A 226,679-nucleotide genomic window follows, 5' to 3' on the forward strand; every position below is an offset into this window, starting at 1 on the left:
ACCGGGACGGCGGGCAGGCCCAGTACATCGAGCGCCCGCTGCCCCGCTCGCACGGCGACACGGTCGCCGAGGTGCTGGTGTGGATGGAGCGGCACCTCGACGAGGACGTCACGGTCGAGCAGCTCGCCGACCGCGCCCACATGTCGCCGCGCACCTTCGCCCGCCGTTTCCAGCAGGAGACGGGCACCACCCCCTACCGCTGGATCCTGCGCCAACGCGTGCTGCTGGCCCAGCAGTTGCTGGAGGGCACGGACCAGACGGTGGACGCGATCGCGGGCCGAACGGGCTTCGGCGCCGCGGCCGCGCTGCGCCATCACTTCCTACGGGTGGTGGGAACCACCCCGAACGCCTACCGGCGCACCTTCCGGGGACCGGAGGCCGGACCGGACGCCGCCTGACCCGTCATTCGCCTCAGTCGTTCGCGACGACGGGGTAGCGGGGCTCGTTCTCGGCCATCTGCCGCAGCGCGTCCTTGCGCTCTCGCTTGGACAGGCGGTCGATGTAGAGGTAGCCGTACAGGTGGTCGGTCTCGTGCTGCAGGCACCGGGCGAAGTAGCCGGTGCCACGGACCTTGATCGGGTTGCCCTTCTCGTCCTGCCCGGTCACCTCGGCGTAGTCGGGACGGGCGAGCGGCGCATACGCGGTGGGCACGGACAGGCACCCTTCGTTGCTGTCGTCCAGCCGCCGCTTCTCGGCAGGGAGGTCGACCAGCTTGGGGTTGCAGACGACACCCACGTGCCGCACGCCCTCGTCGTCGCCGCAGTCGTAGACGAAGACCTTCAGGTCGACGCCGATCTGGTTGGCGGCCAGGCCCACCCCCTCGGCGGTGCGCTGCGAGGCGAACATGTCCGCGACCAGCTGCTGCAGCTCCTCGCCGAACTCGGTGACGTCCTTGCACTCCTTGTGCAGCACCGGGTTCCCGACGACGGTGATGGGCCGCGAGGCGCCGGCCGCACGCCAGGCGTTCTCGCGCTCCTCGGCCTCCTCGGTGTCGATGACGAAGCCCTCGTCGTCCACGGGGAGCACGCCCGCGTGCTGCTTTTCGGTGTCCTGCTGCGCCATGCCGACGTATGCCTTCCTCAAAAAACCGGGGGTTGCTGCTGATACAGGGTACGGGGAAGCGCCCCTTCAGGGGCGCGGGGCTGTATCGATATGCGGCTCCGCCGCGAGGGCGCGACCAGCCACAACGGACCCGCAGCCGGCAACGGTCCTAGCAAACCTCTTCGAGATCCCGCCAGTCACGAGAATCCGGACTGTCGGCAACCCACCCGTCCAACAACCCCTTCACCAGGGAAGCCGGGGCGGCCACGCCACATTCCCGCTCAGGCACCCACAGCTGCCCATCGGTCCGATGCCCCAGCGGCCCCGGGTGCCCCGGCTCACTGTGGTCGTGCGGATCCAGGTGCTCCCCATCACCCTCATCCGACGGCATCCGCGACTCGGAACACATCCGGCACAGCAGCCGCACCGAAGACGACCAGTCCTCGGCAGCGAACCCCGCGTCCGCGGCAAGCTGCTCCAACGCATCCCGATCCGCCTCGGTGGCGGCTTCCAGCAGCACCACCCACGTCGGCACCGGCGACGGCGCCCACAACTCGATCTCGTCGAAGACCGGGTAGGAGTGCCCGGCCGCGGTGCTCCGCTCCCCGTGCGGCACCCCGTCGTGCAGCACGACCTCGCCCCAGCGCCGCCCGGAGGACGGCAGCGGAATGGACAGCACCTCGATGCGGGCGGGGTCCAGCCGCCGCCCCCACACCACCTCGGCCTCGCCCTCGGGCGACAGCCGTACGGCCGCGCTGCCGAGCTCCATCCCGACGGGCTCCCCGTTCGCCGCGGCAGCACCCGGCACCCGCAGCCCGTACGCCTGCCAGGCCCGGCGGGCCAGCGGCCAGTCCTGCAGTGCGGTGGCCGCGATGCCGACGTTCCACCAGTCGGGGGCGCCGGTCTCCCGGTCGAGCAGCGCGACGGCGCGCAGTCCGGCCGCCCGCGCCTGCTCCCAGTCGTGCCGGAACTTGTGCAGCAGGGCGAGGTTGAACCAGGACTCGGACAGCCAGGGCTCCAGATCCGCGGCACGTGTCAGCAGCGCGCCCGCGTCCTCGTACCGGCCGTCGCCGATGAGCGTGAACGCTCGGTCGGTGGCCTGCCGCCAGGAGGCGGAGGGCCGGTGCCGTCCCTTGCCGAAGATCCTCACGATTCCCTGCCAGTTCCGTGGAGTGGGCTGGCTAGTGCTGCCCCCGGACACACCCTCTCATTCGCATCCAACCACGTACGGCTGGAAGGGCGCTCATTACCCATGGGTTACCCAGCCGCAGGCAGGGTCAGACAGTCCCGTGCAAGGACCCGGGCCAGCGATTCCACCACTTCGGGCGCGTAGTCCCCGGCGGTGGCCAGCCGCAGCTCCTCCAGCGCCGTCAGGGGCCCGCCGGGCCCGGCGTCGCGCGCCTTCTCCTCGTAGGCGTTGACGGCCCGCACGATCCGCGCGGCAAGGGGCTGCTCCCGGTAGGGGTCGGCCTGCCGCTCGACGACAACGGCGACCGCCGAGTCCACCCCGGTCTGCCGTACGACGGCGCCGCCGAGCAGGGCGATCCGGCGCTGCTCGGCCGTGGGCAGTACGGCGGTGGCACCGGCCGGCACCGGGTCGACCAGGCTCAGCTGGCCGATGTCGTGCATGAGGGCTGCGTACTCCAGCACGGTCAGCTCGGGCCGGGTGAGCCCGAGGTCCCGCCCGACGGCACGGCTGAGGGCCGCCACGCGGCGGGCGTGCCCGGCGGGGGTGTACCCGGCGATCTCGGTGGCGCGGGCGAGGGAGGTGATGGTCTGCCGGTAGGTGGTCCGCACGGCGGCGTACCGGCGGAAGGACAGCTGGGTCAGCAGCAGCGGCAGCGAGAACACGGGCAGCGCCCACAGCCCGACCACGGCGACCGCGAGGGCCATCACCGCGCCCGTGGCGCACACGGCCGAGCCGATACCGAGGAGGGCGTGCAGTTCGTCCCGCAGCAGCGGGCCGAAGGGCCACCGGGTGCGGGAGTGCGCGAGCGCGGCGGCGAGGACGGCGTCGCACAGCGCGGTGAGGGCGAGGAGCGCCAGGAGCAGCAGGGCGTACGCGGGACCGCGCCATTCGCCGAACGCCCCCCGGTTGTACAGGGGTTGGAAGCAGACGGCGGCGAATCCGACGGTGAGCACGCGCCGCGCGAGGTGGTCGAGCACGGGTCCCCGTCCGCGGGCGATGTGCGGCACGCTGCCGATGAGGGCGGCGGCGAGGACGACGGCGACGACCTGGGTGACGCCGTGGTGGGTGGGCTGCCCGGCGTCCTCGCCGAGAAGCGCATACGACATCGCCCCGGCGGCCCCGAGCGGCGCGGCCTCCCTGACCCGGGCGCCGGTCCAGCGGGTGAGCTCGCCGACGGTGACGAGCAGGCCGAAGGCGAGGGCGGTGGGGCGCTCCTCCAGGCCGGTCCGGTGGGTGACGGCCAGGGAGACGGCGGCGAGGAGGGCGGCACAGGAGTGGATCAGGAGCGTCAGCGGTGGCCGGGCGCTCATCCGCGGGCTCCCGGCCGGCCGGCCACGGCCGCGGCCGGCGCGGGAAGGCGTGGTTGCTCCTCGGCCGTGACCGCCGGATGCCAGCCGTACCTGCCGAGCGCCCGCACCAGTGCCGCGACCATGCGGGGGTCGAACTGCGCCCCCGCACACCGCTCCAGCTCCTCCAGGGCGACCGGGACGGGCCGGGCGCGCCGGTAGCACCGCGTGGACGTCATCGCGTCGAAGGCGTCCGCGACGGCCACCACCCGTGCCGCCTGGGGGATCTGGCTGCCTCTGAGCCCGTACGGGTACCCGCTTCCGTCCAGCCGTTCGTGATGGTGGAGTACGGCGGCCCGGGCCTCGCCCAGAAAACCGATTCCGCGCACCATTTCGTGGCCGTACTCGGGATGCAGCTCGATCACCCGCCGCTCCTCGGGGGTGAGCGGCCCGTCCTTGCGCAACAGCCTTGTGGGGACGCCGAGTTTGCCCACGTCGTGCAGGATTCCGGCGAATCGCAGGACCTCGACGCGCTCGTCGTCCATGCCGAGTTCACGGGCGATCATCATCGAGGCCTGGCCGACCCGCTCGCTGTGGCCGCGCGTGTACTCGTCCTTGATGTCGACGGCCTGCACCAGCGCCCGGATCGTCGCCTGGTGGGCGGCGCGCTCCCGGTGGTACTGCGTGAACACCCACCAGGACACGCACATCGGCAGCAGCACGAGCAGTGCGGCGACGGGCCCGTACGGGCTGCGCCACAGGACGGCCATCATCAGCCCGGCGAGGCCGTGCACGACCACGGGCGCGAGGGACCGTACGAACAGCCCGCGCCAGGCCCGCCGTACCGGCACCCGCTCGGCCAGCGCGCGGATCCCGCCGTCCAGGGTGGTCAGCACCAGGCAGAACGCCAGTACCGCGGCGCCCGCGGGCACGAGCGCGTACGGGAAGTCGGATCCTGCGACCGCGTCCCGCCCGCCCAGCGCCCAGTGCACCCGGCCCGCGGCCCACACGCCGAGGACCAGCTGGGCGGCCCGCCAGCTCCGCCGCAGCCGGCGCGGCCGCTGGTCGACCCGGGAGAGCAGCGCCCCAGGCAGCGCGACCAGCGCGGCGGCCGGGGGCGGCAGCAGGAAGGCACCGGCGAGCAGCACCGGGTAGAACGTTCCGGCAAAGCGCCATCGGGCGGCGGCCTGCTCGCAGCCTGCGTACAGCAGGGCGAGCAGTGCGACCGCCCGCCAGGAGGTGTGGACGGCGAGCAGCGGAAGCAGACAGCACAGAGCGCCGAGGACCGTACAGGCGACGTATGCACGTGCCCGCGCCGGAACCGCCTCCATCACGCCCCTCCCGGCCGAACCTGCTCCGGCTGAGGAGACTAGGGCGGCCCGGGGGGAGTCCGCGGGCTTATGAACCGCGGATTAGCACGTTCGAGTGACGACAGCCCGTTCCAGACGAGGGTCCGGGGGGTTCAGGACTCCTGCGGGGTCGCGGTGATGTCGTGCTCGGGGACGGCCTGTCCGGAGCGGATCAGGTCGAGCCGCCCGAGCACCTTCGCACGCAGGTCGCTCGGTACGTCGTCATGTCCGCAGCACCGCTTGACCAGCTTCTTCACGGCCTGCTCGAGCCCGTACTTCTCGAGGCACGGCGAGCACTCCGTGAAGTGCTGCTTGAACTTGTCGCGGTCGACGTCCGGCATCTCGCTGTCGAGGAACTCGTAGAGATGGTCGAGGACCTCACTGCAGTCCGTCTCGTGCGGCTCTCCGCAGCTCATGAGCCCGAGCCTTTCGCTTCGTTCGACTCTCCGGCGCCGGCCGGGACCAGTCCGCGCTCACGCGCGTAGTCCTCGAGCATGCCGCGCAGTTGACGACGGCCTCGGTGCAGCCGGGACATCACCGTACCGATGGGTGTCCCCATGATGTCCGCGATCTCCTTGTACGCAAAGCCCTCAACATCGGCGAGGTACACGGCGATTCGGAATTCCTCCGGGATCGCCTGGAGTGCTTCCTTCACGTCCGAGTCGGGCAGGTGGTCGAGCGCCTGCGACTCCGCGGAGCGCAGACCGGTCGACATGTGCGACTCGGCGCGGGCGAGCTGCCAGTCCTCGATCTCCTCGGCCGCGGAGCGCTGGGGTTCGCGCTGCTTCTTGCGGTAGGAGTTGATGAAGGTGTTGGTGAGGATCCGGTACAGCCACGCCTTGAGGTTGGTGCCTTCGCGGAACTGGTGGAAGGACGCGTACGCCTTCGCGTACGTCTCCTGCACCAGGTCCTCCGCATCCGCCGGGTTGCGCGTCATACGCAGCGCGGCCGAGTACATCTGGTCGAGGAATTCGAGCGCGTCCCGCTCGAAGCGCGCAGTGCGCTCCGCGGTCGTCTCCGCGCTGATGCCCTGGCCCTCGGGCAGCTCCGCCTGGCCGTTGTCGGTCCCTGCGTCGATCCCAGTGACCGGACCCACCTCCTCAAGATTGCGGGCAGCACCGAAACCGGTGTCGCCAGAATCGGAGGATAGACGACGACCCGTCCCCGCCGCCCCTCGAATAGGGGTGGTCTTGGCCGCAGTGAGCACCGTCCAGTCCAGGTCAGTGCGGCTGCTGCGGCTCGGGCAGATGGTCGAACCCATGCGGCGGACTTCCTCTCCCACGACGATCAGTGCTGGTGGTTCAGCACTTCTGTCCGCCTCAACAGAGGTCCGGTCCGCTGCATTCCCGAGCGTTCACCCCAGTGACTCGATCCACTCCACGACCGCGCCCGTGATGATCGCCACGGCCTCCTCCTGGGCGATGTCCGCCCGCTTCGGCACGGCGAACCCGTGATCGCCGTGCGCCACCTCGACCAGCTCGTACGAGCCGTCCGGGAACTCCTCGGGCCTCCCGAAGGGGTCGTGCCCGCCCTGTACGACCAGGGTGGGCACCCCGGAGCCGAGCAGTTCCTCGGCGCGGGACTTCTCGGGCCTGCCCGGCGGGTGGAGGGGGAAGCTGAGGGCGAGGACGGCGTGGGCGCCGAGCTCGGTGGCGGTGCGGCAGGCGACACGGGCGCCTGCGCTGCGGCCACCGGAGATCACCGGCAGTCCGGGCCCGGCGAGCGCGGGCCAGATCCCCCGCCAGCCGGCGTCGAGAGTCTTCGGCGCGGGCGCCAGCTTCTTGCCGGCCACCCGCCAGGGCTGCTCGACGAGGGCGACGCTCACGCCGTGTGCGGGGAGCACCGCGGCCAGCGCCTGCAGGTCCCGCGCCTCGATTCCGCCGCCGGCCCCGTGGCTCACCGCCAGCACGAGCCGGGGCTGCTGCGCCGGGTGCCAGGTGATGCGGGCGTCCCCCGCATCCGTACCAATGATCTCGGTCGTCACGTCAGAAGAGTGTGCCCTCTTCGGGGCCCTCCAGCTCCTTCAGCAGCTCCGGTCCGTTGTTGCGGACGTTACTGACCGCGGTGGACACGGGGTAGGCGCGCATCAGCCCGGCGGGCGGCGGCTCCAGCAGCGACCGCAGGTCGTCGGGGTCGGTGCGGGACGGGTCGAGCCAGGAGTCCCAGCGGTCGGGCGTCAGCATCAGCGGCATCCGGGGGTGGATGTCGGCGAGCGCGTGCGGCCCGTCGGCCGGGGCGACGGCGAGCGGTGTCGTCTCCGCCTCGGTCGTGATCACGGAGCAGGTCACCCACCAGGCCTGCGGGTGGTCGTCCGGCAGGGTCTTGTCCCGCCAGAACTCGTACAGCCCGGCCATCGCGAAGACCGACCCGTCGGCCGGCAGCACGAAGTACGGCTGCTTGCGGGGCCGCTTCTTCTTCCCCTCGACCTCCAGGTCCCGCTCCCCCTTGCCGGTGACCCACTCGTAGTAGCCGTCGGCGGGGATGATGCAGCGGCGCGAGGTGAAGGCCCGCCGGTACGAGGGCTTCTCGTGGACGGTCTCCGCCCGGGCGTTGATCATCCGCGCCCCGCCCTCGGGGGACTTCGACCAGGACGGCACCAGCCCCCACTTCAGCTTGCGCAGCTGCCGGACCGGCCGCCGGTCGTCGACGTCCTTGATCGGGCGGTCCAGGACTGCGTAGACCTCCTTGGTGGGGGCCACGTTGTAGTTGGGCGCCAGGGTCTCCTCGGGTTCCCACTTCTCGATCTCGAAGATTCCTGCAAGATCCTCGGGCCTCCGACTGGCCGCATACCGTCCACACATGTCAAACCACCCCTCGACCTGCCACTTCCAGCAGTACACCAGGAAACACGAAAGGTCGGCCGGGAAAGCACCTCGTCCTCGACCGGACCCGGCCACGCCTCACCCTCAACTTCCGGCCGCGCTCTGCCTAGAATGACCGCCGGATGCACATGGAGTCGCGACACGAGAAGAGGCTCGTGCAGGGGGAAGGACACCACTGATCTGAACAGGTCTGCATCGCATTCCGGCCAGCCGCAGGACCGCGGCAGCGTGGCAACCAGAACCTCCCGGGGCATTCTGGTGGCCGCTTTGCTCTGTTACCTCGGCATCACCGTTCTCAACATCCTTTCGGAACAGCTCGATCCGTTCCGCCTTGCCATCGGCGTGGGCTGTCTGGTGCTGGTGTTCCTGCTGCAACTCGTGCACTCGGCACCCGGCACCACCGAGGCACCGATGCGCCGCAAGGTACTCACGCTCACCGCCCAGGGCGTCCTGTCCTACCTGCCGTTGATCTGGTTCGGGGTGTCCTGGGGCGCCATGGCGGGCTTCTTCGCGGGCTCCCTGCTGCTTCTGCTGCCGCCCCGGGCGGGCTGGACGCTGTACGGACTGACGACGCTCAGCCTGCTCGTCCCCGGCATCCTGGACGGCCGGAGCGTCGTCGACCTGGTGTACATGTGCCAGACCACGGCGCTCACCGGTCTCGTCGTGTTCGGTCTGAGCCGCATGGCCGGCCTGGTCGCGCAGTTGCACCGGGCCCGTGCCGATCTGGCCCGACTGGCCGTCACCAAGGAGCAGTTGCGGTTCTCCCGGGACCTGCACGACCTGCTCGGCTACAGCCTCTCCGCGATCACCCTCAAGAACGAGCTGATCCACCGCCTCATCCCCGCCAACCCGCTCCGTGCCCGCAGGGAGGTCGACGAGGTGCTGCTCATCTCCCGTCAGGCCCTGGCCGATGTGCGCCGGGTGGCCAGCGGATACCGGGAGATGTCGCTCGGCTCCGAACTCGCCTCCGCCGAATCGGTGCTGGCCGCCGCCGAGGTCTCGGTCACCGTCGACACCGACGAGGCCGTCGCAGACCTGGCACTGACGACGTCCACCGTGCTGGCCACGGTGCTGCGCGAGGGCGTCACCAACCTGCTGCGGCACAGCAAGGCCTCGTACTGCCGGATCTCCGCGCGGATCGAGGACGACGTGGTCCGCCTCACCATCGTCAACGACGGCCTGGTACTGGGCCGTCAGGACCCCTCGCCGCACAGCGGCAGCGGCCTGGGCAACCTCGAGCGGCGGCTGCAGGACATCGGCGGCCGACTGCTCGTGCGCCGCTCCCCCGACGGCTCCGACGTCGACGTCTTCCGGCTCACCGCCGAGGCACCGCTCCTGGAGGCCGCCGTCGGCGACCTGCTCGATGGCCGGAAACCGGACGACGAACAGCCGTACGGCCAGGCGGACAGCGCCGCGTGAGCAACCCCCGGGGCCCGGTCCGATTCCTCTTGACAACAGGCCGACGGCGCCTGCGCTTGGATAGGATCCAGGGCGCGGTTTCCGACAGGATTCCGCCACGGGGGTAACGGGGGAAGCGACGATGATACGGATCCTGCTGGCCGAGGACATGCACATGGTCCGCGGTGCACTGGTGGCTCTGCTCGACCTGGAGAACGACCTGAAAGTCGTCGCCGAACTCGAGCGCGGTGACCAGATCCTGAGCGCGGCACGCGAACACCGGCCGGACGTGGCCGTCATCGACATCGACCTGCCCGGCCTGGACGGACTCAGCGCCGCCGAACTCCTGCACGAACGCCTCCCCGACTGCCGCACCCTGATCCTCACCAGCCTCGGCCGCCCCGGCACCCTGCGCCGCGCAATGTCCGCACACGTCGCCGGCTTCCTCCTCAAGGACGCCCCGCCCGGCGACCTCGCCCAGGCCGTACGCCGGGTCGTCGCCGGCCAGCGCGTGATCGACCCCCAACTCGCCCTGGCCGCCTGGGGCGGCAGCGAAAGCCCGCTCGCCACCCGCGAGACCGAAGTCCTCCAACTGGCCGCACAGGGCACCGAACCACAGGAGATCGCCGAACTCCTCCACCTGTCCACGGGCACCGTACGCAACTACCTCACCAGCGCCGTCACCAAGCTCAACGCCCGCAACCGGGTCGATGCGATCCGCATCGCCCGCGAATCCGGCTGGCTGCTGTAACCGGCCCCGCCGACTCCCGCCCCGGGCTCCGGCGCGGTCGGGCCGCGGCCACCGTCATCCCCGCCCCCGACAGATAGCCCAGGATCGCCAGGGTCAATCGGCCGGCAGGGGCAGCGCTGCGACCATCGCCTCCGGACGGTGGATCTCCATCCGGTGCTCCAGCGCACGGCACTCCACCAAGAACGCGGCACGCGGCACGGCTCACCGGCACCACCGGCAACACCGGCCCCTTGCCCGCCAGGCGCCCTCCCCGCCGTTCGACTGCAGCAGGTTGGCGAGCAGCACGGGACCGAGCTCCATCCGGCGCAGCGCCTCGGCCACCGCAGGCGCGGGGTCCTCGACCCGCTCGGTGCCCTGCGGACCGCTGAGCACCAGCGTCCGGCCTCGTCGTCCCACCCCACCACCGCGTCCTCGCGCAGGGACCACAGATGGTGCATGCGCAGGGCGGTGTCTTCCGTGTCCGGCGGATTCGCGGAATCGAGTTCTCCTTGAGTCCTCTCTGGCCCAATGGTGCATCCGGGCACCCGCGCCGCCCCGTCCCGGCTCTGTGCCGAACCGCTCCCCAGGAGGAACCCCATGACCGAGCTTCAGTTCACCGAGGACGACCTCAAACGCATCCTGCACGCCGCGGCCGGCGCCGAGGAGGAGGGCGCCGCCGACGGCGACTTCCTCGACCTCGAGTTCGAGGCGCTGGGCTACGAGTCGCTGGCGCTGCTGGAGACCTGCAGCCGAATAGAGCGCGAGTACGGCGTCTCGCTCGCCGACGACACGCTCGCCGACGCGATCACCCCGCGGCTGCTGGTCGAGGCCGTGAACAGGCACCTCGGCGAACAGTCCATGGCGGCCTGACCACGTGACGGACAGCTCCTCCAAGGAGGCGGGCATGACCCAGCAGACGACACAGGAAACCCGGACCGCGCTGGTCACGGGCGCCACGAGCGGCATCGGACTCGCCGCCGCGCGGCTGCTCGCGGCCCAGGGCCACCGGGTGTACATCGGTGCGCGCAACGCCGAGAACGTGGCCGCGACGGTCAAGGAGCTCCAGGAGGAGGGCCTGGAGGTGGACGGCGCGACGCTCGACGTGCGGTCCGAGGACAGCGTGACGGCCTTCGTCAAGGCGGCCGTCGACCGGTTCGGCACCGTCGACGTCCTGGTCAACAACGCGGGCCGGTCCGGCGGCGGCGTCACCGCCGACCTGACCGACGAGCTCTGGCAGGACGTGATCGACACCAATCTCACCAGCGTCTTCCGGATGACGCGCGCGGTGCTGAACACCGGCGGCATGCGGGACAAGCCGCGCGGACGGATCATCAACATCGCGTCCACCGCGGGCAAGCAGGGCGTGGTGCTCGGTGCGCCGTACTCCGCGTCCAAGCACGGCGTGGTCGGTTTCACCAAGGCGCTCGGCAATGAGCTGGCGCCGACCGGCATCACCGTCAACGCGGTCTGCCCCGGCTATGTCGAGACCCCGATGGCCCAGCGGGTACGGGCCGGTTACGCGGCGGCGTACGACACCACCGAGGAGCAGATCCTGGAGAAGTTCCAGGCGAAGATCCCGCTGGGCCGCTACTCCACCCCCGAGGAGGTCGCCGGTCTGGTCGGCTATCTCGCCTCCGACACCGCCGCCTCGATCACCGCGCAGGCCCTCAACGTCTGCGGCGGCCTCGGCAACTTCTGACCCGTCCTCCCGACAGGAGAACCGACCATGACCATCCGTGAAGTGGCCCACGAGATCACGGTCTCGGCGCCGGCCGACGTGGTCTACCGGCTGCTCGCCGAGGTGGAGAACTGGCCGCGGATCTTCCCGCCCACCATCCACGTCGACCATGTCGAGCGCGGCGATCGCGAGGAGCGGATCCGGATCTGGGCCACCGCCAACGGCGAGGCCAAGAACTGGACCTCGCGCCGCACCCTGGATCCCGAGGCCCGGCGCATCACCTTCCGCCAGGAGGTCTCCGCACCGCCGGTCGCCGCCATGGGCGGCACCTGGATCATCGAAGCGCTGTCCACGTCCCGCTCCCGGGTCCGGCTGCTGCACGACTACCGGGCCGTCGACGACGACCCCGAGGGCCTCAAGTGGATCGACGAGGCCGTCGACCGCAACTCCCGCTCCGAGCTGGCCGCCCTCAAGGAGAACGTCGAACTCGCCTACGCCGCCGAGGACGTGACGTTCTCCTTCGAGGACACCGTGCTCGTCGACGGCACCGCCAAGGACGTCTACGACTTCATCAACGAGGCCCACCTGTGGGGCGAGCGGCTGCCGCACGTGGCGACCGTCCGGCTCACCGAGGAGACGCCGGGCCTGCAGACGCTGGAGATGGACACCCGGGCCAAGGACGGCTCGACGCACACCACCAAGTCGTACCGGGTGACCTTCCCGCACCACAGGATCGCCTACAAGCAGGTCACCCTGCCTGCGCTGATGACCCTGCACACCGGAACCTGGACGTTCACCGAGACACCGGACGGGGTGCGGGCCACCTCGCAGCACACCGTCACCCTCAACACGGCCAACATCGAGCGGATCCTCGGCCCGGACGCCACCGTCGCCGACGCGCGCTCCTACGTGCACGACGCGCTCAGCACCAACAGCCTCGCCACGCTGGGCCACGCCAGGGCCCACGCGGAGGACAGGCGCTGACCACCGCTCCGCTCCCGGCCCGCCCCGCAGCACGCGGCGCGGGCCGTTGGCATGTCCCCTCATGCCGGGCGAGCGGCCGACTCGGCGGGACGCTGAGCCGCCTGGGCGCGCTCCGCTGCGGTACTGCGCACGGTCAGCAGCACGACCGCCCCCGCCGGCAGGCCGGCCACCCCGGCGACCAGCAGCGCGTCGTGCAGACCCGCTGCGGGAGGGCACGACGCCGCCCTCGTCCAAAGGGCCGCGCAGCCCTGGGTCCGCCCTCGAGCACGGTTTGAGTCCCTCCGGGCATCGTCGAAGTGCTGCGGGACCCCGCCGGGGCGCATCCAGGACTCCGCGCCCGCACGCCCACTCTGGCCATCGGAGGAGTCACATGGATCGACGCGTAGTCATCACCGGGATCGGGGTGGTCGCGCCGGGCGGCGTCGGGGTGAAGGAGTTCTGGTCGCTGCTCACCTCCGGCCGGACCGCCACCCGGGCGATCACCCGCTTCGACACGTCCCAGTTCCGCTCCCGCATCGCCGCCGAGGCGGACTTCGACCCGGCGCACGAAGGCCTTTCGCCCCAGGAGATCAGCCGGATGGACCGGGCGGCGCAGTTCGCCGTCGTGTGCGCCCGGGAGGCCATGGCCGACAGCGGCCTGGACTTCACGGCACTCGACGCGCACCGGGTCGGCGTCACCGTCGGCAGCGCGGTGGGTGCCACGACCTCGCTGGACACCGAGTACAACGTGGTCAGCGACGGCGGCCGGCAGTGGCTCGTCGACCACGAGTACACGACCAGGCACCTGTTCGGTCACCTCGTGCCGAGCTCGTTCGCCTCCGAGGTGGCCTGGACGGTGGGCGCCCAGGGCCCGGCCGCGGTGGTCTCCACCGGCTGCACCTCCGGCCTGGACGCCGTCGGACACGCCGCCGAGCTGATCCGTGAGGGCTCGGCCGACATCATGGTGGCCGGGGCCACCGAGGCCCCCATCTCCCCCATCACCGTGGCCTGCTTCGACGCCATCAAGGCGACGTCACCGCGCAACGACGACCCCGCGCACGCCTCGCGCCCCTTCGACGCCTCCCGCAACGGCTTCGTGCTCGGCGAGGGCGCCGCCGTGTTCGTCCTGGAGGAACTGGACCGGGCCCGGGCCCGCGACGCCCACGTGTACGCCGAGATCTCCGGCTTCGCCTCGCGCTGCAACGCGTACCACATGACCGGCCTGCGGCCGGACGGCAAGGAGATGGCCGAGGCCATCCGGGTCGCCCTGGACGAGGCCCGCCTCGATCCGACGGCCGTCGACTACATCAACGCACACGGTTCCGGCACCAAGCAGAACGACCGCCACGAGACCGCCGCGTTCAAGCGCAGCCTCGGTGCGCACGCGTACGAGGCCCCGGTCAGCTCCATCAAGTCGATGATCGGTCACTCGCTGGGCGCCATCGGGTCGTTGGAGGTCGCCGCGAGCGCCCTGGCCGTCGAGCACGGCGTCATCCCGCCCACGGCCAACCTGCACGAACCCGATCCCGAGTGCGACCTGGACTACACACCGCTGACGGCCCGCGAACTGACCGTCGACACCGTGCTGAGCGTCGGCAGCGGCTTCGGCGGCTTCCAGAGCGCGATGGTCCTCACCCGGCCCGGCGTCACGCGGGAAGGCGGTGCCGCGTGAGCACGACGACAACCGCACCCGTGTCCGCCACCCGGCCCGGCGCGGTGTTCACCGGCGTGGGCGTCACCGCGCCCAACGGGCTCGGCCGCGACCGCTGGTGGCAGGCCACGCTGGCCGGGCAGAGCGGGATCCGGCCGGTGTCGCGGTTCGACGCCACCGGGTATCCGGCACGGCTCGCGGGAGAGGTCCCCGGGTTCGAGGCGGCCGAGCACATCCCCGGCCGGCTGCTGCCGCAGACCGACCACATGACGCGGCTCGCGCTCACGGCCGCCGACGAGGCCATCGCGGACTCCGGACTCGACCCGGACGCCGAGCCGGAGTTCGCGGCCGGCGTGGTGACGGCCGCGTCGGCGGGCGGCTTCGAGTTCGGCCAGCGGGAACTGCAGGCCTTGTGGGGCAAGGGCAGCCGGTACGTCAGCGCGTATCAGTCCTTCGCCTGGTTCTACGCCGTCAACACCGGCCAGATCTCCATCCGGCACGGGATGCGCGGGCCCAGCGGCGTCATCGTCAGCGAGCAGGCCGGCGGGCTCGACGCGGTCGCCCAGGCCCGTCGTCAGCTGCGCAAGGGCAGCCGGCTCATCGTCACCGGCGGGGTGGACGGGGCGATCTGCCCCTGGGGCTGGGCCGCGCTGCTCGCCGGCGGCCGCATGAGCACGGCCGGTGACCCCGCGCGCGCCTTCCTGCCCTTCGACGCGGCCGCGAGCGGCCAGGTGGCCGGCGAGGGCGGCGCGATCCTCGTCCTGGAGGACGCGGCCACGGCCCGCGCCCGCGGTGCCCGGCCCTACGGGGCGCTCGCCGGCTACGCGGCCACGTTCGACCCACGGCCCGGCAGCGGAGGCGAACCGGGCCTGCGGCGGGCCGCCGAAGCCGCGCTCGCCGACGCGGGCCTGACCGCGCGCGAGGTGGACGTGGTGTTCGCCGACGCCGCCGGGGTGCCGGAGCTCGACCGGGCCGAGGCGGAGGCGCTCTGCGCGCTGTTCGGGCCGCGCGGTGTGCCCGTCTCCGTGCCCAAGACCATGACGGGCCGGCTCGCCGCGGGCGGCGCTTCACTGGATCTGGCCGCCGCCCTGCTGGCGTTGCGCGACGGCGTGGTCCCGCCCGCGGCACACATCACCGGCGACGGCCTGCCCGAGCACCTCTCCCTCGACCTCGTCACGGGCACTCCCCGTGAACTCCCGCTCCGCACCGCCCTGGTACTGGCCCGCGGCCAGGGCGGCTTCAACGCGGCGGCCGTGGTCACCGCCGTCTGAGCGCCGGTGCACACCGACGAGGTGGTCGACTTCCACGGCGGTCTGCGCGCCCGCCATGCGTGAAGCACACTCGGCACACAGTCAGCACGGATAGCGTTGGGGCCCCGGAGCACTCCGGGGCCCCAACGCTGTGACCTGCATGTTTGCCGTCAGGAACGATGGCTGCCCGGTCGGCGTCTCAGATACCGTCCGCACATCCGTGCCACACTGCCTGACTTCGACACGACTCCAGGGAGCCATCGCCGAACATGCACACCACCGCATCCGACTCGCTGGCCTCCCTCTGGGACCAGGTTTTCGGCAGCCAGCCCGACCCCGACCTCTGGGTGGTGATCGCGACCCTGGTCGCCTCGATGGCCGCGGTCGTCCCGCACAACGTCTGGCGCATCTCGCGCAACGCCATCACCATCGCCCACGAGGGCGGCCACGGCCTGATCGCCCTGCTCACCGGCCGGCAGCTCACGGGCATACGGCTGCACTCCGACACCAGCGGCCTCACCGTCAGCCGCGGCAAGCCGCACGGCCTCGGCATGATCCTCACCGCGGCCGCCGGCTACACCGCTCCCCCACTGCTCGGCCTGGGCGGCGCGGCCCTGCTGGCCGCCGGTCACATCACCCTGCTGCTGTGGCTGGCAACGGCCCTGCTCGTCGCCATGCTGGTGATGATCCGCAACGCGTACGGCGCCCTGACGGTGGTGCTGACCGGCGGCACGTTCCTGCTGGTGTCGTGGCTTGCGGGACCCCAGGTACAGGCGGCGTTCGCGTACGCGGTGGTCTGGTTCCTGCTGGTGGGCGGCGTACGCCCGGCGTTCGAGCTGCAGGCCAAGCGGATGCGGGGTGGCGCGGGCGACTCGGACGCGGACCAATTGTCGCGCTTGACGCACGTGCCGGCGGGGCTGTGGCTTTTCCTGTTCCACGCGGTGTCGTTGTGCTCACTGATAGGCGGCGGCAGGTGGTTGCTCGAGGTGTGATGCAGCCCCGAAGGGGCGCATCACAGGGGCGCGGGGCGGTGACATTTGCGGCTCTGCCGCGGGGCGCGACCAGCCACAACGGCGCCGCACCTCTACGACGGCCTGCACCACCCCCGGCTTATAGAGTGGGCCCATGGCCCACAACCCCGCACACACCGCCCTCTGGCCCGCCCCGCACGCGAGCGGAGCCGTCGACGCGACGGTCCACGTCCCGGGGTCCAAGTCGGTCACCAACCGCGCCCTCGTGCTCGCTGCCCTGGCGAGCGAACCGGGCTGGCTGCGCCGCCCGCTGCGCTCCCGCGACACGCTGCTGATGGCCGAGGCCCTGCGCTCCATGGGCGTCGACATCGAAGAGGGAGTCGGCCCCGACGGCACGGGCGAGACCTGGCGCGTGCTCCCGACAGGCCTGCACGGCCCGGCCACGGTCGACGTCGGCAACGCCGGCACGGTGATGCGCTTCCTGCCGCCGGTGGCCGCGCTGGCCGACGGCCCCATCCGCTTCGACGGCGACCCCCGGTCGTACGAGCGCCCCCTGCACGGCGTCATCGACGCCTTGCGTGTCCTCGGCGCCCGGATCGACGACGACGGCCGAGGCGCGCTGCCGCTGACGGTGCACGGCGGAGGCGCTCTGGACGGCGGCCCGGTCGAGATCGACGCCTCGTCCTCGTCCCAGTTCGTGAGCGCCCTGCTCCTCTCCGGCCCCCGCTTCAACCAGGGCGTGGAGGTCCGCCACGTGGGCAGTTCCCTGCCCTCGCTCCCGCACATCCGGATGACCGTCGACATGCTGCGCGCGGTCGGCGCCCAGGTGGACACCCCGGAGTCGGGCGGCGAGCCCGACGTGTGGCGGGTGACGCCGGGTGCGCTGCTCGGCCGGGACCTGACCATCGAGCCGGACCTGTCCAACGCGCAGCCGTTCCTGGCTGCCGCCCTGGTGACCGGCGGCAAGGTCGTGATCCCCGACTGGCCGGCCCGCACCACGCAGCCCGGCGACAAGCTGCGGGAGATCTTCACCGAAATGGGCGGTTCCTGCGAACTGACCGAGTACGGGCTGGAGTTCACCGGTTCGGGTGCGGTCCACGGTATCGACGTGGACCTGAGCGAGGTCGGCGAGCTCACCCCCGGCATCGCGGCGGTGGCCGCCCTGGCCGACTCCCCCTCGACCCTCCGCGGCGTGGCCCATCTGCGCCTCCACGAGACGGACCGACTGGCCGCGCTCACCAAGGAGATCAACGAACTCGGCGGTGACGTCACCGAGACCGCCGACGGCCTGCACATCCGCCCGCGCAAGCTGCACGGCGGAATCTTCCACACGTACGAGGACCACCGCATGGCGACGGCCGGCGCGATCATCGGCCTCGCGGTCGAGGGCGTGCAGATCGAGAACGTGGCGACGACGGCGAAGACCCTGCCGGACTTCCCCGACATGTGGACCGGGATGCTCGGGGCGTAGGGACCAACGCCATGCGCCGCTACGGCAAGCACACCGACGAGGACGACATCCGCAGCCGCCCGAACCGCAAGGGCAACCGACCGCGTACGAACATCCGGCCCAAGCACGAGGAGGCGGTGGAGGGCCTGGTCGTCACCGTCGACCGGGGCCGCCTCACCTGTCTCGTCGAGGACCGCGTGGTCACGGCGATGAAGGCCCGTGAGCTGGGCCGCAAGGCCGCGGTGGTCGGCGATCGCGTGGCCATCGTCGGCGATCTGTCGGGCGCCAAGGACACCCTCGCCCGTATCGTCCGCATCGAGCCGCGCACCTCGGTCCTGCGGCGCACCGCGGACGACGACGATCCGTACGAGCGGGTGGTCGTCGCCAACGCCGACCAGCTCGCGATCGTCACCGCCCTCGCCGACCCCGAGCCGCGCCCGCGCCTGATCGACCGCTGCCTGGTCGCGGCGTACGACGGCGGGCTCACCCCGCTGCTGGTCCTCACCAAGTCGGATCTGGCCTCCCCCGACGAACTTCTGGAGCTGTACGGGGCTCTGGGCGTCCCCTACGTCGTGACCAGCCGCGAGGAGTTGGAGAGCGGCGAGGCGGTGGACCGCGTACGCAAGCAGCTGGACGGCAAGATCACGGCGTTCGTGGGCCACTCGGGCGTGGGCAAGACGACCTTGGTCAACGCGCTCGTGTCACAGGATCGGCGGCGCAGCACCGGCCATGTCAACGCCGTGACGGGCCGTGGCCGGCACACCACGACGTCGGCGCGCGCGATCCCCCTGCCGGATGCCGCCGGCTGGGTCGTCGACACCCCGGGCGTACGGTCCTTCGGCCTGCACCACGTCGACCCGTCCCGGGTCATCAAGGCCTTCCCCGACCTGGAGCCCGGCACCGAGGGCTGCCCGCGCGCGTGCAGTCACGACGAGCCGGACTGTGCGCTGGACCAGTGGGTGGCCGACGGACACGCGGACCCGGCCCGCCTGTACTCCCTGCGCCGACTGCTGTCCACCCGTGAGCGGACGGAAGGCGACTGAGCGGAAGGCGGGCGACTGACCTCCGCGTTGTTTGTGGGGCCGCCGGCCCGGTAAGTGCATAATCGCACCGAGCCGGACATACGGGAGGACAGCACATGGCGTGGCTGCTGGTAGTGGTGGCCGGGTTGCTCGAGACGGGTTTCGCCGTGTGCCTCAAGCTCTCCCACGGTTTCACCCGCCTGTGGCCGACGATCGCGTTCTGCATCTTCGCCCTGGGCAGCTTCGGCCTCCTCACCCTTTCCCTGAGAAAGCTGGACGTCGGCCCCGCCTACGCGGTGTGGACCGGCATCGGCGCGGCGGGCACCGCGATCTACGGCATGATCTTCCTCGGCGACCTGGTGTCGACGCTGAAGCTCGTCTCGATCAGCCTGGTCATCGTGGGTGTGATCGGCCTGCAGCTGTCGGGTTCGGCCCACTAGACGACCTTCTAGACGACCTTCTAGACGACCTCCCGGACCCGCGGGAAGTGGCAGGCCACCCCGTCCCCCTCGAACTCCGGCACATCATGGGCGCAACGCTTCCGCTCCTCCTCGGCGAGCGAGGCGTACAGCGGGCAGCGCGCACGGAAGCGGCACCCGTCGTACCGTCGCGTCGGGCTCGGCGGGTCCCCGGCCAGCAGGATCCGCGTCCGCTGCCGTTCCCGCTCGCGCTCCGGGTCGGGGAGCGGTACGGCGGAGAGCAGGGCCTGCGTGTAGGGATGACGGGGGCGTTCGAAGACCTCGTCGACGGGGCCCGCCTCGACGGTGCGGCCGAGGTAGACGACGCTCACGCGGTCGGCGATGTTGCGGACGACGGACAGGTCGTGGGAGACGAAGAGATAGGCGAGTCCCAGGTCCTCCTTGAGGCGTTGCAGCAGCTCCAGCACCCCGGCCTGGACGGAGACGTCCAGCGCCGAGACCGGCTCGTCGAGGACGAGGAGTTCCGGTTCGACGGACAGGGCGCGGGCGATGCCGATCCGCTGGCGCTGGCCGCCGGAGAACTCGTGCGGGAAGCGTTCCGCGTGCGCCGGATCCAGGCCGACCTGGGTGAGGAGTTCGGGGACACGGCGGGCGATGGTGGCCCGGTCGGCGCCGTGCGTGCGCAGGGGTTCCGCGACGATGTCGCCGACGGGCATCCGGGGGTCCAGGGAGGCCATCGGATCCTGGAAGACGATCTGGATCCGCCGGCGCAGGGCCTTGACCTGCTGTTTGGTGAGCTCGCCGAGCCGCTGCCCGAACAGCTCGACCGACCCGCCCTCGGGCCTGGCCAGTTCGAGCAGTTCGAAGAGCGTCGTCGACTTCCCGGACCCCGACTCCCCCACCAGCGCCAGCGTCTCGCCGCGCCGCACATCGAGGTCGACGCCGTCGACGGCGTACACCGTGCCGACGCGGCGCTTGAAGGCGGTGCCCTTGAGCAGGGGGAAGGTGCGGGTGAGGCCGCGGACCTTCAACACCGGGTCGCCGACCGGGGGTTGGGGCCGGCGCGGGTCGTCCAGGCGCGGGACCGCGGCCAGGAGTCGTCGCGTGTACGGGTCCTTCGGGCGCCCGAAGACCTCCACCGCGGTACCCGACTCGACGACTTGCCCCTCGTACATCACGGCCACCCGGTCCGCCATCCCGGCGATGACCCCGAGGTCGTGGCTGACCAGCAGCACCGCGGCGCCCGTCTCGCGCTGGGCGGTGCGCAGGACGTCCAGGACCTGGGCCTGGATGGTGACGTCGAGGGCAGTGGTCGGTTCGTCGGCGAGGATGACGTCCGGTTCGTTGGCCATCGCCATGGCGATCATCGCGCGCTGGCGCATGCCGCCGGAGAACTCGTGCGGGAACGCCCGTGCGCGCCGGGCGGGTTCGGGGATGCCGACGAGGTCGAGGAGCTCGACGGCGCGTGACAGGGCCGCTTCGCGGGTCACGTCCTGATGGGCCCGTACGGCCTCCGCGATCTGGTCCCCGATCCGGTAGACCGGCGTGAACGCGGACAGCGGGTCCTGGAAGACCATGGCGACGCGGTTGCCGCGAATCCGCGTCAACTCCCGTTCCCCTGCGCCGACAAGCTCCTGCCCGTCCAGGCGCACCGACCCCCGTACGGCCGCGTTCCCCGGCAACAGCCCCAGCACGGCCAGCGCGGTCGCCGACTTCCCGGACCCCGACTCGCCCACGAGGCCCAGCACTTCACCCCGCTCGAGCGTGAGGTCGACCCCGCGTACGGCCGCCCGGCCGTCGAAGTCGACGTCCAGGCCGGTCACTTCCAGCAACGGGCTCACCGCGAGGCCCCTTTCGAGGTCGGATCGAGGGCGTCCCGCAGCCCGTCCCCGACCAGGTTCACCGCCAGCACGAACACGACCAGCAGCCCGGCCGCGAAGAAGAACATCCAGGGGTACGTCACCGCCGCCCCGGTCCCGGAGGCCATGAGCGTGCCGAGCGACACGTCGGGCGGCTGCACACCGAACCCGAAGTAGGACAGCGCGGTCTCGCTCATCACCGCGGCGCCGACCTGGATGGTGGCGTCGATGATCAGGAAGGAGGCGACGTTGGGGAGGATGTGCCGCCAGATGATCCGGAAGGGGCCGACTCCCGTGTAGCGGGCCGCTTTCACGAACTCCCGCTCCTTCAGGGAGAGGGTCATCGAGCGCACGACCCGCGCCGTCACCATCCAGGCGAACAGCCCGAGCAGCGCCACCAGGGCGAACCAGCCGCTGTTCTGGAACCGCGGCGAGACGATCGCGATGATCAGGAAGGACGGGAAGACCAGCAGCAGGTCGGTGAGGAACATCAGCGCCCGGTCCGCCCAGCCGCCGAAGTACCCCGCGCAGGCGCCGACGAGCGAGGCGAGCCCCGTCGAGACGACGGCCACCAGCAACCCGATGATCAGCGACTTCTGCAGGCCTCGCACGGTCTGCGCGAACACGTCCTGCCCGATCCGGTTGGTGCCCCACCAGTGGTCGGCGCCGGGCGCGGCGCGCAGGGCGGTGTAGTCGATGTGGCTGTACGACCAGTGGGTGACGTACGGGCCGAGGAAGGCGAGGAGGAAGAGGAGCACGAGGACGACGGCTCCGACGAGGGCGCTGCGGTTGCCAAGGAAGCGGCGCAGGACGACGGTGGCGCGGCCGGCCGGCGGGGTGGCCTCCGGGGGCGCTTCCACGAGGGTGGCCGTCATGACGCCTGCCGGATGCGCGGGTCGAGCGCGGCGTGCAGGATGTCCGCCAGAAAACCGGACAACAGCACGGTGACGGCGGCGAAGACGTTCACAGCGACAACCGAGTTCACATCGTTCTTCCAGATCGAGTCCACGAACCACTCGCCCATGCCGTGCCAGCCGAAGATCGTCTCCGTGAAGGTGGCGCCGGTGAACAGGGCGAGGAATCCGTAGGAGAAGTAGGTCGACATCGGGATGAGCGCCGTACGCAACCCGTGTTTCAGCAGCACCGTCCGCCGCCCCAGCCCCTTGGCCCGCGCGGTCCGCAGATAGTCCGAGCCCAGCACGTCCAGCATGGTGTTGCGCTGGTAGCGGCTGTAGCTCGCGACGGCGAAGAGCGCGACGGAGAGGGTGGGCAGCAGCAGATGCACCGAGCGGTCCTTCAGAATCGCCCAGAAGCCGCTGTCCACGCCCGGGCTCTTCTCTCCCGTGAACTGGATCAGATCCGTCCCGGTCGTCTGGTTGAACCAGATCGCACCCGTCTTGAGCAGAATCGCCAGCAGGAACACGGGAGTTGAGAGCAGGGCGAAGGATGCGATCGTCACCGCCCGGTCGCTGAAGCGATATTGCCGTACGGCCGTCCACGCGCCCGCGAGCACACCGGCGACCGTCCCGAGGATCGTCCCGGCGAGCAGCAGCCGCAGGCTCACCCCGAGCCGTCGCCCGAACTCGGCGTTGACGGACCGTCCGTCGATCGTCTGCCCCAGGTCCCCGCGCACCGCCCGTCCGCACCAGCCCAGGAAGCGGGTGAGCAGGGACTCGTGGTCGTTGACGCCGATCGCCGTGAGGTGGTGGTTCACCGCGGCCGCGGAGACGGGCGGCTGCCGGGCCGCGTAGTACTCGCGCGGATCCAGCGCGAGCGAGGCCAGCAGATAGGAGAGGCAGACGGCGGCCACGAGCAACACGGCGTAGTAGCCGAGGCGTTTGGCCAGGTAGACAGGCACAGAGGAAATGGTCCAGGCCTCTTGTTGCCGCATTATGAAGAGAACATGACATCACCTTGGGCCCCCTCCCCCGACGGTCGTAGGCGTTCTACGTTCGGCGCATCCACCTCCCTCCACGAAGGACACCGACATGCGCCAGACCTCCGCCGCAGCCTGGGTCGCCGCCACCGCGGCCACCGTGTTGCTGGTGACCGGTTGCGGCTCCTCCGACGACGGCAAACCCGTGGCACAGAGGAACGCAGCCGCGGCCGGCAGCCAGGACATCAACGCCCACCCGCTGAGCGACATCAAGCAGGGCGGCACCCTCAAGCTGCCGATCTCCCAGTACATCGCGGACTTCAACCGCTACACCGCCAACGGCAACCAGGGTGATGCGGCGGAGATCAACGAGCTGGTCGAGCCGAACCTGTTCAGCGCGGACGCCAAGGGCGAGGTCCATCTGGACCCGGACTTCCTCCTCTCCGCCGAGGTGACCTCGGCCGGCCCGCAGACGGTCGTATACAAGCTGAACCCCAAGGCGAAGTGGTCCGACGGAAAGTCCCTGGGCTGGCGCGACTTCGAGGCCGTCTGGAAGGCGCAGAACGGCACGGACAAGGCGTACGAGGCCGCCAACACCTCCGGCTACGACCAGATCTCCAAGGTCGAGCAGGGCGCCGACGCCCACCAGGTCAAGGTCACCTTCAGCAAGCCGTACGCCGACTGGAAGCGGCTGTTCGACCCGCTGCTGCCGGCGGCCGCGATCGACACGCCGGACAAGTTCAACAAGGGCTGGCTGGAGAAGATCCCGATCACCGGCTCCGCCTTCAAGATCTCCAAGTACGACAAGACGGCCCAGACGATCACCGCGGTCCCGGACCCCAACTGGTGGGGCACGAAGCCCAAGTTGGACTCGATCACCTTCCGCGCCCTCGACTACACGGCCTGGACGGACGCGTACCTCAACAAGGAGATCGACTACGCCTCCGCCCTCCTCCCCGAGGACTACAAGCGGCTCGCGAAGGCGGCCGGCACGGACATCCGCGTCGGCGCCCGCTGGGACGAGGTGCACATCGAGTTCAACGGCGCGCGCGGCCCCCTCAAGGACGTCCGGGTCCGCCAGGCCCTCCAGCACGCCATCGACCGCAAGGCCATCGCGACCGCCTTCGGCAAGGACCTCCCGGTCAAGCTCCAGACGTACGGCAGCCACTTCTTCATGCCGAACCAGGCGGGCTACCAGGACAACTCCGGTGCGTACGGCACGTACGACCTGAAGAAGGCGGGCGAGCTGCTGGACGCGGCGGGCTACAAGCTCCAGGGCGACAAGCGGGTCAAGGGCGGCAAGCAGCTCACCCTGTCCTACACGCTCAGCTCGGGCTCCACCTCCGCACAGGTCGACCAGGCCGAACTGGTGCAGGCGCAGCTGGCGCAGGCGGGCATCAAGCTGGACATCGCGAAGGTGCCGGCCAACGACTACTTCTCCAAGTACGTCACCATCGGCAACTTCGAGCTGACCAGCTTCCGTTGGGTGGATCAGGTGTTCCGCTCGGAGGCGTACCCGATCTACCGGCAGACCTCCGGCAAGAACCTCTACGAGAACTACGGCTCGGTCAGCTCCCCGGAGATCGACGCCCTCCTGAAGAAGGCGAGCGCGACGACGGACCCGGCCGCGGCCAACAAGCTCTACAACGAGGCCGACGCCAGGATCTGGGCACTGGGCCACTCCATCCCGCTCTACCAGCGCCCGCAGATCCTCGCCGTCCGCTCGAAGCTGGCGAACTACGGCGCGAGCGGACTGGAGGACCGCGTCGACTACACGAAGGTGGGCTGGCTGAAGTAGCGGCCGCTCAGGCCATCTGCCGGGGCAGGGCGGTCCGCACCAGGTCCTTCACCCCGCCCTCCCCCGGCGGAGCGGCGACGCACGACAGCGCGAGCCGCACGACCAGCTCACAGGACCGGGCCAGATCGGCGGTCTCCGCCTTGTGCACGCCGGGCCCGGACAACACCGCGACCGCCCGGTCCCGGACGATCGCCACGAAGTCGCCGGGCGAGGGCAGCGGCCCGTCGGCCCGGCGCTGGGCGGGTACGGCGGAGGAGGACGGCACGGCGGAGAGCGTCGGCGAGGGCAGCCGCTCACTCCAGCAGCCGGTCAGCATGGCCCGTACGAGTGCGTTTTCGCGCGCCGTGGACGCGGTCCACTCGGCGGTCGCGGTCAGCCGGTCGCGGGCGTCGCTGTGCGTGGCGAGCGCGCGCTCGACCCCGGCGAGGTAACCGTCGGCCTCCCTTCTCACAAGCGCCCTGGCCAGCCCCTCCTTGCTGCCGAACTCGTTGTAGAGGGTCTGCCGGGACACACCGGCCGCCGAGGCGACGTCCACCATTCGCACGGCGGACCACGGTCGACGCGCCAGCGCCGTGTACGCGGCGTCCAGTAGGGATTCCCGCGCTGCAGGCATCATCGCCTCCCTGGGGCGAGCGGCTCTGCGCCCAGATTTGACGCGCACGAGGGCACTGTCAAGGGTTCGCGAGCGCACGCGGGGGCGCCTCTCGGCCGTCGTGTGCCGTCCATGCGGCGGCAATGTGCCGCCAAACCGTGAGCATGGCCTGGTGGCCCCAGCGCGACCTCGCCGGATAGCGTTCGTTCCATGCCGGACTACCTCGACGATCTCCGTTTCGCCCACGTCCTCGCGGACGCCGCCGACGCGGCAACGATGTCCCGCTTCAAGGCGCTCGACCTCAAGGTCGAGACGAAACCGGACATGACCCCGGTGAGCGAAGCGGACAAGGCGGCGGAAGAGCTCATCCGCGGCCAGCTCCAGCGTGCCCGCCCCCGTGACGCGGTCCTCGGCGAGGAGTACGGCCTGGAGGGCACGGGCCCCCGCCGCTGGGTGGTCGACCCGATCGACGGCACCAAGAACTACGTACGCGGTGTCCCGGTGTGGGCCACCCTGATCTCCCTGATGGAGGCCGGCGAGACCGGCTTCGAGCCCGTCGTCGGCGTCGTCACCGCCCCCGCGCTGGGCCGCCGCTGGTGGGCCGCGAAGGGCCACGGCGCGTTCACCGGCCGCAGCCTCTCCTCCGCCTCCCGCCTGCAGGTCTCCCGCGTCGCGAAGCTGACGGACGCCTCGTTCGCGTACTCCTCCCTGACCGGCTGGGAGGACCAGGGCCGGCTGGGCGGCTTCCTGGACCTGACCCGTGAGGTGTGGCGCACGCGCGCGTACGGCGACTTCTGGCCCTACATGCTGGTCGCCGAGGGCGCGGTCGACATCTGCGCCGAGCCGGAGCTCTCCCTCTGGGACATGGCCGCCAACACGATCATCGTCACCGAGGCCGGCGGCACCTTCACCGGCCTCGACGGCCGCCCGGGCCCGCACAGCGGCAACGCGGCCGCGTCGAACGGTCTGCTGCACGACGAACTGCTGGGTTATCTCAATGAGCGCTACTGAGTAGCACGTAAAGGCACAGATGAGCGCGTGCGCCCTCAATTGGCCGCACGCGCCCTCTTGTTGACCCCCGCTTTACCTGCGACTCTGAGAGTCCCCCCACTTGTGAACTTGTGAATCCGAGAACTATCGCCGGATTCCATAGGAGGTGGCTCCATCCCATGCTCGTCCGTGACGCCATGAGCACGGTGATCCTCACCATCGGCCCCGCCCACACTCTCCGCCAGGCCGCCGCCCTGATGTCCGCCCGCCATGTCGGGGCCGCCGTGGTCCTCGATCCCGACGCCGGGGGCATCGGCATCCTCACCGAACGGGACATCCTCAACTCCGTCGGCCTCGGCCAGAGCCCCGACACCGAGCGCGCCCACGACCACACCACCAACGACGTCGTCTTCGCCGCCCCGTCCTGGACGCTGGAGGAGGCGGCCCGCGCCATGGCCCACGGTGGCTTCCGCCACCTGATCGTCCTCGACCGGGGTGAGCCGGCCGGCATCGTCTCGGTCCGCGACATCATCCGCTGCTGGGCGCCGGCCCGACAGCACGTGCCCGCCTGAACACGCAGGGGGACCAGAAATCCCACATTGGACCAAGTCCAAGTCGAACAGCGATCCAAACTCACACCTGTTCGGAAAATGGTCCCCCTGCTGTTAGGCTGGATTTCATGAGCGACCTTCTGGAACGGCTGCGCGGACGCGGATGGCGGATGACCGCGCAGCGGCGCGTCGTGGCCGAGGTTCTCGACGGCGAGCACGTGCATCTGACCGCCGACGAGGTCCACTCCCGGGCCGTCGCCAAGCTGCCCGAGATCTCCCGCGCGACCGTCTACAACACGCTGGGCGAGCTGGTCTCCCTCGGCGAGGTTCTCGAGGTCTCCACCGACAAGCGCGCCAAGCGGTACGACCCGAACGCGCACCGGCCGCACCACCACCTGGTCTGCGCCCACTGCGGCGCGATTCGCGACGTCCACCCGAGCGGCAACCCCCTTGCCGACCTCCCCGACTCGGAGCGCTTCGGGTTCAAGGTCTCGGACGTCGAGGTCACCTACCGCGGCATCTGCCCGAACTGCGCGGCGGCGTAACCGCAACGCGGGAAACACCGAGGGCCCGGAATCCATTCACTGGATTCCGGGCCCTCGGCCTTCAGTAGCGGGGACAGGATTTGAACCTGCGACCTCTGGGTTATGAGCCCAGCGAGCTACCGAGCTGCTCCACCCCGCGTCGGTGAACGCAACGTTACGTCAGCGACGACGACAAAGGCAAATCGCTTTCGACCAGCGGCTACGGACTCCTTGGCGCAGGTCGGCACCTTCAGCCCGTCCGGCGTTTGAGGACGAGGCCGTTCAGGCCGAAGGGGGGTCTGGGGGCGCAGCCCCCAGGGCGGTCGGCCCAGCGCCGGGCACCGCTAAGCCGACAGTTCCTCGCGGAGAGCGTCCCGCAGCCGCGCCGCCCGCTCCGACACCTCCGCCGGCCCCAGCGTCACCGCCCGGTCCGCCCACCGCTGCCCTTCCGCCAGCTCTCCCCGACGCGCGTAGAGCAGGGCCAGCCGCAGCGCGGCCCGGCCGTGCCCCGCGTCGGCGGCCCGCGTCCACCACACCGCCGCCTCCGGCTCGCTGCCCTCGCGCGCCAGCAGCAGCCCCAGGTTGAAGGCGCCGTTGCGGGACCCGGCCTCGGCGGCCTCCCGGTACCAGCGCGCCGCGTCCACCACGTCCCCCCGGGCCGCGGCCATCATCCCGACCCGTACCTGCGCCCGCCGGTGCCCCTGGGAGGCCGCGCGCTCGTACCACTCCTCGCACTCGGTCTTCTCGTGCACGGACTCCCCGAGCTCATGCGCGGGCGCAGGCGGCCGCCGGGCGTCCAGTACGGTCGCCAGCCGGTACGCGGCCTCCGCGCTGCCGCCTCCTGCCGCGCAGCGTAGATGCCGCTCCGCCGCCCGCTCGTCCCCGTCCCGCAGCCGCGCCATGCCGACCTGCAGCGCCGCCTCCGTGTGCCCGGCGGCGGCAGCACGCTCGTACCAGCGCAGCGCGACGTCGTCCTCGCTCCGCCCGGCGTGGAGGATCCCCAGGTTGAACGCGGCATCCACGCTCCCGGCCTCCGCGGCCTTGGAGAACCACGGCTCGGCGCCGGTGGTGTCCCCGCCCTGCAGCAGCAGGATCGCCAGCGCGTTGGCCGCCTCCCGGTGCCCGGCGTAGGCGGCCCGGCGGTACCACTGCTCGGCCTGCGCCGTCCGCCGCTGCTCGGCGCAGAGCAGCCCCAGGTTGTACGCGCCGTTGTCGTCGCCGGCATCCATCGCCGCCCGGTACCAGCGCTCGGCGGTCTGTGTCTCCCCGCGCTGGGCATGGAGGGCACCGAGCGCGTTGGCCGCGTTGCCGTCCCCGTCCTGCGCGGCCCTGAGCCACCACACGGCGGCACTCTCGGTGTCGCCGGCGTCCCGCAGCAGGAAGCCCAGTGCGCAGGCGGCGCGCGCCTCGCCGTCCTTGGCGGAGGTCAGGTACCAGCGCCCGGCCTCCTTGAGCTCACCGCGCCTCTCCAGGATCGCCCCGAGATGCAGCGCGGCCCGCCGGTGTCCGCGCGCGGCGGCCTGCCGGTAGAACTGCTCGGCCTGAGCCAGCAGCTCGACACCGTTGTCGCCCCCGTCCTCGCCCTGGTCCGCCGCCTTGCGATCAAGCGCACGCGCCAGCCGGTACGCCGCCTCCCGGTGCCCTCGCTCCGCCGCGGCCCGCATCCAGTCCTCGGCGCCGGTGTCCCCGCGGTGCTCCAGCAGATCGGCGAGCGCGTAGGCGCCCAGGGCGTGCCCCTGCTCGGCGGACTGCCGCAGCCAGTACTCGGCGGCGGGCTCGTCCCCGCGCTCGCGGTGATGGCGCCCCAGCGCGTGCGCGGCCGCCGCGGACCCGGCGACGGCGGCGATCCGCCACCAGCCGGCGGCGTCGTCGGCGTACCCGCGCTGATGGAGAAGGACCCCCAGGTTGTTGGCGGCGGCACGGTCGCCCGCGGCGGTGGCAGCACGCAGATAGGGCTCGGCTCCGTCGAGATCACCACGGCGCAGCAGCATGGCCCCGAGAACACTCATCGCCTCGACGTCGCCGGCCTCGGCGGCGAGCCGCTGACGAAGTTCCTCGACGGCCTCCTCAGCCACCTCCCCGGCTTCGCCCGGTTCGGAAGGCTGCACAAATCGCCCTGTCTCGAACAGAGTTGCCTTGTCCCCCATAACGTCCATCGTCGCACCACCTGCAACCTGGGTACACCTGGTATACCGCAGCCAGTGAGGTCACTTCAGCGTTTTGTCGACATGCCCACAGAGAGACAAGTCAAACACAGTTCTCCCAACTCCCCACAGCGGCACGTCCATCCCCCGGGTCGGCACATGCGTTCGCACATCACGAAGGCCCGGATCCTGTTGGATCCGGGCCTTCGACTTCAGTAGCGGGGACAGGATTTGAACCTGCGACCTCTGGGTTATGAGCCCAGCGAGCTACCGAGCTGCTCCACCCCGCGTCGTTGTGTGCCAACCGTACCACGACGCGGGACGGGCATGATCAGCCGCTGCCTGAGCTGCTGCTCGGGCTCGGACTGCCGCTCGGACTGGGGCTGCTGCTCTTGCCACCGCCGCCGCTCGTCTTGCCGGCCTTGGACTGCGCGTCCTCGGCCCGCTTGAGCGCGGCCTGGAGGTCCTTCTGCGCCTGGCCGTACGCCTGCCAGTCGCCCTTCTTCAGGGCTTCCTGACCGGCGTCGAACGCCTTCTGGGCGTCATTCAGCGCCTGCTGCACCGTTGGATTGCTGGACGTCGGCGGGCTGGTGGTCCCCTCGTCCGGTGGCGGTGTGGTCGAACTCTCCGCTCCGAAGACCTTGTTGAGGGCCTGGTCGAGGGTGTCCTCGAAGGCGGTCTTGCCGCCGTAGGTCACCAACACCTTGCGCATCAGCGGGTACTTGAGTCCACCACCGCGTACGTAGACCGGCTCCACATAGAGCAGTCCTCCGTCGAGCGGCACGGTCAGCAGGTTGCCGTACTCGATGTCGGAGTCGCCGCCCTTGAGGAGTTTGATCGCGGAGGCGATGTCCTGTTCGGAGTTGAGCTGGCTCTGGACCTGTTTGGGTCCGTCGACCGTCGTGCTCGTCGGCAGTTTCAGGACTCTGATCCGGCCGTAGTCGCTCGACCCCGCATCGGCGTCGACCGCCATGAACGCGCTGAGGTTGTCGCGGCCGTTGGGCGTGAAGGTCGTGGTCAGCGAGAACGCCTGGGAGGCCTGGTCGGGCATCTTCATGCTCAGGTAGTACGGCGGCACCGCGTTGCCCGACTTGTTGGTCGGGTCGGCCGGCACCTGCCACACCTCGCTGCCGGTGAGGAAGGTCTGCGCGTCCGTGACGTGGTAGCGGGTGAGCAACTCGCGCTGCACCTTGAACAGGTCCTGCGGGTAGCGCAGATGGGCCAGCAGGTCGTTCGAGATGGCGGTCCGCGGCTTCACCGTGCCCGGGAAGGCCTTCATCCAGGTCTTCAGCACCGGGTCCTGGGTGTCCCACTGGTAGAGCTTGACCTCGCCGGTGTACGCGTCGACGGTCGCCTTCACCGAGTTGCGGATGTAGTTGACCTGGTTCTGCTGGGCCACCACCGCGCGGTTGGTGTTGGTGGCGGTCAGCGAGTCGGCCGTCGTATCGCCCAGGGTCGTACGGGAGGCGTACGGGTATCCGTTCGTGGTCGTGTACGCGTCGACGATCCACTGGATCCGGTGGTTGACCACGGCCGGATAGGCGTCGCCGTCGATGGTCAGCCAGGGCGCCACCGCCTCGACGCGCTCCTTGGGCGTGCGGTTGTACAGGATCCGCGAACCCTCGCCGATCGCACCGGAGTAGAGGATCTGCGGCTCGTTGAACGCCACCGCGTACGCGGCCCGGTTGACCGGGTTGGCGAGGTTGACCCCGCTCTTGCCCTGGTAGCTGGTGGTCTTCTCACCGCTGTCGTCGGAGTAGTCGATCTCCTTCTGGGGACCGCCGACGATCGAGTAGGTGGTGGTCTTCTCGCCGTAGTAGATCTGCTGCTGGTACTTCCCCAGGTCACCGGTGGACGGCAGATCGGACTCGGTGAAGACGGGCTGGCCGTCCTCGGCCTCGGTGCCCTTGGCGGCGACCACGCCGTAGCCGTGGGTGTAGCGGAAGTGGTCGTTGATCCAGTTGTTCTTCGGAATGCCGTTGAGGTTCAGCTCGCGCAGACCGATGACCGTGTCCTGGTCCTTGCCGTCCTTGCTGTACCGGTCGACGTCCAGGTTGGTCGGGAACGCGTAGTAGTTCCTGATCTGCTGGAGCTGCTGGAACGTGGGCGAGACGATGTTCGGGTCCAGGATGCGGATGCTCGCCGTGGCGTCGGCGTCGTCGCGCAGCTTGGTCTTGTCCGTGGTCTTGCTGGTTCCCGAGTAGTCGGAGACCTTGGCGCCGTCGATGCCGTACGCCTCACGCGTGGCCTTGAGGTTCTTCTGGACGTACGGCGCTTCCTTGGCCTGCTCGTTGGGCTGGACCTGGAACTTCTGGACGATCGCCGGGTACAGACCGCCGATGAGGATCGCCGAGAGCACCATCAGGCCGAAGCCGATCACGGGCAGCTGCCAGGTGCGGCGCCACAGGGTGGCGAAGAACAGCAGTGCGCAGATGACGGCGATGCAGAACAGGATCGTCTTGGCCGGCAGGTAGGCGTTGGCGTCGACGTACCTCAGGCCCGTCCAGTTGTCGGTCGCCTTGAAGTCGCTGGACTTCACCGCGAGGCCGTACCGGTCGAGCCAGTACGCGACCGCCTTCAGGGCGACGAAGATGCCGAGCAGCACCGAGAGATGACCGGTCGCGGCGGCGGTGGCACGCGCGCCCGGGGAGGTGATCCTGAGGCCGCCGTACAGGTAGTGGGTGAGCGCGGCGGCGATCAGCGACAGGATCGCGGCGGCGAAGCCGAAGCCGAGCAGGAAGCGGTACCAGGGCAGGTCGAAGGCGTAGAACGAGACGTCGAGGTGGAACTGCGGGTCCTTCTGGTGGAAGGGCACGCCGTTGACCCACATCAGCCAGGTGCGCCACTGGCTGGACGCCGAGGCACCGGCGATCAGACCGACCAGGGCGGTGATCCCGAGCAACAGCCAGGTCTTGTACGGGGCGATGCCCATCCGGTAGCGGTCGAGGCTCTGCTGCTCCATCGACATGGCGCTCAGCGGCGGTCGCAGCCGGTGCGCCAGCCAGATGTTGAAGCCGACCGCGAGGGCCATCAGCAGGCCGAAGACGAAGAACAGTCCGATCTTGGTCCACAGGGTCGTGGTGAAGACGGACGAGTACTTCACGGAGCGGTACCAGAGCCAGTCGGTCCAGAAGCCCGCGAACATGGTGAACGCCATGCCGAGTACGGCAAGGACGCCCAGTGTCATGAGCAGGGTCCGGACTCGCCGGGACGGGCGGCCCACTCTGATCCGTGGCCCCGTCGGGCCTCCGCCGCGGTCCGGCATCTGGAAAGCCAAGGTGCGCACCTCGAAGTCGCTGTCGGTTCGTCAGGCCCGCGTGTTCGTGGACCTTCCGTGGCCCCCCGTGATCGTGGGCCCACACCTATGCAACTTACTCACCGTTTACTCGGTTCCCGATTCCGGCCATGAACGAGGCAGGATTGTGACCATGTCCAACACACCCATGGCAGCGAGCCCCCTCACCCGGGCCGTACTCGAGATCGACGAGTACGCCTCCGGCCTCGGCTGGGACCAGCCCGCGCGCCTCTTCGCCCTCGTAGACACCGCTCGGCTGCGGTCCCAGGAACCCGCCCTCGCGGCCCAGCTCGGCCTGGCGGACGAGCCCGACACCACCGCTCTCACCCCGGTCGAGCAGGACGAGATCCCGGCCGGCAAGGCGCTGGACGAGTTCCTCGCCACGATCGCCTGGCCCGACGCCGTGGCCGGCTGCGCGCTCACCGTGGAGCGGCTGATGCTGCCGCCGTCCGCCGAGGCCCAGGTCCCCGAGGGGCTGGACGAGGCCGGGCTGGCGAAGTGGGTGGCCCGGCACCCGGACCGTCAGGAGGTCCGGATGACGGTGGCGGTGCTGCGCGACGGCGCCCGCGACTCGGCTCTGCGGCTGCGCGAGAAGGACGCGCCGACGGAGGTCCTCACGGGCTCCGACCTGGTGCCGGGCCTGGCGGAGGCCCTGGCGGCGACGTTCGAGGAGTAGTCCTTCCCCATCCTGCCTGCTCAGCCCTGCGTGGCCCCTCGGGCTACTTGGCCGTGCACTTCGGCAGGTCGGAGGTCTTGCCGGTGCGGATGTCCTTCAGCGCGCCGAGGGCGTCGCCGATGGCGTTCACCTTGACCAGGGTGAGCCCACTGGGGGTGTCCTTGGCGGCGGCCTTGCAGTTGTCGGCCGGCGTCAGGAAGTACTGGGCGCCCTTGTCGCGCGCGCCGACCGTCTTCATCTCGATGCCGCCGATCGGGCCGACCTTGCCGTTGTCGTCGATCGTCCCGGTGCCGGCCACGAACCTGCCGCCGGTCAGGTTGCCCGGCGTGAGCTTGTCGTAGATGCCGAGCGCGAACATCAGACCGGCGCTCGGCCCGCCGACGTCGGCGAGCTTGATGTCGATGGTGAACGGGAAGGTGTGGTCCGTCCCCGCGGAGATCCCGACGATGGCGCGCTTGTTGCCGCTGTCGTCGGAGGTGGTGGTCGTGATCGTGATGTTCTGGGTCCTGGTCGCCGTCGTGTTCTTCTTCTCGGCGGCGGCCTGCTCCTTGGCGGGCACGACCGTGAAGACCACCTTCTGGCCGGGCTTGTGCTTGGTCACGAGCTTGGCGACGTCGGCCGGCTGCTTCACGGCCGTACCGTCGACGGCCTTGATCACGTCTCCGGCGTGCAGCCTGCCCTGCGCCGGGGAGCCCTTGACCACGGTCGAGACGATCACCCAGGTCTTCACCGGGATGCCGAGTTCCTTCAGGGCGGCGACCTTGGCGCTCTCCTGGGACTGGCTGAACTCCTCGGCGTTCTCCTGGGTCGACTGCTCCTCGGTCTTGCCGTCCGGGTAGAGCGTGTCGTGCGGCACGACCTTGCTGTCGTGGGCCAGCCAGCCGTAGACGGCCTCGACGAGGTTCATCTTGTAGTCGGCGCTGGTGACCCGCACGGTGGTCATGTTCAGGTGCCCGTCGGCCGCGTAGGTCTTGCGTCCGGAGATCTGCAGCACCGGCTCGCCGTCGTGGTTCCCGAGCGTGTTCACGGTCGGTCCCGGGGACATCTCCGAGTACGGCACGGGGATGAAGACTCCCGCGCACAGGAGCGCGATCAGCATCAGGGTGGAGGCGAGCATCGTCGCGGTGCGGCGTGGCATGCCAAGACAGTACGGGAAGGTCCTGTCAACGCACCGTCAGCCCCACCTCTGTCATGTCACGTACCGGAATGGGGCTTCTCCATGGCCTCACGGAAGCGGGCGTACCCGTCGAGCTCGGGCCCGTCGCCGCGCGCTTTCCGGGTCCGGTTGGCCCAACTGCCCCACAGCCCGGCGCCGATCGCTGCCATCAACGGAATCAACAACCACAGGAGCGCCCCCATGCCGACCTCCCGACCCCGGTGAGCGACTGCGAAAACTGACTGATCAGCAGATTAACCAGCCACACTGAGAACGCTGACGCCAGGGGTGCAGTTACGCAACCCGGGGGAGGCGGAGGGGTTCAGCAGGCCCCCACCCATTCCTCCGTACCATCGGAGAAGGTCTGGTGCTTCCAGATGGGCACCTCGTGCTTGAGATCGTCGATCAGCTTCCGGCAGGCCTCGAAGGCCTCGCCCCGATGCGGGCACGAGACGGCGACGACCACGGCGAGGTCCCCGACGGCCAGGTCACCGATCCGGTGCACGGCGGCCAGGGCGCGCACCGGGTATTCGGCCACGACCTTCTCGGCGATCCGCCGCATCTCGGCCTCGGCACTGGGGTGGCACGAATAGCCGAGCCGGTCGACATCGGCACCCCCGTCGTGGTTCCGCACGGTCCCCACGAACAGCGCGGTTCCCCCGGCGGCGTCGTCCCCGACGGCCTTGAAGACCTCGTCCAGGGAGAGCGCGGTCTCACGGACGGCGATCAGCTTGACGGGGTCCTGCGCGGCCTGCTCGCCGGGATGGTCGTTGGTGGGTGCCATGCGTCCATCGTGCCGCACGCCGCTGACAACCCGGAATAGACGTTTCACCCGGCACGCGCGTGTGCGGGCTTGGAGTCTCCTACAGGGCTTGCTGTCAGATGCGGTACAGGGCTCGCTCTCAGATCCGGCGCCGGGCCTTCCGGGCCCGTCGTACGACGGCCGCCGCGCCCAGCAGCGCCACCGTCGCACCCGCGGCCCCGGCCGCCGTGGCGTCCTTCCGGCCCAGCCGCCGGCCGGCGACCGTGTGCCTGCCGGAGACCTCCTCCAGGAGTTCCGCGAGCACTTCCTCGTTGGTCCACTGCGGCCGCCAGCCCGCGTCGTGCAGCCGGCTTCCGCTGACCACCCAGGGGTACATCGTGTACGCCAGGTCCCCGGCCGGGGACGGCGTCAGGCCGATCCGGTGCAGCCGGGCCGCCGCGCCCAGCGCGACAGCCGACGGCAGTTCCATCCGCCGGATCCCGCTGAGCTCCTCGACCTCCTCCTGCTCCAGCCACCCGTCGCACCCCACGGTGAGTTCCCCGTCGACCTTCTCCAGGACGGCGTACTCCAGGGCGCTGCACAGGTCCTCGACGTGGCAGAACTGCCAGGCGGGCCGCGACCCGGCGACGACAAGCAGCCGGGGCGACTCGAAGTACCTGGTCAGCGCGGTGTCCGTGCCTCCGACCAGCACCGCGGGCCGTACGACGGTGACATTGAGTCCCGGATGCGCGCGCGGAGCGCGCCGGGCGAGCCGCTCGATCTCCAGCAGGTCCCCGACGCCGGTGGCCTCGGCGGTGGCCCGCAGCTCCGCGTCCTCGGACAGCGGCAGCTCGTTGTCGGGCAGCGCCCCGTACACCATGGCGGACGTGCACAGCACGACCCGGTGGATGCCGGCCGCGGCGGCAGCGGTCAGAACGGTCTGCGTCCCCCGTACGTTGTAGGCCGTACGGGCGGCAGGATCGGTCTCCAGATCGAGATCGAGCGCCAGATGCACCACCACGTCGGCGCCCCGCAGCTTGTCCGCGATGGCCGGATCCCGTACGTCGAGGATGTGCCACTGCGCCCCCGTGCACTCGCCGCGCCGCTCGTCGATGGCGATGACCTGCTTGATCTCGTCCGAGGCGACGAGCCGCTCGGTGAGCAGCGCACCGATGCCGGACGCCGCGCCGGTGACCGCGACGACGGGTCCGCGGACTGTCGACGGGGTTGACTCGTTTCGCGCTGCGCGAACCTGCGGATCTGGGGAACTCACCGGGCGTCTCCAGCGGTTGTCTTCAGTAAGAACGCGAGTGACGCGTCCGTACCAGGTGGCATCCATCCTGCCGCAGGCCAAGAGTCGGCGAAGCACCGAGGCCCGAACCGCCCGCGGTGTCTACGCTGGGTGGTGTTATCGGGCAGTCGTGCCGTCGGAGACAACCGGCGGCCTTACCAGCCGAGGAATCCCGTGAGTGACACCCCATTCGGATTCGGCCTTCCGCCGGAGGAGCCGGAAGACGGCGACGAGGGCAAGAAGAAGGACCAGGAGAGCGGTGGTGGTCAGGGACCGGCCAACCCGTTCGGTTTCGGCGGGCTGCCCGGGGCCGGAGGCTTCGGCGGCCCCGGTGCCGACAATCCGCTCGCTGCCATGTTCGGTTCGCTGAACCCCACCGACCTGGGCGCCGCCTTCCAGCAGCTGGGCCAGATGCTCTCGTACGAGGGCGGCCCGGTGAACTGGGAGATGGCCAAGCAGATCGCCCGCCAGACGGTCTCCCAGGGCACCCCTGACGGCACCAAGGACGCGAGTGTCGGCCCCGCCGAGCGCACCGCGGTCGAGGAGGCCGTCCGCCTGGCCGATCTGTGGCTGGACGACGCGACGTCGCTGCCGTCCGGTGCCGGCTCCGCGGTGGCGTGGTCCCGCGCGGAGTGGGTGGAGGCGACTCTGCCCGCGTGGCAGGAGCTCGTCGACCCGGTCGCCGAGCGCGTCGGCGCGGCGATGGGCGACGTCCTGCCGGAGGAGATGCAGGCCATGGCGGGCCCGCTGATCGGCATGATGCGCTCCATGGGCGGCGCGATGTTCGGCACGCAGATCGGGCAGGCCGTCGGTGTGCTCGCGGGCGAGGTCGTCGGTTCCACCGACATCGGCCTGCCGCTCGGGCCGGTCGGCAAGGCCGCGCTGCTGCCGGTGAACATCGAGGCGTTCGGCAAGGACCTGGGCGTGCCGAAGGAGGAGGTGCGGCTGTATCTCGCCCTGCGCGAGGCCGCCCACCAGCGCCTGTTCGCGCACGTGCCGTGGCTGCGCTCGCACCTGTTCGGCGCGGTCGACGGGTACGCGCGCGGGATCAAGGTCGACACGGCCAAGCTGGAGGACGTGGTCGGCCAGTTCGACCCGCAGAATCCGGACCAGCTGCAGGACGCCCTCCAGCAGGGCATGTTCCAGCCGGAGGACACGCCCGAGCAGAAGGCGGCCCTGGCCCGTCTGGAGACGGCACTGGCGCTCGTCGAGGGCTGGGTCGACGCGGTCGTCCACGCGGCCGCCAAGCCGCGCCTGTCGTCCGCGGACGCGCTGCGGGAGACCCTGCGCCGCCGCCGTGCGACGGGTGGGCCTGCGGAGCAGACGTTCGCCACGCTGATCGGCCTGGAGCTGCGCCCGCGCCGCCTGCGTGACGCCTCCCGTCTGTGGGCGTCCCTGACGGACGCGCGCGGGGTCGACGGCCGGGACGCCCTGTGGTCCCACCCGGACATGCTCCCGACGGCCTCCGACCTGGACGACCCGGACGGCTTCGTGCACCGCGAGCAGCTGGACTTCTCCGAGCTCGACAAGATGCTCGGCGAGGCGGCGGGCGGCGGCGCGGTGGAGAAGCCGAACCTGAAGAAGGACGACCCTTCCCAGGACGACGACAAGGGCAACGACAACGGCGACGGCACCGAGTGAGCCTGTACGACGACGCGGTCCTCGTCCTGAAGGGGTACGAGGACCAGGAAGAGCTGCGCCAGGCCTATCTGGACCACTTGGCCGCCCATCCGGACGGCATGTGGAAGGCCTGTCACGCGGGCCACGTCACGGCGAGCGCCCTGGTGATCGATCCCTCCCGTGAGCGGGTTCTGCTGACTCTGCACAAGAAGCTGCGGATGTGGCTGCAGATGGGCGGCCACTGCGAGCCGGGGGACGCCACGCTGGCGGCCGCGGCGCTGCGCGAGGCGACCGAGGAGTCCGGGATCGCGGCACTGACGCTGCTTCCGGGCGGCCCCGTGCGGCTGGACCGGCATCCCATTCCGGCGCCCTGCCACTGGCATTTCGACGTCCAGTACGCGGCCCTGGCACCGCCAGGGGCGGTCCAGGAGATCAGCGACGAGTCGCTCGACCTGAGCTGGTTCGCCTACGACGAGGTGGCGGACGTGGCCGACGAGTCGGTCGTACGGCTGCTGGAAGCGACGCGCGCCAGGCTGTGAGCGACGGCAACGTGTAAGGGGCGCCCGCTGCTGCGTGCGCCCCTTACGTTGGTTTACTGGACGTTCAGCTCCAGACGTTCCCCTGGTTCTGCGCCCGCGCCCCGTGCTGCCCCATGCCGTACTGCGCGGCGAGGCCCTGCCCGATCTGGGCGTTCTGCGGCGGCAGCAGCTCACTCGGCTGGACCAGCGCGAAACCACTGCCCATGAAGCTGAGCTCCCAGCCCTCTCCGGTGTTCCCGCGGCGCCGCCACACCCCCGAGGAATGGGTCTGGGCCTGCATCTGGACGCGCAGCCCGGTCGACCAGGCGACGATCGCGTCGGCGTCGCAGTTGACGTACTTGTCGGGCGTGACCTGCATCATCAGCGGCGCACCCGAGGTCATCAGTGCGACCTTGCCGCGGCCGGTGATGTTGAGCTGGTACTTCCCGGAGCCGGAGATGCCGTAGAGGCTGTCGACGGCGATGACCTCGTGGTGCAGCGAGGAGTCCATCGCGAGGACGTAGCTGCTGTCGACGGTCAGCCCGTCCTGCTCCACGTCCACCACGTGGATGTGCTGGGCGAGGTTGGCGAAGTAGACCGTGCCCTGCCCGTGGCAGCGCATCAGGCTGAGGCCCTCGCCGGTGTACGCACGCGCGCGTGCCTGGTTGTTGCTCTGGTACTCGGCGTCGAACTCGACGAGCCCTTGGTAGGCGACCATGGTGCCCTTGCGGGCCAGGATGTCGTCGTGGCCCTCCAGGGTGACGCGCAGCATCTGCTTGTTCTGCAGGCTGTAGCGCTCCTGGGACTGCGAGTCGTTGAAGGCGAAAAGCGGACTCTGCATGGTGTCTCTGGCTCCCCCTCAGCCCCGGAACCGGAGGCGGTCGGTGCTGTCCTCGCTGGGCTGGACGACGACGATGCCCTGACCGGAGAAGGCCATCTGGTAGGCCTCGCCGCTGCCGCGGCCGATCAGCGACTGCGCCTTGAAGCTGCGCTTGCCCTTCACCTTCAGGTTCGGGGACCACGCGACGAGCGCGTCCGGGTCGACGTACGTCTCGTCCTCGCCGCCACCGCAGTCGACGACGATCGGCTTGCCCCGGGAGGTCAGCGCGACCCAGCCCTGCCCGGAGATCTTGGTGTTCCACAGGCCCTGGCCGGCGAACTTCGCCAGGCCCTTGACCCGCTCCACGCCCCAGGTGAGGGACGCGTCGAAAGCGAGCAGGTTGGTGGCGTTGACGGAGATGCCGTCGCCGCCCAGGTTGATGACGACGACGTCGGCGCCGTAGTCGGCGAGGTAGAGGAGGCCGTCGCCGGAGCACTTCATCAGGGGTGCGCCCTCGCCGGTCATCCAGTCGCGGGCGATCTGGCGCACGGCCGGCGGGTTGGGCTCGTACTGGATGAAGCCTTCGTAGGCGATCATCGACCCCACGCGCGCGAGGAGGTCGTTTCCGGTCTGCATGGCGACCTTCAGCATGTTGTTGCCGTGGTTCTCCATGCGGGCGGTGACGGGTGCGGGGGCGTAGCCCGCGAGTGGCTGGTTCATGACGGGCTCCCTCAGACCTCGTACGGCTGGACGACGATGAAGTTGCCGGGCGCGCCCCGGAACTGCAGGTTGACGCTCTCGCCGGTGTCGCCCGGGTAGGCGTTGCGGCGCATGCGGACCTGGCTGGAGACGATCACCTGGGAGGCTGCCGACCAGGCCACGACGGCGTTGGCGTCGGCGAACGTGGTCGGTGTGACCGGCAGCACGACGGGCGTGCCGTGCGTCTTGACGACGATGGTGCCGGTGCCCTGGAACTGCATCGTGAACAGCGCGCCCCCGGGGATGCCATGTCCCTCGATGCGGCGGACCTCGTACTGGAGGCTCTCGTCGAAGGCGAGGACGCTCTCGGCGGAGACGCAGATCGCGTCACCCTGGAGCTCGACGGGGTGCAGATGGGTGGAGTTCTCGGCGAGGAAGACCTGCCCCTGGCCGGTACAGCGCATCAGCTGCATCTCCTGGCCGGTGGCACTGCCCACGATCCGGCCGGCGAAGCCCGCGCCCTTGTAGTTGAAGTCGACCTTGCCCTGGTAGAGCACCATGCTGCCCTGGCGGGCCAGCACAGGCTGGCCGCCGATGCCGAGGTCGACGCGGATGAGTTTCTTGTTCTGCTGGGTCCAGCGCTGCCCGGTGGGCGTCTCCTTGAACATCTGGAGCGCGGCGCTCACCCCGGCGCCCTGAGGCGCGCCCTGGGGTACGCCCTGAGGCGCGCCATAGGGCGCCTGCTGCCCTGGGGCCTGTCCGAACGGGGGCTGCTGGCCGTAGCCGGGCGGCGGGCCCGGGGCGTGCGGGGCCTGCGGAGCCGGGGGCTGGGCGTAGCCGGGCGGCGGCGGTGCGCTCTGGCCGTACGGCTGCTGCTGGGGCGGCTGGCCGTAGGGCGCGGGCGCCGGGGCGGGGGGCGGCACCTGGGCGCCGCCGGGCGGGGCCATGGGCGCGATGATGGTGGGCGCGGCGTGCACATTCGGTGCGGGTGCGGGTGCCGGAGGCGGAGTCGTTCCCTGGGGCGGCGCGAAGCCCTGCGCGGCGGGCTGCGGAGCAGGGGCGGGCGCGGGGGCCGGGGCGGCCGGGGCGCCGAACGCGGGCGGGGCGAAGCTGGGAGCGGCTCCGGTCTGGGGCTGCTGCGGAGCAGGCGCCGCAGGCGCCTCCTCCTCCATGACCTCGCCGCCGAAGTTCTTCAGCAGCGCCTCCAGGCCGCCGTCGAAGCCCTGCCCGACGGCCGCGAACCGCCACACGTCCTTGAGGTAGAAGTCGCCCAGCATGACGGCCCGTTCGGTGGAGAACTCCGAGCCGTTGAAGGCGTACCGGGCCACCTCCTCGCCGCCTGCGACGATGCGGATGTATCCGGGGGCGATCTGCGACATCTGCCCGGCGCCGTCGAGCGTCGCCGTGAACGACAGCTTCTGGATCTGCGCCGGGATCCGGTCCAGCGTGATGCGGAAGGACTCCGTGTCGCCCGCCTGGGCGCCCAGCAGCTGAATGGACTCCTCGGGAGACTTCGGCTGGTTGAAGAAGACGAAGTAGCTGTCGTCCGAGAGCCGTTCGTCGGCGTCAAGACCGAAGCAGCTGATGTCGAAGGTCAGTCCGGGGCCGCTGATCTGCACGCCTACGTACAGATCGGTGCCCGCGGTGAGGTCACTGATCCTGGCCTTGTGGCCGCGTTGGAATTCCCTGGCCATGCGTAACGACCGTCCCCCATCCCGAATGCGAGTGCGTCGCGCCAGGTTAACGGCTAACTCGGACACCGGATGAAGTCGGTACAGACCCGGTACACAACCACCGCCCGGGGATGGCCGTCACTCCCCGCGAGCCCCCGGCAGGTGCGGCAACCGTTCGGCGGCGGCCACTCCTTCGAGGTAACCCCGGGCCCGTTCCGTGCGCGGATACGCTTCCAGGAGCCGCCAGAAGCGGGGACCGTGCCCCGGCACCAGCAGATGCGCCAGCTCATGGACGAGGACGTAGTCGACGACGTACTCGGGCATGCCCTGCAGCCGGTGCGACAGACGGATGCTGCCCTCGGACGGGGTGCACGAGCCCCAGCGTGTGTTCTGGTTGGTGACCCAGCGCACCGACGTGGGCCGGGCACGGCCGTCGAAGTACTGGACCGACAGCCGCTCGGCGCGCTCGGCCAGCTCGTCGTCACCGAGGACCCGTTTGCTCTCCTGGGCGGCCAGCTTGTCGAGCATGACGGTCACCCAGCGCTGCTCCTCCGCCTCGGACATCCGGGCAGGGATGAGTACGACGGTGCGATCGCCCTCGCGGTACGCGGAGACCGTCCGGCGTCGACGAGAGCTCCTGCGGACCTCGATCGCGCTCGCCCCCGAGCCGCTCGGCGGCTGGCTCGTCGTGCTGCGCTTTGGCGTTCCGGCGCGGTGCAGTGGGTCGGCGGGCACGCCCCGACGTTACCCGCTGCACACGGGGGAAGTCCCGGCTCCTGGACGGTTCCGTCTCGATCCGCCTCCGCGCGTTTGATTTGTACGACGAATACCCACCGCCTGTGGACAACTTTCGGCATCTGTCCGCCCCGCCGGGCATGCTGGTTCTCGCCGGGACAGCCACGACGGACCGTCGACCGACCATCGACCGCCCGCCGACCGAAACTCCACCGGCGGACGGGAATGTTCTACGAGGGCTACGGGGGCATGTCATGGATGCGATGGTTCCGCTCGCGCCAGTGGTGAAGCCCGCGCTCAGGCGCGGCTGGCGCGATCTCAACACCGTGCAGTTCGGGATGACACCGGCGCACGCACTGACGCTGGGTCCGGTGGACACGGCAACGGGCAGCTTTCTCGACCTGCTCAACGGCACCCGCGGGCTGCCCCTCCTACGCGAGGAGGGCCGCCGTATGGACCTGCCCGACGGTCATGTCGACAGACTGGTGCAGCGGCTGGCGCGGGCCGGCCTCCTGGACGACGCAAAGGGCGGCGGACCGGCCGCCGACGCACTGCGCGGCAAGAAGGACGTGCTCGCCCGGCTGCGCCCGGACCTCGCCTCGCTGTCCCTGATCACCACCGAACCGGGTGAGGCGATCAGTCTCCTCGCCGCGCGCCGCTCACTGCGCGTGCAGGTGCGGGGTGCGGGCCGCGTGGGTTCGGTGCTGGCCTCGCTGCTGGCGGGCGCCGGCATCGGGGAGGTCGACGTGCGGGACGTCGGCAAGGTGGAGGCGGGGGACGTGGCGCCGGGCGGACTGCCCGCCGAGTCCATCGGCGACCGCAGGGACGAGGCCGCCCGGCAGGCCGTACGCCGATCCGCCCCGGACCGGCGGCCACGCCGCGGCAACACGGCTTCGCCCCCGGACGGCGAGCCCGGCTTCTCCCTGGTGATCCTCGCCCCGCGCGACGACGTCGCCGTCCATGCCCCGGCGCCGTCCACCGCAGAACCCCTCATCGCCTCGGGTACGCCGCATCTGTACGCCGGTGTCGTGGACGCGACCGGCGTCGTGGGCCCCCTCGTCCTGCCCGGTGAGACGGGCTGCGCGGGCTGTCTGCACGAGGGGCGCACCGACCGGGATCCGGCCTGGCCCCGACTGGTGGCGCAGTGGCGCTCCGGCGCGCCGCGCCAGGCACGCCCCTGCGACCTGACGCTGGCCACTACGGTGGCGGGACTGGCGGCCGCACACGCGCTCGCGTTCCTGGACGGCCGGGTTCCCACGAGTGCCGGAGCACGCTGGGAGGTCTCCCTGCCCGCTCTGACCTGGCATGCACGGCCGGTCTGGGCCCATCCGGCCTGCCCTTGCGGCGCCGCGGAGAAACGTAAGGGAGAACACATCTCTGAGGACGAGGGGTCACACGAGACAATGAGGGGGCAACGGTCGCCGAAGGAGTTGTGCCGTACGGCAGAAGCGGCGCGGCCGGCAGGGACTTGGAGGGCGCATGTCTGATCTTCCCCGCAAGGCGGTCACCCGGACCGCCAAGCTCGCCGCGCTCCCGCTCGGCTTCGCCGGGCGGGCGACCTGGGGACTGGGCAAGCGGATCGTCGGCGAGTCCGCGGAGATCGTCGGCCGCGAGCTGCAACAGCGCACGGCGGAACAGCTGTTCAAGGTGCTCGGTGAGCTCAAGGGCGGGGCGATGAAGTTCGGCCAGGCCCTGTCGGTCTTCGAGTCGGCGCTGCCCGAGGAGGTCGCGGGCCCCTACCGTGCGGCGCTGACGAAGCTGCAGGAGGCGGCGCCGCCGATGCCGACCAGCACCGTGCACCGCGTGCTCGGCGAGCGGCTCGGCGCGGCCTGGCCCGACCTGTTCCTCGAGTTCGAGGACAAGCCCGCCGCCGCGGCCTCGATCGGACAGGTGCACCGCGGGGTGTGGCACGACGGCCGCGAGGTGGCGGTCAAGGTGCAGTACCCGGGAGCCGGCGAGGCCCTCCTGTCCGACCTGACCCAATTGAGCCGTTTCGCCCGCCTGTTGGGTCCACTCATCCCCGGCATGGACATCAAGCCTCTGATCTCGGAGCTCAAGGACCGCGTCTCGGAGGAGCTGGACTACGGTCTGGAGGCCCAGGCCCAGCAGGCGCACGCCGAGGAGTTCGCGGACGATCCGGACGTACTGGTGCCGGGTGTGGTCCACCAGTGCGACCAGATCCTGATCACCGAGTGGATCGACGGAGTCCCTCTCTCGGAGATCATCTCGGACGGCACCCGGGAACAGCGCGACCGGGCCGGTCAGCTCCTGGCCCGTTTCCTCTTCTCCGGCCCGGCCCGCACCGGCCTGCTGCACGCCGACCCGCACCCGGGCAACTTCCGTCTGCTGCCCGGCGGCCCGGGCGGCGAGGACGACTGGCGCCTGGGCGTCCTGGACTTCGGCACGGTCGACCGCCTCCCGGGCGGCCTGCCTGCGCCCATCGGCGACTCCCTGCGCATGACCCTCGACGGCGAGGCGGAGGACGTCTACGAACTCCTTTGCACGGAGGGCTTCGTCAAGGAATCGATCGAGCTGGACCCGAGCGCCGTCCTCGACTACCTCCTGCCGATCATCGAACCGGCCCGGGTCGACGAGTTCACCTTCACCCGCGGCTGGATGCGCAGCCAGGCGGCCCGCATCGCCGATCCCCGCTCCCCCGCCTACCAACTGGGCAAGCAACTGAACCTGCCGCCGGCGTACCTCCTGATACACCGGGTGACATTGAGCACAATCGGCGTGCTGTGCCAACTGGGGTCGACGGTGCGACTACGCGAGGAGTTGGAGGAGTGGCTGCCGGGGTTCGCCCTGGAGGAAGCCACTGAGGAGGAGCCGGCCGCGGAGGCGTGATCGGGGCTGCCGTGCTGCGTGTCCGAGGGGTGGGGTGGGGGCGGGGGCGGGGGGGGGGAGGCCCCAAAGGAGGGCCTCACCACCAGGCGGAGTCCAACCGCCCCTCGATCGCCCTGAGGTTCTCCCGTGAGCAGGTGTCGCAGAAGTAGTGGCGCGCGCCGTTTTCCACGGAGCAGGTCCAGGTGGGCTGTGGGCCCTCGGACCGGGCACCGCAGCGGGCACACACCAGGGGCCGGGGCTCCGCGAGGGAGCCTGAGTCGTCACTGCCTCCGGGAAGACTCGTCACCCGGTGACGATAACGCCGAGGTGGGTGGATCGCTGGCACAACGCACCGCGGGGGCCGGTCCGTTCGGACGGACCGGCCCCCGCAGGGAGCTACTGCCTCCCGGGGTCGGGAGGCCACCGCTTCGGGTGTGATCGGTTACTGCATGACCGCCATGGCGAGCGCGCGGCGGGCGCGCCGTGAGGCGCGCTCGGCCCGGCGCTGCATCCGGAGGGCGGTGGCCAGACGCACGGCCTGGCGTTCCCGCTCGGCCTCATGCAGTCGGTCGTGCATATGCGCACGAGCCAGGGCTTCTTGGATGAGTTGCATCTCTCGGGTCCTGTTCTGACGCGAGCCCGTCGCGCCTGTGGTGGTGAAATCTTCGATCGCGGAGCCGGCGGGCTCGTTGGTGGACGGCTTCATCGGGGCCTGCTTCTTGGGGTCGTTCGTGAGGGGGCGGTCGATCGTTCCTGTGATGTTCATGCCGTGACCGGGTTCTTGCGCGGGCGGCCACGCGGCCGCTTCCGGGCGACGACGACACCCTGGACGAACAGCTCGCCACCCCAGACGCCCCAGGGCTCACGCCGCTCCTTGGCGCCGGCGAGGCAGGCCTCGATCAGCGGGCAGGTGCGGCAGAGGGACTTGGCGTACTCGACGTCGGCCGGCGACTCGGCGAAGAAGACCTCCGGGTCGTAGGAACGGCAGGGGACGGGTACGCCGAGGTTCTCGATGGCGTCGTCGAGCGCGGTGAGCGCAGTGAGCGGGATCAAGGTGGAGTCCTCCGTGAGGCCGGGCGGGGGGATCGTTTCGGAAGGCGGTACGGACGGGGCGTGCGCTTCGAGTTGCACGGTTCGTCTTCCTCGTCTGGTCGTTCCGGCCCTGTTGGACCGGGTGGCGGCTGGTACCGGGTTCAGCTCTTGTCCCGAGGCCCCTTCGCTCCGTCGTCCCCGTTCGGGGCAAACAGAAGGGCCGCGGATCCCGGATGGGGTTCCGCGGCCCTGAAGGCGCCGGCCTGATCGGCGATCAGGCTGGATCACTCCAGGGTTCTGGCCCACGGAAGGCCCACATCAGGTGGTGCTGCGTCGTCTGCTTCCGGCTTCCGGCACCGGCCGCCGTAAAGGCATAGGCCTGCGCCTGTGCCACTACTGCTTCCAGTGCCTTGGTCGGTCGCTCATTGCGCTCACGGATGGGAAGACCCGCGAGAGAAACGGAGGTGGACGCCGGACGCGCGGCACGAATGCCGGACAGACCGGTGCCCTGGTTCGAGGCGCCGAGCATGCACAGGGAGGCGACGACCGAGCGATCGGTCATTTTGACGGTGCTGATGGAGCTGCTGTTGATGCTGATCACTGGACTCGCCTCCTCTCGGCGCTTCGGGGACTGGGGTGAGCCAGTCCGACGGATATGCAAGTAGAACACGGAATCGGGGCCTCCGAGAAGGCCTCCGTCCCCGTGGCTAAGAACCTATGGGGATTGCTGGGGCATGCGCAAACTATTTTTTCGACGAGTTTGAATCAGTCCCCTTCGTCCTGTTCTCCGGGCTCGCGACCTGCGCAGAGGGCCAGGACATCGGCCCCGTAGCGGTTGAGCTTGCGTACGCCGACGCCCGGGATCCGCGCCAGTTCGCCCTCCTCGTCGGGGGCGGCCTCGGCGATGGCCATCAGTGTCTTGTCGGTGAAGACGCAGAATGCGGGCTGTCCACTGCGCTGCGCCTGGTCCGCGCGCCATTCGCGCAGCCGCTCGTAGAGACCCTCGTCCATGTCGGAGGGGCAGTCCTCGCAGCGCATCAGTTTCATCTCGCCGGCGTCGGTGAGCGTGCGCCCGCACACCCGGCAACGGGCCGGGGTGCGCTGTGTGCGCCGGGGTACGGCGTCCGGTCTGCTCGTGAAGCCGCGCTCGACTCCCCCTGCGCCACTGGCCGCGGTGCGGCCGGCGGTGGCGGTGGAGCCCGGGCGCAGTCCGTCCAGGAAGCGGCTGGGACGGCGGTTCGGGCGGCCGCCCGGTGAGCGGGACAGTGACCAGGAGACGTGGAGGCGCTCCCGGGCCCGGGTGACACCGACGTAGAGGAGGCGGCGTTCCTCCTCGATCTGCTCGTCGGTCTTTGCGTAGGTGATCGGCATCATGCCTTCGGCGACGCCGACCAGGAAGACGACGTCCCATTCGAGGCCCTTGGCGGAGTGCAGGGAGGCCAGGGTGACGCCCTGGACGGTGGGGGCGTGCTGGGCGTTGGCACGCTCGTCGAGTTCGGCGACGAGGTCACCGAGGGTGGCGCCGGGTTTGGCGGCGGCGAAGTCGTGCGCGAGGTTCACGAGGGCGGCGAGGGACTCCCAGCGCTCTCGGACCGCGCCGGATCCGGCCGGGGGCCGAGGGGTCCAGCCCTCTCCCGACAGCACGGCACGCACCTGGGAGGGCAGGTCCACGGCGTCGTCGAGGAGGGAGTCGTTGCCGCCGAAGCGGGCCGCGCCGCGCAGGGCGACGCCTGCCTTGCGCACCTCGGGGCGGTCGAAGAACCGCTCGGCGCCGCGCAGTTGGTAGGGGACTCCGGCGTCGGCGAGGGCCTGTTCGTAGGTCTCGGACTGGGAGTTCGTCCGGAACAGGATGGCGATCTCGCTGGCCGGGACGCCCGCGTCCATGAGTTCGCGGATGCGGCGGGCGGCGCCCTCGGCTTCGGCGGGTTCGTCGGTGTACTCGGTGTAGCCGGGCTCGGGGCCCGCCTCGCGCTGCGAGATGAGCTCCAGTCGGTGGTCGGCGGCGCGGCCTCGGGCCTGGGCGAGGAGGCCATTGGCGAGATGGACGACCTGGGGGGTGGAGCGGTAGTCGCGGACGAGTTTGACGACGGTGGCTCCGGGGTGGCGGGTGCGGAAGTCGAGGAGGTGGTCGGGGGTTGCTCCGGTGAACGAGTAGATCGTCTGGCTGGCGTCGCCGACGACGCACAGGGTGTCCCGCTCGCCGAGCCACAGCTCGAGGAGGCGCTGCTGGAGGGGGCTGACGTCCTGGTACTCGTCGACCACGAAGTGCTGGTACTGGGAGCGGACCTGGTCGGCGATGTCGTGCCGGTCCTGGAGGATGGCGACGGTGAGCAGCAGGACGTCCTCGAAGTCGATGACGGAGCGGTCCCGTTTGAGGTCCTCGTAGACGGAGTAGAGCTGGGCGATCTCGGCCGGGTCGCGGGGGGTGTCGCGGCCGGCCTTGGCGGCGGCGGGGGCGTAGTCGGCGGGGACGGTCTGGGTGACCTTGGACCACTCGATTTCGGCGGTGACGTCCCGCAGCTCGCCGCGGTCGAGGCGGATGCGGCAGGCGGCGGCCGCGTCGGCGACGAGCTGGATCTTGCGGTCGACGAGCCGGGGCATGGAGCCGCCGACTGCTTTCGGCCAGAAGTACTGGAGCTGGCGCAGGGCGGCAGAGTGGAAGGTGCGGGCCTGGACGCCGGCCGCGCCGAGCTGGCGGAGCCGGCCGCGCATCTCGCCGGCGGCGCGGTTGGTGAACGTGACGGCGAGCACGCTGGAGGGCTGCAGGATTCCGGCGCGCACTCCGTAGGCGATGCGGTGGGTGATCGCTCGAGTCTTGCCGGTGCCGGCGCCTGCCAGTACGCACACCGGTCCGCGCAGGGCGGTGGCCACCTCGCGTTGCTCGGGGTCGAGCCCTTCGAGCACCGCGTCGGCAGAGTCCGGGACCTGCGGGAAGAGCGTGGAGTGCGTTGCTGCTGTCACATGGCCATGCTGCCAGGTCGCCGGAGACGGGTGCGGCGGTTGTCCACAGGCAGGTATCTGCAGTCGTACTAATGCGGCAGGCGTCACGTCCGGTGCGGTACCGCGTGTGGGAATGGTGGCCCTTTCAAGTACGTTCCATCACTGCGAACAAGCATCCCCGAGCAGCTGAGGAGTGCGAGAGACATGCCGGGCACTGTGACGATGTACAGCACCACGTGGTGTGGCTACTGCCGTCGGTTGAAGAGCCAGATGGACCGCGAGGGCATCACGTACAACGAGATCAACATCGAGCAGGACCCGGATTCCGCGGCTTTCGTGGAGAAGGCGAATGGCGGAAACCAGACGGTGCCGACGGTGCTGTTCCCGGACGGTTCGACGCTGACGAACCCGTCGCTGGCGCAGGTGAAGCAGAAGATCGGCGTGTAATCGCTCTGCTGCGGTCTGAAGGCGGTCCCTGAGTGGTACTCAGGGACCGCCTTCTGTGCTTCGCGTCACGACTGGTTCACATCACACCACCGGCTTGTCCCGGTGATCCGTGGCGTCGGCCTCAGATGAAGCTCCTCGTCGGCAGCGGCTTGCCGTACCACATCTCGATCAGGCGGGCCGCGATGGAGATGCCGTAGGGGGGCAGTACCTCGCCGGCCTCGAAGGCGGCGCCCAGTTCGTCCCGGGAGAACCAGCGGGCTTCGTGGATCTCGTCGCCGTCGACGTTGATCTCGGTCGAGGTGGCGCGGGCCATGAAGCCGAGCATCAGGCTGGACGGGAAGGGCCAGGGCTGGCTGGCGACGTACTCGACGGCGCCGACGGTAATGCCCGCCTCCTCGAAGACCTCGCGGCGTACCGACTGCTCGATGGACTCGCCGGGCTCGACGAAGCCGGCGAGCGTCGAGAAGCGGCCCTCGGGCCAGTGCACCTGGCGGCCGAGCAGGATGCGGTCGTCCTCGTCGGTGACGGCCATGATCACGGCGGGGTCGGTGCGCGGGTAGTGCTCGGCGCCGCAGGCGGAGCAGCGGCGGATGTGGCCGGCGGCGGCGATGACCGTGCGTTCGCCGCAGCGGGAGCAGAAGCGGTGGGTGCGCTGCCAGTTCTCCAGGCCGACCGCGTGCACCATCAGGCCCGCGTCGCGGGGCGACAGCAGTAGGCCGGCCTCGCGCAGGCCGGCGGGGCGCGCGGACTGGTCGATGCGGCCGGGCAGCGCGTCCTTCTGGAGGGCGAAGTAGCTGACGCCGTCCTCGTCGGTGCCCAGGAAGTAGCGGTGTGCTTCGGTCAGGGGGGCTTCGAAGGAGGGGGTCATGACGAGTTCGGTGCGGCCGTCGGCCGTCTCGTCGATGAGGACCTGGCCGCCGGAGACCACGAAGCAGCGGGTCGTGGGGTGGCTCCATGCCGCCGCGAGCCAGGCCTCGTCGAGCCGGTGGTGGGCGGCGCGGTCGATGCCGCTGGGGGCGGTGAGCGAGATGGGGCGGTCGGCGGTGTGGTCGGTCCAGGTGGTCACGGGTGCTTCCAACTCCCCCAGTGGAACGGATTGTTTCGGCGGGCGGTTCGGCGGGACGTACGGCGGGAGGCGACTCGATCCGGTGGGGCTGGGCGGTGCGGGGCAGCTCTTTCAGTGTGCCCCGCGCGCGGTGCCGCTACGGACGGCGCGGGGCGCTCAGGGTGCATGGCGCCATGTCTCGGCGAGGTCGCCCCACAGGTATGCGCTGGTCTCGACGCCTTTGAGGAGCAGGTCGAGCTCGACCTTCTCGTTCGGGGCGTGCCAGCCGTCGGAGGGGACGGAGATGCCCAGGAAGAGCACGGGTGCTCCGAGGACTTCCTGGAGGTCGGCGGCGGGTCCGGAGCCGCCCTCGCGCGTGAAGCGGACGGGCTTTTCGAAGGCGCGGCCCATTGCGCGGGCGACGGACTGCAGGGCGGGGTGGTCCAGCGGTGTCAGGCACGGGCGCGTGGCCGCGGCGAAGGTGATCTCGTACCGGATCCCGGCGGGCACCTGGTCGGCGGCCCACGCGCGGACGGCCTTCTCGATGTGGTCGGGGTCCTGGCCCGCGACCAGGCGGAAGGAGAGCTTGACCATCGCCGAGGACGGGATGATCGTCTTGCTGCCGGGGCCCTGGTAGCCGCCGCCGATGCCGTTCACCTCGGCGGTGGGGCGGGTCCAGATGCGCTCCAGGGTGGTGTGCCCGGCTTCGCCGTGGGTGGCGTACGACTTGGCGGTGCGCAGCCACTGCTGCTCGTCGAAGGGCAGTTCGGCGAAGAGTTTGCGCTCGCGGTCGGTGAGTTCGACGATGCCGTCGTAGAAGCCGGGGATCGCCACGCGTGCGTGCTCGTCGTGCAGGGCGGCGACGAGGCGGGCGGCGGCGGTGGCCGGGTTGGGGACGGCGCCGCCGAAGGAGCCTGAGTGGATGTCCTGGTCGGGGCCGGAGAAGTGGATCTCGCACTCGGCGAGGCCGCGCATGCCGGTGCACACCGTGGGGGTGTCCTCGGACCACATGCCGGTGTCGGAGACGATCACGGCGTCGGCGGTGAGCCGGTCCGCGTGCTGTTCGACGAGGGTGCGGAAGTTCGGCGAGCCGGACTCCTCCTCGCCCTCGATCAGCAGCTTCAGGTGGACCGCGGGGGCGGTGCTGCCGGTGGCGGCGAGATGGGCGCGGACGCCGAGTGTGTGAAAGAACACCTGGCCCTTGTCGTCGGCCGCCCCGCGCGCGTAGAGACGGTTTTCACGGACGACGGGTTCGAAGGGCTCGCTGTCCCAGCCGTCCTCGCGGGTGGCGGGCTGTACGTCGTGATGGCCGTAGACGAGGACGGTGGGCGCCGCGGGGTCGGTGGCGGGCCACTCGGCGAAGACGGCCGGGGCACCCGGCGTCTCCCAGACCTCGGTGGTCGTGAAGCCGGTCTCCTTGAGCTTGGCGGCGAGCCAGTCGGCGCTGCGGCGTACGTCGGGCGCGTGGTCGGGCTGGGCCGACACGGACGGGATGCGCAGCCACTCCGCGAGGTCGTCGAGGAAGGCGGCACGGTGCTGCTCGATGTACGTACGGACGGCGCTGTCCGGGGTCTGGCTCATGGTCACGAGCCTATCGGCCCGCACCGACATCCTCGTTGGGCGGTTCCTCACAGTTTGCCGACGCGGTCGGCTCCTCCAGCAGCAGCCGCTCCAGTGCGGACCGGTCCGGCAGGCCCTCCGGTCGTACTACCTCACCAGTGCGTACGTACAGGAACGCGGCGTTGACGGACTCCAGGGGAACGCCCTGCTGCTCGGCCCAGGCGAGCCGGTACAGGGCGAGCTGGAGCGGGTCGGCGGTGCGGGTGCGGTTGGTTTTCCAGTCGACGATCTCGTACGTCGTCCGGTCGCCGTCGTCCTCTTTGTAGACGGCGTCGATGCGGCCCCGGACCACGCGGCCGGCGATGGCGAGCTGGAAGGGCGCCTCGACGCGGTGGGGTGTGCGGTGGGCGTACTGGGTGCGTTCGAAGGCGTCCTTGAGGGCTTCCAGCTCGCGTTCGTCGGCGATCTCGGTCTCGCTGCCGGGCAGTTCCTCCGGCTCCAGCATCGGAAGGGTCAGCTCTTCGAAACGAGCCTCGATCCAGGCGTGGAAGCGGGTGCCCCGGCGTGCGGCGGGTTGCGGGGGGCGCGGCATGGGGCGCGCGAGTTCCTGCGCAAAACCGTCCGGGTCGGCGGCCAGGCGCAGCACTTGGGAAGTGGTGAGGGAGGCGGGGAGGGGGACGTCCGTTACGGCCTGCCGCGCGCGCAGGAGTTCGCCGGTGAGGGCGTCGAGGTCGCGGTCCCAGGAGGCGAGGGTGCGGGCCTCCTCCGGGGTGAGGCGGGAGTGCGCGGGGGCGGTGTGAGAGTGCGTGGGCGTGGATGCGCGCGCGTTGCGCTCCAGGTGCGCGCGTGCGCTGTCGGGCGTGCCCGTGTGCTCGGTGCTTTCCGGGGCCGTCGCCTGGTGCGGGACGGTGGGGCGGTTGGTGGACCAGGCGTCCCAGTCGGTGGGGTCCTCGTCCGTGAAAGGGTCCCCCTCCGTGAAGGGATCGTCCTCGTCGTAGGGCGTGTCTTCGTAGTAGGGCATGTCTTCGTCGTCCGGCGGCTGGGGCCAGTCCGGGTCGTCGTGGCTGTCCGGGTCGTGCGTGGCCGCGGGGTGGCCGTCCTCGTGGGAGGCGAGGTCCTCCAGGTGGGCGAGGACCGTTTCGGCGGCTGTCCGGCGTCGGGCCAGGGATGCCTCGTCCAGGGGCAGGGGCCAGACCTGGTCGGCGGTCGCCGCGTGCAGGGCCGGGTTCTCCTCGCCCTCGGCGGGCTCGTCCGCCCACGCCTCGATCTCGCCGTACCCGGCCTCGCAGTGGTCGTAGAGGGCCTGCAGGAAGTCGGACGGGCCGCGTGGCTTCTTCTGGGTGGGGCCCCACCAGTGGCCGGAGCCGAGGAGGAGGGAGCGGGGGCGGGTGAAGGTGACGTAGCCGAGGCGGAGTTCCTCGGTGTGCTGGTGTTCCTTCATTGCCTCCTGGAAGGCCTTCAGGCCTCGGGAGTCCCATGCGTCGACGTCGGGCAGGGTGTCGGCGTCGCCGCGCAGTTCGTGCGGCAGCACCTTGGCCTGGGCGGTCCACTTCTCGCGGCCCTGGGTGCTGGGGAAGGTGCCGGTGACCAGGCCGGGGACGGCGACGACGTCCCACTCCAGGCCCTTGGACTTGTGGGCGGTGAGGACCTTCACGGTGTTCTCGCCGCCCGGGAGGGCGTTGTCGAGGCCCTTCTCGTACTGGGCGGCGGTGCGCAGGAAGGCCAGGAAGGCGAGCAGGGTGGCTTCGCCGTCGCCGGCGGCGAACGAGGCGGCGATGTCCAGGAAGTTGGAGAGGGTCTCGCGGCGGCGGGCGGCCAGTGCGTGCGGGGACGCCGACAGCTCCACCTCCAGGCCGGTGACGCCGAGGACGCGGTGCAGGACGTCCATGAGCGGGTCGGCCAGCGAGCGGCGCAGGTCCCGCAGTTCGGCGGCCAGGCGGGCGAACCGCACGCGCGCGTCCGGCGAGAAGGGCAGCCCGTCGTCCTCCCCTTCGGTGTCGAGCGGCATCTCCAGGAAGGTGTCGAGGGCGTCTGCGAGCGATGTCACCTCGGAGGGGTCGACGCCTTCGACGGCTTCGGCGAGCCGGCGGTCCCGGTCGTCCTCGTCTCCCACGCGCGCGTGGGAGACGAGGAGCCGGGCGCGGCGTCCCAGGAGGGCGAGGTCGCGGGGGCCGATGCGCCAGCGCGGGCCGGTCAGCAGGCGGACCAGGGAGGCGTTGGCGCCGGGGTCCTGGAGGACCTCGCAGACCGCGACCAGGTCGGCGATCTCGGGCAGGTGCAGCAGCCCGGACAGGCCGACCACCTCGACGGGGACGTCCCGGGCTACGAGCGCGCCCTGGATCTCGGCGAAGTCGGTTGCCGTACGGCACAGGACGGCGATCTCGCCGGGTGCCTTGCCCGTGTCGACGAGGTGGGCGATCGAGTCGGCGATCCAGTCGATCTCGTCGGCGTGGGTGGGCAGCAGCGCGCAGCGCACCGTGCCGTCGCGTTCGGCGCCGGGGGCCGGGCGGAGCGCCTCCACGCCCGCGTGCATGGCGCGCAGGGGCTCGGCGAGACCGTTGGCGAGGTCGAGGAGGCGGCCGCCGCTGCGGCGGTTCTCGCTGAGCGCCTGGCGGGTGGCGGAGCGGCCGTCGGGGTGCGCGAAGTGCTCGGGGAAGTCGTCCAGGTTGGCGACGGAGGCACCGCGCCAGCCGTAGATCGCCTGGCAGGGGTCGCCGACGGCGGTCACCGGATGGCCGGTGCCGTCGCCGAACAGGCCTGCCAGGAGGATGCGTTGGGCCACCGACGTGTCCTGGTACTCGTCGAGGAGGACCACGCGGAACTCGTCGCGCAGGATGCGGCCCACTTCGGGGATGCGGGCGAGCTGCGCGGACAGGGCGATCTGGTCGCCGAAGTCGAGCAGGTCGCGTTCGCGCTTGGCGGCCCTGTAGCGCACCACCAGGCCGGCGAGTTCGCGGCGTGCTGCGGCGGCCTCGGGGACCTTGCGCAGGTCGGCGTTGGTGAGCTTGGCGCCGTCCAGGGTGCGCAGCAGGCCGGCGTCGTACGTGCGCACGTCCTCGGGCTGTACGAGGTGCTCGGCGAGTTCGGCGTCGAGGGCGAGCAGGTCGCTGACCAGGTCCGCGAAGGAGCGGGTGAGTGCCGGGTAGGGGCCCGGTGCCTCGCGCAGCACGCGCGCGGCGAGCTGGTAGCGGGTGGCGTCGGCGAGCAGACGGGCGGTCGGTTCGAGGCCGATGCGCAGGCCGTGGTCGGTCAGGAGGCGGCCCGCGAAGGCGTGGTACGTCGAGATCACGGGCTCGCCCGGCGGGTTGTCCGGGTCGATGACGTCCGGGTCGGTGACGCCCGCCCTGACGAGCGCCTTGCGGACGCGCTCGGCGAGCTCGCCGGCCGCCTTGTTGGTGAAGGTGAGGCCGAGAACCTGTTCGGGGGCGACCTGGCCGGTGCCGACCAGCCACACCACGCGTGCCGCCATCACCGTGGTCTTGCCCGACCCGGCTCCGGCCACGATCACCTGCGGGGCCGGCGGCGCGATGATGCAGGCCGTCTGCTCCGGGGTGAACGGAATCCCGAGGAGCTCCTTGAGCTGATCGGGATCGGTGATACGGGGCGGCACGTCAGAGAGGCTAGCGGCGGCCACTGACAGTGGAGGCCACATCGGCCTCGGGGCGGGAAGAAGCGCAGGTCAGCACCCGTGGTGCGGTCGATCACAGAGGACCCGGAAGATCACTCGCGTCACTCGACCACGTGTCGCCCTTCGGGCCGCGCGCTGCAGGACGCCTGGAAGGCGCAGTGCGTGCAGTGCTGGCCGGCGCTCGGCGTGAACCGTTCGTCGAGGACCTTTCCGGCGGCGTTGGCCAGCAGTTCGCCGACCCACTCCCCCTCCAACGGCTCCTGGGCCTGCACCTTGGGCAGGGTCTCGCCGCCGTCGCGCTGGGCGGCGCCCTGGCGCAGCTGGACCAGTTCGGCGCCACCGGGCTCGGGACGCATGCCGTCGAAGGCCTCGTCCACGGCGCCCTCGCTGACGGCGAGCTGGTAGACCGCGAGCTGGGGGTGGCGCTCCACTTCGCGCGCGGTGGGCGCCTGTTTGCCGGTCTTGAAGTCGACGACGTAGGCGCGGCCCTCGCCGTCGGCCTCGACACGGTCCATGGAGCCGCGGATGCGCACCTCGTAGTCGCCCGCTTCGAGGGTGACGTCGAAGTCGTGCTCGCTGGTCACCGGTGTGCGGCCGGTGCGGTCCATGACGTGCCACTTCAGGAAGCGTTCGAGCGCCACGCGCGCGTTCTCCTTCTCCTGCGCCGACTTCCAGGGCGCGTCGAAGGCGAGCGCGTTCCACACGGAGTCGAGGCGCTCCATGAGGACGGCGAGATCGGCGGGTGTGTGGCCGGAGGCGACCTCGTCTGCGAGGACGTGCACCACGTTGCCGAAGCCCTGGGCGGCCGTCGCGGGGGCGTCGGCCTTCACCTCGCGGCCCAGGAACCACTGCAGGGCGCAGGTGTTGGCCAGCTGGTCGAGGGCACTGCCCGAGAGCACGACGGGCTGGTCGCGGTTGCGCAGCGGCACCTTGCTCTCGGTCGGCTCGAACATGCCCCACCAGCGGTAGGGATGGGCGGACGGGACGAGGGGGCGGCCGTCCTCGTCGGCGAGCGCGGCGAGCCGGGCCAGGCGGTGCGCGGCGGCCTCCCTGAGGGTGTCCGAGACGCGCGGGTCGACGGTGGTGGCGCGCAGTTCGGCGACGAGCGCGGCGACGGACAGCGGGCGGCGCGGGCGGCCCGTGACGTCCCTGGGCTCGACGCCGAGTTCGGTGAGGAAGCGGGAGGGCTGGTCACCGTCGTCGGCGGGTGCCTTCACCGCGGTCACGACGAGGCGTTCACGCGCGCGTGTGGCGGCAACGTAGAACAGGCGACGTTCCTCCGCGAGCAGGGCGCCCGGGGTGAGCGGTTCGGCGAGTCCGTCGCGGCCGATGCGGTCGGCCTCCAGGAGGGAGCCTCGGCGGCGCAGGTCCGGCCACAGTCCCTCCTGCACGCCCGCGACGACGACCAGGCTCCACTCCAGGCCCTTGGAGCGGTGCGCGGTCATCAGGCGTACGGCGTCGGGGCGGACGGCACGCCGCGTGAGGGTGTCGGCGGCGATGTCCTCGGCATCGATCTCCTCCAGGAAGTTGAGGGCGCCCCGCCCTCCGGTGCGCTCCTCCGCGCGCGCGGCGGTCGCGAACAGCGCGCACACGGCATCCAGGTCGCGGTCGGCGTTGCGCCCGGCAGCGCCGCCACGCCGCGCGGACCGCTCCAGACGAGCCGGCCACGGTGTCCCGTCCCAGAGGTCCCACAGCGCCTCTTCGGCCGTACCGCCGCTCGCGAGGCGCTCGCGGGCCTTGCGCAGCAGTGCGCCGAGACGCTGGGCGCCACGCGCGTACGCGGGGTCGTGCGCGACCAGGCGCTCCGGCTCGGCCAGTGCCCGCGCGAGCAGTTCGTCCGAGGGCGGCGGCAGGGGGTTGCCCGCGGCCCGCTCCTCGTCGCGCAGGGCACGCCCGAGGCGGCGCAAGTCGGCGGCGTCCATGCCGGCGAGGGGGGAGGCGAGAAGTGTGAGGGCGGTTTCGGTGTCGAGCCAGGACGCGGCGGCCCCGGGCTCTTCGGAGACGAGTCCTCGAGAGACCGTCTCTTCGGTTCCTTGAGCGACGGTCTCTTCGGAATCGCCCTCTTCGACCGCGGCGCCTTCGGAGTCCGGCTCGGCGTCTGCCTCGTCCGGCACATCGGTCCGCGCCGCCTCCGCCGCGGCCACCGCCCGCAGCGCAGTCAGCAGCGGCGCCACGGCCGGTTCGTGCCGCAGCGGCAGGTCGTCACCGTCGATGTCCAGGGGCACGCCCGCCGCGGTGAGCGCGCGGCGGACCGTCGGAATCGTGCGGGATCCGGCCCGCACCAATACGGCCATCTCACGCCAGGGGACACCGTCCTCCAGGTGTGCCCGGCGCAGGATGTCGGCGATGTTGTCCAGCTCCGTACCGGGCGTCGGGTACGTGTGGACGTCGACGCGGCCGCCGTCGCGCACCGGGGCGAGTTCGCGATGCGCGCGTACCTTCTGCGCCGGTAGCCGGGTGAGCGGCATGCGCTGGGTGAGCAGCCGGGTCGCGCCGAGCAGGGCGGCACCGGAGCGGCGCGAGGTGCGCAGGACCTCGACGGGCGCCGGGCGTCCGTCCGCGCGCGGGAAGGCGCCCGGGAACTCGAGGATGCCGCCCACGTCCGCACCGCGGAACGCGTAGATCGACTGGTCGGGGTCGCCGAAGGCGACGAGGGTGCGGCCACCGCCGGCGAGGGCGTGCAGCAGCCGCACCTGGGCGGCGTCCGTGTCCTGGTACTCGTCCACGAAGACGGCGTCGTAGCGCGCGGCGAGCCGCTCGGCGGCCTCGGGGCGGCTGGCGAGGAGGACCGCGCGGTGGACCAGTTCCGCGTAGTCGAGCACGCCCTGCAGGTCGAGGACGTCGAGGTACTCGGCGAGGAAGGTGGCCGCGGCACGCCAGTCGGGGCGGCCGATACGGCGGGCGAAGGCGTCCAGGGCGGCGGGCCCCAGGCCCAGTTCGCGGCTGCGGGCGAGGACCGCGCGGACCTCGTCGGCGAAGCCCCGGGTGGTCAGGCAGGCCCTCAGTTCGTCGGGCCAGCGCACATGCGCGAGGCCGAGCCGCTCCAGGTCGACCTGGCCCGCGAGCAGATCACGGACGGTCACGTCCTGCTCGGGGCCGGACAGCAGGCGCAGCGGCTCCACGAACAGGTCGTTGTCCTGGTGGGCGCGGACCAGGGCGTAGCAGAACGAGTGGAAGGTGGTCGCCTGGGGCGCGCGGGCCGCCCCTATGCGCAGTGCCATGCGGTCGCGCAGTTCGACGGCCGCCTTGCGGCTGAACGTCAGCACCAGGATGCGTTCGGGGTCCCCGCCACGGGCGATCCGCGCCGCCACGGACTCGACGAGCGTGGTCGTCTTGCCGGTGCCCGGACCTGCGAGGACGAGCAGCGGGCCGCCCTTGTGGTCAACCACGGAGCGCTGTGGCGCGTCCAGACGAGGGGGATCCTGTCGGGTCGGCGGGGTACGCACCAGTCGGTAGACGCCACGGCCCCCCGGTCGCACCTGGGGGTGCGACAGGCGCCTGATGGAGGAAGAGGAGCTCACGTGGTTCGCCGGTCCTGGTGGTTGTACTGGTCGTCGGACCACCGCGCGTGCAGGGCGGTGATCGGGAGGTGAGGGGGACGCGTGCAGCCGACGCTACGCCGACCGAGGTTACGGAAGCAGGGCTTCCTCTTCTTCCCTCGCGGCACTCGCACACCGCACGTCCCTCGCCCCACGAACGTACGGCATGCCACAAAGGTGCCCCGGTTCCCCCGTACGGATCACGGGTCACACACGGGCCCGTCGTATGGCGGAAGCTTTCAGGTGTGACCCTCCGTACGTTCGCCGCCGTCCCATCGCGCCCGCCTCATGTCGAGGCGCGGCAGGTGGCCCTCGGCTGCTCTGCTCGCGTCCTTGAGGGGGGTGCCCTCGGCGCGGTAGTGCTCGAGGGCACCCAGTTCGTGTCCGGGGAGCAGGACACCGTCCGAGCGCACGACGCGCCACCACGGAACGGCTCCCCCGTAGAGGGCCATCACCCGCCCGACCTGACGGGGCCCGCCCTCCTCCAGCCACTCGGCCACGTCCCCGTACGTCATGACACGCCCGCGCGGGATCAGTTCGGCGACCTCGAGGACGCGCTCGGCGTACTCCGGCAGCGCGTCCGCCTGCTCCGGGCGGGCGTCCCGCGGAAGGCTCTCCTCGCTCATCCGGCCCATCCTGCCGCACGCCACCGAGAGTGTGACGCTCTCGCGACTGTGCGTATCCCTCGCCCCCGGGCGGCGCTTCCGGCAGACTGTGCGCCCCCGCTTTCGAACCCTGATGCCCCTGTGTGTCGGTGGAGCATGCCACCATCATGCGGGCGGTGACTGGTGATACGAGATCAAGAAGAGACGATGAAGCAGCAGGGTGCGCACCCAGAGGACGCGGAAAGCACCTCTGACGCTTCGTCGCGCCCTGACACCGGCTCCAGCACCGGCTCTGGCACCGACGGCAAGGACAGCGCTCCGAAGGACGCCGACAGGGGCGAGGACGACTTCCTGAACGAGGCGCACATCGACGAGGTCGAGGGCGACGAACCGCTGCTCCCCGCGCGCGTGCACCGTCCGTCCGACCTGATGCGCCTCCTGGTGGGCGTGCTCGGGATCATCCTGCTGCTGGCGATCGCCGCGTTCGCCCACGGCACCACCTCGGGGCTCGAACAGGACATCAACAAGGGCACCGGGCAGGCACCCGATCTGCTCATCAAGATCGCGGGCCTGGCCTCGAGCATCGCGATCCTGCTGGTGCCGGTCGCGTTCGCGATCGAGCGGCTGATCAAGCGCGACGGGCTGCGCATCGCCGACGGCGTACTCGCGGCGGTCCTCGCGCACGGAGTGACTCTCGCCACAGACCTGTGGGTCGCCAAGGCCGCCCCCGACTCCATCCAGGAGGCGCTCACCCAGCCCTCCCCCGGCGACATCCACGCCCTGACCGACCCCGTGCACGGCTATCTCGCGCCGGTCATCGCGTACATGACGGCCGTCGGTATGTCACGACGGCCGCGCTGGCGTGCGGTGCTGTGGATCGTGCTGCTCCTCGACGCGTTCTCGATGCTCGTCACCGGCTACACGACACCGTTCTCGATCATCCTGACGGTGCTGATCGGCTGGACCGTGGCGTACGGGACGCTGTACGCGGTCGGCTCGCCCAACGTCCGCCCCACGGGCCGGACATTGATGGCGGGCCTGCGGCACGTCGGCTTCCGCCCGGTGAGCGCGGCGCGCGAGGAAGTGCCGGAGACACCGGAGACCGGCGACCGCGGACGACGCTACTTCGTCACGCTCGAGGACGGCCCGCCCCTGGACGTGACGGTGGTCGACCGCGAGCAACAGGCGCAGGGCTTCTTCTACCGCGTGTGGCGCAACCTGACGCTGCGCGGCTTCGCCACCCGCAGCAGCCTCCAGTCGCTTCGCCAGGCGCTGGAGCAGGAGGCCCTGCTCGCGTACGCGGCGATCGCGGCCGGCGCCAACGCCCCCAAGCTGATCGCGACCTCGGAGCTCGGGCCCGACGCCGTGATGCTCGTCTACGAGCACACGGGCGGGCGCACCCTCGACACCCTGGCGGACGACGAGATCACCGACGAACTGCTGCACGACACATGGCACCAGGTGCGCGCGCTGCAGTCCCGGCGCATCGCGCACCGCAGGCTGGTCGGCGATGCGATTCTGGTGGATCGTTCCGGCACGGTGATCCTCACCGACCTGCGCGTCGGCGAGATCGCGGCCGGCGATCTGCTGCTGCGTATGGACATCTCGCAGCTCCTGGTGACGCTCGGTCTGCGGGTGGGCGCCGAGCGCGCGGTGGCGTCGGCGGTGGGCGTGCTCGGCCCCGACGACGTGGCCGACTGTCTGCCGATGCTGCAGCCCATCGCGCTCAGCCGGACATCCCGCGCGACCCTGCGCAAGCTGGCCCGCGAACGGGCCCAGCGCGAGCGCGAGGCGGTCCTGGAGGCCACCCGGCAGGCCAAACAAGCCCGCCTGGAGGAGGCCCCGGACGACTCCGGGCCCGTACGGGAAAAGCCCGACAAGAAGGCCGTGCGCGCGGAGCTGAGGGCGGAGAAGCGGGCCATCGACGAGGCTCTGGAGGAGGCGCGTGAGGAGGATCTGCTCACGCAGATCCGTCACCAGGTGCTGCTGATCAGGCCGCAGGCTCCGGTCGAGCCGGCCCGTCTGGAGCGGGTGCGGCCGCGCACGCTGATCAGTTTCATCGCCGGCGCCATCGGTGCGTACTTCCTGCTGACGCAGCTCACCCACATCGAGTTCGGCCCCCTGGTGGCGAACGCGCAGTGGGGCTGGGTCCTCGCGGCCGTGGTGTTCTCGGCGGGCAGCTACTTCGCGGCGGCGATGGCGCTGCTGGGGTTCGTGCCGGAGCGGGTGCCGTTCCTGCGGGCCGTGGGGGCGCAGGTCGCCGGTTCGTTCGTCAAGATCGTCGCGCCGGCCGCGGTGGGCGGTGTCGCACTCAACACCCGCTTCCTGCAGCGCGCGGGGGTGCGTCCGGGGCTCGCGGTGGCGAGCGTCGGCGCCTCGCAGCTGTTCGGGCTCGGCTGTCACATCCTGATGCTGCTGTCGTTCGGCTATCTGACCGGCACCGAGAAGACGCCGTCCCTGTCGCCGTCCCGGACGGTCATCGCGGGTCTGCTGACGGTGGCCGTGCTCGTCCTGGTGGTCACCTCGGTTCCGTTCCTGCGGAAATTCGTCGCCACGCGCGTGCGGTCGCTTTTCGCCGGTGTCGTGCCGCGCATGCTGGACGTGCTGCAGCGGCCGCAGAAGCTCGTCACCGGCATCGGCGGCATGCTGCTGCTGACGGCGTGCTTCGTGATGTGCCTGGACGCCTCGATCCGCGCCTTCGGCCAGGAAGGGACCTCGCTCAGCATCGCCAGCGTCGCCGTCGTCTTCCTCGCCGGCAACGCGCTCGGCTCCGCAGCCCCCACCCCGGGCGGCGTGGGCGCCGTGGAGGCGACTCTGACGGTCGGCCTGATCGCCGTGGGCCTCCCCAAGGAGGTGGCGGCCCCGGCCGTCCTGCTGTTCCGGCTGCTGACGCTGTGGCTGCCGGTGCTGCCTGGCTGGCTGGCCTTCAACCAGCTGTCGCGCAAGGGTGCGCTGTAGCACGAAGACCGTGGCCGGCGTACCTCTTACGGGCCCGTGCCCCGAGCGCCCCTGAGCGCGTAACCGCAGGATGGGAGCATGATCCCTTCCCGCCTGCGCGCAGCTGTCCTGACCGCCATCGCCGTGCTGCTGTCCCCCGTGCTGGCGGGCTGCAGCGACAGCTCCAAGGGCTCCAAGGACGAGGATCTGTCGGCCCAGAAGCTGGACTGGAAGGACTGCCCGGCCCCGTCCGCGGCCGAAGGCGGCGGTAACGCCCCGTCACCGCTGCCGAACGGGAGCCAGTGGCAGTGCGCCACCATGAAGGCGCCCCTCGACTGGGCCGAGCCCAAGGGCGACACGATCGGCATCGCACTGATCCGGGCGAAGGCGAGCGGCGACAGGAACAAGCGCATCGGCTCGCTCGTCTTCAACTTCGGCGGGCCCGGCGGCTCGGGCGTCACCACACTTCCCGCCTTCGGCCAGGACTACGCGAAACTGCGCACCCGCTACGACCTGGTCAGCTTCGACCCGCGCGGCGTCGGCCGCAGCGCCCCCGTGAAATGCGAGAGCGACCAGCAGCTCGACGCGTACTTCCAGCAGGACGCGACCCCCGACGACGCCGGCGAGCGCACCGAGTACCTGGACAACACCAAGAAGTTCAACGCGGCCTGCGAGAAGAACTCCAAGAAGGTGCTGCCGCATGTGCGCACCACCGACGCGGCCCGTGACATGGACCTCATGCGGCAGGTCCTCGGCGACGACAAGCTGTACTACTTCGGCATCTCGTACGGCACCGAACTCGGCGGTGTCTACGCCCACTTGTTCCCGAAGAGGGTGGGCCGCGCCGTCCTCGACGCGGTCGTGGACCCGACGCAGAACGCCGAACAGAGCTCGCTCGGACAGGCCGAGGGCTTCCAGCTCGCGCTCGACAACTTCGCCGCGGACTGCACGTCGAAGACCAGCGCCTGCCCCATCGGCGACACCGCGCAGGACGTGAAGGACCGTATCGCCAAGCTGCTGAAGGACCTCGACGCGAAGCCGATCCCCGGCGTCTTCCCCCGCCGGCTCACCCAGACCGCCGCGACCAACGGCATCGCGCAGGCCCTGTACTCCAAGGACTACTGGCAGTACCTCACCGAGGGCCTGCAGCAGGCGTACGAGGGCGACGGCAAGGTCCTGATGGCGCTGTCCGACTCGCTGAACGGGCGCAGCGAGAACGGCGAGTACAGCAACATCAGCGCCGCCAACATCGCCATCAACTGCGCGGACGACAAGGCCCGCTACAGCCCCGGCTACGTGCAGCAGAAACTGCCCGAGTTCCGGTCCGCGTCGCCCCTGTTCGGCGACTTCATGGCGTGGTCCATGGTGAGCTGCACCGACTGGGCCGTGGCGGGTGCCGCCGATCATCCGGACGTGAGCGCGCCGGGGGCCGCGCCGATCCTCGTCGTGGGCAACACCGGCGACCCGGCCACGCCGTACGAGGGCGCCAGGAAGATGGTGGACGCGCTGGGCAGGGGCGTCGGCGTGGAGCTGACGTACAAGGGGCAGGGGCACGGCGCGTACGACAGCAAGAACAAGTGCGTGCAGGCCGCGGTGAACGGCTATCTGCTGGACGGGAAGGTACCGGCGCCCGGAACCGTCTGCTCCTGAGACTCGACGCGGGTTCGGGTTAAAGCGGCAGGTCAGAAGGTTATCCACAGGCTCCGGCAGGTCTGGCTTGATCCGCCTACGATGGCCTGACAGCCGTCTGCTGCTCGATGCGGACGGCCCGTGAGGGGGGACGCACATGGCGCGATTCGTACGGTGGACGGCTCTGGGGGCCGCCGCAGCGCTCCTGGTGGGGGGTTGCAGCGGCGGTTCGTCGTCCGGCGACGCCAAGGGCGGCGGGAGGACGAGCGCGGCCGCCTCGCCGTCATCCGGCTCCGCGGGCACGACGGCCGCGCTGCCCTCCTCCCTGACCGCGCAAAAGCTCGCCTGGGGCCGCTGCAAGGCCACCGACGACTCCCCCGCACCGGGCAACGACTGGCAGTGCGCGACGCTCAAGGTGCCGCTGGACTGGTCGAAGCCGGAGGGCGGGACGATGGGCCTCGCACTGATCCGCGCCGAGGCCCGCGGGGGCAAGCGCATCGGCTCGTTGCTGTTCAACTTCGGCGGCCCCGGCGCCTCGGGGGTTTCCTACATGCCGTCCTTCGGCCCCACCTTCGCCAAGCTCCGTGAGCAGTACGACCTGGTGAGCTGGGACCCGCGCGGCGTCGGATCGAGCGGGGGCATCCGCTGCCGCAGCGACAAGGAGATCCAGGCCGCGGAGTCGGTGGACACGACACCGGACACCCCGGCCGAGGAGAAGGCGTACCTCCAGGACGCCGTGGCCTTCGGCAGGGGCTGCGAGAAGGCCGCCGGAAAGCTGATGTCGCACGCGTCGACGACCGACACCGCCCGCGACATGGACCTGATGCGCCAGGTGCTGGGCGACTCGGAAATGCACTACTTCGGCATCTCGTACGGCACCGAACTCGGCGGTGTCTACGCCCACTTGTTCCCGAAGAAGGTGGCGCGGCTCGTCCTGGACGCCGTGGTCGATCCGAGCGCCGACATGGTGGGCCACGCCGAGAACCAGGCCAGGGGCTTCCAGCGCGCGCTGGACGACTACCTGAAGTCGACGGGACAGGCCCCGGAACAGGGATCCCGGAAGATCGCGGCCCTGCTGAAGCGGATCGACGCCCACCCGCTGCCGACCTCGAGCGGCCGCAAGCTCACCCAGACGCTCGCGCTGACCGGACTGACGTACCCCCTCTACTCCAAGCAGAGCTGGCCCAGTCTCACCAGCGCGCTGAACGCCGCCGAGAACGGAGACGGTTCGGAGCTGCTGTCGCTCGCCGACGGCTACAACGGCCGGGACGCCTCCGGGCACTACGAGACGACGACCCACTCACAACGGGTCATATCGTGCTTGGACACCAAGCTGCGCCCGACGCCCGCCGAAACGAAGAAGCGGCTGGCGCAGTTCGAGAAGATCTCGCCCGTGTTCGGCGACTTCATGGGCTGGGACACCGCCGGGTGGTGCCACGACTGGCCGGTGGCGGGCCAGTGGAACACTCCGCCGGCCAGTGCACCCGGCGCGCCCCCGATCCTCGTGGTCGGCAACACCGGCGACCCGGCGACGCCCTACGAGGGCGCCCGGAAGATGGCCGACGAGCTGGGCAAGGGCGTCGGTGTGGAGCTCACCTGGAAGGGCGAGGGACATGGTGCGTACGGGAACGGGAGCGACTGCGTCGACTCCACGGTGAACGCGTATCTGCTGGGCGGGACGGTGCCGAAGGACGGAAAGGTCTGCGCCTCGTAGCCCGGGCAGCGGGAGTTGCCGCCGGGGCAGCGGAAAGGGGCCCGGCACCCGTGGTGCCGAGCCCCTCCCGGGAAGGCGTGCGCCTAGTAGACCGGCTTGTGCGGCTCGATCTGGTTGACCCAGCCGATCACGCCGCCGCCGACGTGCACGGCGTCGGCGAAGCCCGCGGACTTCAGGACCGCGAGGACTTCCGCGCTGCGGACACCCGTCTTGCAGTGCAGGACGATCTTCTTGTCCTGCGGGAGACCCTCCAGGGCGGTGCCCATGAGGAACTCGTTCTTCGGGATCAGCTTGGCGCCGGGGATCGAGACGATCTCGTACTCGTTGATCTCGCGGACGTCGATGATCTCGATGTTCTCGCCGTCGTCGATCCACTCCTTGAGCTGCTTGGGAGTGATCGTCGAGCCGGCCGCCGCCTCCTGGGCCTCCTCGGAGACGACGCCGCAGAAGGCCTCGTAGTCGATGAGCTCGGTGACGGTCGGGTTCGGGCCGCAGACCGCGCAGTTCGGGTCCTTGCGGACCTTGACCTGGCGGTACTGCATCTCCAGGGCGTCGTAGATCATCAGGCGGCCGACCAGGGGTTCACCGGTGCCGGTGAGGACCTTGATGGCCTCCGTGACCTGGATGGAGCCGATGGACGCGCACAGCACGCCGAGGACGCCGCCCTCGGCGCAGGAGGGGACCATGCCCGGCGGCGGGGGCTCCGGGTAGAGGCAGCGGTAGCAGGGGCCGTGCTCGGACCAGAAGACCGAGGCCTGGCCGTCGAAGCGGTAGATCGAACCCCAGACGTACGGCTTGTTGAGCAGCACGCACGCGTCGTTGACGAGGTAGCGGGTCGCGAAGTTGTCCGTGCCGTCGACGATCAGGTCGTACTGGCTGAAGATGTCCATCACGTTGTCGGCCTCGAGCCGCTCCTCGTGAAGGATCACGTTCACGTACGGGTTGATGCCGAGGACGGAGTCGCGCGCGGACTCGGCCTTGGAGCGGCCGATGTCGGCCTGGCTGTGGATGATCTGGCGCTGCAGGTTCGACTCGTCGACCTCGTCGAACTCCACGATGCCGAGCGTGCCGACGCCCGCCGCGGCCAGGTACATCAGCGCCGGCGAGCCCAGGCCGCCGGCGCCCACACAGAGCACCTTGGCGTTCTTCAGCCGCTTCTGCCCGTCCATCCCGACGTCGGGGATGATCAGGTGGCGGGAGTACCTGCGGACCTCGTCTACGGTGAGCTCAGAGGCTGGCTCGACCAGGGGTGGCAGCGACACGGGGACTCCGTTGGTCGGTCAATCACTACAGTTGTTCTCCCCGTAACACTGCCATGGCCTTCTTCATTCCGAGACACCCGTTCCGATCCGCGAGACGATTTCGTCCCAGTAGCCGGGCATGGTCTCCCAGGGGTCGCTGCGGCCGCCGCGGTCCGTGTGGTCGGTGAAGTAGATGGTCGAGGCGCCCTGCCAGCGGGCGATGCGCAGTGCCTCCTCCAGGTGCGGGCGGGGCACCCCGTGGACGAAGTGGCAGAAGCGCTCGGGCGGGTGGTCCGCCGTCCACTCGGCCACCTGCGACCAGCGGTAGTCGCTCCAGGAGCCGGAGAAGGTGACCAGCTGATCGGCGCTCTCGGCGTAGCCGGGGTGCGGGTGGGTGCCATGGCCGAGGACGATGTGGGCATCGTCACGGATCCCGCGGAGCGTGGTGACGGTGCGACTGATCTCGGGGAGCGAGACTCGTTCGGCCGGGCAGCGGTCCAGCAGGAAGCCGTCGACCTGGTACCAGTCGATGTAGCGGTGCGCGTCGGAGATCACCTCGCCGAAGGTGCGGGCCCCGTAGGCGGTGTCGAGGTGGCCGAGGACCCGCACGCCCGCGTTGCGCAGGCGGCCGGCGGCCTCCAGGCAGTGCGGGTCGGGGCGGGAGCCGGGGCCGTCGGCGACATTGAGGACGACCCAGTGCAAGGGGGTTCCGGGGCGGGTGAGTTCGCCCCACTCGGTGGGTGCGACGAGGGGGTGCGCGTAGCCCGGGATGCCGAAGCCGGTGCGGACGTCGGTGCTCGCGGTGCCCGCTTTGGTACTGGTCAGATACGGCATGCCGCCTCCATCCAGATGTCGGCCAGCGACTCTTCGAGGTTGATGCGGGGCCGCCAGCCGAGCCGGTCGCGTGCGGTGCGCACGTCGGCCTGCTGCCAGCTGCCGCAGCCGTCCGGGTACGGGTACGCGACCGGGGACCCGTGGTCGGATTCGCCGCGGGGGTGGCCAATGGTCGCCCGCAGCGGGCCGGGCGGGCCGTCGAGTTCGTGGAGGGCACCGCCGTATCCGGCCACGCGCGCGAGCATGGCGGCGGCGTCGCGCAGCCGGACGGCGCGGCCCGAGCCGATGTTGATGACGCCCTGCGCGGCGGAGAGCGAGGCGGCGTGCACGGCACGGGCCACGTCGCGTACGTCGATGAAGTCGCGCTGGACGCCGAGGCCCCCGAGCTTGAGCTCGCCGTCGCCGGACTGCATGGCGCGGCGCATGGCCTCGGCGAGCCGGCCGAGCGGCGAGCCGGCGGGTGTGCCGGGGCCGGCCGGTGAGAAGACCCGGAGGACGACCGCGTCCAGGCCGGAGCCCAGGACGAGTTCGGTGGCGGCGAGCTTGCTCACGCCGTACGGGCCGCCGGGGCGCGGGACGGCGTCCTCCGCCGTGGACGAACCCGGCTGGCTCGGGCCGTACTCGGCGCCGCAGCCGATCTGCACCAGGCGGGCGCCGCAGCCGCTGCGGCGCAGGGCCTCGCAGACGGTGGCGACGGCAACCGTGTTGTGGCGGGTGAGATCGCGGGCGCCACCGCGGGTGGCGCCGGCGCAGTTGACGACGACGCCCGGGTGGACCGCGTCGAGGAAGCGGGTGAGGGCTCCGGGGCTGCCGGACGCGAGGTCGAAGCGGACGTCGGCGTCGTCGCCGCGGCCGAGAGCGGTGAGCTGGACGGCCGGGTCGGCGAGCAGGCGGTCGGCGACGAAGCGGCCGAGGTAGCCGTTGGCTCCGATCAGCAGGACTCTCATCGGGCGGCTCCCGGGGCCGAGGCGTCGGGTCGGGAGGTGATCATCTGGGGTTCTCCTTCGGAGGGGGAGGTGCGGTTGCCTCGGGCGGCGGGGCCGGGCGCCTGCGGCAGGACGTGGGCCGACGGGCGTCGGCGTGCGTGCGACGCGTGGAGGTGCTCCGGGGACGGCTGCCGCGTCAGCACGGCCGGTCCCCGGGTGCGTGGGCCGAGGCCCGGGTGAGGGTGCGGGTCGCGTGGACCAGCAGGGTCAGCGCGGCTGCCCCGCAGACGAGGGCCGGGACGCTGCCGGGGCCCCAGTCGTCGACGAGGGTCTCCACGGGAGTGGCGAGGAAGCCGCACCCGGGCAGACGGCCCGCGAAGACCGTGGCCGTAGCGGTGACTTCGGCCGTGGCCGTGGCGGTGAGGACGAGCGCGGGGGCGTGGGTGAAGCCGTGCGTGGTGAGGAGGCGGGCGAGGAGCAGCAGGGCGCCCAGGGTGACGGTCTGGGCGTACGCCGCGGGCTCGCCCAGGGCCGCGCCACACAAGGCGAGCAGGGTCGTCAGCGCGCACAGGAACAGGGCGAACGTGCCGATCAGCAGCGGTCGTACGGAGGCGGCGTACTCCTCCAGGGCGCGACTGGAGGTCAGTCTGCGGCGGGCTCGTACGGCGAAGAGGTGGGCGCTCCAGGCCGCGGGGGCGCAGGCCAGCATGAGAGCCAGGACGGGGGCCGTGGCGAGGGGCCAGGGGCCGTCGGCGGTGCCGGTGGGCGGGCCGTCGGGGCCTCCGGCGAGGGCCTCGCGCAGGAGGCCGTCGCCGAGGAGAGCGTAGGCGAGGAGCCAGTACGTGCACACGCGGCTGCCGGGCGCGTGCGGGATGGATCCCGGGGGCCTGCGGTCCGTCGCGCCGAGGGGGCCGCGGGTGAGCGCCGCGCGCAGGGCGAGGGCGACGGCGAGGATGCCGACGGCGGCCGCGATCGCGCGGGCCTGTCCGTGGGTGAGGTGCAGGGCGGCAGCGGTCGCGGCGCCCAGTGCTCCGGGCAGGAGGGTGAGCAGGGCCCAGTCGGCGCGTACCCGGGGGGCGTCGAGGGCTGTGCGGCGGGCCGGGGCGGCGGCGTCGCGGGGTACGCGCGCGTACATCTCCTCCGCCAGGGAGAAGACGTCCCGGTGGCGGAAGCGTGCGGCGGTCCGGTCGGTGACGCCGTGGGCCTCCAGGCCTGCCGCGATCTCCAGGGGGTCCACCGCACGCTCGCAGAGCTCCCGGTGACGGTGCATCAGCGCCTTCACGGGGTCGGCGGCGGTGCGACGGGGAGCAGCGGGTTGCCGGCGGGCGGCCGGGGGTTCGGTGTCGGCACGCGTGTGTGCCGGGGCTTCGGCGTCGGCACGCGCGCGTGCCGGTGCGCCGTCGCGGCCGCGGGTACCAGGTGCCGCCTGGCCTCCGGCGGCATCCGAGCCGGAGGTCTCTCCCGAGAGCCATTCCTGCGACCGTTCGTCCCAGGCCCCGGGGCTGTCCGGTGCGCCAGGGCGGTCCAGTGCCCCCAAGTCGCTCATCGCGCCCCCTCGGTGGCCGGCATCGGGGGCGTGGTTCGCAGCGGCGGCATGGCGCGTGCCCGTGCGCCCGCCGCCCAGCCGGGACCGCCGCGGGCCGCCACGCGCGCGCCCGGGTCGGTCCAGCGGCCGGGGACATGGGCCTCGGCGGGGAAGGCGAACGGCAGGGGTTCTCCGGCGTCGTCGAGGACGACCCGGCGCACCGGGGTGTGCGAGACGATCTCCAGGTAAATGCCGTGAAATGCCGTGGTGTTCTGCTCGACGGTGAACAGTTCGAGCGCACGCGCGCGTGCGGCGGCGCCCAGGCGCTCGCGGCGCTCGGGGTCGCGCAGCAGCGCCAGGCACGCCTCGGCGAGCGCCCGCGGGTTGCGCGGTGGTACGACGAGACCCGTGCCCCCGATGACCTCCACGACCGCGCCGACGTCCGTGGACACCGTCGCGCGGCCGCAGAACATGGCCTCGACGAGGCTGATCGGGAATCCCTCGACGACGCTGGACAGCACGGTCACGGCTCCGGCGGCGTACGCGTCGGCGAGGGTCGACAGCTCCGGGCCGCCGATCTCCTCGAAGGAGACAGGGTTGTCGCCGACGGCGTGCAGCCCCGCCGCCTCGTCGGGGAAGAGCTGCGCTGCCAGCGCCCGGCAGTGGCCGAGATAGGCCTCGCCGTCGGGGCCGTCCGGGGCACCGACGATCCGCAGGAGGGTCTTCGGCTCCTCCTTGCGGATCTCCGCGAAGGCGTGCAGCAGCGACACCAGGTCCTTGGCGGGTTCGACGCGGCCCACCCAGACCAGCGTGTCGGGGTCCGCGCACTCCGGGGACTCGCCGACCTCGGCGAAGCGGGAGGCGTCCATGCCCGGGTAGACCGTGCGGAGCTTCGCGCGGTCGGCGCCGCAGCGCTCCTGCCAGCGGCGGGCGTGCGCGTTGCCGGGCGTGACGATCGTGGCCCGGCCGTAGATCTCGGCGGCGAGCCTGCCCTGGAAGGCGGCGAGCAGGGACCGTACGGCGGGCGGGGCGTCCGTGGCGGCCAGGTAGTGCGTGCGCAGCCGTACGCCGTACTCGGTCACCAGCAGGGGTACTCCGTGGAAGTGGCGGGCGAGCAGGCCGGGCAGGGCCGCGGGGCCGCCGGACGTCGCGTGGCACAGGTCGGCCGAGCCGAGTCCGTCGTCCTGGTACCAGTCGAGCGAGAGGGGGCGCAGGGCGCGTTCCAGGTGCGCGGCGACCGCGAGCAGATCCGGTACGCGCGCCTCACGTGCCGCTCCCAGGGCGCCCGGCGCACGACAGGCGCGCTCCAGGGCTCGTACGGCGGTCTCGGAGCGGAGCGCTCCCACCAGCCCGCGCTCGTCCCGGGCGAGTTCGGCGAGCCCGTACAGCGCGCTGCCGAAACGGTCCGCCTCAGCGGCCGGGGCCTCCCCGGAAGCGTGGGAAGGATCCCCGGTGTTCCCCGCGCACAGCGCGGCCGCCAACTCCCCGTAGCACTCGGCGAACCGCCTGCGCGCCCGGCGTCCGTAGATCGTCCCGTCGTCCTCGGCCGTCCACAGCGGCGCCGTCCGCACCCGGCCGACCTGCGGCGGCAGCGCAATCCAGCCCTCGTTCTCCTGGCGCTCGCTGCGGCTGAGCGCGTAGACGTCGAACTCGTGCTGCCCGAGGCCGCGTACGAGCCGGTCGCACCAGAGCCTGGCGTCACCGCTCACATACGGATAGCCACCCTCCGTAAGCAGTCCGATGCGCACGTGCGCACCCCCGATCTCCCGTATGGGGAGCCGCCGTTGACCCGGCGGCTCGCAGCGGGAAGAACGTATGCGGACAAGGCGGTGGCGCGACGGACGGTTGTCCATCGCGCCACCAAAAGGGGTGAACGGTCGTAACTTTCCGGTGCGGATCGCGTTCGATCGCGCTAAGAGATCAAGCAGTTACGTTACGTCAGACCGCGGCGAGCTCCCTCCGAGCAGCCCTGCGCCGGGCCGCGACCTGGGGGTCGAGTGCCGGTACGGCGGCGAGCAGCTGCTTGGTGTACGGGTCCTGGGGGTTGTCGTACACCTCGTCGGCGGGGCCGGACTCGACGATCCGGCCGCGGCGCATCACCGCGACCCGGTCGCTGACCTGTCGTACCACGGCGAGGTCGTGGGCGACGAAGACGAGCGCGAGCCCGAGTTCGCGCTGCAACTCGCCGAGCAGGGCGACCACTTGGGCCTGGGTGGTCACGTCCAGCGCGGAGACGGGCTCGTCGCAGACGATGACGCGCGGGTCGGCCGCGAGCGCCCGCGCGATGCCCACGCGCTGGCGCTGGCCGCCGCTGAACTCGTGCGGGTAGCGGTCGTAGTGCGCCGCTTCGAGCCCGACGCGCTCCAGCAGTTCCGTCACGCGCCCCCGGATGCGCTTCTCGTCGCGCTCGCCACGCGCGCGTAGCGGATCGGCGATCGACTCGCCCACGCTGCGGCGGGGGTTGAGGGAGGAGACGGGGTCCTGGAAGACCATCTGGACGGCCGGATTCACGCCCACGCGCGCGTGCCCCTCGTCACGGACCTCTCCGGCCGTCGGTGCCAGCAGCCCGACCAGCATCCGCCCGAGCGTCGTCTTGCCGCTGCCGCTCTCGCCGACGATGCCGAGGGTCTCGCCGCGGCGGAGGGTCAGCGACACGTCGTCCACGGCGGCGAACGCCCGCTTGCCGCGCCCGAACTCACGCCGCAGCCCGGTCGCCTCCAGGACCACGTCCCCGGAAGCGCCCGAGGAGACCGCCGGGGCGTTCTCCGTCACGGCCGCAGAGGCGGCCTTCGCGCCCTCCGCCGAAGGCCCCGGCAGGGCAACCCGGCCATCCCCTGCCACGGATTCCGAGAGGGCCCCGGGTGTCGTCCGTCGTGCGTCCACCCGGGGGACCGCCGCCAGCAGCTCCCGTGTGTACGCCTCCGCCGGCGCCTCCAGTACGTCCGCGACCGGCCCGTGTTCGACCACGCGCCCGTGCCGCATGACGAGCACCTCGTCGACGCTCTCGGCGGCGACGCCCACGTCGTGCGTGACGAGCAGCAGGCCCATGCCGGCCTCCTCGCGCAACGCATGCAGCAGATCGAGGATCTGGGCCTGGACGGTCACGTCGAGCGCGGTCGTCGGCTCGTCGGCGATCAGCAGCTGGGGCTCGCAGGCCAGCGCCATGGCGATGAGCGCGCGCTGGCGCATACCCCCGCTGAACTCGTGCGGACGGGAACGGGACCGGCGCTGTGCGTCCGGAATTCCGACCCGGTCGAGTACCTCCACCGCACGCGCGCGTGCCGACCGTCGTGACACGCGCGTGTGCACGCGGTACACCTCGGCGATCTGGTCGCCGATCGCGTAGTACGGGTCGAGGGACGACAGCGGGTCCTGGAAGACCATGGCGGCCTTTCCGCCGCGCAGCCGCCGCAGTTGGTCGTCGGACGCCGCCTGTAGGTCGGTGCCGGCGACCTCGATCGAGCCGCCGACCCGCGCGCCCGTCCCGCGGTGCAACCCCAGCAGGGCCGAGGCGACGGTGGACTTGCCGGAGCCGGACTCGCCGACCAGGGCCAGGGCGGCGCCCTGCTCCAGGGTGAAGGAGAGGCCGTCGACGGCCGTCAGGTCGCCGAACTCGACGGTCAGATCCGTGACTTGGACGAGACTCACGTCAGTACCACCCGTCGGTCGGCCACCGCGTACAGCACGTCCGCGACGGCGTTGGCGAGCACCACGAAGAAGCCGATCACCAGGACCATGCCGACGACGACCGGGAGGTCGACCACGTTGACCGCGTGGACGAGTTCCTGGCCGATGCCGGGGAGGCCGAAGAGGGTCTCGGTGAGGACCGCGCCGCCGATCGCCGAGCCGACGTTGTTGGCGTTCAGCGCGATGACGGGCGCCAGGGCGCCGCGCAGCGCGTGCCGTACGACGATCGTCCGCTCGGCGACGCCGTAGGCGCGGAAGGTGCGGATGTGGTCCTCGGCCAGCGTCTCCAGCATCGATGCCCTGGTCATCCGGGCGAACGCGGCGGCTTCGATGAGGGCGAGCGAGAGCCAGGGCAGCAGCAGGTTCCACGCCCACTGCTCGGGGTCGTCGGTGAGGCTCACGTACTGCGGGAAGGGCAGTAGTTGGAGTTCGCCGCAGACGACGATCATCAGGACCAGGCCGATGACGAAGACCGGGGTGGCCCAGCCCGCGAGGGTGAGGCCGGTCAGCAGCCGCTCGGTGAACCGGCCGCGCCGCCAGGCGGAGAGCACGCCGGTGCCGACGCCGAGGATCAGCCACAGCACCATGGCGCCGAGGACGAGCGAGAGGCTCACCGGAAGCTTGGTCAGGATGATGTCCAGGACCTGCTGGTCGCTCTGGTAGGAGAGGCCGAGGCAGGGGGCCGAGCAGTGCGCCACCGAAGTGCCGGTCGAGTAGTCCTGACCGGCGATCAGGCCCACCAGGAAGTGCCAGTAGCGCAGGTACAGCGGGTCGTCGAGCTTGAGCTGCTCGGCGACCTGGCGCACCTGTTCCGGGGAGCAGCGCGGGCCGCAGGTGATCTGGGCGACGTTGCCGGGGGTGGCGTAGAAGACGACGTAGACGAGCACCGAGATGGCCAGCAGGGTGATCACGGCGCCGACGGCGCGTCGCAGGAGGAAACCTCCGAAGCCGCTCATGCGGTGCCCTCCTTGCCGGCCTTGGCCTCTCGCTTGCGGCCCGCGCCGACGCCCAGGCGGGAGGCTGCGCGCGGGTCGAGGGCGGTGCGGATCCCGTCGCCGAGGACGGTCAGGGCGAGAACGGTGACGAACAGGGCGCCGGCGGGCAGCAGCAGGTACTGCGGGGCCGCCTGGTACCAGACGTCCGCGGCGGTGAGCATCTGTCCCCAGGACGGCGTCGGGGGCTTCACGCCGACGCCGAGGAACGACAGGGCCGCCTCGACGCTGATGTTGACCGGCACGAGGATGGCGGCGTACGTGATGACCGGCGCGGCGAGCCCGGGCAGCAGCTCCCTGCGGGCGATGCGCCAGGTGCCCCACCCGCTGAGCCGCGCGGCGGAGACGTAGTCGAGCCCCTTCAGCGTGAGCGTCTGGGCGCGTACGACCTTCGAGATGCTGCCCCACGCGATGAACCCGATGACGAGCGTGACCAGTACAGGTCGGGGGAAGCTCGCCGGGACGATCGCGAGCAGCGCCAACGACATGATCATCAGTGGCATGGCGACGAAGATGTCCGTGAGCCGGCTCAACAGTTGATCAATCCATCCACTGCCGAGCGCGGCGGCGACACCGATGACGACGCCGAGGACGACCTGGATCACGGTGGCCGCCAGCGCGACCCCCAGCGAGACCCGCGCCCCGTACACCAGCCGCGCGAACAGATCACGCCCGGTCTGCGGCTCCACGCCCAGCCAGTGGTCCGCGCCGATCCCGCCGAAGGAACCGATCGGCACTCCCCCGCGCGCGGAGTCGATGAGCGAGGGGTGGTAGGTGGTCGGGTCCTGGCCCTCGATCGCTGTGAGCAGCGGGGCCGCCACGGCGACCAGGACCAGCAGCGCGACGACTCCCGCCGCGACGAGGGCGGCACGCTGCGCACGCAGCCGCCGCCAGAACTGACGAGCCCCCGAGGCCCCGGGGACGGGCTCCACGCCCGCCCCGGCGGCCTCAGTGGCGACAAGTGCCTCGCTCACGGCGCTACTTCACCGCGAGCTGCGAGATGTCCAGGACACCGGTCCAGTCGCTGATCACGACGTTCCTGATGTCCTTGCCGACCAGTCGCTTGTAGACGGGGTGGAACAGCGGCACGGTCAGCGCCTGCTCGCCGATCTTCTTGTCCAGTGCACCCCACCTCTTGGCGGCAGCGTCAAGATCGGTCAACTTGTTGATCGCGTCAATCTCGGCATTGACCGACTTGTCATTGAGCAGGCCCGTGTTGAAGTTCGCACCGTCCTTGACGATCTGCCGGCCGTCGAAGATCGGGGCGAGGAAGGGACCGCCGGAGGGCCAGTCGGCACCCCAGTGGGCGAGGAAGAAACCGGGCTCCGTCTTCACGCTGTGGATCGTGTCGGAGTAGTCGTTCTCCTCCAGGCCCTGCAGCTTGACCGTGATGCCGGCCTTCTTGAGCGCGTCCTGGATCGCGGTCGCGATCTCCGGGCTGGTCTCGAAGTCCTTGGCGTTGGAGTGCGTCAGCGTGACGGTGAGCCCGTTCTTGTAACCGGCCTGCGCCAGCAGTTCCTTGGCCTTGGCCGGGTTGCCGGTCTTGCCCGCCGGGAACAGGTCGTAGGGCTCGTAGCCGAAGGACTTCTGGTTCGGCAGGTAGGTGGTCGCGGCCTCGGCGAGCGCGCTGCCGCCGGCCGCGTTGATCACCGACGAGCGGTCAATGGCGTACGAGATCGCCTGCCGCACCTTGGCGTTGTTGAACGGCTTGACGGTCGGGTTGAACGCTATGTAGTTCGTGTAGCCGAAGTGGCCCGTACCGACGCGAGAAGCAAGATCCTTGTCGCCGGTCACCTTGGCGAGCTCGGCCGGACCGAGGTTGGTGTCCGTCGTGACGGCAGCCGCGTCCGTGCCCTGGGAGGCCGACAGCCGCTGGTTGATCACCGACGAGTCGAGGCCCGACTTCACGTCGACCTTGTCCGGGTAGGCCTTGCGCTCGGCGTCCGTCGCGGTCGACCAGTACTTGTTGCGCTCCAGGACGATGTGCTCGCCGTTGTTCTCGTTCTTCACGACCTTGTACGGGCCGGACGAGACCGGGTGCTCCGCGTACTTCGTACCCGTGTCCTTGGCCTTCGGGACGGGCGTGAACTGCGTCTGCGTGGCCAGGTACGGGAACTCGCCCTCGGGCTTGTTCAGATGGAAGACGATGGTCTGCGCGTCCGGCGTCTCGATCGCCGACAGGCCCTTCTTGTCCTTGTACGGCCCCTGGTAGTCGGCCGCGCCGACCAGCCAGTCCCTCAAGTAGGGCGCGCCGCCGGACAGTTCGGGCGCAAAGGAGCGCTCGATGCCGTACTTGATGTCGGCGGACGTGATCGCGGTGCCGTCCTCGTACTTGAGGCCCTTCTTCAGGGTGTACGTCCACACGGTCGCGTCCTTGTTGGCACGCCCGGTGTCGGTGGCGAGGTCCGGGACGACCTTGGCGCCGGCCGCGCCGTTCTCGCGGTTGCGGGTGGTGAGCGTACGGAAGACCAGGGACGGGACGTTGCCGCCGCCGGAGGTGTACAGACGGGCGGGGTCGAAGTTCTCCTGCGGGCTGGAGTTCAGCACCGTCAGGGTGCCGCCCTTGTGCGGCGTGGAGTCGCCACCGGAGCCCTTGGCATCGTTGTCCTTCGGCCCGCAGGCGGCGGCGCCCGCCGCCAGAACCAGGCCTACGGATGCGGCGGCCACGCGGCGCGCTCTGACGGACGGTTGACGCATCGGAATGACGACCTCTCGGAGTGGTTCGGGCCCCGGCGAACCGGGATGAGCCCGAATGGTGAGACGGATGGACGAGGAGTGAGACGAAAGTGAACAGACCTCTGCCCGGGCGTCAGGCCGTCGAAAACCGTGACCGGGTCACGGAAGAGGAAAAGATCGCGACGCGAACGCCTGAGGGCGAGCGTCAGCGACAGTGGATGTCGGCCACGCAGAGCGCGGTCACGCCGATGAGCGCCAGCTCGATGGCGGCGCGGTCGTAGGCGTGGGGGGTCGACATGCCCAGAAATATGTATGAACTTTCTGCGCATGTCAACGTGACGTATGAGGCGCCTGTCAACTCCCGGGGTACGGCCAGGGATTGGGCAGGCAGTGGATCCCGTTGTGGTCGAGGAACTTGGTCTGCTGCTGCATGACTGGTGCGAGCTGGCCGTTCTTGGTGCAGGTGACGTGGCTGTAGCCGAGCCGGTGGCCGACCTCGTGGTTGATCAGCATCTGCCGGTAGGCGTGAATTTGGTCACCGTATGTCTTCGATCCCTGGGCCCACCTGTACGCATTGATCATCACGCGCTCGGTGGCCGCCGAGTCGCACGAGACGTTGTCCTCGGTGGTGTCGAGCCCGGACTTGGCGCACCATTTCGCCGTCGTGCCGGGGCTGGCGAGCGTGATCACGAAGTCGGGCTTGCCGGTGTAGACGCGCTCGAAGGTGCGGGCGCCGTTGTGGGCCCAGCTCCGCTTGTCGTTGAGCGTCTTCTGCACGGCCTGCGCGAAGAGTTCGCCGTCCAGCCCGAGCCCCTGCTCCACGTCCACCCGGTAGGTGTACTTCCGTCCCGTGCCCGGCGCCTTGTCGAACCCGGGGACCGCGTCGAACTTCCCCGACCCCTTCAGCGTGGCGCTGAGGGGGTACTTCTCCCCCATCGCCTGCGCATACGTCAGCGTCGCGACGCTCGGCGACGAGGACGGCTGCGTGGCCGGGTCCCGGGCGTCCCGCGCCTGGTCGGTGGCCGACTGCGTGCCTACGCCGGTGTCGTTGCGCCCGTGGGTGACCTGGCCGGCGACGATCACGGCCAGCACGGTGGTGACGGCGGCGGCCGCGATACCGGTGAACGTCCGCCCCTTGCTGCCCCTGGCCTGCGCGGGCACGCCCGTCGGCGGCGCGTCGTCGTCGGTCTCGGAGGGGACGCCGACACCGGTGCCGGGGTCCCAGTCGGTGACAGGCACGTGCGCCGGGACAGCGGTACGGGGCGCGAAGACGTCGTCGTCCTCGTCGAAGGCGTCGACGTAGTCCTGCCGTGGCCCACCGCGCGGCGCCTGCCGCTGCCGCGGAATGGCAACACCGGGCCCGGCAGCGCCCGGCCCCCTCAACTCACCCCATCCACCACCGGCTTCACGCTGCTCGGGGTGACCGCCGCGGACTTGGGGGGTGCCGTGCGCGGGGGTGCCGTCGGGAAGACGGGGAGTGCCGTGCGCGGGCGTACCGTCCGCCGTCCTCGGCGCCCCGTACATCGGAGCCCGCTGCTGCCCGACCGGCGGCCCAGGCACCCGGCGGCCGCCCGCACCGCCCTGCTCCGCACGTATGTCACCGGCGGCACCCTTCGCGGCGGCAGCGCCCCCGCGGCGACTGTGGCGTCCCACGTCGGCCCTCAGCTCCCCGCGCTCTCGGCAGCGGCCTCGCCGTCGTCGACGACCGGGCCACCTCCGTCGGGGGAGGCCGCGCCTGCGGCGGAAGCCGGTTTCCCGAACGGGAAGCCGTCGGCCAACTCTCCCGCGTCGTCGAGGAGTTCACAGAAGGCCCGGGCCACCGTCTCCGGGTACTCCATCATCGCCACGTGACCCGCTTCCGGCAGGGTGAGAAGGCGGGAGTCGCGGAAGGCGCGGGCCGCCCGCTGGGCCATGCGGAAGCCGACGAGCTGGTCCCGGCCGCCGTAGACGAGCAGGGTCGGGGCGAGGACGCGCTCGGCCTGGCGCCACAGGCCGTGCTGGCCGCCCAGCGTGTAGGCGTTCACCACCCCGCGCGCGGAGCGCGTCAACGCGTCCCAGAAGTACGGCAGTTGGAGGCGCCGCTCCATCTCCTCGACCGCATTGCGGAAACCTTCCGGCGTCACCCGCCCGGGGTCGCCGTAGCAGAGCGCCATGACTCCGCGGACCCGCTCCTCCGCAGACCACTCCTTGGTGAACCGGCTGAAGAGTCCGGCGACACCGGGCAGCGCCAGCATCGCCGTGGGGACCGCGGTCCGCTGGACGCGGATCTCCGGCAGCGCCGGCGACACCAGCGTCAGCGTCCGTACGAGGTCCGGCCGCAGCGCCGCGACGCGGGTGGCGACGGAGCCGCCGAGCGAGTTGCCGAAGAGGTGCACGGGCCCGCGTCCGGCCGCGTCGAGGAAGCGGATGGCCGCGCGCGCGTGCCCGGTGACCGAGTAGTCGCCGTCATCCGGCGGCGGCGAGTCGCCGAAGCCCGGCAGGTCGACGGCCTCGCCGTCGACGACACCCTCCAACTGCTGCATCAGCGCCGACCAGTTCTGCGAGGAACCGCCGAGCCCGTGGACGTACAGCGCGGGCGGCAGTCCCTCACGGGCCGGTGGTCTCGCCCGCACCGACAACGTGATCCCCGGCAGCCCGACCGACCTGAGCCGCTCACCGTCCGCGACCCTGACGGGCGCCACCTTCGGGAGCGCAGTGGTCGCCGGCACGGAGGGCAGCTCGGTCGAAGACATGCGGCAATGTTACGAGACGATCACGCAGTGGCTCGTGTGTTCGCCGTCACAGATCGCCTGCACACTGCATAGCGTCCGCTTCGGGTGTCTCCTAGGCTCGTACAGAGGGCACCCGCTGTGGCCCCTGCTTCTTCCAGGGACATTCGTAGGAAGGGAGCCCAACCATGGCCGTAGACCCCACCGATCCCGAGACGTTCGAGGACGAGGACACGCAGGAAGCCCAGGAGATCGACGTCGAGGCTCCCGAGAACGACGCCGCGGAACAGTACGCGCACCCGGCACCGGACCGCGACGACCCTCTCGAGGACGTGGACCCGGCCCGTGCGAACGAGGCCGACCTCGTCGAGCAGCGCCGCGTCGTCTCCATCGACGAGGACGACTACCGCTGACGCGGGATACGAGGGCGCCGGAGGGTGCCGCTGAGCTGGAACGAGGCGATCCACTGCCCACTTTGATCCGTTTTGAAACCCTCTGCACAGCTTTCGCCGCCGTCCGGTCCGTGAAATTCTGCGCTCGCACCGCGCACACCGGGGTTACCGAAAAGTACGATGGCCGCGCGGCGCACACCGCATGTGGACGATTTTGGGAGGCGGCGTGACAGCCATCGAGCAGACAGAGGCGGCACGCCCGCGGGGCACCCGCCTGCCGCGCCGTGCCCGACGGAACCAGTTGCTGGGCGCCGCGCAGGAAGTCTTTGTGGCGCAGGGGTACCACGCGGCCGCGATGGACGACATCGCCGAGCGGGCCGGCGTCAGCAAGCCGGTGCTCTACCAGCACTTCCCGGGCAAGCTCGACCTCTACCTCGCACTGCTGGACCAGCACTGCGAGTCGCTGATCGGGGCGGTACGCGGAGCACTCGCGTCGACGACCGACAACAAGCAGCGCGTACGGGCGACGATGGACGCCTACTTCGCGTACGTCGAGGACGACGGCGGCGCCTTCCGCCTGGTCTTCGAGTCGGACCTGACGAACGAGCCGGCGGTGCGCGAGCGCGTCGACAAGGTGACGACCGAGTGCGCGGAGGCGATCTGCGAGGTCATCGCCGAGGACACCGGCCTCTCGCGCGCGGAGTCGATGCTGCTGGCCTCCGGCCTCGGCGGCCTCGCCCAGGTGGTGGCCCGCTCCTGGCTGCACAGCGACCGCAGCGTGCCGCGCGACCAGGCGGTGCAGTTGCTGACGTCGCTCGCCTGGCGCGGTATCGCGGGCTTCCCGCTGCACGGCACCGAACAGCACCACTGACACGCACACGCGCGTGGGGGCCGTTTGTTCCCCTCCGCTGTTCGCTCCTGGCGTGCAGGCCCGGAGCGTGCACATCGCCTCACCGGGCTAATGTGTGCTGGGTACGGCGCGTATAGGTCGCGCACATCACTGACCGTCGGAGGGACATAGCCGTGGAGGTCAAGATCGGCGTGCAGCACGCGCCCCGCGAGATCGTTCTGGAGAGCGGTCAGAGTGCCGAGGAGGTCGAGCGGGTCGTGGCCGAGGCACTGGCCGGGAAGTCGCAGCTGCTGACCCTCGTGGACGAGCACGGCCGCAAGGTCCTCGTCCCGGCCGAGCGCCTCGCCTACGTCGAGCTCGGCGAGCCGGCCCCGCGCAAGGTGGGTTTCGGAGCGCTGTAGGCGCACATCAGCACATCACGGGAGGGGCCCGGCGACCATCGGTCGCCGGGCCCCTCCCGCTTTCACTCCAAGATTTTTTTTCTCCACATCTGGAGCACAAGTCACGCACAGAGGAGGATTGTATTCCGCAGGTCACGGGTATGACGGGCTACGACCGTGATGGGCAGTGTGGCCGTGTGGGAGGGACCTCATGATGTTGTTCGAAGCGCTCGGCTCCGCACTTCTCGGTCTCGTGCTGGCATGGGCGGCGATCCACCGCCTGTCCGACCGTCTGCCCACCCGTTCCCTGGTGCTCGCGACCGGCGTCGCCGGGTCCCTCTTCGGCGCCTTCGTGACGCACAGCGCGCTGGACCCCGGCAACATCCTGTTCATCCTGCTCGGCGCGGCGATCGTCTCCGCGGCCTCGCTCTCCCTGCTGGTGCGCCCGGCCGGGAGACTCCGCCGGCGATCAGCGCCGGCGTAGCCCCGACCGGGACGACCAGGACAACCAGGAAGGCGAGAGCTAGGCGGCGAGCCCCAGGGCGGCCATCCTCTTCGTGTGGGCCTCGGTGATACGGGAGAACATCCGGCCGACCTCGGCGAGGTCGAACCCGTCGGCCACGCCCCCCACGAGCATCGTCGACAGCGCGTCGCGGTCCGCGACCACCCGCTGGGACTGCGACAGGGCCTCGCCCATGAGACGCCGGGCCCACAGCGCGAGACGGCCGCCCACGCGCGGATCGGCGTCGATCGCGGCGCGCACCTTCTCCACGGCGAAGCCGGCGTGCCCGGTGTCGTCCAGAACGGCCAGCACCAGCTCGCGCGAGTCCGCGTCGAGCCGCGCGGCCACCTCGCGGTAGAAGTCACTGGCGATCGAGTCGCCGACGTAGGCCTTGACGAGCCCCTCCAGCCAGTCCGAGGGCGCCGTCTGCCGGTGGAAGCCGTCCAGCGCGGCGACGAACGGCTCCATCGCGCGCGTGGGCTCCTCGCCGATCTCCGTGAGCCGGTCGCGCAGCCGCTCGAAGTGGTGGAACTCCGCCGACGCCATTTTCGCCAGCTCCGCCTTGTCCGCCAGCGTCGGCGCCAGCTTGGCGTCCTCCGCGAGCCGCTCGAACGCCGCGAGTTCGCCGTACGCGAGGGCACCGAGGAGGTCGACGACCGCGGCCCGGTACTGCGGGTCCGCGGAGGCCTTGGCCCAGTCCTGGGCGGCCACTCCGGTGTGCTCGGCGGGTGCGTCAGAGGTGTTGTCAGGCGTCGTCATGAAGCGCACAATAGTCCGCTTGCCGAGCCGTGGAAGTCCCTGGTCAATCAGTGTGATGACGGCTACGTGACCAAATCGGCCATCGCGTGTGCGTGATTCCGGGGTATGGTGGTAATGCGCCTGCCGACTACTCGACGGGCCGCACGTATGAGGATGCCCGGTCGGTGGCCCGATCGGCTCCGACCCGACAGCCCTCCATATCCGTACGGCACATCGCGTACGGCGTCCGGAGGGACCCCCTCAGCGGTACGAGCGCTAGAGCGTCGGCAGTGGTCCCGTGCGTTACGGCAAGCCCGTAAGGCAGCCGACGTCCCCCGGCACGGTCCGTCAAAGACCCCCGCGCTCGCCTCGCACCGCGCACACAGAAGAGGCAGCACCCTGACTACCACGTTCAGAGATCTCGGCATCCTTCCCGAGACCGCCGAGGCCCTCGAGGCCGTCGGCATCATCACCCCCTTCCCCATCCAGGAGATGACCCTCCCCGTCGCCCTCTCCGGCACGGACGTCATCGGCCAGGCCAAGACCGGCACCGGCAAGACGCTGGGCTTCGGCCTCCCGCTCCTCGAGCGCGTCACCGTCCCCGCGGACGTCGAGGCGGGCCGCGCGAAGCCCGAGGACCTCACCGACACCCCGCAGGCGCTCGTCGTCGTCCCCACGCGCGAGCTGTGCACGCAGGTCACCAACGACCTGCTGACCGCGGGCAAGGTCCGCAACGTACGCGTTCTGGCCATCTACGGCGGCCGGGCCTACGAGCCCCAGGTCGAGGCCCTCAAGCAGGGCGTCGACGTGGTCGTCGGCACCCCGGGCCGGCTGCTCGACCTCGCGGGCCAGAAGAAGCTCAACCTCAAGCACGTCAAGGCCCTCGTCCTCGACGAGGCCGACGAGATGCTCGACCTGGGCTTCCTGCCCGACGTCGAGAAGATCATCAATCTGCTGCCGGCCCGCCGTCAGACGATGCTGTTCTCGGCGACCATGCCGGGCGCGGTCATCGGTCTCGCGCGCCGCTACATGTCGCAGCCCACGCACATCCGCGCCACCGCGCCGGACGACCAGGGCGCGACGGTCGCGAACACCTCGCAGCACGTGTACCGCGCGCACAACATGGACAAGCCCGAGATGGTCGCGCGCATACTGCAGGCCGACGGCCGGGGACTGGCCATGGTCTTCTGCCGTACGAAGCGCACCGCGGCCGACCTCGCCGACCAGCTCAAGCAGCGCGGTTTCGCGGCCGGAGCGGTCCACGGCGACCTCGGCCAGGGCGCCCGCGAGCAGGCGCTGCGCGCCTTCCGCAACGGCAAGGTGGACGTCCTCGTCTGCACCGACGTCGCCGCCCGCGGCATCGACGTCGAGGGCGTGACGCACGTCATCAACTACCAGTCTCCCGAAGAGGAGAAGACGTACCTGCACCGCATCGGCCGCACCGGCCGCGCGGGCGCCAAGGGCATCGCGATCACCCTGGTCGACTGGGACGACATCCCGCGCTGGCAGCTGATCAACAAGGCGCTGGAGCTGTCCTTCAACGACCCGCCGGAGACGTACTCCACCTCCCCGCACCTCTTCGAGGAGCTGAACATCCCCGCGGGCACCAAGGGTGTCCTGCCGCGCGCCGAGCGCACGCGTGCCGGGCTCGACGCGGAGGAGCTCGAGGACCTGGGCGAGACCGGCGGTCGCGGTGCACGCGGTCGTGGTGGCCGCCCCGAGCGGGGCGGCCGGGGCGAGTCCCGGTCCGCCGAGCGTGAGCGCCCGGAGCGTACGCCGCGTCGCCGCCGCCGTACGCGCGCTGGGGCGGCGGCGGACGCGACGGCCGCTCCGGAGGCCTCGACGGCGGTCTCGCCGTCCGAGGAGACCGCCGGTCCCCGCACCCCGCGTCGCCGTCGCCGCACCCGCGGCGGTTCGGCATCGGAGCTGGTGACGGCCACGACCACGGCACCCGAGGCCGCGGAAGCCGCCGTCACGACGGCGGAGGGCCCCGCCCTGGACGCCCCCGAGGCCCCGTCGCAGCCGCGCCGCCGCCGCACCCGCAGGTCCGCGGAGGGCACGGCGGCTGCGGAGTCGCTCGCCGCTGAGGCTCCGGCGACAGAGGAAGCCCCGGCAGCCGCGGAGCCCGAGGCTCCCGCCGCCACGCCGCGCCGCCGCACCCGCAAGGCGACGGCCGCCGCGGAGACCGCGGTCGACACGGCCGAGGCCACCGAGACCAAGCCCCGCACCCGGACCCGCAAGGCCACGGCCGCCGCGGAGACTGCTGTCGCCACCGCCGAGGGCACCACCGAGTCGGCCCCCGAGCCGACGGAGACCGCACCGCGCCGCCGCACCCGCAAGGCGACGGCCGCCGCGGAGTCCACGGTCGACACGGCGGAGGCCACCGAGGCCAAGCCGCGCACCCGGACCCGCAAGGCCACGGCTGCCGCCGCGGAAGCCGCGGTCGACACGGCCGAAGCAACCGAGGCCAAGCCCCGCACCCGGACCCGCAAGGCCACGGCCGCCGCAGAGACCGCCGTCGCCACCGCCGAGGCCACCGAGGCCAAGCCGCGCCGCACCCGCAAGACGGCCGCCGCCGCGGAAGCCGCGGTCGACACGGCCGAGGCCGCGGAGGCCAAGCCCCGCCGTACGCGCAAGACGGCGGCTGCCGCAGAGGCCACCGCCGATGCGGTCGAGGCGAAGCCGCGCCGTACCCGCAAGGCCGCCACCGTGGCCGAGATCCCGGCGCAGGCCGCCGAGGAGCCCGAGGCCAAGCCCCGCACCCGCGCCCGCAAGGCGACGGCTGCGGCGGAGGCTGCGGTCGACACCGCCGAGGGCGCGGAAGCCAAGCCGCGCCGTACGCGCAAGACGGCCGCCGCCGAGGAAACCACCGAGGCCGCGCCCACTCGGCGTACCCGCAAGGTCGCCGAGTCCTCCGACGCCGCCCCGGCGCCGGAGGTGGCGAACCCTCGTCGTACCCGCAAGGCGACTGCTGCGGTCGACACGGCCGAGGGCGCGGAGGCCAAGCCGCGCCGCACCCGCAAGACGGCCGCCGCCGCGGAGCCTGCCGAGGAGGCGAAGCCCCGCACCCGCGCACGGAAGGCGGCGACCGCCGCGGTCGACACGGCGGAGGCCGCCGAGGCGAAGCCGCGCCGCACCCGCAAGGCCGCCACCGTGGCCGAGATCCCGGCACAGGCCGCCGAGGAGCCCGAGGCCAAGCCCCGCACCCGCGCCCGCAAGGCGACGGCTGCGGCGGAAGCTGCGGTCGACACCGCCGAGGCGAAGCCCAGGGCGCGTCGTACGCGGAAGGCCACGGCCGCCGCGGAGCCCACGGAGAGCTGACCGCTCACTCACCGACGGCCCGGCCCAGCTCACCTGGGCCGGGCCGTCGGCGTTCCCACACCCGCATGCATGCCCGCCGGCCTTCCTCCCCGGCTGCCGGCGCCCCCCACGGCCCTCTCCCCTCACCCCCGGATGCCCCAGCCCCGGTTCCCACACCCGCAGGCATGCCCGCCGGCCTTCCTCCCCGGCTGCCCGCACCCCCTACGGCCCTCCCCCCTCACCCCCGGATGCCCCAGCCCGTCCCCCTCCCCGACACCCCGGCCCGATAACCTCACCTCATGAGCAGGCCCCCGACCTTCACCCCGCCCCCCGGCGCCCGCGCGTACTCGCTGCGCACCGCGCGCGGAGAGTTCGCCGTCGTCGACGCGCCCGTGGCGGACGGCGTCGCCCCCAAGGGAACCGCGCTGCTGCTGCCCGGGTTCACCGGCAGCAAGGAGGACTACAACCCGCTGCACCAGCCGCTCGCGGCACGCGGCTACCGGACCGTCGCGGTGGACGGGCGGGGGCAGTACGAGTCCGACGGGCCCGAGCACGACGAATCGGCCTACGCCCAGGCCGAGTTGGCGCAGGACGTGCTCGCCCAGGCCGCCGCCCTCGGCACCCCCGTGCACCTCGTCGGCCACTCCCTCGGCGGGCAGATCGCGCGGGCCGCGGTGCTGCTGGACCACGCCCCCTTTCTGTCCTTCACCCTCATGGCCTCCGGCCCCGCCCAGATCTCCGGCTCCCAGCAGCAGCGCGTCAAGCTGCTGAGGGACGCGCTCGCCGTGATGAGCATGGCCGAGGTGTGGGAGGCGATCCAGGCCATGGAGTCGCCGGAGGAGACCGAGACCGGGGAGTCCGGGGATCTGGACGGCGGCCTCGACGACCAGGACGACCTGCGCCGCCGCTGGCTGGGCAACAAGCCGGCCCAACTCATCGCCACGGGCCGCCAGTTGTGCGTGGAACCGGACCGCGTGGCCGAGCTGGCCGCCGTCCGGCTGCCGTTCCACGTCCTGTCGGGTTCCCGTGACGACACCTGGCCGGTGACCCTGCTCGACGACATGGCGCTGCGCCTGCGCGCACACCGCACCGTCGTCCAGGGCGCCGAGCACTCCCCCAACACCGACAAGCCCCTCGAGACGGCCCGCGCCTTCGCCGACTTCTGGGACCGCAACAGGCCCTAGTACGGCCCTAGTACTGCCCTAGTACTGCGCCTGCAGGTGCTCCCAGAACCCGTCCCGCAGCGCGCGCCGCAGGTCCGCCTGCCCGCGCAGGGAGTACTGCAGCAGCCCCTCCGCCTCCACCAGCAGGTCCTGGTCCACCGAGCCCGGCAGGTAGGGGTGGCCGGGCAGCAGTTCCGCCAGGGAGTCGCGGCCCCGCGCGGCCAGCCACTTCGCCGCGATCTGCGCGCCGACGAAGCGGACGTCCTCGCGGGTGGGGCGGGTGGCGGTGGCCTCGTAGGCGGCCGCGGTGCGCCGGGAGACGTACGGCTTGAAGAAGTCGAGGTCGAGGGTGCGCTGGCTGTCGACCTCCCAGAGCAGGGGCTCCGCCTGGTTGCGCCCCTCGGGGGCCTCGATGCCCCAAAGGTGGACGCGTGCCCCGTACCCCTGCGCCGCCTCGACCGCCGACACCAGGTCCTCGTCGCCGCCCAGCAGTGCCGCATCGCTGATCGCCCGGTGTCTGGCCAGTGACTCCAGGTCCGTCCTGATCAGCGAATCGACGCCCTTCTGCTGGTTGTTGGCGTTCAGGTTGCCGAGCCGGACCTTCACATCCGGGAGTTCGGCGATCGACTGCTGCTCGGCGGTGTGGATACGGCGGCGGGCGCCGTCGTACCAGTAGACGCGGAGCAGCCGGCTGTCCGCGAAGATCGTGCGGGCCCGGTCGATGAGCGCCTCGATCAGCCCCTCCGCGTCCAGGTCGAACGCGCGACGGTCCTCCGTCCCTGCCACCAGCCGCCCCGCGGCCGCGTACAGGTAGCCCGCGTCGACGAAGATCGCATGGGTCGAGGGCGTCTTCGCCACCTCGGCGAGCATGCGCTGCAGCAGCTCGTTCGTGCGGTCGATGCGGGCGCTGAGGGCCGCGAGGTCGTCGTTCATCGTCTCCATTGTCCCGGCGGTCACGCTGCGAACACAACCGGTCCCGGTCGGTCTCCTCGACGGTGTCTTACCGGCTAGTAGTTAGACGTTCGAAAAATTTCTTTAGCGTAGGGAATGTTTGTAACACGCAGGCCGTTGACTAGGACGTACACAGAGAGACGAAGGGAGAGGCCGTGCGCTTCGAAATCATGCGACTTGACGAGGTCAACGGCACGACCGTGGACAGCACCGTCGTGGACGCCGCCTCCGTCAACCGGATCGTTCAGCAGGCCGCCGCCATCGGACAGCGGCTCTGGATCCGACCGGCCGAGAGCTCGGCCGCGTAACAGACGACAACGACGCAGACGCGGATCACCGCAGCAGCTTCAGAGCCCCCGTACGGCATCGACGCCGTACGGGGGCTCTGCGCATACAAGGCGCTCCGCGGGGCTCAGGCGCCCTTGATCACCTGCGTGACGCCGTTGATGATCTGCTGCACGGCGATCGCGGAGAGCATCATGCCCGCGAGCCGCGTCACCAGGACCACGCCCCCGTCCTTGATGACCCGGATGATCAGCAGCGAGTACCGCATGACCAGCCACAGCACGACATGGATGGCGAGGATCGCCGCCCACACCGACATCTGCGTGGCGACACTGTCGGCCTTCTGCACGGCGAGGATGACGGACACGATGGCACCGGGGCCGGCCAGCAGCGGCATGCCCAGCGGTACGAGCGCCACGTTGACGTCCTTGGTCTGCTTCGGCTCGTCGGTCTTGCCGGTCAGCAGGTCGAGGGCGATGAGCAGGAGCAGCAGCCCGCCCGCGATCATCAGCGCGGGCACGGAGACGTGCAGGTAGTTGAGGATCTGGTGCCCCAGGAGCCCGAAGACGGTGATCACACCGCCCGCCACGCACACGGCCTGGAAGGCCATCCGCTTCTGCACCTTGCCGGGGCGTCCGGCGGTCAGGGCGAGGAAGATCGGGGTGATCCCGGGGGGATCCATGATGACAAAAAGGGTCAGGAACAGGGAGCCGAAGACGGCGACGTCGAACATGGGTGAGCTACACGCCTTGCAGGAAAAGAAATGGACGGGAGGGGGAGGTGCGGAATGGACCCTCAGGCTCCGCCGGTCCCCGGCACTGGGAACGCCCCGGTCGCCCGCCGGGTGATCTCCCCGTAGACCTCGGGATCCGTGACGTACTCGCCGAGCACGCACGTCTTGCGGCTGCCGTGGTAGTCGCTGGACCCGGTGGTCAGCAGCCCCAGTTCCTTGGCCAGCCCCCGCAGCCGCGCCCGTGTCTCCAGGTCATGGTCCATGTGGTCGACCTCGATGCCGTCGAGCCCGGCGGCGGCCATCTCGGTGATCGCGGACTCCGGCACCGTACGGCCGCGCTTGCTGGCCCCCGGGTGCGCGAAGACGGTGACCCCGCCCGCGGCCTTGACCAGCCGGATCGCCTCGAAGGGGTCCGTCTCGTGCTTCTCGACGAAGGCCCGCCCCCCGTCGGCCAGCCAGTCCTCGGTGAATGCGTCACTCACGGTCGGTACGACGCCGAGCTCGACGAGCGCGGTCGCGACATGCGGCCGCCCGACCGTCCCGCCCTTGGTGATCCGCTCGACCTGCTCCCAGGTGACCGGCACGCCCAGCCCGTTCAGCTTGGCGACCATGCCCTTGGCCCGCGGCACCCGGTCGTCGCGCACCAGCTCGCGCTCGGCCAGCAGCGCCGGCTCCTCGGGGTCGAAGAGGTAGGCAAGCAGGTGCATGGAGACACCGTCGATACGGCAGGACAGCTCGGCCCCGGTGACAAGCGTGAGCCCCTCCGGCACCGCGGCAATCGCCTCGGCATACCCACGGGTGGTGTCGTGATCGGTCAGCGCGACGACGTCCAGCCCGGCCGCGGCAGCATTGCGCACCAGCTCGGCCGGGGTGTCCGTACCGTCGGAAGCAGTGGAGTGGGCGTGCAGATCGATACGCACTACGCGGACTCCAGGCGATGACGGAACAGAAGCGGACGCTCAAGGATAACCGGATTTTCACGGCCCCCTGTCACACCCGCACCTACTGAGCGCCCCCTACCAACACCGCCTTCAGGGGCGCGGGGAACTGCGCGATCAGCCACCCACAATCCGCACACGCCAGACAACCCCGCACCCCACCCCAGTAGGCGCTACGGCTCAAGCAAGCGCGGCGACAGCGCCCCGCAGGGCACCAGCTCCACCTCGGCCCCCGCATCCCGCAGATCCGTCAGCACCAACTCGTCGTACATCAGCAGCCCCGACTGCTCGGGCCACACAACCGCCCACAGCCACAACCCACGCGCCTCGCCCGCGAACACCGCCCGGTCGTCGGCGCTGCCGGCGACATGCCACAGCGGAGTGGGCCGCCCACCCGCCAGCACCTTGGCCTGGGGCGGCTTCTCGACGTTCATGTACGGCCCCGGATCCGGTCCGTCCATGCCCGCGTACCGCGCACCGAGCCCGACACCGAGCTCCTCGGCGACCAGGATCAGCTCCCCTATGCCGCCGAGCGGCCCCGGCCCGGAGCAGGCCACGGCAGTGGCACGACCACCATGGCGGTCGTCACCCGCACAGGCCACGCCCGTGAACAGCCAGCCGACCGGCAGCGGCCACGGCATCCACACCGGTACCTGCGTGCGGTGCACCACGACATTGAGGGCCTCGACGCTGGGCGGGATCACGGGCTGCAGCGGATGCACGGTGCCGTGCACATCGCACTGCCAGGAATCGGCGAAGAGTCCGGGAGCCCTGACCCGGCCACCACACTTCGGGCAACTGGGTTCGCCCCTCATAGGGCCCCACGGTCCTACCCCCGCTCCCCCACGTCAAGGACGATCACCCGTCCGGACGGAACCCTTCACCGGAACCCTCACCACCGGAAGTAGATGCATCTTGCATTAATTAGCCGCCCTAACTTACTGTGTGCATACACCAACTAAATCCTGATCGGGACCCGATCGAGAGTGGAGGAAGCATGGACGACCCATTCGACGCGGGAGCGGGCGGCATCCTGCGGCAGCCGAAGGCCGTGTGGGCGACGGCCGGTGCGTCCGTCGTGGCCTTCATGGGCATCGGACTCGTCGACCCGATCCTGCCGTCCATCGCCAAGGGCCTCGACGCCACGGCCGGCCAGGTCTCCCTGCTCTTCACCTCGTACTTCCTGATCACCGCGGTCGCCATGCTGGTCACCGGCTTCGCCTCCAGCCGCATCGGCGGCCGCAAGACGCTGCTGCTCGGTCTCGCCTTCGTCGTGGTCTTCGCGGGCCTTGCCGGTACGTCGAACTCGGTCGCCGAACTCGTCGGCTTCCGCGCGGGCTGGGGCCTGGGCAACGCACTCTTCGTCTCGACCGCCCTCGCGGTCATCGTCGGCGCGGCGGCGGGCGGCAGCGCCGCCGCGATCCTGCTCTACGAGTCCGCACTCGGCCTCGGCATGGCCTGCGGCCCGCTGCTGGGCGCGCTGCTCGGCAACCAGAGCTGGCGCTACCCCTTCTTCGGCACCGCGTTCCTGATGGCGGTCGGCTTCCTGTGCATCACGGCGTTCCTCAAGGAGCAGCCGACGCCGGCGCGGAAGACCTCTCTCCTCGACCCCATCAAGGCGCTCGGCCACGGCGGCCTCGCCTCCGCGGCCGTATCGGCGTTCTTCTACAACTACACCTTCTTCACCGTGCTGGCCTTCACACCGTTCGTGCTGAACATGACCCCGTACAAGTCGGGTGCCGTGTTCTTCGCGTGGGGCGTGCTCCTCGCCGTCTTCTCGGTGCTCGTGGCCCCGCGGATGCAGGAGCGCTTCGGCTCACTCAAGGTGCTCGGCAGCTCGCTGGTGCTGCTCGCGGCCGACGTCCTCGTTCTCGGCTACGGCAGCCACACCACGGCCGTCGTCTGCACGATCCTCTCCGGTGCCTTCATCGGCGTGAACAACACGGTGTACACGGAGCTGGCCCTCGGCGTATCGGACGCGCCCCGTCCCGTGGCGAGCGCGGGCTACAACTTCGTGCGCTGGTTCGCGGCCGCGGCCGCGCCGTACTTCGCGCCGAAGATCGAGGAGTGGAGCGACATCCACATCCCGTTCGTGGTCGCGGCGGTCACCGCGGTGCTGGGCGCGGTGGTCGTGCTCGTACGGCGGAACGCGCTCACGCACGAGGCCGAGGAGTCCGAGCCGAAGCACGCGACCGAGGACGGCGTCACGGTCTTTGCCAACTGACCGATTCCGGCCGCGCGTTGGTGAGCTTGCTCACTCGGCGTTCAGTCCAGCGGGACGGACCTGCGGGACGGATCCCGCAGGTCCGTCCCGTTCGTCAGCCAGCGCTCCTGGAGGGCCTGGGCGCCGTGCACACGCTTCCAGGCGGCCTCGTTCGGCGTCATGGGGAGCAGGGGCAGGAAGCGGACCGGATCGAGCGGCTCGTCGAGGTCGAGGTCCTCGACCAGACCGCCCGGCTCGGCGACCAGGACGGAGCTGAACGGGGCGCCGGGCCACAGGGGTTCGCCGACGTCGAGCGAGGCGCCGGGGGCCACGATCACGCCCTCGACCTGGGGGGACGCGGCGAGTACGGCCAGTGGGCGGAGCGCCTTGTCGGTGTCGGCGAGGCCGCCGCGCACTGAGAGGACCAGCTCCGCGCGCGGGCCCTTGACCGGGTCGGCGAGCACCGCGGTGGGGTCACTCATCGGCTGCGCGGACATGCCGAGCGTGGCGTAGCGGACGATGTCGCCCTCCTGGAAACGCAGCACCTCGATGCGGTCCGTGCCCAGGAACGTGACCGCCGCACGCGCGTCCGGTTCACCCAGCGCGCTGCGCAACCGGGCCTCGACCAGAGGGAGAACATCAACCATGCGGTGAGCATAGAACTCGTCAGTACCGGGCAAAGCAGCGCCTTGACACTTTGGGCGGCTGGTAGTCTGGCCCGGTCGTCGGGGCAGCACGCAGAAGCGTCGCGATCAAATCCCGACGCCGATTGAGACTCCCCTACGGGAGCGAATCGTCCCTTACGAGGGACCGGCCGGAGGAGGTGGGGCTGTCATGGATCGAAGTCACCCGTGCAGTACCACTCGCTCTTCCCGCCGCTGATACAGCTGATCCGGCTCTGGCTGACTGCCGCCTTTCACGCTCACGTCTTCCCGCGGAAGAGCACTTCGTTTCGTTTTGCCTGATCTGTCTGATCTGAATCAGTAGCGAAGCTCGCCACCGCGACGGTGCGGTGCTCCCCGCTTTGTGGACGTGCCAAACACCCGCAGCCAGGACGTCCCCATTCCGGGCAGTTCCATCCGTCGTCGGCGCCCTTTCGTTGCCTGTCACGAAGGAGCCAGCCATGTCGATGATCCGTGACCTCCGCGCCGCGGTCCGGCCGTCCCGCATCTCCCTGCGCAAGGACACCGGCGTGTACGACACGACTCGCGACCCCTCGACGCCGTCCGCCGTCGTCGACTGCGCGGTCTACCGCGACGGGGCCCGCGTCGACACCGGCAAGCCGCTCACCCCGCACGAGGCGATGCGCAAGGTGCGCCGCGACGGGGGCTTCGTGTGGATCGGGATGCACGAGCCGACCGAGGCCGAATTCGCCGGTATCGCCCGCGAGTTCGGGCTGCACCCGCTGGCCGTGGAGGACGCGGTCCAGGCCCACCAGCGGCCCAAGCTGGAGCGCTACGACGACTCCCTCTTCACCGTCTTCAAGACCATCCACTACGTCGAGCACGACGAACTCACCGCCACCAGCGAGGTCGTGGAGACCGGCGAGGTCATGTGCTTCACCGGACGGGACTTCTTCATCACCGTCCGGCACGGCGGCCAGGGCTCGCTGCGCGCGCTGCGGCACCGGCTGCAGGACGACCCCGAGCTGCTCGCCAAGGGCCCCTCTGCGGTGCTGCACGCGATCGCCGACCATGTCGTCGACGGCTATGTCGCGGTCGCCGACGCCGTCCAGGACGACATCGACGAGGTGGAGACCGAGGTGTTCTCGCCGGGGCGCCGGGGCGGTGTCTCGCGCGGTGTGGACTCGGCGCGGATCTACCAGCTCAAGCGCGAGGTGCTGGAGTTCAAGCGGGCCGTGGCCCCGCTGCTGCGCCCCATGCAGCTGCTGAGCGAGCGGCCGATGCGGCTGATCGACCCCGACATCCAGAAGTACTTCCGGGACGTCGCCGACCACCTCGCCCGCGTCCAGGAGCAGGTCATCGGCTTCGACGAGCTGCTCAACTCGATCCTCCAGGCCAACCTCGCGCAGGCGTCCGTCGCGCAGAACGAGGACATGCGCAAGATCACCGCCTGGGCCGCGATCATCGCCGTACCGACGATGGTGACCGGGGTGTACGGCATGAACTTCGACCACATGCCCGAGCTCCACTGGCGGTTCGGGTACCCGCTGGTGCTCAGCTTCACGGTCGGGGTCTGCCTGGCCATCCACCGCACTCTGAAGCGGAACGGCTGGCTGTGAGGGCGCCTCGATAGGCTGGGCCCATGACAAGCGAGCTGCTCGACCAGGCCCTCGTCGAGGAGGCCACCAAGAAGTCCGGCCTCATCTGGGTCAGGGGTCCGGGTGCCGCGGCCCGTGCGCTGTGGCACGTGTGGCACGAGGGTGCCGCGTGCGTCGTCGGCGACGGACCGGGCGAGCAGCCGCTGCCGGGGCTGGCCGACGGGGCCGGCGCCGAGGTGACGGTCCGCAGCAAGGACAAGGGCGGCCGGCTGGTGTCCTGGCCGGCGAAGGTCGTGGAGCTGACGCCGGGTTCCGAGGCGTGGGAGGCGACGGTCGCCGAGCTCAAGGGCAAGCGGCTGAACGCCCCCGACGGCGAGGCCATGCCGGGCCGTTGGGCCCGCGAGTGCCGGGTGCTGCGGCTGGAGCCCGTGGGGGCCTCGGCGCCCCTGCCCGACGGCAGCCTGGCCGAGGCGCCGCTGCCTTCGCCGGCCACGACTCGTCAGCCGATGCCTGCGGGGTTGCCGCGGCTGCTTTTCAGGAAGCGCAGGCGCCGCTAGGCGCTCCGCGGGAGGGGCCGTCTTCGTCTGCGGCGCCATCGTGGCTGGTCGCGCCCACGCGGCGGAGCCGCATATCGACACAGCCCCGCGCCCCTTCAGGGGCGCCGTTACGACGCCGGGAGTTTCTTGCCGTAGTCCACCGTTTCGTTCTTCTTCGGCTCGGTGAGTGTGAAGTCCTTGCCCCAGGAGGAGAAGGTCAGGGTGCCGGCGCCGCCTGCGCGTTCCAGGCGGAGGGGGTAGGGCGTGCCCTCCAGGGAGACGTCCAGCGTGCCGCCGGAGCCCTTGTCGCCGGTGATGCGGATGGTGCGGGTGCCCGCCTGCTCGTGGTGGCCGTCCGTCGCGAGCGCGCCGTGCAGGGTCAGCAGGCCGTCGAGGAGGACGTCCTTGTCCGTGAACCCGCTGAACTTCTTGTACGAGGGGTCGCCCTGCGGCACCTTCACATACTTGCCGTCGAGCGTGCCCGCGGCCGACGCGTCCTTGTTGCCGTCCACGTGGTTCCAGAATTCCGCGTCGGCCTTCAGATACAGCTGCTCACCGATCCGCAGCAGCCCGAAGGCCACCCCCTTGGAGGTGACCGATCCGCTGCCGCCGCCGGACTTCAGGCGCATGTCGAGTCGGTACGTGCGCCCGTTGGTGACCACGGTTCCGGAGAGACGTACCGCTTCGGCGGCTTCGGCGGCCGCCCTGGTCTTCGACTGGATCTTGTCGGCCGGCAGCTTGCCGACCCCGTTCGTGCCCGCGTCGGGGTCCTCGCTGCATCCCGCAAGCAGCCCCGTCCCCGTCACCACCAGCGCGCACACCGCACTCACCAGCGAGGTCCGACGGCTTCGGCCCAGGGCAATCGCAGTCACAGGTGGGGCTGCCTTTCAGTCGAGGGACGCGAGGAGCGTACGGCAGCGTACCCGTGCCGTCTCAGGCCGAGCGGAGCCAGTCCGTCCGGACCTCCCACCAGGCCGGATCCGATCGGTACGGGCTAGCCTGAAGCCCATCCGAGCGGGCAATTCGGAAAAGCCGCACAGCAGCGACACGCAGCACTGGACACCCGTACGAAAAGGAGGCGCAGCCATGGCAGCGGGCGCGCCCCGGATCTTCGTCTCGCACCTCGCGGGCGTCGCCGCCTTCGATCCGAACGGCGATCAGGTGGGCCGCGTGCGCGATCTGGTCGTCATGCTGCGCGTCGGGCGGCGGCCGCCGCGGGTGCTCGGGCTGGTCGTCGAACTGCCCAGCCGGCGCCGCATCTTCCTGCCCATGACCCGGGTGACCAGCATCGAGTCCGGCCAGGTCATCACCACCGGCGTGCTCAACGTCCGCCGCTTCGAGCAGCGCCCCACCGAGCGCCTCGTCTTCGGCGAGCTCCTCGACCGGCGCGTCACCCTCGTCGAGACCGGCGAGCAGGTCACCGTCCTCGACCTGTCGGTGCAGCAACTGCCGGCCCGCCGGGACTGGGAGATCGGCCGGGTGTTCGTGCGAAAGGGGAAGAGCGGCACCTTCCGGCGGGCCAAGGGCGAGACGCTGACCGTCGACTGGTCCGCCGTCACCGGCTTCTCCCTGGAGGAGCACGGACAGGGCGCCGAGAGCCTCCTGGCCACCTTCGAGCAGCTGCGCCCCGCCGACCTCGCCAACGTCCTGCACCACCTCTCCTCCAAGCGCCGCGCCGAGGTCGCCGCCGCCCTCGACGACGACCGCCTGGCCGACGTACTCGAAGAGCTCCCCGAGGACGACCAGATCGAGATCCTCGGCAAGCTGAAGGAGGAGCGCGCCGCCGACGTCCTGGAGGCCATGGACCCGGACGATGCCGCAGACCTGCTCTCCGAGCTCCCGGAGGACGACAAGGAGCGTCTGCTGGCCCTGATGGAGCCGGACGAGGCGGCCGACGTGCGCCGGCTCATGGCGTACGAGGAGAAGACGGCCGGCGGGCTCATGACCACCGAGCCGATCGTGCTCCGCCCCGACGCCACCGTGGCCGACGCCCTCGCGCGCGTGCGCAACCCCGACCTGTCGCCCGCCCTGGCCGCCCAGGTCTACGTCTGCCGCCCGCCGGACGAGACGCCGACCGGCAAGTACCTGGGAACGGTCCACTTCCAGCGCCTGCTGCGTGAGCCGCCGTACACGCTGGTCAGCGCAGTCGTCGACGACGACCTGCAGGCCCTCGCCCCGGACGCCGCGCTGCCCCTGGTCGCCGGGTTCTTCGCGACCTACGACATGGTCGCGGCGCCCGTCGTCGACGAGGCCGGCTCGCTGCTCGGCGCGGTGACCGTGGACGACGTACTGGACCACATGCTGCCCGAGGACTGGCGGGAGACCGAGTTCCACCTCGAGGAGAACGAGGCGGCCGCCCATGGCGCCTGAGCGCGAGACCGCCCGCGAGCGCACCCCGGTGGGTGCGACGGCGACCTCGCGCACGCGTCCCCGCCTCGACCAGCCGCGGCCGCCGCGCCGCCGGATCCTGCCGGAGTGGGACCCGGAGGCCTTCGGACGGCTCTCGGAGCGCATCGCACGGTTCCTGGGCACCGGACGGTTCATCGTCTGGATGACGGTCGTCATCATCGCGTGGGTGCTGTGGAACGTCTTCGCACCGCACGACCTGCGCTTCGACAACTACCCGTTCATCTTCCTGACCCTGATGCTGTCCCTGCAGGCCTCCTACGCGGCCCCGCTGATCCTGCTCGCGCAGAACAGGCAGGACGACCGGGACCGGGTCAACCTCGAACAGGACCGCAAGCAGAACGAGCGCTCCATCGCCGACACCGAGTACCTGACCCGCGAGATCGCCGCCCTGCGCATCGGCCTCGGCGAGGTGGCGACCCGCGACTGGATCCGCTCGGAGGTGCAGGACCTGGTCAAGGAGCTGGAGGAGCGGCAGAACGGCCATCACCAGCACGTCGTATTCCGGGCAGATCGGCCGCACGGACGTGACGTAGACGACCACTGACGGGCTTTCCGGGCTACGCGTGCAGCGCCGTACCATCGTCCTTATGGCTAGCGAAGACGCGGTGCGCGAAGCACTGGCGACGGTGAACGACCCCGAGATCAACCGGCCCATCACCGAGCTCGGGATGGTGAAGTCGGTCCAGATCGGCGCGGACGGGACGGTCGCGGTCACCGTGTACCTGACGGTCTCCGGCTGCCCGATGCGCGAGACGATCACGCAGCGCGTGACCGAGGCGGTCTCCCGGGTCGAGGGCGTCACGCGCGTCGACGTCACGCTCGACGTGATGAGCGACGAGCAGCGCAAGGAGCTGGCGGCAGCCCTGCGCGGCGGCACGGCCGAGCGCGAGGTGCCCTTCGCCAAGCCGGGCTCGCTCACCCGCGTGTACGCGGTCGCGTCCGGCAAGGGCGGCGTGGGCAAGTCCTCGGTGACGGTGAACCTGGCGGCGGCGATGGCCGCCGACGGCCTCAAGGTGGGCGTCGTCGACGCCGACATCTACGGCCACTCCGTGCCGCGCATGCTGGGTGCGGACGGGCGTCCCACCCAGGTCGAGAACATGATCATGCCGCCTTCGGCCAATGGCGTGAAGGTCATCTCCATCGGCATGTTCACGCCGGGCAACGCCCCGGTGGTCTGGCGCGGCCCGATGCTCCACCGCGCGCTGCAGCAGTTCCTGGCGGACGTGTACTGGGGCGACCTGGACGTACTGCTCCTCGACCTCCCCCCGGGCACGGGCGACATCGCCATCTCGGTCGCCCAGCTGGTCCCGAACGCCGAGATCCTGGTCGTGACGACCCCGCAGCAGGCGGCCGCGGAGGTCGCCGAGCGCGCCGGTTCCATCGCCGTCCAGACCCACCAGAAGATCGTCGGCGTCGTCGAGAACATGTCCGGCCTGCCCTGCCCGCACTGCGGCGAGATGGTCGACGTCTTCGGCACGGGCGGCGGCCAGAGCGTGGCGGACGGCCTGACCCGTACGACCGGTGCGACGGTCCCCGTCCTCGGCTCCATCCCGATCGACGTCCGCCTCCGCGAGGGCGGCGACGAGGGCAAGCCGGTCGTCCTGACCGACCCGGACTCCCCGGCGGGCGCGGCCCTGCGCGGCATCGCGGGGAAGCTCGGCGGCCGCCAGCGCGGCCTTTCGGGACTGTCGCTGGGGATCACGCCGAAGAACAAGTTCTAGGGCTGCTACGACTGTGGGGGCGCCGTCCGTGTGGACGGGCGCCCCCATTGTCGTAACCCTCGCTAGGCGTAGGTGCCGATGTCCTTGATCATGGCGAAGCCCAGGCCATATGCGCTCATGCCTCTCCCGTATGCCCCCACGTGCACCCCTTGCTGCGTGGAGCCCGCGAGGACCCAGCCGAACTCGGACTCGCGGTAGTGGAACGGCGTCGGGACGCCGTCCACCGGCAGGGACAGCGTCGACCAGTCCGGACCGGCCAGGTCGTCCGCGAGGGCCCACGCCGTCTCGGTCTGCTGCTCCAGCCAGTCGTCACGCAGGGAGTGGTCCATCTGCCCCGGCCAGGTGAAGGACAGCAGCCCCACACCCGCGAGCCAGGCCGCCGAGGACACCGAGGTGGCCTCCAGGAGCCCCGTGCCGTCCGCGCTGCGCCGTACGGGGTTGGCCGCGACCGTGACCACGACCGCGAACTTCTCCTTGGGCTCGCCGGCCGTACCGACCGCGTACTCGTTCTTCACGGAGGGCTCTTCGCCGTGCCCGATCGAACCGTGTTCGACAGCTCCGTCGGCCGCCGTCCCGACCTGCATCAGCCAGCGCGGCCCCGTGAAGGCCTCGTCGAGGCCGTACCACGGGAAGGGCGCCAGCAGGTAGCCGTCGACCGTGCGCCGGGCGGAGGGGAGCTGTTCTCCGCCCTCCGCGGCCGGCGCCTGCGCGACTGCCTGACTCGTCGTCTCCATGTGCCCGGACGCCTCCTTGCTCTCGTCGGACCGGAGCGGCCCGCCCCCCTTCGGGCGGCGTTACTCCTCGAAGTACGGTCCGCACAACAACTCGGCAGCATAGCCACCCCACTCAGGACGCACCGGATACCGCCCGGCGCGTGGGTCGCGCCGAGGGCGGGTTCAGGCCGTGCTGAGGCGCCGTGGACTATGAAACGCGTCACGTACGGCGCAGGGGATCAGCCGGGGCGTACGACGCAGAGCCTTTGTCCGCAGGCTCTCAGGTGGCGTCCGCGTCGAAGGGCGGGCGGTCGTCTTCCTCGGGCTTCTTCGTCATGTCGACACGGCCGCCGGTGGAACCCGACGAAGACGAGGGGGTCGAGGAGGACGCCGAGGACGACGGCGAGTCGGTGCCGTGGACCGCATCCGTGACCTCGGCCATCTCCTTCTTCAGGTCGAAGCCGTTGCGGATCTCCTTGAGCCCCAGTTCGTCGTTGTCCAGCTGCTTGCGGATGAACGTCTTGGGGTTGAGGTCCTCGAATTCGAAGTCCTTGAACTCCGGGCCCAGTTCGCTGCGGATGTCCTGCTTGGCGCTCTCCGAGAACTCACGGATCTTGCGGATCGTCCGTGTGACGTCCTGGATGAACTTCGGGAGCTTGTCCGGACCGAAGACGAGCACGGCGAGGACAACGAGCGTCACCAGCTCGAGCGGCCCTATGTCATTGAACACCTGAAGCTCCTTGCGATGTCCTCGGTCCTCGGCCCTCGGTGGTCTGTGCGGGTCTTCCGTGGTCCGGGCCGGATCCACGGTACCCGGCCATCCCGTACGACCGGTACTGTCCCGGGGGCTCCGAGTGCGTCTTCATGCGCGGTTTTGGGGGTTGTTTGCCTTGTGGGGCGGGGGTTGGGGGGTGCACCTGTGAGGTTTGTGTCAATCAGTCGCCGTCGGCGGAACCGAGCACCAGCGAGATCTTCTTCTCCTTGCCGTCGCGCCGCACGGTCAGCTCCAGGCGGTCGCCGGGGCGGTGGGCGCGGGTCTTGACGATCAGCTCCTCGCCGGAGTGCACACGCTGGCCGTCCACAGCGGTGATGATGTCACCCGCCTTGATCCCCGCCTTGTCGCCCGGTCCGCCCGCGTTGACGGCGGGGCCGCCGCCGGAAGCCTTGGTGCCGACGCGGGCACCGTCGCCGGTGTAGTCCATGTCGAGGGTGACACCGATGACGGGGTGGGTCGCCCTGCCGGTGTTGATGAGCTCCTCGGCGACCCGCTTGGCCTGGTTGACGGGGATGGCGAAGCCGAGCCCGATGGAACCGGCCTGACCGCTCTCGTCGGAGCTGCTGTCGGCGGACCGGATGGCGGAGTTGATGCCGATGACACGGGCCTTGGAGTCGAGGAGCGGACCTCCGGAGTTGCCGGGATTGATCGGCGCATCGGTCTGCAGCGCATCGACATACGACACATCGCTCCCGTCGGCGCTGTCGCCGCCGGCGGTGATGGGCCGCTCCTTGGCGCTGATGATGCCGGAGGTGACGGTGCCCTCCAGGTCGAAGGGGGCGCCGATGGCGACGACGGGGTCGCCGACCTGGACGTTGTCGGAATTGCCGAGGGCCATGGGCTTCAGCCCGCGGACATTGCTGACCTTGACGACAGCGAGGTCGTAGCCGCTGTCCCTCCCCACGACGGTGGCCTTGGCGGTGTCCCCGCTGTTGAAGGTCACGGATATCTCGCCCGCCGACCCGGCGGCCGGTTCGACGACGTGGTTGTTGGTGAGGATGTGACCCCGGTCGTCGAGCACGAACCCGGTCCCCGTGCCGGACTCGTCGGCGCCGGTCACATGCAGCGTCACCACGCTGGGCAGGGCCCGGGCGGCAATCCCGGCCACACTGTCCGGAGCCCGCCCGGCAGGCTCCTTCCCGGCCTGCGGCAGCTCTACGGCCCCCACGCCGCCGTTGCGCTCGACATAGGCCCCGATGACCCCACCGACACCACCACACACAAGAGCAAGCACCACGGCACCCCCGACAAGCCCCCTCGTCACCCGCCGCCCCCGCTCGTCCTTGCCCTCGACGGCAGCACCGGTCTGCTGGAAGGGGGCAGGCGCCCAGGGGTCGTAGTTCTGCCAGGGGGTGGAGGGGGCGGGTATGCCGGGGGGTGGTGTGGGGGCGGGCGCGCTGTGGGGGGTGGGGGCACCGGGGACTGGCGGGCCGGGGGGCGCCTGCGGTACCGGGGTCGGCGCGCTGTGGGGCATGGGGGTCGCCCGGGGGGCAGGAGCACCAGCGACGGGCACGGAGACGGCCGGGGTGCCGTGGGCCGACGGGTGCACCGGGGCCGGCGCGGCGTCTGGCGTGGGAACCGCCAGGCGAGCAGGAGCACCCCCGACGGGCACGGGTACGGCCGGGGTGCCGTGGGCCGACGGGTGCACCGGGGCCGGCGCGGCGTCTGGCGTGGGAACCGCCAGGCGAGCAGGAGCACCCCCGACGGGCACGGGTACGGCCGGGGTGCCGTGGGCCGACGGGTGCACCGGGGCCGGCGCGGCGTCTGGCGTGGGAACCGCCAGGGGAGCAGGAGCACCAGCGACGGGCACGGAGAGGGTCGGCGTGCTGTGGGCCGGCGCGGCGTCTGGCGGCGTGGGCGTCGGTATCGCAGTGCCCTGCGCGGGCGCGGCCGCCGGGTGCTGTACCGGCGGTGCGGGGGCCCAGGGGCCGGGCTCACCGTACGGCGGGGTGCTGTAGGGATCAGGGTCGTGCAGAGGTCTGGGGCGCTCGGCGGCGGGCCCGGCAGGGGCGGGAACCGCAGCCCAGTCCGCGTCCGCGACCGGGGCCGCCTCAGCAGGCCGATCCGGCTCGAAGTCGCCCCCGGCGCGCGGCTCGTCCGACGCCGCTGCCTCGGGGTTGCTCTGTGAGCCGACGGCCACGCTGCGGTCGGCCTCCGACCCGGCCACATCCCGCGGAGCCCTCAGCTCGAAGTCGCCCTCGGGGAGAGCGATCCCGCCACTGCCGACCACAGCGGGACGCCCCGGCTCGACATCTTCCTCGGCAGACGCTGCTCCCTCGCTCCCGGCACGGTCAGGCCGCTCCAACTCGAAGTCGCCCTCGGGGACAGCTACAGGCTCGCCGCCAACACCCTCCGGCCCCTCCAACTCGAAGTCGCCTTCGGGAACAGCCACACGCTCGCCGACGAAACCTTCCGGCTGGCCCAGCTCGAAGTCGCCGTTGGAGACAGCCTCACGCTTACCGGCAACACCCTCCGGACGCCCCAACTCGAAGTCGCCCTCGGGGACAACCTCACGCTCGCCTTCAACGCCTCCCGGACGACCCAGCTCAACGGCACCCTCGAAGGCAGCCGCACGCTTACCGGCAACACCCTCCGGACGCTCCAGCTCAAAGTCGCCCTCGGAGGCGGCTGCCCCGCTGCCAACCCCCGTCGGCCGGCCCAGCTCGAAGTCGCCGTCGCTGTCGCCGTCAGGTGCCAGGGCCGCCCTGTCGTCCACCGGCGCCGTCCCCGCAACGAGTCGCGGCGCCTCATCCACAGCCTTGGTAGGACCAGCCGCGGCTTCGGCGGCCGCCGTGGAGCCCGCTGCCACGTCTGCGGTCGCCGGACCAACCGCCGCATCCGCGGCCGCCGCCGAACCCCGTGCCGCATCCACAGACGTCGGCGAACCGGCAGCGGCACCCGCAGCCTCCGTCCGCCCCTCCGCCGCATCAACGACCGGCGTCGAACCCGCCGCCCCGCCCACAGACCCCGCCGGACCAACCGCCGCATCCGCAGCCCCCGGCGCCTCCGTCGTCTCCCCCGCAGGGCCCTGCAGCCGTGGTCGGTTCCACCACTTCTGCTTCGTGGGCTTCCCCTCGTTCATGCTCTCCCCACAGCTGGCCACGACGCGGCACGGCTCGTCGGCGGTGGCCTCAGTTGTCGACTCCGCGCGCGGCTGCCTGCCGTGGGCGCGGTCCACCCTGGATTCAACCAGGTTCGCGGGCCGTCGCGCAGGGGCTGGTCAGCGGGAGGTGTGGGGGGAGGAGGGAGCGGAGGCCGAGTCGGGGGCGGGTGCGGCGAGGAGGCCGGGGGACGAGACCGCGGGGGCCGTGGACCATGAGGTCAGGGTGAGCGGCGGGGTAGTGGTGAGCGGACGTATCAGCGGAGACATCACCGCGGCGCCCGCCATCACGGGGGTGGTCAGCGTGTGCATGGTCTGCGCCACGGTGGCAGGGCTCGGTACGCCCGGCAGCAGCGGTGCGGACACCTCGGTCGGGGCCACCGGGGTGTCACCGAGCGACTGCCGGCCCTGCGCGAGCAGTGGGCCGGTGCCACGGCGCCGCTGGGCCTCGGGAGCCGTCGCGGCGCCCGTCCCCTGCGTACGCATCGGGGTCACATTGCTGCCCGCTCCCGTGCCGCCGCGCGCATCCGTGCTGTCGGCCGGGGTGCCCGTCGTGACGCCGCCCAGGGCGACCGCGGCGAGCGACACCGCACCGGCGGCGACGAACGCGAACCGCATCCCGCGCGAGGCCGACCGCTCGGCCTCGTGCCGGCTGACGTCGTGTATACGGAAGCCACGGTCCGCGGACGGCGGAAGCATCGGGGCGTGCGAGGAAGAGGAGGGGACGTAGCCGAACTCGAAGCGCTCGCCCCGCTTCAGGCCGAAGACCCCGGTGACGCCCGGTCTTCCGGAGCTTCCGCCGGGAAGTCCTCCCCCGCCGAACGGCGAGCCACCGCCGTCCGGATCATCTCCCCCCGGAAGCCCCTGCAGACGGGCCAGGAAGCTCTCGGAGGGAGGCGGCGGGGCCGCCTCCGCGAACACGTTCTTCAACTGTCGCTGCGCATCGGCCTCCGCCTTGCACTTGGCACAGGTGGCCAGGTGGGCGAGAACTCGATCGCGCGACTCATGGCCCAGCTCTCCGTCCACCAGGGCGGAGAGTCGGTCTCCCAGGTGCTGCTCGGCCAGACGCCTCTCGGCGGGGCTGGGTCGTGTTCCACTCACGCGGTCGCGCCCCCTCCCCCCAGTGCGGGCACACGAGGCACGAAGGAGCGGCGCTCGGAGGCCCGGGCCTCCGGCGAACGGTGCGCGAGAGCCTTGCGAAGCTGTGAGCGGCCGCGGTGGATCCGGGAGCGGACCGTACCGAGCTTGACGCCGAGGGTTGCGGCGATCTCCTCGTACGACAGTCCTTCGATGTCGCACAGGACGACCGCGGCGCGGAACTCGGGCGCGAGGGTGTCGAGGGCCTGCTGGACGTCCGCGTCGAAGTGCGCGTCGTTGAAGACCTGCTGGGGCGACGGCTCGCGGCTGGGCAGCCGCTCGGCCGCGTCCTCGCCCAGCGCGTCGAAGCGGATGCGCTGCTTGCGGCGGACCATGTCCAGGAAGAGGTTGGTGGTGATCCGGTGCAGCCAGCCCTCGAAGGTGCCCGGCGTGTAGGTCGACAGGGACCGGAAGACGCGGACGAAGACCTCCTGCGTGAGGTCCTCGGCGTCGTGCTGGTTGCCCGTCAGGCGGTACGCCAGCCGGTAGACGCGGCCACTGTGTGTGCTGACGATCTCCTCCCAGGTGGGCGGAGTCCACGCCTGCCCGTCCGCGTCGGTGGAGAAAGTCGCGGTCTGGGCGTGGTCAGCGGCGTGGCTGGGGTCAGCAGCGGTGTCGTTCACGGATTTCGGCCTGCCTGCCGAACCGAGAAAGCGCCGCAGCACTCCTCCCCGATCCACAGGCGCAGCCGCACCTCCCCTGTCGGCTCTGGTGGTGTCCAGTGGAGCCCCTACCATAGCCACCTCGCCCGTTAGCTCCGGATAAGCGGTTTTACGAGAATTTGATCTGGGCTGATACCGCTCGAACCCCTGCGTCTGCAGTTGCTCGGGCCGCCGCCCCTCATCGTGATCCAACTGTGTCCCCCCGTGCCGTCTCCTACCCCTCTAAACGCCCGGTCCCATCTGCGGGTTCCCGGCCCCAACGGATACAGTCACGCCCAGGCAACCACGGGGACAGGAGAGGGTCATTACCGGCAACCGGCAGACGAGCTGGGCGTTCGCCGACGCCTACGTCGCCGAGGACGAAGTGCTGCGCTGGGCCCGTGACCGGGCCCGTGAGGCGGGCCTGCGCTCGGTGTCGCCCGGCACGGGCTCCGCGCTGCGGTTGCTGGCGGCTTCGGTGGACGCGAAGGCGGTGGCGGAGATCGGCACCGGCACCGGCGTCTCCGGCATCCATCTGCTGCACGGCATGCGCCCGGACGGGGTGCTGACCACCGTGGACCCCGAGCCCGAACACCAGCAGTTCGCCCGCCAGGCCTTCCGCGCCTCCGGTTTCGCCAGCAACCGCGCCCGGTTCATCCCGGGCCGCGCCCTGGACGTCCTGCCACGGCTCGCGGACGCCGGCTACGACCTCGTCTTCTGCGACGGCGACCGCCTGGAGTTCCTCGACTATCTCGCTGAATCGTTGCGCCTGCTGCGCCCCGGCGGCCTGGTCGTCTTCGAGGGCGTCTTCGCCAACGGCCGCACGGTCGACTCGGGCCCGCAGCCCACGGAGGTCCTGCGTCTGCGGGAGCTGCTGCGCGCGGTGCGCGAAAGCCAGGAGCTGGTGCCGTCACTGCTGCCGGTGGGCGACGGGCTGCTGTGCGCAGTCAAGCGGTGAGGGTCGAGGAAACGAGCGTTTGAGGTACCGCGAACGAGCGGGGAAGCACCGGCAAACAGCAACCCCGGCACCATTTGGATGCCGGGGCAGCTGAAAGGGTATGGTCGCTTCCGCGTCAGCCGACGACCTTCTTGAGGGCGTCGCCGAGCGCGTCGGCCTCGTCAGGGGTCAGCTCGACGACGAGCCGACCGCCGCCTTCGAGCGGAACGCGCATGACGATGCCCCGCCCCTCCTTGGTCACCTCGAGCGGGCCATCGCCCGTCCGCGGCTTCATGGCCGCCATGCTCGTTCCCCTTCCTGAAACCAGCTCATCGTCAAAGCCGACGGCCCTGGGAGGGCACGCGTATCTAGCGTGGGACACGCGACACCGGCATCGAACACATTGCTTCCAAGCCATTATCCCGCATCTCAGGACCCGATGACCAACATCAGTCGGCATCGCTTGGGCAACGCGCGCGAGCAAAACCACTCAATTCGGCGATGTGACTGCGATACTGCGCGGCCGCACGGACTTCCGCCGACCAGAAACCGTCCAGAATTCTTTGACGCAGGTCACACGTCCACTCCGGTCTCTCTCCGCCATGCTGTCCTACGGACAGGGGCGTACCGGCCGGTACGCCTGAACCGCGACAGCGGAGGGGACACACCATGGCCGACACCGTGCTCTACGAGGTGAGCGACGGACTCGCGACGATCACGCTGAACCGCCCGGAGGCGATGAACGCGCTGAACATCGCGACGAAGGTCGCCCTGCGGGAGGCGGTCCGCTCCGCGGCCGAGGACGATGCCGTACGGGCGGTGCTGCTGACCGCCGCCGGGGAGCGGGCGTTCTGTGTGGGGCAGGACCTCAAGGAGCACATCGGGCTGCTGGCACAGGACCGGGAGACGGGGTCCGGGCAGACCATGAGCACGGTGAAGGAGCACTACAACCCCGTGGTGCGGGCGCTGGCGGGGATGCCGAAGCCTGTCGTGGCCGGTGTGAACGGGGTTGCCGCCGGGGCCGGCTTCGGGCTCGCGCTCGCTGCGGACTACCGCGTCGTGGCGGACACGGCTGCCTTCAACACGTCGTTCGCGGGGGTCGCGCTGACCGCCGACTCCGGGATGTCCTGGACCCTGCCGCGGGTCGTCGGTCCCGGGCGCGCCGCCGACCTGCTGCTTTTCCCGCGGAGCGTCAAGGCGCAGGAGGCGTACGAGCTGGGTATCGCGAACCGTCTTGTGCCGGTCGGTGAGCTGCATGCCGAGGCGGAGAAGGTTGCTCGGGCGCTGGCCGAGGGGCCGACGGTGGCGTATGCGGCGATCAAGGAAGCGGTGGCTTACGGGTTCTCGCACTCCCTGTCCGAGACGCTGGACAAGGAGGACGAGCTGCAGACTCGGGCGGGGTCCTCGGAGGACCATGTGATTGCCGTGCAGGCCTTTGTGAACAAAGAGAAGCCGAAGTACTTGGGCCGGTGAGCTCGGGGCTTGAGCGCCCTCGGGGGCTGCGGGTTCGTTGTGGCTGGTCGCGCCCCCGCGGCGGAGCCGCATATCGATGCAGCCCCGCGCCCCTTAAGGGGCGCTCCTGGCAACGCATGCTTCCAAGTGATCGTCCACCAAACCGCACGCCTGCATCAACGCGTACGCCGTCGTCGGGCCCACGAAGCGCAAGCCCCTCTTCTTCAGTGCCTTCGACAGGGCCGTCGACTCCGGGGTGACCGCCGGGACGTCCCCGAGAGTCTTCGGGGCCGGCCCCGGCGCCGGGGCGTGGGACCAGATGAACTCGTCCAGCTCACCGGGCGCCCACTCCGCCAGCACGCGCGCGTTGGCGAGCGTCGCGTCGATCTTGGCGCGGTTGCGGATGATGCCCGCGTCGGCGAGGAGGCGCTCGCGGTCCTCGTCCGTGAAGGCGGCGACCTTCGCGATCTTGAAGTCGGCGAAGGCGGCGCGGAAGCCGGGGCGGCGGCGCAGGATGGTGATCCAGGACAGGCCGGACTGGAAGGCCTCGAGGCTGAGGCGCTCGTAGAGGGCGTCGTCGCCGTGGACCGGGCGGCCCCACTCCTCGTCGTGGTACGCCACGTAGTCCTCGGTGGACAGGGCCCAGGGGCAGCGCAGGGCGCCGTCCGGGCCGGCGATGGCGGTGCCGTCGCTCACTGCTGGTCCTCCCGGCCGTGCATCGGCTTGTCCATGGAGATGTGGTGCGCGGCGGCCTGGGCGCCCGCGAGGGCGGACTCCAGGTCGGCGATACGGGCGTCGCGCTCGGCGAGTTCGGCGCCGAGGCGGTTGAGGGCGTCGTCGACGTCCGACATGCGGTAGCCGCGGGCGGCGAGCGGGAAGCGGAGGCTGTCGACGTCGGCGCGGTCCACGGGCCGGTCCAGCGGCAGCGGGTCCTGCAGCCGCTCGGGGGCCACCTCGGGCAACGGGCCCTCGCCCTCTCCGCCGCCCACCACGGCCAGTGTCACGGCGGCGACCACGACGGCGAGAGCGACGACCAGGAACAAGAACATAACCATCGCTGTGGTCCCCACGCTCGATGTTCGGAAGCTGGATGAAGCTGAAGATGAAGCTGAATGTGTCAGGGTCCGATCGTGCCATGCGAGTCTGACAGTTAGGGTCGCGGGCGGCCGAGGAACCGGTCTTACCCAGGTCGTACTACGAGAGGTCACAGGGCATGCTCAGGCTGGGCAGGCGAGAATTCGAGGCGCACGAGCCGGTGATCATGGCGATCGTGAACCGGACCCCGGACTCCTTCTACGACCAGGGAGCGACCTTCCGTGACGAGCCCGCCCTCGCGCGCGTGGAGCAGGCGGTGTCGGAGGGGGCTGCCATCATCGACATCGGCGGGGTGAAGGCCGGGCCGGGGGAAGAGGTGTCGGCCGAGGAGGAGGCGCGGCGGACGGTGGGTTTCGTCGCGGAGGTGCGGCGGCGCTTCCCGGACGTCGTCATCAGTGTGGACACCTGGCGGGCCGAGGTCGGCGAGGCCGTGTGCGAGGCCGGGGCGGATCTGCTGAACGACGCGTGGGGTGGCGTCGACCCCGGCCTTGCGGAGGTCGCGGCGCGGTACGGGGTCGGGCTGGTGTGCACGCACGCGGGGGGCGCGGAGCCGCGCACTCGTCCGCATCGGGTGACGTACGACGATGTCGTTGCCGACATTCTGCGGGTGACCCTGGGGCTGGCCGAGCGGGCGGTGGCGCTGGGGGTGCCCCGGGAGTCCGTGCTGATCGATCCCGGGCACGACTTCGGGAAGAACACGCGGCACAGCCTGGAGGCGACTCGGCGGCTCGGGGAGATGGTCGACACGGGGTGGCCCGTTCTCGTCTCCCTGTCCAACAAGGACTTCGTGGGCGAGACGCTGGACAAGCCGCTCAAGGAGCGGGTGGTGGGGACGCTCGCCACCACCGCCGTGTCGGCGTGGCTGGGGGCGCAGGTATACCGGGTGCACGAAGTCGCCGAGACCCGGCAGGTGCTGGACATGGTGGCGTCGATCGCCGGGCATCGGCCTCCGGCCGTGGCTCGGCGGGGGCTGGCGTAGAGCTTTTCTCGCCCCCGCCGCCCCTAACCCTTCCCGTCCCCAGGGGGCTCCGCCCCCTGGACCCCCGATCGGCCTGAACGGCCTCGTCCTCAAACGCCGGACGGGCTGAAAAACCCAAACGCCGGACGGGCTGAAAAACTCAAACGCTCGGCCTAGGTCCAGCGCCTAGCGTCCCGCCTCCTTTGACACCAACGCCACCGCCTCTTCCACGTCGTCCGTGACGTGGAACAGGAGCAGGTCCTTCTCCGAGGCCTTGCCCTGGGCGATCAGCGTGTTCTTGAGCCAGTCGACCAGGCCGCCCCAGTACTCGCTGCCGAACAGGACGATCGGGAAGCGGGTCACCTTCTGGGTCTGCACCAGGGTCAGCGCCTCGAAGAGCTCGTCCAGGGTGCCCAGGCCGCCGGGCAGGACCACAAAGCCCTGCGCGTACTTCACGAACATCATCTTGCGGACGAAGAAGTAGCGGAAGTTCAGGCCGATGTCGACGTAGGGGTTGAGGCCCTGCTCGAAGGGCAGCTCGATGCCGAGGCCGACCGAGATGCCCTTCGCCTCGCAGGCGCCCTTGTTCGCCGCCTCCATGGCGCCGGGGCCGCCGCCGGTGATCACCGCCCAGCCCGCCTCCACCAGGCCGCGGCCGAGCCGGACGCCCGCGTCGTACTCCGGGGAGTCGACGGCCGTGCGCGCCGAGCCGAACACGCTGATCGCGGGCGGGAGTTCGGCGAGGGTGCCGAAGCCCTCGATGAACTCCGACTGGATGCGCAGCACCCGCCAGGGGTCCGTGTGGACCCAGTCCGACGGGCCGCCCGCGTCCAGCAGACGCTGGTCCGTCGTGCTCGCCGTCACCTGGCTCCGCCTCCGGAGGACCGGTCCCAGGCGCTGCTCCTCCGGTGGCACTTTCTTGCCCTCGGGGTTCCCGGTAGCCATGTGCGCTCCCTCCGCTTGCGGGGTGTTTCCACCTCAGCGTAGATCTACGCGGGTTACGGACGGGGGACGTGAGCATGTCCGCCGTGAAGCGGCATCGGCACAAGGGTCACCACGAGGGCCACGATGGGCACCGCTACGGCCGTCTCGTCATGCCGTCAGCCACTCCCGCAGACGCTGCTCACCCGCCAGGATCTTCGCCGTTTCGACCCGTTCGTCCCGCTTGTGCGCCAAGTGCGGGTTTCCGGGGCCGTAGTTGACCGCGGGGATGCCGAGGGAGGAGAAGCGCGACACGTCGGTCCAGCCGTACTTCGGCTGCGGGGTGCCGCCGACCGCCTCGATGAAGGCCGCCGCGGCCGGGTGCGAGAGGCCGGGCAGGGCTCCGCCGCTGTGGTCGTCCACCACGAACTCCTGCACCCCGCAGTCCGCGAAGACCTCCCTGACGTGGGCGATCGCCTCCTCCTCCGTGCGGTCGGGCGCATAGCGGAAGTTGACGGCCACGACGCATTCGTCGGGGATGACATTGCCCGCCACTCCGCCCGAGATGCCCACCGCGTTCAGGCCCTCGCGGTACTCCAGGCCGTCGATCACCGGGTAACGGGGTTCGTACGACGCCAGGCGGGCCAGGATCGGCGCGGCCGCGTGGATCGCGTTCGAGCCCATCCAGCTGCGCGCCGAGTGGGCCCGCTCGCCCGTCGTCTTCAGCAGGACCCTGAGGGTGCCCTGGCAGCCGCCCTCGACCTCGCCGTCGGACGGCTCCAGCAGCACCGCGAAGTCGCCCTCCAGCCACTCGGGGTGCGCCTCGGCGACGTGCTTGAGGCCGTTGAGGTCCGCCGTCACCTCTTCGTTGTCGTAGAAGACGAAGGTCAGGTCGCGGTTGGGGGCCGGGACCGTGGCCGCGATGCGCAGCTGCACCGCCACGCCCGACTTCATGTCGCAGGTGCCGCAGCCCCACAGGACGCCGTCCTCGTCCAGCCGGGACGGGACGTTGTCGGCGATCGGCACGGTGTCGATGTGGCCGGCCAGGATCACCCGCTGCGGCCGGCCCAGGTTCGTCCGCGCGACGACGTTGTTGCCGTACCGCTCGACCGTCAGGTGCGGCAGGGTGCGCAGGGCGGACTCGATCGCGTCGGCGAGGGGCTTCTCGGTGCCGCTCTCGGACGGGAAGTCGACGAGCCGCGCGGTGAGCTCGGCGGCGTCCAGGGTGAGGTCAAGTGGGGTGTCGGCCATGCCGTCGACCCTAACCCGGCACCGACTCGGACCACTGTTCCCATCCGACTCGTGAGCCACAGTACCCTCCGCTACCTTGTACGGCGTGCCAGAGCCGTCACCCACCCTCAAACGCCGTGGCCGCCTCTTCCGTATCGGGGCGGCCTTCGTGGTCCTGCTCGCCCTCGCGGGCTATGTCACGGTGCAGTACGTCACCGGGGGCAGAGGCGGCTCGGGCTGCCGGGTGGTCTCGGACGCGCGCGACGGGGCGGAGTACGAGTTCACGCCGGAGCAGGCGGTGAACGCGGCGACGATCGCCGCGGTGGGCACCGGGCGGGGCATGCCCGAGCGGGCGGTGACCATCGCGATCGCGACCTCGCTGCAGGAGTCGGGGCTGCACAACATCGAGCACGGCGACCGGGATTCGCTCGGCCTGTTCCAGCAGCGGCCCTCGCAGGGCTGGGGCACCAAGAAGCAGATCCTGGACCCGACGTACGCGGCGGGCGTGTTCTACCAGCACCTGGCCAAGGTGCAGGACTACGCGAAACTCCCCCTCACCGAGGCCGCGCAGCGCGTGCAGCGCAGCGGCTATCCCGAGGCGTACGCCAAGCACGAGCCGGACGCCGCCCTGCTCTCCGCCGCCCTCACCGGGAACTCTGCGGCCACCCTGACCTGCGCCGGTATCCCGGCCGCCACACAGGCGGCGGGGCCGGACGCCGTACGGGCCGCTCTCGTCCGGGACTTCGGGCGCGACGCACTGCAGCCGGCCGGCGCGGAAGTGAGCGCCAGGTCGACACCGAAGCCCTCCGCGACCCCGAGCACGCGGTCCGGCGCGCGCACCGTCACGCTCCCCGTCGCCGCCGACAAGAGCCCCGCCAAGGGCCGCAGCGTCCGGCAGCGCGGCTGGCAGCTCGCCCACTGGGCCGTGGCCAACTCCTCCGCACTGCACATCGAACGCGTCTCCTTCGGCGGGCGGGAGTGGACCGCCGGAAGCGCCGACAACCCGTGGCACACAGCGGCCGCCGAAGCCGCCGGCGACGCGGAAAAGGCCGCGAGTGCGGTCCGAATTGTCACTGCGCAGTAGTGCGGCCATTCACTCTCACGGGTTATGCACGGCATGCATGCTCCACGGTGTGGGCAGGTTTTCGCACCGTCACCCCTGTATCCGTCAAAGCCCTTGAGAACAAAGGGATGTAAGGATTCGGCACGCTTTCCGGCCGGGCACTTTTTGCCCGTTTTTATCCGCAGCCGATAATGCGACGCATTGCCAACTCTTTACGTTGGGACGCCGCAACCTTCGGGGCCTTCGAGCGGTAGTCACATCGTCCGAGCCCGGACGATCAACATCCATCGAAGGAGCATCATGTCCCTCCCCCTGACCCGTCGGATCGCCCGTGCCGCGCTGCTCGTCGCAGCGGGAGCGGCTGCCGGGGTCGGTGCGGCCGGCTCCGCGAGCGCGGCCCCCGAACTGCCCGCCGCCCCGAACGTCGGTGGCCTGACCTCTCTGGACGGGGCGAACGTCGGCAACACCGTGGACGGTGCGGCGCAGCACGTGACCGGGCTTGCGGGCGACGCCGGCAGCAACGCGGTCAAGAAGGCGGTGCCGAACGCGGGCAAGACCGGCGGCAGCGTTGCCAAGAAGGCGGCCCCGGCGGCGCAGCGGGCGGCGGGCGCCGCGGCGGGCTCCGTCGGGGAGATCGTCGGCGTCACCACGCAGACCGCGAGCGAGAACGGCGGCACCCTGCCGACGGGCTCGCTGACCACCGGCAGCCTGCCCTCGACCGGAAAGCTGCCGGTGAAGGGCCTCCCGATCACCGGCTGAGCCACCTGCAGCACGGAGGGGGCCCGGGACACCGTCCCGGGCCCCCTCGTCGTGTCCACGGCGGCTACAGGCGCTCCACGGCCGCCCGCACCCGCTCGTCCGTCGCCGTCAGCGCCACGCGTACGAACTTCTCGCCCGCCGTGCCGTAGAAGTCGCCCGGCGCGACCAGGATGCCGAGCCCGGCCAGGTGGGCCACGGTGTCCCAGCAGGACTCGTCCCGCGTCGCCCACAGGTAGAGGCTGGCCTCGCTGTGCTCGATACGGAAGCCATGACCGAGCAGCGCCTCGCGCAGGGCCGTACGCCGGGCCGCGTACCGCTCCCGCTGCTCACGGACGTGGGCGTCGTCGCCCAGGGCCGCCACCACGGCCGCCTGCGTGGGCGCCGACGTCATCATGCCGCCGTGCTTGCGCAGTTCCAGGAGCGGGCCGAGGACGGCCGGGTCGCCGGCCAGGAAGGCCGCGCGGTAGCCCGCCAGGTTTGAGCGCTTGGAGAGGGAGTGGACGGACACGATGCCCTCGTACGAGCCGCCGTTCACGTCCGGGTGCAGGACCGAGACCGGGTCCGCCTCCCAGCCCAGCTCGAGGTAGCACTCGTCGGAGAAGAGCAGGACGCCGTGCTCGCGCGCCCAGGCGACGATCCGGGTCAGCTCGTCCTTCGCGAGTACCTTGCCGGTCGGGTTGGAGGGCGAGTTGAGCCAGAGGAGCTTGAGGTTCGTCGGGTCCAGAGCAGTCGGATCGTCGTAGACCTCGTAGTCTGCGCGCGCCAGGCGGGCGCCGACCTCGTACGTCGGGTACGCCAGGCGCGGATAGGCCACTTTGTCGCCCGGGCCCAGGCCCAGCTGGGTCGGGAGCCAGGCGACGAGTTCTTTGGAGCCGACGATCGGCAGGACGTGCCTGTGGGTGACCTCGCGGGCGCCGAGCCGACGCTCGACCCAGCCGGTGATCGCGTCGCGCAGGGCCGGGGTGCCCCAGACCGTCGGGTAGCCCGGGGAGTCCGCCGCGTCGATCAGGGCCTTCTGGATCAGCTCGGGGACCGGGTCGACCGGGGTGCCGACGGAGAGGTCGACGATGCCGTCCGGGTGCGCGGCGGCCGTTTTCTTGTACGGCTCCAGCTTGTCCCAGGGGAAGGTGGGCAGGCGGTCGGAGACTGCGGACACGGGATCTGGCTCACTTTCTGGTACGGCAGAAGGCCCAAGGCCCTGGTACGGCAGAAGGCCCAAAGGCCCTGGTACGGCAAACGCCTCGGCCCCGTACGGCGATCACCAGGGGGATCCGGCCGTACGGGACCGAGGCGGCACGGTGTGCGGGCCGCTTGCGGGACTACTCGGCCTGCGGCGGCAGTGCGGCGATGAAGGGGTGGTCCCGCTCGATCAGGCCCAGCTTGCTGGCGCCGCCGGGGGAGCCGAGCTCGTCGAAGAACTCGACGTTCGCCTTGTAGTAGTCCTTCCACTCCTCCGGAGTGTCGTCCTCGTAGAAGATCGCCTCGACCGGGCAGACCGGCTCACAGGCACCACAGTCGACGCATTCGTCCGGGTGGATGTACAAGGACCGTGAGCCCTCGTAGATGCAGTCGACCGGGCACTCCTCGATGCACGCCTTGTCCTTGACGTCGACACAAGGCTGCGCGATGACGTAGGTCACGCTGTCGTTCCTCCTCGATAGGGCGCCGGCGGGCCTCCTCAGGCTCCGCCGCCTGGCGCGCGGGAGCGCGGCTCGTCGATGCCCGCCCCTAGTATCTCCGTTCTTGGGCTTGATCCGAACAGGAGGGGTGAACTGACCTGTGGAAATCTCGGCCGGCGGACGTCTCGAGGTTCGTATCACCGCTGCTGACGTGGGGAAACGAGTCTCGGTACGACGCTTGATCGAACCTGCGGTCCCGGAAGAGAAGTTCACCGACACGGTGGGTGTTCTCACATCATGGGACAACGGTGTGCTGCTGATCACACGCAAGGGCGGCGAGAGCGTCCGGATTCCGGAATCCTCGCTGGTCGCGGGGAAGGTCGTGCCCTCCGCCCCGGCCCGGCGCAGGGGCCCCGCCGCCTCCTACGAGGAGCTCGCGCACGTCGCCTCGCGCGCGTGGCGGCCGGTGGAGAGCGAGTGGCTGGGCGAGTGGGAGCTGCGGGCCGCGGGCGGGTTCACCCGGCGGGCGAATTCCGTGCTGCCGCTCGGCGACCCGGGTGTGCCGCTCGACGAGGCGCTGAGCGTCGTACGGCGGTGGTACGGCGACCGCGGGCTGCCCGCGTACCTCCAGACCGCGACCGGCGCCGAGGGCACGCAGGAGCTGCTGTGTGCGCATCTGGAGCGGCGCGGGTGGGTGCGTGAGGTGACCGCCGAGCTGTGGGTCGGGGCGCTGGCGCCGGTCGCCGACCGGGCCGAGGGGGCCGGTGTCGTGCTGTCCCGGGAGGCCGACGAGGCGTGGCTTGCGCGATACCAGCGCAAGGGCGTGAGCGAGATCGCGCTGCAGGTGCTCGGGAGCGGGCCCTCGGTGTGGTTCGCGACGGTTCCCGGGGAGCAGGCGCCGCAGGCGATCGGGCGGTGTGTCGTGGACGGGCGCTGGGCGTCCTTCGCCGCCGTCGAGGTCGATCCGGCGCTGCGGCGGCGGGGGCTGGCCACCACCGTGATGTCCGCGCTGGCCCGGCGGGCCCTGGACGAGGGCGCCTCGGCCGCCTGGCTCCAGGTCGAGGAGGACAACGCGGGAGCGCGGGCGCTGTACGCCGGGATGGGCTTCGCCGCGCACCACGCGTACCACCACTACCGGGAACCGGCGGCTCCCGGCAGCGGCCAGTAGTACCGATCGCCGGGAGAGGGCACGAGGCTGCTATGCGTCCCCCATACCCCCCACCGCCCGAGCGGTCCGCCGAGCTGCGGCGGCGGTTCGCCGAGGAGGCGCGGTCCGAGCGGCCCGATCTGTCCACGCTGTGTCTGCTGGTGGGCGCGGAGGCGGACGGGGCGCTGGACGAGGCGGGCATGGACGCCGCCCAGATGGAGCTGGACCGGCTGGCGGGTCGGGTGCCGTTCCGGCCGGGCGGTCCGATGGCCTGGGCAACGGCGCTGCGCCACCTCCTCGGGGCGCAGGACGGCTTCCGCGGCTCCCCCGCCGACTATCAGCGCCTGGAGTCGTCACTGCTGCACGAGGTGCTGCGGCGGCGGCGCGGGCTGCCGATCCTGCTGTCGGTGGTGTGGATGGAGGTCGCGCGGCGGGCTGGGGCGCCGGTGTACGGGGTTGCTCTGCCGGGGCACTTCGTCGTGGGGTTCGGGCCTCAGGAGGAGCAGGTGCTGGTGGATCCGTTCGACGGGGGGCGGGTGCTGGGTGTCGGCGACGCGGAGCTGTTGGTGGCCGGGGCGACCGGGGCGCCGTTGGATCAGGCGATGTTGACGCCGACGGATCCGCTGGACGTCGTTCTGCGGATCCTCAACAACATCCGTGCGTGGGCTGCGGCGCGGCCGGAGCGGTCGGATGTGTCGCTGTGGGCGGTGGAGTTGTCGTTGTTGTTGCCCTCGCATCCTGCGCGGTTGCGGTATGAGCGGGCGCAATTGCTTGTCCAGCGGGGGGACTTCGTCGATGGGGCCGTGGAGCTTGAGGCGTACGCCGAGGTTTTGGCGGCGGTGGATGAGGGGGCCGCGGAGCGTGTGCGGGGGCAGGCCCGAGCGGCTCGGGCACTGCTCAACTGAGTTCGCCTACTCGCCGTAGAAGTTTCTGAAGATTGCGCGTGTGCTGGTGCGTTGTGGCTGGTCGCGCAGTTCCCCGCGCCCCTAAAAGCAAAATCCGCTACAGCCAGCCCTTTTCCCGTGCGATCCGGACGGCTTCGGCCCTGTTTCGTACCGCCAGTTTCTGGATCGCTGTCGACAGGTAATTGCGGACCGTTCCCTGGGACAAATGCAGGGTGTTTGCCAGTTCTGCATTCGTCGAGCCGTCCGCCGCCGCTCGCAGGACCTCTCGCTCTCGGTCCGTCAGGGGGTTGGCGCCCTCTGCAAGAGCTGCTGCCGCCAGGGTCGGGTCGATGACCCGTTCGCCCGCCAGGACCTTGCGTACCGCCTCCGCCAGTTGGGCCGCCGGGGCGTCCTTGACCAGGAAGGCGTCGGCGCCTGCCTCCATGGCGCTGCGGAGGTAGCCGGGGCGGCCGAAGGTGGTGAGGACGACGAGTTTCACACCGGGCAGGGCCTTGTGGACCTGGGCCGCCGCCTCGATGCCGGTGCAGCCCGGCATCTCGATGTCGAGGAGGGCCACGTCCACGGCGTGCTCGCGTACCGCGGCCAACACCTCGTCGCCGCGGGCCACTTGGGCTACGACCTCAATGTCGTCCTCGAGGCCGAGGAGGGCGGCCAGCGCCTCGCGCACCATCGACTGGTCCTCGGCGAGCAGCACCTTGATCGTAGAGCTCATGCCCCGGATCCTACGGCCGACGGGGTGTCGACGGGGACGCGGGCGACCAGGCGGAAGCCGTGCTTGACGCGGCCTGCCTCCAGGGTGCCGCCGGCCTTCTCCAGGCGTTCCGTCAGACCCGTCAGACCGTTGCCGGGGCCCTTGCCGGAGCCGCCCGAGCCGTTGTCCTCGACGGCGAGTTCCAGGACCGGGCCGTCCAGGGTCTGGCGGTGCAGCACCTCCACCGTGCAGCGGGTGGCGCCGCTGTGCCGTACGACGTTGGTGACCGCCTCGCGCAGCGCCCAGGCCAGGGCGGACTCGCTCTCCTCGGGGACGCCGGTGAGGTCCGGTTCGGCGGGGACGTCGGCCGTGACGCCCGCTGCCGTCAAGGCGACCTGTGTGCCCGCGAGTTCCGCGGACAGACGCTGGCGGCGATAGCCGGTGACCGCCTCGCGGACGTCCACCAGGGCCTGGCGGCTGACCTGTTCGATGTCGGCGACCTGCTGGGCCGCCTTGTCGGGGTGGTCGGGGAGCATACGGCCGGCCAGTTCGCTCTTCAGCGTGATCAGCGACAGGGAGTGGCCGAGCAGGTCGTGCAGGTCGCGGGCGAGCCGCAACCGCTCCTCGTTGGCGGCCAGTTGGGCGACCGTGGCGCGGGCCTTGCGCAACTCCACCGTCGTCCGCACCAGTTGCTTCACGCCCATCATTGCGAAGCCCAGGAGCAGCACCACCAGGACCAGGCTCCACTCGTCCGACCCGACACGCAGGAGGACCAGGAACATCGCGAGGGTGTTCAGCCCGACCGCCCAGTACGCGATCCGCTGCGGCAGCGTGGCGCCGCAGGCGACGGAGACGTACACGAAGAGGCCGATCCACGCGCTGCCGAGGGTGAGGGGCAGGACCAGGGCGAGCGTGCCGAGCAGGACGACGAGACCGGCGACGGTCCGGCCGCCGAACGGCCGGCCCATGTTCCGGAAGACCACGGTCAGATAGACGCCGGTGAAGGAGACCAGGGCCACCCAGCCGGCCGCGGTCGCCGCCGTCGAGTGGTGACCGGAGTTGAGGTCCTGCACCGGCGAACCGAGGAAGATCAGCCAGGGCAGGATCCAGACCAGCTTGCGCATCGCCTCGGTCCGGTTGCGGGGCTCCTGCCCGACCCGGATCGCGTTCTGGGCCCGGAGGTCCTCGGGCAGCCCGTCGTCCGTCATCGTGCTCACGCCTTCAGCGTGTCCTTCCGGTACAGCCAGGCCGCGCCGCCGGCGAAGAGGACGAAGAAGGCGACGAGGATGGCGATGTCCTGGGCATGGGGGGCCTGGCTCTGTTCGATGGCCCGTCCGAGGGCAGCGTACGCGTGCGTGGGCAGCCACTTGGCGATGTCCTGCAGCCAGGTCGGGAAGGTGGAGGACGGCATCCACAGGCCGCCGAGGATCGACAGGCCGAAGTAGACGATCATCGTGATCGGGCGGACCGCGTCCCCCGAGGCGAGGTAGCCGATGGCGACGCCGAGCGCGGCGAAGACCAGGCTGCCGGCCCAGATCGCGCCCGTGAGGGCGACCCACTGCCAGGCGTCCAGCCGTACGTCCTTCACGGCGGCGGCGACCAGGAACACGACCACGATGGACGGCAGGCTGACCACGGCCGCGCTGGCGGTCTTGGCGAGGACATAGCCGCGCCCGGGCAGCGTGGTCAGCCGCAGCTGCCGTACCCAGCCGCCCTCCCGCTCCTTGGCGATGCGCTCGCTGTTGCCCATCAGCACGGCGGTCAGGGCGCCGAAGGAGGCCATGGAGACCATGACGTACTTCGCGACGCTCAGGCCGGTGCCGTCGACGTTGCCCGTCTGGTTGGAGACGAGCAGGAAGATCACCGAGGGGTAGATCACCGAGAAGAACAGGAACTTCCGGTTGCGCAGGGCGCGCGCGAGTTCCAGCTTGATCAGGCTGTTCACGACTGCTTGGCCTCCTCGGCCTCGGTGATGGCGACGAAGGCCTGCTCGAGCCCGAGCCCGGCGACTTCGAGGTTGCGGGGGTAGACGCCGAGGCCGTAGAGCGCGTGGACGGTCGCGTCGGCGTCGGTGGACTGGATGCGGATGGTATGGCCGGATATGTCGACAGAGGTCAGGAACGGGAGCGCCCGGATCGGGGCCTCGTCGATCTCGCCCTCCAGGTCGAAGGAGACGCGGCGCGCGCCCGCCTTCGCCTTGATCTCGGCCGCCGTGCCGTCCGCGAGGAGCCGTCCGCGGTGCAGGACGAGCACGCGGTCGGCGATGGCGTCGGCCTCCTCCAGGTAGTGCGTGGCGAAGAGGACCGTCCGGCCCTGGTCGGCCTGCTCGCGCATGGTGGCCCAGAAGGCCTGGCGGGCGGAGACGTCCATGCCGGTGGTGGGCTCGTCGAGGACGATCAGGTCGCTGCCGCCGGCCGTGGCGAGGGCGAAGCGGACGCGCTGGGCCTGGCCGCCGGAGAGCTTGTTGACCTTGCGGTCGGCGATCTGGGAGATGCCGGCGCGGGCGAGCACGTCCTTCGCCTTGTACGGCTTGGGGTGCAGGTCGCAGGCGAGCTTCACCAGCTCGGCGACCGTGACCTCGTCCATCAGGCCACCGCTCTGCAGCATGGCGCCCACGCGCCCGGCGACGATGGCGTCGCGCGGGCTGGTGCCGAAGACGCGGACCGTGCCGCTGTCGGCGTGCTTGAGGCCGAGCAGCAGGTCGAGGGTGGTGGACTTGCCGGCCCCGTTGGGGCCCAGCAGGGCCACGGTCTCGCCCGGGTGCAGCGCGAGGCTCAGCCCGTCGACGGCCCGTACGGTCCCGTAGGTCTTGCTCACCTGGTCGAAGCCGACCACCGGGGTGGTGGTGGCCGCTGTCGCTGTCGTCGTCATGTCCACCATGGTGGCCGCGAACCCCCAGGTCGGGGCAGTGTCTGCGGTCCTGAGTGGCAGATGACAGATGTCATGCCGCCGCCGTGACAGCGGTCGGTGACATACGACGAGAGGGCACCCGGCGGCTGCCGGGTGCCCTCTCTCGGTCGTGCCGGGCTAGCTCGGGTTCGTCTGGATGACGCCGACCCGGTTGGTCTTGCTCAGCAGGGCCTGTCGCAGGGCGACGTAGACGTCCTGGGGCGTGACGGCGGTCTTCTTGCCGGTGCCGCGGGTGATCAGGACGCCATTGAACTGGCCGCCGTAGAGCTTCTTGAGCGCGGCGAGGTCCGGCTTGTCGACGAGCTTGCCGTTGACGGCCTCGACCCGGAGGAACTTCCACAGCGAGTTCTGCGGGCTGAGCGGCAGCGAGACACCGGTGTCCGTCTTGACCGTGACGAGACCCGACATCGCCGGCTCGGCGAAGGCCTTCATCTCGCGGTCGACCTCGGAGTTGGGGACCGTCGGCTGCTGAGTCGTGGTGACGACCGCGACCGGGTCGGTCGAGTTGGTCTCGACCTGGTTGCGGTACGCCTCCTCGACCGCCTGGGCCGACTTGGTGGCGTCGATGCCCTTGCCCGCCTTGCCGTAGACGGCGACGGCCTTGCCGGACTTGAACTCGATCGTGCCCTCGGTCATCGAGCCGGAGCCGCCCGCCACGGACTGCAGGGCGGCGGTCAGCTTCTCCTCGTCGACGGGCATGACCGGGTCGACGACGCGGTGGTTGCCGAAGAGGGAGCCGATGACGGAGATCGGGTTGTAGTCGGCCTCCGCGGCCGCGGCGACCGTGGACTGCTCGTCGAACTGGAGCCCCGCCTGGTCCGGCTTGAGGGCGACGGTCTTGCCGCCGACCGACAGCTTCAGCGGCTTGTTCACGCGCTCGCCGAAGGCCGCGTCGAGCTTCTTGACGGCGTCGTCACGGGTGCCGCCGCCGATGTCGACGCCGAGCACGGTGGTGCCCTTGGGCACGTCGGAGTGGTTCATCAGCAGCCCGGCGCCGTACGCGAGGCCGCCGACGATGACCACGCCGGTGGCGAGCAGCACCAGCTTGTTGCGCCCCTTCTTCTGTTTCTTGGGCGCGGAAGCGGCCGACGGCTTCGGGGTGGTCGGCTCGGGCAGCTTCGGGGGCGTGTGCGGCAGCGGGCCGTCGGTGTGGGCGCCGGGCCCGAACGGCGAGTTCGCGCCGGGCGGCACGACCGGGATACCGCTGGTGACGGTGTGTCCGGAGACGTTGTCGGGCGCCGGGAAGCCCTGCTGGCCCGGCTCGGGGGCCGGCTTCTGCGGGGTGAGGATCGCGGTGTCGTCGCTGAGGCCGCCACCGGGGCCGAGGCCCGCGCCGTGCGGGCCGCCGATGCTTCCGGGGCCGATGGGGCCCCCAGGGCCACCGATGCCGGCGGGTCCGCCGAGGCCCACAGGTCCGCCGGAGCCCGCAGGGCCCTTGGGCCCGGCAGGTCCGCTGCCGAAGGGAGAGGTCAGGGGGCCGTCACCGGTGACCGGTCCGACGGTCGGGCCCGCGGGGCCCTGGGCGCCGCCCTGGCCGCCGCGGCCGTTCGGCCCGTTGAAGCCGCTCGCGCCGCCCGGGCCGCCGTAACCACCCTGGCCGTTCTGCCCGCTCTGGGTGCTGCGCTCGCCGTCCGAGAAGTACGGGAGCTCGTCACGGCGCGGTTCGCCGCCGCCACCGCCGGAACGCGCGCCGTTGCCGAGCGGTCCCGCGGCCAGCGCCTCGGTGACGTCGAAGGAACCGGTGCCACCGCCGTGCCCGGGGGCCACGGGCCCGCCGGTCGCTCCGGGGAGCCCGGCGCCGTTCGTCCCGCCCGGGCGGGGGGCGCCGCCGCCCGCACCGCCGGGCCGGGAGCCGCCCGGCACGCTCATGGAGCCGACCACGCCGCCTGGACGACCGGCGCCCGGACGTGCGCCGCCCGAAGGGGCACCCGTACCGAAGGGCCCGGCGCCCGGGGCGGCCGGCGCACCCGCGCCCGAACCGCCCGGCAGACCGGCCCCGTTGGTGGCGCCGCCGCCCTGACCGCCCTTGGCAGGCGCCGACTTGCGGGGGGCGAACCACCCGCTCGTCTTCTCCTCGGCGGGCTGAGCGGGCTCGGCCGGAGGCTCGACGGTGCTCATGGCCTGGGTCGCCCCCGGCCCCGGAGCCTCGGTCTCCCCGGTGTCGTCGGAGCTCTCGGCATCCGCGACGGGCGTACGCACGACGACCGGCGGAATGGGCCGCGACCCTGGGATGTTGATCCGGATCCGGGTCGTCAGTGTGGTCTCGGTCTTGCGGTCCTCCGGCTGCGTGGCCGAACGGCCCGCATCCGTACCGGCGTCGGAAGCCGTGGGGGTCCCGTACGGCGGCGTGCCCGACGGGTATGCGGCTCCGCCGCGCCCGTTGGGCCCGGAGGACGGAGTGTCAGTTTCACGACTCAAGGCAGGTTCTCCCGGTTGGCTCCGCCGCCCGACACAACCTCACGGGCGGCTCGGCGGCGCGCACCACCATACTGGCCACTTCTGGCGCGTATCCCATGACCGCCGGGGAAACCCACACGGGACTCCCACGCGCGGTTAATGGCGAAGTGGTACGTCACTTGCCAAGTCGGACGTCACGGCCACCTGGTTGCCGCCCCTGTCCAAGGGTGGCGCAGATCACAGCGACGGCCATCCCTCCGAGGAGGAAGAGATAGGAGCCGCCTCCTGCGCCGAAGAGGAAGTCGCCTTCGGGTCTGCTGGCGGTGAGCAGAATGACGGAGATCATCCATCCGGCGGCAGGTGCGAACGCCCCGCCCCGGCTGCCGGTGGCCCGTCCGCCGCCGAGGCAGAGTCCGGCCTCGCCCGCGAGCGCGAGCAGCAGCCCGCCGGGGAACCAGCCGGCCTGCACCAGCGCACCGGCCGCGCCGACGACCGCGCCGAGCACGAAGAGACCCAGGTACAGCAGCGCCCGTCCGGCGGAGGGCCGCTGCAGTGGCTGGGCGAGCATGGAACCGCGCTCCGTCATGACGCCTCCTCGATCCCGGCGAAGAGATCGCTCTCTCTCGGCTCTCCGCCTTCCCCGCGCACCAATTCGTAGTACTCGGTGGTGAAGAGGGGTTGTGCCTGCTCGTTGGAGAGCGCGAAATACGGCTCCGCGACCTCGATCTGTGTCGCGTGTGCCCGCATCGCGGCGGCCTTGGCGGCGGCGTGCGCGGTGCCGTCGATCTCGGCGGTGATCCGGTCGTCGGACACGACACCCGGTACGTCGTCGATGACGGCGACCTTGGGAAAGGGGGCGGAGGGCAGACCGGGCAGATCCTCCGCAAGCCGGGCGAAGGCACCCTCGGCAACGGACCGCGGCACGCGGTTCCAGTACACCTTGGGAATCTCCCACCCTGCCCCGGCGGCCAGTTCGGCGGCGCGCATGGCCACGCGGTGGGCCTGGATGTGGTCGGGGTGGCCGTATCCGCCGTTGTCGTCATATGTGACGAGGACCTGGGGGCGCACCTCGAGGATCACCTCGACGAGGTGGGCGGCCGCCTCGTCGACGTCCGCCTGCCAGAAGCAGGCCGGGTCGTCGTTGTCGGCCAGGCCCATCATCCCGGAGTCCCGGTAGCGGCCCGGGCCGCCGAGCTGACGGAAGTCCTCGACGCCGAGCTCGCTCATGGCCGCCGTGAGCTCGCGCAGCCGGTACTCGCCCAGGGCGGTGCCGGTGAGGTGCCGGAGCTCCGGCGGAATGACCTCGCCGAGCTCGCCGAGGGTGCAGGTGACCAGGGTCACGCGGGCACCCCCGGCCGCGTACGCGGCCATGGTCGCGCCGTTGTTGATCGACTCGTCGTCCGGGTGCGCGTGCACCAGCAGCAGACGCCGGGCGGGCTGTTCCGTCATGGAGCCCACCCTACGAGGCGGCACCGACAGTGCGGGGCAGCCCGGGCGTCAGAACTTGATGCTGCCGATCATCCCCGCGATGTTCGTCGTCAGCTCGCTGATGGTGGGAGCGACGGTCGAGGAGGCCAGATAGAACCCGAGCAGCATGCAGACGATCGCATGCCCCGCCTTCAGTCCTGACTTCTTGATCAGAAGGAAGACGATGATCGCCAGCAGCACCACCGCCGAAATCGAGAGTGCCACGGCGGCTCACCTCCAAAGGTCCCAAGAGCGCGGGGGTCGGACTTAGGGGCCAGACAAATCCACACAACAACCAGCAGGTTCATACCCACTATGCGCTAGTGATCATAACTATCCGACCGCGCGCATCGATCGGCGCACGGCCGCACAAGGGGGCGCATGGCCAATATGGTCAGGGCATGACGACGACGTCCGAGTCCTTCCCCCGCAGGCACGCCCGCACCCAGCGGTTCACGCTGGGCGCGCCGCGCGCTTTCACCGTGGCGCCCGACGGTGCCCGTGTCGTGTTCCTGCGCTCCACCTCCGGTACGGACAGGGCGAGTTCCCTGTGGGTTCTCGATGTACGGGACGGCGGGGAGCGCGTGGCGGCCGATCCCCGCGCCCTGCTCGGCGGCGCCTCGGAGGAGCTCCCGCCCGAGGAGCGGGCGCGCCGCGAGCGCAGCCGCGAGGGCGGCGCCGGCATCGTCGGCTACGCCACCGACTCGGCCGTGGAGTTGGCGTCTTTCGCCTTGTCAGGGCGGCTTTTCGCGGCCGAGCTGCGGGCCGGTACGGCACGTGAACTGCCCGTCCCCGGACCGGTGATCGACCCGCGCCCCTCCCCCGACGGCCGGCATGTCGCGTACGTCGCGCAGGGTGCGCTGCGGGTCGTGGGCGCCGAGGGCAGGGACGAACGGGCGCTCGCGGAGCCGGAGTCGGCGAACGTCACCTATGGGCTGGCGGAGTTCATCGCGGCCGAGGAGATGGGCCGCTCGCGCGGCTTCTGGTGGTCGCCGGACTCGGACCGGCTGCTGGTCGCGCGCGTGGACGACACGCCGGTACGGCGCTGGTGGATCTCCGACCCGGCCCAGCCCGAACGTGACCCACAGCACGTCGCCTACCCGGCGGCGGGCACCGACAACGCGGACGTACGGCTGTTCGTGATCGGTCTGGACGGGGTGCGCACGGAGGTCGTCTGGGACCGGGCGCGCTACCCATATCTGGCACATGTGCACTGGTCAGACGCGGGTGCACCCCTGCTGCTGGTACAAGCGCGCGACCAGCGCAGCCAGTTGTTCCTGGCCGTGTCCCCGGAGACGGGCGCGACCCGGCTGGTGCACGCGGACGAAGATCAGGTTTGGCTTGATCTTTTCCCCGGGGTGCCCTGCTGGAGTCCGTCCGGGCAGCTCGTGCGCATCGTCGACGAGGGCGGCGCTCGGGTTCTGGCGGTCGGTGAACGCCCGTTGACGGGGCCGCAGTTGCACGTACGGGCGGTGCTGGACGTCTCGGACGACGACGTACTGCTCGCCGCCTCGGCCGGCGCGGAGGCCGAGGCCCCCGAGACCGGCGAGGTGCACGTCTACCGCGTCAACGAACTGGGCCTGGAGCGCCTCTCGCAGGAGCCCGGCGTGCACTCGGCGGTGCGCGCCGGGGGTGTGACCGTGCTGGTGTCCGCCGCGCTGGACCGGCCGGGCGCCCGCGTGCAGGTACTTCGCGACGGCAAGCCCGCGGCGACCGTCGCCTCGTATGCGGAAGATCCCGGTATGACCCCGCGCGTGACCCTCATCGAGGGGGGCGCACGGCGCATCCCGTGCGCTGTCCTGCTCCCCCGCGATCACGACGGCGAGACCCCGCTCCCGGTGCTCATGGATCCCTATGGCGGTCCGCACGGCCAGCGGGTGGTCGCCGCGCACAATCCGCATCTGACCTCGCAGTGGTTCGCCGACCAGGGGTTCGCGGTCGTGGTCGCCGACGGCCGCGGCACCCCGGGCCGCTCCCCGGCCTGGGAGAAGGCCGTCCGCGACGACCTCGCGGCGGTCACCGTCGAGGACCAGGTGGACGCGCTCCAGGCGCTCGCCGACCGCTTCCCCCTGGACCTGACCCGGGTCGGTATCCGTGGCTGGTCCTTCGGCGGCTATCTGGCGGCGCTCGCGGTGCTGCGCCGCCCGGACGTCTTCCACGCGGCCGTGGTGGGCGCCCCGGTCACCGATCTGCGCCTGTACGACACCCACTACCAGGAGCGCTACCTCGGCCACCCCGACAAGCAGCCGGAGGTCTACCGGCGCAACTCGCTCATCGACGACGCGGGCCTGGTCGACGCGGCCGAGCAGCACCGCCCGATGATGATCATCCATGGCTTCGCCGACGACAACGTGGTGGTCGCCCATTCCCTGCGGCTGTCCTCCGCCCTGCTGGCCGCCGGCCGCCCGCACGAGGTGCTGCCGCTGTCGGGCGTCACGCACATGACCCCGCAGGAATCGGTCGCCGAGAACCTGCTCCGGCTCCAGCTGGATTTCCTGAAGCGTTCGCTCTCATAACCGTGCAAACCCGCATGAACCGCGTTTACACGCAGGCAACTTCGAGGAAGCCATACCGATATACGGACGCGCGAGGCTGAACAACGTACGGCCGTGCGGGTGCCGTAAACGGACCGGGGTGCGCCATGTCACCCCGGTCCGTTGCCGTTCTCCTCCGGCACAACCATCTTCTCTTCGGCGAAGTGACAGGCCGAGTCATGGGCGGCCGGACCGCTCACGAGCCGGAACTCCGCCGGCACCGCCAGCAGCGGCACCTCCAGCGCGCACCGCTCCTGCGCCTTCCAGCACCGCGTACGGAAGCGGCATCCCGAGGGAATGTTCGTCGGTGACGGCACATCACCCGCGAGGATGATCCGCTCCCTGCGCTCCCGCGCCGCCGGGTCGGGCACGGGGACGGCGGAGAGCAGCGCCTGTGTGTAGGGGTGCGTCGGGTGGTCGTAGATCTCGGCGTCCTTGCCGGTCTCCACGATGCGCCCGAGGTACATCACGCCGACCCGGTCCGAGATGTGCCGGACGATCGACAGGTCGTGCGCGATGAAGATGTACGACAGCTCGAACTCGCTCTGCAGCCGGTCCATCAGGTTGATGACCTGGGCCTGCACGGACACGTCCAGCGCGGAGACCGGCTCGTCGGCGACGATGATCTCGGGACGCAGCGCCAACCCCCGTGCGATGCCGATGCGTTGGCGCTGGCCGCCGGAGAACTGGTGCGGATAGCGGTTGATGTACTCGGGATTGAGCCCGACGACGTCCAGCAGATCCTGAACCTTCCTGCGGCGGTCGCCCTTGGGCGCCACCTCGGGATGGATCTCGTACGGCTCCCCGATGATGTCGCCCACGGTCATCCGGGGGTTGAGGGAGGTGTACGGATCCTGGAAGACCATCTGGATGTTGCGCCGTACGGATCGCAGGGCCTTGCCCGACAGCTTGCCGATGTCCTCGCCCTTGTAACGGATCTCCCCCGCCGTCGGCTTCTCCAGGTTGACCAGCATCTTGGCGACCGTCGACTTGCCGCAGCCGGACTCGCCGACGATGCCGAGGGTTTCGCCGCGGGCGAGTTCGAAGTCCACGCCGTCGACGGCCTTCACCGCGCCGACCTGCTTCTTGAAGAGAATCCCCCGGGTCAGCGGATAGTGCTTGACCAGCTCGGTGACCTGCAGAATCGGCTCAGCCATTCATGCACTCCCTCCAGAAGTGGCAGGCACTGTGCCGGGCCGGTTCCTCGCCGTTCACCTCGTACAGGGGCGGCTCGTCGGTCCGGCACACGTCCTGGGCCATCGGGCAGCGGGGGTTGAAGGCGCAGCCCGGCGGGATGTGCATGAGGTTGGGCGGCAGGCCCTTGATGGCGTAGAGCTCCTCGCCCTTCTGGTCGAGCCGCGGGATCGACTCCAGCAGGCCCTTGGTGTACGGGTGCGCGGGCACCTTGTAGATGTCGTGCACCGGGGCCGACTCGACGATCCGGCCCGCGTACATCACGGCGATCCTGTCGGCGACGTCGGCGACCACGCCCAGGTCGTGGGTGATCAGGATGAGCCCCATGTTGTACTCGCGCTGCAACTCGGCGAGCAGGTCCATCACCTGGGCCTGGACGGTGACGTCGAGGGCGGTGGTGGGCTCGTCGGCGATGATCAGCGCCGGCTCCAGGGCCAGGGCCATCGCGATCATGATGCGCTGGCGCATGCCGCCGGAGAACTGGTGGGGGTAGTCCTTCACCCGCTCCCTGGCAGCCGGGATCCGCACCCGCTCCATCAGCTCGACGGCCTTCTCCCGCGCGTCCTTCCGCGACATCCCCCGGTGCACGACGAACATCTCGCCGAGCTGGTCGCCCACGGAGAGCACGGGGTTGAGGGAGGACAGCGCGTCCTGGAAGATCATGGCCATCTCGGCACCGCGGACCTTGCGGCGCTCCTCCTCCTTCAGCTTCAGCAAGTCCCTGCCCTGGAAGAGGATTTCGCCGCCCGTGATCTTCCCGGGCGGCATGTCGAGAATGCCCATGACCGCCTGTGCGGTGACGGACTTCCCCGACCCGGACTCACCGAGCACCGCGAGGGTCTCCCCCGCGTCCACGCCGTAGTTGACCCCGTTGACGGCCTTGGCGACCCCGTCCCGGGTCCGGAACTCCACCTGCAGATCCCGCACTTCGAGCAGCATGACGGCGACTCACCTCAACTTCGGATCGAGGGCGTCGCGCACCGCGTCGCCGAGCATGATGAACGCCAGCACGGTGACCGCCAGCGCGCCGGCCGGCCACAGGAGCATGTGGGGGGCGTTGCGGATGTACGGGGAGGCCGCCGAGATGTCGATGCCCCAGCTGACCGTGGGCGGCTTCAGGCCGACGCCCAGGTACGACAGGGTCGCCTCCAGGGCGATGTACGTGCCGAGTGCGATGGTCGCGACGACGATCACCGGTGCGACCGCGTTCGGGGCGATGTGGCGCAGCAGGATGCGGGAGTCGGAAGCGCCCAGGGCGCGGGCGGCCTGCACGTAGTCGTTCTGCTTGGCGGTGATGACCGAGCCGCGTGCGATGCGGTAGACCTGCGTCCAGCCGAGCAGCACCATGAACCCGATGACCGGCCAGATCGTGTTGCTGGTCACCACGGAGAGCAGGACGAGACCGCCGAGCACTACCGGGATCGCGAAGAAGATGTCGGTGATCCGGGACATCAGCGAGTCGTAGCCCCCGCTGAAGTACCCGGCGAGCCCGCCCAGGACCGAGCCGAGGAGCGCGATGCCGGCCGTGGCCAGAACGCCGACGCTGATGGAGATACGGGTCCCGTACACGGTGCGTGTGTAGACGTCGCAGCCCTGGCCGTCGTAGCCGAAGGGGTGGCCTGGCTGGGAACCCTCCTGGGCCTTGGCGAGGTCGCACTTCAGCGGATTTCCCGAGGCGATCAGCGACGGCCAGATGGAGATGACGACGAGGAAGAGGATCACCAGCCCCGAGATGATGAAGACGGGGTTGCGGCGCAGGTCGCGCCAGGCGTCGGACCAGAGGCTCCTCGGTTTCCCGGCCGGGCCCGTGCCTTCCGGTCCCCCGGGTGTCCGCTCCAGGGTCTCCGCCTCGGTCACGGCCAGGTCCATCGCGCCGCCCATGCCCGCGGAGGAGACGGCGCCCTCGGACTCGTACTGCTCAGGCATAGCGGATCCTCGGGTCGAGTACGGCGTAGAGGAGGTCGACCAGCAGGTTGGCCACCAGGAAGACGAGGACGAGTACGGTCACGAAGCCGACGACGGTCTGGGTGTTCTGGCGCAGGATGCCCTGGTAGAGCTGGTAGCCGACGCCGTGGATGTTGAAGATCCGCTCGGTGACGATCGCGCCGCCCATCAGCGCGCCGATGTCCGTGCCGATGAAGGTGACCACGGGGATCAGGGAGTTGCGCAGCAGGTGCCGGACGATCACCCGCTGCCGCGGCAGGCCCTTGGCGATGGCCGTGCGGACGTAGTCGGAGCGCCGGTTCTCCGCGATGGAGGTACGGGTGAGCCGGGTGACGTAGGCGAGGGAGACGGACGCCAGGACCAGGCCCGGCACGATCAGTTCGCCGAAGGTGGCGTCGGTGGAGACCGACGGTTTGATCCAGCCCCACTCGACACCGAGGAGGAGCTGGAGCAGCAGGCCGGTGACGAAGGTGGGCACGGAGATGACCACGAGAGTGGCGAGGAGGACGGAGGTGTCGGCGGGGCGCCCGCGCCGCAGGCCGGTGATCACCCCCAGCGTGATGCCGATGACGATCTCGAAGAGGATCGCCACGATGGTGAGCCGGATGGTGACCGGGAACGCCGTCGACATCAGCTCGGTGACCTTCTGGCCGTTGAAGGCGGTGCCGAAGTCGCCGGTGAAGACGTTCCCCATGTAGGTCAGGTATTGCTGCCACACCGGCTTGTCGAGGCCGAACTCCTTCTTCAGCTGGGCGGCCGTGGCCGCGTCGCACTGCCGCTCGCCGCACAGTCCCGCGATGGGGTCGCCCATCACGTTCACCATCAGGAAGATCAGCAGCGTGGCCCCGATGAACACCGGGATCATCTGGAGCAGACGCCGGACCACGTACCGTCCCATGCGCGGTCAGCCGACCTTGATCTCGTTGTAGACCGGGACGCTGAACGGGTTCAGCGCGACGTTCGACAGACGGTCGGACCAGCCGGCGCTGCCGTTCTGGTACCAGAGCGGGATGGCCGCCATGTTGTCGCGGACGACCTTCTCCGCGCTCTGGAAGAGCGAGATCGCCTTGGTGGTGTCGGTCTCCTGGTTGGCCTGGTTGACGAGGTTGTCGAAGTCCTTGTTGGACCAGTGGCCGTCGTTGGAGGAGGCGTTGGTGTAGTAGAGCGGCTGGAGGAAGTTCTGGATGAGCGGGTAGTCCATCTGCCAGCCCGCCCGGAACGGCCCGGACATCTTCTTCTGCGTGATCTGGTTGCGGAAGTCGGCGAAGGTGCCGACCGGGTTGCCGACGCAGGCCTTGTCGTTGCCGAGCGCGTTGTTGATGGAGTTGCAGACGGCGTCGACCCACTCCTTGTGCGAGCCGGTGTCCGCGTTGTACGAGATCTTGACCTGCCCGCCCGGGAGCCCGCCGCCCTCCTGGACCAGCTTCTTCGCCTGGCTGGGGTTGTATTCGCAGGCGCCCCCGCACAGCCCGTCCTGGAAGCCGCCCTTCGTGCCGAGGACCGGTGAGGTCCAGTCGGTGGCCGGGGTGCGGGTCTTCTGGAAGATGGTGTTGGTGATCTGGTCGCGGTTGATGGCCATGGACAGGCCCTGGCGGACCTTCTCCGAACCGCTCTTGTTCCAGTCCGGGTCGTAGAAGGGGAAGGCGAGCGTCTGGATGATGCCGGCGGGGGTGTTGAGGTAGCGGTCGCCGAGGTCGCTCTTGACGTTCTTCAGCTGCGCAGCCGGGACGTCGTCGACCAGGTCCAGGTTGCCGGCCATCAGGTCGGTGTAGGCGGTGTTGTTGTCGGTGTAGACCTTGAGGTCCACGCCGCCGTTCTGCGCCTTGTCCGTGCCGGGGTAGGCGTCCCACTTCCTGAGGGACATCTTCGAGCCCTTGGTGTACGACTGCACCGTGTACGGCCCGTTGCCGACCGGCTTCTTGATCCACGCGGCGTGGTCGGAGAAGAAGGCCGTGGGCAGCGGGTCGTAGGCCGAGTAGCCGAGGGTGTCCGGGAAGGTCGAGAACTTCTGGGTGAGCTTGACGGTGAAGGTCAGGTTGCCGGTGACCTTGAGGCCGGAGAGCGTGTCGGCGGTCTGTGCGCCGGTCTCCGGGTGGACCTTGTCGTAGCCCTCGATGTACCCGAAGAAGTACGCGTTCTTCTGGTTGTTCTTGAGGCTGGCACCGTAGTTCCAGGCGTCCACGAAGGACTTGGCGGTGACGGCCTCGCCGTTGCTGAACTTCCAGCCGCTCTTCACGGTGATCGTGAAGTTCTGCGAGTCCGTGGTGTCGATCTTCTCGGCGAGCATGTCCTCGGCCGCGCCGGTCTTGGAGTTGTACCGCTTCAGCCCCCGGAAGATCATGTCGAGGACCTTGCCGCCCTGCACCTCGTTGGTGTTGGCCGGCTCCAGCGGGTTCTGCGGGTCCCCCCAGGAGGAGCTGAGCACCGCGCTGCCGTCACCACCGCCGCCGCTGCTGCTGCCGCCCCCGCAGGCCGTCGCGGCGAGTGCGACCGCCGCCGCGCATGCGGCCCATTTGGCGTGCGTGGCTCCACGCATGGAGTGCCTCCTCGGGAATGCCTATCCGTTACCGGTCAATATCCGAGCAAACAGAACACAGTGCACATTCGGTGCACCCATCTGCGGGACGGATCGCCGGAAGGAGGCAGCGCGGCCCGCCGGTTTCCCGGCGGGCCGTTTTGCCGTCGGCCCGCCCCGGGGCGAAACTCCGGCCCCATGACCTATCACCTGCGCGGGACCGTGCTCCCCGACGGCTCGGTCCGGGACGTGTGGACGCTCGGGGACCGCATCACCTTCGAGCGGCCCTCCGAACCGGCCGTCACCCTCGCCGACGGAGGGTTTCTGCTGCCCGGCCTCGTCGACGTGCACACGCACCCGGGCTCCCCGTCCGAGGACGAACCCGCCTTCGACGCCGAGGCGTTCGCGACGCAGATCGCCCAGCACCGGGATGCGGGGACGACGGCGCTGCGCTTCCCGGGGCTCCTCGGCGAGATACCGACCGGAATGCGGGAAGCACCCGACAGCCCCCGCATGGTGAGTGCGGGGCGTTGGCTGGCCTGGGCGGGACTGTCGAAGAGCACCCCGTTCCACACCGTCACCGACGACCTCGTCGCCGCCGCGGTCGCCGAGGCCAAGGCCCACGACGGCTGGTGCAAGCTCGTGGGCGACTGGGACTTCGAGGCGGACCCGGTGCCGTACGAGGTGCTGCGCGCCGTAACCGACGCCGTGCACGCGGCCGGCGGCCGGGTCGCCGTGCACTGTCAGTCCGGGCGGGGTGCGGTCAACGCCGCCCGTGCAGGGGTCGACTCGGTCGAGCACGGGATGGGGATGCCCGAGGAGTGCGTGGACCTCATGGCGGCGCACGGCACGGTGTACGTCCCCACGCTCACCACCTTCGCCCGCAGCGCCCCGCGCCGTACCAGGGACACCCCGCGCGAACGCCTCTGGCACGCGGGGCACGAGATCATGGTCCGACGTGTGCGCGAGGCCCACGACGCCGGAGTCACCGTCCTCGCCGGCACCGACTCCGCGCCCTTCGGCAACGTGGCCACGGAGGTCGGACACCTCATCGCCGCGGGCCTGCCCGCCGAGGCCGCCGTCGGTGCCGCGAGCTGGACCGCCCGCGCGTTCCTGGGACTGCCCGGCCTCACCGAGGGGGCTCTGGCCGACATCACCGTCTACGACGCCGACCCGCGCCGCGAACCCGCCGTACTGCGGCATCCCCGCCGCATCGTGCTGCGCGGACTGGTGGTCCGCTGACGGGCCGTCCGTTCGCAAGAGTCACGACATCATCACGGTGGCTGATTCCCCCGCTTGACGGCGTCAGCGCTCTACCAGGCCCCCTTCACCGGTCTAGACCAATAGCGGCCCCAGCGAACATCAACTCGCCGTTTTCGCAGGCCACCATGGTTTCGCGCGCCGTTGACGGGCGCAGACTGCCGCTGGTAGACACACTCATCACCCAGCTGGCCCGTCACCAGGCAGAACCCGCTCCTGAAGTCCCAACAAGCCGTCCCTGTGCGAGCGATGACGCGAGGTCACGATCCATGAGCACACAAGACCAGCACGGCACAAGGCGTTCACATCCGAGAAGGCCGCGATCGCGCACGGCCCGGCTCGTGGCAGCCGCCGGCGCCGCCGCTCTGACGCTCTCGGCGGGCCTCGCGACTCCGCTCAACCCGGCGCCCCAGCGGGCGGAGGCCGCCCAGGGCAAGAAGGTGCTCACCGTCGCGGTGGCGCAGAGCGTCGACTCGTTGAGCCCCTTCCTGGCGGTGCGTCTGGTCAGCACGAGCATTCTGCGGCTGACGTACGAGTACCTCACCGACTACGACCCCGGGGACGCGCACCCGGTCCCCGGCCTGGCCACCAAGTGGGCACCGTCCGCCGACAAGCTCACCTGGACGTACACGATCCGCTCCGACGCGAAGTGGTCGGACGGGCAGAAGGTGACCGCCGAGGACGCCGCGTGGACGTTCAACAAGCTGATGACCGACGAGGCCGCCGCCACCGCGAACGGCAGCTTCGTCACCAACTTCCGCAAGGTGACGGCGCCCAGCCCCACCAAGCTGGTCGTCGAGCTGAAGAAGCCCCAGGCCACCATGACCGCGCTCGATGTGCCGATCGTGCCCGAGCACATCTGGAAGAGCGTCAAGGACTTCTCGAAGTTCAACAACGACAAGTCCTTCCCCGTCGTCGGTGACGGACCGTTCGTCCTCAGCGACTACAAGGCCGACAGCTACGTCCGCCTCAAGGCCAACAAGAGCTTCTGGCGCGGGGCACCCAAGTTCGACGAGCTGGTCTTCAAGTACTACAAGGACCAGGACGCGGCCGTGGCCGCCCTGCGCAAGGGCGAGGTCTCCTTCGTCGCGGGCGCGCCGGCCCTGACGCCGGCTCAGGCGGCCTCCCTGAAGGGCCGGCAGGACATCCGCGTCAACGACGCCCCCGGCCGGCGCTTCTACGCCCTCGCCACCAACCCCGGCGCACAGGCGAAGAACGGCCAGAAGTTCGGCGACGGCGACCCGTCACTGCTCGACGAGCGGGTGCGGCACGCGCTGTTCCTGGCCGTCGACCGCAAGACCATCATCGACAAGGTGTTCCAGGGCCACGCGGTCGAGGGCCAGGGCTACATCCCGCCGCGCTTCTCGACGTACTTCTGGAAGCCCTCGGCGAGCCAGGAACTCTCCTACGCCCCCGCCAAGGCCGCCCAGCTCCTCGACCAGGCCGGCTACAAGAAGAACGCCGACGGCAAACGGGTCGGCAAGGACGGCAAACCGCTGAACTACCGGGTCCTGTGCCACGCGACCGACCCCAACGACAAGGCGGTGGGCCAGTACCTCAAGGAATGGTGGGCCAAGCTCGGCGTCGGCATGACGCTCGACTGCCTGGACAACGTCACCGACCCCTGGCTCGCGGGCAAGTACGACCTCGCCTTCGACGGCTGGTCCGTCAACCCCGACCCGGACTACGTGCTGTCCATCCACACCTGCGCCGCCCTGCCCGCGACCCCGAAGGACACCGGCGCGACCGACAACTTCGTCTGCGACAAGACGTACGACGAGCTGTACGCCAAGCAGCTTGCCGAATACGACTCCGCCAAACGGGCCACTCTCGTCAAGCAGATGGAGTCGCGGCTGTACGACCTGGGGTACATGAACGTCATGGCGTATCCGAACGCCGTCGAGGCCTACCGCACCGACCAGATCAAGTCGATCGAGACGATGCCCAAGGCCGCCGGCAACATCTACGGCCAGGACGGCTACTGGAGCTGGTGGTCGGCGGTCCCGGCGGATTCCGGCTCCTCCTCCGGGGGCTCCTCGACCGGGGTGATCGTCGGTGTCGCCGCGGGTGTCGTGATCCTCGCCGGCGCCGGACTGCTCTTCGCGCGGCGCCGCCGCGCCACCGCCGACGACCGCGAGTAGCCCATGCAGCCAACGGCCCCTGACGCAGCGTCCGCCGCGGTCGACAAGGCCGCCGTACCGGTCCCGGCCGGTCCGGCGGTCCGCGGGCCGCGGGCCCGCACCACCACCGCGTATCTGCGGTACGGGGCGGGCAAGGCGGGCGGTGCCGCCGTCTCGCTGCTCGCCGTACTGGTCACCGGGTTCTTCCTGTTCCGGCTGATCCCCGGTGACCCGGTCAAGACGATGACCGGCGGCCGACCGGTCTCGGCGGAGCAACTGGCGGCCTATCGCCGGGAGTTCGGACTCGACCTGCCCCTGTGGCGGCAGTTCACGGACTACTGCGGCAAGGCACTCACCGGCGACCTGGGCACGTCGTACCAGTTCCGCACCCCGGTCATCGACAAGATCACCGAAGCGCTGCCGAACACGCTGCTGCTGACCGGCACGGCCTTCGTGCTCTACACCGCGCTCGGCATGTTCCTCGGCACCCGTTCCGCCTGGCGGCACGGCAGGCTCGGCGACCGGCTGAACACGGGTCTGGCACTGACCCTGTACTCCGTCCCGTCGTTCTGGCTGGGCCTGCTGGTCATCATCGTGTTCGGCGTGGGCCTCGGCCCCGTGCCCGGGCTGTTCCCGACCGGCGGCATGGAGTCGGGCGGCAAGGAGGGCTTCGCCTACGTCCTCGACGTCGCCCATCACCTGGTCCTCCCGGTGCTCACCCTGGTCGCGGTCGAGTACGGCCAGACGCTGCTGGTCACCCGCTCGGCGCTGCTCGACGAGATGGGCAGCGACTATCTGACGACCGCCCGCGCCAAGGGCCTCAAGGACGACCTCGTGCGGCGCCGGCACGCCGTGCCGAACGCGCTGCTGCCCACGGTCACCCTGGTCTTCGTCAACCTCGGCCGGACGGTCGCGGGCGTCATCCTGGTCGAGACGGTCTTCTCCTGGCCGGGGCTCGGCGGGCTGTTCTACCAGGCCCTGAGCGTGCCCGACCTGCCCCTGGTGCAGGGGCTGTTCCTCTTCTTCGCCTCGGCGGTGATCGTCATGAACACTCTGGCCGACCTGCTCTATCCGCTGCTCGACCCCCGGGTGGGCCGATGACGACCGAGGCCACTCCCCCGGCGCCGGACACCACGGCCGCCGGACCACGCGCGCTGGCCTGGCAGCGCCGCCGCCGCTCCGCCGTACGGTTCTGGCAGCAGTACCGCAAGCACCGCGCCGGCCTCCTCGGTCTGGCGGCGCTCGCCCTGTTCGCGCTGGTCGCACTGACCGCGCCGCTGACGGTCGGCTCGGGCGTGGCCGGGGTGACCGACGCACCGGGCAGTCCGCTGCAGGCGCCGAGCGGTGAATTCCCGCTGGGCACCGACCGGTTCGGGCGCGATCTGCTGGGCCTGGTGGTGTGGGGCTCCCGGGTCTCGCTGCTGGTGGGGCTGCTCGCGGCCGTGCTGTCGGTGGTGATCGGCACGGTCGTCGGGATCACCGCCGGGCACTTCCGGGGGGCGTACGCGACCGTGCTGATGCGGATCACGGACTGGTTCCTGGTGATGCCGGCGCTGGTGCTCGCCATCGCGCTGGCCACCGTGATGTCCCGCTCCCTGGGCACGGTGATCCTCGCGATCGGCGTCACCTCCTGGCCGACGACGGCGCGGCTGGTGCGCGCCCAGACGCTGGCGGTGGAGTCCCGGCCGTACATCGAACGGGCCAGGGCCCTGGGCGGCGGGCACTGGCACGTCATGACCCGGCATGTGCTGCCCAACGTGATGCCGCTGGTCCTCGCCCAGACGACCCTGATGATCTCCTCCTCCGTCCTCGCCGAGGCGACGCTGGCCTTCCTCGGCCTCGGCGATCCCACGGTCATCTCGTGGGGCGGGCTGCTGCAGGACGCGCGCGAGGCCGGTGCCGTCAGCTCCGGCGACTGGTGGTACCTGGTGCCGCCGGGCATCGCGATCGCGGTGGTCGCGCTGGCGTTCACGCTGTGCGGGCGTGCGGTGGAGTCTGTCCTCAACCCCAGGCTGGGGGTGGCCCGTTGACGCTGCTGGAGGTCCGGAACCTCGAGGTGACCTATGCCGGCGGCGCGGCCGCGGTGCGGGGCGCGGACCTGTCGCTGGCGGCGGGACAGAAGCTCGGCATCGCGGGCGAGTCGGGCTGCGGCAAGTCCACGCTGGCGCTCGCGCTGCTCAGGCTGCTGCCGGCCGGGACCCGGGTGTCCGGGGAGATCCTGCTGAACGGCGAGGACGTCCTGACCATGCGGTGGGGGCAGGTGCGAGCGGTGCGCTGGGCGGGCGCCTCGATCGTCTTCCAGGGGGCGATGCACTCGCTCAACCCGGTGCACCGCATCGGCGACCAGATCGCCGAGCCGATCCTGCTGCACCGCAGGGCCACGGCGGCCGCGGCGCGCAGGCGGACCGGCGAGCTGCTGGAGCAGGTGGGCCTGCCCGCGGCACGCGCGTCGGCGTACCCGCACGAGCTGTCCGGCGGCCAGCGGCAGCGCGTCATGATCGCCATGGCGCTGGCCTGCGACCCACAGCTGGTCATCGCCGACGAGCCGACCACGGCCCTGGACGTGATGATCCAGGCGCAGATCCTGCGGCTGATCGAACAGCTCGTCACCGAGCAGGACCTGGGCCTGATCATGATCAGCCACGACCTCGCGGTCCTCGCCGACACCTGCGACCGACTCGCGGTGATGTACGCGGGCCGGGTCGTCGAGGAGGGCCCCGCCCGGCAGGTCTACGAGGACGCCCGGCACCCGTACGCCAAGGCCCTGTCGGCGGCCTTCCCGCGGATCGGCGACCGGGCCTCCCGGTTCGCCCCGAGCGGCCTGGCCGGCGATCCGCCCGATCCGTCCGCGCTGCCCTCCGGATGCACCTTCCACCCGCGCTGCCCGGTCGCCCTGGACGAGTGCTCCGTCGAGGACCAGCGGCTGCGGGACGCCGGACAGGGGCGTTGGGCGGCCTGTGTGCACGTGGCGGCAGCGGTCCCGCCGCCGGCCGGCCCGTCGGAGGATGCGAGGAGCAGCACATGACGACGACTGCACCGCCCCTGCTCAGCGCTCAGGGCCTGGACGTGACCTTTCCCGGGCGGCACGGTGCCCCTGCGGCCCGGGCCGTGGACGGCGTCGAACTCGACATCCGGAGCGGGGAGATCGTGGCGCTGGTCGGCGAGTCGGGCTGCGGCAAGACGACGCTGGCGCGTTCGTTGCTCGGCCTGGTGACACCGGCCGCGGGCCGGATCACGTTCGCCGGAAAGCCCCTGGAGTACTCGTCCCGGGCGCTGAAGGCGTACCGCAGGCGCGTCCAGCTGGTGCTGCAGGATCCCTCCGGCTCACTGAATCCCCGGCACACGGTGTACGACGCGGTGGCCGAGGGCCTGCGGATCCACGGCCGTACGGGGAACGAACGGGCGGCCGTCGCCGAGGCCCTCGCCCACGCGGGGCTGCGGCCGCCGGAGCGCTTCTTCCTGCGCTACCCGCACGAGCTGTCCGGCGGCCAGCGCCAGCGCGTCGTCATCGCCGGCGCGCTGGTCCTCGAGCCCGAACTCATCGTCGCCGACGAGCCGGTGGCCTCGCTCGACGCCTCCGTACGCGGCGAGATCCTCGCCCTGCTGCTGCGGCTGCGCACCGAACTGGGCCTGTCCGCGCTGGTGGTCACCCACGACCTGGGCCTGGCCTGGAACATCGCCGACCGGGTGGCGGTCATGTACCTGGGCCGGATCGTGGAGACGGGCGAGGTCGAACAGGTCCTGACGGCTCCTCGCCACCCGTACACCCAGGCACTGCTGTCGGTGCTGCCGGAGGCTCCGGGCGATCCGGTGGTACTGACCGGCGAGCCTCCGGACCCGTCCCGCATCCCTTCCGGGTGCCGCTTCCACGCTCGGTGCCAGGTGCTGGCGAGCGGGGAGGCGGAGCGGGCGGGGGTGGCGGACGCGTGCCGGAACGAGGATCCGGAGGTGCTGGGCGGGGGCGGCGGGGAGCAGGTGGCTTGTCACTGGGCGCGGGCGCGGATCACCACGTGAGGCCGAGTGGCGGTGGCCGGGACGCAGACGGTCGCGTCTGCCTCGGAAAACGCCGGTTCCCGGCACCCTTCCGGGGTGCCGGGAACCGTGCGGGCGCTGTCGGGACGTCAGGCCACGCCCACGACGTCCTTCTCCTCCGCGAAGTGACAGGCCGACTCGTGGGCCGCCGGAGAGTCCGCGCCCTTGAAGCGCTCCGGAATCGCAAGCAGCGGAACCTCCTCGGCGCACTTGTCCTCGGCCTTCCAGCAGCGGGTGCGGAAGCGGCAGCCGGACGGCGGGTTCGCCGGGGAGGGCACGTCGCCGGTCAGGATGATCCGCTCGCGCTGCTCGCGGTCCTGCGGGTCCGGCACCGGAACAGCCGACAGCAGCGCCTGGGTGTACGGGTGTGTCGGGTGCTCGTAGATCTGCTCGTCCGTGCCGATTTCGGCCATCTTGCCGAGGTACATCACGCCGACCCGGTCCGAGATGTGCCGGACGATCGACAGGTCGTGCGCGATGAAGATGTAGGAGAGGTTGAACTCGTCCTGCAGTCCCTCCATCAGGTTGATGACCTGTGCCTGGACGGAAACGTCCAGCGCCGAAACCGGCTCGTCGCAGATGATGACCTCGGGGTTCAGGGCCAGGCCGCGGGCGATGCCGATGCGCTGGCGCTGACCGCCCGAGAACTGGTGCGGGTAGCGGTTGATGTACTCGGGGTTGAGACCGACGACGTCCAGCAGCTCCTTGACCCGCTTACGCCGGTCTCCCTTCGGCGCCACCTCGGGGTGGATGTCGAAGGGCTCACCGATGATGTCGCCCACCGTCATACGGGGGTTGAGCGAGGTGTACGGGTCCTGGAAGATCATCTGGATGTTCCGGCGGACGGCCTTGAGCGCCCTGCCGGACAGCTTGGTGATGTCCTGGCCCTTGTAGAAGATCTCGCCCGCCGTCGCCCGCTCCAGGTTCATCAGGAGCTTGGCCACCGTGGACTTGCCGCAGCCGGACTCGCCCACGATGCCCAGGGTCTCGCCCTGGTACAGGTCGAAGGAGATGCCGTCGACGGCCTTCACGGCGCCGACCTGCCGTTTGAAGAGGATGCCCAGGGTCAGCGGGAAGTGCTTCACCAGGTTGCGCACCTGCAGGATCGGCTCGCCGCGCTCGACTCGTGCGTCGAGGGCGGCAACCGCCTCCTCCTCCGAGTGCACGTCGACGGCGTCCACCTCGGAGACGTTCGGCGTCGCGTCCGTCGGCTCGTCGGTCTTGGTCGACTCAGCCATGGATCGTCTCCTTCCAGAAGTGGCACGCGCTGGCGCGGCCCGGCAGTTCCGTTCCGTCCTGCTCGGTCACCGGGACCAGCGGCGGCCGGTCCGTACGGCAGATGTCCTGCGCCTTCTCGCAGCGCGGGTTGAAGGCGCAACCGCTCGGCACCTTCAGCAGGTTGGGCGGCAGCCCCTTGATCGCGTAGAGGTCCTGGCCCTTCTGGTCCAGACGCGGGATGGAGTCGAGCAGGCCGCGGGTGTAGGGGTGGGCGGGGCGCTTGTACAGCTCGTGCACCGGCGCCGTCTCCACGATCCGGCCCGCGTACATCACCGCGATCTTGTCGGCGACGTCCGCCACCACACCGAGGTCGTGGGTGATGAGGATGAGCCCCATCTGGTACTCGCGCTGCAGCTCCGCGAGCAGGTCCATCACCTGGGCCTGGACCGTCACGTCGAGGGCCGTGGTCGGCTCGTCGGCGATGATCAGGTCCGGCTCCAGGGCGAGCGCCATGGCGATCATGATGCGCTGGCGCATACCGCCGGAGAACTGGTGCGGGTAGTCGTTCACCCGGGCCGCGGCGGCCGGGATCTTCACCCGGTCCATCAGCTCGATGGCCTTGGCCTTGGCCGCCTTACGGGACAGTCCCTGGTGGACGCGGAACATCTCGCCCAGCTGGTATCCCACGCTGAGCACGGGGTTGAGCGAGGACAGTGCGTCCTGGAAGATCATCGCGATCCGGGCGCCGCGCAGCTTCCGCCGCTCCTCACCCGACATGGCGAGCATGTCCTGGCCGTAGAAGCGGATCTCGCCCTTGGGGATGCGGGCCGGCGGCATGTCGAGGATGCCCATGATCGCCTGAGCGGTCACGGACTTGCCGGAGCCGGACTCGCCGAGCACGGCTAGGGTCTCCCCTGATTTCACGGAGTAGTTGACGCCGTTGACGGCGCGAACGACACCTTCGCGGGTCTGGAACTCGACGTGCAGATCGCGCACTTCGAGCAGCGGGCCGGTGCGCTCCGGGTCGCCGGGGCGCGGGGCCGGGATGGCGTCCGTCGGGTCGATGATGGTCACGTACGCCTCCCTCAGCGCATCTTGGGGTCGAAGGCGTCGCGGACCACGTCGCCGAGCACGATGAACGCCAGCACGGTGACGCTCAGGGCACCTGCCGGGAACAGCAGCGCGTGCGGCTTCGTCAGGAACAGGCTCTGGGCGTCACTGATCATCACGCCCCAGGAGATGTTCGGATACTGGATGCCGATGCCCAGGTAGGACAGGGCTGCCTCGGCGGAGATGTAGACGCCGAGGTTCATCGTGGTGATGACGATGACGGGGGCGAGCGTGTTCGGCAGGATGTGCCGGAACGCGATCCGCCAGGAGTCGGCGCCCAGCGCCCGTGCGGCCATCACGTAGTCGTTGTACTTGTTGGCGATGACCTCGCCGCGCATGATCCTGAAGACCTGCGGCCAGCCGAGGATCGCCATGATGAACGACACCGACCAGACGTCACCGCCGCCCCAGATCGACATGATCAGCAGGCCGCCGACGATGAGCGGCAGAGCCGAGAACACCTCGGTGATACGTGAGACGACCGCGTCCAGCCATCCGCCGACCAGACCGGCCAGCATACCCAGCAGACCGCCTATGAGCGTGGTGACCACGGTCGTCACCACACCCACGACGATCGAGTTGCGGGTGCCGTACACGGTGCGCGTGTAGATGTCGCAGCCCTGTTGGTCGTAGCCGAACAGGTGCCCGGACGACGGCCCGTTCATGGAGTTCTGCAGCTGGCAGAAACCGTTCGAGAACGGGGAGCGGCCCGTGAACAGGCTGGGCGCGATCGCCAGCGCGAGCAGGCACACGATGACGAAGCCGGTGACGATGAACATGGGTCGCTTGCGCAGATCCGCCCAGCCGTCCTTGAGCAGGCTCGCCTGCCGGGATGCCGCCTTCTCCTCGGCCTCGATCTCCTTGGCGAGGGCGGCCTCGTCTGTGGTGGGCCTCTCTATCGTCTTCTCACTCATAGCGAATCCTCGGGTCGAGCACGGCGTACATCAGGTCTACGAGGAGGTTGGCGACCAGGTAGATCAGTACGAGCAGGGTCGTCAGACCGACTACGACGGGCCGTTCACGCAGATAGACGGACTGGGCCAACTGGCCGCCGATACCAGGCAGGTTGAACACGCGCTCGGTGATGATGGCACCACCCATGAGAGCACCGAGGTCGAAGCCCAGGAAGGTGACCACCGGGATCAGGGAGTTGCGCAGCGCGTGCACACCGATGACCCGCCGGGTCGGCAGGCCCTTGGCTATCGCCGTACGCACGTAGTCGGCGCGGATCGACTCCGTCATGCTCGCCCGCACCAGACGCGCGATATAGGCCATGGAGGTCGTGGCGAGCACGACGGCCGGGAGGATGTAGCTCTGCGGCCAGCCCTTCTCGATGCCGGCGACCGGCGTGAACTTCAGCTTCACGCCGAACTCCAGCTGGAGCACGCTGCCGAGGACGAACACCGGGATCGAGATCAGCACAAGCGTCGAGATGAGCACGACGTTGTCGATGAACTTGCCCTTCTTCAGGGCGGAGAAGATGCCGGCGACGATACCGATCACGGCCTCGATGGCGAACGAGGTCAGCCCCAGCTTCAGAGTGATGGGGAACCGCTCGGAGACGATCTCGGAGATGGCACGTCCGTTGTACGTCTCACCGAGGTCACCGGTGAAGACGCCGCTGATGTAGTGCCAGTACTGCTGGTACAGCGGCTCGTTGAGGTGGTAGTGCGCACGCAGAATCGCCGCGATGTTGGGGTCGGCGCGCTTGTCGCCGGCCAGTGCCTGGATCGGGTCGCCGGGCAGAGCGAAGACCAGGCAGAAGATGATGAACGTGACGCCTATCACCACAGGGATCACCTGCAGCAGGCGGCGCACGACGTATCGGCCCATGGGTACTCCAGAGGGGTGCTCGACCCGACCGTGGCCGAGGGGATGGCACGGTCGGACAGGAGACGGCAGCAGGAGTGAGCAGGGGAAGGCTATTCCTCCCCCTGCTCACCCCGTAACGCTGTGTCAGGACTGCTCAGAACCTGGTCAGCTGAGCTTGACCTGGTCCCACAGGATGTTGTGACCGGCGATCTTCATCGACTTGATCTTGTCGCTGAAGCCACTGTTCAACGTGTAGAAGTACACCGGGATGTACGGCAGGTCCTTGAGGATCACGTCGTCGGCCTGCTGGTACTTCTTGACGGCGTCCTCGTGCGTCGCGGCCTGGTCACCCTCGACGAGCAGCTTCTCGAAGTCCTGGTTGACGTAACCCGAGTAGTTGGAGCCGTTGGCGATGGCTTCCTTCGAGAAGATCGGACGGAGGTAGTTCTCCATGTCCGGGTAGTCCATGTTCCAGGCCATACGGAACGCGCCCTGGTACTTCTTGGCGTCCAGGTCGTTGAGGATCGTCTGGAACTGCTCGAACGGCTTGGCCGTCACCTTGATGCCCAGGTTCTGCTGGATCTGGTTGGCGACCGCCTCGATCCACGCCTTGTGGTCGCCGTCGGCGTTGTAGCCGAGCTCCAGCTTGTTGCCGGGCAGGCCGCCGCTCTTCTTGTAGAGCTCCTTGGCCTTGGCCGCGTCGAGCGTGCAGGCCTCACCACAGGCGCCCTTGCGGTAGCCGTCGATGATGGGGCTGATGAAGTCGTCCGCGGGCGTACGGGCGCCGAGGAAGATCTTCGAGGCGATCGTCTTCCGGTCGATCGACATGGAGATGGCCTTGCGGAGGTCCGCGTTCTGGAAGGCCTTGTTGTACTTGATCGGGAAGCCGATGTAGCCGACGCCGGAGTCGGCCTCGTCGATGTAACGGCCCGGCAGGTCCTTGTGGTACGTCGGCAGACCGGAGTTCGGGATGACCAGCTGGACGTCCAGGTTGCCGGCGACGAGGTCCTTGTAGGCCGTGTCCAGGTTCGAGTAGATCTTGAAGTTGACGCCCTTGACCTCGATCTTCGAGGCGTCCGGGTACTTGTCGTACTTCGTGGTGTCGATCTCTTCGTTGTGCTTGAACGTGCCCTTCATCTTGAAGGGGCCGTTGCCGATGGGGGCCTCGCCGAAGCCCTTCGGGTCCTTGAAGAACGCCTTGGGCAGCGGCACGAAGGCGGTGAAGGACAGCTGCGACGGGAACGCCGAGAACGCGCCGGTCAGCGTGACCTGAAGCGTGCTGTCGTCGACGGCCTTCAGACCGGACATCTTGTCCGTCTTGGGCTTCTTGCCCTCGCCCGGGTTCAGGTCGCTGTAGCCCTGGATGTGGCTGAACAGCGGGTTGGTCTGCTGGGCGTTGGTCTGGTTGGCACCGTAGTTCCAGGCGTCGATGAACGACTGGGCGGTGACCTTCTCGCCGTTGTGGAAGGTGTAACCGGACTTCAGCTTGATCGTCCAGACCTTGTTGTCCTTGGTCTCGATCGACTGCGCCATGGCGTTGACGACCTTGTTGTCGGCGTCAAGCTTGGTCAGACCCGTGAAGAGGGCGTTGATGACCTGGCCGCCCTCGGTCTCGTACGTGTTGCTGGGGACCAGGCCGTTCTGCGGCTCACCGATCTCCACCGACACGACGCCGTTGCCCTTGCCCTTGCCCGAGCTGCCGTCGTCCCCGCCGCCGCCACAGGCCGTCGCACCCAGCGCCACTACGGCGGCTATCGCAACCCACTTGGCGCTCTTGGCACCACGCATGGGGCTCCTCCTCATGAGTCCATTGGTTCACCGCATGGGGGAGCACATGACACATCACCGTTACCGGTGCCTGAAATGGTCAGGTGCCCCCGCGCTCGTGAGTCGACGCCGCCTGCAGCGTGTTGACCCGTTGATCCGAGCTCTACGCGCCTAACTATCTGCCATGTGCCATGGCCGAACCACACTCATAAGGTCTCGGTTCGATCACACCTGACGCGTACATCTTCCAAAATCCGGACAAAGGGTTTGCCGAAAGATCCCTGCGAAACGGACTTGTTACACACCTATCGGACTCGCATGTCCGTATACCGAACGCGAAGGGCATGAAAATTCAGTTGCGGAATCGCGGCGGCTGTGCGGGGGTGCACGGCCGACCGCTTTCAGCCAACGGGCCTGCGCCACAGGGCCGTTCGCCGGGCCCTCACAGGAGACGGACAGGGCCCACGCTGGCCGAAGAATAGTGCGGTTCGATCCGCCTTTGCCGATCCAGAACGAGAACTAGGGTTTTCCCTACGTCTGCCGAACGGGCCCCTCCTCGGGCTGGGCACACAACGAGGCCCGCGCCTGCCCAGGCGCGGGCCTTCATCACGTTCTGCGAGCGGTCCTGGTCACTCCTCCACGAACAGCTCAGCCGCGTCCGTCGCGTGCACCGCGCGCTGGGCCCAGGCCGTGAGCTGGTCCGGGTCCGAACAGGCCCTCACCTGCTTCCGGACGGCGGCAGACACGGGAATGCCGCGCCATTCGAGGATGCGCAGGACCATCTCGATACCCACCTCTACGCGGCCCTCTTCACGAATCTGCTCGGCCAGCGGGTGCCGCCAGAAGTACTGGATCGCCATCTTCAGGTTCTTCCACAGCGGATTGCGTTTGCCGGACCGGCTTGCCCCGTCAGCCCCCGGTCACTCATCGACGAACAACTCCGCCGCATGCGTCGCACGCACAGCCCGCTGAGTCCAGACCTCCAGCTGGTGCAGGTCCGTGCAGGCTTCCACCCGCTCACGGACTGCGTCGGGCACGGGGATGCTGCGCCATTCCAGGATGCGCAGAATCGTCTCGACGCCGTGCTGGATGCGGCCCTCCTCCCGGCCCTCCTCCCGCACCTGCTCCGCCAGCGGATGCCGGAAGAAGTACTGCATCGCCGTCATCAGGTCCCTCCACATCTGTTTCACCTGGGGGTCGGCCAGGCATGAGTCGACGAACTGCGCGAAGACCCCGGCACTGTCCGCGTCGATGGTCTTCAGGGCGGCTGCCAGCGATTCCAGTATGGCGGCGGCCTTCGGCCCCTTGCCATGTGTCATGGCCGAGAGCACCGCAAGAGGTACGTCCCGTTCGGCCTCCTCCGGGTCGGCGATCACCGGTACGTTGTCGGGTCCGAGCACGAGCGGACGTACCGTCAGGGAGGGTCGGCCGGGCACACCGAGATGAATGGGCTCGGCCGCCCAGCGGGCCGTGGAACCGCACTGCGTGGTGACGATGAGCACGGGCTCGCAGCGGTGCTTCTCGTACAGGTACGAGAGGTAGTACGGCCAGCTGCCGCGCTTGGCCTCGTCAATCCGCCGCTGCGACTCGACGACCAGAAGGTAGTCGCCGTCGTCGGTCTTCGCGCGTAACAGCGTGTCCACGCGCCGCTCGACCGGTTCGATCTCGGTGAGGTCGATGTTCATGCCGGCGAATTCCCGCGGCTCGGGAAAGGCGACACCCAGCACCTGCTGCAGGGCCCGCGTCAGCAGCGCGGGGTCCTTCTGGAAGATCCGGTGCATCGCCTCGTGCAATGAGCTGACCATCGGCTCTCCTTTCTTATCGACGTGATCAACGAGCTACGAGACGGCCAGGTCACACCACACGAACTTGCCCCGGTCGCCGAACCGGGCCGACGGCTGCCAGCCCCAGTTGTCCGCGCAGGCCATGACCAGCCCGAGCCCCCGCCCCTCCTCCAGCTCCCCGACCTGGTCCAACGGCCGTGGCGGCTCCGGCGGTTCGGGGTCGGTGTCCCAGGCCCCGATCCACACGGCACCCTCCTGGGATCGGCGGATCCTGAGGGCTGCGGGCCCCTTCGTGTGCCGTACGGCGTTGGCGACCAGCTCCGTCGCAAGGAGTTCGGCGGTGTCCGCCAGTCCGATCAGGCCGTGCATGGTCAGGATCAGGCGCAGGGTGCGGCGGCAGACGGTGACGGCTCTGGGGTCGTTGGGGATGTAGAGGGTGTAGTCCCAGGTTTCGGGCATGGGTCATCAACTCCGTTCGGTGAGTGGGGATTTCACGCAGGGCGGCATCGCCGCATACACGGTGCACTTCCGCTGCGTGTGCGGCACATCACCGACGGTAGGACCTACATTTAGGTCCGTGCAAGTTGTTGCCGTAATCTGACCCCCGAACGAGTCACGTACTCCCGGGAGTTGGGAGGTGGGGAGGAAGCCGATGGGGCGTCGCCAGCAACCCACAGCACGCCAACTGCGCCTGGGTCTTGAACTGCGGAAACTACGCGAGGCCGCCGGCCTGAAAGCAACCGAAGCGGCAAGCCTGCTCGGCGTGACCTCGGTCCAGATCAGCCAGACCGAATCGGGGATCTCCGGCGTCAGCGGACAGCGCGTTCGCCGTCTTGCCGCCAACTACGCCTGTTCGGACGACGAGTTGATCGATGCGCTGGTGGCCATGACGACCGACCGCACCAGAGGCTGGTGGGAGGAGTACCGGGGTCAGCTGCCTACGCCGTTCATGGATCTGCCCGAGCTGGAACATCACGCCCACTTCCGGTGGGACGTGGAATTCCTGCACGTCCCGGGCCTTCTTCAGACCGCGGATTACGCTCGATCCCTCTTCTCGTACGTGAACCCGGAGTTCCCGCAGAGCGATGTCGAACGATGGGTTGATCACAGGATGAAACGCAGGGTCATCCTCGATCGCCCGGAACCGGTGCCGTACGAGGCGGTGATCCATGAAGGGGCGCTACGCATCAGGGTCGGCAACCGATCCACGGCGCGGGCTCAGCTCCTCCGCGTCCTTGAACTCTCTGAGTCCGACCATGTCACCGTACGCGTCATCCCCTTCGACCTGGACGACTTCGGCGGAGCGGGAAGTGCGATGGTGTACGCGGGCGGCCCCATCCCCAAGCTGGACACAGTTGTCCGTGACGGCCCCAACGGCCCGGTGTTCATCGATGCCGAAGCCCAGCTCAACCGATATCGAACGCTCTTCCGTAGAGTAGAGGCAGTGTCACTCGACCCCAACCGTTCGCGTGACTTCATCCACCGGCTGTCGAAGGAGCTGTGAGCATGCTGACCCCCGACACCTGGCAGAAGTCTTCCTTCTCCGGTGGCGGCCAGGGCGACGCATGTGTCGAAGTCGCAGACCTGGACACCCACATAGCCATCCGCGATTCAAAGGCTCCGACCAGAGCAGCCCTCGCCTTCGCCTCCGAAGCCTTCACGCCGTTCATCGAAGCCCTGAAGCACGCAGCCCCCGCGGCCAACTGAAAGGCCCGGGCGCCCCAAGATGGGGGCACCCGGGCCTCAAGTGGCCTGCTGTCAGCCGTGCTTGGCCCGGCTCGCCGCGCGGGCGCGCTCGCGGGCGTCCAGGTTCACCTTGCGGATGCGGACAGCCTCCGGGGTGACCTCGACGCACTCGTCGTCGCGGCAGAACTCCAGGGACTGCTCCAGGGAGAGCTTGCGCGGCGGGACGATCGCCTCGAACGTGTCGGCCGAGGACGACCGCATGTTGGTGAGCTTCTTCTCCTTGGTGATGTTCACGTCCATGTCGTCGGAGCGCGAGTTCTCGCCGACGATCATGCCCTCGTACACCTCGGTGCCGGGGTCGGTGAAGAGCACACCGCGCTCCTGGAGGTTCGTCATCGCGAAGGCGGTGACGGCACCGGCGCGGTCGGCGACCAGGGAGCCGTTGTTGCGGGTCTGCAGCTGGCCGAACCAGGGCTCGTGACCCTCGTGGATGGAGTGGCCGATGCCCGTACCGCGCGTCTGAGTCAGGAACTCGGTACGGAAGCCGATGAGGCCGCGGGAGGGAACCACGAACTCCATGCGGACCCAGCCGGAGCCGTGGTTGGACATGTTGTCCATCCGGCCCTTGCGGACGCCCATGAGCTGCGTGACCGCACCCATGTGCTCCTCGGGCACGTCGATCGTCATGCGCTCGACCGGCTCGTACGTCTTGCCGTCGACGTCCTTCGTGACGACCTGCGGCTTGCCGATGGTCAGCTCGAAGCCCTCGCGGCGCATCTGCTCGACCAGGATGGCGAGCGCCAGCTCACCACGGCCCTGGACCTCCCAGGCGTCCGGACGCTCGGTGTCGAGGACGCGGAGGGAGACGTTACCGATCAGCTCGCGGTCCAGGCGGTCCTTGACCTGACGGGCCGTGACCTTGCGGTCCTTGACCGCGGCCTTGTTGTCCGCGCCCTTGCCGGTACCGCCACGGCCGACCAGCGGCGAGGTGTTCGTACCGATGGTCATCGAGATCGCCGGCTCGTCGACCGTGATCAGCGGCAGCGGGATCGGGTTCTCCGGGTCGGCCAGGGTCTCGCCGATCATGATGTCGGAGATACCGGCGACGGCACAGATGTCGCCCGGGCCGGCCATCTCGGCGGGCTTGCGGGTGAGCGCCTCGGTCATCAGCAGCTCGGTGATGCGCACGTTGGACATCGTGCCGTCACGCTTGATCCACGTGACGGTCTGGCCCTTGCGCAGCTCGCCCTGCTCGACGCGGAGCAGCGCGATCCGGCCGAGGAAGTTGTCGGCGTCCAGGTTGGTGACGTGCGCCTGGAGCGGGGCCGTCTCGTCGTACTCCGGAGCCGGGACGTGGGACAGGATCGTGGAGAAGAAGGGCTCCAGGCTGTCGCTGTCGGCCGGGACGGTGCCGTCCTCCGGCTTGGTCAGCGAGGCGACACCGTCACGCGCACACGCGTAGACGATGGGGAACTCGATCTGGTCCTCGTCGGCGTCGAGGTCGAGGAAGAGGTCGTAGGCCTCGTTGACGACCTCGTCGATGCGCGAGTCGGGGCGGTCCGTCTTGTTGATGCAGAGGATGACGGGCAGGCGGGCCTGCAGCGCCTTGCGCAGCACGAAGCGGGTCTGCGGCAGCGGGCCCTCGGAGGCGTCGACGAGCAGCACGACCGCGTCCACCATCGACAGACCGCGCTCGACCTCGCCACCGAAGTCGGCGTGGCCGGGGGTGTCGATGATGTTGATGGTGATGACGTCGCCGCCATCCTTCGGGTGGTACTTCACCGCCGTGTTCTTGGCCAGGATCGTGATGCCCTTCTCACGCTCCAGGTCGTTCGAGTCCATCATGCGGTCGTCGAGCGACTCGGCGGCGTGCGCCGCGAAGGCACCGGCCTGCTTCAGCATGGCGTCGACGAGGGTCGTCTTGCCGTGGTCGACGTGGGCGACGATGGCGACGTTGCGGATGTCGTGGCGCGTGGCCATGAAGGCGTACTCCTGGAGTGTGAGGAAGGCCGACGCGTACGTCTGTGTTACGCGGACCCTGCCGGGCTGAACACGCCACGGCCTTACACCATGGTACGGGGCCGCCGCGGCGGCGGCTCGCCGGGCAGTCGGGGTCAGGCGTTCCGGGTGGCCCGGGAGCCCGCGTCGCAGGAGAGCCGGGCAGCCTGGCGGGCGATCCGGCTGTCGACGGACTCGTCGCAGGAGAGGGTGCCTTGCATGTCGAGGGTCCAGTTCCGCGCGTGCCCTGTCGTCGGCCGGCTGCCGGGGCAGATGTAGCGGAAGTCCCCCTCCCACTCCCGGACTCCGGCGTACTGCACGGTTTCGCCCGGGCCGGACACCTCGGAGAAACGGTTGTGCAGGTTCGGAGCCTTCTGGTGCACGTCCGTGAAGGCCCAGGTGTCGCCGGTCACGTCGGCCAGAGTGGCGGCGTCGGAATCGATCTCGCCGATCTTCTTGCCCAGCGAGAAGAGGACCTCGGCCGGAGACAGGGACGGTCCCTCGGTCCGCACCGACGGCTTCGGGGTGTACACCCGCTCGATCGGGTTGGTCGTCCTGATGGTGCGGCCCCCGCTCACCTCCGGCGCGGACACACCGGTCAGCCGGTCCGTCTTCTTCACGCCGGTCCAGGTGAAGCTCCCGTTCGCACAGGCCTTCACCACGGCCGGTGCGCTGCTCGTGGCGGCGGCCTTCCCGTCGCCGCCCCCGCCACCGGTGCACCCCGCGAGCCCCGCCGCCACCGTCACCGCGGTCAGCGCCGCGGCCCATGTCCCCCGTGTGATGCCCCGCATGTGCCGTCCCGTTTCCCCCGCGCACGGGCGCCCGGCGCCCGCGGCATGATCAATGGTCGACTCATGCTGCGGGCGCCGGGCGCGTACGGCAAGCGTTTTGAGCTGTCTCTGAGCTACCGCCCCGTCAGTCGTCCGCCGAAGCCCTCGCCGACGGCTTCGCCCCCTTCTTCAGGAAGCCCATGTCCTGGTAGAGCGGCGTCTGGAACCCGAAGGACCCCGCGTTCACGACGTTCTTCCTCGCGGCTGTCAGCTGCGGCCGCTGGTACAGCGGGATGGAGCCGGCCGCCGCCCAGATGCGGGAGTCGGCCTTGCGGATCAGGGAGAGGTTCTCGTCGCCGTCCAGGGTCGCGGCCGCCTGGTCGAAGAGGTGGTCGACCTGGTCGGTGCCGACGCGGGTGTAGTTCTGCTCGACGTCGAGGGAGCCGTCGGCGGCAGGGACCGGCTTGGCGTAGATGGGCCGGGCGTCGGTGGCCGGGAAGGCGGAGGCGGGCCAGGAGTACAGGGCGAGGTCGAACTGCCCGGACGCGATGTGGTCCTTGAAGTAGCTCTCGTCGGAGACCTTCGTGATCCGGGTGCTGATGCCGACCCGCAGCAGCATGCTGCTGATCCGGTCGGCCACGGTCCGCAGGGCCTGCGAGCCGGGGCCCGACGGGAGCACGAAGCGGAGGGTGAGCGGCTTGCCGTCCTTGGCCAGCAACCCGGCGGCGGCGCCGGCCGGGGCTGCGGTGCCCTTGGGGGCGTAGGCGCCGGGCGCGCCGCCCTGCTGGGGCTGCTGTCCGGCGTACTGCTTGCCGTCGGCGAGGTGCGTGCCGGCCTTCTCGTGCTTCTTGGTGTGGTCCTTGGGGTCCTTGTCGTGCCCGCTCTTGCTGTCCCCTCCGTTGTCGTCCTCGCCGACGATGTACGTTCCGTCGTCGCCGCCCTCGGACTCGTCGCTCCCCCGGCCCTCGGCCCCGGCGGCCTTCTCGCCCTTCTGCTGCTTCTTCTGCTCCTTGACCGGACCGCCGCGCACCCACCCGGCGTCCGCGAGCAGCGCCTGCGCCTCCGCGGTGTCCTCGCCGCCGAGCGAGCCGCTGTTGTCGGCGTAGGCGGCCTGCCCGGACAGCGCAAGGTGGCTGCCGACGGGCACGGCGGGCAGCCCGAGCGGCTTGAGAACCGCCTCGGCGAGCGCCTTGCGGTCGAGGGCGCGGGCCACGGCCCGGCGGACGCGCTCGTCCGCGAGGGGGCCCTCGGCGCCGTTGAGGGCGAGCTGGGTGTAGACCGGCTCCAGCGACTTGCGCACCTCGAGACCGCCCAGGCCTTCGGCTTCGCGGGGAAGGGCCTTCGCGGCGACGCGTCCACCGCCCGGGCCCGGCAGCGGGGTGGAGCCCTGCAGTGGTGTGCCCGTGCCGTTGGCCCGGCCGGCCAGGTCGATGCGCTGGGCGGCGGACGGGTCGATCTCGGCCAGGTCGATCGTCCCGTCGGCCAGCGCGGCGGCCCGCTTGTCGAGCGGCACGGCCAGCAGGTCGATCTCGGAGAGCTTGGCGGGCTGACCCCACCAGCGCGGGTTGCGGACCAGGCTGACCTGGTTGTTCTTGTGGTCGACCGCCTTCAGGGCGAAGGGACCTGCGGTGACCTTGAGCGTCCTGCGCGCCCCGTCGTTGAAGGCGTCCGGCGTCCCCATGACGTCCTTGGGGTACAGCGGCGAGAACAGCGACTGCCAGTCGGCGTACGGCCGCGCGAAGGTGACCTTGACCTCGAGGTCGTTGGCCCCGCGCTCGATCTTCTCGATGCGGTCGTAGCCGGAGTTGCGGGCGGTCCAGTACGCGGTGTCCTTGCCGGACAGGGCGCGCCACTGGGCGGCGAAGTCGGCGGCGCCGATCTCGCGGCCGTCGCTCCAGACGGCCTGCTGGGCGAGCTTGTAGAGCACGACCTGCTTGGGCTCCGTCTGGACGACCTTGGCGGACTCCAGGTAGTCGGGATTGCGCTGCGGCCGGCCGTTGGGGTCCAGCCGGTACATGGACGGGAGGACGGCCTGCGCGATGCGGTTCGTGGCCGCGTCGGCGTCCGACTGGAACGTGTTCAGGGTCTCCGGTACGTCGTCCACGGCCCAGCGCAGGGTGCCGCCGTCGGCCACCAGGTCACGGGCGGCGGGAGCGATGTCCGGCCCGGCGAGGGGCCTGCCCGCCTCGTCCTCGGAGGTGCAACCGGTGAGCAGGGGCACCGCGAGCACGCCCGCCGTGAGGAAGGCGACCGAACGCACGACCGCGCCGGGCCTGGTCCTCAGTCTCCCGTCGTGGGACATCTCTGCTACCTCCGAGGCCGCTCCAGCCGGTGACACGGGTGGGGGTCTGATCACATTTGGGCGTATTTTGGAGTTGATCAGATGTACGGCCCCACTGAAGAGGAAGGGGTTCGCCCACCGGGGGCGACACGGCGGCAGCGGCGGGCAACCCCACCCGTGCGGCGCAACGCGCGCCCCCGGCGCACACAGAGCGCTTGCGGGCGTGCACTGGAGGCGTGCAATCCGCCAATCGCTGCACATCCCTTCCCACCGGCAGGTGTGACGCGCAACACTCGCAGGCGCATGAACGTTGCCACCGGGGGCCTGACGGCCCATGGAAGTGAGGTCACGTCATGTCCGTGCAAGACGACCTGACGTCAGTCCAGCGCTGCCTAGACGACCTGTTCCGGTCCGTGGGCCGCCTGGAGAAGCAGCTGGGCGGTGGCGGGCTCGACATGCGCCGCGTCCGCGCCGACGCCGATCACCTGCGGGAGAGCGTCGCCCTCCTGCGCGAGGCGGCGTCGAGTCCGGGCACGCCCCGCAAACCCGAACTCGTCACCATCCCCGACACGCCCTACGACCGCTCGCTGTGGATCGACACGGACGACGAAGGACTCGGCGCCCACCACGGCCCCGGCCACTGAGCGCCCCTAGACACCGACCGGAGTCTTCAAGTTGGCCACTGGTACGGAACCACATCTGAACAGCGGCGGCGTACGGACCGGTACGCGCGCCGCGATCGACGCCCCGCATCTGCGGACCGACCGCTGGTGGCTGGCCCCGGCCGCCACCGCGGCCGGGCTGCTCGCCTTCATCGTCTACTCGACATGGCGGGCCTTCGCGAACGCGGACTACTACTCGGCGCCGTATGTCTCCCCGTTCTACTCGCCGTGTCTGGCGGAGAACTGCAAGAACATGCCGTCGGGCCCGAACGCCGACCTCTTCGGGAGCTGGTGGGGCATCTCCCCCGCCATCATCATCCTGATCTTCCCGCTCGGCTTCCGCCTGACCTGCTACTACTACCGCAAGGCCTACTACCGGGGCTTCTGGGCATCGCCCCCGGCCTGCGCGGTGGCTGAGCCGCACAAGAAGTACACCGGTGAGACCCGCTTCCCGCTGATCCTGCAGAACATCCACCGGTACTTCTTCTACGCGGCGATCCTGGTCGCGGGCGTGCTGAGCTACGACACCGTGCTGTCCTTCCGGGACACGGACGAGAACTGGGGCCACATGGGCCTCGGCACCGTCGTGTTCCTGGTCAACATCACGCTGATCTGGGCGTACACGATCTCCTGCCACTCCTGCCGGCACATCGTCGGCGGCAAGCTCAAGCACTTCTCCAAGCATCCCGTGCGCTACCGGGCGTGGCAGTTCGTCGGGAAGCTGAATGCCCGTCACATGCTGCTCGCCTGGGCGTCGTTGGTGAGCGTGGCGCTCGCCGACTTCTACGTCTACCTGGTCGCCTCAGGCGCCTTCGACGATCCGAGGTTTTTCTGATGTCCGTGGTCGACCGCCAGGAGTGGGACGTAGTCGTGGTCGGCGCCGGGGGCGCCGGGCTGCGTGCGGCCATCGAGGCGCGCGAGCGGGGCGCCCGTACGGCCGTGATCTGCAAGTCGCTGTTCGGCAAGGCGCACACGGTGATGGCCGAGGGCGGCATCGCGGCGGCGATGGCCAATGTCAACGAGCACGACAACTGGCAGGTGCACTTCCGCGACACCATGCGCGGCGGCAAGTTCCTCAACCAGTGGCGGATGGCCGAGCTGCACGCGCAGGAGGCTCCCGACCGCGTGTGGGAGCTGGAGACCTGGGGCGCCCTCTTCGACCGTACGAAGGAAGGGAAGATCTCCCAGCGCAACTTCGGCGGCCACGAGTACCCGCGCCTCGCGCACGTCGGCGACCGGACCGGGCTCGAGCTGATCCGCACCCTCCAGCAGAAGATCGTCTCCCTGCAGCAGGAGGACAAGAAGGAGACCGGCGACTACGAGTCCCGGCTGAAGGTCTTCCAGGAGTGCACGGTCACGCGGATCCTCAAGGACGGAAGCCGGGTCTCCGGTGTCTTCGCCTACGAGCGCGAGACCGGCCGTTTCTTCGTGCTGGAGGCCCCCTCCGTCGTCATCGCGACCGGCGGTATCGGCAAGTCCTTCAAGGTGACGTCGAACTCGTGGGAGTACACGGGCGACGGACACGCGCTGGCGCTGCTCGCGGGCGCTCCCCTGCTGAACATGGAGTTCGTGCAGTTCCATCCGACGGGGATGGTCTGGCCGCCGTCGGTGAAGGGGATCCTCGTCACGGAGTCGGTCCGCGGCGACGGCGGAGTGCTCAGGAACTCCGACGGCAAACGCTTCATGTTCGACTACATCCCCGACGTCTTCAAGGAGAAGTACGCGGAGTCGGAGGAGGAGGGCGACCGCTGGTACGAGGACCCGGACAACAACCGGCGTCCCCCTGAGCTGCTCCCCCGCGACGAGGTCGCCCGCGCGATCAACTCCGAGGTGAAGGCGGGCCGCGGCTCCCCGCACGGCGGCGTCTTCCTCGACGTCTCGACGCGTATGCCGGCCGAGGTCATCCGGCGCCGACTGCCGTCCATGTACCACCAGTTCAAGGAGCTGGCGGACGTCGACATCACGGCGGAGGCGATGGAGGTCGGGCCCACCTGTCACTACGTGATGGGCGGCATCGCGGTCGAGTCCGACACGGCCGCCGCACGCGGGGTGCCGGGCCTGTTCGCGGCCGGTGAGGTCGCGGGCGGCATGCACGGCTCCAACCGCCTCGGCGGGAACTCTCTCTCCGACCTGCTGGTGTTCGGGCGCCGGGCGGGCTGGCACGCGGCCGAGCACTCGGCGGCCCTCGCCTTCGAACGCCCCGCCGTCGACGAGGTCCAGGTCGACACGGCCGCCGCGGAGGCACTGCGCCCCTTCTCCGCGGAGGGCCCCGCGCCCGGCGCGGACGACGGCCGCCCGCCGGAGAACCCGTACACCCTCCACCAGGAACTCCAGCAGACCATGAACGACCTGGTCGGCATCATCCGCCGCGAGGGCGAGATGGAGCAGGCGCTGGAGAAGCTGGCGGATCTCCGGGTACGGGCCCGCCGGGCCGGTGTCGAGGGGCACCGCCAGTTCAACCCCGGCTGGCATCTCGCGCTGGACCTGCGGAACATGCTGCTGGTCAGCGAGTGCGTGGCCCGGGCGGCCCTGGAGCGCTCGGAGTCCCGCGGCGGCCACACCCGCGAGGACCATCCGACGATGGACCGCAAGTGGCGCAACATCAACCTGCTGTGCCAACTGATCGACCCCACGGGCGGACTGGCGGCCACGGACCCGGTCCGCGGCCAGATCGCCCTCACCCGCGAGACCACCGAACCCATCCGCGCCGACCTGCTCGCCCTCTTCGACAAGGAGGAGCTGGTCAAGTACCTCGCCGAAGAGGAGCTGTACGAGTGAGCAGCTACGAGGCCCGCTTCAAGGTGTGGCGGGGCGATGTCAAGGGCGGCGGCCTGGAGGACTTCAAGGTCGAGGTGAATGACGGCGAGGTGGTCCTCGACATCATCCACCGCCTCCAGGCCACCCAGGCTCCCGATCTGGCGGTCCGCTGGAACTGCAAGGCGGGCAAGTGCGGTTCGTGTTCCGCCGAGATCAACGGGCGCCCGCGGCTGATGTGCATGACGCGCATGTCGGTTTTCACGCGCGAGGAGACGATCACCGTCACGCCGCTGCGCGCCTTCCCGGTCGTACGGGACCTGGTGACGGACGTCGGGTTCAACTACACCAAGGCGCGCGAGGTCCCGGCGTTCGTGCCGCCGGAGGGTGTGGGTGCCGGCGAGTACCGGATGATGCAGGAGGACGTGGACCGCTCGCAGGAGTTCCGCAAGTGCATCGAGTGCTTCCTGTGCCAGGACACCTGCCATGTCGTCCGCGACCACGAGGAGAACAAGACGGCGTTCGCGGGGCCCCGCTTCCTGATGCGGGTGGCGGAGCTGGACATGCACCCGCTGGACGCGGCCGCCGAGGGCGGACTCGACCGCAAGAAGACCGCCCAGGACGAACACGGCCTCGGCTACTGCAACATCACCAAGTGCTGCACGGAAGTGTGCCCCGAGGGCATCAAGATCACGGACAATGCGCTGATCCCCTTGAAGGAGCGGGCGGTCGACCGCAAGTACGACCCGTTGGTGTGGCTGGGGTCGAAGATCAGGAGGAGGCCTTCGTAGGCTTCGCAGGTCGCGGGGTGCGGCCGGGGCGCAGCGCTGAGGTTCAGCGCACCCAGCCGCCCCGGTACGCCCTCCAGTCCGCCTCCGTCGCCGCGAAGTCGACGTAGAGCGCGACACCGAAGTTGGTTCGGTCCGCGTCCGTGCGGGAGAGGCCGAGGCGGGCGCCGCGGACGGCGGCGGGGACGGTCTCGGCATGGTTCCAGTGGCCGAACCGGTTCTCGTGGTAGAAGGGCAGGCCCATCAGCAGGTCGGTGGAGGGCGGGGTGACCTCCAGGGCGAGCGAGGTCTGCTGGGCGACGTAGCCGCCGTACAGGCTCTGCAGCGGCTGCATGGTGTCGTACGACATCACGGCGATCTGGTCGACCCGGCGCGCGACCTGGCCGAAGAACCTCTGCGACCACCACTTCGGGTGTCCGGCGACCGTGCCCCAGAAGGCGTGGAACCCGGGGAGGGGGTCGATCTGGTGGGCGGCGACGGACAGCAGGGCGTGGTGCGCGCGGGTGACGGAGTGCAGGGAGTCGAGGAGGGCGAGGTAGTCGCGGTCGCCGGAGTGGAGGGGCTCGAGGTCGAAGTGGACGCCGTCGAAGCCGGTGGCCAGGATCTGCCGGGTGGAGGCGACGACGGCCGCGCGGGTCGCCGGCCGCTCCAGGCGCATCCCCGTCGGGCCCTCGGTCGCGAGCACGTCGCCGAGCCAGGCCTGGACGCGGAGGCGGGGCGCTGCCCGGTGCATGGCCTCGATGAACCAACCTGCCTTGGGGTACGCCGACTTGGGGAGCGTGCCGTTGTGTTCGAGTGGGCCTGCGTGGACGTAGAGGTCGCGGATGCCGGTGTCCTGGAAGCGGTCGGCGAGGGCGGTGACGTCGGCGTCGGTCTTCCGGCCGTCGATCCAGGCGTGGCCCAGCCAGATGGCGTCCTTGTTCCTGGTGTACGTGCCGGCTGCGGGGTCGCCTGTGTAGTTCACGCGGAGGGCGATCTCGGCGGCGAGGGTGGGCAGGAGCAGGGCGAGGACCAGGACCAGGGCGGTGCGTTTCAGTCTGCGGCGCCAGGGCCGTGGGGAGTCCTGGGCGTCGGCGACCGCGGGTTCGTGGGTGGCGGTGGCCGCACCTTCCGCTTCGGGCCCATCCGTGTGCGCGCGCTCCGTCCGGTCCATCCCCGCTCCCCCTCGTGCGTCATCGTCCGTGGTCATCGGTCCCCCTGCGTCACGCCACCCCCACCCCTGACGCACCCCGGTCGCGCGGCCGCATTCCTGCTCATACGCTCCGAAATGTGACGTCATCCTTGTTCCGGGGCCGGCCGCGGCACGCCACCTCTCGCATATCCGTACGGGTGCTGCACACCCTGGTGGGCGGGCTGGCCGGGGTGGTGTGGCTGGTGTTGCCGTGGATGACGATCAACAGTGATGCGCCGGTTCCGGTCACCCGTGCGCACCAGACCGCCGCAAGCGCCGCCGCGGCGGAGCAGGACGGCACGTCGGCGGCCGACCTGGTGCTGCCGCTCGTTGTGGTGGCCGCCGCGGTTGTCGTCGCGGGGTACGGGTATGTGCGGCGCACGCGGCGCGCCCGGACGCGTACGACACCCGGTGGCGCGGCGGCCCCCGCCGGGCCCGCCGCACCACCGCTCTCCGAACTCGACGAGCGCGTACGGGCGTTGCTGGTGGAGGCCGACGACTGCGTGCGCACCAGCCGGGAGGAACTCGAGTTCGCCGAGGCGCGGTCCGGGGCGGATCCCGTGGCGCCGTTCGTACGTGCCGTGCGGGGCGCCGAGTCCGAGCTCTCGGCCGCCTTTCGGATGCGGCAGCAGTACGACGACGGTGTCCCGGACGACGAGACGTCCCGGCGGCACGCGCTCGCCGGGATGGTCGGGCGGTGTCAGGAGGCGGGGCGGCGGCTGGATGCGGAGGCCGCGGGGTTCGACCTGCTGCGCGCGCTGGGGACAGCAGACGGTCTGGGGGCGGCGCTGGAGGTCGCGGAGGACCGGTTCCGTGCGCTGGCCGCGCGTACCGGAGGCGCCGAGGCCACGCTGGCCGGCCTCGGCAGGCGGTACGGCACTTCCGCGGTCGAAGCCGTCACCGGCCATGTCGAACAGGCCAAGGACCGCCTGGTGTTCGCCACGACCCGGCTCAACCAGGCCCGCCAGACGGCCGACATGGAGGAGCGCGAGGATGCGGCACGTCATCTGCGGGCCGCCGAGGGGGCGACAGCCCAGGCCGACGTGTTCGTGTCCGGCATCGAGCGGCTCGCCGCCGATCTGGCCTCGGCCGCGAAGTTGGTGCCGGCCGCGCTCACCGGGGCGGAGGCGGAGCTCGCGGGTGCACGGGCAGCCGGTACCGATGCGGGAGACATACCCGCCGGTGAGCTGCACGCCCGCGCCGCGCATGCGCACCTGGTCCTGGCCGCCGTACGGGAAGAGCTGACGGCCGGGCCGTACGACCCGCTCGACGCCCTCCGGCTGATCGTGCGGGGGCTTGCCCCGGTGGGTGTGGGGCGGGCCGGGGTGCTGTCGGTCGCCGCGTCACTGGTCGCGCGCAGTGCCGTGGCCGACGCCGACGCCTTCGTCACGACGCACCGGGGAGCCGTCGGGAGCACGGCCCGCACCCGGCTGGCGGAGGCGGAACGGCTGCTCACCGACGAGCCGCCGGACCTGCTCACCGCCGACACCCTGGCCCGCCGCGCACGCGAACGCGCCGAACAGGACGTACGGGTCCACGGCAACCCGATCACCGGTACGGCCGAGCACGAGACGGGCGTCGCAGGGGCTGTGCTCGGCGGGGTGCTGGTAGCCGGGTCATCCGCGAGCTACGGCGGCCCACATACCCGGGCCCGAAGAGGGCGCGGCAGCGCCCTCTAGGGGCGCGGGGAACTGCGCGAGCAACCACGACGAAGCCGCACCCGCCGAAACACCCCGCACCCCCTCCTCAATAGGCGCACCCCGGTCAAAACAGACTCAGCAACGCCTCCGCCGGATCCGCCAGCCCCGTCTCCCCATCAGGCAACGGCAGTTCGAACCACACCGTCTTGCCGCGAGGCGTACGACGCGACCCCCAAGCCGCACTCAGAAGCCCGACAAGCTGGAGCCCCCGACCACCCTCATCCGTGTCACGCGCGCGCCGCCGGCGGGGCTGGACGAGCCCGGAGTCCCAGACCTCGCAGACCAGCGTGCGGTCGAGCAGAAGACGCAGCCGGATCTCTCCCTCGCCGTACCGCAGGGCGTTGGTGACCAGCTCGCTGACCAGCAACTCCGTTGTGTCGACGAGGGGTTCGAGGTCCCAGGACAGCAGCTGCCCGCGGGCGTACTCACGCGCCCGGCCCACACTCCGCGGCTCCCGCGGCAGCGTCCAGTCGCCGACCGAGTCGGCGGGCAGGCCCTGGACGCGGGCCATCAGCAGGGCGATGTCGTCCTCGCCGTGGTGGGTGTCGAGAGTGTTGAGGACGTGGTCGCAGACGTCCTCCAGGGGGCGCGTGGGGTCCGTCAGCGCTCCCACGAAGGCCTGCAGGCCCTCGTCCAGAGGGTGGTCGCGGGATTCGACCAGTCCATCCGTGTAGAGCGCCAGAAGTGCGCCTTCGGGGAGTTCGACCTCGACCTCCTCGAACGGCTCCCCGCCCACGCCGAGCGGCATGCCCGGCGGCACATCGAGCATCAGCGCGTCCTCGCCGGGCTCGACCAGGACGGGGGGCAGATGGCCCGCGTTGGCGAAGGTGCAGCGGCGGGTCACGGAGTCGTAGACCGCGTAGACGCAGGTTGCCAGGTAGACCTCCGAGAGGTCCGCCTCGCGGGGGCGGCGGGCCGCGCGGGTGGCCTGCTGGACGCCGCCCGGTGCGCCGAGGCCCCGCGCGATCTCGTCCAACGCGCTGAGCACTTCCGCCGGTTCGAGATCCAGGAGGGCAAGTGTTCTCACCGCCGAGCGGAGTTCGCCCATCGCCACGGCCGCGCGCAGGCCGCGGCCCATGACGTCGCCGACCACCAACGCCGTGCGGTGGCCGGGCAGTTCGATCACGTCGAACCAGTCGCCGCCGACCTCGCTGGGGCGGTCGGCGGAGGAGTTGCCCGGCAGATAGCGGCAGGCGATGTCCAGGCCGGAGGCCACCGGGTCGCCCGGCGGGAGCAGCGACCGCTGCAGTATCAGGGCGCGTTCGTGCTCACGGCGGTACAGGCGCGCGTTGTCGATACAGACGGCGGCGCGCGCCGCGAGCTCCACCGCGAGGTCCCGGTCCCGGTCCCCGAACGGCTCGCTGCCCTTCGTACGGGCGAACTGCGCAAGTCCTACGACGGTGTCGTGGGCGACCATCGGCACGGCCAGCGTGGACTGCACGAGGCCGCCCTCCTCGGCGGGGACGAGCTGGGTGCGGGCGGTGCGCAGGGCGTCCGCACAAGGGGAGTTGAACGGGTAGTGGTGGACCGCGCCGACGGCGACGGGCGCGCCGCCCCCGACGAACGGCGCGTCGGAGACCGCGCTGGCGAAGGCGACCCGGCGCAGCTGCGCGCTGCCGTCGGCGAGGCCCGGCGGGGTCTCGTCGCCCGCCAGCAGGCCCTGGTAGAGGTCGACCGTCGCGAGGTCGCAGAAGCCGGGGACGACGACGTCGAGGAGTTCGCGGGCCGTGGTCTCCAGGTCGAGGGAGTTGCCGATGCGGGCGCCGGCCTCGTTGAGAAGGGCGAGATTGCGCCGCGCGGCGGCGGCCTCGCGGGCCGCGGCTCGACGGGAGGTGATGTCTGTTCCGAGCCATGCGACGCCGATGGGGCGGCCGGAGCCACTGTGCACACGGTAGAGGTTGATGGACCAGTGGCGACGGCCCTCGGAACCCGGCACGAAGCCCGTGACGTGCATGTCCGTGATGGAGTCGCCGGTCTCCAGGACCCGGCGCAGCGTGGCCGCGACCCGCTCGGCCTCGGGCCGCTGCAGATAGTCGTGGACGCCCCGGCCGCGGTGGTCGTCGGGTGTGCCGCCGAAGGTGTTGGCAAACTGCTGGTTGGCGCGGCGGACCCGCAGATCGGTGTCGATCAGCAGGAAGCCGAAAGGAGATTGACCGAAAATCGACTGCGAGGCGGCAAGGTCGGTCTCGATGCTGCGCAGGGTGCGTACGTCGACCACGATGCAGACGGCGGCCTTCTCGCCGTCCTCGGTCCGCGTCGGCATCACATAGACCTCGGCGAGCCCCTCCCGCCCGTTCTCCCCCGCTGCCGCCCCGGGCTGCCGGAACGGGACCACTCCGGTCCACTCCCGCCCGTCCAGGATCTCGGCCATCTTGCGCTGCCCCTGCTCGCGCAGGTCGGGGTCGATGAACGCCTCGATGGGGTCCATGCCGACCGCACGCTCGGCAGGGATCCCGAAGAGCTGCTCGGCGCGCAGACTCCACTGGTCGACGAGCCCGTCGGCGCCGATGGAGAAGGACGCGACCTTGATGTAGTCGTAGATGGAGCCGGGCGGACTGCTCTGCCACATGGCGTCACCGTGAGGTGTTCCGTCGAAGGAGGACAGGCCCGTCCCGCCCGCCGTCCCGCTCGTCACATCGGCCGCGGCATCACCCGTGGCCTCCGCCCTCGCGCCGTCCGACGGGTCCTCGGACTCCGTGGCCTTCGCTGGTATCTCGCTCACGCGAACCGTCCCCTCCAGCTCACCGCGTCCGGCACCGGTCACCGGGGGCGGCTGCCCACAGTATCCAGCACTACGGCGCCGCACAACACGGTGTTCACGATCACAGCACGGTCCCGACGGTTTTCGGTCCCGGCTGCGAGAACACTTCCAGTCTTCTAACCAGCCAACACCCCGTCGAATCACGCCTGCCGAACACTGCCACTGGCCTGAACCAGTCGGTCGACAGGGCAGGTACCCGCGTACAGCGTCCGAAGGACCGGACCGGGACCGGGTTCAGCCCGGCACTGCGAGCTCGAACCAGACCGTCTTGCCCGCCTCGCCGGGCCGGGTGCCCCAGCGGCGCGAGGAGTGGGCGACCAGCTGCAGTCCGCGGCCGCTCTCGTCCTCGGGGCGGGCGATGCGCTCGCGCGGCGGGTCCGGGAGCGGGTCGGAGACCTCCACCAGCAGTACGCCCTCGAGGCCCGCGGGCCGCACGAGGCGTACGCCGATGGGTCCGGTGGCGTGCCGCAGGGAGTTGGTCACCAGCTCGCTGACCAGCAGGGCGGCGAGATCTCCGAGGGAGTCGAGTTCCCAGGTGCGCAGTTGGCCACGGACGGCGGCGCGGGCACTGCGGACGGCGTCCGGTTCCGCGGGAAAGCTCCACTCGGCGCAGTCGCCTTCGGTGTCGATCACGCCGATCACTTCCCAGGCCAGAAGCCCACCCATGTCCTATTTCGTGGGGTTAATGGGCACATACCCGATATCTCGCACGCAGTACCGTCCACGGCGGCAGCTTGCTCCGCTGGGGGAGGCTCCGCCGGTGGGGCCGGGCGCCTATGAGCTCGGGGGTGCGTGTTGTCTTGCGAGTGCGGGTGCGTTGTGGCTGGTCGCGCCGTTCCCCGCGCCCCTGGAGGGGTGGGGCTTCGCCCCTACCCCCAATGGGCGGCCAGTTCGCGGACTGCTGGGACGTCCTGGTCCAGCCAAGGTACGTCCCACAGTTCGTCCGGGGTGAGCCAGCGCAGGTCGTCGTGGTCCTGGAGGGGCTTGGGGTCGGCGGAGCCGGGGCGCAGTCGAGCCGTCCATACCTGGAGGACGTACGGCGGCTTCAGGGGCCACTCCCCTGGTACGCGCGCCACGGCCTCGGTGTCCACGCCGAGTTCCTCGCGCAGTTCGCGCACGAGGGCCGCGTCGGGGGGCTCGCCCTGTTCGACCTTGCCGCCGGGGAGTTCCCAGCGCCCGGCGAGCTCGGGAGGCGCGCTGCGGCGCGCGGCGAGCAGGCGGCCTCCGTCGAACAGGGCGGCACCCACCACCACGATCCGTTCCGTCATGCGCGGGAGCCTACGGGAGTCAGTTGGCCGAGGCCGTTCCGTTCTGCCCGTTCTGGCCTATGCGCTCGACCCAGTACAGCTGCTTGTGTCCGCGATCGTCGAGACTGTCCGCGATCTTCTGGGCCTCGGCCCGGGTCGCGTACCGGCCCACGCGGTAGCGATTGCCGTTGTCGTCCTGCCGAATGACGAGCCAGGGAAGCGTGATCGTGCCGTCGTTCATCGCGCCCCACCGCTCCTTCCCGCCCCGGCCCCACCGCTCCCCGCCCGCGGTTCGTGCCGTGCCCCACCCTCTAAGGAAACCGCAATCCGCATATGCCCGAGCCTACGCCTTACCTTTACGCAGCGAACACGGCTTTTCACAAAGAGGTACGCAACCGGCCAGAGCGAGGGGGGCGCGCGGGTTCGAATGCGCCGCGCGCAGGCGTCGACGCATCCGGTCAGCGGCATACCGGGCACGCGTGGGGCGACCTGCGAGAACGGCCAGATCCCACCGGCGGACGGGCAGGCTCCGGGGGCGCCCGGAGGGGGTGGCGGCGAGGCGGCGCCGGGGTCAACTGCCGTAAGGGTGTGCGCTACTTCACTGGGAGGTGGTACGCGACTCGGTAGCGATCGGCGGGGATGACGACGTCGGCCGTCTCCACGGGGCGGCCCGACGCGAAGAAGGTGCGCTGAATCACGAGGACCACATGACCGGGGACGCCGCCGAGGGAGACCAGTTCCTCGGCGAGGCCGGGGCGGGCGCCGACCTCCTCGGTGACGTTGTCCACGATCACGTCGATCGCCGCCATGCGCTCGACGACGCCCATGCCGCCGAGCGGGCCCTCCTCGGGGAGCATCACGGGGGTGCGGCCGGTGACCGCGAGGGGTTCCCAGGAGGTGGAGAGCATCATCACCTCGCCGGCCTCGCGGAAGACGTACCTCGTACACATCACGCGGTCGCCGGGCTTGATGGAGAGCCGCTCGGCGACGGAGCTGCTCGCCTCGGCCTGCGCGCTGCTGGACTCCCAGGTGCCGCGCCCCTCGCCGTCGGCCTGCTCCTGACGGAAGGGGGTGGCCCCGCCGGCCGGGCGGAACCCGGAGCGGGCGACGCTGCGGGGCACCGGGCGCTCGCGGACATACGTCCCCGATCCGGAGCGGCCCTCGACCAGGCCCTCCGCCATCAGCACCTTGCGCGCCTCCAGCGCGACGGTGTCCGAGACGCCGTACTCCTCGCGGATCCTGGCCTGGGACGGGAGGCGGGTGTGCGGCGGCAGCGAACCATTGACGATCTTCTTGCGGAGATCACCCGCGACGCGCAGGTACGCCGGCTGCTCACCGAAAGTCACTGGCCGCTCCCATCAGGTTGTACAGACAGCAACAGCCTGGCAACCGTGGGTTGTGCGGTGCAAGCAAAGGCCAGAGAATCACTCGATGTGATGACATGTGCCCACGGAGGGCTTTACGCAGGCACTTTCTCCCCGCTATAGCCGCGGTCACACCTCGAACTCGGAGCCGCCTGTACCGCCGTCTCCGCGGCTACTGCCGTTCTCGGACGAGGGCGGGGTCGTGGCCAGGCCCAGAGCCTTGCGGGCGGTGACAGCGCCCTTGGGAGCCGAGAGCGCCATGACGCGGTCGTAGTGCTCGTAGAAGGCGTCCGTGTCGCCGGCCTTCGCGGCGCGCGCCCACTCCTCCTGCCTCGCTCCGACCTCCTCGGCGACCTTAGCGATCGGCGTCTTCGCACCGGCCGGCCATGGGTGGTCGCGCAGCATCCGGGCCTCCTCGGTGAGCGCGGCCGACATCCGTGAGGCCCATCGGCGACTGGCCTGCAGATCGTCGTCGGGGCTGTCCAGCGGCTGCCGGTCCAGGGTGGCGTTCTCGGTGTTGACGGCCTTGAGGTAGGCAACCTGCTCGGCGTCCAGGGTCCGCGCGTCGTTGCGCAGTGAACCATTCAGGCCGGACTTCTCGTCGGTGTTGCCGAACAGGCAGGTGACCTCGCGGTCGCCCTGCTTCCAGCTCTGCGGGGTCGGCGTCAGGTAGTACACGTCGACGTCGTCGGGTACGGCCCAGGCGTCCATGGCGTAGTCGTAGCGCAGCGCGTAGCACCTGGCGTCGGCGAGGTCCGTGACCTTGTCGTCCCCGGGGTAGCCGGGACCGCCCGTCATCTTGAAGGCGGCGAAGACCTCGCCGTCGTGCCGGCCGGCGCAGGGCACCCTGTCGACGTCGTAGGCCACGCCCGCGAGGGATCCGCTCGGGGCGTCGAAGCACTCGCCCTTGGCGAGGGAGTAGGCGCTGCCGTTGTCACGCGCGGCACCCTTCAAGCCGCTCCAAGCGTCGAGCGCGGCGCCTCCGGCGAGCCCTGCCGCCCACAGCGCGAGCCCGAAGGAGGAGAGGACCACACCGGTGACGGCCATGCCCTTGCCCCGCTCACCCTTCCTCCTGATCTGACTCAGCGCGACCAGCCCCAGGACCAGCCCGACGGCCGGGACGAAGCAGAGGATGCCGAGGACCAGGGAGGCGATGGCGACCCCGTTGACCGGCGCGGGGCTGTTGTACGGGCGGTAGCCCTGCCCCCAGGGCTGGTACGGGTACGGGCCGGGAGCCGCGTAGGGCCCCTGCGGGTACGGGTACTGGCCCTGCGGGTACGACCCTTGGGGTTCCTGGGGCTGGTGGGGCCCAGGGGGCGGAGGTATGGACACGGATACCGCGCTCCTGGTTCAGGGGGCTGACGCACAGAACTGGCGTACGACTGGGCGCATGGTAAGCGTGAGGTGAGCGGATCCGGAATGGCCGGCTCCTAGGCTCGCCCGCGCTCCGCCTCCAGCAGTTCCACGCACCGCCCCAACAGCCCTACCAGCGCCTCGCGTTCCTCGTCCGTGAACTCGGCGGCCAGGGCCCGCTCGACGCGTACGGCGCGGGCGTCCGCGTCGGCCATGACCGTGCGGCCCTCGTCGGTGAGGCGGGTCTCGAGGACGTTCCTGTGCCACTCGTGAGGGGTGCGTGCGATGAGGGCGCGGTCCTGGAGGTTCTTCAGGATCGTGTTCATCGTCGGCGGCGTGACTCCGCACAGGCGGGCCAGGGCCGCGGCCGAGATGCCGGGGTTCTCGGAGAGGTGGAGCAGCGCGGAGTACTGCGCGACGGTCACGCCCGCCGGTTTCAGGACCGCGGCCTTGGTCGCCATTAGGGCCTGTTCGGCCAGCTTGAGGTGCGAGCCGAGGCGCTCGGAGGCGGGCATGGACGTCATCAGCGCATGCTATCGGGGCGATCGTCGATACGAACCCACACGACCATTAATGCATTGACGATGATTAGAGTCCTAATCTACATTCGCCTACGTCATGGAATGTGAAGCCGAATCGAGAGGCACCAGCGTGTCCCGTTCGATCCACCGCCGTACCTTCCTCACCAGCAGCGCCGGCCTGGCCCTCGCCGCGGCGCTTCCGGCGACCACCGCCCGGGCGGCCGCCGCGGTCCGCATCAGCACCGCCTTCACGCTCCCCGGCGGCCGCCCCTACCCCGAGGGCATCGCCCTCGACCCGTACACCGGCGACGCGTACGTCGGCTCGTACACGACCGGGGCGGTGTACCGGGCGGCGGCCGGCAGCCGGGCCGCCGAGGTCTTCCTGCCGGCCGGCACGGACGGCCGTAACACCGCCAACGGGCTGAAGGTCGACCGCTACCGCCGTCTGTGGGTCATCGACTCCACCGCCGGGGTGGACGTCTACGACCTGCGCACCCGCGCCCTGCTCGCCCGCCTCACCGTGCCCGGCAGCGCCCCGTTCTTCGTCAACGACCTGGCGATAGGGCCGGACGGCACGGCCTACCTCACCGACAGCACCCGCCCGGTGGTCTACCGCGTCACCTCGGCCGACCTGGACCGCGCCCGCGGCGGCAGCGCGACGCTCGACGCCGCCTACGACCTGAGCGCCGTGGCCGACCCCGACGGGCTCGTCCTCAACGGCATCGTCGTCGACCCCTGGGGGCGCTACCTGCTCGTCGTCGGCATGACCGGCGGCGGACTGTACCGGGTGGGCACGGTCACCGGATCCGTGAGCCGAGTCGCCCTGAACGGCGGCGACTTGAAGCACGGCGACGGCCTGGAGCTGGCGCACGGCACGCTGTGGGCCGCGCACAACGCCAGCAACACCCTCAGCCGCTGGCGGCTGTCCCCGGACGGCACCTCGGCCCGCCTGGAGCAGCAGTTCACCGACACCGCGCTGCAGATCCCGACCACCCTCGCCCGCACCCACGGCCGGCTGCTTGTCGTCCGCTCGCAGTTCGACAAGGGCGGACCGATGGGGCAGGGGGTGCCCGAGGAGCCGTTCACCGTGGCGTGGGTGGACGGAATCTGACGGTCGGTCGGCCAGCTGCGACCGGTCGACCGCTTGCGGTCAGTCGACCGGTTCGCCGACCGGTCTTCGCCGCTGCTCGGCCAGCCTCTGCTGCTCCTCCTCCACGATCCGGCGCGCAATCCCGGCGTCGGAGACATCGACCGCGTCCGGTGTGGCCTCGGCGGTGTCGCTGCGGCGGGCGTAGGCGTCGAAGAGGCGGTCCTTGTTCTTCAGGATGCGCAGCAGGCGCTCGTCGACGCTGTCCGTGGCGAGCAGGCGGTGCACCTGGACCGGGCGGATCTGGCCCATGCGGTGGGCGCGGGCCACGGCCTGGTGTTCCAGGGTGGGTTTGACCTGCGGTTCGCAGAGGATCACCACGGACGCGGCCTGGAGGTTGAGGCCGACGCCGCCTGCCTCGATCTGCGACAGCAGCACGGCGTGCCCGTCGGCGGCCGTGAAGTCGTCGACCAGCCGCTGGCGCCGGGCCGCGGGGACGGAGCCGGAGATCGGGCCCAAGGTTCCCTCGCCCAGGGCCTGTTGGACGGTGGCGAGGACATCTCGGAAGTACGAGAACACCACCACCTTCAGGCCGTTCTCCGCCGCCTCCGCGACCACTTCGCGCAGCCGCTGCAGCTTCGCGGACTTCTCCGGGTCGGCGTACGCGGCCCGGCGCATCGCCATGAAGTTCCCCTCGGCGACCGCCGTGCGGTACGCGTCCTGGTCCGCGGCGCTGAGTTCCTCCCACTCGTCGACCTGCAGCAGCGCGGGCAGTTCGGCGAGTACGTCCTGCTGGTTGCGGCGCAGGTAGGCGGGTGCGACCGATCTGCGGAAGACGTGCGGTCCGGCGACCGCGTGGCTGTCGCGTATCGCGGGAACCAGCTCCGGCCGGAGGTAACGGATCAGGGCGCGGAACTCCTCTACGCGGTTCTCCATCGGCGTGCCGGTGAGGAACAGGACGCGGTCGCACGTCCGCGTCCAGGCCGCAATGGACTTGGCGCGGCGGGTGTCGGGGTTCTTCACGTAGTGGGCCTCGTCGACGACGAGCATCCCGGGCGGCAAGCCGCCCGTGCCGTTCTTGCCCTCCCTGTCGTCCTTGCCGTCCTTGCCGTCCGGCGTGGGCAGCGTGTGCAGCAGGTCGAAGGTGGTGAGGGCGACGCCGCCGCGCTCGCGCCACTCGGCGTACGCGTCCTGCCGGTCCGGGCCGTGCACCGGGACCGCCCGCAGGGCGCTGCGGGAGCGGATCTCCCGGGTCCAGTTGATCAGCACGCTGGCCGGGCACACCACCAGGAAGTGGCTGTGTCCCTCGGCCGCGAGGTGGGCGAGCGCGGCGATGGCCTGCACGGTCTTGCCGAGTCCCATCTCGTCGCCGAGGACGACCCGGCGCTGGGCGAGGACGAAGCGGGCGCCGAAGGACTGGTAGCCGCGCAGCGAGACCCGCCGGTGGGTGTCGTCGAGCCGCTGGGCGTGCACCCGCTCCGCAACCTCCGAGGGCAGGAAGCCCTCCGCGGCCGCTTCGTCCGTACGGTGCTCGGAGACCTCGGCGAGCTGGCTGTAGTACTCGGCGGAGCGCAGCTCGAAGTCGACCCAGGCCTCGATGTCGGAGGCCGGTTCGCGCAGCAGGTCGGTGGCGGCCTGCGTCAGCTGGAGCCGGGTGTCCCGGGCCGCCGCCTCGGCGGTCAGCGCGCGCAGTTCCGCCGTCGCCGCGAGGGCGGCCTCCTTGCGGCGCCGCCCGGTGAGCGCGAGCCGCAGCCGGCCGGTCGCCGGCCTGGCGGCGGGCAGCAACTCGCCGAGCCGGCGGTCGAGTTGCCCGGCGGTGTCCACGGCCCGGCGCAGCTCGGGCCCGGCCTCGACCAGTCGGTGCAGCGCGACGACCAGCGCGGTGGTGCGGGGTTCGGGCCGGTCGACGTCGATCCGTACCGTGACCGTCTCCTCGACCGCCCGGGCGATCTGCCGGGCGGCCGCCAGGGCCTGGTCGGCGGTCTGGGCGCCGACGCCGGGGATCTGCCGCAGCTCGAACCGGCTCGCCTCGTGCACCGCCCGCACCGAGGCGAACCCGGCCGCTTCGACGGCCCCCAGCCGCAGCCGCCCCTCGGTGGCGTCCTTGAGCCGGGCGACCGGGATGGACTCCAGCTCCCTGGCGACGAGTTCGTCCCTGAGCGGGGCGAGCGCCGAGCGGACCGCGTCCAGCGCACGGGCGTGATCGGCGAGTACGGTGCGGGCGGCGTCGTAGAGCCGCGTGCTCTGTGTGCACAGCTCCCGGGCCCGCCGCCCCACGGGCGGCGCCTCGGGCACCTCCCCCACGTCCACCATGCCGCCCCTCACGTGCCGTCCACCCCTCTGCACTCACATCTTGGCACCAGGGTCTGACAACGCGGGTCGGCTCATGCTCATGGGCGGGGGCTCAGTCGCGGAAGCCCGTGCGGCGCGTGCGCTTCTCCCAGGCGAGGACGTCGTCGCGTACCTGGTCCAGGTGGTCGAGGACCGCACTCACGCCGTCGTCGCCGAGCGGCAGGCGCAGCGGGGTCTGTCCCGCCTCCAGCGCGGTCAGGATGAGCGCCGCGGCCTTGGCCGGGTCGCCGGCCCGGTCGTCGAACCCGGCGTCGACCATCGCGCGCGTACCGCCCACGGTGGCGTACGCCCCGCCGTCGGCGCTGGCCTGCGTCCCGTCGTACAGCGACGTACGGAAGGCGCCCGGCTCGACGACGAGGACCTTGATGCCGTACTCGGCGACCTCGCCCGCGAGCGCCTCGGACATGCCCTCCAGGGCGAACTTCGTTCCGCTGTACGCCGAGAAGCCGGGGTAGGACGTCTGCCCGCCCATGCTGCTCATCTGCACGATCGCGCCCGAGCGCCGGGAGCGCATGTACGGCAGTACGGCGCGCACGAGGGCGGCCGGACCGAAGACGTGCACGTCGAACAGGGCGCGCAGCTCGTCGTCGGTGGTCTCCTCGAAGGCGCCGACATGGCCGCGGCCGGCGTTGTTGACCAGGACGTCGATCCGTCCGTGCCGTGCCACCACGTCCCGTACCGCCGGTTCGGCGGCGGCCGTGTCGGCGACGTCCAGGCGCAGCGCCTCGACCTGGTCGGGGTGGGCGGCCACGAGGTCGTCCAGGCCCTCGGGCCGCCGCGCGGCGCCCACCACGACATCGCCGTCGGCGACGGCCGCCTCGGCGACGGCCCGCCCGAGTCCGCTGCTGGCGCCGGTGATCAGCCACACCTTGTTCACGAAAACTCACTCTCCCTGAGCAACGCTCCGAGTGACTCCCTGAGCAACTCGTGAACCAGGCTGCTCCTGTGGCCAGTTGCCCGTCCAAGACCTACGGTGATAACCGATGGCTATGACGGCGGACGTTCATGTGCGGGATCTGCGGTACTTCGTCACGGTCGCCGAGGAACTGCACTTCACGCGCGCGGCCGAGCGGCTGTACGTCTCGCAGCCCGCGCTGAGCAAGCAGATCCGGGCGCTGGAGCGGCAGTTGGGGGTGGAGCTGCTGCGGCGCGACCGGCACGGCGTGGCGCTCACCTCGGCGGGCGCTGCCCTGCTGCCGCACGCCCGGCGGGTGCTGGACGCGTGGGCGCAGGGCGCGGCCGTGGTGGCGGAGGCGCGGGCCGAGCAGCGCAGCACGCTGGTGGTGGGCATGAGCACCAGCCCGGGCCGCGGCGGTCTGCTGCCCGCGATCCGCTCCCGCTTCACCGCCTCCCACCCCGGGGCCGCGGTCCGGCTGCGCCAGGTGAGCTGGGACGACCCGACCGCGGGCCTGGCGGACGGCGAGACGGACGTGGCCTTCGTCTGGCTGCCCCTGCCCGGCCAGGACCGCTACGACTGGACGGTCGTTGCGGAGGAGCCCCGTCTGGTCGCCCTGCCCGACTCCCACCCCCTCGCGTCCCGCCCCGAGATCGACTTCACGGACCTGACCGAGGAGCCCTTCCTGGCCCTGCCGAGGAGCGCGGGGCCGCTGCGGGACTACTGGCTGGCGGTCGAGGAACGCGAAGGCCGGCTCCCCCGCATCGGCGCGGAGATCGCGAGCACGGAGGAGACCTACGAGGCCCTGGTCGCAGGCCTCGGCGTATGCCTGGTGGCGGTGGGCAACGTCCCGCTGATCACACTGGGCGGCGTGGTGACCCGACCGGTGCGCGGGCTCGCGCCCAGCCGGTATGTGCTGGCCTGGCGGAAGGGGGACCGCAGGCCGTTGGTGCGGGCGTACACGGAGGCTTGCCGGCGGGTGACCGAGCGGGGTGACGGGTGAACTGCACCAGCGCCGCCACGAAAACGGGCCGGGCCCCAATCGGCCCGACCCGTTTTCACCTGCACGTTCGCCAGATCAGTGATCGCGTGCTCAGTCACCCGCTACACATTGAAGCGGAACTCCACCACGTCCCCGTCCTGCATCACGTAGTCCTTCCCCTCCATCCGCGCCTTGCCCTTCGCACGGGCCTCGGCGACCGAGCCCGTCTCCACCAGGTCCGCGAAGGAGATGACCTCCGCCTTGATGAAGCCCTTCTGGAAGTCGGTGTGGATGACACCGGCGGCCTCGGGGGCGGTGGCGCCCTTCTTGATGGTCCAGGCGCGGGATTCCTTGGGGCCGGCCGTGAGGTAGGTCTGCAGGCCGAGGGTGTTGAAGCCCACGCGCGCGAGGGTGGTGAGGCCGGGCTCCTCGGCGCCGACGGACTCCAGGAGCTCCATGGCGTCCTCCTCGTCGAGCTCGGCGAGGTCCGCCTCGAGCTTGGCGTTGAGGAAGATCGCCTCGGCGGGGGCGACCAGGGCGCGCTGCTCGGCCTTGAAGTCCTCGTCGAGCAGTTCGTCCTCGTCGACGTTGAAGACGTAGAGGAAGGGCTTCGTGGTCAGGAGGTGCAGGTCGTGGAGGAGCTCCTCGTTGCCGGAGCCCTGGACGACGCCCGCGGAGAAGAGGGTGTCGCCCTTCTCCAGGATCTCCTTCGCCGCCTCGACCGCCGCCACCTTCGGCGCCACGTCCTTCTTGATCCGCGACTCCTTCTGGAGGCGCGGGAGGACCTTCTCGATGGTCTGGAGGTCGGCGAGGATCAGCTCGGTGTTGATCGTCTCGATGTCGTCCTTCGGCGAGACCTTGCCGTCCACGTGCACGACGTTCTCGTCCTTGAAGGCACGGATGACCTGGCAGATCGCGTCGGACTCACGGATGTTCGCGAGGAACTTGTTGCCCAGGCCCTCGCCCTCGGACGCGCCCTTCACGATGCCCGCGATGTCGACGAAGTCGACGGTGGCCGGGAGGATGCGCTGCGAGCCGAAGATTTCGGCCAGTTTCGTCAGCCGGGGGTCGGGGACGCCGACGACGCCCACGTTGGGCTCGATCGTGGCGAACGGGTAGTTGGCCGCGAGCACGTCGTTCTTGGTCAGGGCGTTGAACAGGGTCGACTTGCCGACATTCGGCAGACCGACGATTCCGATCGTGAGCGACACGTTGCGACTTCCCGTACGTGAGAGACATCAGGGGACTGGGGCTGGGGCCCGGTCCTTCTTCGGTGCACGGGCGGGCCGATCCACCAGTCTACGGCGTACCGGTCCACGCCCCGGCTCCCCGTCGAACGCTTGGCCAAGCTCCGCCCCTCGGCGTGTCTGAGGGGCGATTGCACACATAAACCGACCTAAGTTGGTCCGGTGGAGCAACACGGGACGGGACGCCCGCACAACGGAACGCGACGCGGCACGCCCCCGCTGCCCCCGCAGGCGAAGCGTGGCGGAAGCGGTGGGGGTGCCGGCGGGGGTGCGCGATCTGCGGGACAGCGTCGCCCGGCCGCCCGCCCTGCGATCCGTCCGGCAGCCGTACGGCAGCCCGGTCCGCCGCTGGTCGAGGCCGTACGACGGCTGCCCAACCCACGGCTGACCGGGCTGGGCAGCGGTCTGTTCTGCGGGGCGCTGATGTTCGCGCTCGGCTGTCTCGACCAGCTGCTGTTCGGAGCGTCGCTGACGCTGTACGGCGTGCTGTTCCTGCCGGTGTGCCTGCTCACCGCGGTCTGGGTGCGCAAGGGCGACCTGGCGACCGCCCTCGTCGTCGTACCGATCGCCTTCGCCCTGGGCCTGCTCCCCGTGGCCGACAGCAGCGGCGGTCTGCTCGGCCGGCTGATGGGACTGGTGACGGCGCTGGCCACCCAGGCCGGGTGGCTCTACGGCGGGACCCTCCTCGCGGGCCTGATCGTGACCGCACGGAAGGCCGCCCTGATGCGACACCACCGCACCGCCCGTCGGCGTCCGCCCACGCACTAGCCCTCGCCCGGGCTCCGGCCCGGGCCCTAACTCTCCGCGGCGTGCATCGCCGCCCCCACGATCCCCGCGTTGTTCTGCAGCTGCGCCGGGACGATCTCCGCCTTGATGCCCTCGATGAAGTGCAGGAACTTCTCGGACTTACGGCTGACGCCGCCGCCGATGATGAACAGGTCGGGCGAGAAGAGCATCTCGACATGGGCGAGGTACTTCGTGACGCGGCGGGCCCAGTGCTCCCACGTCAGCTCGCCGTCCTCCTTGGCCTTGCTGGAGGCGCGCTTCTCCGCGTCGTGGCCGTGCAGCTCCAGGTGGCCCAGCTCGGTGTTGGGCACCAGGGCGCCGTCGACGAACAGGGCGCTGCCGATGCCGGTGCCGAAGGTGAGCAGGATGACCGTGCCCCGGCGGTCGCGGCCCGCGCCGAAGTGCATCTCGGCGACGCCCGCCGCGTCCGCGTCGTTGACCACCGTCACCGGCAGGCCGCCCAGGCGGTCGCCGAACAACGCGCCCGCGTCCGTGTCGATCCAGCTCTTGTCGACGTTCGCCGCCGTACGGATGGTGGATCCGCCGGTGACCACACCGGGAAAGGTGAGGCCCACCGGGCCGGTCCAGCCGAAGTGGTCGACGACCTGCTTCACGCCGTCGGCCACGCCGTCGGGCGTCGCCGGCTGCGGAGTGAGCACTTTGCAGCGCTCCTCCGCCAGGTCGCCCTTGTCCAGGTCCACAGGGGCGCCCTTGATCCCGGATCCACCGATGTCCACACCGAAGATCTGCATGGCTCTACGTTACGACGGACGACTGACAGTCACTCCGGCGAGGTGCCGGTTCGCTCCGCGATCAGCGCCGCCGCCTCGTCGCGCAGGTCGCGGCGGAGCTCCTTGGGCAGCGAGAAGGTGATGGACTCCTCGGCCGCCTTGACGATCTCCACATCCTCGAAGCCGCGCTGCGAGAGCCACTCCAGGACCTGCTCGACCAGGACCTCGGGGACGGAGGCGCCGGACGTGACGCCGACCGTGGACACGCCCTCCAGCCAGGCCTCGTCGATCTCGTCGGCGAAGTCCACGAGGTACGCCTCGCGCGAACCCGCGAGCTTGGCGACCTCGACGAGCCGCTTGGAGTTGGAGGAGTTGCGCGAGCCGACGACGATCACCAGCTCGGCCTCGGCGCCCATCTGCTTCACCGCGAGCTGGCGGTTCTGCGTGGCGTAGCAGATGTCGTCGCTGGGCGGCGAGATCAGCTGCGGGAACTTCTCCTGCAGTGCGTCGACGGTCTCCATCGTCTCGTCGACGGAGAGGGTGGTCTGGGACAGCCAGACGACCTTGGACGGGTCACGGACCTCGACCTTGGCGACGTCTCCCGGCCCGTCGACGAGCTGGATGTGCTCGGGGGCCTCGCCGGAGGTGCCGATGACCTCCTCGTGGCCCTCGTGCCCGATCAGGAGGATGTCGTAGTCCTCCTTGGCGAAGCGGACGGCTTCCTTGTGGACCTTGGTGACGAGCGGGCAGGTGGCGTCGATGGTGGCGAGCTTGCCGCGCTCGGCCTCTTCGTGGACGACCGGGGCCACGCCGTGCGCGGAGAACATGACGATGTTCCCCTCGGGGACCTCCTCCGTCCGCTCCACGAAGACGGCACCCTTCTTCTCCAGGGTCTGCACGACGTACTTGTTGTGCACGATCTCGTGCCGGACATAGATCGGAGCCCCGTACTGCTCCAGGGCTTTCTCGACGGCGATCACGGCGCGGTCCACACCCGCGCAGTAGCCACGGGGGGCGGCGAGCAGGACACGGCGGCCAGGCGAAGCAGTCATGCGTCCCATCGTAAGGCCGCGTTCGGGAGGGCCAAGATCGCACCGCCCCCGCCGCCCCTACCCGTCCCTGGGGGCTGCGCCCCCAGACCCCCGTTGTCGGCCTGAACGGCCTCGTCCTCAAACGCCGGACGGGCCGAGAATGCCGGACGGGCCGGAGTGTCAGCGTCGGCCGTTACTCTCGCGGCATGGCTCTCAACACGTCCGCAGAAGCGCCCCTGCCCGTCGGTGAGGTCTCGCGGCTCATCGGGGGGTGGATCGACCGGCTGGGGGCCGTCTGGGTGGAGGGGCAGATCACTCAGCTCTCGCGGCGGCCCGGCGCCGGGGTCGTGTTTCTGACCCTGCGGGATCCGTCGCACGACATCTCGGTCGGCGTCACCTGCTACCGGCAGGTCTTCGACGCCGTCGCCGATGTGGTGAGCGAGGGTGCACGGGTCGTCGTGTACGCGAAGCCGGAGTGGTACGCGCCGCGGGGTCAGCTGTCCCTGCGGGCCGCCGAGATAAGGGCCGTGGGGGTCGGTGAACTCCTCGCGCGGCTGGAGCAGTTGAAGAAGTCCCTCGCCGCCGAGGGGCTGTTCGCGCCCGAGCGGAAGAAGGCCCTGCCTTTCCTGCCGCAGCTCATCGGGCTCGTCTGCGGCCGCGCCTCCGCCGCCGAGCGGGACGTCCTGGAGAACGCCCGGCACCGCTGGCCCGCCGTCCGCTTCGAGGTGCGCAACGTCGCCGTGCAGGGCGTACACGCCGTCCCACAGGTGGTGCAGGCCGTGAAGGAGCTCGACGAGGCCGGTGACGTGGACGTCATCATCGTCGCGCGCGGCGGCGGGAGCGTGGAGGATCTTCTTCCGTTCTCCGACGAGCAGCTCGTGCGCGCCGTCGCCTCCTGCCGTACGCCCGTCGTGTCCGCCATCGGGCACGAACCGGACAATCCGCTCCTCGATTACGTCGCCGACCTGCGGGCCTCCACCCCCACCGACGCCGCCAAGAAGGTCGTACCGGATGTCGGGGAGGAGTACGAGCGCGTGCAGCAGTTGCGGAATCGGGCGCGGCGGTGCGTCGAGGCGATCGTCGAGCGGGAGGAGCGCGGGCTCGCCCACGCGCTGGCCCGGCCCTCGATAGAGGATCCGCACCGGATGATCGACGAGCGGGCCGATCATGTCGCCTCGCTGGTCGACCGTTCGCGGCGCACGCTCGGGCATCTCCTCGACCGCGCCGCCTCCGAGCTGACGCACACGCACGCGCGCGTGGTGGCCCTCTCCCCCGCCGCCACCCTGAAGCGCGGTTACGCCGTGCTGCAGAGGGCCGACGGGCATGTCGTCCGCGCGCCGGACGAGGTGGCGGCGGACGAGACGCTGCGGGCGCGGGTGGCCGAGGGTGAGTTCACGGTGGTCCGGGCCGACTGAGAACACGGCACGGTTCGAGTCGATGCATAGGGTGGGCGGATGACCAGCAAGGTGGATGAGGCGCTCGGCTACGAGCAGGCACGGGACGAGCTGATCGAGGTCGTACGGCGGCTCGAGGCGGGCGGTACGACGCTGGAGGAGTCCCTGGCGCTCTGGGAGCGGGGCGAGGAGCTGGCCAAGGTGTGCCGGCGCTGGCTGGACGGGGCTCGGGCCCGGCTGGATGCGGCCCTCGCGGAGGAAGAGGCCGAGGAAGCCGAGGAAGAGGACAGCGGCGAGTAGGGCCCGACAGGGAGAGATGGCGGCGGTCTGCTGTGAAGCGGATCACCACACCCCGGTTATTGTTGAACTTTGAACCTTCCTTCGCGTACCGTCGGTCCCGTCAGCCGATCCGGACCACGGTCCGGTACGGATCCAGGCGCCATCCCGAGGAAGTTCACGCATGTCTCTCGTTCTTGACCCCGCCGCCCAGGACCTGCTCTTCCGTGAGGCCCGCACCGCGAACACCTTCACCGACGAGCCGGTGACCGACGAGCAGGTCCAGGCGATCTACGACCTGGTCAAGTACGGCCCGACCGCCTTCAACCAGTCGCCGCTGCGCATCACCCTGGTCCGCTCCGCCGAGGCCCGTGAGCGCCTGGTGAAGCACATGGCCGAGGGCAACCAGCCGAAGACGGCGACCGCCCCGCTGGTCGCGATCCTCTCCGCGGACAACGAGTTCCACGACGAGCTGCCGGCCCTCTTCCCGCACTTCCCGGCCGCCAAGGACGTCTTCTTCTCCGAGCGCCCGGCCCGTGAGGGCGCCGCCGCACTGAACGCCGCCCTGCAGGCCGCGTACTTCATCGTCGGCGTCCGCGCCGCCGGTCTCGCCGCCGGCCCGATGACCGGCGTCGACTTCGCGGGCCTCCAGAAGGAGTTCCTGGACGACGACCACACCCCGCTGATGGTCGTCAACATCGGCAAGCCGGGCGAGGACGCCTGGTTCCCGCGCTCCCCGCGCCTGGAGTACGAGCAGGTCGTCACGACGGTCTGAGCGACCCCGCACGACGAAGGCCCCCGGCGACGAAGCCGGGGGCCTTCCCCGTACGCATCTCTTATGCGTGTCGGGGGCGTCTCATGCGCGGACGTCTACGCCAGTTTCAGCGCCTGCGCCATCTCCGTCAGCTGCTGGAACGAGCCCGTGCCCGCGACCACGGTCGTCGAGCCCTTGCCCGGGAGCACGAGTGCGTCGTAGCGGCCGCCGGTGTAGCGGGTCCAGGTGCGGCCGTCGATCTCCTCGGTGGCCTTCGTCGCGTCCGACCCCTGGGTGGCCTCGTCGATGAACGTCGACGGCTTCTGAGTCGACTGTTCGATCTGCACGTACTGGTCGTCGGGGGTGTGGAAGCCCAGGTGCCAGGCGTCGAACTCGTCACCCCGGAAGCGGACCGAGGTCGCCTTCCAGTCCTTGGACAGGCCCTCGGGTGCGGCCACCGGGTAGGCCGCCGCGCGGCGGGCCGTGAGCAGTTCGACGCGGAAGTCGACCCTCGGGATGTCCGGAGGCGAGTCGTCGTGTGGGATGAACACGTAGATGAGTGCCGCCGCGATCCCGATGAGGCCCAGGGAGAGGATCATGTCCCGGACCGTCTTCTGCTTGCCGTTCGAACCTGCCACGCCCTCTATCGTCGCAGGTGCCCGGCTCGCTCATCCGTGGGGTCCCCTGCTCATTTTGTCGGACTGACGATAGAGTCGATGGTCGAACCCTCATCCGGCCGTCGTCGTATCAGAAAGGTGCGCCTCGATGACCGAGCATCATCACTTGCCGTCCGAACTCGAAGTCCCCAGCGAAGCCCCCGACCGCAACCTCGCCCTCGAACTCGTCCGGGTGACCGAAGCAGCCGCGATGGCCGCGGGCCGCTGGGTCGGGCGGGGCGACAAGAACGGCGCCGACGGTGCCGCGGTGCGCGCCATGCGGACCCTCGTCTCCACCGTGTCGATGAACGGCGTGGTCGTCATCGGCGAGGGCGAGAAGGACGAGGCCCCGATGCTCTTCAACGGGGAGCGGGTCGGTGACGGGACCGGGCCCGAGTGCGACATCGCCGTCGATCCGATCGACGGGACCACCCTTACGGCCAAGGGCATGCCGAATGCCATCGCGGTGCTGGCGGCTGCCGACCGGGGGTCGATGTTCGACCCCTCTGCCGTGTTCTACATGGACAAGCTGGTCACGGGTCCTGAGGCTGCGGACTTCGTCGACATCAACGCGCCCGTGTCGGTGAACATCCGGCGGGTCGCCAAGGCGAAGCGGTCCACGCCGGAGGACGTGACCGTGGTCATCCTCGACCGGCCTCGGCACGAAGGGATCATCAAGGAGATCCGGGAGGCCGGCGCGCGCATCAAGCTGATCTCCGACGGTGACGTGGCGGGTTCCATCTACGCGCTGCGCGAGGGCACCGGCGTCGACATGCTGCTGGGTATCGGCGGTACGCCGGAGGGGATTATCTCGGCCTGTGCGGTGAAGTGTCTTGGCGGCACGATCCAGGGCAAGTTGTGGCCGAAGGACGACGAGGAGCGGGCGCGCGCGATTGATGCCGGGCACGATCTCGATCGGGTGCTGCTGACTGACGACCTGGTGTCCGGGGAGAACGTGTTCTTCGTGGCCACCGGGATCACCGACGGTGAGTTGCTGCGGGGTGTGCGGTATCGGTCGGAGACTGCGACGACCGACTCGATCGTGATGCGGTCGAAGTCAGGGACGGTGCGGCAGATCAACTCCGAGCACCGGCTCAGCAAGCTGCGGGCTTACAGCGCGATTGATTTTGATCGCGCCAAATAGCTCGAGGGCTTGGGAGCATGAGCGACTGCGGGTGCGTCGTGGCTTGTCGTGCGGTTCCCCGCACCCCTAAAGACATCACGCGCCGCCAGGCCAGAAAGCGCACGGCATACGTCGATGGGGCGCCCCCGGTGCGGTGGGGGCGCCCCATCGGCGTATGTGAGGGGCGTCAGCCCGCTGCCGCTATGCGGCCCTGTGCCCCGGCTGTCTTCTTCAGTTCCATTTCGCGGCGGCGGCGCCTGGCGAGGACCACGCGGCGTTCGGCGGCGGTGAGGCCGCCCCAGACGCCGTAGGGCTCTGGTTGCAGCAGCGCGTGCTCGCGGCACTCGACCATGACGGGGCAGCGGGCGCAGACGCGCTTGGCCGCCTCCTCGCGGGAGAGCCGGGCGGCGGTGGGTTCCTTGGAGGGTGCGAAGAACAGGCCGGCCTCGTCGCGCCGGCACACCGCCTCGGTGTGCCATGGAGCGTCTTGGTCCCTGTCCCGCACTGGCACCCGCTGGGCCGGAACGGCAGCTACCTGCAGGGACGAATGCGGCGGTTGCAGCACGGTCTACTCCTGACGACGGCTTCGCGAGCGAGCGACGATGCAGCAAGGCCTACCCGCTGTGCGCGAGCCTATGCACTGAGTTCCGAACCGCTGGATTTCGCGTGCTCGTGAGCGCCTCGGGACCCCGGCCGCGGGTGGACCAATTCCCTTCGGCGGCGGCCGGATTCACAACTGTCAACGATCCAGGTGTTTGCGCAAACTCTTGTCGACCTTGTTTTGAACGCGGTCGAGAATGTCCGCGACAAGCCTGCCCCGCTTCGGCCGTGCTTCGACGCTGCCCAGCACGGCCCAGCCGTCGATGTAGACGACCGGAGCGTTCGGGTCGGTGGAGTCGAGCGTGTCCACCTCGAAGCTGCCGAGCACACCGCCGCCGGTGCCGCGCAGCGACACGTTCTCCGGTACGCGGACCTCGACGCTGCCGCACAACGAGAATGCCTTGATCGCGACCTGCTGGTATTCGAAGAGCGCCTCGCTGAGGTCTATCTCCACGCTGCCGAAGATCGCGTACGCATGGATACGGCGTCCCGCGCGCCAGCGGCCCTTGCGGACGGCGCTGCTGAAGACCGCCACCACGTTGTCGTCCGGGTAGGCCGGGATCGCGCCCGGCGTGGGGCGGTTCGGGGCGGCGGCGAAGGCCGGGGCCGCGCGGTGCTGGTGGGCCGCGGGCAGGTCCCGTATGAAGACCTCCAGCTCGCCGACCGTCTTGGCGGCGAGCACGCCCTCGACGCGCTCGGCGTGCTCGTCGGCGGTCAGGCGTCCCTCGGCGAGGGCGTCGCGCAGGATGTCGGCGATGCGGTCACGGTCGGCGTCCGAGGCACGCAGTTCGGAAACCCGCGGTGCCGTGTCCTGGTGTTGGGCGCTCTTCTGAAGGTCCACGACAACAGCGTAGCGAAACGCGATAGATCGCGACTACCCCACACTGGGGACCAACTGAGGACAACCTCACAAGCCCGCTGTCCGAGGCAGGTTCTACGCTGGTGAGCGCTCGCCAGTGTCGGCGGGCCGTCGTCTGTCGAGTGAGGAATGGGCTGCGATGCCTGAGTTCGCGTACACCGATCTGCTCCCCATGGGAGAGGACACCACCCCCTACCGGCTGGTGACCTCCGAGGGTGTCTCCACCTTCGAGGCCGACGGGCGGACGTTCCTCAAGGTGGAGCCGGAGGCGCTGCGCAAGCTGGCCGAGGAGGCCATCCACGACATCCAGCACTACCTGCGGCCCGCACACCTGGCTCAGCTGCGGCGGATCATCGACGACCCCGAGGCGTCGAGCAACGACAAGTTCGTGGCCCTCGACCTGCTGAAGAACGCCAACATCGCGGCCGCCGGCGTGCTCCCCATGTGCCAGGACACCGGCACGGCGATCGTCATGGGCAAGCGCGGGCAGAACGTGCTGACCGAGGGCGGCGACGAGGCGGCGCTGTCGAAGGGCATCTACGACGCGTACCTGAACCTCAACCTGCGGTACTCCCAGATGGCCCCGCTCACCATGTGGGACGAGAAGAACACCGGCTCCAACCTGCCGGCGCAGATCGAGCTGTACGCCACCGACGGCGGCGCGTACAAGTTCCTGTTCATGGCGAAGGGCGGCGGCAGCGCCAACAAGTCCTTCCTGTACCAGGAGACGAAGGCCGTCCTGAACGAGGCCTCCATGATGAAGTTCCTGGAGGAGAAGATCCGTTCGCTCGGTACGGCCGCCTGCCCGCCGTACCACCTGGCGATCGTCGTCGGCGGCACGTCCGCCGAGTACGCGCTGAAGACCGCGAAGTACGCCTCCGCGCACTACCTGGACGAGATCCCCGCCGAGGGCTCCGAGCTCGGCCACGGCTTCCGCGACAAGGACCTCGAGCAGAAGGTCTTCGAGCTGACGCAGAAGATCGGGATCGGCGCGCAGTTCGGCGGCAAGTACTTCTGCCACGACGTGCGGGTGGTGCGGCTGCCGCGGCACGGCGCCTCGTGCCCCGTCGCCATCGCGGTGTCCTGCTCCGCCGACCGGCAGGCGCTGGCGAAGATCACCCCCGAGGGCGTCTTCCTGGAGCAGTTGGAGACGGACCCGGCGCGGTTCCTGCCGGAGACGACCGACGAGCACTTGGACGAGTCCTCGGACGTCGTCAAGATCGACCTGAACCAGCCGATGGACGACATCCTCGCCGAGCTCACCAAGTACCCGGTGAAGACCCGGCTTTCGCTCACCGGCCCGCTGGTCGTGGCCCGCGACATCGCGCACGCCAAGATCAAGGAGCGGCTTGACGCGGGCGAGGAGATGCCGCAGTACCTGAAGGACCACCCCGTGTACTACGCGGGCCCGGCGAAGACCCCCGAGGGGTACGCCTCCGGTTCCTTCGGCCCGACCACGGCCGGCCGCATGGACTCCTACGTCGAGCAGTTCCAGGCCGCGGGCGGCTCCAAGGTCATGCTCGCCAAGGGCAACCGCAGCAAGCAGGTCACGGACGCGTGCGACGCGCACGGCGGCTTCTACCTCGGCTCCATCGGCGGCCCAGCCGCCCGCCTCGCCCAGGACTGCATCAAGAAGGTCGAGGTCGTCGAGTACGAGGAGCTCGGCATGGAGGCGGTCTGGAAGATCGAGGTCGAGGACTTCCCGGCGTTCATCGTGGTCGACGACAAGGGCAACGACTTCTTCCAGGACCCGGCGCCCGCGCCGACGTTCACGACGATCCCGGTGCGCGGGCCCGGGCTGGCGTAGCGTCCCGGGACGCCGTACGGCCTCGCACGACATGGCCGTGCGGCGTCGCTGAACGCCTGGATGCCGTCCCACTTCGTCCCAGGAACGAGCGGGACGGCATCTTTGTGAACTTCGCCGGAAACGCTCCGTGCTGACTGGATCACAGCCCGTGATCCGCAGGTCATCTCGGAGGGACAACCCATGATTCGACGCACACTGCGCAGTGGCCTCGTGGCCGCGTTCGCGGTCGTCGCCGTCTTCCCGGTGGCGGCCGTCGCCTCCGCCGGGCCGGCCGCGCAGGCCCACGCCCTGAACTCCACTCCCCCGCAGATCTCCGTGCCGGGGTGGCAGCCGGCCGCCACGCCGTCCACGCTGCCCGCCAGGCCGAAGGCACCGAAGTGCCACCACGGCCGCCACCACGCGAAGACCCACGCCTCCCGCCACCACCGCCAGATCCGGCACATCCACGGCATCCGGCACATCGTCGCGAACCACACCTGGGGCTACGTCGCCACCCGCCACCTGCCGCTGAACGTCCGGTCCGGGCCGGGCACCGGCTACCGCGTCGTCGGCTCACGGCCGGTCGGCGGCAGCGTGGCCCTCACCTGCAAGGTGCGGGGTTCCGGCGTCCGGGGCAACCACCGCTGGTACAGGCTCGCCCACCACAAGGGCTACGTCTCCGCCCGCTACGTGCGCAACCTCAGCACCGTCCGCTGGTGCTGACGGCCCCTCGACCCCACCGATCGTGATCTCCGGTACCTCCCGGCAGGCCGCGGAAGCCTGCCGGGAGGTGCCGTCCGGTAATCGGCCGATCACACCCCCGGTTGGCGTAACCGCAGGTCAACTCGGTCAACTCCCCTTCATATTCCGGTGATCGTGGTATGGCCGGGCGCCGCCGCCGGGAACACATCAGGGCGGTCACCCCGGCATGGCGAGGGAGCGAGATGGAGAGCCACGTGACGGTCAAGAGGCAGCCGCTGCCCGACGCGTCGCAGGACGAAGGGCGGCTCCTGACGGAGCGGCTGCGTGCCCTCAGGCAACGGACGGGGCTGAGCCTGGCCGCGCTGGCCGGTGTCACCCCGTTCAGCAAGTCGACCTGGCACCGCTATCTGAACGGCGACCAGTTCCCGCCCCGGGCGGCGGTCTTGGCGCTCGGCCGGCTCGCGGACGCCGACCCGGGCCCGCTGCTCGCCCTCTGGGACTCCGCCGCACGGGCCCAGGCCGACGGGGCGAGCAACGCCAAACGGCAGCCGGTTCCGCCCGTGCCACCCGTCACCGGACGGCGCCGCCGCATCCTCCGGCCCAGTCGCGCCGTCGTCGCCCTCGCCACCATGGCCGCCACCGTGGCGGTCACCGCGGCCGCCGCGGACGTACTGGACCCCGACCACGCAGCGGCGCCCAGGGCGGCCGCCTCCTGCCACGGCAGCGACTGCCAGGGGGAACTCCCGACCTCCGAGACCTGCAACCGGGACGCGCGCACGGAGAGCAGGGTCGCCAGGGCCGCCGAGGTGGTGCTGCTGCGGTTCTCGCCGTCCTGCGCCACGGTCTGGTCCGAGCTGCGCACCCGGACGGGCGGCGCGCGGGAGATCTCGATCAGATCGGGCCAGGACGAGCTGTCCGCGGAGTACCCGGGCGACAAGTCGGACGGATACAGCAGCCCGATGCTGGCCGCGACGGACCCGCTCGGGGCACAGGCGTGCGCCGAGGTGGCGGGAAAGGGCGCATGCACCGGCCGGTTCGGCGTTCCGGGCCGCTGACGACAACGCCGCCCTGCACAACAACCCCCGGCCGGCCCAAAATCCGGAACATCCCCGCCTCTGCGATCGCTATACGGACATGAGCGACTACCGCATCGAGCACGACTCCATGGGCGAGGTCCGCGTCCCCGCCGACGCCAAGTGGCGGGCCCAGACGCAGCGTGCCGTCGAGAACTTCCCGATCTCCGGCCAGCGCATCGAGCGCGCCCACATCGAGGCCCTGGCCCGCATCAAGGGCGCCGCGGCGAAGGTGAACGCGCGGCTGGGGGTGCTCGACAAGGACATCGCCGAGGCGATCCAGGAGGCGGCCGCGGAGGTCGCCCGGGGGGACTGGGACGAACACTTCCCGATCGACGTCTTCCAGACCGGTTCCGGCACCTCGTCGAACATGAACACCAACGAGGTCATCGCCACCCTCGCCACCGAGCGGCTCGGCAGGGACGTACATCCCAATGACCACGTGAACGCCTCCCAGTCGTCCAACGACGTCTTCCCCTCCTCCATCCACATCGCCGCCACCGCCGCCGTCACCCGCGACCTGATCCCCGCCCTGGAACACCTCGCCGACTCGCTCACCCGCAAGTCCGAGGAGTTCGCGCAGGTGGTCAAGTCCGGGCGGACGCATCTGATGGACGCCACGCCGGTGACCCTGGGGCAGGAGTTCGGCGGATACGCGGCCCAGATCCGGTACGGCGTCGAGCGGCTGTACGCCGCCCTCCCCCGCCTCGCCGAGCTACCCCTCGGCGGGACGGCGGTCGGCACCGGCATCAACACCCCGCCCGGCTTCTCCGCCGCCGTCATCGAAGAGGTCGCCCGCGTCACGGGGCTCCCGCTCACCGAGGCGCGCAACCACTTCGAGGCACAGGGCGCGCGGGACGGGATCGTCGAGACGAGCGGACAGCTGCGGACCGTCGCCGTCGGACTGACCAAGATCGCCAACGATCTGCGGTGGATGGCGTCCGGACCGCGGACCGGCCTCGCCGAGATCGCCCTGCCCGACCTGCAGCCCGGTTCGTCGATCATGCCCGGCAAGGTCAACCCGGTCATCCCCGAGGCCGTGCTCATGGTCGCCGCCCAGGTCGTGGGCAACGACGCCACCGTCGCCACCGCCGGAGCCGCCGGCAACTTCGAGCTCAATGTGATGCTGCCGGTCATCGCCAGGAACGTCCTGGAGTCGATCAGGCTGCTCGCCAACGTCTCGCGGCTGCTCGCCGACCGGACCGTGGACGGGATCACCGCGAACCGGGAGCGGGCGCGCGAGTACGCCGAGTCCTCACCCTCCGTGGTCACTCCGCTCAACAAGTACATCGGCTACGAGGAGGCCGCCAAGGTCGCCAAGAAGGCTCTCGCCGAGCGCAGGACGATCCGCCAAGTCGTCCTGGAGAGCGGGTACGTGGAGCGCGGCGACCTCACGTTGGAGCAGCTCGACGAGGCCCTGGATGTCCTGCGTATGACGCATCCGTAACCTTTCGTCGCGCCGCCGCGAACCGTGACGCGCGCCGCAGCGTCGTATGCCCTGGGCACCTAATATCTGTGCATGGCAGAGGGTGGAGCGGTGAGAGCGGAAGTGAACGCGGTTCCGGCGGCGCGGACGGGGTTCTGGACCCCCGGAACGCAGATCCTGTGGCGCTACCGGGAGAACGCCGGCGAGCGCTTCCACATCGCGCGCCCCGTCACCGTCGTCCGGGACGACGACGAGCTGCTCGCCGTCTGGCTGGCACCCGGCACCGAGTGCGTGAAGCCCGTCCTCGCCGACGGCACCCCGGTGCACGTCGAACCCCTCGGGTCCCGCTACACCAAGCCCCGTACCGTCCAGCTCGACCACTGGTTCGGCACGGGCGTGCTGAAGCTGGCGCGGCCCGGTGAGCCCTGGTCGGTGTGGCTGTTCTGGGAGCCGGGCTGGCAGTTCAAGAACTGGTACGTGAATCTTGAGTCGCCGCTGGTGCGTTGGGACGGCGGGGTCGACTCCGAGGACCACTTCCTCGACATCTCCGTCCACCCGGACCGCAGTTGGCACTGGCGCGACGAGGACGAGTTCGCTCAGGCCCAGCTGGACGGGCTGATGGACGCGTCGGCGGCCGAACAGGTGCGCAGGGCGGGGCGGTCCGCGGTGGAGGTGATCCGCGCCTGGGGCCCGCCGTTCAGCGACCGCTGGCAGCATTGGCGCCCGGATCCGTCCTGGGCTGTACCGTCTTTGCCGGAAGACTGGGACCGTACGCCCGCGCACGTGTCCACATGAGACCCTTGATGCGCCCCCGGTACACAACCGTAGGATCGTCCTCCGCAAGGGTGGGCAGGCGCAACTGCCGGAGCATGCGCTGGGCTTGACCGATCGTCACCGAGGGGCGGCAGGACGTGAGCGAGGGGTACGAGGGCAACATCGGAACGAGCCGTGAACGGTTCGCCGGTGGCACAACAACAGCCTCTGACCACGCGGGAATTCCGTTCCGGGGACACGTATTCCGGGTATCGGGATTCCTGCGGGACGAACTGCGCTCGCGATGCGCAGCCCCGGACGGACGGATTCGACACGCGTGACGGAGCACCCCATGTCCTTCGAGCGCCCGCAGCCGGGCGCCGACCCCGCGGACCCCCGCGGGGCGCTCCTGCACACCCAGACCCCGGCACCCCCCTCCTCCGCGGCCGCCTTACCCGCACAGGCGCGCACCGGGGAGACACCGTCGACGCCGGGTACGGCCACGCCGTGCAGCAAGGGAAAGGAGCCGGCCTCGCCCCCCTCCGACACCACCGGCCCCGAGCACTCCCAGCCCGCCGCCGCAGAAGCCGTGGAACCCGGCACGCACCGCCCGCGCCCCGTGCCCGAGGCCATCCCGGACCAGCCCGGCGGTGAGCAGGACCGGCCGCAGGGGGCCGGCAGCCAGGAGCGCCGTACCGGACAGGGCGGGACGACGCCCGGGCGGCCCACGCCGATGCGGCGGGACGGCGACCGGCTGCGGTTCGTCGGTGCCGCGACGCGGCGGATCGCCCGCGGCATCGACCTCGACGAGATCGTCATGGGCCTGTGCCGGGCCACCGTGCCGACCTTCTCCGACGCGATCCTCGTCTATCTGCGCGACCCGCTGCCCGTCGGCGACGAGCGGCCCACCGGCCCGCTCCTGCTGCGCCTGAGGCGCACCGACCGGATCCCGGCGGAGCGGGACACCGAGGGAGGCTTCTCGCCCGCCCTGCAGCCGGAACCGGCCGAGCTCTCGGAGCTCGACTCGCTCGGCGCCGAACTGTGCGAGGTACGGCCGGGCAGCGCGCTGGCCGAGGTGCTGCGCGGGGTGCGTCCGGTGTTCACGGACGCACCGGCCGCCCGCGCCGCCCTGCCCGAACTCCTGGGTGAGGGTGGTGAGTTCGTCGTACCCGGCGGTCAGCGCGCGATCCTCGCCCCGCTGCGCGGCCGCCGCCGCGTGATCGGCGCCGCGCTCTTCCTGCGCCGCCCGGAGCGCATGGCCTTCGAGGCCGACGACCTGCTCGTCGCCGCCCAGCTCGCCACGCACAGCGCCCTCGGCATCGACAAGGCGGTGCTGTACGGCCGCGAGGCGTACATCGCCGACGAACTGCAGCGCACCATGCTGCCGGAGACGCTCCCGCGGCCCACGGGCGTACGGCTGGCGTCCCGCTATCTGCCGGCCGCCGAGACCGCACGGGTGGGCGGCGACTGGTACGACGCCATCCCGCTGCCCGGCAGCCGGGTCGCGCTGGTGGTGGGTGACGTGATGGGCCACTCCATGACAAGCGCAGCCATCATGGGCCAGCTGCGGACCACGGCCCAGACCCTGGCCGGCCTCGACCTGCCCCCGCAGGAGGTCCTGCACCACCTCGACGAACAGGCCCAGCGCCTCGGCACCGACCGCATGGCGACCTGCCTCTACGCCGTCTACGACCCCGTTTCGCACCGCATCACCATCGCCAACGCCGGCCATCCGCCGCCGGTCCTGCTGCATCTGGGCGGCCGCGCCGAGGTACTGCGGGTGCCGCCGGGGGCGCCGATCGGTGTGGGCGGCGTCGACTTCGAGGCCGTGGAGCTGGACGCGCCCGCCGGAGCGACGCTGCTCCTGTACACCGACGGGCTGGTCGAGTCCCGTCTGCGGGACGTGTGGACCGGGATAGAGCAGCTGCGCGAGAAGCTCGCCGCGACCGCGCAGCTGACGGGACCGGATCATCCGCCGCCGCTCGAGGCGCTGTGCGACGAGGTGCTCGACATGCTCGGCCCGGGCGACCGGGACGACGACATCGCGCTGCTCGCCGCCCGCTTCGACGGGATCGCGCCCAGCGACGTGGCGTACTGGTTCCTGGAGCCCGAGGACGCCGCCCCGGGCCGGGCCCGCCGGCTGGCCCGGCGCGCGCTGTCCCGCTGGGGCATGGAGGACCTCAGCGACTCCGTCGAGCTGCTGGTCAGCGAGGTCGTGACGAACGCCGTGCGGTACGCCTCCCGGCCGGTCACGCTGCGGCTGCTGCGCACCGACGTACTGCGCTGCGAAGTCGGCGACGACGTACCGCAGTTGCCGCGGCTGCGGCAGGCGCGGGCGACGGACGAGGGCGGTCGTGGGCTGTACCTGGTGAACAAGCTGGCCCGGCGGTGGGGGGCTACGCGGCTGAGCACCGGGAAGGTGGTCTGGTTCGAGCTGAACCGGACCTGAGCGTGGCATGCAAAGGGCGCCCGGTGTCTGCCGGGCGCCCTTTGCTTTTGCCGGCTGCTACTGACCGTTCGGGTTGAGCGGATCCGTCGGCTTCGTCGGGGTCTGGGTCGGTGTCTGCGTCGGCGTTTGTGTCGGCGTCTGCGTGGGCGTCTGGGTCGGAGTCTGCGACGGCGTCTGCGACGGCGTCTCGGACGGCTTCTGGCTCGTCGGTGTCTGGCTGGGCGTCCGGCTCGGCGTCTGCGTGACCGTCGGCGTCCAGGTCGGCTGGACCGCCGCGCCCTGCGTGGTGTTCAGCTCGAACTTCAGGCCCGTCTTGGAGACGCCGAAGGTGTACGCCGCCCAGATCTGCGCCGGGAAGGTGCCACCGTTGACGCGGGCCAGTCCGCCGGCCTTGTACATCGAGACCTGTGCGGAGTTCTTGTGGCTCTCGCCGAACAGGCCCACCGAGGTGACCAGGTCCGGCGTGTAGCCGGTGAACCAGGCCGAGCGGTTCTCGTCGGACGTACCCGTCTTGCCGGCGACCTTGCGGCCGTCGCGGTTGGGGTTGGCCTCGACCGACGTCTTGGCCGTACCGTCGTCGACCACGCCGGTCAGCACCGAGGTGACCGTGTCCGCGGCCTCGGGGCTGATGACCTGGTCGCCGATCGGGTTCGGCAGGGTCACCGAATGCCTGCTGTTCTCCACGGACTTGAGGATGGTCGGGGTGACCTGCTTGCCGTGGTTGTCGAGGGTCGCGTAGACGCCGGCCATCTGCAGCGGGCTCGCGCCCATGGTGCCGAGGGTCTGTGCGGGCACCGGCTTGAGGTTGGCGGTGTCCATGCCCATCTGGCTTGCGACCTTGAGCACCTTGTCCATGCCGACGTCGACGCCCATCTGTGCAAAGACGGAGTTGACGGACTGGTTCATCGCCGTCTGGACGGTGATGGGGCCGTAGCTCTGGTCGTCCTCGTTCTCGGGGGCGAAGCCGACCTTGTTGCCGTTGCTGTCCACGACCTGGCGCTTGCTGGTGCCGTCGTAGATCGTGCTCGCACCGATGGCCTTGCCGGTCCGCGTCTGTGCGGCCTCGTCCAGGGCGGCGGCGAGGATCACCGGCTTGAACGTCGAGGCGGGCTGGTAGTCCGTGCGGGTCGCGTTGTTGCGGTAGTGCTTGTAGTAGTCCTTGCCGCCGTACATCGCGACGACCGCGCCCGTCTTCGGGTTCACGGACACGGCGCCGGCCTGGACGTCCGCGTCGACCGAGCGTTTCTTCGGGTCGAGCTTGCTGGTCAGCTGCGCCTTGGCGGCCTTCTCCAGCGCCTCCTGCTTCTTCTTGTCGATGTTGAGCGTGATGGTCCAGCCGCCGGCCTTGACCATGGTCATGGCGTCGTTGAAGTTGTCGGCGGTGCCCTGGGTCACCAGCCGCTTCGCCAGCTGGTTGTTGGCCGCGTCCACCAGGTAGCCGGTCTGGCCGCCCATGCCTGGCGCCGCCTTGGGCGGCTTCGGGGTCGGGAACCTCAAGCCGTCGCGCTCGGTCTTGTTGAGCCAGTTCTCCTCGACCATGTTGTCGAGGACGTAGTTCCAGCGGGCCTGCACCATCCGCTTGCCGGTGTCGGACGCGATCGCCCAGTCGTACTGGTTCGGCGCCTGGAGAAGCGCGGCGAGGTACGCGCCCTGCGCGACCGTGAGCTTCTGGGCGTCCACGCGGTAATAGGCCTGCGCCGCGGCCTGGATGCCGTACGCGCCGCGGCCGTAGTAGCTGGTGTTGATGTAGCCGGCGAGGATGTAGTCCTTGGTCTTCGTGCGGTCCAGCTTCAGCGAGATGACCAGTTCCTTCAGCTTGCGCGAGACGGTCTGGTTCTGCGTCAGGTAGTAGTTCTTGACGTACTGCTGGGTGATCGTCGAACCGCCCTGCGCGCCCTTGCCGGAGAGCGTGTTGAGGATGCCTCGGGCGGTGCCCTTGAGGTCGACGCCGTTGTCCTTGTAGAAGGTCTTGTTCTCGGCGGCGACGAAGGTGTGCTGGACGGGCTTGGGCACCTTCGACAGGTCGACGATCTCGCGGTTGCGCTCGCCGTCCCGGGTCAGCAGCTCGCCGCCGCTGTACTTGTAGACGTTGCTCTGCAGCGTCGCGTCGCCGTTGCCGACTTCGGGGACGCTGATCATCATGTACAGCGCGACGAAGCCGCCCATGCCGAGCAGGCACAGCACGAAGAAGGTCCCGACGATCTTCTTCCAGGTGAACAGCCGGCGTATGAAGCTCCTGCCGTCCTTGCCGCCCTTACCCGCCTTGCCTCTCCCCTTGCCCTTGCCCTGAGCCGCCCGTCGGGCCGCGGCCCGGCCGCCTATGACGGTGGGCTCAGTCCCGGTCGACTCCATCCCGGACGAGCGCGTAGGGGGCGCCGCGCGGCGGCCACCGCGCTGTCGCGCTCGTCTATCTTCCGCTCGTCCCATGGATCCGTTCCGCTCCGCTTCGCTCATGTGTGCTCGTCTGCCACACAAGTTCACCGCACAGGTCAGCTCAGAAAGCTAGCACTGAGAGATGTGACAAAGACCGTTCCATCCGGCCTTTTGGGGACGTGACAATCAGCACGCCGGTTCAATGGAACCGACTCACACCAGCACCCAAAGGTTGCGCAGACCCCTGGTGACCGCCGAGCAGGCCATCAAAGCGCTGTCATTTGTCATGAACCTTACCTACTATAGGTACCCACGTTCGAATCGACCGCTCGAACGCGAAACAGGGGGACACCAGTGGGCAAGTGGACGGCCGGCGGAAAGATCAGCTACGGCCTCGACGCCGACGGCGAAGGCTGCCGCACGTGGCGGCTGCTGAGGTCACCGGCCGACAACTGACCGCACGCCGGCCACGCCGCGCCAGGCCGGGATCGGCCCGCACCGCCCTACCCGGCGACATGGGCGACGAGCGCGATCCGCCACGGCATCAGCGCGTGCCCGTTGATCAACGCATCCCCATTGACCTCATGACCATGTCAACGCTCCTTTGGATGCACCTCACAGAAGGAACTCCGTGATCAAGAACCGCCGACTCAGGCGAATAGGCACCGTCGCAGGCACCCTCTCCGCTGCCCTTCTCCTCCCCGTCACCCAGGCAAGCGCCGCCGCCGGTGAAATCGAGCGCGCGACCGCCACCGATTACTCCAATGAGGTCGAGTGGGTGAAGTGCGCCGACAAGAAGGAGGACGGCGGAATCGTGTACCAGGCCTGCTTCTCCCCTCCGGGCGACTGGTTCTCGGTCTACGACGGCAACCCGGATGGCTCCTCCGCCGTCGTGGACTGGGAACAGGGGAGCCGATGGGGCTCCATCTTCAACGCTGACGGCGCCGCCACCTACCGCTACAAGAACAAGGACTTCCCCGAGAGCGCCACCATCCGCTTCCGCATCTGCCTGGGCCACTGGTCCACCAAGACGATCACTGCGGGTACCTGCTCCGGCTGGGTGAGCAACCTCACCTGACGAGACCCCGGATGAACCGGGCGCGATGCCGACTGCCGCGTGCCCGGTTCATCGGCACGGTGCCCGGACGCCGGTGAACCCGTCCGAGCCCCAGTGACACAACCGTGACAATCGGCCCCCACCAGGGCCTTCACACCCCACCGTCGAGCACTGCACACGCCGCGTATACACACCAGGTATACACCGCATGTACAGTGCTCCGCATGTCCATCGGTCACACCCTTCTAGGGCTCCTGGAGTCCGGGCCCCGCCACGGCTACGACCTCAAGCGGGCCTTCGACGAGAAGTTCGGTCACGACCGGCCGCTGCACTACGGCCAGGTCTACTCGACGATGTCCCGCCTGCTGAAGAACGGGCTCGTCGAGGTCGACGGCATAGAGGCGGGCGGCGGTCCCGAGCGCAAGCGGTACGCGATCACCGACGCCGGGATCACCGACGTGGAGCGGTGGCTCGCAACGCCGGAGGCGCCCGAGCCGTATCTGCAGTCCACGCTGTACACCAAGGTCGTCCTCGCACTGCTCACCCACCGCGACGCGGCCGACATCCTCGACACGCAGCGCTCCGAGCACCTGCGCATGATGCGGATCCTCACCGACCGGAAGCGGAAGGGGGATCTCGCCGATCAACTCATCTGCGACCACGCCCTGTTCCATCTCGAGGCCGACCTGCGCTGGCTGGAGCTCACCGCCGCGCGCCTCGACAAGCTCGCGGAGGCGGTGGCCAAGTGACTCCCGCAGGTTCTCTGCTCGTCGCCGACGAGCTGCGCAAGGCGTACGGGCCGACCGTCGCGCTCGACGGTGCCGAGTTCTCCATCCACCCGGGTGAGGTCGTCGCCGTGATGGGCCCCTCCGGGTCCGGCAAGTCGACGCTGCTGCACTGTCTCGCCGGGATCGTGACGCCCGACTCGGGCTCGATCACGTACAACGGACGCGAGATGGCGACCATGAGCGACGCCGAACGCAGTGCGCTACGGCGCTCCGAGTTCGGGTTCGTGTTCCAGTTCGGCCAGCTCGTACCCGAGCTGACCTGCGTCGAGAACGTCGCCCTGCCGCTCAGGCTGAACGGCACCTCCCGCAAGGAGGCCGAGCGGACCGCGCGGACGTGGATGGAGCGGCTCGAGGTCGACGACCTGAGCAAGAAGCGCCCCGGTGAGGTCTCCGGTGGACAGGGGCAGCGCGTCGCCGTCGCCCGGGCCCTGGTCACCAACCCCCGCGTGCTGTTCGCCGACGAGCCCACCGGCGCGCTCGACTCGCTCAACGGCGAGCGCGTGATGGATCTGCTCACGGACGCCGCCCGGTCCACCAACGCCGCCGTCGTCCTCGTCACGCACGAGGCCCGGGTGGCCGCGTACTCGGACCGCGAGATCGTCGTACGGGACGGCAAGTCCCGGGACATGGAGCGCATCGTATGAAGGTGCGGGGGCAGTGGGCCAGGGATCTGGCCATGGGGGTGCGGTTCGCCTTCGCCGGTGGGCGTGAGGGGTGGACCCGGGCGGTGCTGACGGCCGTGGGAGTCGGGCTCGGGGTGGCGTTGCTGCTGCTGACCACGGCGGTACCCAGCGCCCTGTCCGCGCGGGACAAGCGCAGCAGCGCCCGGGACGACTTCACGTACAGCGAGAAGGTGCTGCCGAAGAAGGCAGACACGCTGATCATCGGCCGGGCCGACACGAACTTCCGCAGTACGGACGTGCGGGGGCGGCTGCTGGAGCCCGAGGGCGCGAAGGCGCCGTTGCCGCCGGGAGTCGGGAAATTCCCGGGCAAGGGCGAGATGGTCGTCTCGCCCGCGCTGGAGGAGCTGCTGAAGTCCGGTTCCGGCAAGCTGCTGCGCGAGCGTCTGCCCTATCGCGTCGTCGGGACGATCGGGGACTCCGGGGTCATCGGGCCCGCCGAACTCGCCTACTACGCGGGAGCGACCGGGCTGGAGAACCGTCTGTCCGGCGGCTACGTCGAGCGGATCAACTACTTCGGGCCCTCCCCACAGCATCAGCAGGACCAGCTCGACCCGATCCTGATCCTGCTCATCATGATCATCTTCGTGGTGCTGCTGCTGCCCGTCGGCGTGTTCATCGCAGCCGCCGTGCGCTTCGGCGGCGAGCGGCGCGACCGTCGGCTCGCGGCCCTCAGGCTGGTCGGTGCGGACGGGCGGATGGCGCGCCGGATCGCGGGCGGCGAGGCCCTCGCGGGTGCGCTGCTCGGGCTCGTCCTCGGCAGCGTGTTCTTCCTGGCCGGGCGGCAGTTGGCGGGCGTGCTGGTGGTGCGGGACATCAGCGTCTTCCCGAGCGACCTCAACCCGTCACCCGCGCTCGTCGCGCTCATCGCCGTCGCCGTACCGGCCGCGGCCGTCCTGGTCACGCTGTTCGCGCTGCGCGGGGTCGTCATCGAACCGCTCGGCGTGGTCCGTACGGCGAAGCCGCCGCGCCGCCGGCTGTGGTGGCGGCTGCTGCTGCCGCTGGGCGGTCTCGCGCTGCTGTACCCGATGGTCGGGCAGGGCCGCACCAACGGGAACTTCAACGAGTGGATGGTGATCAGCGGCACCGTGCTGCTGCTGATCGGCGTCACCGCGCTGCTGCCGTGGATCGTCGAAGCCACGGTGGCCCGGCTCAACTCCGGCTCGGTCTCCTGGCAACTGGCCGTCCGCAGGCTGCAGTTGAGCAGCGGCTCGGCCGCCCGCATGGTCAACGGCATCGCGGTCGCGGTGGCCGGGGCGATCGCCCTGCAGATGCTGTTCGCGGGCGTCGAGCACGACTACGTCAAGGCGACCGACAACAACCTGCGCCGGGCCCAGCTCCAGGTCAACGTGGAGGGAAGTGTCCAGCCGGACCAGGTCCGCCGGCAGCTCGCGGACACGAAGGGCGTGCGCAGCGCGCTGGTCCTGGCCAACGGCTCGGCCGGGAACAAGGCGAAGGACCCGCAGAACTCGACCGAGGTGGCCGTCGGCAGCTGCGCGGAACTGCGCGAGGTGGCACAGCTGCCGTCCTGCCGCAAGGGCGACGTCTTCCAGATCCTCGGCACCGGGTACGACGACGACACCAAGAAGCTCGCCAAGCCGGGCACCACCCTGTGGTTCGACGGCGGGACCGATACCCGCACCGCGTCCTGGAAGATGCCCGCCGGGATCAAGACGGCCGCCCAGCGCGAGGACCCGACCGGCTTCGAGCGCGGCGGCCTGCTGTTCGCCTCGGGCGCGCTGCCCGAGGCCACGGTGGCCGGCCTGAACCAGGAGGTGTTCATCGCGCTGGATCCCTCGGTGCCGGACGCCCGCGAGTACGCGCGCAACACCACTGCACGACTGGATCCGCTGGCGGACGTGTACACCCTGACGTCCGGCAAGGTGGACCTGCAGTTCCGCGCCATCCGCAACGGCCTGTTCGTCGGCGCCACCTGCGTCCTCGTGCTGATCGGCGCGAGCCTGCTGGTCTCCCAGCTGGAGCAGCTGCGCGAGCGCAAGAAGCTGCTGTCCTCGCTGGTCGCCTTCGGCACCCGGCGCCGCACGCTGAGCCTGTCGGTGCTGTGGCAGACGGCGATCCCGATCGCGCTGGGCCTGCTGCTGGCCTCGGTGGTCGGGCTGACGCTGGGCACGGTGCTGCTGAAGATGGTCGAGTCCACGGTGACCGTGGACTGGGCGAGCGTGCTGTCGATGACGGGCATCGGGGCCTCGGTGGTCATCGCCGTGACCCTGCTCAGCCTGCCCCCGCTGCTGCGGCTGATGCGCCCGGACGGCCTGCGCACGGAGTAGCCGGAACGGGCCGGGCCCCTCCCCCTGCGACGGGGAGGGGCCCGGCCCGTTCACCGGCCGTTTCACAGGCTGTACTCGCGCACCACCCGCCGTACCTGCGCGAACAGCATGCCCACATTGACCGACTTGCGGCAGACGACGACGGCGACGACGTCCTGCTGCTCATTCATGCGCACGAACAGGTGCGTGAGGTTCTCGCTGTTGACCAGGATCTCCTGGAAGAAGTGGTTCTCGCTCTGGATCCCACGGCGCTCCTTGAAGACGTCCTCGATCATCGCGACCGTGCGTCCCTGGAACAGGTCGAGGGTCGCGCCCGCCAGCAGGTCCAGGACCTCCGGCGGATGGTTGTCGACCGTCTCGTACGACAGCAGCATGCCGGTGGACATGTCGACGACGCCCGAGGCGACACAGTCGGGGGCGTCGGTTCGGAGGGACTTGACCAGGCTCATCACCTGGTCGGAGAAACCTGGGGTCATACGCTTCGTCGCCATCCCTTCAGACTCCTTCTGCTGTCTTGTGCTTGAGGATCGAGCCGATACGGTCCAGGGCGGGCCCGCTCGCCCGGTGCAGCCGGTCGACGTCCATGCCCTCGTCGCCCAGCACCACGATCAGGGCGGTGTCACCCACGGCGTAGAAGGCGGCACAGCCGTGGCTGCCGTACGTCACGGTCTGGCGCAGCGTGCCGCGGGCGGTCGCCTGGGCGGTGCGGCGGGCGAGGCCGAGACCGGCCGCGGCGAGGGCGGCGAGGCCTTCCGGGTCGATGGAGTCGGCTGTGTCGGCCGCGATCAGCAGTCCGTCGGCCGCCGCGACCGCGGTGTCGGTGATTCCGGTCACCTGCTCCCGCAGGCCGCGCATTTCGAGCGCCAGGGCTTCGTGATCCATATGCTCAACTCCCGTATTTCTCTTCGCATTTCTTGTGTTTCGCATCGGCTCGGCGGGCTCATTTCGGGGTTCCGTTCCGCAGCCGGAAGAAGCCGCCGGGTCTGCGGCGGGGCAGGTCGACGGGTGCCGGCGGCTGCGGTGGGGGTGGTGCGGGCGGTGGCGGGATGCGGTGGCGGATGCCGTCGGGGGGTGCGCGGACCGGGATCGGCGCGGGCTCGGCAGGGCACTCCAGGAGCCCTTCGCCGAGCATGCGGGCGACCTCGACGGTGACGGTGTAGACGCCGCGCCCGGTACGGAAGGCCAGGTCACGGGCCGTACGGCGGCCGTCGGCATGGTCGAGCAGCGCGCGTTGCAGCGCGGTGAGCGGCACGTTGAACTGCGCGGCGGGGACGGGCCGTTCGCGGTCCGGATGGACGGGGTGAGGCAGGGCCGCGAGGGCGGCGAGCTTGCGGGCGGCATCCTCCAGGAGCCGGGCGGGCGGCTCGCCCACGGCGACCGGGGCGGGCGGTTCGACGGCATTCTCGGCGGGCTCGCAGCCGTCGACGCGGCCCGCGAGGATCGCGAACGCCGCGTCCTGCAGCGCCATCACGCACACCACCCGGAGCTGGGCGGCACCGGCGTACCCGTGGGCGATCAGCCCGGCGGCGGGCCAGCGCGCACCCCCGGCCTCCCGCACCAGCCCGGCCCACTGCTCGCCGTTCACCCGCCCGGACCGCAGCAGCAGCGTCTCGGGCCCGGGCGCCCCGGGCGACTCGGCGGCGACGACGAGCCCGCCCCTGAGGTGCAGGATGCCGCCGGGCGCCCCGAACACGCGCAGGGCGCCGGTCCACCCTTCGCGCCCGCAGGCGGCAAGTGCCCGCGCCAGCAGGTCGTAGCCCGACATCACGCGGAAGGTGTATCAGCCCGAACGCATATTCCGGCCGCAGATTTCCGACCTGTCCCCAGGTGACGGAAGTTGAGCCCCGAACTCGTTCAAATCGCTTTGTTCGGCGCGCATTTGATCGAGCGGCGGACTCATTCCAGACCCCGTCGGATGTCAGGCGCCGGCGTTCTCGGTGACGCCGCCGGGGGCTGTGCCCCCAGCGCCCCCCTCGGCCTGAACGGCCTCGTCCTCAATCGCCGGACGGGCTGAAGGTGACTGATCGGCATCGGCCAGTCCGGCCGAGTACGCCCGCAGATACCCCACCACCGTGTTCGTCACCGCCACCAGCGGTACGGCGACCACGGCGCCGCCGATCCCGGCCACCATGCCGCCCGCAGCGACCGACAGGACCACCGCGAGAGGGTGGACGCGGACCGCGCGGCCGAGGATGAACGGCTGCAGGATGTGGCCCTCGATCTGCTGGACCGCGAGAACCACGACAAGCGTCATCACCGCGGTGAACACGCCCTGGGTGACCAGCGCGACGACCACCGCCAGCGCGCCGGAGGCCACCGCGCCGACGAGCGGGATGAAGGAGAACAGGAAGATGAACACGGCCAGCGGGACGGCCATGGGGACGTCGAGGAAGTAGATGCCCAGGCCGATGAAGATGGCGTCGATCAGGGCCACCAGCACCGTCCCGCGCACATAGGCAGTCAGCGTGCGCCACGCCCGCGGACCGGCGCCCGCGACACCCGGCCGCGCCGCCGCCGGAACCAGCTTGAGCGTCCACTCCCAGATGCGCCGGCCGTCGTACAGCAGGAACAGGGTCGAGAAGAACGTCAGCAGAATGCCGGTCAGCGCCTCGACGACCACGGTCACGCCCTCGAGGCCGGCGGAGGTGATCTGGTCGGTGTTCGCGCCGACCGCCTCCCGCAGGTTCTTGGCGATCTGGTTGATCTGCTTGTCGGTGACGTGGAAGGGGCTCTTCAGCAGCCAGTTGCGCAGATCGTCGATGCCGTTCTGGATCTGGTTGGAGAGGTTGTCGATGTTCTCCATGACCTGCCAGGTCACGAACCAGCCCAGCAGCCCCAGGACGACGAAGCCGAAGATCGCGGTGAGGGCGGTGGCCGGGCCGCGCGGCACGCCGTAGCTCTTCAGGCGGGCCACCGTCGGCTGGAGCAGTGCCGTGATGAGCAGGGCGACGACGAAGGCGAAGACGACGAGTTGTACGGCGCTGATGACCCGCATCAGCACCCAGACCGTGCCCGCGAGCACGAGCAGCCGCCAGCCGGCCTCGGCCGCGACGCGCACGCTCCACGGCACGGCCTGTACGGGATCGGGGCGGACGACGGGCGCGGGCGGCGCTTCGGCGGTGGGGTCCGAGGGCGGCGGAGTCGTCGCGGTCCTGCGCGGCGCAGGCGGTGGGTCGTCCGTCTCCCGTTCCACCTCGGCGCGGCGCTCGTCCAACCGCTCACTCACCTCGGTCAGCCCGGCGCCGATACGGCCGAGCCACCCTGGCACTCGCGACATGATCCGTCCTCTTCCCCCGTCTCTCCTCACCACTCCCCCCGGAGTCGTTGCGTCCGACCGTACATTGCGAAAGCCCCTCCCCCTAGGACGGGGAGGGGCTGCGCAAGGTTGAGAGGTGAGACCGTGGGTCTCGACGGCTCGGCGCCGGGCTCAGTACCAGTGGTTGGCCGACCAGAACGACCAGGCCTCGCACGGGCTGCCGTAGCGGCTGTTCATGTAGTTCAGGCCCCACTTTATCTGCGTGGCCGGGTTCGTCTGCCAGTCGGAGCCGACGGACGAGTACTTGGAGGCCGGCAGTGCCTGGAAGAGGCCGTAGGCGCCGGAAGAGGCGTTGACCGCGTGGTAGTTCCAGCTGGACTCGTGGTCCACGATGTTGCTGAAGCACTGGAACTGGCCGCTCGGCACCATCTGCCGTGCCATCGACTGGATCTCGGCGACGGAGTACGAGCTCTGGATCGGGAAGTCACCGGCGCTGCGGCTGGCCTTCTCCTTGGCGGCCGCGCGCTCCTTGGCCTCCTTGGCCGCCTTCTCCGCCGCTTCCTTCTTGGCGATGGCGGTGTCGGCCGCAGCCTTGCGGGCGGCCTCCTCGGCGTCCTTCTTGGCGCTCGCGTCGGCCTGGATGGCCTGGGCGTCGGCCTGCTGCGTCAGGGACGCGGTCTGCACCTGGGCCTGCTGGCCCGTGGGTATGTCCGCGAGCAGCGTGGCGTCGGCTGCCGTCGCCTCGGCGTCGTTGGGCTGCGCGGTGCTGCCCGAGGCAACTCCGACAACGCTTCCGACGGCGGTGACCGCGGTGGCCGAGGCCACTGCGAATCCCCGGACCGAAATCCGGCTCACACGGTTTCCTTCCAGCATCGCCCGCTTCGGTGACCCTGGCGGACGCAATCTTGCCCCTGGCGCTGGCCTCCCAACTACGGGGTCACGGGAGGCGCGGGCCCGGTGGGCAACTCCCGCGAGGGAAGCGCCACGTGGTGCTCGGGCGGCATACGACGACGCTGTGGAGTTAGCTGTGGTGCTTCTGTGGTGCCGTACCGCTGGGGGTACAGGTGTGTCGTATGCGGGGCCTGACAGGAGTGAGACTCTGCCGCACCTGGACGCCGAGTGGCAATTCTGAGTTGCGTGTGAAAGCTCACATCTCGTTTGACCCAAGGGATTTTGAGAAACAGCAACACGCGAAGGCGCCGCCCCGCTAGGCTCGCAGCCTTTGCGGGACGGCGCCAACTCGCCTGTACTGCCTCAGACTTGGCCGTCTGCCTCAGATCTGTCCGTCTTCGAGCATTTCGGTCACAAGCGCCGCGATCTGGGACCTCTCGGACCTGGTCAGCGTCACATGCGCGAAGAGCGGATGCCCCTTCAGCTTCTCGACCACGGCGACGACACCGTCATAGCGACCGACGCGCAGATTGTCCCTCTGTGCCACGTCATGGGTGAGAACCACCCGTGAATTGGCGCCGATTCGGGACAGAACGGTCAGCAGCACATTCCGTTCCAGTGACTGCGCCTCGTCCACGATCACAAATGCGTCGTGCAGCGAGCGTCCGCGGATGTGGGTGAGGGGAAGGACCTCGAGCATTCCGCGCGCGGTGACCTCTTCGATGACCTCGCGGCTGGTGACCGCGGACAGCGTGTCGAAGACCGCCTGCGCCCAGGGGCTCATCTTCTCGGCCTCGGAACCGGGCAGATAGCCGAGCTCCTGCCCGCCGACCGCGTACAGCGGCCGGAAGACCATCACCTTCTGGTGCTGGCGGCGCTCCAGGACCGCCTCCAGACCCGCGCACAGCGCGAGCGCCGACTTGCCGGTGCCGGCCCGGCCGCCCATGGACACGATCCCGACGTCGGGGTCGAGGAGCAGATCGAGCGCGATGCGCTGCTCCGCGCTCCTCCCCTTGATACCGAAGGCCTCCCGGTCACCGCGCACGAGGCGGATGTTGCCCTCGGCGGTGACCCGGCCGAGCGCCTTGCCGCGCTCCGACTGGATCATCAGTCCCGTGTGCACAGGAAGGTCGGACGCTTCGGGCACATACACATGCCCTTCCTCGAAGAGGACGTCCACCTGTTCGCCGGGCAGGGTCAGTTCGGACATTCCGGTCCAGCCGGAGGAGTCCGTGATGGCCAGCTCCGCGCGGTACTCCTCGGCGAGGAGACCGACGGACGAGGCCTTGATCCTGAGCGGCAGGTCCTTCGACACGACGGTGACGTCGAACCCCTCGGCCTGCAGATTGCGGGCGACCGCGAGGATGCGGGAGTCGTTGTCCCCCAGGCGGTAGCCGGTCGGCAGCACGCTGGGGTCCGAGTGATTGAGCTCGACACGCACGGTGCCGCCGAGTTCCCCGATCGGGATGGGGGCGTCGAGGCGACCATGCTTCACCCGGAACTCGTCGAGCAGACGCAGGGCCTGCCGGGCGAAGTAGCCGAGCTCGGGATGGTGCCGCTTGGCCTCCAGCTCCGTGACCACGACGATGGGGAGCACTACCTCGTGCTCGTCGAAGCGGCTCAGGGCGTTCGGGTCGGCCAGCAGGACGCTGGTGTCGAGAACATAGGTGCGCCGGTCTGGCTTGTGGCGCTTTGTGCTGGTCACCACGGAAGGACGTACCCCCTCGGATGAGGTCGGGGAGCGACGGAGTGGAGCTGGACCGGTCGACGGCCGCATTGCACGGGCCGAAAACCGGCCCTCCGCCTTGTCGTCCGTGCAGTGACCGCACGATCGGGCTGGTGCAAAGGGCCTCCCGGGCGGACGGCCCCGTGCCGTCCGCTGAGATCCGACACCCGTGGTTCGGGCATCGACCTGACTGGCTTATGCCCTCGAACATGCGGTGCCATGCCGACGCATATGACGGCGCCCTGGTGAACTCCTTGTTACTTCCGCCCCAAGTGGGGTGTTCGGGGCGCTCCTCGCGGGGCGCGCCCGTCGGTACGTCAGCCGCCGTAGCGGCGGTGGCGCGCCGCGTAGTCACGCAGGGCGCGCAGGAAGTCGACCTTGCGGAAGGCCGGCCAGAAGACCTCACAGAAGTAGTACTCGGAGTGCGCGGTCTGCCAGAGCATGAATCCGGACAACCTCTGTTCACCGCTGGTACGGATCACCAGGTCGGGGTCGGGCTGGGCGCCGGTGTAGAGGTGACGGCCGATCATGTCGACGTCGACGGCCTCGGCGAGGTCCTCCATGGAGGTGCCCTTGTCCTGGGCGTCGAGGAGCATCGAGCGCACCGCGTCGGCGATCTCCTGGCGGCCGCCGTATCCGATGGCGACGTTGACCAGTATCCCGTCGATGCCGGCGGTGGCCTCCTCGGCCTCCTTCAGGGTGGTCTGCATCTGCGGCGGGAGCAGGTCGGGGGTGCCGACGTGGTGCACGCGCCAGCGGCCGTCGGCGGCGAGGGTCCGTACGACGTCCTCGATGATCCCGAGGAGCGGGCCGAGCTCGTCCTGGGGCCGGTCGAAGTTGTCCGTCGACAGCAGCCAGAGGGTGACGACCTCGACGTCCGTCTCGCTGCACCAGCCGAGGAACTCCTCGATCTTCTCGGCACCGGCCCGGTGGCCGTGCACGGTGGAGGAGCCGGCGGCCTTCGCCCAGCGCCGGTTGCCGTCCATGATGACGCCGATGTGCTTGGGCACCTGAGCGTGGTCCAGGTGGCCTTCCACCCGGCGTGCGTAGAGCCTGACCAGCAGGCCGCGCAGCTTGTCGCGCAGGTTCACGTGATTGTCAGCCCCTCCGTACGGATCGGACAGGCGCGGCCCAGGAGTGTGGAGGGCGATCCCTGTCCGTATGGCGGTCCCCGGAGGCGAAGCCTACCCCCGCTCCACCACGGCGCCCCCAAGGGGTGGTTGGGGGCATAGAAAACGGGCCGGTCCGTGGGGGGGAGACGGACCGGCCCGAGGGGGGGTTTCCACCATAACCCTTCGTGAGTGATGCGGGGTGCATCGGCGTGCCACAACTACTCTCCGAATTCGAACGGCAACGCGCCGATGCCCGGGGAACAGCCTTTTCATGGCGGGCTCATGGCCGGATCACAGCGGATTCCCAGGGGAAACGGGCGGGAAGCGGAGCGATCCGGAGGGTTTGCCGCACCTTGGGCCTCGCTCGGCGAGTCGCCCGGGCATCCCCCAGCCGGGTGACCCGGCCCGCGAACGCCGATTTGACGTGAATACGGCACCGCGCAGCCCCCTCCACTGCGCGGTGCCGCCGCGCAGCTTTGCTCACGCGAATTACCTTGGTCTGAACTTACGTGACGCATGGGGCTGGAATCGACTCGCGGGGATAACGATGTGGAAACCGGGTGTCAGGACCGCTCCAGAACCGGTCCAGCACCTGTCCAGGCCCGATCTAGGACAGAAACTGTCCTTGTTCCGTCCTACGGTCGCCTCATGACCCTGAGGATCAGCTGGAACGAGGCGAGTGCCCGCCGACTGGAACGGCAGTTCCTGGCCACCCCGGCAAAGCCGGGCACGGCGGTCGCCGATGTCGTCGCCGCGATGCTCGCCGCGCATGCGCAGGTGCTGTCCGCGGCCGAGGTGTCGGTGGGGGTGCGGGCGGCCGGGACGACCCGGGCCGATGTGCGGGCCGCACTGTGGGACGAGCGGGCGCTGGTGAAGACGCACGGCCCGCGCGGGACCGTCCATCTGCTGCCCGCGCGCGAACTGCCCCTCTGGTGCTCGGCGCTGCCCGCCGTACCGTCCGGCGCCGGCCCGTTCGCACCGGACGTACGGGTCACCGAGGAGCAGGCGCGGCAGATCGTGGCGGCGATCGGGGACGCCCTGGAAGGGGCGTGCCTGACCGTCGACGAGCTGGGCGAGGAGGTCGTCGCCCGCACCGGTTCCTGGGCCGGCGACCGGGTGATGCCCGCGTTCCAGGACCTGTGGCCGCGCTGGCGGCAGGTGCTGCACCGGGCCGGCCAGTCCGGCTGCCCTGTGCTTCGGCCCGAACCGGGGCCGCAAGGTGACGTACACCCGCCCGCCCCGCTTCACTCCGCTGCCGCCGGACGAGGCGGTACGCGAGCTCGTCCGCCGTTACCTGCGTGCGTACGGCCCGGCGACGCCGCAGAACTTCGCCAAGTGGCTGGCGGCGCCGGGCGGTTGGGCCGCCGAGCTGTTCGGGAGGTTGGCCGGGGCGGGCGAGATCGAGGAGGTCGTGTTCGAGGGGGCGACGGGGTGCTGGGTCGTGGCAGGCGACACGGCGTTCCCGGAGGGGCGGGTGCGCGGGGTCCGACTGCTGCCGTACTTCGACGCGTACGGGATTGCTGCGCAGCCTCGGGAGTTGCTGTTCCCGGGGGCCGCGTACCAGCGTGCCCTGGCGGGCGGCCAGGCGGGCAACTATCCGGTGCTGCTGGTGGACGGCGTCGTGGCGGGGGTCTGGCACCAGCGGCGCCGGGGACGTCGTACGACGGTCACGGTGGAGCCGCTCGGGCGGCTGACGGCGCGGCAGGAACGGGAGTTGGGCGGGCAGGCGGAGCGGGTGGGCGAAGTGCTGGAGGCGGAGGCCGAGTTGGTGATCGGCGAGGTGTCAGCGGGCGCGCACGCATAACGCTCACCGACGGTGCGGTTTGCGGGCCTCGACGAGGTGGCGGCTGCTGTGCGCGACGAACGGGCCCTCGGCCCCGATCTGCTCGTGCAGCGCGCGGAGCCGGTCCTCGTACGCCTCGACCGTGAAGTCCGGGACCATCCAGATCACCTTGCGGAGGAAGTGGACGACGGCCGCGACGTCGTGGAACTCGATGCGGAGCCGCTCGGCGCGCAGGTCGACGATCTCCAGCCCGGCGGCTTCGGCGTCCGCGCGGTCACGGTCGGGGTGGCGTTCGGCGCTCTGCTCGGCCGGGAGGGGGCCGAGGAAGAACTCGACGAGCTCGAAGACGCTGCGGTAGCCGACGTGCTGGGCGAAGTAGGTGCCGCCGGGCTCCAGGACGCGGACGATCTCCGCCCAGTTCGGGGAAACCGGGTGCCGGCTGCTGACGAGGTCGAAGGCGCCGTCCGCGAAGGGCAGCGGCGCGTCCTCGGGCGCGGCGACGACCACCGTGCCGCGCGGGCGCAGCAGGGCGGTGGCCTTCGCGGCGTTCGGCGGCCAGCCCCCCGTCGCGGCGGTGAGCCCCGGCGCCTTCTCGGCCCGGCCGAGGGCGAAGTCCAGGACCTCCCCTCCCCCGGTCTGGACATCCAGCGCGGCGGTGGCCCCGGCGAGGCGGCCGGCCAGGGACACGGCGTACCCCCACGAGGGCCGCTCCTCCGTGGCCCGGCCCTCGAACCAGGAGAAGTCCCAGCCCTCGGTGGGCACGGCGACGCCCTCGGCAAGAAGGTCTTCGAAGCTGCGGGGCTCTTCATGGGGCATGAGGTGATCGTGGCAGGGCGCTTCCGGTGGGCGCCGCTGATTTTTCTACGCCGGTACGAGCGGCCGGACCTCTTGTGCTGCGAAGCGTACGAAGCCCTCCGGGTCGGGCTCGTCGCCCGTTGGCTGGAGGATCACCCGGTCGGCACCGGCCTCGGCCAGGCGCTGGACGGCCTTTGCGACGGCCCCGGCGTCTCCGGCGACCCCGAGGTCGGGGACGGACTCGAGCCCCTCGTCGACGAGTTCGGCGCGGAGCCGGGCGGCGGCGTCGGGGCCGGTGGCGGTGAGCAGGTAGACGACGACTTCGTGCGGGTCGGTGCGGCCGGCCGACTCCCGCCCCTGCTGGATGAGTTGACGTGCCTGCCGTACGCCGTCGGCCGTGGTGGACGCGGTGAGGATGGTGCCGTCGGCCGCCTCGCCGGCCAGCCGCAGCGAACGCGGACCGGTGGCGCCGGCGAGGACGGGCACGGGACCGGCCGGCGGCCAGTCGAGCGCGACGTCGTCGAGGCGGACGTACCGCCCCTCGGTCGTCACCCGCTCACCGCGCAGCAGGGCCCGCAACGCGACAAGGTGTTCACAGAGCAGCGTGACGGGCGACTCGACCCGCGCCCCCACCTGCCCCATCCAGTCCTGCACCCCGTGCCCGACGGCGACGACGGCGCGCCCGGGGAACATCCGGTGCAGCGCGGCGGCTTCCATGGCGGTGATGGCGACGTTGCGCAGCGGCACTGGCAGCAGGCCGACGCCCACCCGCAGTCGCTCGGTCCAGGCGAGGGCGGCTGCGGCGGTGGAGATACCGCCCTCCCGGAAGCAGTCCTCCCAGAGCCAGAGCTCCTCGAGCCCGCTCTCGTCCGCGAGGCGAGCGACGTCGCGCAGTCGCTCGGGAGGCAGTTGGGGTCGGAACACAGCACCGAGTCCAGTCATGCCCTACTTCCTACCCGGGTGGAATGGGGCCGTACAACACCTTTACGACTGGGCGGAGTTGTTCTCGCGCTCGTAGCGCAGCAGCACGACCCCGTTGCCGAAAGTGTGGCTCTCCACGAGGCGCAGCGAGGCGGCGAGGTCGTCGTCCTCCGGGAAGAGCCGCGTGCCTCGTCCGACGAGCGTGGGATGGACGTAGATCCGGAACTCGTCGACGAGGCCGAGCCGCAGGAAGGTGGCGGCGAGTTCGGCCCCGCCGAGCCCGAGGTCCCCGTCCGCCCGCGCCTTCAGCGCCTCGACCTCCTCGGGGACGACCTCCCGGACCACGGTGGTGTTCCAGTCGGCCTTCTCCAGGGTCCGCGAGTAGACGACCTTCGGCAGGTCCCGCCAGATACCGGCGAACTCGACGGTGATCGGGGAGGCGTCCGGGTCGGAGTCGGCGGTGGGCCAGTAGTCGGCCATCACCTGGTGGACGCGACGGCCGCCGAGGAGGCCGCCGAGGGTCCGGATGTAGTCGTTCATGTGCTGGTGGAGTTCTTCGTCGACCCGGTGCCAGCTGATGTCGTGGTCGGGGCCCTCGATGTAGCCGTCGAGGGAGACGGACATCATCAACACGATCTTCGGCATCGGCCACCTCGCCCGGTTTGTCCCTCAGCGGTCGTCGTTCACGGTACGCCGTGTCCGCGCCGTCACGCCGCAGCGAACGCGCCCAGCACCAGCGCGGTGAACGCCCCGCCGATCATGAACGGCCCCAGCGGGATCGCCGACTTGCGGCCCGCGCGGCGCAGCACCACCATGCCGAGGCCGTACACCGCGCCGTAGAGCAACCCCGCGAAAGCCCCCGTCAGCAGGATCTGCCAGCCGTACCAGCCGAGGGCCGTACCGAGGGACAGGGCGAGTTTTACGTCGCCGAAGCCCATGCCGGAGGGGTTGATGAGGAAGAGGAGGAAGTACGCGGCGCCCAGGGCCAGGCCACCGAGGAGGGCCGTGGGCCAGGATCCCGTGGCGGAGGGGAGGGCGGCGGCGATGCCCAGGAGGGCGGCGGTCGTGGCGGCCAGCGGCAGCGTCAGGACGTCGGGGAGGCGGTGGACCCGGTAGTCGACGAGGGTGAGCAGGACCGCCACGGGGGTGAGGAGCACCCAGACCGCCGTCTCGGGGTGGGAACCGGCTGCGGCGGCAAGGGCCGTGCAGGCGATGGCCGTTGTCGTGGCGACGGCCGGCGTGCTCGGGCCGTACGGTCCGCACAGGCCTGTTTCCTCCTCCTGCCTGCAATTCGCTCTGCCCAGCCAGCCTGCGAAGGCGCCCGTGATCCGGTGGCCTCCCGGGCAGCGGTCGCTCCACGGCTCACCCGAGTCGACCGAGAAACGGTGGGCCGCGCGGGGCAGCAGCAGGCCCGTTCCCGCGCCCCACAGGGCCGCCACGAGGGTGAGGAGTGTGCGCACGGCGGGACCTTATGCCCGGGGCGGGCCGGGCGGCATGGGTCCCTGGGCCCATGCCGGGCCTACTCCCCTGTGGAGCGGAGCGGATACGTTCGGCTCGGGCAGAAGACGGTGGCGGCAGTGGGAGGTGGCCTCGGGATGGGGCGACGATGGCTGGACGGACCGGGAAAGTTGATCGTGCGCGCCGGGGGCGGGGCGGGCGCTGTCGCCGTTCCCCTTGAGATCGCCGCCTCCTACCGCGCCCGTACCAAAGGGCTGTTGGGGCGGGACTCCGTCGACGGGGCGATCCTGCTCTCCCCCGCCAACAGCGTGCACACGTTCCGGATGCGCATCCCCATCGACGTCGCCTACCTCGACCGCGACCTGACCGTCATCGCCGTACACACCATGAAGCCCTGGCGGTTGGGGCTGCCCCGGCTCCGTTCGCGGCATGTGCTGGAGTCGGAGGCCGGGGCGATGGAGGGGTGGGGGCTCAGGGCGGGGGTGCGGGTGGAGGTGACGGCGGAGGCCTGATTCCATGGCATCGCCATGGGGGTCACCAGGGGATGTTCCTCGGACTCCGGGCCCGCCACCAGCGTTCGTTCTCCGCCGGCGCGCCGGACTCGGTCGATCTGCGGAAGTCGTCGTCGAGCCGGGCCAGGACCGTTCGCAGGCCCGCCGCGTGCGTGTCGTCGACCTCGGTCACTAGCTGCGCCAGGTCGTCCCGGGCCTGCAGGTCGCGCTGGAAGAGGTCCTCGCGATACCGCCCGGAGGCGCCCCACCCGGCCGTTGCCAGCCGGCGCACGAGCCGTTCCCATACATGCAGGCAGTAGTGGACCCGGCCTTCGACACTCCCCGTCGTGCCCGTCGGGTACGTCGCGAGGAAGGCGTCCGAGACCGGAGTCTCGATCCGTTCGTGCTCGAGGATTTCGGGGAGGATCTCCACCCTCGCGCGGGGGAGATCGTCCACCTTCCCCTCCACCACGTCGACCCGGTACGTCGTGTCCTCGGCGGAGTCGATCGCCTCCAGACGGCACCGGACGGCGCGTCCGTCCGGTGTCGCGACCCAGTAGGCGCTGTCCAGGTCGAGGTCCAGAGCAGGGTGAAGGACCGAGGTCGCCGTCCGGGCCGCGAGCCCGCGGGCGAGTTCCGCCTCGGTCAGGGCGCCGGCCGTACCGTCCTCGACGGAGATGTCGAGTTCCAGCGCCAGGTCACCGGGCGGCGGCACGCGGTACGTGCACAGGACCGGTGAGTCCCAGCGCCGTACCTCCTGGTCGCCGTCCGTGTCGGCTACGTCGACCTCTTCCTCCGTCACGGCCAGCAGCTCCGCCAGTGCACTGCGCAGGCTCGACTGCTCCAGTTCCGCGACGGTGAAGAGATTCGCGATCACTTGTACGTCCCGTCGTACACCCGCTTGGCCTTCGCGACCTTGTCCGGGTTGTTGACGAACTTCGGATCGCGCTGCAGTTGCTGCGACTTGCCGAGATCGCCCTTGTTCCGCACGATCTCCTTCAGGGCAGCGTATTCAATGCGGTCCATGTCGACCAAGCCCGGCCCGGACTTGGGGAAGACCGTTCCGGTGTCCTCGATTCCGTACCGGCGGCCGTTGATCTCGTATGTGTTTCCGTCCGGCAGGAGTCTGGCGCGGCCCTTGGCGATCGCCTCGATGTCCGCCCGGACCAGGTCCTCGTTCCCCCGCAGGATCACGGTGTTGCGTTCCTTGACCTGACCGCTCCCCGCGCCGCCGACGGTGTGCCGTTTGTTGGGGAACCTCAGCGTCTTCCCGCCCGCGGGCCCGGCGACGTCGTCTCCCGCCTGCCACCGGTCCGCCGCTTTGTCCGCCTCGTCGGCCTGCTTGCGCGCCTCCTCGGCCTCCTTCTTGGCGTCCTCGTCGCAGCCGTCCTCGGCGAGTACGACGTAGGGGGAGCCCCCGGCGGCCAGGACGGCGGTGCCTGTGCCGGGGGAACCGGTGAAGGCGCCCTGGCCGGCTCCGACAGTGCCGTCGTACGGGACGCGGCGGCTCGGCGCGGAGATCGTGCAGCCGCTCTGCCTGGCTCGCTTCTCCGCTTCCTCCGCCGCGTCGTCGGCCTCCTTCGCGGCCTTCTCCGCAGCCGCCGCGTCACCGGCCTTGGCCGCCCTCTTGGCGTCCTCCGCCGCCTCGCCCGCCTTCTCCGCGAGCTTGCCAAGCTTTCCGAGCCGGCCCAGCTTGCCGAGGTCGCCGACCTTCTCGCCGACTTTGGCGACGTCGTAGCCAGGGATGAAGAGGGCGCCGATGTTCCAGATGACGTGGCTCACGGCGCGGGTCTCGTGGCCGTCCTTCCAGTCCTTGGCAGTCTCGTCGCCGATGAAGAGGTCGTAGAGGACGGTCCCGCCGGTCTTCAGCGATGCGCCGCCCCAGCCCAGGACGGCGCCCAGATAATCCCCGTTGGACCACTTGTCGCGGGCGCCTTTGGTGTTCTCCATCCAGTCGTGGCCGAGCTGCTTGCCGTAGTCGCCGATGCCTTTCAGGGTGTCGACCGGGTGGCGGACCATGTCGTAGATGCCGGTGAGGTCACCCCAGACACCGTCGACGAACAGGCCCTGGCCGACCTGCTTGATCTGGTTGCCGGCGCACCCGAAGAAGGCACCGAAGCCGGAGAAGCAGCCGTCGTCTTTCTTGTCGTTGCTGTTCTCGTCGGTCTTGTCGTCGGCGCCGTTGTCTTTCTGGTTCGGGTCGTCGGGGCCGTTGCCGTTGCCCGCCGTGGTCGCGCCGGTGGTGTCACGGGTGCTCCCGGCACCACCGGCGTTGTCCTTCCCTGCCCTGACGTCCGTGCCGCTGCCCGACGGGGCCGGGCAGCCCAGGCCGGTGACCTTGCAGACCTGGGCCTCGATGCCGCCGTAGATCTGGGTTCCGAGGCCGGTGACCAGCAACGCCGTGATGAGGGCGGCGACGATGGCGACGAGACCGGCGTACTCGACCGCGGTCTGACCGTCGTCGCGGCGCCAGCGGATCATGCGGGCGACGGAGAAGGGGCGCCGCTCGGCGCGGTCGGGCTCGGGGAGCTCGTACCAGCGACGGCTCTCGGAGCGAAGCAGGAAGCAAAGGACGAGAACCGGCAGGACGAGCTGCGTGCCCCCGCGGGCCGATCCCGCAACGAGGTTGGCGACGCCGCTGAGGATCAGCCAGACCTGCACGGCGACCAGTCCGCGCCAGACCCGGACCCCGCCCTCCCAGCTTCGCCGGGCCAGCCACCAGCCGAGGATGCCGGGCGCGGCCGCGTAGGCGAGCAGCGCGAGTACGCCGCCGTCGAGAGCGTCGTACGACGTTGCGGTGAGCAGCAGGCCGAGGCCGCCGATGACCGTGATCGCGAAGAGGGCGTGGACGAGGACGAGGGCGGAGGAGAGGGGGGTGGGCATGCTCCGGCGCTCACCCGGTCCGGGCGGCCATGCCGACCCGTGCTCCGGGACTCCCCCGATCGACGCCATGCCCGCCCCCTCCTCAACCCCGTGAGCGGAGAGGGCCGTTCACGCGATACCCGGTGACTGCACCCGGCTCCCCGCCGTCGGTTCACGACAGGGTTCGAACGGTAGGCAGAGGGCGTCTGGGCAGCATGGGCCCGCGGGCCCAAATCCATGCCCAATCGCCCCTGGGCCCGGGCGCTGCAAGTGCCCACTGCGAGGCTGCGGGTTCAGCCGGGCGACGGTTTGCGAAACCTTTTGCTACTGTCGTTGCATGGACTCTGCGGAGCAGTACGGCAAGGACGAGGGCCCGGCCCAGAAGGTCAGTGTGTCCATGCCTGCGGGCCGTATCGCGGCGGTCAAGGCGCGGGTCGGGGCGCGCGGCTTCTCCGCGTACGTGAGCGCGGCCGTCGAGCGGCAGATACAGCGCGATCTGCTGGAGGAACTGCTCCAGGCGAAGGAAGCAGAGATCGGCCCGCCTTCCCCCGAGATCCAGGAGTGGGCAGCGGAAATCTTTCGTGAGGCCGAATCGATGGCAGCGGACAATCCCGCTCGGGGCCGCGAGGAGGGCGACGGTCCGGAATGGCGCGCGCACAAGGCCAGTTGAGTCACGGAGTTCTGCTTCTCGACAGCCAGGGACTGTCCAAGTTCATGGACAACGACCCACATGTCACGGGGCTGATCCGTACCGCCCAGGCCAAGGACACCCTCGTCGCCGTGAGCAATCTGACCCTCATCGAGGCGTGGCATTCCAAAGTCCGCATGGACCGCCTCCGGTGGCATGTGTCCCGCCTGGAGGTCCTGCCCGTCACGGACATCATCACCTGGCGCGCCATCGACCTGCTGCGGAACGCCAACCTGCACGGGCACAAGTACGCCATCGATTCGGTGGTGGCCGCGACGGCGCTGGGATACTCGGGTCCGCGCATCGTCGTCACCTCGGATGTGGACGACATGAACAAGCTCTGCGGGGATGCCGTCCGCTCTGTGGCGGTGTGACGGCTGCGGCTCGGTACAACTTCCGCTGCCAAGCAGGCGCGGTACGTGTTCTCGCGTGCCGGCCGGCAAGGCTTCTCCCACCCTTTGGCCGAGGCTGCATCGGCGAAGCGGACTTCCTCGTGGTCGTCCGCAGCCGACGGCGCGACGCGGTCACCGCGACCCGCGCTCACGCCATTGCCCTGGGGTCGGGCGCCTGACCGTAGTCCTCACCGTGGTCCCTGGTCAGCGCCGCCAGGAGTTCCGGGTCGGAATGGACTTCCGCGGTGTGCTGCCAGGCGATGAGCAGTTGGGCCACGGAGGCGCTGTTGCCGACGGAGTCGGCGGCTCGCATGGTGTCGACGAGTTCGACGGCGAAGCCATGGACATCGGCCTCTGGCAGGAAGCGGACCCAGGGGAAGGCGTCCGGCAGGATGTCGAGGAGCAGCTCCATGCTGCCGGGATCCCTCCGCGCCATGGCAACCAGCATCCGGGTGGCGGCCGAGACCACGGTCTGGTCCTGCTCGACCCTGGCCGCGGTGGTGAGGACAAGGTCCTCTCCGTCCCTGCGATGCAGCAGCAGCCGCGGCGACTCCTTGAGACGGGCGAGCGTCTGCTTGTTCTTGTTCACCAGCTCGGAGAAATTCACGGCGGCGTTCTCGGTAGCCATACTTTGAAAGTACTTCGAAACTCACATCGCCGTCATCCCCCCGAACGGGTGGCACGCGGACCTGTGGCGCTCTGGGAGCCACGGCGGCCGGACGGTGTTCAGCGAGTCGTGCCGCCCGAACGGGATGCCGTGGTCCGCGTCGTAATCGTGGGTGAGCTCCACCTCGATGACCGCATGCCCGAGGCCGGCCGCGTAGTCGATGAACTCGGCGTCCACCGGGTGCAGATGGGCTCCACACGCCGCGCTGATGTCCCGGCGGAGCCGACCGCGAGGGTGGCCTGGGCGAACGAAGACGTAGTGGTACTCACTCACGGCTCGGAGAACAATCTGACGACAGGTGGAGCCGACGCCACGTCAATCGCTCCCCAGTCTCCCTCCAGATGGAAGACCGAACCATTCCAGAAGAGCGCATCGATACCACCGAAGTCCTTGGCTCCGGAGGCGTCCACGGCCGGAGGGGTTCCCTGGTCGGCCCACATGAGGTTGCGCACCTTCAGGAATTCGATCGCAGCCCGCACGTAGCAGTGCTGCTCACCGGGGACAGGCGGGCGGTACGCGGGGTGCTGGGGAGTGAGTACCAGTTCCACCTCCAGAGCCAGAAATCCCGGAATGGCCGTGACCTCCAGAACGAAACTGTCCTCAAGGCAGACATTCACGAACCCGTCCAGTTGCGGATAATCGACCTTCTCAGCATTCATGGCACCCGCCTACGCCCCCTACGGATCACGGGCGAGGATCATCAAAGGCGGCTCCACGCGTCCCTGCGCCGCTGCAAGTTGTGGATGTCGAGCGGCCACATCCAGGCGCACGCCCAGGAGGTCGGGCCAGTCGCCCAGTGGCACGGGCGCGCCCCTTACCAAGCTGTCCCAGTCCGCATCCTCGGTGACGCCTCGCCGGTCGATCACCAGGCCCATCGTCCCTTTTCGGTCTGTTTCGACGGCCTGCGAAACGGCAAAGATCACCTCTTCCTGTTCTGCCGCTGTCATTCCATCGAGCCCGAACTCAACAACGGTCATCGCGTCTCCCACGCTTCGGAATCTGGTGAACACGTCCGTTTCATCGTTGAGCCACAACTGGAAGTTGACTTCCTCCGCGATTCCCAGCGACAGAGAGGCAAGCAGCTCGCGTCGTCCGATCGACACCTGTTCCCCCCAAGACTCAGGCCCGTTGGTGATAGCGGTGACTGCGCCGGTCGCCGGGTTGGCGAGGACAACGCCATTGGCTTCGAGGGCCTCGATGACGCGGTCCGCGCTCACCGCATGCCGGGCCGATCGATACCAGTAGTAGAAACCGTCACTCACAACGACTCACCTCGTGAACGTATGCACATTTCCATCGCCCAGGATCTTTCTGGCCAGTCGCAGAGCCGGCTCCGGAGTCCCTTCTTCTAGGTACACCTGAGCACGCACTCCCTGCTGCTCTGCCGCATATTTCAGGATGTGACACTTCTCTCCGAACTTGGCAAGATTTCGCGCCTTGGCTGGACCACCGACGGCAATGTACGACCCATCTCCGCCAATCACGTCGACATCGGTGGTACCGGCTCCCGGTTTGGTCACCTTCAGCCCGGGCTTGCCGGGATCCCCTGAAGGAACCGTGCCGTCAGTCAGTTCCGCGACCTTCTGTTCTCGTGCGGCCCCAACACGCTCGGCGCGTTCGGGATCCGTCGAGTGCCTCTGCTTGCTCTCGGGCGATGACGATTCCTCACCCGGCGCCTCACCACCAGAACCCGTCGCACTAGCAACCATCAGAGCGATTCCCGCGGCACCGAGGCCCGTGGCAGCGAGGACGTCCTCCCCGGTAAGCACGCCGACGGCAGCACCACCGGCGAGCGCAAAGCCGGCCCCCGGCGGAAACAGTGCCAGAAGGGAAAGGAGCAACAGGGCGAAGCCGAGGTAGGCCAGGAAGTTGTCCAGAGCGTCTAGGAGATGTGCGGCCGGGATGACTCGCCCGTCGGATCCGGCCGACCCCGCACTCCGCCAGAGCAGAAGCGTCCCGACCGTCGCGGACGCCAGCGCCGAGGAGAGACGCAAGCGGTGGGCAGCGACTTGCTCGCCCAGCAGATGAGCTGCTGCCTGCCGCCAGGTCCGCAGCAGAATGGCCAACTGCCAGGCGATCCACACCAGGGCGGCCATCGCAAAACCCAGCAGGATCTTCGGACCGGCGCCGGTGGTGAAGTAACCCTGGAGTCCGGCCGTCGACTTGAACGAGCCGACGCAGAGGAAGAGAAGAGACGGAAGCAGCAGGACGCACGGGATCAGCGCCACGAGCCTTCTGCGGCGCCCCGCAAGGGCTCTGGCCGCTCTGACGTGGGCTCGTATGTCAGCCCCACGCCAAGCCTGTTCGTGGTCAGTGGCGTCGATCCGCGCGGCGATGTCCACGACTGCCCGGCGTAACGGCTCGAGGACCGGGGGCGGGGTGCCGGCAGCTGCGTAGCAGAAGGCACGCCGCAAGCGTACGAAGCGCAGTGCGATCAGGAGGGTCCACGGGAGGCGCCGGCTTGCGTAGCGGATCAGCGCGGCAGCGCTGTCCCCGTCCGCCCGCTCCGCCGACAGCAGCAGAGCGGGTATTCGCCGCTTCCCCCGGCGCAGGCAGACCCAGTCGACGGCCATCGCCAGGAGCAGTGCCGCCAGAGGGGCGAGCCACAGCTTGCCGTCCAGGTGCTCCAGCCACTGCTTGGCCTGCCTGTCGGTCGGGTGCTGGACGACATAGTTGTTCAGGGTGTGGTGCGCCACGGACGCGGCGAGCGGAAGCACTGCCAGCGGCTTCACCCAACCCCTCGCCCGCCATAGAAGGCCAACTCCCAGTCCCGCCAGGGCCGTCCACGCCAGGTGGTTGAAGGTGGGGACGGTGATGTCACCGGTCTGCCCGAGGTCCAGTGAGGCAGCCGGAGAGGGCAGCCAGGAGGTGAGCACCTGGCTCGGGCCGGGGATGTAGGGCGGGGAAAGGCTGTCCGGGACGATCCAGCCGCCGTGACGTGCGAGCGCCCGATCCGCGTCCAGGGAGTAACGCAACAGCGACTCCAGCAGACCGAATCCGGCGCCCAGTGCCGCGCCCAGGACTGTGAAGTCGGCCAGCCCCCACTGCCGCCGTACCTTCGTGTACGCCCCGATCAGCAACAGCGGCGACGCCTTGACCAGTTCCTCCACCCACGGAGCGGTGGTGAAGGAGGTGGTGTTCACGACCTCGATCAGCGACTGGCCGGTCCGGTCGGCGATCACCCTGGTGTACGCCACTTCCAGCAGGGCCACGGCCGTTCCACAGACGTAGACGCCCACGATGAGCGCCAGCAGCACCGTGGCAAGGCGCACCGAGCGTGTTGGATACGACAGCACGAACAGCTGGACAACCCCGTACACGGCCGCGGCCATCATGAGTACGGTCACGCAAGCCCCCGCTCCCCCAAAGCAAGACGCACATTGCTAGCGCGAACATCATGTCAGTTCGGCCGGTCAATGACCATGACGATTAACTAGGCTTTGATTCAGGGGGATTAGCGGTGTGGGTGGCGATCTGAGGGTGGGCATCATTCGCTCGCATGAACATGCCTGTCAGCGAGAAGGCGGAGGTAGAGCCAGCGAAGGCGCCGAGACAGGGCGCCCGGGCCGGGAGTGTGACACCTCTTGGGAAAGTGACACGCGCTCGCGACTCGCGGGCATACCCCGCCCCAGAAATGCACCTCTGAACTTCGAAGACCCCCTTACGAGCCCCCCGCTCCATACGTCCGTGCGCCTTCGTACGGCAACACCGCCCACATCCGCGTGCCTCCACCAGGCTCCCGCGCATCACCGAAGCCCCAATCCCCACCGCACGCCCTGACCACACAGGCCAGCACCCGCAGGGCCGCCCGACGGCGCGCCTCGCAGGCCGCGGCGAGGCGGGGGTGGGCGTGGCGGGGGTGGCCGTCGTAGAGGATCACGCGTAGGGCACCGTCCCGGTAGCGGAGAGATACGTACACCTCGGCCGCGGGTGTGAAACGGCAGGCACAGGAGGCGAGTTCACTTACCGCCTGTACGGCGGCGTCGGCCACGTCCCCGAGGCCGTGGGCCTGCAGGATCGTACGGGTCGCGGTGCGCGCGATGGCCGGACTGCGGGGTGCGGCCGGGAGCGTGAGGCTGTAGGCGAGGGTTTCGGGTGTCGGAGGTGTGGGCGGTGCGTCGACGGCAGTCGGGACCTGGCAGGACGTCACGCTTGCGGACATGGCAACTCCCATGGATGGACAGTGATTTGGGCTCCGCCCGGTGGCTTGTCTCCCTGGCGCGGGCCCGCCCCTCCCAGGGGAGGAGAGTGCGGGCAGGCTCGCGCGATGCGCTTCCGGGATCCCGGAGGGGTCGTAATCGACCCGTCACTGACTGTAGGACATCTCGGAGTACACGTACTACCGTTTCGCGAGATCGGATCCGCCCACGGTGGACCGGTCGCCGGGCACTTGGGCAGACTGGCCCCGTCGCATTCGAAGGGGAGGGGCGCATGGCGCCGAGGAGTACGCCGACGGCGCGCCAGCAGCGCCTGGGTGCCGAGCTGCGAAAAATGCGCCTCGCAGCCGGGATGACGACGGAGTACGCCGCCGGGCTGCTGGGGGTTCCCCGCACGAACGTGCCCAACATGGAATCCGGCCGCTCAGGTATCAGCCCCGAGCGCGTACGCACTCTGGCGAGCAATTACGGCTGCACGGACCAGCCCCTCGTCGAGGCACTGGCCGCGATGGCCGGCGAGCGCGAAAAGGGATGGTGGAAGTCGTACCGGGAGCAACTGCCCGTGAGCTTCCTGGACATCGCCGAATTGGAGTGGCATGCCAAGCGCGTGCGTATCGCGTTGAGCGTGCACCTGCCCGGTCTACTGCAGACAGAGGAACACGCCCGGGCCGTCTTCGAGGCCGTGATCCCACGCCTGCCCAAGGCCGAGGTGGACGCCCGCGTGGCTCACCGAATGGAGCGGCAGCAGGTGCTCGACCGGCCGAACCCTCCGGAGCTGGACGTCATCATCCATGAAGCCGCGCTCCGCATGGAATTCGGCGGATCGGGCGTGGCCCGGCGGCAGTTGGAGTACCTGCTGGCCATGTCCGAACGCGACGCCGTGACAGTACGGGTCATCCCGTTCAAGGCGGGCGGCTTTCCGGGAGCGGGTCAATCAGTCGTGTACGTCGAGTCGACTGTGCCCCAACTCGACACCGTGGAGCTCGACAGCACACACGGTCCTGAGTTCATCGACTCGGAAACGCAGCTCCGCAAGTACCGGGCCCAACTCGACGCGGCAGCGTCCGTGGCGCTCGCGCCGGATGCCTCGCGCGACTTCATCCGCACCCTCGCCGACGACCTCTAGGAGACATCGACCGTGCCCACCATCACCTGGGAAGACCCCTTCTGCGGGGAAGGGGCCAACTGCTTCCGCATAGGCACAGACACTGCCGGCAACGCGTACATCAGCGTCGCCGGACAGGAGGAGCGCTTCGTCGCCGACAGCCGCGACGCTCTTCGTGCCCTCATTCTGGAGATCAAGGCGGGCAAGGCGGACCACTTGCTGTAGTCGTTCCCTGCAAGGTCAGCGGGACGACTCCGCCAGCGTGGCCCGGTGGGCGGCGGTGGCCTCCCTCATCCTTCGGCGCATCTCTGCGGACTCCTCGTCCGTCACATCGTGCCCGAACCGTTCGGCGAGGAGAGTGCGGGTACGGTCGGCCCTTGCCTTGGTCTGCTCAGGGGTCAGAGTCTGAGCAGCGATCTCCCGCATGAGGCCACGAAGACTGATGCCGCGCGCCTCCGCGACGGCAGCGAGCTGGTCACGGACTTCGACGGGCACACGAATCATGGCGTCGGGCATACCGGGAGTATGCACCACGCATGCACCCCATTGCGGCGATGGACGCCGACCCGTCCCGCCGGTGTTCGTACCGAACGGGCCCATGGCGTCCGAGGGTTGTTGATCAGCTCTCCGTTCGCGGAAACGTGACCTCGACCCGGCGATTCTTCCTGCGGCCGGCCTCCGTGGAGTTGTCGGCGATCGGGTACTGCTCGCCGTAGCCGCGTACCTCGAAGGTGATGTTCGGGTCGTGGAGTTCCTGGTCCAGGACGTCCTGTACGGCGTTGGCGCGCTGCCTGGACAGGACGTCGCCGTGGGCGGAGGAGCCCAGGTTGTCCGTGAAGCCGAAGACGCGGACCTTTGTCGCGTTCTGCTTCTTGATCTCGGCGGCGATCCCGGCGATACGGGACTTCGCCTCGCCGCTCAGCTTCGCGCTGTCCTTGCTGAACAGGACCTCGGCCTGGAGGGCGAACGTGACGTCGGAGTTGGTGTCTTCGCGGCGTTCCTCGCCGCCCTGGTCCTCTACGACGGACTTGATGTCCAGCACTTTGGGCGTGGCGAGGGTGGCGCCCTCGGGGAGCTTGAGGTCGGGGTCGTTCGGGTCCACCTTGACCGGGGCCGAGGCTGTCGCTTCGGTTCCGGGCGGGACGCTCGGGCTGTCGTCCGCGTGGGCCGTCACGGCGCCGAAGATGTTTGTGGCGACCATGAGGGAGGCGGCGGTGAGGGTGAGCGCGAGGCGCGGGATTCCCGTTCGGGCTGGGGCGTGGGTGGCGGTCATGGTCGGCCTCACCCAGAGATCGCGATGTCAGCGGGAGCGAACATCGGGAGCTGGAAGGAAACTTGGGTCGTGTCGGTGGGCGGGGCGGGGAACTGCATGAACACCGGCACGGTTTCGCCTGACTTGACTGAAGTGATGCCCGTCGTGGTCAGCGGGCGACCATCCGTGTCGCGCAGCACGTAGTAGCGCTTCTTCCCCTTGGAGTCCACCAACGTGGCTCCGCCGAGTGACCGACCATTCCTGATGATCTCGGTTTCATTGCCGCTCAGTTGGGCGGGAAGGGTGAGTGTCTTGCCACCGTCGTTCTTCAAGTCCCCGCTGACCGTGACGAATCCGCCCGAGTCCCGCTTTGCTGAGGTGATCTGAAGCAGCAGGCCATCTGGGCCCTTCAATTCGGCCAAGGGCTCATCCGACTGCCCCTCCTGAGCGCTCGCATTTGACCCACTGCCCTTGGAGGCGGACGCCGACGTGTCCGGCTTCTTGTCGTCGCCGCCACCACTGCCGCAACCGGCCACCCCGATGGCCAGTCCGGCCGCAACGGTCAACGCGACCATCCCCCTACGGGCCTTCGTAGTGAACCGAATGCTCATGACTCCGCTTCCCTCATCACTCGTCGTTCGCTTGTCAGTCGGCCAGATGGACGTCGAAGAGGTCCTTGGGCTTTGGTAGACCAGCCGGGTCGTCCGGATCCAGATCCCAATCCCTGTTGTCCTTGCAGGTGAGCCTCGGCAAGACATCGGCCCCGGCGTCCTCACCCGGGGGATCGAACCCGCAGAGCGGCTCGATCACGGCCTTGGCGGACGCCTTGGAGCGCTTGTTCTCCGTACCAGGGACGATCGAGTCTCCGACGGACTTGTCCGTCTTGACCTCGACTGTGTAGCTCAGGTCCGACAGTTGTCCGTCGCAACCGAGCACCTGCGCGTCGTTCTGCGCCGCGAGCTGGTCCGCACGCGGGCAGCCGTCGAGTACCGCCGCTCGGCCGTCGAGGATGTCCTGCCACTTCGTGGGGTCGCGTACTACGCCCACCCACTGTCCTGCGAGTGTGTCCCGGGTGTCCTGCGCCGCCGCCAGAGCAGCCGCGTCGGCTGCCGTCTGGGCTCCGTTCCGATTTGCCGCGGCCTGGCCGACCGCAAGGTACGCGAACGCGAGAAAGAGCAGGCCCGCCACCACCGTGATGTAGATGGGGAAGGCCTGCCCTGCGTCGTCGTACCTACGGGGCCGCATCAGCCGCCAGTGACTTCGGTGATCTTGTCGGTGATCGCGTTGAAGATCGTCTGCCCGATGTCCGTACCCGTAATAGCCAGCACGATCGCCACGACCACCGCGATGATCCCCAGATACTCCACCGCCGTCTGCCCCTTGTCGTTGCGCGCGGCGCGGGTCTGCAGGTATGCGACGGTGGTGTTGATCCAGTTGCTCATGGTGTTCCCCTCCGGGTCGGATCTCCGTGCCGCTCTCGGCACGAGAACCGTACTGCGGAACACCCGTCCCGCCGGAGGGTCCCAGGGCCCAATCAAGGGCCCAAAGCGAGGCCCAGCCACGACCTCGGGACTGCCCGTTCCCCCCTGCCGTCACCGCCGGTCACCCCACCCCTCGGCCTGACCCCGGAGCCGTACCCAGCCATTTGGCGGCTGCCTCCGAGCGGCTGGTGCTGTGGAGTTTCGCGAAGATGCGGTTGATGTGGTTCTTGACCGTCTTCTCGCTGATGAAGCAGGTGGCGGCGATCTGCTGGTTGTTCATTCCGGACGCGATGAGGTCCATGATCTCCGCCTCCCTCGTGCTCAGTTGGAACCTTGCCCTGTCGGGAGCAGCCACAGGACGGCCACTCGACCATCCAGACGACGACTGTCCCACACTCGGTTGCACCTGCGAAAGGTTTTCTGAAGAAATAGTGGAGACAGGAGTACCCGGTACGTTGAAATCCGCTGGTGGAGTGGGGTGTTGAGTAGGTGCATGCGAATGTGCGGGGTGCTTATTTTCGTATGCAGTTGCACTACCCAGGCCCTCCGGAAGAGGTGGGCCTCCCTGCCCCTGGCGGAGCTGGGCGAGCAGAGCCCCTGCCGCCGTCGGGGTGAAGTGGGCCCTGCCCTCCTTGATGTC

General features: G+C 70.3%; 211 protein-coding genes, 2 tRNA genes and 1 pseudogene (2 of these 214 running past the window's edge). 82 read left to right on the top strand and 132 right to left on the bottom strand.

Annotated elements, in window-relative coordinates:
- Positions 1–398 carry the 3' end of a GlxA family transcriptional regulator gene (locus ACFY10_RS15810; protein WP_390665688.1) on the top strand. The gene continues 577 nt to the left of window position 1, outside the view, so the window shows 398 of its 975 coding nt (coding positions 578–975); the start codon falls outside the window, past its left edge; it ends in the stop codon at positions 396–398.
- A gap of 13 nt (positions 399–411) precedes the next feature.
- Here ACFY10_RS15810 and def read toward each other — a convergent pair whose 3' ends face one another.
- The 8 genes from def to ACFY10_RS15850 form a co-directional block, all read right to left on the bottom strand.
- A complete protein-coding gene (def, locus tag ACFY10_RS15815; protein ID WP_390665689.1) occupies positions 412–1,062 on the bottom strand; it encodes a peptide deformylase in 651 nt (216 codons plus the stop codon).
- Between the two features lie 148 nt (positions 1,063–1,210).
- Positions 1,211–2,191 carry a hypothetical protein gene (locus tag ACFY10_RS15820; protein WP_275781033.1) on the bottom strand — a complete coding sequence of 327 codons (981 nt, stop codon included), beginning with the start codon at positions 2,189–2,191 and terminating at the stop codon, positions 1,211–1,213.
- A 107-nt stretch (positions 2,192–2,298) separates the two neighbouring features.
- Positions 2,299–3,540 carry an HD-GYP domain-containing protein gene (locus tag ACFY10_RS15825; protein ID WP_390665690.1) on the bottom strand — a complete coding sequence of 414 codons (1,242 nt, stop codon included), beginning with the start codon at positions 3,538–3,540 and terminating at the stop codon, positions 2,299–2,301.
- Positions 3,537–4,847: an HD-GYP domain-containing protein gene (locus ACFY10_RS15830; RefSeq protein ID WP_390665691.1), complete on the bottom strand. Its 1,311-nt coding sequence runs from the start codon at positions 4,845–4,847 to the stop codon at positions 3,537–3,539. Before ACFY10_RS15830 ends, ACFY10_RS15825 begins: the two co-directional genes overlap by 4 nt.
- Positions 4,848–4,978: 131 nt before the next feature.
- Positions 4,979–5,281 (bottom strand): mycothiol system anti-sigma-R factor, encoded by a 303-nt coding sequence (gene rsrA / locus ACFY10_RS15835; protein WP_351474582.1) that lies wholly within the window; start codon positions 5,279–5,281, stop codon positions 4,979–4,981.
- A complete protein-coding gene (sigR, locus tag ACFY10_RS15840) occupies positions 5,278–5,961 on the bottom strand; it encodes an RNA polymerase sigma factor SigR (protein ID WP_275781029.1) in 684 nt (227 codons plus the stop codon). The genes rsrA and sigR overlap by 4 nt, the downstream gene beginning before the upstream one ends.
- A gap of 258 nt (positions 5,962–6,219) precedes the next feature.
- On the bottom strand, positions 6,220–6,849 hold the full coding sequence (locus ACFY10_RS15845; RefSeq protein WP_390665692.1) for an alpha/beta family hydrolase: 630 nt from the start codon (positions 6,847–6,849) through the stop codon (positions 6,220–6,222).
- A 1-nt stretch (position 6,850) separates the two neighbouring features.
- The gene (locus ACFY10_RS15850) at positions 6,851–7,666 is read right to left on the bottom strand and encodes an SOS response-associated peptidase (RefSeq protein ID WP_390665693.1); all 816 of its coding nucleotides are present in this window, start codon (positions 7,664–7,666) and stop codon (positions 6,851–6,853) included.
- Between the two features lie 249 nt (positions 7,667–7,915).
- Between ACFY10_RS15850 and ACFY10_RS15855 the strand changes: the two genes are divergently transcribed.
- Both ACFY10_RS15855 and ACFY10_RS15860 read left to right on the top strand, forming a co-directional pair.
- On the top strand, positions 7,916–9,106 hold the full coding sequence (locus ACFY10_RS15855) for a sensor histidine kinase (protein WP_390665694.1): 1,191 nt from the start codon (positions 7,916–7,918) through the stop codon (positions 9,104–9,106).
- Positions 9,107–9,227: 121 nt separating this feature from the next.
- Positions 9,228–9,836 (top strand): DNA-binding response regulator, encoded by a 609-nt coding sequence (locus ACFY10_RS15860; RefSeq protein ID WP_390665695.1) that lies wholly within the window; start codon positions 9,228–9,230, stop codon positions 9,834–9,836.
- 201 nt (positions 9,837–10,037) lie between these two features.
- Here the strand turns inward: ACFY10_RS15860 and ACFY10_RS15865 are convergent, their stop codons facing one another.
- Positions 10,038–10,232 (bottom strand): hypothetical protein, encoded by a 195-nt coding sequence (locus ACFY10_RS15865; RefSeq protein ID WP_390665696.1) that lies wholly within the window; start codon positions 10,230–10,232, stop codon positions 10,038–10,040.
- A 180-nt stretch (positions 10,233–10,412) separates the two neighbouring features.
- On the opposite strand from ACFY10_RS15865, the gene ACFY10_RS15870 reads away from it, so the two are divergent.
- The 9 genes from ACFY10_RS15870 to ACFY10_RS15910 all read left to right on the top strand — a co-directional run bounded on the left by ACFY10_RS15870 (position 10,413) and on the right by ACFY10_RS15910 (position 19,240).
- On the top strand, positions 10,413–10,685 hold the full coding sequence (locus tag ACFY10_RS15870) for an acyl carrier protein (RefSeq protein WP_390665697.1): 273 nt from the start codon (positions 10,413–10,415) through the stop codon (positions 10,683–10,685).
- 34 nt (positions 10,686–10,719) lie between these two features.
- Positions 10,720–11,514 (top strand): 3-oxoacyl-ACP reductase FabG, encoded by a 795-nt coding sequence (fabG, locus tag ACFY10_RS15875; protein ID WP_390665698.1) that lies wholly within the window; start codon positions 10,720–10,722, stop codon positions 11,512–11,514.
- 27 nt (positions 11,515–11,541) lie between these two features.
- Positions 11,542–12,477, top strand: coding sequence for an aromatase/cyclase (locus ACFY10_RS15880; protein WP_390665699.1), 936 nt, complete (start codon positions 11,542–11,544; stop codon positions 12,475–12,477).
- A 370-nt stretch (positions 12,478–12,847) separates the two neighbouring features.
- Entirely contained in the window at positions 12,848–14,128 is a 1,281-nt protein-coding gene (locus tag ACFY10_RS15885; protein WP_390665700.1) for a beta-ketoacyl-[acyl-carrier-protein] synthase family protein, read from the top strand.
- The gene (locus ACFY10_RS15890; protein WP_390665701.1) at positions 14,125–15,378 is read left to right on the top strand and encodes a ketosynthase chain-length factor; all 1,254 of its coding nucleotides are present in this window, start codon (positions 14,125–14,127) and stop codon (positions 15,376–15,378) included. The genes ACFY10_RS15885 and ACFY10_RS15890 overlap by 4 nt, the downstream gene beginning before the upstream one ends.
- A gap of 248 nt (positions 15,379–15,626) precedes the next feature.
- A complete protein-coding gene (locus ACFY10_RS15895; protein ID WP_390665702.1) occupies positions 15,627–16,349 on the top strand; it encodes a M50 family metallopeptidase in 723 nt (240 codons plus the stop codon).
- A 133-nt stretch (positions 16,350–16,482) separates the two neighbouring features.
- Positions 16,483–17,799 (top strand): 3-phosphoshikimate 1-carboxyvinyltransferase, encoded by a 1,317-nt coding sequence (gene aroA / locus ACFY10_RS15900; RefSeq protein ID WP_390665703.1) that lies wholly within the window; start codon positions 16,483–16,485, stop codon positions 17,797–17,799.
- An 11-nt stretch (positions 17,800–17,810) separates the two neighbouring features.
- Positions 17,811–18,821 carry a ribosome small subunit-dependent GTPase A gene (gene rsgA, locus ACFY10_RS15905; RefSeq protein WP_390665704.1) on the top strand — a complete coding sequence of 337 codons (1,011 nt, stop codon included), beginning with the start codon at positions 17,811–17,813 and terminating at the stop codon, positions 18,819–18,821.
- A 95-nt stretch (positions 18,822–18,916) separates the two neighbouring features.
- Positions 18,917–19,240 carry a DMT family transporter gene (locus ACFY10_RS15910; protein ID WP_390665705.1) on the top strand — a complete coding sequence of 108 codons (324 nt, stop codon included), beginning with the start codon at positions 18,917–18,919 and terminating at the stop codon, positions 19,238–19,240.
- A gap of 20 nt (positions 19,241–19,260) precedes the next feature.
- Here ACFY10_RS15910 and ACFY10_RS15915 read toward each other — a convergent pair whose 3' ends face one another.
- From ACFY10_RS15915 to ACFY10_RS15925, 3 genes are read right to left on the bottom strand one after another with little or no spacing between them, the layout of a single operon-like run.
- Positions 19,261–21,060, bottom strand: a complete 1,800-nt coding sequence (locus tag ACFY10_RS15915; RefSeq protein WP_390665706.1) for a dipeptide ABC transporter ATP-binding protein — start codon at positions 21,058–21,060, stop codon at positions 19,261–19,263.
- On the bottom strand, positions 21,057–21,953 hold the full coding sequence (locus ACFY10_RS15920; RefSeq protein ID WP_390665707.1) for an ABC transporter permease: 897 nt from the start codon (positions 21,951–21,953) through the stop codon (positions 21,057–21,059). Before ACFY10_RS15920 ends, ACFY10_RS15915 begins: the two co-directional genes overlap by 4 nt.
- A complete protein-coding gene (locus ACFY10_RS15925) occupies positions 21,950–22,936 on the bottom strand; it encodes an ABC transporter permease (protein WP_390665708.1) in 987 nt (328 codons plus the stop codon). Before ACFY10_RS15925 ends, ACFY10_RS15920 begins: the two co-directional genes overlap by 4 nt.
- A 130-nt stretch (positions 22,937–23,066) precedes the next feature.
- Between ACFY10_RS15925 and ACFY10_RS15930 the strand changes: the two genes are divergently transcribed.
- Positions 23,067–24,752, top strand: coding sequence for an ABC transporter family substrate-binding protein (locus ACFY10_RS15930; RefSeq protein ID WP_390665709.1), 1,686 nt, complete (start codon positions 23,067–23,069; stop codon positions 24,750–24,752).
- Positions 24,753–24,759: 7 nt separating this feature from the next.
- Here the strand turns inward: ACFY10_RS15930 and ACFY10_RS15935 are convergent, their stop codons facing one another.
- Positions 24,760–25,368, bottom strand: a complete 609-nt coding sequence (locus ACFY10_RS15935; RefSeq protein WP_390665710.1) for a TetR/AcrR family transcriptional regulator — start codon at positions 25,366–25,368, stop codon at positions 24,760–24,762.
- A 186-nt stretch (positions 25,369–25,554) separates the two neighbouring features.
- On the opposite strand from ACFY10_RS15935, the gene hisN reads away from it, so the two are divergent.
- From hisN to ACFY10_RS15950, 3 genes are all read left to right on the top strand, one after another.
- Entirely contained in the window at positions 25,555–26,355 is an 801-nt protein-coding gene (hisN, locus tag ACFY10_RS15940; RefSeq protein ID WP_390665711.1) for a histidinol-phosphatase, read from the top strand.
- Between the two features lie 158 nt (positions 26,356–26,513).
- Positions 26,514–26,906, top strand: coding sequence for a cyclic nucleotide-binding/CBS domain-containing protein (locus tag ACFY10_RS15945; protein WP_390665712.1), 393 nt, complete (start codon positions 26,514–26,516; stop codon positions 26,904–26,906).
- A 107-nt stretch (positions 26,907–27,013) separates the two neighbouring features.
- On the top strand, positions 27,014–27,430 hold the full coding sequence (locus tag ACFY10_RS15950; protein WP_390665713.1) for a Fur family transcriptional regulator: 417 nt from the start codon (positions 27,014–27,016) through the stop codon (positions 27,428–27,430).
- Positions 27,431–27,495: 65 nt separating this feature from the next.
- On the opposite strand, the gene ACFY10_RS15955 is transcribed toward ACFY10_RS15950, so the two are convergent.
- The 4 genes from ACFY10_RS15955 to ACFY10_RS15970 form a co-directional block, all read right to left on the bottom strand.
- A tRNA-Met gene (locus tag ACFY10_RS15955) sits at positions 27,496–27,569 on the bottom strand.
- A gap of 184 nt (positions 27,570–27,753) precedes the next feature.
- Positions 27,754–29,565, bottom strand: coding sequence for a tetratricopeptide repeat protein (locus tag ACFY10_RS15960; RefSeq protein WP_390665714.1), 1,812 nt, complete (start codon positions 29,563–29,565; stop codon positions 27,754–27,756).
- A 204-nt stretch (positions 29,566–29,769) separates the two neighbouring features.
- A tRNA-Met gene (locus ACFY10_RS15965) sits at positions 29,770–29,843 on the bottom strand.
- 41 nt (positions 29,844–29,884) lie between these two features.
- The gene (locus ACFY10_RS15970) at positions 29,885–32,818 is read right to left on the bottom strand and encodes a UPF0182 family protein (protein WP_390666174.1); all 2,934 of its coding nucleotides are present in this window, start codon (positions 32,816–32,818) and stop codon (positions 29,885–29,887) included.
- Between the two features lie 163 nt (positions 32,819–32,981).
- On the opposite strand from ACFY10_RS15970, the gene ACFY10_RS15975 reads away from it, so the two are divergent.
- The gene (locus tag ACFY10_RS15975) at positions 32,982–33,524 is read left to right on the top strand and encodes a PPA1309 family protein (protein WP_390665715.1); all 543 of its coding nucleotides are present in this window, start codon (positions 32,982–32,984) and stop codon (positions 33,522–33,524) included.
- A gap of 43 nt (positions 33,525–33,567) precedes the next feature.
- Here the strand turns inward: ACFY10_RS15975 and ACFY10_RS15980 are convergent, their stop codons facing one another.
- The 4 genes from ACFY10_RS15980 to ACFY10_RS15995 all read right to left on the bottom strand — a co-directional run bounded on the left by ACFY10_RS15980 (position 33,568) and on the right by ACFY10_RS15995 (position 36,695).
- A complete protein-coding gene (locus tag ACFY10_RS15980; RefSeq protein WP_390665716.1) occupies positions 33,568–34,662 on the bottom strand; it encodes a PDZ domain-containing protein in 1,095 nt (364 codons plus the stop codon).
- Between the two features lie 56 nt (positions 34,663–34,718).
- Entirely contained in the window at positions 34,719–34,883 is a 165-nt protein-coding gene (locus ACFY10_RS15985; protein WP_390665717.1) for a hypothetical protein, read from the bottom strand.
- A gap of 119 nt (positions 34,884–35,002) precedes the next feature.
- On the bottom strand, positions 35,003–35,464 hold the full coding sequence (locus tag ACFY10_RS15990; protein ID WP_390665718.1) for a molybdenum cofactor biosynthesis protein MoaE: 462 nt from the start codon (positions 35,462–35,464) through the stop codon (positions 35,003–35,005).
- Between the two features lie 118 nt (positions 35,465–35,582).
- Positions 35,583–36,695: an SDR family oxidoreductase gene (locus ACFY10_RS15995; RefSeq protein ID WP_390665719.1), complete on the bottom strand. Its 1,113-nt coding sequence runs from the start codon at positions 36,693–36,695 to the stop codon at positions 35,583–35,585.
- A gap of 192 nt (positions 36,696–36,887) precedes the next feature.
- On the opposite strand from ACFY10_RS15995, the gene ACFY10_RS16000 reads away from it, so the two are divergent.
- Entirely contained in the window at positions 36,888–38,354 is a 1,467-nt protein-coding gene (locus ACFY10_RS16000; RefSeq protein ID WP_390665720.1) for a zinc-dependent metalloprotease, read from the top strand.
- Positions 38,351–38,872 carry an NUDIX hydrolase gene (locus ACFY10_RS16005; RefSeq protein WP_390665721.1) on the top strand — a complete coding sequence of 174 codons (522 nt, stop codon included), beginning with the start codon at positions 38,351–38,353 and terminating at the stop codon, positions 38,870–38,872. The genes ACFY10_RS16000 and ACFY10_RS16005 overlap by 4 nt, the downstream gene beginning before the upstream one ends.
- Before the next feature lie 64 nt (positions 38,873–38,936).
- Here ACFY10_RS16005 and ACFY10_RS16010 read toward each other — a convergent pair whose 3' ends face one another.
- The 4 genes from ACFY10_RS16010 to ACFY10_RS16025 form a co-directional block, all read right to left on the bottom strand.
- Entirely contained in the window at positions 38,937–39,692 is a 756-nt protein-coding gene (locus ACFY10_RS16010; protein WP_390665722.1) for an AIM24 family protein, read from the bottom strand.
- Positions 39,693–39,710: 18 nt separating this feature from the next.
- Positions 39,711–40,391, bottom strand: a complete 681-nt coding sequence (locus tag ACFY10_RS16015) for an AIM24 family protein (protein WP_390665723.1) — start codon at positions 40,389–40,391, stop codon at positions 39,711–39,713.
- Between the two features lie 11 nt (positions 40,392–40,402).
- Positions 40,403–42,064, bottom strand: a complete 1,662-nt coding sequence (locus ACFY10_RS16020; RefSeq protein ID WP_390665724.1) for a TerD family protein — start codon at positions 42,062–42,064, stop codon at positions 40,403–40,405.
- 117 nt (positions 42,065–42,181) lie between these two features.
- Positions 42,182–42,778: a M48 family metallopeptidase gene (locus ACFY10_RS16025; protein ID WP_390665725.1), complete on the bottom strand. Its 597-nt coding sequence runs from the start codon at positions 42,776–42,778 to the stop codon at positions 42,182–42,184.
- A gap of 254 nt (positions 42,779–43,032) precedes the next feature.
- Between ACFY10_RS16025 and ACFY10_RS16030 the strand changes: the two genes are divergently transcribed.
- Together ACFY10_RS16030 and ACFY10_RS16035 are read left to right on the top strand one after the other, a co-directional pair.
- The gene (locus ACFY10_RS16030) at positions 43,033–44,265 is read left to right on the top strand and encodes a TOMM precursor leader peptide-binding protein (RefSeq protein ID WP_390665726.1); all 1,233 of its coding nucleotides are present in this window, start codon (positions 43,033–43,035) and stop codon (positions 44,263–44,265) included.
- On the top strand, positions 44,258–45,625 hold the full coding sequence (locus ACFY10_RS16035; RefSeq protein WP_390665727.1) for an ABC1 kinase family protein: 1,368 nt from the start codon (positions 44,258–44,260) through the stop codon (positions 45,623–45,625). The genes ACFY10_RS16030 and ACFY10_RS16035 overlap by 8 nt, the downstream gene beginning before the upstream one ends.
- A gap of 76 nt (positions 45,626–45,701) precedes the next feature.
- Here the strand turns inward: ACFY10_RS16035 and ACFY10_RS16040 are convergent, their stop codons facing one another.
- The 5 genes from ACFY10_RS16040 to ACFY10_RS16060 all read right to left on the bottom strand — a co-directional run bounded on the left by ACFY10_RS16040 (position 45,702) and on the right by ACFY10_RS16060 (position 49,597).
- Positions 45,702–45,911, bottom strand: a complete 210-nt coding sequence (locus ACFY10_RS16040) for a hypothetical protein (protein ID WP_390665728.1) — start codon at positions 45,909–45,911, stop codon at positions 45,702–45,704.
- 135 nt (positions 45,912–46,046) lie between these two features.
- Positions 46,047–46,370, bottom strand: a complete 324-nt coding sequence (locus ACFY10_RS16045; protein ID WP_390665729.1) for a hypothetical protein — start codon at positions 46,368–46,370, stop codon at positions 46,047–46,049.
- A complete protein-coding gene (locus ACFY10_RS16050) occupies positions 46,367–46,735 on the bottom strand; it encodes a WhiB family transcriptional regulator (protein ID WP_010984500.1) in 369 nt (122 codons plus the stop codon). The genes ACFY10_RS16045 and ACFY10_RS16050 overlap by 4 nt, the downstream gene beginning before the upstream one ends.
- A 175-nt stretch (positions 46,736–46,910) precedes the next feature.
- A complete protein-coding gene (locus ACFY10_RS16055) occupies positions 46,911–47,237 on the bottom strand; it encodes a hypothetical protein (protein ID WP_390665730.1) in 327 nt (108 codons plus the stop codon).
- Positions 47,238–47,401: 164 nt separating this feature from the next.
- The gene (locus tag ACFY10_RS16060) at positions 47,402–49,597 is read right to left on the bottom strand and encodes an ATP-dependent DNA helicase UvrD2 (RefSeq protein WP_390665731.1); all 2,196 of its coding nucleotides are present in this window, start codon (positions 49,595–49,597) and stop codon (positions 47,402–47,404) included.
- 183 nt (positions 49,598–49,780) lie between these two features.
- On the opposite strand from ACFY10_RS16060, the gene ACFY10_RS16065 reads away from it, so the two are divergent.
- Positions 49,781–50,023: a mycoredoxin gene (locus tag ACFY10_RS16065; RefSeq protein ID WP_390665732.1), complete on the top strand. Its 243-nt coding sequence runs from the start codon at positions 49,781–49,783 to the stop codon at positions 50,021–50,023.
- 121 nt (positions 50,024–50,144) lie between these two features.
- On the opposite strand, the gene nudC is transcribed toward ACFY10_RS16065, so the two are convergent.
- The 5 genes from nudC to ACFY10_RS16090 form a co-directional block, all read right to left on the bottom strand.
- Positions 50,145–51,089 carry an NAD(+) diphosphatase gene (gene nudC, locus ACFY10_RS16070; protein WP_390665733.1) on the bottom strand — a complete coding sequence of 315 codons (945 nt, stop codon included), beginning with the start codon at positions 51,087–51,089 and terminating at the stop codon, positions 50,145–50,147.
- A 156-nt stretch (positions 51,090–51,245) separates the two neighbouring features.
- Positions 51,246–52,649 (bottom strand): dipeptidase, encoded by a 1,404-nt coding sequence (locus tag ACFY10_RS16075; RefSeq protein ID WP_390665734.1) that lies wholly within the window; start codon positions 52,647–52,649, stop codon positions 51,246–51,248.
- 10 nt (positions 52,650–52,659) lie between these two features.
- Entirely contained in the window at positions 52,660–56,238 is a 3,579-nt protein-coding gene (locus ACFY10_RS16080) for a UvrD-helicase domain-containing protein (protein WP_390665735.1), read from the bottom strand.
- A 119-nt stretch (positions 56,239–56,357) separates the two neighbouring features.
- Positions 56,358–59,777, bottom strand: coding sequence for an ATP-dependent helicase (locus ACFY10_RS16085; protein WP_390665736.1), 3,420 nt, complete (start codon positions 59,775–59,777; stop codon positions 56,358–56,360).
- Between the two features lie 257 nt (positions 59,778–60,034).
- A complete protein-coding gene (locus ACFY10_RS16090; protein WP_390665737.1) occupies positions 60,035–60,421 on the bottom strand; it encodes an MGMT family protein in 387 nt (128 codons plus the stop codon).
- 186 nt (positions 60,422–60,607) lie between these two features.
- Here ACFY10_RS16090 and ACFY10_RS16095 point away from each other — a divergent pair, with 186 nt between their 5' ends.
- From ACFY10_RS16095 to ACFY10_RS16105, 3 genes are all read left to right on the top strand, one after another.
- Positions 60,608–63,358 carry a lysylphosphatidylglycerol synthase domain-containing protein gene (locus ACFY10_RS16095; protein ID WP_390665738.1) on the top strand — a complete coding sequence of 917 codons (2,751 nt, stop codon included), beginning with the start codon at positions 60,608–60,610 and terminating at the stop codon, positions 63,356–63,358.
- A 78-nt stretch (positions 63,359–63,436) separates the two neighbouring features.
- A complete protein-coding gene (locus ACFY10_RS16100; protein ID WP_390665739.1) occupies positions 63,437–64,987 on the top strand; it encodes an alpha/beta hydrolase in 1,551 nt (516 codons plus the stop codon).
- A 136-nt stretch (positions 64,988–65,123) separates the two neighbouring features.
- Complete coding sequence (locus tag ACFY10_RS16105; protein ID WP_390665740.1) at positions 65,124–66,680, top strand: alpha/beta hydrolase; 1,557 nt, start codon at positions 65,124–65,126, stop codon at positions 66,678–66,680.
- Between the two features lie 83 nt (positions 66,681–66,763).
- On the opposite strand, the gene moeZ is transcribed toward ACFY10_RS16105, so the two are convergent.
- From moeZ to ACFY10_RS16165, 12 genes are all read right to left on the bottom strand, one after another.
- A complete protein-coding gene (moeZ, locus tag ACFY10_RS16110; RefSeq protein WP_390665741.1) occupies positions 66,764–67,942 on the bottom strand; it encodes an adenylyltransferase/sulfurtransferase MoeZ in 1,179 nt (392 codons plus the stop codon).
- A gap of 63 nt (positions 67,943–68,005) precedes the next feature.
- Complete coding sequence (locus ACFY10_RS16115) at positions 68,006–68,755, bottom strand: spherulation-specific family 4 protein (RefSeq protein ID WP_390665742.1); 750 nt, start codon at positions 68,753–68,755, stop codon at positions 68,006–68,008.
- Positions 68,743–69,702 carry an NAD-dependent epimerase/dehydratase family protein gene (locus ACFY10_RS16120; RefSeq protein WP_390665743.1) on the bottom strand — a complete coding sequence of 320 codons (960 nt, stop codon included), beginning with the start codon at positions 69,700–69,702 and terminating at the stop codon, positions 68,743–68,745. The genes ACFY10_RS16115 and ACFY10_RS16120 overlap by 13 nt, the downstream gene beginning before the upstream one ends.
- A gap of 175 nt (positions 69,703–69,877) precedes the next feature.
- On the bottom strand, positions 69,878–71,227 hold the full coding sequence (locus ACFY10_RS16125) for a hypothetical protein (RefSeq protein WP_390665744.1): 1,350 nt from the start codon (positions 71,225–71,227) through the stop codon (positions 69,878–69,880).
- On the bottom strand, positions 71,224–72,954 hold the full coding sequence (locus ACFY10_RS16130) for a DUF3492 domain-containing protein (RefSeq protein WP_390665745.1): 1,731 nt from the start codon (positions 72,952–72,954) through the stop codon (positions 71,224–71,226). Before ACFY10_RS16130 ends, ACFY10_RS16125 begins: the two co-directional genes overlap by 4 nt.
- 190 nt (positions 72,955–73,144) lie before the next feature.
- Positions 73,145–74,854 carry a dipeptide ABC transporter ATP-binding protein gene (locus ACFY10_RS16135; protein WP_390665746.1) on the bottom strand — a complete coding sequence of 570 codons (1,710 nt, stop codon included), beginning with the start codon at positions 74,852–74,854 and terminating at the stop codon, positions 73,145–73,147.
- Complete coding sequence (locus ACFY10_RS16140; protein ID WP_390665747.1) at positions 74,851–75,849, bottom strand: ABC transporter permease; 999 nt, start codon at positions 75,847–75,849, stop codon at positions 74,851–74,853. The genes ACFY10_RS16135 and ACFY10_RS16140 overlap by 4 nt, the downstream gene beginning before the upstream one ends.
- Complete coding sequence (locus ACFY10_RS16145; RefSeq protein WP_390665748.1) at positions 75,846–76,859, bottom strand: ABC transporter permease; 1,014 nt, start codon at positions 76,857–76,859, stop codon at positions 75,846–75,848. The genes ACFY10_RS16140 and ACFY10_RS16145 overlap by 4 nt, the downstream gene beginning before the upstream one ends.
- 4 nt (positions 76,860–76,863) lie before the next feature.
- Positions 76,864–78,582: an ABC transporter substrate-binding protein gene (locus ACFY10_RS16150; RefSeq protein WP_390665749.1), complete on the bottom strand. Its 1,719-nt coding sequence runs from the start codon at positions 78,580–78,582 to the stop codon at positions 76,864–76,866.
- A 184-nt stretch (positions 78,583–78,766) separates the two neighbouring features.
- Positions 78,767–78,859: an Ms4533A family Cys-rich leader peptide gene (locus ACFY10_RS16155; protein ID WP_390665750.1), complete on the bottom strand. Its 93-nt coding sequence runs from the start codon at positions 78,857–78,859 to the stop codon at positions 78,767–78,769.
- Between the two features lie 56 nt (positions 78,860–78,915).
- Positions 78,916–80,214 carry a DUF3152 domain-containing protein gene (locus ACFY10_RS16160; protein WP_390665751.1) on the bottom strand — a complete coding sequence of 433 codons (1,299 nt, stop codon included), beginning with the start codon at positions 80,212–80,214 and terminating at the stop codon, positions 78,916–78,918.
- A gap of 8 nt (positions 80,215–80,222) precedes the next feature.
- Positions 80,223–81,293 (bottom strand): alpha/beta fold hydrolase, encoded by a 1,071-nt coding sequence (locus ACFY10_RS16165; protein WP_390665752.1) that lies wholly within the window; start codon positions 81,291–81,293, stop codon positions 80,223–80,225.
- A 164-nt stretch (positions 81,294–81,457) separates the two neighbouring features.
- On the opposite strand from ACFY10_RS16165, the gene ACFY10_RS16170 reads away from it, so the two are divergent.
- The 4 genes from ACFY10_RS16170 (at position 81,458) to ACFY10_RS16185 (ending at position 83,375) form a co-directional block, all read left to right on the top strand.
- Positions 81,458–81,682, top strand: coding sequence for a hypothetical protein (locus ACFY10_RS16170; protein ID WP_390665753.1), 225 nt, complete (start codon positions 81,458–81,460; stop codon positions 81,680–81,682).
- A 205-nt stretch (positions 81,683–81,887) separates the two neighbouring features.
- The gene (locus tag ACFY10_RS16175) at positions 81,888–82,532 is read left to right on the top strand and encodes a TetR/AcrR family transcriptional regulator (RefSeq protein ID WP_390665754.1); all 645 of its coding nucleotides are present in this window, start codon (positions 81,888–81,890) and stop codon (positions 82,530–82,532) included.
- 152 nt (positions 82,533–82,684) lie between these two features.
- Complete coding sequence (locus ACFY10_RS16180) at positions 82,685–82,912, top strand: DUF3107 domain-containing protein (protein WP_030929216.1); 228 nt, start codon at positions 82,685–82,687, stop codon at positions 82,910–82,912.
- A gap of 193 nt (positions 82,913–83,105) precedes the next feature.
- On the top strand, positions 83,106–83,375 hold the full coding sequence (locus tag ACFY10_RS16185) for a hypothetical protein (RefSeq protein WP_390666175.1): 270 nt from the start codon (positions 83,106–83,108) through the stop codon (positions 83,373–83,375).
- Between the two features lie 39 nt (positions 83,376–83,414).
- On the opposite strand, the gene ACFY10_RS16190 is transcribed toward ACFY10_RS16185, so the two are convergent.
- Positions 83,415–84,152, bottom strand: a complete 738-nt coding sequence (locus ACFY10_RS16190; RefSeq protein WP_390665755.1) for a ferritin-like fold-containing protein — start codon at positions 84,150–84,152, stop codon at positions 83,415–83,417.
- Between the two features lie 471 nt (positions 84,153–84,623).
- On the opposite strand from ACFY10_RS16190, the gene ACFY10_RS16195 reads away from it, so the two are divergent.
- Positions 84,624–87,452 (top strand): DEAD/DEAH box helicase, encoded by a 2,829-nt coding sequence (locus ACFY10_RS16195; RefSeq protein ID WP_390665756.1) that lies wholly within the window; start codon positions 84,624–84,626, stop codon positions 87,450–87,452.
- A gap of 278 nt (positions 87,453–87,730) precedes the next feature.
- Positions 87,731–88,615, top strand: a complete 885-nt coding sequence (locus ACFY10_RS16200; protein WP_390665757.1) for an alpha/beta fold hydrolase — start codon at positions 87,731–87,733, stop codon at positions 88,613–88,615.
- Positions 88,616–88,633: 18 nt separating this feature from the next.
- Here the strand turns inward: ACFY10_RS16200 and ACFY10_RS16205 are convergent, their stop codons facing one another.
- Positions 88,634–89,527 carry an NYN domain-containing protein gene (locus ACFY10_RS16205; RefSeq protein ID WP_390665758.1) on the bottom strand — a complete coding sequence of 298 codons (894 nt, stop codon included), beginning with the start codon at positions 89,525–89,527 and terminating at the stop codon, positions 88,634–88,636.
- 173 nt (positions 89,528–89,700) lie between these two features.
- Here ACFY10_RS16205 and ACFY10_RS16210 point away from each other — a divergent pair, with 173 nt between their 5' ends.
- Positions 89,701–89,853, top strand: coding sequence for a hypothetical protein (locus ACFY10_RS16210; protein ID WP_390665759.1), 153 nt, complete (start codon positions 89,701–89,703; stop codon positions 89,851–89,853).
- A gap of 104 nt (positions 89,854–89,957) precedes the next feature.
- Here the strand turns inward: ACFY10_RS16210 and ACFY10_RS16215 are convergent, their stop codons facing one another.
- The 3 genes from ACFY10_RS16215 to ACFY10_RS16225 all read right to left on the bottom strand — a co-directional run bounded on the left by ACFY10_RS16215 (position 89,958) and on the right by ACFY10_RS16225 (position 92,316).
- The gene (locus tag ACFY10_RS16215; protein ID WP_390665760.1) at positions 89,958–90,563 is read right to left on the bottom strand and encodes a MarC family protein; all 606 of its coding nucleotides are present in this window, start codon (positions 90,561–90,563) and stop codon (positions 89,958–89,960) included.
- A 62-nt stretch (positions 90,564–90,625) separates the two neighbouring features.
- Positions 90,626–91,483: a PHP domain-containing protein gene (locus tag ACFY10_RS16220; RefSeq protein ID WP_390665761.1), complete on the bottom strand. Its 858-nt coding sequence runs from the start codon at positions 91,481–91,483 to the stop codon at positions 90,626–90,628.
- Between the two features lie 191 nt (positions 91,484–91,674).
- Positions 91,675–92,316 (bottom strand): DUF6758 family protein, encoded by a 642-nt coding sequence (locus ACFY10_RS16225; protein ID WP_390665762.1) that lies wholly within the window; start codon positions 92,314–92,316, stop codon positions 91,675–91,677.
- Positions 92,317–92,498: 182 nt separating this feature from the next.
- Here ACFY10_RS16225 and ACFY10_RS16230 point away from each other — a divergent pair, with 182 nt between their 5' ends.
- On the top strand, positions 92,499–93,725 hold the full coding sequence (locus ACFY10_RS16230) for an MFS transporter (RefSeq protein WP_390665763.1): 1,227 nt from the start codon (positions 92,499–92,501) through the stop codon (positions 93,723–93,725).
- Between the two features lie 41 nt (positions 93,726–93,766).
- Here ACFY10_RS16230 and ACFY10_RS16235 read toward each other — a convergent pair whose 3' ends face one another.
- Positions 93,767–94,351, bottom strand: a complete 585-nt coding sequence (locus tag ACFY10_RS16235) for a suppressor of fused domain protein (RefSeq protein WP_390665764.1) — start codon at positions 94,349–94,351, stop codon at positions 93,767–93,769.
- Positions 94,352–94,827: 476 nt separating this feature from the next.
- On the opposite strand from ACFY10_RS16235, the gene ACFY10_RS16240 reads away from it, so the two are divergent.
- Both ACFY10_RS16240 and ACFY10_RS16245 read left to right on the top strand, forming a co-directional pair.
- Complete coding sequence (locus ACFY10_RS16240) at positions 94,828–95,946, top strand: magnesium and cobalt transport protein CorA (RefSeq protein WP_390665766.1); 1,119 nt, start codon at positions 94,828–94,830, stop codon at positions 95,944–95,946.
- Positions 95,947–95,969: 23 nt separating this feature from the next.
- Positions 95,970–96,482: a hypothetical protein gene (locus tag ACFY10_RS16245; protein WP_390665767.1), complete on the top strand. Its 513-nt coding sequence runs from the start codon at positions 95,970–95,972 to the stop codon at positions 96,480–96,482.
- Between the two features lie 107 nt (positions 96,483–96,589).
- On the opposite strand, the gene ACFY10_RS16250 is transcribed toward ACFY10_RS16245, so the two are convergent.
- Entirely contained in the window at positions 96,590–97,333 is a 744-nt protein-coding gene (locus ACFY10_RS16250) for a hypothetical protein (protein WP_390665768.1), read from the bottom strand.
- Positions 97,334–97,547: 214 nt separating this feature from the next.
- On the opposite strand from ACFY10_RS16250, the gene ACFY10_RS16255 reads away from it, so the two are divergent.
- The 3 genes from ACFY10_RS16255 to ACFY10_RS16265 are packed head-to-tail and all read left to right on the top strand — an operon-like array spanning position 97,548 to position 100,591.
- The gene (locus ACFY10_RS16255; RefSeq protein ID WP_390665769.1) at positions 97,548–98,831 is read left to right on the top strand and encodes a magnesium transporter MgtE N-terminal domain-containing protein; all 1,284 of its coding nucleotides are present in this window, start codon (positions 97,548–97,550) and stop codon (positions 98,829–98,831) included.
- Positions 98,821–99,414 (top strand): DUF1003 domain-containing protein, encoded by a 594-nt coding sequence (locus tag ACFY10_RS16260; protein WP_390665770.1) that lies wholly within the window; start codon positions 98,821–98,823, stop codon positions 99,412–99,414. The genes ACFY10_RS16255 and ACFY10_RS16260 overlap by 11 nt, the downstream gene beginning before the upstream one ends.
- 43 nt (positions 99,415–99,457) lie before the next feature.
- Positions 99,458–100,591, top strand: coding sequence for an Mrp/NBP35 family ATP-binding protein (locus ACFY10_RS16265; protein ID WP_390665771.1), 1,134 nt, complete (start codon positions 99,458–99,460; stop codon positions 100,589–100,591).
- Positions 100,592–100,653: 62 nt separating this feature from the next.
- Here ACFY10_RS16265 and ACFY10_RS16270 read toward each other — a convergent pair whose 3' ends face one another.
- The 5 genes from ACFY10_RS16270 to sigE form a co-directional block, all read right to left on the bottom strand.
- Complete coding sequence (locus ACFY10_RS16270; protein WP_390665772.1) at positions 100,654–101,325, bottom strand: hypothetical protein; 672 nt, start codon at positions 101,323–101,325, stop codon at positions 100,654–100,656.
- Between the two features lie 259 nt (positions 101,326–101,584).
- Positions 101,585–102,034 carry a sec-independent translocase gene (locus ACFY10_RS16275; protein ID WP_390665773.1) on the bottom strand — a complete coding sequence of 150 codons (450 nt, stop codon included), beginning with the start codon at positions 102,032–102,034 and terminating at the stop codon, positions 101,585–101,587.
- Between the two features lie 205 nt (positions 102,035–102,239).
- Complete coding sequence (locus tag ACFY10_RS16280) at positions 102,240–103,946, bottom strand: trypsin-like peptidase domain-containing protein (protein WP_390666176.1); 1,707 nt, start codon at positions 103,944–103,946, stop codon at positions 102,240–102,242.
- A gap of 1,353 nt (positions 103,947–105,299) precedes the next feature.
- Positions 105,300–106,280 carry an anti-sigma factor family protein gene (locus tag ACFY10_RS16285; protein WP_390665774.1) on the bottom strand — a complete coding sequence of 327 codons (981 nt, stop codon included), beginning with the start codon at positions 106,278–106,280 and terminating at the stop codon, positions 105,300–105,302.
- Positions 106,277–106,981 (bottom strand): RNA polymerase sigma factor SigE, encoded by a 705-nt coding sequence (gene sigE / locus ACFY10_RS16290; RefSeq protein ID WP_390665775.1) that lies wholly within the window; start codon positions 106,979–106,981, stop codon positions 106,277–106,279. The genes ACFY10_RS16285 and sigE overlap by 4 nt, the downstream gene beginning before the upstream one ends.
- A 301-nt stretch (positions 106,982–107,282) precedes the next feature.
- Here sigE and ACFY10_RS16295 point away from each other — a divergent pair, with 301 nt between their 5' ends.
- Entirely contained in the window at positions 107,283–107,915 is a 633-nt protein-coding gene (locus ACFY10_RS16295) for an O-methyltransferase (protein ID WP_099931145.1), read from the top strand.
- Between the two features lie 115 nt (positions 107,916–108,030).
- Here ACFY10_RS16295 and ACFY10_RS16300 read toward each other — a convergent pair whose 3' ends face one another.
- A complete protein-coding gene (locus ACFY10_RS16300) occupies positions 108,031–108,198 on the bottom strand; it encodes a DUF3117 domain-containing protein (protein ID WP_003966491.1) in 168 nt (55 codons plus the stop codon).
- A 365-nt stretch (positions 108,199–108,563) separates the two neighbouring features.
- Here ACFY10_RS16300 and ACFY10_RS16305 point away from each other — a divergent pair, with 365 nt between their 5' ends.
- The gene (locus tag ACFY10_RS16305; RefSeq protein WP_390665776.1) at positions 108,564–109,367 is read left to right on the top strand and encodes an enoyl-CoA hydratase/isomerase family protein; all 804 of its coding nucleotides are present in this window, start codon (positions 108,564–108,566) and stop codon (positions 109,365–109,367) included.
- 93 nt (positions 109,368–109,460) lie between these two features.
- Here the strand turns inward: ACFY10_RS16305 and ACFY10_RS16310 are convergent, their stop codons facing one another.
- Both ACFY10_RS16310 and ACFY10_RS16315 read right to left on the bottom strand, forming a co-directional pair.
- Positions 109,461–110,042 carry a DNA-3-methyladenine glycosylase I gene (locus ACFY10_RS16310; RefSeq protein ID WP_390665777.1) on the bottom strand — a complete coding sequence of 194 codons (582 nt, stop codon included), beginning with the start codon at positions 110,040–110,042 and terminating at the stop codon, positions 109,461–109,463.
- Positions 110,039–110,395: a DivIVA domain-containing protein gene (locus ACFY10_RS16315; RefSeq protein ID WP_390666177.1), complete on the bottom strand. Its 357-nt coding sequence runs from the start codon at positions 110,393–110,395 to the stop codon at positions 110,039–110,041. Before ACFY10_RS16315 ends, ACFY10_RS16310 begins: the two co-directional genes overlap by 4 nt.
- A 164-nt stretch (positions 110,396–110,559) precedes the next feature.
- Between ACFY10_RS16315 and folP the strand changes: the two genes are divergently transcribed.
- Positions 110,560–111,420: a dihydropteroate synthase gene (folP, locus tag ACFY10_RS16320; protein ID WP_390665778.1), complete on the top strand. Its 861-nt coding sequence runs from the start codon at positions 110,560–110,562 to the stop codon at positions 111,418–111,420.
- Between the two features lie 165 nt (positions 111,421–111,585).
- Here folP and ACFY10_RS16325 read toward each other — a convergent pair whose 3' ends face one another.
- Positions 111,586–112,344: a TIGR00730 family Rossman fold protein gene (locus ACFY10_RS16325; protein ID WP_390665779.1), complete on the bottom strand. Its 759-nt coding sequence runs from the start codon at positions 112,342–112,344 to the stop codon at positions 111,586–111,588.
- A gap of 147 nt (positions 112,345–112,491) precedes the next feature.
- Positions 112,492–113,571 (bottom strand): succinyl-diaminopimelate desuccinylase, encoded by a 1,080-nt coding sequence (gene dapE / locus ACFY10_RS16330; RefSeq protein WP_390665780.1) that lies wholly within the window; start codon positions 113,569–113,571, stop codon positions 112,492–112,494.
- A gap of 85 nt (positions 113,572–113,656) precedes the next feature.
- Here dapE and ACFY10_RS16335 point away from each other — a divergent pair, with 85 nt between their 5' ends.
- Both ACFY10_RS16335 and ACFY10_RS16340 read left to right on the top strand, forming a co-directional pair.
- The gene (locus ACFY10_RS16335; RefSeq protein ID WP_390665781.1) at positions 113,657–114,634 is read left to right on the top strand and encodes a heavy metal transporter; all 978 of its coding nucleotides are present in this window, start codon (positions 113,657–113,659) and stop codon (positions 114,632–114,634) included.
- Positions 114,635–114,913: 279 nt separating this feature from the next.
- Entirely contained in the window at positions 114,914–115,372 is a 459-nt protein-coding gene (locus ACFY10_RS16340; protein ID WP_390665782.1) for an ATP-binding protein, read from the top strand.
- Between the two features lie 64 nt (positions 115,373–115,436).
- On the opposite strand, the gene ACFY10_RS16345 is transcribed toward ACFY10_RS16340, so the two are convergent.
- Together ACFY10_RS16345 and fdxA are read right to left on the bottom strand one after the other, a co-directional pair.
- Positions 115,437–116,528 (bottom strand): bifunctional succinyldiaminopimelate transaminase/glutamate-prephenate aminotransferase, encoded by a 1,092-nt coding sequence (locus tag ACFY10_RS16345; RefSeq protein ID WP_390665783.1) that lies wholly within the window; start codon positions 116,526–116,528, stop codon positions 115,437–115,439.
- 163 nt (positions 116,529–116,691) lie between these two features.
- Positions 116,692–117,012: a ferredoxin gene (gene fdxA / locus ACFY10_RS16350; protein WP_030961637.1), complete on the bottom strand. Its 321-nt coding sequence runs from the start codon at positions 117,010–117,012 to the stop codon at positions 116,692–116,694.
- A gap of 139 nt (positions 117,013–117,151) precedes the next feature.
- Here fdxA and ACFY10_RS16355 point away from each other — a divergent pair, with 139 nt between their 5' ends.
- On the top strand, positions 117,152–118,159 hold the full coding sequence (locus ACFY10_RS16355) for a GNAT family N-acetyltransferase (RefSeq protein WP_390665784.1): 1,008 nt from the start codon (positions 117,152–117,154) through the stop codon (positions 118,157–118,159).
- A gap of 32 nt (positions 118,160–118,191) precedes the next feature.
- A complete protein-coding gene (locus ACFY10_RS16360) occupies positions 118,192–119,043 on the top strand; it encodes a tetratricopeptide repeat protein (RefSeq protein ID WP_390665785.1) in 852 nt (283 codons plus the stop codon).
- A 97-nt stretch (positions 119,044–119,140) separates the two neighbouring features.
- On the opposite strand, the gene ACFY10_RS16365 is transcribed toward ACFY10_RS16360, so the two are convergent.
- The 8 genes from ACFY10_RS16365 to ACFY10_RS16400 all read right to left on the bottom strand — a co-directional run bounded on the left by ACFY10_RS16365 (position 119,141) and on the right by ACFY10_RS16400 (position 126,733).
- Complete coding sequence (locus ACFY10_RS16365) at positions 119,141–119,755, bottom strand: response regulator (RefSeq protein ID WP_390665786.1); 615 nt, start codon at positions 119,753–119,755, stop codon at positions 119,141–119,143.
- Positions 119,752–120,942 (bottom strand): sensor histidine kinase, encoded by a 1,191-nt coding sequence (locus ACFY10_RS16370; protein ID WP_390666178.1) that lies wholly within the window; start codon positions 120,940–120,942, stop codon positions 119,752–119,754. The genes ACFY10_RS16365 and ACFY10_RS16370 overlap by 4 nt, the downstream gene beginning before the upstream one ends.
- Positions 120,943–120,947: 5 nt before the next feature.
- Complete coding sequence (locus tag ACFY10_RS16375; protein WP_390665787.1) at positions 120,948–121,679, bottom strand: ABC transporter permease; 732 nt, start codon at positions 121,677–121,679, stop codon at positions 120,948–120,950.
- Positions 121,676–122,605 carry an ABC transporter ATP-binding protein gene (locus ACFY10_RS16380; protein ID WP_390665788.1) on the bottom strand — a complete coding sequence of 310 codons (930 nt, stop codon included), beginning with the start codon at positions 122,603–122,605 and terminating at the stop codon, positions 121,676–121,678. The genes ACFY10_RS16375 and ACFY10_RS16380 overlap by 4 nt, the downstream gene beginning before the upstream one ends.
- A 156-nt stretch (positions 122,606–122,761) precedes the next feature.
- Positions 122,762–125,062, bottom strand: coding sequence for a hypothetical protein (locus ACFY10_RS16385; RefSeq protein ID WP_390665789.1), 2,301 nt, complete (start codon positions 125,060–125,062; stop codon positions 122,762–122,764).
- Between the two features lie 154 nt (positions 125,063–125,216).
- Positions 125,217–125,627, bottom strand: a complete 411-nt coding sequence (locus ACFY10_RS16390) for a DUF6113 family protein (protein ID WP_390665790.1) — start codon at positions 125,625–125,627, stop codon at positions 125,217–125,219.
- Positions 125,624–126,490 carry an N-acetyl-1-D-myo-inositol-2-amino-2-deoxy-alpha-D-glucopyranoside deacetylase gene (gene mshB, locus ACFY10_RS16395; protein WP_390665791.1) on the bottom strand — a complete coding sequence of 289 codons (867 nt, stop codon included), beginning with the start codon at positions 126,488–126,490 and terminating at the stop codon, positions 125,624–125,626. Before mshB ends, ACFY10_RS16390 begins: the two co-directional genes overlap by 4 nt.
- A 48-nt stretch (positions 126,491–126,538) precedes the next feature.
- A complete protein-coding gene (locus tag ACFY10_RS16400) occupies positions 126,539–126,733 on the bottom strand; it encodes a hypothetical protein (RefSeq protein WP_003992731.1) in 195 nt (64 codons plus the stop codon).
- Positions 126,734–126,909: 176 nt separating this feature from the next.
- Here ACFY10_RS16400 and ACFY10_RS16405 point away from each other — a divergent pair, with 176 nt between their 5' ends.
- Positions 126,910–129,024 carry a prolyl oligopeptidase family serine peptidase gene (locus tag ACFY10_RS16405; protein ID WP_390665792.1) on the top strand — a complete coding sequence of 705 codons (2,115 nt, stop codon included), beginning with the start codon at positions 126,910–126,912 and terminating at the stop codon, positions 129,022–129,024.
- Positions 129,025–129,152: 128 nt separating this feature from the next.
- Here ACFY10_RS16405 and ACFY10_RS16410 read toward each other — a convergent pair whose 3' ends face one another.
- From ACFY10_RS16410 to ACFY10_RS16430, 5 genes are read right to left on the bottom strand one after another with little or no spacing between them, the layout of a single operon-like run.
- The gene (locus ACFY10_RS16410; protein ID WP_390665793.1) at positions 129,153–130,199 is read right to left on the bottom strand and encodes an ABC transporter ATP-binding protein; all 1,047 of its coding nucleotides are present in this window, start codon (positions 130,197–130,199) and stop codon (positions 129,153–129,155) included.
- Positions 130,192–131,175, bottom strand: a complete 984-nt coding sequence (locus ACFY10_RS16415) for an ABC transporter ATP-binding protein (RefSeq protein WP_390665794.1) — start codon at positions 131,173–131,175, stop codon at positions 130,192–130,194. Before ACFY10_RS16415 ends, ACFY10_RS16410 begins: the two co-directional genes overlap by 8 nt.
- A 9-nt stretch (positions 131,176–131,184) precedes the next feature.
- Positions 131,185–132,162: an ABC transporter permease gene (locus ACFY10_RS16420; protein ID WP_390665795.1), complete on the bottom strand. Its 978-nt coding sequence runs from the start codon at positions 132,160–132,162 to the stop codon at positions 131,185–131,187.
- Entirely contained in the window at positions 132,155–133,078 is a 924-nt protein-coding gene (locus ACFY10_RS16425) for an ABC transporter permease (protein WP_390665796.1), read from the bottom strand. The genes ACFY10_RS16420 and ACFY10_RS16425 overlap by 8 nt, the downstream gene beginning before the upstream one ends.
- 6 nt (positions 133,079–133,084) lie before the next feature.
- Entirely contained in the window at positions 133,085–134,716 is a 1,632-nt protein-coding gene (locus tag ACFY10_RS16430; protein ID WP_390665797.1) for an ABC transporter substrate-binding protein, read from the bottom strand.
- A 177-nt stretch (positions 134,717–134,893) separates the two neighbouring features.
- Between ACFY10_RS16430 and ACFY10_RS16435 the strand changes: the two genes are divergently transcribed.
- The 6 genes from ACFY10_RS16435 to ACFY10_RS16460 all read left to right on the top strand — a co-directional run bounded on the left by ACFY10_RS16435 (position 134,894) and on the right by ACFY10_RS16460 (position 142,089).
- Positions 134,894–135,937, top strand: coding sequence for an amidohydrolase family protein (locus ACFY10_RS16435; RefSeq protein ID WP_390665798.1), 1,044 nt, complete (start codon positions 134,894–134,896; stop codon positions 135,935–135,937).
- Between the two features lie 287 nt (positions 135,938–136,224).
- Positions 136,225–138,096 carry an ABC transporter substrate-binding protein gene (locus ACFY10_RS16440; RefSeq protein WP_390665799.1) on the top strand — a complete coding sequence of 624 codons (1,872 nt, stop codon included), beginning with the start codon at positions 136,225–136,227 and terminating at the stop codon, positions 138,094–138,096.
- 3 nt (positions 138,097–138,099) lie between these two features.
- Positions 138,100–139,176, top strand: a complete 1,077-nt coding sequence (locus tag ACFY10_RS16445; RefSeq protein ID WP_390665800.1) for an ABC transporter permease — start codon at positions 138,100–138,102, stop codon at positions 139,174–139,176.
- The gene (locus tag ACFY10_RS16450) at positions 139,173–140,105 is read left to right on the top strand and encodes an ABC transporter permease (protein ID WP_390665801.1); all 933 of its coding nucleotides are present in this window, start codon (positions 139,173–139,175) and stop codon (positions 140,103–140,105) included. The genes ACFY10_RS16445 and ACFY10_RS16450 overlap by 4 nt, the downstream gene beginning before the upstream one ends.
- Positions 140,102–141,100 carry an ABC transporter ATP-binding protein gene (locus tag ACFY10_RS16455; protein WP_390665802.1) on the top strand — a complete coding sequence of 333 codons (999 nt, stop codon included), beginning with the start codon at positions 140,102–140,104 and terminating at the stop codon, positions 141,098–141,100. The genes ACFY10_RS16450 and ACFY10_RS16455 overlap by 4 nt, the downstream gene beginning before the upstream one ends.
- On the top strand, positions 141,097–142,089 hold the full coding sequence (locus ACFY10_RS16460) for an oligopeptide/dipeptide ABC transporter ATP-binding protein (RefSeq protein ID WP_390665803.1): 993 nt from the start codon (positions 141,097–141,099) through the stop codon (positions 142,087–142,089). The genes ACFY10_RS16455 and ACFY10_RS16460 overlap by 4 nt, the downstream gene beginning before the upstream one ends.
- Positions 142,090–142,196: 107 nt before the next feature.
- On the opposite strand, the gene ACFY10_RS16465 is transcribed toward ACFY10_RS16460, so the two are convergent.
- The 8 genes from ACFY10_RS16465 to ACFY10_RS16500 all read right to left on the bottom strand — a co-directional run bounded on the left by ACFY10_RS16465 (position 142,197) and on the right by ACFY10_RS16500 (position 150,257).
- Positions 142,197–143,345 carry an ABC transporter ATP-binding protein gene (locus ACFY10_RS16465; RefSeq protein ID WP_390665804.1) on the bottom strand — a complete coding sequence of 383 codons (1,149 nt, stop codon included), beginning with the start codon at positions 143,343–143,345 and terminating at the stop codon, positions 142,197–142,199.
- Positions 143,338–144,399: an ABC transporter ATP-binding protein gene (locus ACFY10_RS16470; RefSeq protein WP_390665805.1), complete on the bottom strand. Its 1,062-nt coding sequence runs from the start codon at positions 144,397–144,399 to the stop codon at positions 143,338–143,340. The genes ACFY10_RS16465 and ACFY10_RS16470 overlap by 8 nt, the downstream gene beginning before the upstream one ends.
- A gap of 11 nt (positions 144,400–144,410) precedes the next feature.
- Positions 144,411–145,349, bottom strand: a complete 939-nt coding sequence (locus ACFY10_RS16475) for an ABC transporter permease (RefSeq protein WP_390665806.1) — start codon at positions 145,347–145,349, stop codon at positions 144,411–144,413.
- Entirely contained in the window at positions 145,342–146,268 is a 927-nt protein-coding gene (locus tag ACFY10_RS16480; protein WP_390665807.1) for an ABC transporter permease, read from the bottom strand. The genes ACFY10_RS16475 and ACFY10_RS16480 overlap by 8 nt, the downstream gene beginning before the upstream one ends.
- A 144-nt stretch (positions 146,269–146,412) precedes the next feature.
- Positions 146,413–148,035 carry an ABC transporter substrate-binding protein gene (locus ACFY10_RS16485; RefSeq protein ID WP_390665808.1) on the bottom strand — a complete coding sequence of 541 codons (1,623 nt, stop codon included), beginning with the start codon at positions 148,033–148,035 and terminating at the stop codon, positions 146,413–146,415.
- Between the two features lie 608 nt (positions 148,036–148,643).
- Positions 148,644–148,874, bottom strand: a complete 231-nt coding sequence (locus ACFY10_RS16490) for a hypothetical protein (RefSeq protein ID WP_390665809.1) — start codon at positions 148,872–148,874, stop codon at positions 148,644–148,646.
- Positions 148,875–148,934: 60 nt separating this feature from the next.
- The gene (locus ACFY10_RS16495; RefSeq protein ID WP_390665810.1) at positions 148,935–149,819 is read right to left on the bottom strand and encodes a hypothetical protein; all 885 of its coding nucleotides are present in this window, start codon (positions 149,817–149,819) and stop codon (positions 148,935–148,937) included.
- A gap of 33 nt (positions 149,820–149,852) precedes the next feature.
- Positions 149,853–150,257, bottom strand: a complete 405-nt coding sequence (locus ACFY10_RS16500) for an ATP-binding protein (RefSeq protein ID WP_390665811.1) — start codon at positions 150,255–150,257, stop codon at positions 149,853–149,855.
- A 193-nt stretch (positions 150,258–150,450) separates the two neighbouring features.
- Between ACFY10_RS16500 and ACFY10_RS16505 the strand changes: the two genes are divergently transcribed.
- Entirely contained in the window at positions 150,451–151,302 is an 852-nt protein-coding gene (locus ACFY10_RS16505; protein WP_390665812.1) for a helix-turn-helix transcriptional regulator, read from the top strand.
- 2 nt (positions 151,303–151,304) lie between these two features.
- On the top strand, positions 151,305–151,505 hold the full coding sequence (locus ACFY10_RS16510) for a DUF397 domain-containing protein (protein ID WP_390665813.1): 201 nt from the start codon (positions 151,305–151,307) through the stop codon (positions 151,503–151,505).
- A gap of 51 nt (positions 151,506–151,556) precedes the next feature.
- Here ACFY10_RS16510 and typA read toward each other — a convergent pair whose 3' ends face one another.
- From typA to ACFY10_RS16525, 3 genes are all read right to left on the bottom strand, one after another.
- Positions 151,557–153,464, bottom strand: coding sequence for a translational GTPase TypA (gene typA / locus ACFY10_RS16515; RefSeq protein WP_390665814.1), 1,908 nt, complete (start codon positions 153,462–153,464; stop codon positions 151,557–151,559).
- Between the two features lie 134 nt (positions 153,465–153,598).
- The gene (locus ACFY10_RS16520; RefSeq protein WP_390665815.1) at positions 153,599–154,273 is read right to left on the bottom strand and encodes a hypothetical protein; all 675 of its coding nucleotides are present in this window, start codon (positions 154,271–154,273) and stop codon (positions 153,599–153,601) included.
- A gap of 124 nt (positions 154,274–154,397) precedes the next feature.
- Positions 154,398–156,554 carry an ABC transporter family substrate-binding protein gene (locus ACFY10_RS16525; protein ID WP_390665816.1) on the bottom strand — a complete coding sequence of 719 codons (2,157 nt, stop codon included), beginning with the start codon at positions 156,552–156,554 and terminating at the stop codon, positions 154,398–154,400.
- Between the two features lie 332 nt (positions 156,555–156,886).
- On the opposite strand from ACFY10_RS16525, the gene ACFY10_RS16530 reads away from it, so the two are divergent.
- From ACFY10_RS16530 to ACFY10_RS16545, 4 genes are read left to right on the top strand one after another with little or no spacing between them, the layout of a single operon-like run.
- Entirely contained in the window at positions 156,887–157,177 is a 291-nt protein-coding gene (locus tag ACFY10_RS16530) for a hypothetical protein (protein WP_390665817.1), read from the top strand.
- Between the two features lie 31 nt (positions 157,178–157,208).
- The gene (locus ACFY10_RS16535) at positions 157,209–158,030 is read left to right on the top strand and encodes a hypothetical protein (protein WP_390665818.1); all 822 of its coding nucleotides are present in this window, start codon (positions 157,209–157,211) and stop codon (positions 158,028–158,030) included.
- Complete coding sequence (locus ACFY10_RS16540; RefSeq protein ID WP_390665819.1) at positions 158,030–159,973, top strand: fumarate reductase/succinate dehydrogenase flavoprotein subunit; 1,944 nt, start codon at positions 158,030–158,032, stop codon at positions 159,971–159,973. Before ACFY10_RS16535 ends, ACFY10_RS16540 begins: the two co-directional genes overlap by 1 nt.
- Positions 159,970–160,740, top strand: coding sequence for a succinate dehydrogenase/fumarate reductase iron-sulfur subunit (locus ACFY10_RS16545; RefSeq protein WP_390665820.1), 771 nt, complete (start codon positions 159,970–159,972; stop codon positions 160,738–160,740). The genes ACFY10_RS16540 and ACFY10_RS16545 overlap by 4 nt, the downstream gene beginning before the upstream one ends.
- Before the next feature lie 43 nt (positions 160,741–160,783).
- Here the strand turns inward: ACFY10_RS16545 and ACFY10_RS16550 are convergent, their stop codons facing one another.
- Complete coding sequence (locus tag ACFY10_RS16550) at positions 160,784–161,890, bottom strand: hypothetical protein (RefSeq protein ID WP_390666179.1); 1,107 nt, start codon at positions 161,888–161,890, stop codon at positions 160,784–160,786.
- A gap of 116 nt (positions 161,891–162,006) precedes the next feature.
- On the opposite strand from ACFY10_RS16550, the gene ACFY10_RS16555 reads away from it, so the two are divergent.
- On the top strand, positions 162,007–163,587 hold the full coding sequence (locus ACFY10_RS16555) for a hypothetical protein (RefSeq protein ID WP_390665821.1): 1,581 nt from the start codon (positions 162,007–162,009) through the stop codon (positions 163,585–163,587).
- 85 nt (positions 163,588–163,672) lie between these two features.
- Here the strand turns inward: ACFY10_RS16555 and ACFY10_RS16560 are convergent, their stop codons facing one another.
- The 7 genes from ACFY10_RS16560 to ACFY10_RS16590 form a co-directional block, all read right to left on the bottom strand.
- Positions 163,673–166,330: a SpoIIE family protein phosphatase gene (locus ACFY10_RS16560; protein WP_390665822.1), complete on the bottom strand. Its 2,658-nt coding sequence runs from the start codon at positions 166,328–166,330 to the stop codon at positions 163,673–163,675.
- Between the two features lie 273 nt (positions 166,331–166,603).
- Complete coding sequence (locus ACFY10_RS16565; protein ID WP_390665823.1) at positions 166,604–167,035, bottom strand: ATP-binding protein; 432 nt, start codon at positions 167,033–167,035, stop codon at positions 166,604–166,606.
- Between the two features lie 203 nt (positions 167,036–167,238).
- Complete coding sequence (locus ACFY10_RS16570) at positions 167,239–167,637, bottom strand: (deoxy)nucleoside triphosphate pyrophosphohydrolase (RefSeq protein WP_390665824.1); 399 nt, start codon at positions 167,635–167,637, stop codon at positions 167,239–167,241.
- A gap of 19 nt (positions 167,638–167,656) precedes the next feature.
- The gene (locus ACFY10_RS16575) at positions 167,657–167,857 is read right to left on the bottom strand and encodes an SPOR domain-containing protein (RefSeq protein ID WP_390665825.1); all 201 of its coding nucleotides are present in this window, start codon (positions 167,855–167,857) and stop codon (positions 167,657–167,659) included.
- A gap of 352 nt (positions 167,858–168,209) precedes the next feature.
- Positions 168,210–168,962 (bottom strand): GntR family transcriptional regulator, encoded by a 753-nt coding sequence (locus tag ACFY10_RS16580; RefSeq protein WP_390665826.1) that lies wholly within the window; start codon positions 168,960–168,962, stop codon positions 168,210–168,212.
- A gap of 147 nt (positions 168,963–169,109) precedes the next feature.
- Positions 169,110–170,312, bottom strand: coding sequence for a DUF4190 domain-containing protein (locus ACFY10_RS16585; protein WP_390665827.1), 1,203 nt, complete (start codon positions 170,310–170,312; stop codon positions 169,110–169,112).
- 98 nt (positions 170,313–170,410) lie between these two features.
- Positions 170,411–170,857 (bottom strand): MarR family winged helix-turn-helix transcriptional regulator, encoded by a 447-nt coding sequence (locus tag ACFY10_RS16590; RefSeq protein WP_390665828.1) that lies wholly within the window; start codon positions 170,855–170,857, stop codon positions 170,411–170,413.
- Between the two features lie 127 nt (positions 170,858–170,984).
- Between ACFY10_RS16590 and ACFY10_RS16595 the strand changes: the two genes are divergently transcribed.
- Positions 170,985–171,965 carry an SMP-30/gluconolactonase/LRE family protein gene (locus ACFY10_RS16595; RefSeq protein ID WP_390665829.1) on the top strand — a complete coding sequence of 327 codons (981 nt, stop codon included), beginning with the start codon at positions 170,985–170,987 and terminating at the stop codon, positions 171,963–171,965.
- A gap of 39 nt (positions 171,966–172,004) precedes the next feature.
- Here ACFY10_RS16595 and ACFY10_RS16600 read toward each other — a convergent pair whose 3' ends face one another.
- Together ACFY10_RS16600 and ACFY10_RS16605 are read right to left on the bottom strand one after the other, a co-directional pair.
- A complete protein-coding gene (locus tag ACFY10_RS16600; protein WP_390665830.1) occupies positions 172,005–174,254 on the bottom strand; it encodes a DEAD/DEAH box helicase in 2,250 nt (749 codons plus the stop codon).
- Between the two features lie 91 nt (positions 174,255–174,345).
- The gene (locus tag ACFY10_RS16605; protein WP_390665831.1) at positions 174,346–175,170 is read right to left on the bottom strand and encodes an SDR family NAD(P)-dependent oxidoreductase; all 825 of its coding nucleotides are present in this window, start codon (positions 175,168–175,170) and stop codon (positions 174,346–174,348) included.
- Between the two features lie 106 nt (positions 175,171–175,276).
- On the opposite strand from ACFY10_RS16605, the gene ACFY10_RS16610 reads away from it, so the two are divergent.
- Positions 175,277–176,191: a LysR family transcriptional regulator gene (locus tag ACFY10_RS16610; protein ID WP_390665832.1), complete on the top strand. Its 915-nt coding sequence runs from the start codon at positions 175,277–175,279 to the stop codon at positions 176,189–176,191.
- A gap of 101 nt (positions 176,192–176,292) precedes the next feature.
- Here the strand turns inward: ACFY10_RS16610 and ychF are convergent, their stop codons facing one another.
- Positions 176,293–177,381, bottom strand: coding sequence for a redox-regulated ATPase YchF (gene ychF / locus ACFY10_RS16615; RefSeq protein WP_390665833.1), 1,089 nt, complete (start codon positions 177,379–177,381; stop codon positions 176,293–176,295).
- Positions 177,382–177,579: 198 nt separating this feature from the next.
- Here ychF and ACFY10_RS16620 point away from each other — a divergent pair, with 198 nt between their 5' ends.
- Entirely contained in the window at positions 177,580–178,185 is a 606-nt protein-coding gene (locus ACFY10_RS16620; RefSeq protein ID WP_390665834.1) for a DUF6542 domain-containing protein, read from the top strand.
- A 26-nt stretch (positions 178,186–178,211) separates the two neighbouring features.
- Here ACFY10_RS16620 and ppgK read toward each other — a convergent pair whose 3' ends face one another.
- The gene (gene ppgK, locus ACFY10_RS16625; RefSeq protein ID WP_390665835.1) at positions 178,212–178,955 is read right to left on the bottom strand and encodes a polyphosphate--glucose phosphotransferase; all 744 of its coding nucleotides are present in this window, start codon (positions 178,953–178,955) and stop codon (positions 178,212–178,214) included.
- 29 nt (positions 178,956–178,984) lie between these two features.
- Positions 178,985–179,995 carry a 4-hydroxy-3-methylbut-2-enyl diphosphate reductase gene (locus ACFY10_RS16630; RefSeq protein ID WP_390665836.1) on the bottom strand — a complete coding sequence of 337 codons (1,011 nt, stop codon included), beginning with the start codon at positions 179,993–179,995 and terminating at the stop codon, positions 178,985–178,987.
- Between the two features lie 176 nt (positions 179,996–180,171).
- Between ACFY10_RS16630 and xseA the strand changes: the two genes are divergently transcribed.
- The 3 genes from xseA to ACFY10_RS16645 all read left to right on the top strand — a co-directional run bounded on the left by xseA (position 180,172) and on the right by ACFY10_RS16645 (position 182,410).
- Positions 180,172–181,380: an exodeoxyribonuclease VII large subunit gene (gene xseA, locus ACFY10_RS16635; protein ID WP_390665837.1), complete on the top strand. Its 1,209-nt coding sequence runs from the start codon at positions 180,172–180,174 to the stop codon at positions 181,378–181,380.
- A gap of 39 nt (positions 181,381–181,419) precedes the next feature.
- Positions 181,420–181,659 (top strand): exodeoxyribonuclease VII small subunit, encoded by a 240-nt coding sequence (locus ACFY10_RS16640; RefSeq protein WP_390665838.1) that lies wholly within the window; start codon positions 181,420–181,422, stop codon positions 181,657–181,659.
- Between the two features lie 160 nt (positions 181,660–181,819).
- Positions 181,820–182,410, top strand: coding sequence for a malonic semialdehyde reductase (locus tag ACFY10_RS16645; RefSeq protein ID WP_390665839.1), 591 nt, complete (start codon positions 181,820–181,822; stop codon positions 182,408–182,410).
- Positions 182,411–182,505: 95 nt separating this feature from the next.
- Here ACFY10_RS16645 and ACFY10_RS16650 read toward each other — a convergent pair whose 3' ends face one another.
- The gene (locus ACFY10_RS16650) at positions 182,506–183,027 is read right to left on the bottom strand and encodes a DUF4245 domain-containing protein (RefSeq protein ID WP_390665840.1); all 522 of its coding nucleotides are present in this window, start codon (positions 183,025–183,027) and stop codon (positions 182,506–182,508) included.
- A gap of 127 nt (positions 183,028–183,154) precedes the next feature.
- Here ACFY10_RS16650 and glpX point away from each other — a divergent pair, with 127 nt between their 5' ends.
- Complete coding sequence (gene glpX, locus ACFY10_RS16655; RefSeq protein ID WP_390665841.1) at positions 183,155–184,189, top strand: class II fructose-bisphosphatase; 1,035 nt, start codon at positions 183,155–183,157, stop codon at positions 184,187–184,189.
- A gap of 166 nt (positions 184,190–184,355) precedes the next feature.
- On the opposite strand, the gene ACFY10_RS16660 is transcribed toward glpX, so the two are convergent.
- Together ACFY10_RS16660 and ACFY10_RS16665 are read right to left on the bottom strand one after the other, a co-directional pair.
- Positions 184,356–184,733, bottom strand: coding sequence for a WhiB family transcriptional regulator (locus ACFY10_RS16660; protein ID WP_390665842.1), 378 nt, complete (start codon positions 184,731–184,733; stop codon positions 184,356–184,358).
- A gap of 174 nt (positions 184,734–184,907) precedes the next feature.
- Positions 184,908–185,609, bottom strand: coding sequence for a DUF1707 domain-containing protein (locus ACFY10_RS16665; RefSeq protein WP_390665843.1), 702 nt, complete (start codon positions 185,607–185,609; stop codon positions 184,908–184,910).
- A gap of 157 nt (positions 185,610–185,766) precedes the next feature.
- On the opposite strand from ACFY10_RS16665, the gene ACFY10_RS16670 reads away from it, so the two are divergent.
- The 6 genes from ACFY10_RS16670 (at position 185,767) to ACFY10_RS16695 (ending at position 193,816) form a co-directional block, all read left to right on the top strand.
- Entirely contained in the window at positions 185,767–187,434 is a 1,668-nt protein-coding gene (locus ACFY10_RS16670) for a fumarate hydratase (RefSeq protein WP_390665844.1), read from the top strand.
- Positions 187,435–187,614: 180 nt separating this feature from the next.
- The gene (locus tag ACFY10_RS16675) at positions 187,615–188,136 is read left to right on the top strand and encodes an SH3 domain-containing protein (protein WP_390665845.1); all 522 of its coding nucleotides are present in this window, start codon (positions 187,615–187,617) and stop codon (positions 188,134–188,136) included.
- A gap of 233 nt (positions 188,137–188,369) precedes the next feature.
- Complete coding sequence (locus ACFY10_RS16680) at positions 188,370–189,170, top strand: DUF2690 domain-containing protein (RefSeq protein ID WP_390665846.1); 801 nt, start codon at positions 188,370–188,372, stop codon at positions 189,168–189,170.
- 79 nt (positions 189,171–189,249) lie between these two features.
- A complete protein-coding gene (locus ACFY10_RS16685; RefSeq protein ID WP_390665847.1) occupies positions 189,250–190,635 on the top strand; it encodes a class II fumarate hydratase in 1,386 nt (461 codons plus the stop codon).
- A 72-nt stretch (positions 190,636–190,707) separates the two neighbouring features.
- Complete coding sequence (locus ACFY10_RS16690) at positions 190,708–191,409, top strand: DUF402 domain-containing protein (protein ID WP_390665848.1); 702 nt, start codon at positions 190,708–190,710, stop codon at positions 191,407–191,409.
- A gap of 310 nt (positions 191,410–191,719) precedes the next feature.
- Positions 191,720–193,816, top strand: coding sequence for a SpoIIE family protein phosphatase (locus ACFY10_RS16695; RefSeq protein WP_390665849.1), 2,097 nt, complete (start codon positions 191,720–191,722; stop codon positions 193,814–193,816).
- A 57-nt stretch (positions 193,817–193,873) separates the two neighbouring features.
- On the opposite strand, the gene ACFY10_RS16700 is transcribed toward ACFY10_RS16695, so the two are convergent.
- The gene (locus ACFY10_RS16700; RefSeq protein WP_390665850.1) at positions 193,874–196,243 is read right to left on the bottom strand and encodes a transglycosylase domain-containing protein; all 2,370 of its coding nucleotides are present in this window, start codon (positions 196,241–196,243) and stop codon (positions 193,874–193,876) included.
- A 577-nt stretch (positions 196,244–196,820) separates the two neighbouring features.
- Here ACFY10_RS16700 and ACFY10_RS16705 point away from each other — a divergent pair.
- From ACFY10_RS16705 to ACFY10_RS16720, 4 genes are all read left to right on the top strand, one after another.
- Entirely contained in the window at positions 196,821–197,267 is a 447-nt protein-coding gene (locus ACFY10_RS16705; protein WP_390665851.1) for a hypothetical protein, read from the top strand.
- Between the two features lie 203 nt (positions 197,268–197,470).
- Positions 197,471–197,995, top strand: a complete 525-nt coding sequence (locus tag ACFY10_RS16710; protein WP_099934379.1) for a PadR family transcriptional regulator — start codon at positions 197,471–197,473, stop codon at positions 197,993–197,995.
- Complete coding sequence (locus ACFY10_RS16715) at positions 197,992–198,678, top strand: ABC transporter ATP-binding protein (RefSeq protein WP_390665852.1); 687 nt, start codon at positions 197,992–197,994, stop codon at positions 198,676–198,678. The genes ACFY10_RS16710 and ACFY10_RS16715 overlap by 4 nt, the downstream gene beginning before the upstream one ends.
- A complete protein-coding gene (locus ACFY10_RS16720; protein WP_390665853.1) occupies positions 198,675–201,002 on the top strand; it encodes an ABC transporter permease in 2,328 nt (775 codons plus the stop codon). Before ACFY10_RS16715 ends, ACFY10_RS16720 begins: the two co-directional genes overlap by 4 nt.
- Before the next feature lie 62 nt (positions 201,003–201,064).
- Here ACFY10_RS16720 and ACFY10_RS16725 read toward each other — a convergent pair whose 3' ends face one another.
- The 7 genes from ACFY10_RS16725 to ACFY10_RS16755 form a co-directional block, all read right to left on the bottom strand.
- Positions 201,065–201,493: a hypothetical protein gene (locus ACFY10_RS16725; protein WP_390665854.1), complete on the bottom strand. Its 429-nt coding sequence runs from the start codon at positions 201,491–201,493 to the stop codon at positions 201,065–201,067.
- 4 nt (positions 201,494–201,497) lie between these two features.
- Positions 201,498–201,884 (bottom strand): roadblock/LC7 domain-containing protein, encoded by a 387-nt coding sequence (locus ACFY10_RS16730; RefSeq protein WP_390665855.1) that lies wholly within the window; start codon positions 201,882–201,884, stop codon positions 201,498–201,500.
- A 58-nt stretch (positions 201,885–201,942) separates the two neighbouring features.
- A complete protein-coding gene (locus tag ACFY10_RS16735) occupies positions 201,943–202,767 on the bottom strand; it encodes a MarR family transcriptional regulator (protein WP_390665856.1) in 825 nt (274 codons plus the stop codon).
- A 153-nt stretch (positions 202,768–202,920) separates the two neighbouring features.
- Entirely contained in the window at positions 202,921–204,279 is a 1,359-nt protein-coding gene (locus ACFY10_RS16740) for an AI-2E family transporter (RefSeq protein WP_390665857.1), read from the bottom strand.
- A gap of 150 nt (positions 204,280–204,429) precedes the next feature.
- Positions 204,430–205,113 (bottom strand): transglycosylase SLT domain-containing protein, encoded by a 684-nt coding sequence (locus ACFY10_RS16745; protein ID WP_390665858.1) that lies wholly within the window; start codon positions 205,111–205,113, stop codon positions 204,430–204,432.
- 418 nt (positions 205,114–205,531) lie between these two features.
- Entirely contained in the window at positions 205,532–206,857 is a 1,326-nt protein-coding gene (locus tag ACFY10_RS16750; RefSeq protein WP_390665859.1) for a PhoH family protein, read from the bottom strand.
- A 335-nt stretch (positions 206,858–207,192) separates the two neighbouring features.
- Positions 207,193–207,966 (bottom strand): isoprenyl transferase, encoded by a 774-nt coding sequence (locus ACFY10_RS16755; protein ID WP_390665860.1) that lies wholly within the window; start codon positions 207,964–207,966, stop codon positions 207,193–207,195.
- 777 nt (positions 207,967–208,743) lie between these two features.
- Here ACFY10_RS16755 and ACFY10_RS16760 point away from each other — a divergent pair.
- A pseudogene (locus tag ACFY10_RS16760) lies at positions 208,744–209,791 on the top strand (winged helix DNA-binding domain-containing protein).
- 3 nt (positions 209,792–209,794) lie between these two features.
- Here the strand turns inward: ACFY10_RS16760 and ACFY10_RS16765 are convergent.
- The 4 genes from ACFY10_RS16765 to ACFY10_RS16780 form a co-directional block, all read right to left on the bottom strand.
- Positions 209,795–210,586, bottom strand: coding sequence for a methyltransferase domain-containing protein (locus tag ACFY10_RS16765; RefSeq protein ID WP_390665861.1), 792 nt, complete (start codon positions 210,584–210,586; stop codon positions 209,795–209,797).
- A 45-nt stretch (positions 210,587–210,631) separates the two neighbouring features.
- Positions 210,632–211,507: an LLM class flavin-dependent oxidoreductase gene (locus ACFY10_RS16770; RefSeq protein ID WP_390665862.1), complete on the bottom strand. Its 876-nt coding sequence runs from the start codon at positions 211,505–211,507 to the stop codon at positions 210,632–210,634.
- A gap of 42 nt (positions 211,508–211,549) precedes the next feature.
- The gene (locus ACFY10_RS16775) at positions 211,550–212,131 is read right to left on the bottom strand and encodes a dihydrofolate reductase family protein (protein WP_390665863.1); all 582 of its coding nucleotides are present in this window, start codon (positions 212,129–212,131) and stop codon (positions 211,550–211,552) included.
- Between the two features lie 62 nt (positions 212,132–212,193).
- Positions 212,194–212,946 carry a prepilin peptidase gene (locus tag ACFY10_RS16780; protein WP_390665864.1) on the bottom strand — a complete coding sequence of 251 codons (753 nt, stop codon included), beginning with the start codon at positions 212,944–212,946 and terminating at the stop codon, positions 212,194–212,196.
- Positions 212,947–213,081: 135 nt separating this feature from the next.
- On the opposite strand from ACFY10_RS16780, the gene ACFY10_RS16785 reads away from it, so the two are divergent.
- A complete protein-coding gene (locus ACFY10_RS16785; protein WP_390665865.1) occupies positions 213,082–213,456 on the top strand; it encodes a DUF192 domain-containing protein in 375 nt (124 codons plus the stop codon).
- A gap of 22 nt (positions 213,457–213,478) precedes the next feature.
- Here the strand turns inward: ACFY10_RS16785 and ACFY10_RS16790 are convergent, their stop codons facing one another.
- Complete coding sequence (locus ACFY10_RS16790; RefSeq protein ID WP_390665866.1) at positions 213,479–214,312, bottom strand: hypothetical protein; 834 nt, start codon at positions 214,310–214,312, stop codon at positions 213,479–213,481.
- Entirely contained in the window at positions 214,309–216,318 is a 2,010-nt protein-coding gene (locus tag ACFY10_RS16795) for a Flp family type IVb pilin (protein ID WP_390665867.1), read from the bottom strand. The genes ACFY10_RS16790 and ACFY10_RS16795 overlap by 4 nt, the downstream gene beginning before the upstream one ends.
- Before the next feature lie 316 nt (positions 216,319–216,634).
- Here ACFY10_RS16795 and ACFY10_RS16800 point away from each other — a divergent pair, with 316 nt between their 5' ends.
- Both ACFY10_RS16800 and ACFY10_RS16805 read left to right on the top strand, forming a co-directional pair.
- Positions 216,635–216,967, top strand: coding sequence for a hypothetical protein (locus ACFY10_RS16800; protein ID WP_390665868.1), 333 nt, complete (start codon positions 216,635–216,637; stop codon positions 216,965–216,967).
- Positions 216,943–217,359, top strand: coding sequence for a PIN domain-containing protein (locus tag ACFY10_RS16805; protein WP_390665869.1), 417 nt, complete (start codon positions 216,943–216,945; stop codon positions 217,357–217,359). The genes ACFY10_RS16800 and ACFY10_RS16805 overlap by 25 nt, the downstream gene beginning before the upstream one ends.
- 166 nt (positions 217,360–217,525) lie before the next feature.
- Here the strand turns inward: ACFY10_RS16805 and ACFY10_RS16810 are convergent, their stop codons facing one another.
- The 6 genes from ACFY10_RS16810 to ACFY10_RS16835 all read right to left on the bottom strand — a co-directional run bounded on the left by ACFY10_RS16810 (position 217,526) and on the right by ACFY10_RS16835 (position 222,206).
- Complete coding sequence (locus tag ACFY10_RS16810; RefSeq protein WP_390665870.1) at positions 217,526–218,005, bottom strand: hypothetical protein; 480 nt, start codon at positions 218,003–218,005, stop codon at positions 217,526–217,528.
- 21 nt (positions 218,006–218,026) lie between these two features.
- Positions 218,027–218,317, bottom strand: a complete 291-nt coding sequence (locus ACFY10_RS16815; protein WP_390665871.1) for a hypothetical protein — start codon at positions 218,315–218,317, stop codon at positions 218,027–218,029.
- Positions 218,314–218,703, bottom strand: a complete 390-nt coding sequence (locus tag ACFY10_RS16820; protein WP_390665872.1) for a hypothetical protein — start codon at positions 218,701–218,703, stop codon at positions 218,314–218,316. The genes ACFY10_RS16815 and ACFY10_RS16820 overlap by 4 nt, the downstream gene beginning before the upstream one ends.
- An 18-nt stretch (positions 218,704–218,721) precedes the next feature.
- Positions 218,722–219,306, bottom strand: a complete 585-nt coding sequence (locus ACFY10_RS16825; protein ID WP_390665873.1) for a hypothetical protein — start codon at positions 219,304–219,306, stop codon at positions 218,722–218,724.
- Between the two features lie 6 nt (positions 219,307–219,312).
- Complete coding sequence (locus ACFY10_RS16830) at positions 219,313–221,391, bottom strand: PrsW family glutamic-type intramembrane protease (protein WP_390665874.1); 2,079 nt, start codon at positions 221,389–221,391, stop codon at positions 219,313–219,315.
- A 314-nt stretch (positions 221,392–221,705) separates the two neighbouring features.
- On the bottom strand, positions 221,706–222,206 hold the full coding sequence (locus tag ACFY10_RS16835) for an ATP-binding protein (RefSeq protein ID WP_390665875.1): 501 nt from the start codon (positions 222,204–222,206) through the stop codon (positions 221,706–221,708).
- 269 nt (positions 222,207–222,475) lie between these two features.
- On the opposite strand from ACFY10_RS16835, the gene ACFY10_RS16840 reads away from it, so the two are divergent.
- Positions 222,476–223,327, top strand: coding sequence for a helix-turn-helix domain-containing protein (locus ACFY10_RS16840; RefSeq protein WP_390665876.1), 852 nt, complete (start codon positions 222,476–222,478; stop codon positions 223,325–223,327).
- 12 nt (positions 223,328–223,339) lie between these two features.
- Positions 223,340–223,531 (top strand): hypothetical protein, encoded by a 192-nt coding sequence (locus tag ACFY10_RS16845; RefSeq protein WP_390665877.1) that lies wholly within the window; start codon positions 223,340–223,342, stop codon positions 223,529–223,531.
- Positions 223,532–223,546: 15 nt separating this feature from the next.
- Here the strand turns inward: ACFY10_RS16845 and ACFY10_RS16850 are convergent, their stop codons facing one another.
- The 6 genes from ACFY10_RS16850 to ACFY10_RS16875 form a co-directional block, all read right to left on the bottom strand.
- Entirely contained in the window at positions 223,547–223,822 is a 276-nt protein-coding gene (locus ACFY10_RS16850) for an Arc family DNA-binding protein (protein ID WP_390665878.1), read from the bottom strand.
- A 103-nt stretch (positions 223,823–223,925) separates the two neighbouring features.
- The gene (locus ACFY10_RS16855) at positions 223,926–224,579 is read right to left on the bottom strand and encodes an OmpA family protein (protein WP_390665879.1); all 654 of its coding nucleotides are present in this window, start codon (positions 224,577–224,579) and stop codon (positions 223,926–223,928) included.
- A gap of 8 nt (positions 224,580–224,587) precedes the next feature.
- Complete coding sequence (locus ACFY10_RS16860; RefSeq protein ID WP_390665880.1) at positions 224,588–225,169, bottom strand: hypothetical protein; 582 nt, start codon at positions 225,167–225,169, stop codon at positions 224,588–224,590.
- Between the two features lie 34 nt (positions 225,170–225,203).
- Entirely contained in the window at positions 225,204–225,803 is a 600-nt protein-coding gene (locus tag ACFY10_RS16865; protein ID WP_390665881.1) for a pilus assembly protein TadG-related protein, read from the bottom strand.
- Entirely contained in the window at positions 225,803–226,000 is a 198-nt protein-coding gene (locus ACFY10_RS16870) for a Flp family type IVb pilin (protein ID WP_389076382.1), read from the bottom strand. The genes ACFY10_RS16865 and ACFY10_RS16870 overlap by 1 nt, the downstream gene beginning before the upstream one ends.
- Before the next feature lie 160 nt (positions 226,001–226,160).
- Positions 226,161–226,679 carry the 3' portion of a response regulator gene (locus tag ACFY10_RS16875; RefSeq protein WP_390665882.1) on the bottom strand. It continues 423 nt past the right edge of the window, so the window shows 519 of its 942 coding nt (coding positions 424–942); the start codon falls outside the window, past its right edge — the gene reads right to left on this strand; its stop codon occupies positions 226,161–226,163.

Source organism: Streptomyces sp. NPDC001401, assembly GCF_042895385.1.
Classification (GTDB): domain Bacteria; phylum Actinomycetota; class Actinomycetes; order Streptomycetales; family Streptomycetaceae; genus Streptomyces.

Coding starts and splice junctions, on each gene's coding strand:
- def (WP_390665689.1), bottom strand. CDS start 1,062: ATGGCGCAGCAGGACACCGAAAAGCAGCACGCGGGCGTGCTCCCCGTG.
- ACFY10_RS15825 (WP_390665690.1), bottom strand. CDS start 3,540: ATGAGCGCCCGGCCACCGCTGACGCTCCTGATCCACTCCTGTGCCGCC.
- ACFY10_RS15830 (WP_390665691.1), bottom strand. CDS start 4,847: ATGGAGGCGGTTCCGGCGCGGGCACGTGCATACGTCGCCTGTACGGTC.
- rsrA (WP_351474582.1), bottom strand. CDS start 5,281: ATGAGCTGCGGAGAGCCGCACGAGACGGACTGCAGTGAGGTCCTCGAC.
- ACFY10_RS15850 (WP_390665693.1), bottom strand. CDS start 7,666: ATGTGTGGACGGTATGCGGCCAGTCGGAGGCCCGAGGATCTTGCAGGA.
- ACFY10_RS15860 (WP_390665695.1), top strand. CDS start 9,228: ATGATACGGATCCTGCTGGCCGAGGACATGCACATGGTCCGCGGTGCA.
- ACFY10_RS15870 (WP_390665697.1), top strand. CDS start 10,413: ATGACCGAGCTTCAGTTCACCGAGGACGACCTCAAACGCATCCTGCAC.
- fabG (WP_390665698.1), top strand. CDS start 10,720: ATGACCCAGCAGACGACACAGGAAACCCGGACCGCGCTGGTCACGGGC.
- ACFY10_RS15880 (WP_390665699.1), top strand. CDS start 11,542: ATGACCATCCGTGAAGTGGCCCACGAGATCACGGTCTCGGCGCCGGCC.
- ACFY10_RS15885 (WP_390665700.1), top strand. CDS start 12,848: ATGGATCGACGCGTAGTCATCACCGGGATCGGGGTGGTCGCGCCGGGC.
- ACFY10_RS15895 (WP_390665702.1), top strand. CDS start 15,627: ATGCACACCACCGCATCCGACTCGCTGGCCTCCCTCTGGGACCAGGTT.
- aroA (WP_390665703.1), top strand. CDS start 16,483: ATGGCCCACAACCCCGCACACACCGCCCTCTGGCCCGCCCCGCACGCG.
- rsgA (WP_390665704.1), top strand. CDS start 17,811: ATGCGCCGCTACGGCAAGCACACCGACGAGGACGACATCCGCAGCCGC.
- ACFY10_RS15910 (WP_390665705.1), top strand. CDS start 18,917: ATGGCGTGGCTGCTGGTAGTGGTGGCCGGGTTGCTCGAGACGGGTTTC.
- ACFY10_RS15920 (WP_390665707.1), bottom strand. CDS start 21,953: ATGACGGCCACCCTCGTGGAAGCGCCCCCGGAGGCCACCCCGCCGGCC.
- ACFY10_RS15930 (WP_390665709.1), top strand. CDS start 23,067: ATGCGCCAGACCTCCGCCGCAGCCTGGGTCGCCGCCACCGCGGCCACC.
- ACFY10_RS15935 (WP_390665710.1), bottom strand. CDS start 25,368: ATGATGCCTGCAGCGCGGGAATCCCTACTGGACGCCGCGTACACGGCG.
- hisN (WP_390665711.1), top strand. CDS start 25,555: ATGCCGGACTACCTCGACGATCTCCGTTTCGCCCACGTCCTCGCGGAC.
- ACFY10_RS15945 (WP_390665712.1), top strand. CDS start 26,514: ATGCTCGTCCGTGACGCCATGAGCACGGTGATCCTCACCATCGGCCCC.
- ACFY10_RS15950 (WP_390665713.1), top strand. CDS start 27,014: ATGAGCGACCTTCTGGAACGGCTGCGCGGACGCGGATGGCGGATGACC.
- ACFY10_RS15960 (WP_390665714.1), bottom strand. CDS start 29,565: ATGGACGTTATGGGGGACAAGGCAACTCTGTTCGAGACAGGGCGATTT.
- ACFY10_RS15970 (WP_390666174.1), bottom strand. CDS start 32,818: ATGCCGGACCGCGGCGGAGGCCCGACGGGGCCACGGATCAGAGTGGGC.
- ACFY10_RS15975 (WP_390665715.1), top strand. CDS start 32,982: ATGTCCAACACACCCATGGCAGCGAGCCCCCTCACCCGGGCCGTACTC.
- ACFY10_RS15980 (WP_390665716.1), bottom strand. CDS start 34,662: ATGCCACGCCGCACCGCGACGATGCTCGCCTCCACCCTGATGCTGATC.
- ACFY10_RS15985 (WP_390665717.1), bottom strand. CDS start 34,883: ATGGGGGCGCTCCTGTGGTTGTTGATTCCGTTGATGGCAGCGATCGGC.
- ACFY10_RS15990 (WP_390665718.1), bottom strand. CDS start 35,464: ATGGCACCCACCAACGACCATCCCGGCGAGCAGGCCGCGCAGGACCCC.
- ACFY10_RS16010 (WP_390665722.1), bottom strand. CDS start 39,692: ATGCAGAGTCCGCTTTTCGCCTTCAACGACTCGCAGTCCCAGGAGCGC.
- ACFY10_RS16015 (WP_390665723.1), bottom strand. CDS start 40,391: ATGAACCAGCCACTCGCGGGCTACGCCCCCGCACCCGTCACCGCCCGC.
- ACFY10_RS16020 (WP_390665724.1), bottom strand. CDS start 42,064: ATGGCCAGGGAATTCCAACGCGGCCACAAGGCCAGGATCAGTGACCTC.
- ACFY10_RS16030 (WP_390665726.1), top strand. CDS start 43,033: ATGGATGCGATGGTTCCGCTCGCGCCAGTGGTGAAGCCCGCGCTCAGG.
- ACFY10_RS16035 (WP_390665727.1), top strand. CDS start 44,258: ATGTCTGATCTTCCCCGCAAGGCGGTCACCCGGACCGCCAAGCTCGCC.
- ACFY10_RS16045 (WP_390665729.1), bottom strand. CDS start 46,370: ATGAACATCACAGGAACGATCGACCGCCCCCTCACGAACGACCCCAAG.
- ACFY10_RS16065 (WP_390665732.1), top strand. CDS start 49,781: ATGCCGGGCACTGTGACGATGTACAGCACCACGTGGTGTGGCTACTGC.
- ACFY10_RS16075 (WP_390665734.1), bottom strand. CDS start 52,649: ATGAGCCAGACCCCGGACAGCGCCGTCCGTACGTACATCGAGCAGCAC.
- ACFY10_RS16090 (WP_390665737.1), bottom strand. CDS start 60,421: ATGAGCGAGGAGAGCCTTCCGCGGGACGCCCGCCCGGAGCAGGCGGAC.
- ACFY10_RS16095 (WP_390665738.1), top strand. CDS start 60,608: ATGAAGCAGCAGGGTGCGCACCCAGAGGACGCGGAAAGCACCTCTGAC.
- ACFY10_RS16100 (WP_390665739.1), top strand. CDS start 63,437: ATGATCCCTTCCCGCCTGCGCGCAGCTGTCCTGACCGCCATCGCCGTG.
- ACFY10_RS16105 (WP_390665740.1), top strand. CDS start 65,124: ATGGCGCGATTCGTACGGTGGACGGCTCTGGGGGCCGCCGCAGCGCTC.
- ACFY10_RS16115 (WP_390665742.1), bottom strand. CDS start 68,755: ATGCCGTATCTGACCAGTACCAAAGCGGGCACCGCGAGCACCGACGTC.
- ACFY10_RS16120 (WP_390665743.1), bottom strand. CDS start 69,702: ATGAGAGTCCTGCTGATCGGAGCCAACGGCTACCTCGGCCGCTTCGTC.
- ACFY10_RS16125 (WP_390665744.1), bottom strand. CDS start 71,227: ATGAGCGACTTGGGGGCACTGGACCGCCCTGGCGCACCGGACAGCCCC.
- ACFY10_RS16140 (WP_390665747.1), bottom strand. CDS start 75,849: ATGAGCGGCTTCGGAGGTTTCCTCCTGCGACGCGCCGTCGGCGCCGTG.
- ACFY10_RS16150 (WP_390665749.1), bottom strand. CDS start 78,582: ATGCGTCAACCGTCCGTCAGAGCGCGCCGCGTGGCCGCCGCATCCGTA.
- ACFY10_RS16155 (WP_390665750.1), bottom strand. CDS start 78,859: ATGTCGACCCCCCACGCCTACGACCGCGCCGCCATCGAGCTGGCGCTC.
- ACFY10_RS16165 (WP_390665752.1), bottom strand. CDS start 81,293: ATGTCTTCGACCGAGCTGCCCTCCGTGCCGGCGACCACTGCGCTCCCG.
- ACFY10_RS16170 (WP_390665753.1), top strand. CDS start 81,458: ATGGCCGTAGACCCCACCGATCCCGAGACGTTCGAGGACGAGGACACG.
- ACFY10_RS16185 (WP_390666175.1), top strand. CDS start 83,106: ATGTTGTTCGAAGCGCTCGGCTCCGCACTTCTCGGTCTCGTGCTGGCA.
- ACFY10_RS16190 (WP_390665755.1), bottom strand. CDS start 84,152: ATGACGACGCCTGACAACACCTCTGACGCACCCGCCGAGCACACCGGA.
- ACFY10_RS16195 (WP_390665756.1), top strand. CDS start 84,624: ATGACCCTCCCCGTCGCCCTCTCCGGCACGGACGTCATCGGCCAGGCC.
- ACFY10_RS16200 (WP_390665757.1), top strand. CDS start 87,731: ATGAGCAGGCCCCCGACCTTCACCCCGCCCCCCGGCGCCCGCGCGTAC.
- ACFY10_RS16205 (WP_390665758.1), bottom strand. CDS start 89,527: ATGAACGACGACCTCGCGGCCCTCAGCGCCCGCATCGACCGCACGAAC.
- ACFY10_RS16215 (WP_390665760.1), bottom strand. CDS start 90,563: ATGTTCGACGTCGCCGTCTTCGGCTCCCTGTTCCTGACCCTTTTTGTC.
- ACFY10_RS16225 (WP_390665762.1), bottom strand. CDS start 92,316: ATGAGGGGCGAACCCAGTTGCCCGAAGTGTGGTGGCCGGGTCAGGGCT.
- ACFY10_RS16230 (WP_390665763.1), top strand. CDS start 92,499: ATGGACGACCCATTCGACGCGGGAGCGGGCGGCATCCTGCGGCAGCCG.
- ACFY10_RS16235 (WP_390665764.1), bottom strand. CDS start 94,351: ATGGTTGATGTTCTCCCTCTGGTCGAGGCCCGGTTGCGCAGCGCGCTG.
- ACFY10_RS16240 (WP_390665766.1), top strand. CDS start 94,828: ATGTCGATGATCCGTGACCTCCGCGCCGCGGTCCGGCCGTCCCGCATC.
- ACFY10_RS16245 (WP_390665767.1), top strand. CDS start 95,970: ATGACAAGCGAGCTGCTCGACCAGGCCCTCGTCGAGGAGGCCACCAAG.
- ACFY10_RS16255 (WP_390665769.1), top strand. CDS start 97,548: ATGGCAGCGGGCGCGCCCCGGATCTTCGTCTCGCACCTCGCGGGCGTC.
- ACFY10_RS16260 (WP_390665770.1), top strand. CDS start 98,821: ATGGCGCCTGAGCGCGAGACCGCCCGCGAGCGCACCCCGGTGGGTGCG.
- ACFY10_RS16265 (WP_390665771.1), top strand. CDS start 99,458: ATGGCTAGCGAAGACGCGGTGCGCGAAGCACTGGCGACGGTGAACGAC.
- ACFY10_RS16270 (WP_390665772.1), bottom strand. CDS start 101,325: ATGGAGACGACGAGTCAGGCAGTCGCGCAGGCGCCGGCCGCGGAGGGC.
- ACFY10_RS16300 (WP_003966491.1), bottom strand. CDS start 108,198: ATGGCGGCCATGAAGCCGCGGACGGGCGATGGCCCGCTCGAGGTGACC.
- ACFY10_RS16305 (WP_390665776.1), top strand. CDS start 108,564: ATGGCCGACACCGTGCTCTACGAGGTGAGCGACGGACTCGCGACGATC.
- ACFY10_RS16315 (WP_390666177.1), bottom strand. CDS start 110,395: ATGTTCTTGTTCCTGGTCGTCGCTCTCGCCGTCGTGGTCGCCGCCGTG.
- folP (WP_390665778.1), top strand. CDS start 110,560: ATGCTCAGGCTGGGCAGGCGAGAATTCGAGGCGCACGAGCCGGTGATC.
- ACFY10_RS16325 (WP_390665779.1), bottom strand. CDS start 112,344: ATGGCTACCGGGAACCCCGAGGGCAAGAAAGTGCCACCGGAGGAGCAG.
- dapE (WP_390665780.1), bottom strand. CDS start 113,571: ATGGCCGACACCCCACTTGACCTCACCCTGGACGCCGCCGAGCTCACC.
- ACFY10_RS16340 (WP_390665782.1), top strand. CDS start 114,914: ATGTCCCTCCCCCTGACCCGTCGGATCGCCCGTGCCGCGCTGCTCGTC.
- ACFY10_RS16360 (WP_390665785.1), top strand. CDS start 118,192: ATGCGTCCCCCATACCCCCCACCGCCCGAGCGGTCCGCCGAGCTGCGG.
- ACFY10_RS16365 (WP_390665786.1), bottom strand. CDS start 119,755: ATGAGCTCTACGATCAAGGTGCTGCTCGCCGAGGACCAGTCGATGGTG.
- ACFY10_RS16370 (WP_390666178.1), bottom strand. CDS start 120,942: ATGACGGACGACGGGCTGCCCGAGGACCTCCGGGCCCAGAACGCGATC.
- ACFY10_RS16380 (WP_390665788.1), bottom strand. CDS start 122,605: ATGACGACGACAGCGACAGCGGCCACCACCACCCCGGTGGTCGGCTTC.
- ACFY10_RS16390 (WP_390665790.1), bottom strand. CDS start 125,627: ATGACGGAGCGCGGTTCCATGCTCGCCCAGCCACTGCAGCGGCCCTCC.
- mshB (WP_390665791.1), bottom strand. CDS start 126,490: ATGACGGAACAGCCCGCCCGGCGTCTGCTGCTGGTGCACGCGCACCCG.
- ACFY10_RS16405 (WP_390665792.1), top strand. CDS start 126,910: ATGACGACGACGTCCGAGTCCTTCCCCCGCAGGCACGCCCGCACCCAG.
- ACFY10_RS16410 (WP_390665793.1), bottom strand. CDS start 130,199: ATGGCTGAGCCGATTCTGCAGGTCACCGAGCTGGTCAAGCACTATCCG.
- ACFY10_RS16415 (WP_390665794.1), bottom strand. CDS start 131,175: ATGCTGCTCGAAGTGCGGGATCTGCAGGTGGAGTTCCGGACCCGGGAC.
- ACFY10_RS16420 (WP_390665795.1), bottom strand. CDS start 132,162: ATGCCTGAGCAGTACGAGTCCGAGGGCGCCGTCTCCTCCGCGGGCATG.
- ACFY10_RS16425 (WP_390665796.1), bottom strand. CDS start 133,078: ATGGGACGGTACGTGGTCCGGCGTCTGCTCCAGATGATCCCGGTGTTC.
- ACFY10_RS16430 (WP_390665797.1), bottom strand. CDS start 134,716: ATGCGTGGAGCCACGCACGCCAAATGGGCCGCATGCGCGGCGGCGGTC.
- ACFY10_RS16435 (WP_390665798.1), top strand. CDS start 134,894: ATGACCTATCACCTGCGCGGGACCGTGCTCCCCGACGGCTCGGTCCGG.
- ACFY10_RS16440 (WP_390665799.1), top strand. CDS start 136,225: ATGAGCACACAAGACCAGCACGGCACAAGGCGTTCACATCCGAGAAGG.
- ACFY10_RS16445 (WP_390665800.1), top strand. CDS start 138,100: ATGCAGCCAACGGCCCCTGACGCAGCGTCCGCCGCGGTCGACAAGGCC.
- ACFY10_RS16450 (WP_390665801.1), top strand. CDS start 139,173: ATGACGACCGAGGCCACTCCCCCGGCGCCGGACACCACGGCCGCCGGA.
- ACFY10_RS16460 (WP_390665803.1), top strand. CDS start 141,097: ATGACGACGACTGCACCGCCCCTGCTCAGCGCTCAGGGCCTGGACGTG.
- ACFY10_RS16465 (WP_390665804.1), bottom strand. CDS start 143,345: ATGGCTGAGTCGACCAAGACCGACGAGCCGACGGACGCGACGCCGAAC.
- ACFY10_RS16475 (WP_390665806.1), bottom strand. CDS start 145,349: ATGAGTGAGAAGACGATAGAGAGGCCCACCACAGACGAGGCCGCCCTC.
- ACFY10_RS16480 (WP_390665807.1), bottom strand. CDS start 146,268: ATGGGCCGATACGTCGTGCGCCGCCTGCTGCAGGTGATCCCTGTGGTG.
- ACFY10_RS16485 (WP_390665808.1), bottom strand. CDS start 148,035: ATGCGTGGTGCCAAGAGCGCCAAGTGGGTTGCGATAGCCGCCGTAGTG.
- ACFY10_RS16490 (WP_390665809.1), bottom strand. CDS start 148,874: ATGGCGATCCAGTACTTCTGGCGGCACCCGCTGGCCGAGCAGATTCGT.
- ACFY10_RS16495 (WP_390665810.1), bottom strand. CDS start 149,819: ATGGTCAGCTCATTGCACGAGGCGATGCACCGGATCTTCCAGAAGGAC.
- ACFY10_RS16500 (WP_390665811.1), bottom strand. CDS start 150,257: ATGCCCGAAACCTGGGACTACACCCTCTACATCCCCAACGACCCCAGA.
- ACFY10_RS16505 (WP_390665812.1), top strand. CDS start 150,451: ATGGGGCGTCGCCAGCAACCCACAGCACGCCAACTGCGCCTGGGTCTT.
- ACFY10_RS16510 (WP_390665813.1), top strand. CDS start 151,305: ATGCTGACCCCCGACACCTGGCAGAAGTCTTCCTTCTCCGGTGGCGGC.
- typA (WP_390665814.1), bottom strand. CDS start 153,464: ATGGCCACGCGCCACGACATCCGCAACGTCGCCATCGTCGCCCACGTC.
- ACFY10_RS16520 (WP_390665815.1), bottom strand. CDS start 154,273: ATGCGGGGCATCACACGGGGGACATGGGCCGCGGCGCTGACCGCGGTG.
- ACFY10_RS16525 (WP_390665816.1), bottom strand. CDS start 156,554: ATGTCCCACGACGGGAGACTGAGGACCAGGCCCGGCGCGGTCGTGCGT.
- ACFY10_RS16530 (WP_390665817.1), top strand. CDS start 156,887: ATGTCCGTGCAAGACGACCTGACGTCAGTCCAGCGCTGCCTAGACGAC.
- ACFY10_RS16540 (WP_390665819.1), top strand. CDS start 158,030: ATGTCCGTGGTCGACCGCCAGGAGTGGGACGTAGTCGTGGTCGGCGCC.
- ACFY10_RS16550 (WP_390666179.1), bottom strand. CDS start 161,890: ATGGACCGGACGGAGCGCGCGCACACGGATGGGCCCGAAGCGGAAGGT.
- ACFY10_RS16565 (WP_390665823.1), bottom strand. CDS start 167,035: ATGGGTGGGCTTCTGGCCTGGGAAGTGATCGGCGTGATCGACACCGAA.
- ACFY10_RS16570 (WP_390665824.1), bottom strand. CDS start 167,637: ATGACGGAACGGATCGTGGTGGTGGGTGCCGCCCTGTTCGACGGAGGC.
- ACFY10_RS16575 (WP_390665825.1), bottom strand. CDS start 167,857: ATGAACGACGGCACGATCACGCTTCCCTGGCTCGTCATTCGGCAGGAC.
- ACFY10_RS16590 (WP_390665828.1), bottom strand. CDS start 170,857: ATGACGTCCATGCCCGCCTCCGAGCGCCTCGGCTCGCACCTCAAGCTG.
- ACFY10_RS16600 (WP_390665830.1), bottom strand. CDS start 174,254: ATGGTGGACGTGGGGGAGGTGCCCGAGGCGCCGCCCGTGGGGCGGCGG.
- ACFY10_RS16610 (WP_390665832.1), top strand. CDS start 175,277: ATGGCTATGACGGCGGACGTTCATGTGCGGGATCTGCGGTACTTCGTC.
- ppgK (WP_390665835.1), bottom strand. CDS start 178,955: ATGCAGATCTTCGGTGTGGACATCGGTGGATCCGGGATCAAGGGCGCC.
- ACFY10_RS16630 (WP_390665836.1), bottom strand. CDS start 179,995: ATGGGACGCATGACTGCTTCGCCTGGCCGCCGTGTCCTGCTCGCCGCC.
- xseA (WP_390665837.1), top strand. CDS start 180,172: ATGGCTCTCAACACGTCCGCAGAAGCGCCCCTGCCCGTCGGTGAGGTC.
- ACFY10_RS16640 (WP_390665838.1), top strand. CDS start 181,420: ATGACCAGCAAGGTGGATGAGGCGCTCGGCTACGAGCAGGCACGGGAC.
- ACFY10_RS16645 (WP_390665839.1), top strand. CDS start 181,820: ATGTCTCTCGTTCTTGACCCCGCCGCCCAGGACCTGCTCTTCCGTGAG.
- glpX (WP_390665841.1), top strand. CDS start 183,155: ATGACCGAGCATCATCACTTGCCGTCCGAACTCGAAGTCCCCAGCGAA.
- ACFY10_RS16670 (WP_390665844.1), top strand. CDS start 185,767: ATGCCTGAGTTCGCGTACACCGATCTGCTCCCCATGGGAGAGGACACC.
- ACFY10_RS16675 (WP_390665845.1), top strand. CDS start 187,615: ATGATTCGACGCACACTGCGCAGTGGCCTCGTGGCCGCGTTCGCGGTC.
- ACFY10_RS16685 (WP_390665847.1), top strand. CDS start 189,250: ATGAGCGACTACCGCATCGAGCACGACTCCATGGGCGAGGTCCGCGTC.
- ACFY10_RS16690 (WP_390665848.1), top strand. CDS start 190,708: ATGGCAGAGGGTGGAGCGGTGAGAGCGGAAGTGAACGCGGTTCCGGCG.
- ACFY10_RS16695 (WP_390665849.1), top strand. CDS start 191,720: ATGTCCTTCGAGCGCCCGCAGCCGGGCGCCGACCCCGCGGACCCCCGC.
- ACFY10_RS16700 (WP_390665850.1), bottom strand. CDS start 196,243: ATGGGACGAGCGGAAGATAGACGAGCGCGACAGCGCGGTGGCCGCCGC.
- ACFY10_RS16710 (WP_099934379.1), top strand. CDS start 197,471: ATGTCCATCGGTCACACCCTTCTAGGGCTCCTGGAGTCCGGGCCCCGC.
- ACFY10_RS16720 (WP_390665853.1), top strand. CDS start 198,675: ATGAAGGTGCGGGGGCAGTGGGCCAGGGATCTGGCCATGGGGGTGCGG.
- ACFY10_RS16725 (WP_390665854.1), bottom strand. CDS start 201,493: ATGGCGACGAAGCGTATGACCCCAGGTTTCTCCGACCAGGTGATGAGC.
- ACFY10_RS16730 (WP_390665855.1), bottom strand. CDS start 201,884: ATGGATCACGAAGCCCTGGCGCTCGAAATGCGCGGCCTGCGGGAGCAG.
- ACFY10_RS16735 (WP_390665856.1), bottom strand. CDS start 202,767: ATGTCGGGCTACGACCTGCTGGCGCGGGCACTTGCCGCCTGCGGGCGC.
- ACFY10_RS16740 (WP_390665857.1), bottom strand. CDS start 204,279: ATGTCGCGAGTGCCAGGGTGGCTCGGCCGTATCGGCGCCGGGCTGACC.
- ACFY10_RS16765 (WP_390665861.1), bottom strand. CDS start 210,586: ATGCCCCATGAAGAGCCCCGCAGCTTCGAAGACCTTCTTGCCGAGGGC.
- ACFY10_RS16770 (WP_390665862.1), bottom strand. CDS start 211,507: ATGACTGGACTCGGTGCTGTGTTCCGACCCCAACTGCCTCCCGAGCGA.
- ACFY10_RS16775 (WP_390665863.1), bottom strand. CDS start 212,131: ATGCCGAAGATCGTGTTGATGATGTCCGTCTCCCTCGACGGCTACATC.
- ACFY10_RS16785 (WP_390665865.1), top strand. CDS start 213,082: ATGGGGCGACGATGGCTGGACGGACCGGGAAAGTTGATCGTGCGCGCC.
- ACFY10_RS16795 (WP_390665867.1), bottom strand. CDS start 216,318: ATGCCCACCCCCCTCTCCTCCGCCCTCGTCCTCGTCCACGCCCTCTTC.
- ACFY10_RS16800 (WP_390665868.1), top strand. CDS start 216,635: ATGGACTCTGCGGAGCAGTACGGCAAGGACGAGGGCCCGGCCCAGAAG.
- ACFY10_RS16805 (WP_390665869.1), top strand. CDS start 216,943: ATGGCGCGCGCACAAGGCCAGTTGAGTCACGGAGTTCTGCTTCTCGAC.
- ACFY10_RS16810 (WP_390665870.1), bottom strand. CDS start 218,005: ATGGCTACCGAGAACGCCGCCGTGAATTTCTCCGAGCTGGTGAACAAG.
- ACFY10_RS16820 (WP_390665872.1), bottom strand. CDS start 218,703: ATGAATGCTGAGAAGGTCGATTATCCGCAACTGGACGGGTTCGTGAAT.
- ACFY10_RS16835 (WP_390665875.1), bottom strand. CDS start 222,206: ATGTCCGCAAGCGTGACGTCCTGCCAGGTCCCGACTGCCGTCGACGCA.
- ACFY10_RS16840 (WP_390665876.1), top strand. CDS start 222,476: ATGGCGCCGAGGAGTACGCCGACGGCGCGCCAGCAGCGCCTGGGTGCC.
- ACFY10_RS16850 (WP_390665878.1), bottom strand. CDS start 223,822: ATGCCCGACGCCATGATTCGTGTGCCCGTCGAAGTCCGTGACCAGCTC.
- ACFY10_RS16855 (WP_390665879.1), bottom strand. CDS start 224,579: ATGACCGCCACCCACGCCCCAGCCCGAACGGGAATCCCGCGCCTCGCG.
- ACFY10_RS16860 (WP_390665880.1), bottom strand. CDS start 225,169: ATGAGCATTCGGTTCACTACGAAGGCCCGTAGGGGGATGGTCGCGTTG.
- ACFY10_RS16865 (WP_390665881.1), bottom strand. CDS start 225,803: ATGCGGCCCCGTAGGTACGACGACGCAGGGCAGGCCTTCCCCATCTAC.
- ACFY10_RS16870 (WP_389076382.1), bottom strand. CDS start 226,000: ATGAGCAACTGGATCAACACCACCGTCGCATACCTGCAGACCCGCGCC.